Annotated in this window: 110 protein-coding genes and 1 pseudogene; 69 read left to right on the plus strand and 42 right to left on the minus strand. The window is 40.0% G+C overall.

Features of this window, described 5'->3' with window-relative positions; all coding sequences use genetic code 11:
• Positions 1-238, plus strand: a 238-nt coding sequence (locus tag EZ456_RS14905; protein WP_165501332.1) for a transposase, incomplete at its 5' end; no start/stop codon positions are given.
• Positions 239-848: 610 nt separating this feature from the next.
• Here the strand turns inward: EZ456_RS14905 and EZ456_RS14910 are convergent.
• The 3 genes from EZ456_RS14910 to EZ456_RS14920 all read right to left on the minus strand — a co-directional run bounded on the left by EZ456_RS14910 (position 849) and on the right by EZ456_RS14920 (position 6571).
• Positions 849-2516, minus strand: coding sequence for a GH39 family glycosyl hydrolase (locus EZ456_RS14910; RefSeq protein ID WP_131531415.1), 1668 nt, complete (start codon positions 2514-2516; stop codon positions 849-851).
• 81 nt (positions 2517-2597) lie between these two features.
• Positions 2598-5561 carry a glycoside hydrolase family 2 protein gene (locus EZ456_RS14915; protein ID WP_131531417.1) on the minus strand — a complete coding sequence of 988 codons (2964 nt, stop codon included), beginning with the start codon at positions 5559-5561 and terminating at the stop codon, positions 2598-2600.
• On the minus strand, positions 5561-6571 hold the full coding sequence (locus EZ456_RS14920) for a family 43 glycosylhydrolase (RefSeq protein ID WP_131531419.1): 1011 nt from the start codon (positions 6569-6571) through the stop codon (positions 5561-5563). Before EZ456_RS14920 ends, EZ456_RS14915 begins: the two co-directional genes overlap by 1 nt.
• 341 nt (positions 6572-6912) lie before the next feature.
• Here EZ456_RS14920 and EZ456_RS14925 point away from each other — a divergent pair, with 341 nt between their 5' ends.
• Both EZ456_RS14925 and EZ456_RS14930 read left to right on the plus strand, forming a co-directional pair.
• Positions 6913-7188: a type II toxin-antitoxin system Phd/YefM family antitoxin gene (locus EZ456_RS14925; RefSeq protein ID WP_165501333.1), complete on the plus strand. Its 276-nt coding sequence runs from the start codon at positions 6913-6915 to the stop codon at positions 7186-7188.
• Positions 7189-7191: 3 nt separating this feature from the next.
• Positions 7192-7467 (plus strand): Txe/YoeB family addiction module toxin, encoded by a 276-nt coding sequence (locus tag EZ456_RS14930; RefSeq protein WP_131531423.1) that lies wholly within the window; start codon positions 7192-7194, stop codon positions 7465-7467.
• A gap of 117 nt (positions 7468-7584) precedes the next feature.
• Here EZ456_RS14930 and EZ456_RS14935 read toward each other — a convergent pair whose 3' ends face one another.
• The 7 genes from EZ456_RS14935 to EZ456_RS14965 form a co-directional block, all read right to left on the minus strand.
• The gene (locus EZ456_RS14935; protein ID WP_131531424.1) at positions 7585-9555 is read right to left on the minus strand and encodes a RagB/SusD family nutrient uptake outer membrane protein; all 1971 of its coding nucleotides are present in this window, start codon (positions 9553-9555) and stop codon (positions 7585-7587) included.
• A gap of 22 nt (positions 9556-9577) precedes the next feature.
• Positions 9578-12802: a SusC/RagA family TonB-linked outer membrane protein gene (locus EZ456_RS14940; protein WP_131531426.1), complete on the minus strand. Its 3225-nt coding sequence runs from the start codon at positions 12800-12802 to the stop codon at positions 9578-9580.
• Positions 12803-13658: 856 nt separating this feature from the next.
• On the minus strand, positions 13659-15023 hold the full coding sequence (locus EZ456_RS14945; protein ID WP_131531428.1) for a DUF3526 domain-containing protein: 1365 nt from the start codon (positions 15021-15023) through the stop codon (positions 13659-13661).
• A 9-nt stretch (positions 15024-15032) separates the two neighbouring features.
• Entirely contained in the window at positions 15033-16478 is a 1446-nt protein-coding gene (locus EZ456_RS14950) for an ABC transporter permease (protein ID WP_131531430.1), read from the minus strand.
• On the minus strand, positions 16478-18985 hold the full coding sequence (locus EZ456_RS14955) for a TonB-dependent receptor (protein WP_131531431.1): 2508 nt from the start codon (positions 18983-18985) through the stop codon (positions 16478-16480). Before EZ456_RS14955 ends, EZ456_RS14950 begins: the two co-directional genes overlap by 1 nt.
• Positions 18986-19000: 15 nt before the next feature.
• Positions 19001-19720 carry an ABC transporter ATP-binding protein gene (locus tag EZ456_RS14960; protein WP_205945105.1) on the minus strand — a complete coding sequence of 240 codons (720 nt, stop codon included), beginning with the start codon at positions 19718-19720 and terminating at the stop codon, positions 19001-19003.
• Between the two features lie 62 nt (positions 19721-19782).
• Positions 19783-20139, minus strand: a complete 357-nt coding sequence (locus EZ456_RS14965; protein ID WP_131531433.1) for a hypothetical protein — start codon at positions 20137-20139, stop codon at positions 19783-19785.
• Positions 20140-20771: 632 nt separating this feature from the next.
• Between EZ456_RS14965 and EZ456_RS14970 the strand changes: the two genes are divergently transcribed.
• From EZ456_RS14970 to EZ456_RS15015, 10 genes are all read left to right on the plus strand, one after another.
• Positions 20772-21350, plus strand: a complete 579-nt coding sequence (locus EZ456_RS14970; RefSeq protein ID WP_131531435.1) for a Crp/Fnr family transcriptional regulator — start codon at positions 20772-20774, stop codon at positions 21348-21350.
• 93 nt (positions 21351-21443) lie between these two features.
• Positions 21444-21980: a YceI family protein gene (locus EZ456_RS14975; RefSeq protein WP_131531437.1), complete on the plus strand. Its 537-nt coding sequence runs from the start codon at positions 21444-21446 to the stop codon at positions 21978-21980.
• Between the two features lie 10 nt (positions 21981-21990).
• Entirely contained in the window at positions 21991-22209 is a 219-nt protein-coding gene (locus EZ456_RS14980) for a tautomerase family protein (protein WP_131531439.1), read from the plus strand.
• A gap of 11 nt (positions 22210-22220) precedes the next feature.
• On the plus strand, positions 22221-22967 hold the full coding sequence (locus EZ456_RS14985; RefSeq protein WP_131531441.1) for an SDR family NAD(P)-dependent oxidoreductase: 747 nt from the start codon (positions 22221-22223) through the stop codon (positions 22965-22967).
• Between the two features lie 74 nt (positions 22968-23041).
• The gene (locus EZ456_RS14990; RefSeq protein WP_131531443.1) at positions 23042-23422 is read left to right on the plus strand and encodes a nuclear transport factor 2 family protein; all 381 of its coding nucleotides are present in this window, start codon (positions 23042-23044) and stop codon (positions 23420-23422) included.
• A 1-nt stretch (position 23423) separates the two neighbouring features.
• The gene (locus EZ456_RS14995) at positions 23424-24482 is read left to right on the plus strand and encodes an NAD(P)H-dependent flavin oxidoreductase (protein WP_131531445.1); all 1059 of its coding nucleotides are present in this window, start codon (positions 23424-23426) and stop codon (positions 24480-24482) included.
• Positions 24483-24750: 268 nt separating this feature from the next.
• Entirely contained in the window at positions 24751-25341 is a 591-nt protein-coding gene (locus tag EZ456_RS15000; RefSeq protein ID WP_131531447.1) for an RNA polymerase sigma factor, read from the plus strand.
• Between the two features lie 161 nt (positions 25342-25502).
• Complete coding sequence (locus EZ456_RS15005) at positions 25503-26648, plus strand: FecR family protein (protein WP_131531449.1); 1146 nt, start codon at positions 25503-25505, stop codon at positions 26646-26648.
• A 223-nt stretch (positions 26649-26871) separates the two neighbouring features.
• On the plus strand, positions 26872-30273 hold the full coding sequence (locus EZ456_RS15010; protein WP_165501334.1) for a TonB-dependent receptor: 3402 nt from the start codon (positions 26872-26874) through the stop codon (positions 30271-30273).
• A 13-nt stretch (positions 30274-30286) separates the two neighbouring features.
• A complete protein-coding gene (locus EZ456_RS15015) occupies positions 30287-31939 on the plus strand; it encodes a RagB/SusD family nutrient uptake outer membrane protein (protein WP_165501335.1) in 1653 nt (550 codons plus the stop codon).
• Between the two features lie 416 nt (positions 31940-32355).
• Here the strand turns inward: EZ456_RS15015 and EZ456_RS15020 are convergent, their stop codons facing one another.
• A complete protein-coding gene (locus EZ456_RS15020) occupies positions 32356-32934 on the minus strand; it encodes a YdeI/OmpD-associated family protein (protein WP_131531455.1) in 579 nt (192 codons plus the stop codon).
• Between the two features lie 86 nt (positions 32935-33020).
• On the opposite strand from EZ456_RS15020, the gene EZ456_RS15025 reads away from it, so the two are divergent.
• A complete protein-coding gene (locus EZ456_RS15025) occupies positions 33021-34196 on the plus strand; it encodes an acyltransferase family protein (protein WP_131531457.1) in 1176 nt (391 codons plus the stop codon).
• Positions 34197-34277: 81 nt separating this feature from the next.
• On the opposite strand, the gene EZ456_RS15030 is transcribed toward EZ456_RS15025, so the two are convergent.
• Together EZ456_RS15030 and EZ456_RS15035 are read right to left on the minus strand one after the other, a co-directional pair.
• Positions 34278-35327, minus strand: coding sequence for a M23 family metallopeptidase (locus tag EZ456_RS15030; RefSeq protein ID WP_131531458.1), 1050 nt, complete (start codon positions 35325-35327; stop codon positions 34278-34280).
• 307 nt (positions 35328-35634) lie between these two features.
• Complete coding sequence (locus EZ456_RS15035; RefSeq protein ID WP_131531460.1) at positions 35635-36030, minus strand: GNAT family N-acetyltransferase; 396 nt, start codon at positions 36028-36030, stop codon at positions 35635-35637.
• 44 nt (positions 36031-36074) lie between these two features.
• On the opposite strand from EZ456_RS15035, the gene EZ456_RS15040 reads away from it, so the two are divergent.
• The 4 genes from EZ456_RS15040 to EZ456_RS15055 all read left to right on the plus strand — a co-directional run bounded on the left by EZ456_RS15040 (position 36075) and on the right by EZ456_RS15055 (position 43213).
• Positions 36075-37811, plus strand: a complete 1737-nt coding sequence (locus tag EZ456_RS15040) for a tetratricopeptide repeat protein (RefSeq protein WP_225876551.1) — start codon at positions 36075-36077, stop codon at positions 37809-37811.
• Positions 37812-38072: 261 nt separating this feature from the next.
• Complete coding sequence (locus EZ456_RS15045; RefSeq protein WP_131531462.1) at positions 38073-40850, plus strand: TonB-dependent receptor; 2778 nt, start codon at positions 38073-38075, stop codon at positions 40848-40850.
• Between the two features lie 22 nt (positions 40851-40872).
• On the plus strand, positions 40873-42132 hold the full coding sequence (locus EZ456_RS15050; RefSeq protein ID WP_131531464.1) for a right-handed parallel beta-helix repeat-containing protein: 1260 nt from the start codon (positions 40873-40875) through the stop codon (positions 42130-42132).
• A 1-nt stretch (position 42133) separates the two neighbouring features.
• The gene (locus EZ456_RS15055) at positions 42134-43213 is read left to right on the plus strand and encodes a phytase (RefSeq protein ID WP_131531466.1); all 1080 of its coding nucleotides are present in this window, start codon (positions 42134-42136) and stop codon (positions 43211-43213) included.
• 664 nt (positions 43214-43877) lie between these two features.
• Here the strand turns inward: EZ456_RS15055 and EZ456_RS15060 are convergent.
• Positions 43878-44774 (minus strand): helix-turn-helix domain-containing protein, encoded by an 897-nt coding sequence (locus tag EZ456_RS15060; RefSeq protein WP_131531468.1) that lies wholly within the window; start codon positions 44772-44774, stop codon positions 43878-43880.
• Between the two features lie 542 nt (positions 44775-45316).
• On the opposite strand from EZ456_RS15060, the gene spt reads away from it, so the two are divergent.
• From spt to EZ456_RS15110, 10 genes are all read left to right on the plus strand, one after another.
• Positions 45317-46522 carry a serine palmitoyltransferase gene (gene spt / locus EZ456_RS15065; protein WP_131531470.1) on the plus strand — a complete coding sequence of 402 codons (1206 nt, stop codon included), beginning with the start codon at positions 45317-45319 and terminating at the stop codon, positions 46520-46522.
• Positions 46519-47640: a hypothetical protein gene (locus EZ456_RS15070; RefSeq protein WP_131531472.1), complete on the plus strand. Its 1122-nt coding sequence runs from the start codon at positions 46519-46521 to the stop codon at positions 47638-47640. The genes spt and EZ456_RS15070 overlap by 4 nt, the downstream gene beginning before the upstream one ends.
• Positions 47637-48626 carry an NAD-dependent epimerase/dehydratase family protein gene (locus EZ456_RS15075; RefSeq protein ID WP_131531474.1) on the plus strand — a complete coding sequence of 330 codons (990 nt, stop codon included), beginning with the start codon at positions 47637-47639 and terminating at the stop codon, positions 48624-48626. The genes EZ456_RS15070 and EZ456_RS15075 overlap by 4 nt, the downstream gene beginning before the upstream one ends.
• An 18-nt stretch (positions 48627-48644) precedes the next feature.
• Positions 48645-49970, plus strand: coding sequence for an inositol-3-phosphate synthase (locus tag EZ456_RS15080; RefSeq protein WP_131531476.1), 1326 nt, complete (start codon positions 48645-48647; stop codon positions 49968-49970).
• Positions 49970-50425: a phosphatidylglycerophosphatase A family protein gene (locus EZ456_RS15085; RefSeq protein ID WP_225876552.1), complete on the plus strand. Its 456-nt coding sequence runs from the start codon at positions 49970-49972 to the stop codon at positions 50423-50425. Before EZ456_RS15080 ends, EZ456_RS15085 begins: the two co-directional genes overlap by 1 nt.
• 2 nt (positions 50426-50427) lie before the next feature.
• Positions 50428-50805 carry a GtrA family protein gene (locus EZ456_RS15090; RefSeq protein ID WP_131531480.1) on the plus strand — a complete coding sequence of 126 codons (378 nt, stop codon included), beginning with the start codon at positions 50428-50430 and terminating at the stop codon, positions 50803-50805.
• Positions 50806-53349: a DUF5686 and carboxypeptidase-like regulatory domain-containing protein gene (locus EZ456_RS15095; protein WP_131531482.1), complete on the plus strand. Its 2544-nt coding sequence runs from the start codon at positions 50806-50808 to the stop codon at positions 53347-53349.
• A gap of 9 nt (positions 53350-53358) precedes the next feature.
• The gene (locus tag EZ456_RS15100) at positions 53359-54645 is read left to right on the plus strand and encodes a DUF4833 domain-containing protein (protein WP_131531484.1); all 1287 of its coding nucleotides are present in this window, start codon (positions 53359-53361) and stop codon (positions 54643-54645) included.
• A gap of 310 nt (positions 54646-54955) precedes the next feature.
• Positions 54956-55576, plus strand: coding sequence for a sterol desaturase family protein (locus EZ456_RS15105; RefSeq protein WP_131531486.1), 621 nt, complete (start codon positions 54956-54958; stop codon positions 55574-55576).
• Position 55577: 1 nt separating this feature from the next.
• Positions 55578-56519 carry a phosphatase PAP2 family protein gene (locus EZ456_RS15110; protein WP_131531488.1) on the plus strand — a complete coding sequence of 314 codons (942 nt, stop codon included), beginning with the start codon at positions 55578-55580 and terminating at the stop codon, positions 56517-56519.
• Positions 56520-56598: 79 nt separating this feature from the next.
• Here the strand turns inward: EZ456_RS15110 and EZ456_RS15115 are convergent, their stop codons facing one another.
• From EZ456_RS15115 to EZ456_RS15130, 4 genes are read right to left on the minus strand one after another with little or no spacing between them, the layout of a single operon-like run.
• The gene (locus tag EZ456_RS15115) at positions 56599-57834 is read right to left on the minus strand and encodes an alkaline phosphatase family protein (RefSeq protein ID WP_131531490.1); all 1236 of its coding nucleotides are present in this window, start codon (positions 57832-57834) and stop codon (positions 56599-56601) included.
• A gap of 14 nt (positions 57835-57848) precedes the next feature.
• The gene (locus EZ456_RS15120) at positions 57849-58775 is read right to left on the minus strand and encodes a metallophosphoesterase family protein (RefSeq protein WP_225876553.1); all 927 of its coding nucleotides are present in this window, start codon (positions 58773-58775) and stop codon (positions 57849-57851) included.
• On the minus strand, positions 58775-60565 hold the full coding sequence (locus tag EZ456_RS15125; protein WP_131531492.1) for a RagB/SusD family nutrient uptake outer membrane protein: 1791 nt from the start codon (positions 60563-60565) through the stop codon (positions 58775-58777). The genes EZ456_RS15120 and EZ456_RS15125 overlap by 1 nt, the downstream gene beginning before the upstream one ends.
• Before the next feature lie 31 nt (positions 60566-60596).
• Positions 60597-63824: a SusC/RagA family TonB-linked outer membrane protein gene (locus tag EZ456_RS15130; RefSeq protein WP_131531494.1), complete on the minus strand. Its 3228-nt coding sequence runs from the start codon at positions 63822-63824 to the stop codon at positions 60597-60599.
• Positions 63825-64017: 193 nt separating this feature from the next.
• Between EZ456_RS15130 and EZ456_RS15135 the strand changes: the two genes are divergently transcribed.
• Entirely contained in the window at positions 64018-64641 is a 624-nt protein-coding gene (locus EZ456_RS15135) for a TetR family transcriptional regulator (protein ID WP_131531496.1), read from the plus strand.
• Here EZ456_RS15135 and EZ456_RS15140 read toward each other — a convergent pair.
• Complete coding sequence (locus tag EZ456_RS15140) at positions 64613-64873, minus strand: CBU_0592 family membrane protein (protein WP_131031238.1); 261 nt, start codon at positions 64871-64873, stop codon at positions 64613-64615. The genes EZ456_RS15135 and EZ456_RS15140 overlap by 29 nt on opposite strands.
• 180 nt (positions 64874-65053) lie before the next feature.
• On the opposite strand from EZ456_RS15140, the gene EZ456_RS15145 reads away from it, so the two are divergent.
• Complete coding sequence (locus EZ456_RS15145; protein ID WP_131531498.1) at positions 65054-65386, plus strand: hypothetical protein; 333 nt, start codon at positions 65054-65056, stop codon at positions 65384-65386.
• A 339-nt stretch (positions 65387-65725) separates the two neighbouring features.
• Here EZ456_RS15145 and EZ456_RS15150 read toward each other — a convergent pair whose 3' ends face one another.
• The 8 genes from EZ456_RS15150 to EZ456_RS15185 form a co-directional block, all read right to left on the minus strand.
• Positions 65726-66547, minus strand: a complete 822-nt coding sequence (locus EZ456_RS15150) for a universal stress protein (protein ID WP_131531500.1) — start codon at positions 66545-66547, stop codon at positions 65726-65728.
• Positions 66548-66579: 32 nt separating this feature from the next.
• Entirely contained in the window at positions 66580-68019 is a 1440-nt protein-coding gene (locus EZ456_RS15155) for an inorganic phosphate transporter (RefSeq protein ID WP_225876554.1), read from the minus strand.
• Between the two features lie 179 nt (positions 68020-68198).
• Positions 68199-69293 (minus strand): hypothetical protein, encoded by a 1095-nt coding sequence (locus EZ456_RS15160; RefSeq protein ID WP_131531502.1) that lies wholly within the window; start codon positions 69291-69293, stop codon positions 68199-68201.
• Between the two features lie 95 nt (positions 69294-69388).
• The gene (locus EZ456_RS15165; RefSeq protein ID WP_131531505.1) at positions 69389-70690 is read right to left on the minus strand and encodes a hypothetical protein; all 1302 of its coding nucleotides are present in this window, start codon (positions 70688-70690) and stop codon (positions 69389-69391) included.
• 383 nt (positions 70691-71073) lie between these two features.
• Positions 71074-74325: a TonB-dependent receptor gene (locus EZ456_RS15170; protein ID WP_131531507.1), complete on the minus strand. Its 3252-nt coding sequence runs from the start codon at positions 74323-74325 to the stop codon at positions 71074-71076.
• Positions 74326-74494: 169 nt separating this feature from the next.
• Positions 74495-75517 (minus strand): FecR family protein, encoded by a 1023-nt coding sequence (locus tag EZ456_RS15175; protein ID WP_131531509.1) that lies wholly within the window; start codon positions 75515-75517, stop codon positions 74495-74497.
• Positions 75518-76385: 868 nt separating this feature from the next.
• Positions 76386-76976, minus strand: coding sequence for an RNA polymerase sigma-70 factor (locus tag EZ456_RS15180; protein WP_131531511.1), 591 nt, complete (start codon positions 76974-76976; stop codon positions 76386-76388).
• 79 nt (positions 76977-77055) lie between these two features.
• Positions 77056-78459 carry a S41 family peptidase gene (locus EZ456_RS15185; protein ID WP_131531513.1) on the minus strand — a complete coding sequence of 468 codons (1404 nt, stop codon included), beginning with the start codon at positions 78457-78459 and terminating at the stop codon, positions 77056-77058.
• 190 nt (positions 78460-78649) lie between these two features.
• On the opposite strand from EZ456_RS15185, the gene EZ456_RS15190 reads away from it, so the two are divergent.
• On the plus strand, positions 78650-78886 hold the full coding sequence (locus EZ456_RS15190) for a hypothetical protein (RefSeq protein WP_131531515.1): 237 nt from the start codon (positions 78650-78652) through the stop codon (positions 78884-78886).
• A 137-nt stretch (positions 78887-79023) separates the two neighbouring features.
• Here the strand turns inward: EZ456_RS15190 and EZ456_RS15195 are convergent, their stop codons facing one another.
• On the minus strand, positions 79024-79746 hold the full coding sequence (locus tag EZ456_RS15195) for a class I SAM-dependent methyltransferase (RefSeq protein WP_131531517.1): 723 nt from the start codon (positions 79744-79746) through the stop codon (positions 79024-79026).
• Positions 79747-79837: 91 nt separating this feature from the next.
• On the opposite strand from EZ456_RS15195, the gene EZ456_RS15200 reads away from it, so the two are divergent.
• From EZ456_RS15200 to EZ456_RS15280, 17 genes are all read left to right on the plus strand, one after another.
• On the plus strand, positions 79838-80725 hold the full coding sequence (locus EZ456_RS15200) for a LysR family transcriptional regulator (RefSeq protein WP_131531519.1): 888 nt from the start codon (positions 79838-79840) through the stop codon (positions 80723-80725).
• Between the two features lie 1210 nt (positions 80726-81935).
• On the plus strand, positions 81936-82154 hold the full coding sequence (locus tag EZ456_RS15205) for a hypothetical protein (protein ID WP_131531521.1): 219 nt from the start codon (positions 81936-81938) through the stop codon (positions 82152-82154).
• A gap of 220 nt (positions 82155-82374) precedes the next feature.
• On the plus strand, positions 82375-85416 hold the full coding sequence (locus EZ456_RS15210) for a SusC/RagA family TonB-linked outer membrane protein (RefSeq protein ID WP_131531523.1): 3042 nt from the start codon (positions 82375-82377) through the stop codon (positions 85414-85416).
• Between the two features lie 13 nt (positions 85417-85429).
• A complete protein-coding gene (locus tag EZ456_RS15215; RefSeq protein ID WP_225876555.1) occupies positions 85430-86965 on the plus strand; it encodes a RagB/SusD family nutrient uptake outer membrane protein in 1536 nt (511 codons plus the stop codon).
• A 35-nt stretch (positions 86966-87000) separates the two neighbouring features.
• Positions 87001-87633 carry a hypothetical protein gene (locus EZ456_RS15220; RefSeq protein WP_131531525.1) on the plus strand — a complete coding sequence of 211 codons (633 nt, stop codon included), beginning with the start codon at positions 87001-87003 and terminating at the stop codon, positions 87631-87633.
• 3 nt (positions 87634-87636) lie between these two features.
• Entirely contained in the window at positions 87637-88668 is a 1032-nt protein-coding gene (locus tag EZ456_RS15225) for a DUF5007 domain-containing protein (RefSeq protein WP_131531527.1), read from the plus strand.
• 21 nt (positions 88669-88689) lie between these two features.
• Positions 88690-91893, plus strand: a complete 3204-nt coding sequence (locus EZ456_RS15230) for a SusC/RagA family TonB-linked outer membrane protein (protein WP_131531529.1) — start codon at positions 88690-88692, stop codon at positions 91891-91893.
• 11 nt (positions 91894-91904) lie between these two features.
• On the plus strand, positions 91905-93464 hold the full coding sequence (locus EZ456_RS15235) for a RagB/SusD family nutrient uptake outer membrane protein (protein WP_131531531.1): 1560 nt from the start codon (positions 91905-91907) through the stop codon (positions 93462-93464).
• Positions 93465-93514: 50 nt separating this feature from the next.
• Positions 93515-94261, plus strand: a complete 747-nt coding sequence (locus EZ456_RS15240) for a fasciclin domain-containing protein (RefSeq protein WP_131531533.1) — start codon at positions 93515-93517, stop codon at positions 94259-94261.
• A gap of 10 nt (positions 94262-94271) precedes the next feature.
• Positions 94272-95891: a DUF5008 domain-containing protein gene (locus tag EZ456_RS15245; protein ID WP_165501337.1), complete on the plus strand. Its 1620-nt coding sequence runs from the start codon at positions 94272-94274 to the stop codon at positions 95889-95891.
• A 28-nt stretch (positions 95892-95919) separates the two neighbouring features.
• Positions 95920-97647, plus strand: coding sequence for an alkaline phosphatase family protein (locus EZ456_RS15250; protein ID WP_165501338.1), 1728 nt, complete (start codon positions 95920-95922; stop codon positions 97645-97647).
• Positions 97648-97654: 7 nt separating this feature from the next.
• A complete protein-coding gene (locus EZ456_RS15255; RefSeq protein ID WP_131531539.1) occupies positions 97655-99106 on the plus strand; it encodes a M60 family metallopeptidase in 1452 nt (483 codons plus the stop codon).
• Positions 99107-99136: 30 nt separating this feature from the next.
• Entirely contained in the window at positions 99137-100876 is a 1740-nt protein-coding gene (locus EZ456_RS15260; protein WP_131531541.1) for an alkaline phosphatase family protein, read from the plus strand.
• Between the two features lie 53 nt (positions 100877-100929).
• Positions 100930-101337, plus strand: a complete 408-nt coding sequence (locus EZ456_RS15265; RefSeq protein ID WP_131531543.1) for a hypothetical protein — start codon at positions 100930-100932, stop codon at positions 101335-101337.
• 37 nt (positions 101338-101374) lie between these two features.
• Positions 101375-103621, plus strand: coding sequence for an NHL repeat-containing protein (locus EZ456_RS15270; protein ID WP_131531545.1), 2247 nt, complete (start codon positions 101375-101377; stop codon positions 103619-103621).
• 318 nt (positions 103622-103939) lie between these two features.
• Complete coding sequence (locus EZ456_RS15275) at positions 103940-105136, plus strand: glycoside hydrolase family 88 protein (protein WP_131531547.1); 1197 nt, start codon at positions 103940-103942, stop codon at positions 105134-105136.
• Positions 105137-105146: 10 nt separating this feature from the next.
• Entirely contained in the window at positions 105147-106406 is a 1260-nt protein-coding gene (locus tag EZ456_RS15280; protein ID WP_131531549.1) for a DUF2264 domain-containing protein, read from the plus strand.
• 642 nt (positions 106407-107048) lie between these two features.
• Here EZ456_RS15280 and EZ456_RS15285 read toward each other — a convergent pair.
• Both EZ456_RS15285 and EZ456_RS15290 read right to left on the minus strand, forming a co-directional pair.
• A complete protein-coding gene (locus tag EZ456_RS15285) occupies positions 107049-108476 on the minus strand; it encodes a S41 family peptidase (protein ID WP_131531551.1) in 1428 nt (475 codons plus the stop codon).
• 271 nt (positions 108477-108747) lie between these two features.
• On the minus strand, positions 108748-111813 hold the full coding sequence (locus EZ456_RS15290) for a beta-L-arabinofuranosidase domain-containing protein (RefSeq protein ID WP_131531553.1): 3066 nt from the start codon (positions 111811-111813) through the stop codon (positions 108748-108750).
• A 428-nt stretch (positions 111814-112241) separates the two neighbouring features.
• Here EZ456_RS15290 and EZ456_RS15295 point away from each other — a divergent pair, with 428 nt between their 5' ends.
• On the plus strand, positions 112242-115709 hold the full coding sequence (locus EZ456_RS15295) for a family 43 glycosylhydrolase (protein WP_165501339.1): 3468 nt from the start codon (positions 112242-112244) through the stop codon (positions 115707-115709).
• A 205-nt stretch (positions 115710-115914) separates the two neighbouring features.
• Here EZ456_RS15295 and EZ456_RS15300 read toward each other — a convergent pair whose 3' ends face one another.
• From EZ456_RS15300 to EZ456_RS15320, 5 genes are all read right to left on the minus strand, one after another.
• Positions 115915-116994 carry an RICIN domain-containing protein gene (locus EZ456_RS15300; protein WP_131531557.1) on the minus strand — a complete coding sequence of 360 codons (1080 nt, stop codon included), beginning with the start codon at positions 116992-116994 and terminating at the stop codon, positions 115915-115917.
• Between the two features lie 984 nt (positions 116995-117978).
• Positions 117979-119376 carry a SusD/RagB family nutrient-binding outer membrane lipoprotein gene (locus tag EZ456_RS15305; protein ID WP_131531559.1) on the minus strand — a complete coding sequence of 466 codons (1398 nt, stop codon included), beginning with the start codon at positions 119374-119376 and terminating at the stop codon, positions 117979-117981.
• A 24-nt stretch (positions 119377-119400) separates the two neighbouring features.
• On the minus strand, positions 119401-122409 hold the full coding sequence (locus tag EZ456_RS15310; protein ID WP_131531561.1) for a SusC/RagA family TonB-linked outer membrane protein: 3009 nt from the start codon (positions 122407-122409) through the stop codon (positions 119401-119403).
• 320 nt (positions 122410-122729) lie between these two features.
• Entirely contained in the window at positions 122730-123434 is a 705-nt protein-coding gene (locus EZ456_RS15315; protein ID WP_131531563.1) for a response regulator transcription factor, read from the minus strand.
• 11 nt (positions 123435-123445) lie between these two features.
• A complete protein-coding gene (locus tag EZ456_RS15320; RefSeq protein WP_131531565.1) occupies positions 123446-124879 on the minus strand; it encodes a sensor histidine kinase in 1434 nt (477 codons plus the stop codon).
• A gap of 236 nt (positions 124880-125115) precedes the next feature.
• Here EZ456_RS15320 and EZ456_RS15325 point away from each other — a divergent pair, with 236 nt between their 5' ends.
• The 6 genes from EZ456_RS15325 (at position 125116) to EZ456_RS15350 (ending at position 135349) form a co-directional block, all read left to right on the plus strand.
• The gene (locus EZ456_RS15325; protein WP_131531567.1) at positions 125116-126525 is read left to right on the plus strand and encodes an alpha-L-fucosidase; all 1410 of its coding nucleotides are present in this window, start codon (positions 125116-125118) and stop codon (positions 126523-126525) included.
• Between the two features lie 165 nt (positions 126526-126690).
• The gene (locus EZ456_RS15330; RefSeq protein WP_131531569.1) at positions 126691-129933 is read left to right on the plus strand and encodes a SusC/RagA family TonB-linked outer membrane protein; all 3243 of its coding nucleotides are present in this window, start codon (positions 126691-126693) and stop codon (positions 129931-129933) included.
• Between the two features lie 11 nt (positions 129934-129944).
• The gene (locus EZ456_RS15335; protein ID WP_131531571.1) at positions 129945-131870 is read left to right on the plus strand and encodes a RagB/SusD family nutrient uptake outer membrane protein; all 1926 of its coding nucleotides are present in this window, start codon (positions 129945-129947) and stop codon (positions 131868-131870) included.
• A 14-nt stretch (positions 131871-131884) separates the two neighbouring features.
• A complete protein-coding gene (locus EZ456_RS15340) occupies positions 131885-133153 on the plus strand; it encodes a DUF5000 domain-containing lipoprotein (protein ID WP_131531573.1) in 1269 nt (422 codons plus the stop codon).
• A gap of 11 nt (positions 133154-133164) precedes the next feature.
• The gene (locus tag EZ456_RS15345; protein ID WP_131531575.1) at positions 133165-134373 is read left to right on the plus strand and encodes a DUF4998 domain-containing protein; all 1209 of its coding nucleotides are present in this window, start codon (positions 133165-133167) and stop codon (positions 134371-134373) included.
• Between the two features lie 34 nt (positions 134374-134407).
• On the plus strand, positions 134408-135349 hold the full coding sequence (locus tag EZ456_RS15350; RefSeq protein ID WP_131531577.1) for a hypothetical protein: 942 nt from the start codon (positions 134408-134410) through the stop codon (positions 135347-135349).
• 626 nt (positions 135350-135975) lie between these two features.
• Here the strand turns inward: EZ456_RS15350 and EZ456_RS15355 are convergent.
• Positions 135976-136794 carry an alpha/beta fold hydrolase gene (locus EZ456_RS15355; RefSeq protein ID WP_131531578.1) on the minus strand — a complete coding sequence of 273 codons (819 nt, stop codon included), beginning with the start codon at positions 136792-136794 and terminating at the stop codon, positions 135976-135978.
• A 482-nt stretch (positions 136795-137276) separates the two neighbouring features.
• Between EZ456_RS15355 and EZ456_RS15360 the strand changes: the two genes are divergently transcribed.
• Entirely contained in the window at positions 137277-138905 is a 1629-nt protein-coding gene (locus EZ456_RS15360) for a Na+/H+ antiporter (RefSeq protein WP_131531580.1), read from the plus strand.
• 110 nt (positions 138906-139015) lie between these two features.
• On the opposite strand, the gene EZ456_RS25345 is transcribed toward EZ456_RS15360, so the two are convergent.
• The 5 genes from EZ456_RS25345 to EZ456_RS15385 form a co-directional block, all read right to left on the minus strand.
• Entirely contained in the window at positions 139016-139249 is a 234-nt protein-coding gene (locus EZ456_RS25345; protein WP_131531582.1) for a hypothetical protein, read from the minus strand.
• A 249-nt stretch (positions 139250-139498) separates the two neighbouring features.
• Positions 139499-141451 (minus strand): sigma 54-interacting response regulator, encoded by a 1953-nt coding sequence (locus EZ456_RS15370; RefSeq protein WP_205945106.1) that lies wholly within the window; start codon positions 141449-141451, stop codon positions 139499-139501.
• A gap of 170 nt (positions 141452-141621) precedes the next feature.
• Positions 141622-143538, minus strand: coding sequence for a sigma 54-interacting transcriptional regulator (locus EZ456_RS25560; RefSeq protein ID WP_131531586.1), 1917 nt, complete (start codon positions 143536-143538; stop codon positions 141622-141624).
• 6 nt (positions 143539-143544) lie between these two features.
• Positions 143545-145899, minus strand: coding sequence for a tetratricopeptide repeat-containing sensor histidine kinase (locus EZ456_RS15380; protein ID WP_131531588.1), 2355 nt, complete (start codon positions 145897-145899; stop codon positions 143545-143547).
• A gap of 6 nt (positions 145900-145905) precedes the next feature.
• Positions 145906-147597: a sigma-54 interaction domain-containing protein gene (locus tag EZ456_RS15385; RefSeq protein ID WP_131531590.1), complete on the minus strand. Its 1692-nt coding sequence runs from the start codon at positions 147595-147597 to the stop codon at positions 145906-145908.
• Positions 147598-148248: 651 nt separating this feature from the next.
• Here EZ456_RS15385 and EZ456_RS15390 point away from each other — a divergent pair.
• The 13 genes from EZ456_RS15390 to EZ456_RS15450 are packed head-to-tail and all read left to right on the plus strand — an operon-like array spanning position 148249 to position 160383.
• Positions 148249-148881 carry a hydrolase gene (locus EZ456_RS15390; protein WP_131531592.1) on the plus strand — a complete coding sequence of 211 codons (633 nt, stop codon included), beginning with the start codon at positions 148249-148251 and terminating at the stop codon, positions 148879-148881.
• A gap of 18 nt (positions 148882-148899) precedes the next feature.
• Positions 148900-150279, plus strand: a complete 1380-nt coding sequence (locus tag EZ456_RS15395) for an alginate export family protein (protein WP_165501340.1) — start codon at positions 148900-148902, stop codon at positions 150277-150279.
• Positions 150280-150289: 10 nt separating this feature from the next.
• Positions 150290-151030 carry a M17 family peptidase N-terminal domain-containing protein gene (locus tag EZ456_RS15400; RefSeq protein ID WP_131531594.1) on the plus strand — a complete coding sequence of 247 codons (741 nt, stop codon included), beginning with the start codon at positions 150290-150292 and terminating at the stop codon, positions 151028-151030.
• A 35-nt stretch (positions 151031-151065) separates the two neighbouring features.
• The gene (locus tag EZ456_RS15405) at positions 151066-152958 is read left to right on the plus strand and encodes an amidohydrolase (RefSeq protein WP_131531596.1); all 1893 of its coding nucleotides are present in this window, start codon (positions 151066-151068) and stop codon (positions 152956-152958) included.
• Positions 152959-152960: 2 nt separating this feature from the next.
• Positions 152961-153395 (plus strand): DoxX family protein, encoded by a 435-nt coding sequence (locus EZ456_RS15410; RefSeq protein ID WP_131531598.1) that lies wholly within the window; start codon positions 152961-152963, stop codon positions 153393-153395.
• Positions 153396-153419: 24 nt separating this feature from the next.
• The gene (locus EZ456_RS15415) at positions 153420-153893 is read left to right on the plus strand and encodes a Dps family protein (RefSeq protein ID WP_131531600.1); all 474 of its coding nucleotides are present in this window, start codon (positions 153420-153422) and stop codon (positions 153891-153893) included.
• Positions 153894-153905: 12 nt separating this feature from the next.
• Positions 153906-154595, plus strand: a complete 690-nt coding sequence (locus EZ456_RS15420) for a YoaK family protein (RefSeq protein ID WP_131531602.1) — start codon at positions 153906-153908, stop codon at positions 154593-154595.
• A 38-nt stretch (positions 154596-154633) separates the two neighbouring features.
• On the plus strand, positions 154634-156904 hold the full coding sequence (locus EZ456_RS15425) for a tetratricopeptide repeat-containing sensor histidine kinase (protein WP_205945108.1): 2271 nt from the start codon (positions 154634-154636) through the stop codon (positions 156902-156904).
• A gap of 5 nt (positions 156905-156909) precedes the next feature.
• Positions 156910-157845: a ring-cleaving dioxygenase gene (locus tag EZ456_RS15430; RefSeq protein ID WP_131531606.1), complete on the plus strand. Its 936-nt coding sequence runs from the start codon at positions 156910-156912 to the stop codon at positions 157843-157845.
• Positions 157846-157850: 5 nt separating this feature from the next.
• The gene (locus EZ456_RS15435; protein WP_131531608.1) at positions 157851-158156 is read left to right on the plus strand and encodes a GNAT family N-acetyltransferase; all 306 of its coding nucleotides are present in this window, start codon (positions 157851-157853) and stop codon (positions 158154-158156) included.
• Between the two features lie 4 nt (positions 158157-158160).
• Positions 158161-158775, plus strand: coding sequence for an alpha/beta hydrolase (locus EZ456_RS15440; protein ID WP_131531610.1), 615 nt, complete (start codon positions 158161-158163; stop codon positions 158773-158775).
• Between the two features lie 7 nt (positions 158776-158782).
• Positions 158783-159409, plus strand: coding sequence for a TMEM175 family protein (locus EZ456_RS15445; protein ID WP_131531612.1), 627 nt, complete (start codon positions 158783-158785; stop codon positions 159407-159409).
• A gap of 26 nt (positions 159410-159435) precedes the next feature.
• The gene (locus tag EZ456_RS15450; protein WP_131531614.1) at positions 159436-160383 is read left to right on the plus strand and encodes a D-2-hydroxyacid dehydrogenase family protein; all 948 of its coding nucleotides are present in this window, start codon (positions 159436-159438) and stop codon (positions 160381-160383) included.
• 1114 nt (positions 160384-161497) lie between these two features.
• Here the strand turns inward: EZ456_RS15450 and EZ456_RS15455 are convergent.
• A pseudogene (locus EZ456_RS15455) lies at positions 161498-161781 on the minus strand (hypothetical protein); the annotation flags it as partial.

Raw genomic sequence — 161781 nt, forward strand, 5'->3', positions numbered from 1 at the left:
AGGTAAAACCAGGGTACACCGGATGGCTAATAAAGAGCTTAAAAGATTGCTGCATATGTGTGCATTATCTCTAATTCAACATAATGCGGAATTCAAAACATATTATAATAGAAAAAAGGATGAAGGGAAGCATAGCATGAGCATAATTAATGCTGTTAGAAACAAGATAGCACTAAGAGTTGCTGCAGTTATAAAAAATCAAGCCAGCTATAAAAATAACTATAATATGGCTGCTTAAAATTTGTTTTTATCATAACAATCATGCTGATCCGATAGCTATCGGATTTATTTCAGCATCTTTCTTGCTAATAACAAGATTTGATATCTTAAAAACTATACTTTGGAGATAAATGTTGATTTTTTTTCCGCTCTTTGCCGCGGGGCATGGTACTTTGGAGCGCCAAAGTACCCAAAGCGCTTTGTCAATCCGGCAATGTGGCTCCTCACCACCCACGCTCATCAAAAAACAGCAGCACTTTGTTTTGTGTTCAATTCTCGTGAAAGCTTTAACTCATCGCTTATGAACACAAAACCACTGCGTTTTAGGTTTGGTAGTGCTATTTGTTCTATACTGCATCTGTTTTTTGATTTTCTGCCACTTGGGATTGAACGCCTAAAAACCCACACATCAAGATGTGTCCACACGATAGGCGCAGGCGGGAATCTTAATGCAACATATAAACCTAGCTAAAACATTAAGATTCCCAATCAAGTTGGGAATGACGATCCACCTGTAACTATTGTTTGCGCTCGTTTCCAAATGAGTGCGTAAATAACATTACGATTATCGAAAAAATACTTCTTTATTCCGTGCTTGCAGTGTTTCCGTGGAAAAAAAAGCGATATATCTACCAATCTAACTTCAACAAAGCTACCCCTTGCCGGGCCAATTCCATTTCAAAAGCGCCGCTTGTGGTATCAAATTTCCTGGGTTTACCAATCATTTTAAGTTGCCCTACTTTTTCTAATGCTGCAATCTGTTTTGCATCTGGATTTGGAGGTGAACCCATTTTTTTCCATGCTGTATAGGAATTGCTGTTTTCGGTATCAATGCAATATGCTGTGAGGGTTACCGTTTTAACAGGCAACTTATTCAGCAAGATGGAAACAGCACCTTTCGAGTCCGTTTTATCCTCATCGTGATAATTCCACAACATAACAGCGGCTGTTTTCTCCGCTTTAGTGGCTAAAACACCTATATCTGTCTGCGGTTTTCTGATACTCGAATCCAAAATAGCATTTAAATTGTACATGCGGTTACTTATGGCTTCAACACGGTTCCCTTTCATCTGGCCAAACATTCTGAATACATTTAAAACAGGTTTATCCACACCGTTGGTGGCTAAATCTCTAAAGCCAGCAAACCAAGGCTGGTTTTCGAATTCGAACGACCAGGTAACAGCGCCCAACAGATTGATGTTATATTTATCTGTAAGTTCATAAAGCCGGGCAAATGAAGCTGCGGTATAGCTCGAATACATGGTGCCGTTTCGGTAGGCATTTTCGGGGTTAGTACTCATGCCGCAAGCGGCACAACCTTCGGGATCAGATTCACCAATAATTACAGGGATGTTTTTAAGCTGAGGATATTTACTGATGATTTTATAATTGCCATCAATATTGCGGAGCTGAGCCCTTACATTCATCACTACAGTTCCATTAACTACCTTTGGCGATCCTTTGGCATGAAAAAGTACAGCGTCTAAAGGAGAACCGATTTTGCCTGTTACATAATTGGTATCGGTTAAACAATGTTTAATAAAGGCATCTAAATACTTGGTGCCTCCACCTGTTACATTGGCGCCACCAATTTTTGCAGTGGGTAAAGCCCTTTTAAGCCCATCGGCAGCGTAATCGTAAAGTTTAAAGAATTCTGCCTGTGTGCCTTTCCAATAAGCTCCATCCGGCTCATTCCACACTTCCCAATACCAGCTCTCCACCTCAGCCTTGCCATAACGTGCTACGCTGTGTTTAACCCATTCGTAAACAAGATTGCCCCATTTTTTATAATCTTTAGGCGGGTAGGCCCAGCCGGTTAAAATTTCATCATAACGGGCACCTGGTTTCCATTTATGTTGGTAAGGAAAAGGTTTGGTTGATAAGGCTTCAGGCATAAAGCCAATTTGGGCTAAAGGTTTCATGCCCCTTTTTACATAAGTATCAAAAATCTGATCAACAATTTTCCAGTTATAAACCGGATTACCCTTGGCATCTTCAGTGTAAGCGTTGGTCGATCCCCATTTTAAAGCTGGAGTACCATCTCCAGAGGTTAGCAAATTATGCGCACGTACGTACACCGGAACCGGACTTAATTTTGAAATTTCCGTCAGCAGTTTCTGTCCATCTTTCATGTAGGTATAATTCGGTTCATCATAACCAAACCATGCCCATATTGGTTTCATTGGGGCAATATTCTTGTCGAAATTAACCACAACATTAGCTTTAGATTGAGCATTTGCTGTATAGACAAAAACGGATAAGCTAAAAAATAGGTAAATGCTTTTTAATGTTTTCATATTGTGTTATTTATTTTGGTCAAGACTTCCGAAGTTTATCAGGGCTCGTTGCCCTGGTAAACTTCGGAAGTCTGGCGCGACCTAAGGCTGCTGGTAAATTTCTGCTTCAATAATACTTAAACCACCTTTTAGTTTGGTTTCTGCACGGTCAACACCATCATCAAGTTTTTTACCGTTTACCTCAACGCCAACATTCGAGTTTTCTTTTTCTTTTCCTGAACCCACTAACTGTATGGTTACTGTTTTTCCTTTTGTTGCTTTACAATTAGCGGTAAAATATCCCAGGCTTGGTTTACTATTGCCTTCGAAAACTACCTTTCCATCAACTAAGATCCTCAATGGGTAAATTTTGGTTCTAAAACCATTCAGTTTCAAAGATACTGCAGATATGGTACTTTCTTTTGCTAAAGTATATTTGATCCATGCGGTAGCAATCTTTCCATCATTCACCCAATCACTCAATTCATTATCATCGAAGCTTAAATTGGCTTTATCGTTATTGGCGCCAGCTTCGGCAGCAACAATTTTGATCGATTTACGGGAAGCTGTGTATGAGGGATCAAGTGGTGTTGCGCCTTTGCTTAAGTTTGGTTTCAAGCCATCGCTTGGCAATTGGCCAGATAATCCCTGTGCAGTTTTAATCGGTAAAGTTTCGAAAGAAAGGCTCGCAGGCTGCAAGCCTTCAACTTTTGCCGTTAAATTAATTTTTCCGGCAGTAGTTGTCGATCTGATGAGCACTCTGTTCACCCCATTTTCAACGGGCAGGTTTTTAGCTAAAATATAATTATCTGGTCCTTGAGCTAAACCTCCACGCCATTCTGCAGGGCCATCTAAGCTAAAGCTGATCATATCTGAAGCGGTAGGGCAACGATTTCCGTTCTGATCTATTACTTCAATCTGAACCAATATCACATCGGCACCATCGGCTTTAAAGCCACTCGGATTTTTTATTGGGGTGAGTTTTAAAGCAACAGCTTTACCTGCTGTTTTCAATTGGGTTTCGGCCAGTTTTTTTCCAGCTGACGAATAGGATATAGCTTTAATTGTTCCCGCCTGATAACTAATGTTCTTAAAAGTGAATAGAAAACCATTACTTTTTTCACCAAAACCAAGCGATTTATTGTTCAAAACCAATTCTACCTTGTCGCCACTAGCCACCACATATACATTCTTTTTTACACCCGTCTTGTAGTTCCAGTGCCCGATTAAATGAATGCCAGTTTTTTTAGTGTCAACCCAACCATCCCACATCACTTTGTGTGCAAAAAAAGCATCTTTAGGGATACGCATCGCATCTACTTCGCCACTTCTCCGGTAGTTTTCTTCTCCGCGATGATGGGTATTCGAATCAGAAAATATAATGTTAACCCCACCAGAGCTTACCCTGGTTCCAGTTCCTGGGCGTTCTTCGTAATATTCGTTCCAACGGATTATATCTTCAATGGCAAAAGAATCCTGGTTGCGGTTATAATCACTGGCATCCGCATCTTTGTATTTAGGGCCTGCGCCATTTACATGGAAGGGAGGAGAGAACTCATCCCAATATTTCCGCAGGGCCTCATCTCTCGAATATTCCATAGACCATACAGGTTTGGTTGCGCTTTTGTTGATATACAACATTTCGCCCCCATATTCTGCTTCTGGAATATCGAGCATTTCTCTCGATCCAATAGCTCTGCCTCCATTTGGGTCGTAAAGATTTCTAATCTCTTTCATTTCCTGTATGTGCGCTGCACTGATCGATTCGTTTCCACATTCGTAAAAAACGATACTCGGGTTATTGCGGTTGTAAATAATGGCATCTGTCATTACCGCTTTTCGTTGGTCCCAACGGGTACCGGTAACATCTTTTTCCGAATCTCCGGCAGGCATGGCCTGGATCAAACCTACGCGATCGCAAGATTCTATATCCTGTTTCCAAGGGGTAATATGCATCCAGCGTACCAAATTGGCATTACTTTCTACCATGAGTTGATTGCTGTAATCGCTTAACCAGGGTGGCACCGATAAGCCAATTGCCGGCCACTCGTTACTGCTGCGCTGGGCATAACCCTTCATCATCAATACACGATCATTCAAATAAACCATCCCGTTTTTAAATGCTGTTTTTCTAAACCCGGTGTTGGTGCTCAGCTCATCGATAATCTTGCCTTCAGATTTTAATCTTGAAGTAACGGTGTACAAGTAGCCATAGCCCCAGCTCCAAAAATTTAAACCGGTTACTAATGCTTCGGCTTTTAAGGTTAAAGTATCGCCAGCTTTGATATTGGTTTCTGCAGATTTAAAAGTTTTAACGATTTTTCCATCAAGGTCTTTAAGTTCTACCTCATAAACCAGTTTTTTATCCGTTGCACTTTCATTTTTAACCTGCGATTCGGAAACCACCAAGGCTGATTTACCTTTAATATTGAAATCTTTAGCGTAACAATAGTTACCTGTGGTTTTTAAAGTAGAATAAAGTGGAAGTGTTTGATATACATTACCGGTAACGTGCAAGCGTACGTTTTTTGATATCCCCCCGTAATTGGCATTAAAGTTTTTATCGTTCCATTGGTAGCCAGAGTTGGTCGCTTTTTCTTTGTAGTTCCAGGCATTATCGATTCTAACTGCAATCACATTTTCTTTGTTCTGATTAATTAAGCTGCTAATGTCGAACCCAAAGGCCATTACGCCATTTTCATGTCGGCCAATAAATTTTCCGTTCAGGTAAAATTCACCAGCCTGCCTAATGCCTTCAAATTCAAGGAATATTTTATGGTTTGGATTGTTTTCTGGAATGGTAAAATGCTTGCGGTACCAGGCGATGCCAGTTGATAAATCCTCTATCGATTTTTTAAAGGCTTCATCTTCGTTCCAGGCATAGGGTAGGGTAATGGTTTTCCATGTTTTGTCGTCAAAATCGGTACTTTCTGCACCAGATAAATCACCTACAAAGAGTTTCCAGCCAGGATTAAAGTTGTAGCTTTTTCTTTGATCAGTTGCTTGTTGTGCCAAAGCGATAAAGGGTAGGAGCGCAACCATTAAGAAAAGGTAAATGTGCTTCATTATATTTGGTTAGGGTTTAATTTAATAGCTAAGAATTTATCACGGTTGCAGCTGATTTCACCATTGAGGTATTCTAATTCTGCAAGTTGAATTACGCTTCTTCTAGTTGTTGCGTTGTCGATACCTTTATTCCCAGGTATTCGGCCAGGATGGGTAAAATAGTAAATATAGGCTTTGTCTCCGTTCACTATAACATCAGCATGACCGCCTATTACACCATCATCGGTTCCTTTTCCGGGTTCCTGTAAAATATTTTTAGGCTGCCGTTTCCAGCTGAGGAGATCTATAGATGAATATATGCCTAAACCGTTCCAGTTGTCGACCACCATCCAATAGGTGTTTTTCCAATAGAATACTTTTGGACCTTCGCAGCCTTTATCGCCAATCAATTTTTTGCCGCTATCTTCCCAATGGTACAGGTCTTTACTATCGGCATAATAGATCGATTTGCCAGCCATTTCATTGTTATAATACATGCGCCAGCCTTTGTTGTTAGGCAGTTTAAATACACAGGCATCAATGCAGCGGTCGGAGGCGAGCTTCAGTTTTGATTCGAATTTCCAGTTGATGAGATTTTTGCTGGTCAGGTGAACAATGTACCGCGGGTGACGCCAATCGTTAAAAACGCCAGGCACGTAGGTTAAATACATGTGGTATATCCCTTTATTTTCGATCACTTCTGGTGCCCAATGGGTATAATCGGTTAATCGGTATTGAATATCGCAGGTATCGCGGTAATTCCATTTTACACCATCTTTCGATTCGGCAATGCCAATCCTTGTGCCGTGCACCCAGCTCACCCCATCAAGGTTTTTTTCGTTGGCTCTGCGGTTGGTATAAAACATAAACCACTTTTTTTCGCCTTTATTCCAGATCACTACCGGATCGGCAGCGCCATCATAAACAGGATCGCTGTACAATGGTTTGGGAACGCGTTGTACTTTATTGCTTTTTTGGCCAAAGGCGTATATCGAAAATAGCATGAAACCGGCTAGCAAGATTTTCTTCATCTCTGAATTGGTAATTAAATGGAATTTTCTATTCTACAGGGAAATGAAACACCATTAATAAAAAAGGAAATATTTGGTTAAATAGTTTAAACGAGTTTAGCGTTTAAAATTGAGAGGGCCATCCTGCTCTATCCTGTAGAAAATGACCGGAATAAACTGCAAATGGCTTTAAGCGTGTTTGAAATAACGCTAACGGGCTATGTTATAGAAGTAACAAATGCAATACAAAAATTTTAGATTTCGTAATGTTGAGGAAATCATTTGTTGATCTTTGGATGTTAGTGTTTATTTGGTTTTTTGTACATAATGACGTACATTTGATTGTACGTAAATTTTATATAATGAAAGCAGTAACCATTTCTTCGCTCAGAACAAACATGAAGAGCTACTTTGATGAAATAAGTGCTACAGAGGATGTTTTAATTGTACCACGAAATAACAACGAAGATGATGCTGTTGTAGTAATTTCTATTAAAGAATACAATGCACTTACAGAAACTGCACATCTCATGTCAACGGAAGCAAATCGTAAAAGATTGGAAAACTCAATTGAAAGTTTGAAAGTAGGTAATACTAGGAGATTCTCTTTGGAAGACGGAAAATCGGTTGAGGCCTAAGCTATGAATATCGTATTTACCGAAGAAGCCTGGGAAGATTTTGAATATTGGATGGATAATGATGGGGAAGCAGAAAGAAAAATCAGAGAACTGTTGAAGGACATAAAGAGAACCCCGTTTCATGGTTTGGGCAAACCAGAACCATTAAAGCATAATTTAAAAGGCTTTTGGTCGAGGCGAATTACCGGAGAACACCGTTTGGTATACCAAATATCAGGAACCAAAGGTAAAGACCAACAATGTGCAGTTATTCAATGTCGTTTCCATTATAATAAATAGTGAGTAGATATGAACATGCAAAGATTTTTGGATAAAATATAGTCATATCCACATTCGATAAACAAAAAGAGCAATTTACCATAGGGCAAATTGCTCTTTTTATAAGGCTTAGTTTGTTTACCAGCCTGGGTTTTGTATGGCCTGTTTTTGTGCAGGAGTTAAAGCTTCTCCACCAATTTTAAGTACATCTAAGAAATTTTGTGGAATTGGTCTCAAGTAATGTTTGTTTTCTGCAGGTTTAGCCTCAAGGTTAAATGCAGCTGTTCGTGCTACCAACGTTTTGGTACGGGCCAAATCTTCCCATCTCATGAGTTCGCCCATTAATTCTCTCGAGCGTTCATCTAAAATGAAAGCCTTAAATTTATCTGCATTTGAACTTGCCGCAACTTTATCATAAAAATCTTTATTCGAGTTGAAAATATCAGCTTCGCTATTTAAGTGCATTGACGTTAGTGTGTTAGCAGTAGTTACAGGGATGTTATTTGATTCGAAATAGGTATTTTTATCTGAATATGATACAAAGCCTGAGCTGTTAACTGCCGGATTGGTTTTATAGGAAACACCACCATCAACATAAGCAGAACGATCTTCACCCTCTTTATAAGCTGCGCGATCGCGCACACTATTCAGGTATGGAATGGCCTGTGCATATTGTCCCAATCGTCCGTAAGCTTCGGCAGCAATTAGATAGGTTTCGGCAAGGCGCGCCAAAATTCCATCGCGCTGACCAAATTGCGAGGCAATTAAATTTCTGGAACCATCCATAAATTTCGAAAGCGCAGGGTATTGACTTACGCCATAATTACCATGTGCGTTTAAATAGCTCTGAGCTTGGCCGGCAAAATACCTAACGTAAATGCTTGGTGCTCTCAGTGTAATGTTTGTACTGGTGTAACGGGTATCGTTAGCATCATTGATGATATATAGAATTGATTCCTGACCACCGGTAAATTTAACCTGATTAACAAGTGCAGGGGTAGGAGCAGTTGCTGCCGTCCACTTGGGTGCACCAGCTGGGTTGTTGCATAAATAGCGCGTTTTAAAACTTTTCCAAAACCTCGAGTCGTTAACACGGTCAAAAACATCAATAGCATAGTCAGTTGATCTCATGCGCTGAAATTCACGGCCACCAGGGATATCACGCTGCATGCCCGGAAGGTTTTGATAAACAGATGGATAATACAAGTGAACCTGATTTCCATAACGGCCTTGTGTAGCCGTGTTATTGGAGAATTGAGCAGCAAGAATAATTTCTTTATTGCTTTCGTTGGGGCCATCTACAGCTGTAAAGTTCCAAAGATCACTAAAGTTCGTGGCTAAGGTGTGTTGACCACTGCCAATTACTAAATCGGCATATTTAACTGCGTTTTGAAGATCGGCAGTTTTGGTATCGCCATTCCAATCGTTATTCATTTCACTTGCACGGAACAGATATGCTTTGGCCAAAAAATGTGCTGCTGCCCATTTTGTAAGTCTTCCGGTTTCTCCTGGCGTAGCAGGAAGCAGGGTATAAGCCTGAATAAAATCCTGGATTACCTGTTCGTATACCTCTTTTGCTGAATTTCTGGTAAACTCTTCTTTAATGATTTCTAAAGATTCGAGCTGTAAAGGAACGCCACCAAATTGTTTAACCAATTTAAAATAATCGAAGGCACGCATAAAATAACCTTCACCTAAGCGAGTATTCTTATTGGCACCAGTATAATAGACCGGTACATTTTTAATCACAATGTTTGCCGAATTAATATTGGTATACATGTTGTCGAAAACAGCCTGTACATCGCTATTAAATGAGTTTAAACTACCGTCGTAAGAATTCCACATCTGTTCTGTTCTATCACCGCCTACGGTAAATTCATCTACGCCATAATTGGTGCTGGTATAAGCCCAGGTATAATTAAAATGGAACTTTAAGCTTTGGTACATTCCAATAACCAACCCATCTAACCCTTCTGTTTTTTGGAAATCGGATGTATTGCGTGAGTTGATCACTTCTTCATCCAGGAAACTTTTTTTACAGGAAGTGGGAAGGATCATTAAGCTTCCTAACAAAGCCACACCTGATATTATATTTATAATCTTTTTCATAATCAATATTTTTTTCGTTCGGTTAAAAACTTGCGTTAACGCCAAATACAACACCTCTGTTAAAAGTAGAACCACCCAGATCCGGATCGATCCATTTAACGTTAGAATAAATTAAACCCGGATTAATTACCTGTGCATAAACTCTTAATCTTGATAATGTTAATTTTTTAGTGATGTTTTCAGCGAAATTATAACCCAATGATATATTTCTGATCTTAATAAATGAGCCGTCCTGATAATTCATAGCGCTTTTATATTGGTCGCCTGCTGCACTGGCATAATTTGGTGCCGGATAAGCGTTTGTTGGATTCGTTGGCGTCCAATAATCTAATACGCGTTGTGCAAACCTGCCTTGTAAGGCTTCAGCGCCAGTTTCGATCAGGAAGTTATAGCGTGCTACAATAAATACAGATAAATCGAAACCTTTGTAACCAAATGTGTTGGTTAAACCGCCTGTCCAGCTTGGGTTATAGTGGCCTAATACCTGACGATCATTGTTGGCATCTATTTTATAATCACCATTTAGATCCCTGATTTTGATACTGCCAGCTCTAAAGTAACTGGCCAGTGGTAGATTGGCATTAAATTTTGCCATTTCAGCCATGTCTTCTGGTGTATTTTGCCAGATACCATCCTTTACAAAATCGTAAGCCACACCATTCCGCTGACCAATAAAGAAACGGTCAAGAACCATATTACCGCCGTTTAATGCAAGAATTTCATCTTTACTAACCGAGAAACTCAAAGTAGATTCCCAGCTAAAATCTTTTGTTTTTGCATTAACCGTATTTAAGGTTAAGTCGAAACCTCTATTCTTAGTCGATCCGATGTTATCAAATGAGGTAGGGTAACCATTAATAATGTTAATGTTCTTTTGCAGGATCAGGTCTGTGGTTTTCGATTTATAAAAATCTAATGATCCGCTAATTCTTCCTCTTAACAAGTCGAAATCTAATCCCAGATTATACTGTAGGGTTTTCTCCCAGCTTAATAATTTGTTTGGGAAGGAAATAGGGTTGGCCAAAGAGGCATCTGATGCTACATATCCGATTTGTGCAGAACTACCAAAAGTATAGGTAAGCGGTTGCAATAAGCCTAAGGTGCTACCAATATCTACTGATGAGTTCCCTGTACTACCCACCCCAAGCCTTAATTTCAACTGGTTTACCCATTTAATGTTTTTCATGAAATCTTCTTGCTCTATACGCCATGCCAGTGCCGCAGATGGGAAAAAATCCCATTTGTTGCCTGCCGCCAATTGAGAGGCGCCATCCCAACGGGTAGAAGCAGTTAATAGGTACTTATTGTTGAAACTGTAGTTTATCCTGGCCATGTAAGATGCCAAAGTGGATTTTCTTAGATCCGTATCAAAGCCATCTAAAGCCGTAATACTTGCCGCTCTCAATCCATACCAAAGGGGGGCAATTAGATTTATTTTACTTCCTGTTAATGATGAAGATTCATCTCTGAAAGAAGAAGAACTTTGTAGCAAGGTTACACCGAAATTGTGTTTATCGATGGTTTTATCATAGTATAATAAGTGATCGAGCGTATAGGCAAATTTATTGCTCTGGTTTAACTGTGCATAATTGTTAACCGAACCTGGTATACCTGCATCGCGGTTCACCGATTTTGCATCCTGATATCTGCCATTATAATAATTAGAAAAATCAGGTCCGAAATTGATGCGGTATTTCAATCCCTTTAAAATATTAACCTCAGCAAATGCCGATCCTAATGTTCTTAATGTCTTACGAAGGTTGATGTTATAATCAGCCTCTAGAACTGGGTTTTGGATATTGATATCTCCTCCCGGCAAGTTAATTCTATTGCCATTTGCATCATAAGGAACAGCCAAAGGAAGCATGCCCCTTGCTGCTGCATAAATATTACCAGCACCCGATGCACTGGCTGCCTGGAAACCATAGTTTTGTAAACCATAAGTGGCGGTTAGGTTAAGTCCCATTTTGAACCATTTAACTGGTGCAAGTTCAACGCTTAATTTACCGCTATATCTTTCAAAATCTTGTCCTAATTGCGTTCCTGTCTGGTTTAAATAACCGAACGATCCATATGCCTTTATTTTATCTGTACCACCACTCACGCTCAATACATGATCCTGCGTAATCCCGGTCCTGGTTACTAAATCACCCCAATCTGTAGTTGGAACTAAGCTGCCATCATAAACACCATTTTGCCAGCCTGCTGCAATGTTTGCTGTTACATAGCTATCGTTAGGGAAAATGCGGTTGTCGTCTGTTTGTGTAGGTATAGTGGGATAGGTAGCATTAGGTTGCGCTGCTGGATTTAAATAACCTACCCTTCGGAAAGCATCACGCCTAAATTCGATATACTGTCCCGAATTCATCATTTCCATCCTGTCATTCAGTGTTTCAATAGTTGCAGTACCTACGTAATCCATTGTTAACCGCCCAGTTTTACCTTTTTTAGTGGTTACTAAAACAACACCGTTTGCGCCACGCGAACCATAGACTGCTGTTGCTGATGCATCTTTTAGGATATCGATCGTTTCGATGTCGTTAGGGTTAATGGCGTCGATACCACCGGCTTGCAATGGAATCCCGTCTACAACATATAATGGAGAGTTACTTGCTTTTAACGACCTAACCCCTCTGATTAATATGCTTCCCAATTGGCCCGGTCGTTCGTTCGATGTTATATCTACACCTGCAGCTTTACCCTGAATGGCTTGTAGCGCATTGGTTACTGGTCTTGATCTGATTTCTTTAGCGCCGAGACTTACTACCGCTCCTGTTAAATCGCTTTTTTTAACCGTATTGTAACCTACAACTACAACCTCGTCTAAATCATTTGTTGAACTTTTTAGTTGAATGCTGATAGTCGTTTTTCCCTCTACAGGGACTTCTTGTGTGGTATATCCGATATATGAAACCACCAAAACCGGGTTACTCACCGTTGATGGAATCGTAATGGAAAAAGCACCATTGGCATCAGTAGAGGCTACAATAGTCGTACCTTTTACTTTTATACTAACGCCAACTAAGGTTTCACCTTTTTCATCAACAATTTTTCCCTTAAGGTTAACATCTCGTTTGCTCGTTGAAATGTTTGTACCCCCAGTTCCTAGTGTTGCTTTACGATTGGCTGCGTTTGCAGTACTCGCGACACAGAGTAGGCATAACGCCGACATACCCGTAATTAGGATTTTTTTGTACGAAGAGCCTTTTCGTCGCTTTAGATTTTCTGGATAAAAATTAAGATCCATAGTTTTATTGGTTTTGTAAATATTTGGTTATTTGGCCAAATAGCATATTAGATGGGACGTGCTATCTGTTCTGAGGGCATATGATTAAGCAATTAATCCATTATTTTCTGGATTTATTACCTGTTTACGATGAAAAATGAGTTAGTTTTTAATGTTTTGGCTATACCTGGCTTATTATTCTTATTTGTTCCACGGCTTTAAAATGGCAATATTGAGGTAATTTGGAGCAAACTATTGCATTAGGTTGGCGTAATTTTCTTGCTCATGTAGGTATTGATTAAAGGGAATTGATTATACTTGGTTGTACGAGATTAGAACATTTATTTGGGTAATCCGTCCTGCTCCATCCTGTAAGGCATAGCCAGATGTAAAGATTTTCTTCTTTGGGTAATAGATTTTAGCGCATTGGCCAATAGTTTATTTGGCTGCAACTAAAGGATGAATCCATACTGCTTCTGATTGCAGCTAATTAATTTTACGATAAAAAAAAAGCCTGTATTTTAAATATAGAATTGTCATCCTGAAGGATAATTTATTGTATAAAATGAATATTAGCGACGGGGGTTTTTTACTCCTATGCCGACGAGGAATCGTCATTGCGAGGAGGCCTTTTCAGCCGACAAAGCAATCTTACAACTATCGCTAGTAGCGAGCGCTTTAAGATTGCTTCGTGCCTCGCAATGACGATCTTTCTATTGGGTCCGTCAATAGTAGCCTGTCAAAGGACCTGTTTAAATGCCTCGCGAAGCGTTTCGTCTACTTGTCCCGATTTTTCGGGAAACTCAATGTGACAAATTCGAATGGAATCACAAATATGAGACAGCCTCATTTTTATATTGTTTCAACTACAATAAACCTAAAATTGTTCCTGCCGCTTAAAGTTAATAGCTGTTGTTCCAATTAGGATTACGGTTAAGATCGATATAGATAGCAAATTAACCCATACAGATGGCCTTTGCTGAGGAGTATATTTTTCCAGTTTATAATCTTTAATATCAGTACTGCCTACTACTTTATTAAGGAAGATGCTCGGATAAAAATGCAGCCGGATCTGCTCATGATATTTTCTAACCGCCTGCTGAAAATCGAGGTGGGTACTAAGATCCGATCCAGCCATATTGTTTATCCCTAACTGGGTTTGTATGGTAGGGAAGAACAATGCAAGCGTATTGGTAAATCGCTGTCTGACGGCCAGTTTATTCTCGATCGCGAGCCTACTCGCCATGGCCTGATCATCGCCCATTTGCTGCATGGCATAATACCAGAACCAGCTAAAGGTTTTCTCTTGTGGGAAGGGATACTGCTTCAGTTCCGGATAATGTTCAAAAAATGGTTTCATCGTAACTTCTTTGGCCATATCCCATTTTTCGTGGTAACCTTCGCGTTGGTTAATTACATGCTGCAGTGCTTCTGGCATGGGATATTTTCGGCTAAGAAAAAGATTAAGTGATGCTGGAATTATAATGCAGATAAGTACCCAAACGGCAACCAATGCCGATGCATTAAAGTTAGATGATTTTGCTAAAGAAATGATAAAAAATGAAACTGCAAACCAGAAAGCCAGATAAAGCATGAGCAAAGCGGTAACTGAAAAAAAGGTAAAATCTACAGGTAAATGCAGATAAAGAATGGCTACAAATAACAACAATAAAGCAACAGTAAAAATTACGGCTACCCTAACTAAAAATTTTTGCCAGATTACCTGAAAAGACTGGTTGGTTTGTGCCCTTAACAACGACCAAAGCCCGCTTTCTTTTTGCTCCGAAAGTAAGTTATAGTTAAAGGCAATAATCACCAGGGGAAATAAAAAGATAAATACGAAACTCAGATCCATATTTCCCAAAAGCAGGCTTACCGGGTTATTAATATCCGTATCGTAAAGTTGGCCTTCTAAGCCCAACATCGTTACCGAAATTAAATAAGGATTAATATCTCGCTGCCCATTGGCAAAAGCGGCCCAGGCATTGGGTGCATTGGCCAATGAAAACTTATTGTGGTAAAACAATAAGCCAATATCTTTACCAAAATGATCGATATTGCTGAGGGTGTTTTTCTTTTGTAGCATTGCTGCTTTTTCAATTACGGCCTGTTGGTCGGCAATAAATGTTTTGCCGAAATACAAACCGGCAAAGCCTGTAATCAGCAGTACAATGATGCCGATCCATGAGGAGCTGTTTCTAAAAAACAGTTTAAATTCGAGGTTATATATACTTTTTTTCATCCTTAATCGCTATATCGTTTTAATCCACCTGGTTGTGTATTGTAGCAGCATAACCGTTGCCAATAACCAACAGGTTAAAGCACACAGTGCCCATAACTCATTCGCCATTACCGCACTTAATTTGCCAAAATGGTAATTGAAATCAGGTTGCTCGGCCCAGTTTGCCTTACTAATGGCCAAAGGCTTTTCTTCTTCTCCTGGGGCAATGTTGCTGATCTTATCAATCTGTAGTTTATTCATCTTTTGCGCCAGCTGATAGCGGTAGGCTTCTGCCTGGTTCTGAAAATCAACAAAGGTGTCAAAATCAGAGGCTGTTATGCCCATCGAAATATGCTTGAGTGATAAGTAAGGATTTATGAAACCTGCTGCAGTGGTAATGCTATTCTGCTTTTCAAAAATTTTATTCAGTTCCTTTTGGTGCTTGCTGTAAATTTTTGAGGTTATTTTTTCGCCCTCTGCCATAATATAGCCACCATAGTTAAAAGGCAGTTTTTTTACATCGTTAACACCATAAGTTTTAAGTAATGAGTCTTTAATTGCGGCATAATGCGGATCATCTGGATTGTGGCTGTCGCCCTGTTTATGGATGTCCGTAGCAATGGCATCGGCAAATTCTATTTTAGATGGAGAGGGATGGATTTTTACGCCGATTCCTTGGGTAATTCTTGGCATAATGACCATAAAAAATATCCAGCAGGCCAATAAAGTGATTAGGGCTGATTTAGAACTGCGTGCAAATGCCGAAACCAAAATCGTAATGGCAGATATAACGAAGAAATAGATCGCATAGCTAAAAATCAGTACCAATAAGCGCAAACTGGCATCACCGCTAATCTGCCAATGACTTAGCGAAGCCCATAGCAAAATGGTAAGCAGCATAAGCGGGATAAATATTGATAAACAAATACCAATGATGCCCAATGTTTTGCCCCAGAGGAGTTGTTTCCAGCTTAAATTTTGGCATAGCAGAATTTTTAAAGTTCCTGATTCGCGCTCAGCAGAAATGCTGTTGTATCCTAAGAAGAAAATTAGAAGTGGTACCAGGAGTTGCAGCACCATGGCCACACTGATTTCACCGAAGCGTAACATCCCGTTAGAAAAACCTGCTTCACTAAAATTTACGGTGTTTTGTTTGTGCGCTTCTAAAAAGATCGATACACCTGCAAAACTTTCTATCCCAAAATCGAAGAAACTCAGTTCATGTTTCTCGCGGAAGGCGAGGTAACCGTAGTGCGCCATCCGGTGTGGGTGTTTATCTGGTTTTGCCAGCCATTGTGCCCTAACCAACTCTTTATAATGCAGGCGCTGGTTATTTTGTGTTTTATAATTCTGCCAGCCCACATAAGTGGCCAAACAAAGTGATAAACCCAATAGTAGGGTTAACGCTAAGGTGGCCCTGTTATTAAGGACTGTTTTAAAAGTCTGTTTGGCTATAGTGCTTATTCTATTTGGCATTATATGCTATACGTTACGTTAAACATTACATTTCTTGGTGTACCGGGGAAAAGGCGTAGATAGTTTTGTGCGCCAACCCAATAGGTTTTATTTAAAATGTTATTCATATTTACAGCCAGTTGCACTTTAGAACCAGCAGGCGAATAATAAAGCGCAGCATCTATCAGGGTATAAGCAGGCAGTACAAAATCTCTGATGTACAAGGGAAGTTTAGTGCCACTATACTGTAAACCTGCTCCAAAACCTATTCCCTTTAGTTTGTGGGTTTCAAAGTTGTAGCGTGTCCATAAGCTGGCACTGTGTTTTGGTGTGTTCTGCACCCTTTGGCCAATTAAATCAGGATTAAAATCATCCTTAATAATGGCATCTACATAACTATAACCTGCATTAAATTGCCAGTTAGACCTGATAAAACCAGAAGCTTCGAATTCGATACCTCGGCTGCGTTGTGCACCACGTTCTATCAAGCGGTTTACATCCAACGGATCATTTGCATTCATCAATAGGTTTTTCTGGTTAATTTCGAATACCGAAATATTAAACATCAGGTTTTTATTCAGCCATTCAGATTTTGCACCAATCTCCTTTAAGTCGCTTTCTAAAGGTTTAAAATTGGTGCCTGCAGGTGGTGGAACAATAACCAGGGTTGAGGTATTACCTTGCGGCTGGTAGCCCTGTAAATAGGTTCCGTAAAGGTTAATGTTTGGGTTTATTGCATAGGTAATTCCGGCCCTTGGCAAAAGCTTATGCTGATAAATTTTCTTTTCTGTAGCTAATTTGTAATTGCTGTAATCCTCGTACCACTCTTGTCGTAAACCCAATGTTAAGGTAAGTTGATGGTATTTTATCTGATCTTGCAGGTACACTGCATTAACCAAATTATATGCAGCCGGAATTTCTGTTTTGGTAAAAACGTAATCGCTTAAATTTTTAATGGTATAGGCTGGGTTGGTCAGGTTAAAGTGCTCTACGTTGGGTACTGGTGCATTTATACCATTTACCACCTTAAATAAATAGAGATCCTTTTTTGTAGCATCGTACCTTGCGGCAATGGTTCCATCTTTTAAACGATAGCCCTGAGCCGAGTTTTCGCCGCCGCCCCGCAGTTTCTGTGTGTTTATTCTATCGTACCCAATTACCAGCTTATGGCTTAAGCTAAAAGTATTGGTGTTTATACTAAAATAGGTGCTTAAATTGTCGGTTCGCCATTTTTGCTGACGCTGAACGGCACGCATGGCCGCCAGGGTAGGAATAGGTTGATTATTTTCATCAACGCCAAAAGCATTGGTGGTTCTATGTTCTAAAAGATCTTCGTTCCAGTTTTGCTTCATATAAGCCACATTAAATACGATATCCTGTGTAAGGCTATGCGAAAAATTGGTCATCAACATTAAATCCTGACTGTTAAAGCGGTCGTTGCTGGCCCCCATATTGAAACTGATCGGTGTACTTTTTAAATCGGTTTTACCAGCAATTGCACCAAAAATAGCCTGGCCACGGTCTAACCTCGAATTGCTGTTGTTCATTACAACTTCTACATTTAAACTGGTTCGATCGTTCGGGATGTACGAAAACGAAGGGGCAATGAGGTAACCCTTTCTGTATTGAAGATCCCTGAAGCTTTTGCTGTCTTCATAACCCACATTAAGTCGGTAAAGCAGCGTTTTATCAGCATTTAAAGGACCAGTAAAATCTAAAGCACCTCTAATGGTGCTGAAACTTCCGGCCGAGAGACTAATCTCTTTGCGATCTTCAGTCAGTGGTTTTTTTGTTACCAGGTTAATGCTTCCCCCTGGGTCTACACTCGAAAATGTAGCACTTGCGGGACCTTTTATTACCTCTATCCGTTCCAGATTATTGGTTAAAGGCTGGTTAAAATAATATTGGCGGGTACGCATGCCGTTAATAATAGCACCTTCTTCGTTCTGGTTAATTCCCCTGATCGAAAATTGGTTGTAATAACTGCTTTGTGATACACTGGTTACATTTTTAACCGCATCGGCCAGTACAGCCGCCTGCCTGTCGGCAATTAATTCTTTCGAAACCGAAGAAATAGCCTGTGGGATATCCTTGTTCAATGAAGCCGTTTTGGTGGCCGAAAAAGAATAGTTTCCATAGTACTTTTTGCCATTGGTACCTACCACTTCAACGGTCTGCAATTCCTCATTGGTGGTTTGCAGTACAATCGCATCCAGTTTCAAATCACCAATCCCATTAACGGGGTAAATGCGATTAAAAGTGCTGTAGCCTACGGCACTAATGGTGATGGTGTAATTGGCCATTTTAGGTAAAATAACCGAAAAATTACCGAGCGAATCGCTGCTTGTATTCAGTTGGTCTTTCCCATTCTTAAATTTAATAGTGGCTTTTTGGATAGCTTGGTTTTGGGTATCGATTACTTTTCCACTCACCTCAATCTGAGCAAAAGTGACCAGGCTAAATGTGCTGAAGAGCAATAGCAAACAGAGCGCACAGGAAATAGAAAAGCCTTTATATGTTAGATACATGGATTGGATTTGTTTTTAGATGGTTTGTAAGTATAATTCCTGAAGATCGGCTGCAGTAATATCGCTGGCTTTAAGTGTATGGATTAATTCACCTTGTTTCATAATGCCAATGTGCGAACCTACATTTACCGCATTAAAAATATCGTGTGTAGCCATTAATATCGATTTCCCTTCAGCAGCCAGTTGTTTAACCAATTGGGTAAACTCTGCCGTAGCTTTTGGGTCCAGCCCGCTGGTGGGCTCATCCATTAAAATGATTTTTGCATTTTTGGCTAACGCGATAGCAATCCCCACTTTTTGGCGCATGCCTTTACTAAAACCCGATAAATGGTTATGGTGGGCAGCTTCCTGTAAACCACATTGCTTTAAAAAACCGATCAAGCTTGAAGTACCATAGTTAAAACCCGCCAGTTTAGAAAAGTAATTGAGGTTTTCGATGGCCGAAAGATTGCTATAAAGCATAACCACCTCAGGAATGTAGGCCAGGTGTTTCCGCCGTTCATCATTGTGCGCGGAGATTTCTTCGTTGTCGATTAAAATTTTTCCGCTACTCGGCTCAATAAAACCTAGAAATAAATTGATGGTAGTGGTTTTTCCGGCACCGTTTTGGCCCAGCAGGCAAAATACTTCACCAGGGTTAACAGTTAAATTAAGTTGGTTTAGGGCCTGGTATGCCCCATAATTTTTAGATAATGAAATAGCCTGAAGCATAAAGATATAGACGTATAGGCGCATACCAAACATGGTTGCACATTGAACAAAATGAAATTTCTGGATAAAAACTCGCGAATTGGGTATTAAGCCATTAGGCTTGGTGGGCCTTTATTGGCGCAGCATAAGATGTAAGCAACAGCATGCCTCATCAGGTAAGCACAAGGTTTAATCGTTGGTTTAACTACAGGCAAAGCGAATGCAATGGGAGCAGGGAGATCGAAAATGTGCGAACGGTGTTTCAATACCTCGCACAATTTACATTTTAGCTTTGCCGAAGCCAATTGTTTAAGCGGATGCGCCTGGCTACAGCTTTGCTTGCTGTAACCGGTTTTTTCGGCGCTATGATGGTGAAGGCTTTCTATCAGTGTTGCATTAAGAAATACCGCCAATAGCAATACCGCCCATATACGGGCAAAAATTTCTTTACGATATGTATACATCGAATAGCTCAATGCAACAAAGTTACATTTAAAAAATTAAAAATCAAGTAATAGGTTAATTGTATGTAGTTTAATCGACTTCGGACTAAATATTATTTGCCCTTCGACTCCGCGATCACTGATGTCATTTTTTAATTACTTAAATGTGAGTGGTTTATGTTGATTTTGTGTTTCCGCCCAACTAGGCCGTAGCAACATATCCCCGTTCTACTTAAATCCGGCCTAACAAATTTTTCGGGCTGCACTGGCCAAGCCAACCTAGTAGCTTCGAAAGAAAAATTTTCAGCCGGTGTTTTTTGTTTTTTCATGGGCCCATATGTTTTCAACGGCATTCAAGCTAGCCGTGCTGGTCTTTTTGACGCCAAAAAGAAAGAAGCCTGTCCGGCTAGGACTAATAAAACACCCCGTCCTGCGGACACCCCTCTGAAATAGGGGAATTACATATCGCACAAGACCAATAATTAAATGTCATTTATAATGATTTTATGAAATAAATTAAGCCTAAGGGTGACTTTTAGATTGGGGAATCAGCGTATATATTAATCGTTTAATCGACTTTGGGCTCCAGACTTCGGACTCCTGACTCCCCGACTTCCTACTAACCCCAATAATTCTTACCTTTATTTCAAGCCATGGATTCTAAAGAAATACTAAAAGCACATATTTTAAAAACGGCTACTTTAACCGACCAAGAGTTCGATTATTTATTTTCCCATTTCAAGTCGAAGTCTTTTAAAAAAGGACAGGCCATTATTAGTGAGGGAGATAAGGTAGATCACGAATATTTTGTGATCTCGGGCTGTTTAAAAGCTTTTTTTATCAACGATGAAATTAAGATGTATATCCTGCAGTTTGCTATGCCTACCTGGTGGACTTCAGATTATGGCGCCCTATACAACCACACTCGCGCAACCATAAGCGTAGATTGCATTAGCGATGCAGCAGTATTATGCCTTTCTAACGATGACCGCGAAAAAATCTGCAGCGAAATCCGTCAGGCTGAACATTTTTTTCGTTGGAGAACAAACAGAGGTTATCTGGCTTCGCAAAAAAGGCTATTATCTTTTATGAATAACGATACCAAAGCCCGCTACGAAGAACTTTTAGCCATGTATCCTCAACTGTATAATCTCGTACCCAAACATTTAATTGCGGCCTATTTGGGAGTTTCGAGAGAAACCCTGAGCAGGCTTTACAACGCACAAAAATAGCACATGCAGAATGTGATGTACATCACCTAAGCCCTGTAAAAATCCTCCTTTACTTTGTATTGTCAAATCACTAACGATTGATAAAACAAAGAAATGGAAACTACAAAATTTGAAATTGTAAGCGCTCAAAGCAACATCAACTGGACGGGTAAAAAAGTAACCGGAGCACATAACGGAACCATCACGATTAAATCGGGTTCACTAAGTTTAAGCGATGGTAAACTCAGTAATGGGAAGTTTATTATCGATACCACCTCTATTGTAATATTGGATGTTACCGACCCTGCAACCAATGCACAGTTCGCCGGACATTTATTCTCTGAAGATTTTTTTGCAACCGATCAATTCCCAGAGGCCACATTCGTCATTACAGCTGTTGATCAAACCAATGAAGATAATACCGTAATTACTGGCGATTTAACCATTAAAGGCATTACACATGCTGTAGTTTTTGCGGCAGATGTGGTTGTTAACGGCAATACGTTAACTGCTTCTGGTAAAATTTTTATCGATCGTACCAAGTACAACATGAAATTCAGATCAGGCAATTTTTTCACCAACCTTGGCGATAACCTGATCTATAACGAATTTGAACTTGACGTAAAATTAACCGCATCATTAACCATTTAATCGAACAGCCATGCCATACGTAAAAATAGAAGTAACCCGCGAAGGTGTTACACGCGAACAAAAACAGACCTTAATTAGTGGAATAACCAAACTGATTACCGAAGTATTGGATAAAGATCCAAAGCTTACCCATGTAGTAATTCAAGAAATCGAATTGGATGATTGGGGATATGCAGGCGAGCAGGTATCGGTATTGCGCGAAAAAGGGATAACCGCAAACAATAAATAATCATCAAAAACATGAAAACACTAACAGTTATTATAACAGGCGCATCAACAGGTATTGGTCGTGCCATTGCAGCTTTATTTTTAAAACAGGGTCACAATGTGGTGATCAACGCTGCAAATGAGAATAATTTAATCACTGCGTTCAATGAATTAGGATCGCACCGTCAATTGGCCATGTTAGCTGGCGATATCAGCAACATTAATACAGGTAAACTATTGGTAGAAACTGCAGTAGCACGTTTTGGTGCTGTAGATGTGCTGATAAATAATGCCGGTATTTTTGAGCCAAAACCTTTTTTAGAGGTAGATGAAGCACACCTGGATAAATTTTTAAGCATCAATTTAAAAGGCACATTTTTCACTACTCAGGCAGCCATAGCGCAAATGTTGAAACAAGATGGTGGTGCAATTATTAACATCGGAACCGTATTGGTAGATCATGCCATTGGAGGTTTTCCTGCAACTGCACCCATTTCGAGTAAAGGGGGGATTCATGCCTTAACCAAACAATTGGCTGCCGAATTCGGTAAAAACAACATCCGGGTAAATGGCATCGCACCAGGGATTATTAGAAGTCCGTTACAAGAGAAAAATGGCATTAGTGATGCAGATGCGTTTGCAGGTTTACATTTATTAAACCGCATTGGCGAAACGCAGGATGTTGCCCAGCTCGCCCTGTACCTGGCAGAAAGTAATTTTGTAACAGGCGAAATCATCAATTTAGATGGAGGTCATGTAGCAGGTCATCATATTGGATAAGTATAAGAATTAAAGCAAGAACCAGGTATGCAAAAGGAAATAATTAGCCGGAGCATACCTTAAAAATTAAAACCATGAACAATTACACCGAAAACGCAAATGCAATAGCAGTGGTACTGTCATCTTATTTTAAGGGAGTTTTTAATGGAGATACCGCACTACTCAGAAAAATATTTCACCCTCAGTCTATATTGGCTGGTGATGTAAACGGTATTCCATATTTTAAAACGCTTGATGAATACTTAGAAGGTGTAAGTAAGCGCAAAAGTCCGCAGGAGCTCAATGAAACATTTCGTATGGAAATATTGTCGATAGAAATTATCAATTCTATTGCAATTGCCAAAGTTCATCTGCCTATTTTTGATTTTAATTATTACGATCTTTTATCGCTAAATCTAACCGATCGGGGATGGGTAATTGTAAATAAACTTTTAACCAACGTAAAAATTTATTAGGATGTGGAATAGAACTAAAATAACCGAACTTTTAAAGATCGAATATCCGATTTTATTAGGCCCTATGGGCGGTGGATTCTCAACGCCTGAGCTTTTAGCAGCCGTATCAAACGCTGGTGGTTTGGGCAGCCTTGGCGCATATACCTTAAGTCCTGAAGAAATTATCGAAACCGATAAAATTGTAAGAACCAAAACAGATAAACCTTACAATATCAACCTATGGGTAAATGATGTAGATGAGCGTTTGTTTGATTTTCCAGCAGAAAAAGTAGAGGAGATTAAAACATTATTCAAACCTTTTTTTGATGAATTGAGTATTCCTTTACCCGATCTTGACACCAATATACCTTCAAAATTTTTGGGACAGGTAGAAACGCTTTTCGAGCTGAAACCCGCAGTATTTAGTTTTATATTCGGTATACCTTCAAAAGAAATATTAAACGAAGCACGAAAGCTAGGCATTAAAACAGTGGGTGCAGCAACTACATTAGATGAGGCCTTAGCACTCGAAGAAGCCCAGGTTGATGCCATTGTAGCAACAGGATTTGAAGCGGGTGGGCATCGTCCTTCGTTTCTTAAACCGGCAAATGAGTCGCTAACAGGAACTTTTGCATTGATCCAACAAGTAAAAGCGAAAACAAAAACACCAATAATTGCTGCGGGAGGTATTGCCGATGCGAAAGGTATAAGGGCAGCGTTGACGCTTGGTGCAGATGCAGTCCAGATTGGTACCGCCTTTTTAGTAACCGACGAATCTAATGCAACGCCCATGCACAAGGCAAAACTTTTTTCTGAAGAATCAAAAAATACAGTACTTTCTAAATCATTAACGGGGAGAATGGGCCGGATGATCGGCAACCGAATATCTAGCGCTATTAATTATGAAACTGAGGTGTTGCCATTTCCGCTGCAAACCCGATTAATGGGGCCGTTAAGAGCTGCTGCCATTGCACAGGGCAAAACAGATATGTACAATTTCTGGTCAGGACAAAACGCAGTAAACTTAAAATATACTTCTGCAAAAGAATTAATGGAAGTGTTGGTTAAGGAGATGGATTAGTTCATTTGTCATTGGTTCATTTGTCATGGGGCTAGTTGGTTAATTGTTTAAAGTGGTTAACTGAAAACTGGCAACTGCAAACTGATTATTTGGTTAACGGTTTAAACTGGTCAATTGAGAACTGGCAACTGCAAACTGATTATCGATTCATCGTTTAATTCCTCCATTTTGTCTCTTCAGTAAGGCAACATTTGTGCTAATTTGCGAAAAATATATAAATTGAACCGTTATTTTTTTGCTTAGTATTGCAAAGATATTCCTTATATTAATGAAACCTGATAATTTTCAACTATGGCCTGATAGTTTGCTTGTTAGCGATATGCAAAGCAATGATCGGTGTGCGTTCGAAAAAATTTATAACAGGTATTGGAGCAAACTATATTTATCAGCCTATCATATTTTGCGCAACAAAGAGGCGGCTGAAGATATTATACAAGAAATATTTGTGAGCCTTTGGTTAAAACGGGCGCATACCTCAGTTGATAACCTGAATAATTACCTGTTTACTTCAGTTCGGTTCCAGGTATTTAAAGCGATTAGAGATGGGAAATTACGCACCGATTTACTTCATGATACCGAACTCTTGGTCAGTCCGCACAATGCTGAAAATGCTTTTACCGAAAAAGAGATTGCACAACGTTTAGATGAGAGTATTGAGCAGTTGCCTCAAAAATGTAAAGAAATTTTTATCCTGAGTAGAAAAGAGCACCTTAGTGTAAAAGAAATTGCCGACCGATTAAACATTTCACCAAAAACAGTAGAGAACCAGATAACCATCGCATTACGCCGCCTACGTACCGATATGGGCGAATTCTTGTTTTGGGCCATCTTATTATTGGCTGGTATTTGGGGTAAATAGCCCATCCATCATCGCCACAAAAATTAATTCTAGCTTATTTTTTAATGTCTACTGAAATTTCTTGTTAATTTAAATTGTTGATTTATAGTTTGTTGTAAAATAATTAAATTTCTTTTGGGGGATACTGCCCATTTTGGGTACATACACCAAACCATAAGCGATTGAAAAAAGCAGAGTTAATAAAATTAACAGAAAAATATATAGCCGGTACTGCCAGTGAAGAAGAACGCCTTAAATTAGAATCCTGGTACAATAATCAATTGAACCATAAAACTTTGGCGAGTGAAAAACAGATTGACGAAGAAGAGCAAACTGAAGTTGGCGAAAAAATTTTTAATAAAATTAATCAACAAATAGATCAGCAAGATAAAAAACGCCCAGGCAGGTATTTTTATCGTTTAGCAATTGCTGCATCATTAATCGCCGTTCTAGGATTTGGTTGGTATCTTTTTAGCGAACGTACTGATGTTAAAAAAATAAATAAATCAGTTAGTTTAATCAAACCTGGAGGTAACAAAGCCTTTTTAACACTTGCTGATGGAACTAAAATTAATTTAGACCAGGCGCAAAATGGTACTATAGCCAAAGAGGAGGGAATTCAAATTACCAAAACAGCCGATGGGCAATTAATTTATACCATTTTAGAAAATAAATCAGCGCTAGGTAAACCGGGTTTTAACACGATCAGCACACCGGCTGGCGGCCAGTATCAGGTTACCCTGCCCGATGGAACTAAAGTTTGGCTAAATGCACTGTCATCATTAAAATATCCTACCAATTTTATAGGCAAGTATAGAACAGTGGAGCTTACTGGCGAAGGTTATTTTGAAGTGGCCAAGAATAAAAACAAGCCTTTCAAACTCAAAACAGCAAAACAAGAAATAAGTGTATTGGGTACGCATTTTAATGTTAGTGCCTATGCCGATGATGCTGAAATCAAAACAACCTTGATAGAGGGTGGGGTAGCCGTTAAAAACTTTAGCCCCCTGGCTATCGGCTTATTAAAACCAGGTCAGCAGGCTATTTTTCAAAATAAGGGCTTCAAAGTGAGCAATGTTGATGTTGAAGAATACATCGCCTGGAAAAATGGTTTTTTCATGTTCAATAATGAAGGCATTAAAGAAGCGATGCAAAAACTGGCTAGGTGGTACGATGTTGATATTGAGTATGTTGGCGATTTTGATGGAATTTATTTCGGAGGATCTTTTTCCAAACACAATAACCTGCAAGAAACCTTAAAAATATTAGAATCTACAGATAAGTTTAAATTTAAAATAGAAGGAAGGAGGATTAAAATTTTAAAATAACATATTAAATTTTAATCTGAAAAACGGATTTCGAGTGCAATCGAAACCCGTTTAAAGCTTTAGATTAAAATTGTTCCAACAATAACCAAATAGTTAAAACATTCTAAATGTAATAGCAACAGCTATAAGCATTTAACTTAACCTAAAACCTAACAAATGTATGAAAATTTACGATTTTAATTTATGTAGCACAAGCTGCATAAAGAATAAAATTCTGTTATCTATGAAGCTAACCATCTTATTGCTTTTTGTAGCCTTTTTACACGTTAATGCGGCCAGTTTTGCGCAAAAGAACATTACGCTTAACGAAAAAAACGCTTCGTTACAAAAAGTGCTTAAAGCAATAAAAAATCAAAGTGGATATTATGTGTTTTTTATCCAGAGCGACTTAAAAAAAGCAAACACAGTAAGCATTGATGTAAAAGATATGCCCTTGGCTGAAGTCTTAAATCAATGTTTCAAAAATCAGCCGCTAACTTATTCTATACAGGCCAATACGATTGTAATTAAAGAACGTCCTTTAAATATTGCCCCAAGCTTTAATCTAGAACAAAGTACACCTGTAAATAAGGTGATAGATGTAATTGGAACTATTTTAGATGAAATAGGCAAGGGCATACCTGGTGCCAGCATTAAAGTAAAAGGAAAAGAACAGGGTACGATGAGTGATGAAGCTGGAAACTTTAAATTAACAGGTGTAGCAGATGATGCCACTTTGGTAATTTCTTATTTAGGTTACCAAACCAAAGAGGTAAAAGCTTCGGCAACGGTAAAAGTTACTATGGTGCCTCAAACCAATGATTTAAATGAGGTAGTAGTGGTAGCCTATGGTACACAGAAAAAATCAAGTTTAACAGGAGCTATTGCAACCATTACACCTAAACAGTTAAAAGAGCGACCTGTTACCTCTATACAAAATGCATTACAGGGTATTTCGCCAGGATTAACCATTTTGCAACGCCCTGGCGATGTAAGTGCAAGCGCTACAGGTGGTACGGCTGTTAATATAAGAGGCAGAAGCAGTTTAGCAGGTGCCGGTACTCCACTTTATATTATTGATGGTATTCCGGCCAGTTCGCAAGAATTTGCCACATTAAATCCAAATGATATTTCGGGCATGTCAGTGCTAAAAGATGCATCTTCTGCAGCTTTATATGGCTCGAGAGCAGCTAACGGTGTAATTATGGTAACCACCAGAAGAGGTGGCGGAGAAAAAGCAACCATCGAGTTTAATGCCAACTACGGCTGGCAATCGCCTACTCGTATTGCAAAATACTTAGGATCAGTAGATTATACTACGCTTTATAATGAGGCGCTTACCAATGTTGGCCGTAGTCCAATGTACACGCCAGCACAGATAGAGTTATACAGAAATGGTTCTCAACCAGATTTATATCCAAATACAGATTGGTATAAAGAAGTTTTAAGACCAAGTGCGCCACAGGCCGATGTGAATTTAAATATTAATGCCCCTGGTAAAATTACCAGCAGTTATTTGGGTTTAAATTATTTAACTCAAGAATCGTTGATTCCAAATAAAGATCAGGACCGTTTTAATGCCAAATTAAATACCGAAACCAAGGTTATCGAGAATATTTTAAAGGTAGGTACCAATATTTCCTTTATTAACCAGGCTTTCGATCGTTTGGGTAACTTAGCGTGGACTGAATTGAACCGCTCTTTGCCTACTACCGTTTTTCGTCAGAGTAATGGCCAATGGGGATCGGTAAACAATGGTACTGTAGCCAGTAGCTCAATTCCATATCGTAACCAAGCCCGTATGATAGCCGAATCATCGAAAGGCAATAATCGGAATAATTTGCTTCAAACTGCTGCAAATGCAACATTAACACCTTTAAAAGGTCTCTCAATAAATGGATTGGTTTCGTTAAAGTTTACCAATAACAATAGCACAGCCTTTAACAATACCATGACGCCGATTAATAACTTTTTAACAGGCAATCCCATTTCACTCCCCGCAGGAGTAGGGACACAGAACGATTTAAGAGAATACTGGGTAAAAAGAAAAGAATTGTTGGTACAAGGTACTGCAGATTATGAGCGTACTTTTGGTAAACATTATGGCAAGCTAACGGTAGGTGCATCGCAAGAAAGTAATGTGCTTAGAAGTGCATTTATTGGCAGAAGAAACTTTCCTAATAACGATTTAAGTACCATCATCAATGGTTCTGGTAATGGAGAAGATATATTATCAGATAATAATAACGATGATATTATCGCTGGAGTTTTTGGTTTAGCCAACAGAACTGCGGCCGAAGAATGGTCAATGCGATCGATGTTTGGCCGTTTTAACTATGCTTTTGAAGATAAATACCTGTTAGAGGTAAATGCCCGTATCGATTATTCTTCGCGTTTCCGTGAAGATGTGCGTAGAGCCTTCTTTCCATCGTTTTCAGCTGGATGGGTAGTTTCTAAGGAAGACTTCATGAAAAATATTACCTGGGTTGATAATTTAAAACTCCGCGGTTCTTATGGCTCACTAGGTAATCAGGATGTGGTTGCTGTAGGGAACTATTTTAACAGATTAAATGCTGGCTTTCAGTATAGTTTTGAAGGTACAGCACAAGATGGAATCTGGCAAGCAGACGGATCATGGCCAACCACAACCTGGGAAAAAGTATACATGACCAATTTTGGTGTAGATATGACTTTGTTTAAAGGTAAATTGGATATTACTGCAGATTACTACATTAAGGATACAAAAGATTTATTATTACGTAATGCCGCCCTTGCATTTTATCCTTTAAACGTACCTTTTACCAATTCGGCAAGTACCCGCAATACTGGTGTAGAGTTAGCCATTAACCATAATAATAGAATCGGAAAAGACTTTACTTTTAGCATTGGTGGTAACTTATCATTGATCAAAAGTAAAATCACCAAAATTGGAGACAATAACAACGATCGATTTGATGGTCAGTTTATCCAAAGAGTTGGCGAATCGATTGGATCTTTTTACGGTTATATTGCCGACGGTCTTTTTGTTAGTAACGCAGAGGTTGCTTCACATGCTTTTCAGGATGCACGTACCAGAGCTGGAGATATTAAATACAGAGATATAAATGGAGATAATGTAATTAATGCTGCCGACCGTACCGTTATTGGTAACGATGTGCCTTTCGTAAACTATGGTTTTAATTTAAGCGCAGCCTATAAAGGTTTCGATTTTAATATCCTTACTTATGGTGTAGCCAAAGTAAAAACCTATTTAGGTCAGGAAGCTTCAGCACCTTTCTTTAACGGTGCAAACGCCAAAGTACAGTTGTTAAATCGCTGGACAAAAGAAAATCCTGATCCCAATGCCGATTTCCCAAGAACATTATTAACCGCAGATGCCGGACATAATATTGATCAACTTTCGTCATTCTACCTGTTTAGCGGCTCTTATTTCAGGGTAAGGGGCATTACTTTGGGTTATACATTACCTCAAAATGCAGTGAAAAAAATTGGTTTGTCTAAATTAAGAATATATGGAACAACCAATAATCCTTTCACAATCATGGCAGATAAACGTTTGGGCGATTACGATCCGGAATCTGCTTCAGGCCGTGGTGGCTATCCAGGTATTAAAACCTGGTCGTTTGGTTTAAGTGCAGGATTATAAAATGATTAGAAAAATGAAAAAGATATATATAATTACAAGCCTACTGTTATTAACTGTTTTTGTTTCTTGTAAGAAAGATTTTTTAGAGAGACCACCATTAAATCAAGTATCGGAAGCTACTTTTTGGAAAAATGCCAATGATGTTTACTTAGCCGTAAACGGTGTTTACAGTCAGTTACCTGGCGATGATATGGTGTATGATGATGCAGCAGCCGACAATGCACATGCTCAGTACCCTTGGGAGAGTTCGGCAACATCAGTATCATCGGGTAACGTAAATTCTACTTTAGATGCAGGTTGGAGTTTTACAGCAGTTGGTCGTGCCAATTATTTTTTAGATAATGCTGATAAAGTAACCAGCATGGATAAAACCTTACTGGACCGATATAAAGCTGAGGTACGTTTTATCAGGGCTAATGCTTATTTCTGGTTGATTTGTAAGTTTGGCGATGTACCATTATCGACCAAAACAGTTGAGCTTGGTAGAGAAAATGTACCAAGAACACCGAAAGCAGAAGTATTAAAATTTGTAGTTGATGAGCTAGATGCCATCGCTAAAGTTTTACCGCAAAGTTATGCGGGTGGTAAACCAAACGAAAAGGGCCGTATTACCAAAGGAGCAGCATTGGCCTTAAAAGCACGTGCTCACCTGTACGAAGGTCAGTGGCAATTGGCTGCAGATGCAGCAAGCCAGGTAATGACATTGGGTTACGATTTGTTTAAAGTAACAGCGGAAGATGCACTAAACGCCAAAGATGACTACAGTGTTTGGGTAGATTTCGCAAATGCCGATGACGAGAAAAAATTCCGTTTAGGTTTGCGCAGTTACGAAGCTTTGTTTCAACAAGTAAATGAAGGCAATGTAGAAGTAATATTAGATAGGCAGCGCATTCCACAACAAGATATTAATTTCTTAAATACCTTGTTACCTTCGGGCGATCTAGGTGGTTGGGGTTCTATCGCACCAACGCAAGAACTGGTAAACAGCTATCCAAGTTATAAAACAGGCGATTTAATTACTCCGCCATCGCAAGCACAAAGGGCAGCATGGTATAAAGCGAAAGATCCTGCATTTAAAAATGAATATAAAAACAGAGATCCACGTTTTTATGCCAGTATTTTATTCGATGGAAATCCTTGGAGTGCCATCGAAGACGACTACTCATTTAAATGGACTGAAGGCGCCGGTAACACAGCCTTAACTGGTTATAGTGTGCGTAAAATGGTTGATCCTAAAATTTATAGAGATCAGATTGATAACCATGCGAATAATATTTTAATCCGTTATGCTGAGGTTTTATTAACCTATGCCGAAGCTAAAAACGAACTAACTGGCCCCGATGCAACCGTGTATGATGCCCTGGATAAAATCAGGACGCGTGCGGGTATGCCAGTAGTTGACAGAACTAAATATGCCACACAAGAAACTTTGAGAGCATTAATCAGAAATGAAAGACGCGTTGAGTTGGCTATTGAAGGACAGCGTTACATGGATATCAGACGTTGGAAAATTGCTCCACAGGTAATGAAACCGATATATAGTATTGCCGATGCCGCCAAGCCGATCCAAGAAAGAACCTGGAACGATAAACTATATTTAATGCCAATCCCGCAAGATCAGATAGATCTCTCTAAAGGTATTTTAAAGCAAAACAGCGGTTATTAGAAAATACACAACACACAATGAATAAATAATGATGAATAGCGGCCAGTTCTTTACTGGCTGCTATTTTTTTTGATCGTATTTTTAATTCCTGCTCAGTCGCTGATTAGCGATCTGCATTTAAATAAGATGAATTATTTTGTTTTTAGATAACTATGCTTAAACGTTTCCTCCAGTTATACATTTTTGACTAATTCATTAGTTTACTGGTCATTAGTTCATTGGTTAATAGTTTTAATCAGTTAATCGACTTCCAATCGTTCAATTGGTAATCAACTCCTCTGGCTAAGCACTCCTGATTAAGACTTCGGATTAAAAACGGTTAATTGACTCTAAACTCTAAACTCCAAATACCAAACTTCCAACTCTTTAATCGGCTCTGGACTTCGGACTCCCGACTAAAGACTCCCGAATCATTTCTACTTCACCCGTACATTTTCTCCAGCCAACCTAACGGTTTCGCTAATTCTTATTGCTCTTGTTTCTGTTCTTTTGGCTTCTGATATCCATTTTAGTATGGCTTTCTTTGAAGAACGAGGGAATTTTTCCCAATGTGTTTGTGCAAGCTTATTGGCTTCAAATTCTTTTTTCAGATCATCGGGTACAATTAGGTTTTCCACATCATTCAGGGCATCCCACATGCCATTGGCTTTAGCTGTTTCGATTGACAACAGTCCTGCATGGCTCATTAATCCTTGGTCTATCATGTGTAAAGCCTTATTCTTGTTAATTGCGCTCCAATTGCTTTTAGGTTTTCTTTTAGAGAAAAATTGATATCGGCTTTCCTCATCCCGTTTAACAGTTAAACTATCAATCCAGCCGTAACAAAGGGCTTCATCAACTGCATTAGCATGAGGAAGGCTATCTGCAGATGCATTTTTTTTATAGATAATCAACCAAACAGACACTTCTTTTTCATGATTTTCGGCTAGCCATTGGCGCCAATCGGCCTGGGTTTTCGCATAAAAAGCTTTAACTCCGTTTTTTATTTCTTCCATAAAAATATAGTGTCGTTTTTTTTGATGCTTAATCTTATTAAGATAGTAAATTTACCATTAATGTAATTGCTTTAATTGAGATTATAATGGCTAATCAATCTTCGAGAAATGTATGGGTAGATTATTTACGGTCTACCGTTACTGTCTTAGTGGTTGCACATCATGCTGCATTGGCCTACACCACTTTTTCGGTATTTAACACAGATGCTTATATCCTGTCTACACATCCTGTAGTAGATCGTAGCAGATGGGCATTACTTGATGGTGTAGTCAGTTTTAACGATACCTTTTTTATGTCGCTCATGTTTTTTCTGGGTGGACTTTTCTTCTTTTCCAGCATTAATAAGAAAGGCAGCTTATCATTTATTAAAGATAAAGTTTTCAGATTATTGATTCCATTTTTATTGCTGGGGACCATGCTGATGCTTTTGGCTTACTTCCCTTCATTTTATTTAATGAGCGGTAGTACCAATATTTGGGTTTACATTAGGGATTTCTTCACAACTGAAGCCTGGCCAGTTGGGCCACCATGGTTTTTATGGTTGCTGTTTGTTTTTAACTTGGTTGCTGCATTATTTCACCAATTAATTAATGGCCGAAAGAACTTCTTCCTGGAGCTAAACCTTAACAAAAGCACTAAAGCTTTTAGCCTGTTTTTAATTTTGTTTTTAATAGGTTTGCTGGCTTATCTGCCCATGGCAGGCTATTTCGGGCCTTATAGCTGGACGGGAATTGGACCTTTCGATTTTCAGCTCAGTCGTTTAGTTTTATATTTTGCTTATTTTGGAATTGGAGCAGTTGTTGGAAAATTAGCGATCAGTGAAGGAGTTTTTGCTGAGGATTCATCACCCGTTAAACACTACCGTTTATGGTGCTTATTAGCGATTATTGCTTTCATTTCCTTCTTGTTCCTACCGGATCTTTTAAAGGAAGTGTTGGGTCAAAAACTTATGGTTAATCAAATTGCAATAGTAAATAATACGCTATTTGTGCTTTGTTGTACGCTAACTTCTATAGCATTTCTCACTACTTTTAGTAAGTTGGTTGTGAAAAAGATTACCTGGTGGGATTCGCTTAGTAAACATGCCTATTTAATTTACCTGGTACATTTTGTCTATATAACCTGGTTCCAGTTTTTATTGTTGAATTTTAACATAGGCGCAGGATTTAAGTTTTTAATTGTCTTTATCCTGTCGCTGGCGTTAAGTTGGGGAACCGCTTATTTGCTGCGGAAGATTCCTTTGGTGAATAAATACCTATGACTGTATGATGTCTAATTAAAATTCGATTGCCGCATTTGGTGATGGTCTTCCTTGCTTTACTTTAAGCTGTTCATTGTTTTGCTAAGAGCCATTTCCAAAGTTATCTAGGCTTGAATATCGGCCTACTTGAAAAAAATGCTCAAACACATAAGGTAATCCTTCTGCATACAGGCGGCTATCACGATCGGCTAAATGAAAATGAAGATGAGGGCCGGTAGATTGTCCGGTAAAGCCCAACTGGGCAATTATATCACCTTTTTTAACTTTTTCTCCCGGTTTAACCCGGATACTATTGGGGTTTAAATGCTCATAGAAAACATACTTTCCTTCGGCGATTTTAATGGAAACATAATTGCCGCTGGCCTGATCGGGTGCCGGATTTTTGTGCTGAGATACGGTTGCTGATTCGTTAAAATCATCTTGAACTGACGATACAATGCCATCAGCTACTGCAATTACAGCATTTTTGTAACCCAGCCAGTTTTTGATCGAATCTGTGTTTTTTATGGCATATTTCCCCGTACTATCAACGCGGATAAAATCGATGGCAAAACGGCCAGGAAGATATTGCTTTCCTTTTTCTGAATAAAATACTCTTCTATGTCCTGAAGTCCATGCCGGATCATAAATGGCAGTCCATAAACCTGTTTGCAGTGGTTTGCCCAATACCGTTGGTTTAGTTGTTGTGGGGAGTAATGTAGTTGCTATCAATGCGGAGGTTCCTTTTGGCCCTTGGTGATGAGGATAATATTCCAATCTATTTAGAATAGGCTTGGATTTTATGACCTGATTTTCAAGTTCTACATAAATGACGCAAGAGCCGCCAGCAGGAATAATCAGATTTCTGTTTTTGTGGTCACTGCTTTTTGTGCGTTCGGCTAGTTTTTCTCCACTTAACGCTAAGTAATTTTTGTGATGTCCAGATATTTTCAAGGTTTTGATCTCCATGGTATCTGCAGAACTGTTTTTGATTTGGAGTTCATAATACAGTGTAGGCGTGCGATTGATCTTGATCCACGATGGGTTTTGGTGAATAGATAGTGATATTGTTTCTTTATTTTGAGCAAAGAGCGGCTCAGAAAGTAGACCTAAACCAAGAAGAAAATTAATCGCTAATAACTGTTTAATCATGCTTTTGAATTTTATCAACTCCGGACTAATTATGGTTCATTTGTTCACTGGTCATCTGTTAATTGGTGCATTTTCAAAGTAATCAGTTAATCGACTCTAAACTCTAAACGCTTAACTCCAAACTAACCATTGGTTTATTGGTTCACTGGTCATTTGTTAATTGGTACATTTTCAAAGTAATCGTTTAATCGACTCCGGACCTCGGACTCCCGACTTCGGACTAATTATAGTAACTGGTCTAGGGCCTTCAATGTAGCCATCTAATGTAACGGCAAGGTCGAGAATAATCTTTTTCATCTTTATAAAATTATTGTGTACGCTCAATACTAAATGCGCGATCTTCTTTGTTAAAACCCACTTTAGGGTAATAGTTAAAGGCAGTAGGTACCGATAAGAGGAGAAGCATACATTGATCGCCGAGTTTTTGGCGTGTAATAGCAATCATTTCTTTGCCTATGCCAGCACTTTTAAAGCCCGTAAATACGGCCAAGTCTGCCAGGTAAGCACACCAAACCCAATTGGTAATGGTTCTGCAAATACCAACAAGTTTATCCGCTTGCCATGCGGTAACCAATAGATCAGCATTTTTTAACATGAGCGCTATTCTTTCTGGGTCAGTTGGCCTTTTAAGTCCGGCCTGGACACATAGTTCAATTACTTCTTCTGGCTTAGGGATTACAGCTGTCTCATAGGTAATATTCATATCAATAAAATGGTTTTACTACTAAATTACAAAATAGAAAGGTAATGGATAGTAAAAATGACACCGGAAATGGGTTAAGTCATTGTTGCTATCATCAGTTAATTTTTCAACTTAACCTTAAGTTAACATATACGCTCTTTCTTTGTTCAGCATTGCCTGATAGAGATGCTTTTAACATGATCAAACCCTTAAGTATTCTTGTGCTTTTCCTGCTTTTTATTTCGAACGCGTTTGCGCAGGAAGAAAAATTCGAATCGATTATTGCCCTGAACCAAAAAGATCCTACTGCGGCCCTGGTACAGTTAAAAAAAATATATGCCAAATCTATCGATGATAATGATGAGCTTTTAGAAGGCAAATGTTTGCAGCAAATGGGCAAGGTTTGTTATACACAAGGACATTTTAGTCAATCGTTAGAGTTCTTTTTAAAAGCCGATAAAATATTTAACAATGCTAGTCAACCACTTTTGCTGGCTGCCAACCTTAACGATGCTGGCGTGCTATATTATTATATGAAGCAGAAAGATAAAGCCTTAAATAGCTATAGTAAAGCCATTGGTATTTATAAAAGAGCGAATAACTTAACCGGGCAGGCAACTGTTTTGGGTAATATTGGGCAGCTATACGAAAAAAGGCAGCTTTACGACAGTGCATTTTATTATCAGAAACGGGCATTAAAAATAAGCGGACAGGTTAACGATAAAAGCGGGGAGGCAAAAATACACGAAAACCTGGGCAGTATATATGAAGACCTGGAGCGCTACGATTCTGCTTATGTGCACTTTAAACAGTCGCTAAATTTATATCAGGAAGATCATAATGACCTGGGGAGTATTGAGGTAATTAATAATTTAGGCGATATCCTCCGTAAAACAGGCCGGTATAAGGAAAGTATTGCGCAAACCGAAACTGCGCTGAAACTGGCCGAAAAGATGGGGAATATTTATCAGTTAAGCTCCTGTTGCAGAGATTTGGGTAAGGCTTATGAGCTGTTGAATAATATGGATAGCGCATACCATTATGTAAAACTTGGCTATAAATACACGATCGATCTGTATTCGGAAGATGGTGCCCGGCAGGTTGCCTTTTTACAGGTACTTTACGATATCAATAAAAAATCGGATGAGATTAATAAACTGAAAAACGACCGAAAGGTGAACAGGATTATTGCTTTTTCTGCCACAATTGTGGTGATATTATTGGTTGTTTTAGGTTTTGTTATTTTTAGCAGGCAACGGTTAAAGTTAAGAGATCAACAGATGTTGGCGCGGCAGAAGGCAATAGAGCACGATATGACCAGTCTGGAGCTCAAAAATCTTCAGCTCGAAGAACAAAACCTAAAGCAGTTGCTAGAGGTCAAAAGCAGGGAGCTCTCTACCCATACCTTAAACCTGATCAAACACAATCAATTCCTGGAAAACCTGAGAAGTACCTTACAGGCAATGGTAAAAGAGGATAAACGCGATCAGAAAAAGCAGATGAACCAGATCCTCGCCGAGATTAATCAGAGCTTTAACCACGAACGCAACTGGAAAGAATTTACTGTGGCTTTCGAACAGGTGCATCATCAATTTCTCGAAAGCCTAAAAAAATATAGCAACGAGCTTACTTCAGCCGATATGCGCCTGATTGCACTGTTAAAAATGAATCTGGATTCGGGCGATATTGCAACCTTGCTCGGTATATCTACCGATAGCTTAAGGGTATCGAGATATAGGCTAAGGAAAAAGCTGAATATGGCGCAGGGTGATAATTTATCTGCATTTATCCAGGCACTATAAGCGTTACATCAGCTTTAATATACTGCCTTTTTTTAAGTGTTTTTAGGGCTTAACAATTTGTTAATGTAACGGTAATAAAAGCATAACGGCGTTTTGAGGTGTGTTTAATTCGTTGATAATCATTGTATTGTATTTTTGTGTTGCTTTTTGATATATGGCTATTGTAACGGTGTTGCCTTTATGTAACCTCAATAATTTTTTTGTGTAAAATGGTGTATACACCTTTGTCCCGTCGATAATAAAAAGACATTACCAAACACAATGAATAAATTATTACAAATTCTGTTTTTACTTCTTTTTTGTGCAGGCACTGCTAACGCCACAAAACTGAAAGGCCACGTTTACGATAAGCAAACTGGAGAGGCCATTGTAGGTGCAACAGTGGTTTTAGAAAACCCAAGGCGCACCACAAATACCGGATTAGATGGTACTTTCGAATTTAAGGATGTAAAAGTAGGTACAGCCAAAATTAGTGTAAGCTACATTACCTACAAAACCATCGAGAAAACCTTAGTCATATTGAAAGAGGATAATGATCACTTAAAGTTCTACATGGAGAGCGATTCGAAAAGCCTTGATGATATTACCATCAAGTCTAATTCAGTTAGCTCTACTGATCAGGGTGCAAGGCGCCTGGAAAAAAATGCCCCACAGCTGATGAATATTGTATCAGGGAGGTCGATTGAGATTTCGCCAGATTTAACAGTAGCCAACGTGATGCAACGTATTTCGGGTGTTTCAATCGAGCGCAATAGCAATGGCGATGGGCAATACGCCATATTAAGGGGTATGGATAAACGCTACAATTATACTTTGGTAAATGGTGTGAAAATTCCAAGTCCGGATAATAAATACCGTTATGTTCCGCTTGATCTTTTTCCTGCTGATTTACTCGATCGTTTAGAGGTGTATAAAACGCTTACCCCAAATATGGAGGGCGATGCCATTGGAGGTGCCATCAATATGGTAATGAAAAATGCTCCAGGCTTGTTGCAGGTAAATGCCAATGTTTCTACAGGTTACAACCAATTGTTTTTCGATAGAAAGTTTACCAGTTACAATGCTTCAGGTATTAATTACAAATCGCCTTATGAAATAAACGGGAAAGCTTATAATGCTACGCAGAACGATTTTACCAAGGGCACACTCGATTATAAATATAAAAATCCTGCGCCTAATTTAATTGGGAGCTTATCCTTAAGTAAACGCTTTTTGGATAATAAACTCGGGGTGGTGCTGGCAGGAAGTTATCAGAATACTTACCGTGGCAGCAATAGTACTTTTTACAATAACGCAGTTGTAGGCATCGATCCTTATGCCAAAATTACCAGCAAAAGTTACCGTGAGTATTCTGAACAGCAGCAACGCACAGGCTTACATGGAAAGGTTGATTACGTTTTTAACAAAAACCACCAAATCAGCTTGTACAATGTATATGTTAACTTAAAAAATCAGCAGGTTAGAAATGCTGTAACCACTACTTATAATGGGGTTTACAATCCAACCGCTGGGAATGCCGAATTGGTTTACGATACCCGTAGTCGTTTAACGGAGCAACAGATTTACAATACTACACTTCATGGCGACCATAAATTCTTTGATGATAAATTTAAAGTACAATGGTCGGCTGTTTATTCTTCGGCCAAAAATGATGTACCTGAAAATACCAGTATCAGTTTAAACGGAATACAGCAGAATTTTCAAAGCAAACGTACCAGTTTGGTCAATACCAACCCGGTTACCCGCAGGTGGGAGCGCAGTACCGACGAGGATTTAGCAGGATATCTTGATCTGACTTACCAGGTTTTAGCTGGAGCGCACAAACTGGATATTATGGCAGGAGGTTTATACCGCGATAAACAAAGAAGCAGTTTCTTTAACAACTACAACCTTGCCCCAAGTGCAGCAAATGCATTTGATCTATACGGTGTAAATTTTCAGAATTATACAGATTTAAACCTCGTAGTAAGTAATTCTACAGGTGCAGTAGCTAATGCACTAACCTACGATGCAAGTGAAAAAATAGCTGCTGGATATGGTATGTTTAAATATAACTCAGCTAAATTAGAAGTGATAGGAGGGCTAAGAGTAGAACATACCAACCAAGGTTATAATTTGCTTTTTCCTGCAGGAGAAGCTTTTCCAAAAGGAAATCAGATTTATACTGATCTGCTGCCCAGTTTAACCGCAAAATACTTCTTAAGTGCAAAAGCGCAATTACATGCTTCTTATTACAAAGCCCTTAACCGCCCGGGTTTTTATGAAATTGTACCTGGAAAAGTAGTAAATGAAGAATTTCAGGAACGAGGTAACCCAAACCTTCAACGTGCCTTAGCAGATAACTTCGATTTACGTTATGAACTTTTTCCTGGTGCTTCCGAGCAGTTATTAGTTGGTGCTTTCTATAAAAGGATAAAAAATCCTATTGAATATACCTTTCAGGCCGATGCCGTTCGCGGACAGGATATTTATTACACACCTGGAAACTTTGGTACGGCCAATAATTATGGTGCAGAGGTAGATTATATCAAGTATTTCAGTAAAATCGGCGTAAAAGCCAATTATACTTATACACATTCGCGTATTGTAACCCCTAAAACCACAAGAAGCATTAATAGTACAACAGGCGATATCCAGGCACTTTCTGTTGATCAGGAGCGACCTCTTTACGGACAATCAGCGCACATTGCCAACTTATCGCTATTGTTTAAAGACACAAAAAAGGGCTGGGATGTTCAAGTTGCTGGTGCCTATACCGGACCACGCATCAACACGGTTTCCCAATTTTTAAATAACGATTTATGGCAAGAAGGTTTCATCCAGATGGATGCATCTGCCGAAAAACGTTTTAAAGGTGGCATTAGCGTTTTTGTAAAAGCCAATAACATCTTAAATACGCCAACAAAATTATTTATAAAAGGGACAAATCCTGAGAATAACAATATCAATGAAGACCTGGTTAAAAACGGAAATACATTGATCAGAAGTGATTATTATGGCCAAAACTACCTGGTTGGCTTCAGATATAAGTTTAATTAATAGAATTTAAAGATACAAAGACATGAAATCGAATCAGATTTTTAAATTGATGATCCTGATGGTGCTAGCCTTAGCAGGATGTGAAAAAGCCAATATAGATGTAGATACCTCCGCTGTTGATGGTTCGGCAATTGGTGAGGTTTCTGGAGTTTGGGCTAAAGGTAGCACGCAAGTAATTAAAGGCGATATTATAATCCCCGAAGGGAAAACGCTAACGATTGAAGAGGGGGTAACGGTATTAATGGATACGGTTGCGAAGCCAGAAATTATTATTAAAGGCAATTTGTATGCTTTAGGCACCACAGAGAACCCTATTAAATTTACGGTAAACGATTTTTATAAAAAGCCATCAACCAAGTTTGGCAAGCTTTGGGGTGGTATTTTAGCTGGCCCAACATGCGAGGAATTGGTACTCGATCACGTCATTCTCGAATATGGTGGCGCTAAAACTTCCGACGCCTCTACATCCGTTAAATTGGGACTTTATAAGGCCGTTGCAGGCGAAAGTTTGCCAGCGCTTTGGTTTGCTAATGCCAGGGGCAGGTTGGTAGTTCAAAATAGTACCATCAGAAATTTTCAGGAAGATTGCACCTATATTGAAGGTGGAAGAATTATTTTTGCCAACAATGTGTTTTATACCACGGGGGTAACAGGAGGAGAGGCCATGAACTTTAAATCGGGCTGTTTGGCAGATATAGCCTATAATTTGGTTTATAGTACCAATACCAATGCTTTAAAATTATCTAACACTGGAGATAAAACGCCACAAACCTATATTATTGCTTACAATAATACCATGGTGAATACAGGTTGGAGAAGACCAACGGCGAAAGGTGGATCAATCTGGCTGGAAAGTACTGTACGTGCCGATTTGTATAATAATCTTTTCGCCAATACTCGTTTTGGTGTGAAAAGGGATCCTAAAAAGCCTGAAGACAGCCGCTCTGCTTACAGCAATAACTGGTATTATGGTTTCGATCAGGCTACCGTAAATCAGTTTCAGCCAACTGGCGATATTGTGGGCGGGAAAAACGATGTAATTAGCAATGTTGCTGGAGCAAATGATCCTAAATTTGTTAATTATCCTTTAAACACAGCAGTTACTAATGCCGATTTTAATACCGCATGGGATTTTCACCTGCAAGGCAACTCACCAGCTTTGGGTAAGGGCATCACCAACTTTACCCGTCATCACCAAGCTGGAATTATAATGAAAAATGGTATAACTTATATCTCACCCTCACCATCAACATTTGTTGGTGCATACGGAACTAAAATATAAAATGAAGCGTAACAATATATTAAATCTTGCCACCTTTGTGGTTTTAAGCCTAACCATTTCATGTAATGGAGGTACACAAAGCGGAAATAGTGAAGCAATAAAACCCTTATATGTATCTGATCCAGTCGATTTTGATACAGACGATCCTGCGATCTGGGTAAATCCTAACGATCCAGCACAGTCTTTGGTAATCGGTACCGATAAAGATACCAGTGGTGGCTTATATGTTTTCGACCTGAAAGGTAAAATCATCAAATCGAAAACAGTAAAAGGCTTAAAGCGACCAGATAATGTTGATATTGCGTATGGTTTGCAGTTGGCTGGGAAAAAAACAGATATTGCGGTAACAACAGAACGTTACACCCATAAACTGCGGATATTCTCTCTTCCCGATATGAAAGCAATCGATAATGGCGGAATTCCAGTTTTTGTAGGCGAAACTGGTGCGGAGTACCGCGATTTGATGGGAATTTCGATGTATACCGATCCTAGTGGAAAAATTTATGCTATTGTTGGCCGTAAAACGGGTCCTAAAAACGGAAGTTATCTTTGGCAATACCTATTGTCAGATGACGGAAAAGGCAATGTTAAAGCAGATTTAGTGCGGAAATTCGGCCAGTATAGTGGCAAGAAGGAAATAGAAGCCATCGCTGTTGATAACGAACTGGGTTATGTTTACTATTGCGATGAGCAGGTAGGTGTACGTAAGTATTATGCCGATCCGGCCAAGGGAAATAAAGAATTGGCACTTTTTGGACAAGGTGATTTTGCTGTCGACAATGAAGGTATTGCTATTTATAAAACTTCAGGGAATAAAGGTTATATTATCGTATCCGATCAGGGTGCTAAACAGTTAAAAGTGTACGATCGGGTGGCCAAAGCCAATACTGCTCATCCACATCCGCTGTTAACCACGGTTAAATATTCAGCCAACCAAACGGATGGTATTGATGTGGTTTCAGTTCCCTTAAATAACGATTTTAAGCACGGTTTGTTGGTGGCCATGAGCGATGATAAAACCTTTCATTTTTATAGATGGGAAGATATAGCAGGTAAAAAACTTACTAGTGCACATCCATAACATTCACATTTATTTTTTGGAAAGCAATTGCAGGAGCATTTAGGGAGGTTCAGTCCCGCTCCCGCTTCTGCCAATTTGAAGGAAATCGGCATCTCGCTTTGATCAGTTTTAGGAGGCATAAATAGTACTACTATTTTGGGTATAATAAACCCGACCGGCAGCGTTATCCCCGATTCCTTCTATCGGGATAAAGCAAAGGGCGGGACTAGGGGAGCCGAAGCACCACTATCCCTACTTTCCAAAAAAAAAATGAATCAAGTTTAAAGATCTCTACCTGTCTGCATCTTTATAGATGGGAAGATATCGCGGGGAAAAAACTTACTAGTATAAATCAATAACATTAACACTTGTTTTTTGGAAAGCAATTGCAGGAGCATTTAGGACGGTTCAGTCCTGCTCTCGCTTCTGCCAATTTGAAGGAAATCGGCATCCCGCTTTGATCAGGTTTAGGAGGCATGGATAGTACTACTATTATGGGTATAATAAACCCTTTCCCGTTGCAGGTGGGTGACCAATGTCGTTAATTTAAGCGTTTTTAACCACAGATGCACACAGATAAACACGGATTTTCATATCTGTGTGCATCCTTTCTATCTGTTGTTAAGTTATTTTTGCTTATGACGAAGCTTCGAAGAAATTATTGTAGTAGTGTGATGAGATTGGGCTATACCGCAATATTATTCGATAATTTATACTCAGACGGGGTAATACCCGTCTGTTTTTTAAAATACTTGCCAAAAAAAGAGGAATTGCTAAAGCGAAGTTCCATGGCTACCTCCGAGATATTCATTACATGGCTGGTTAACAGTAGTTTCGCTTCCCTGATCACCATTTCATCAATAACTGCCCCCGCCGTTCTATCGGTTACCTGTTTAACAACCTGCGATAAATGCCTCGGTGTAATGCGTAAACAGTTGGCATAATAAATTACACGCTTTTCCTGTTTAAAGTTTTCTGATACCAGCGATAAAAAACGATTGGTGAGTTCTGTCCTGCTATCGTGAACAAAAGGCAATGGGTCTTTCTGTTTGTTTTTTAGCAGAAAGAGATCATATAGCAGTTCCAGGAAGCTATTATGCACAATGTTTTTAATCTGCGGGGTATCTTTAGATACATTCAGCTTTTTGTGCAGGGCAAGCATATCATAGTAAATGAATGTATATTCTTCTTTTGATAATGAAAATTTATGAGTAGGATCGTTCTGGAACATTCTGTAAGCTTCTCCGCTATTAAAGAATACCCCCTTGGTTTTTAAATAACTTTTGTTAAAATGGATACTGATGAAAGAAACATCGCTGTTATCCTTAATCTCATAAACGGCATGTGGGAAAATGAGTAGAATATCTCTGTGATTTAATACGTGCTCTACAAAATTTATCCGAAGGTTCATCTTCCCTTTTGTGATCAGAATTAAAGCATAACTCGATACGCGGAAAGGTTCCGAACTGCAATAATGCGGATCACTACTATGGTGGATTTTCGCCATTAAGCCATCATTTAAAGAAAGCGCTTCCTCATGGTTTTTTTCTGAAAAAGTTTTATTGAGTAACTCTTGTTGCATAAAATCGATCAGCGTTTTTTAATAATTTCTTAACAGATTCGATCATCTTTTGCACTACAATTTTAGCCATTCGGTTGTGGATGGTTTTTCGCCCTTTTATCTGTCGGATTTTGCTGTGACAAATGTAATGTTCGTAATGAATTTTGCAATAACATTTTTCTAAAATGACTAATTCCTGATTAATTTTCAATCTTTTGATTAATAAATATAATATTTTAATTAACTTAAAAACAGTAATTTATGTTATTTATTATGCTGTTTTGCCTGTTTTTTATTGTTTTACTATTTTATAATAAAAGTCAGAATGTCAATTAGTCAATTCATCTGAATGTCACATTTTGCCAATCCAACTTTTTGACCAATATATCCCACATTTGAACCTTTTTTTGGCTTCAATTCCGCGTTAAAATTGTGTTATCAAATCGTTTGGTTAATACGGCCTTAATCTATATAGTTGATTTTAATCTCCACAAGTAGTATTCAGGTGCAGGCCAAACTTTCAGACCAGGGTTTTAAAAAACTGAAGAATATAAGTGTTCAGCATGCGTAAAAAATTACAAGATAGAATTGCCTCTTTTAAGGATGCGGCGGTGATAAAAGAAAAGGGATTGTATCCTTATTTCAGGTCGATAGAGTCTGGCCAGGATACCGAGGTGGTTATAAATGGAAAAAAGGTACTCATGTTTGGTTCAAATTCCTATTTAGGTTTAACCAATCATCCCCAAATAAAAGAAGCCGCCAAAGCAGCTATAGAAAAATATGGAACAGGCTGTGCGGGGTCACGATTTCTGAACGGTTCGCTCGATATTCACCTCACGTTAGAGAACCGATTGGCCGAGTATGTAGGTAAAGAAGCTGCAGTACTTTTTAGCACTGGTTTTCAGGTTAACTTAGGGGTAATATCCTGTTTATTAGATCGTAACGATTATCTGTTGCTGGATGAGTACGATCATGCCTCTATTATTGATGGAAGCCGTTTGGCCTTTTCGCGCACAATTAAATATGCGCATAATGATATGCAGGATCTGCGCCGTAAATTAAGCAGGTTACCCGAAGATTCGGCTAAATTGATTGTTTCTGATGGCATTTTCAGTATGGAAGGTGATCTGGTTAACCTTCCTGAAATGGTAGATATTGCCAACGAATTTGGCGCCAATATTATGATGGATGATGCACATAGCCTTGGTGTAATTGGCTTTAATGGATCGGGAACGGCATCACATTTCAATCTTACCGACGATGTAGACCTGATTATGGGCACTTTTAGCAAATCACTGGCCTCATTAGGTGGTTTTATTGCTGGTAATACCGAAACGATAGAATATATTAAGCACCGTGCCCGCTCACTGATGTTCAGTGCAAGTATGCCGCCATCTGCTGTAGCAAGTGTGATTGCTGCATTGGATATTATCGAATCGGAACCTGAACGGATTGATAAACTTTGGGCCAATACAGAATATGCAAAGAAACTTTTGCTCGACGCAGGTTTCGATATCGGGCACAGCAACAGTCCGATTATTCCCATTTACATTCGCGATAATACCAAAACCTTTATGATTACCAATACCCTTCAGCAAAATGGGGTATTTGTAAACCCGGTAGTTTCGCCAGCTGTGCCTTCAGATTCATCTTTGATTAGATTCTCTTTAATGGCCACGCATACTTTCGATCAGATTGAATCAGCCATAACAAAACTAAGTGCAGCATTTAAGGCCGTTAACGTAGAATTAGTAGGAAGCCAATCATGAGAGAACTGGTAAAGGTTTCTGGTAAAAAAGCACTAAAGGCGTTTGTAGATTTCCCGCATCAATTGTATGCTGGCGATGTAAACTATGTTCCGGAACTTTTTATTGCACAGCGTGATCTGCTTACCCCTGGCAAACATCCTTTTTACGAACATTCAGAGATACAGCTTTTTTTGCTTTATGATGATGGTAAAATAGTCGGGCGAATTGCCGCAATTAACAATACTAACCACAATAAAGTTTACGGCGGAAATGATGGTTTCTTTGGCTTTTTCGATTGTATTGATGATGTAACAGCGGCTAATGAGCTTTTGGGTGCGGCACAGGAATGGTTGACGGAAAGAGGATTGACGAAAATTTTAGGGCCTGTAAATTTTTCGACCAATGAGGTTTGTGGGCTGTTAATAGAAGGTTTTGATGGACCTCCTGTAGCCATGATGCCCTACAATGCGCAATATTACCTGCCGCTTTTGGAACAGACAGGTTTTCAGAAAAATGTAGATTTAAGGGCCTACCGTTATACTGCAGGTAACTATAGTGAAAGATCGGTTAAGCTGCTGGATAGGATAGAAGAACGGCTGCTCCGCAATGACATTGTACTCCGCAAAATCAACATGAAGAAATTCAAGGAAGAGTGCAACGCGGTAAGAGATGTGTACAACAAAGCATGGGATAAAAACCTTGGTTTTGTACCGATGACAGATAAAGAGTTTGACTATACGGCAAATGATTTAAAACTGATTCTCGACCCTGAGTTTTGCATCCTGGCCGAGCAGCATGGCAAGATTGTAGGTTTTGCACTGGCTATACCCGATATCAACCAGATCCTGATCAAGATTAAACGCGGAAGGTTGTTTCCTACTGGTTTGATCAAACTTTTAGCCAATAAAAAGAAAATTGATGGCATCAGGATTTTATTGCTTGGTGTAGTAGATGGTTACCGTAAAATGGGAATTGAAGCTTGTCTTTACGGCCGGATCATCAAACATTTCAAGGCCAAAAACATGAAATATGCAGAGGCCAGCTGGACTTTAGATCATAATGATATGATTAATAAACCTATTGAAGATATTGGCGGGGAGTTATACCGAAAATACAGGATTTTGGAGAAAGTGATATGAAAAAGCGGGTATTGATAACAGGGGCAACAGGGTTTGTGGGCTATCACTTGATTGAATCTGCCTTGGCGAACGATCTTGAGGTGTATGCAAATGCTCGTCAATCAGCCAGTGTAGATCATCTTAAAGATTTTCCGATCAACTACGTGGATCTTGATCTTTCTTCGATCTACCTGCTAAAAGAAAATATAGAAGAAAAAAAATACGACTATATCGTTCACGCAGCTGCCGTAACAAAGGCGAAAAAACTTGATGATTACAACCAGGTAAACGCCATTTACACCAGAAATCTGGCGCTCGCGGCTTCCAAATCGACACATGTGATAAAGAAATTTGTATTTATCAGCAGTTTGGCTGCACTGGGGCCTTTAAATCAAAAAAATGAAAAACTAACCGATAAGGGGGCATCAAATCCGGTAACCAATTATGGGATCAGCAAGGCACTTGCAGAAACGTATTTGGCTCAGATCCCAAATTTGCCCTTAATTACCTTCAGGCCAACAGCAGTGTATGGTCCTAGGGAGAAAGACATTTTCATATTGATTAAAACGATTAAAGCAGGATTCGAACTGTATATCGGCAAGCAAGAACAGGAACTCAGTTTTGTATATGCTACTGATCTGGCCGATATTATTGTAAAAGCACTCGCATCTGATGTGGTTGGCAAAAGTTATAACATTTCTGATGGGGCAGTTTATAACCGTTCTGCGCTAGCTGCACATGTACGTAAGGCCTTAAACAAAAAAACAGTGACTGTGAATGTACCTGTGCAAATGATTAAAAGCCTTGCCTGGTCGATGGAACGCTTGTATGGCGTATTTAATAAAATACCTGCCTTAAACGTAGATAAAATAAAAGAACTCACCGCCCTGAACTGGGGCTGTGATATTAAAAATATTCAGAACGACTTTGGTTTTGTGCCCCAATTCGGGCTCGAACAGGGCCTTACTGAAACCATAAACTGGTACCGTAAAAACAATTGGTTATAAGATTTTAAATAAAATACAATGAAACAACAAGTAAAAGCAGCTGAAGGCAAGCTGGGAATATTAATGCCAGGACTAGGCGCTGTAGCAACAACAATGATTGCCGGAGTTGCTGCAATTAAAAAGGGTTTATCGAAACCTATCGGTTCGTTAACACAGATGGGTACTATCCGTTTGGGCAAAAGAACTGAAAACAAACAACCAAAAATTAAAGATTTTGTGCCCTTAGCTGGTCTTGAAGACTTAGTTTTCGGTGGCTGGGATGTATACGAGGATAACGTTTACGAAGCAGCAATGAATGCCCGTGTGTTAGATGCTAACCTTTTACGTGATGTACGTGAAGAATTACAGGCCATTAAGCCAATGCGTGCTGCTTTCGACAGAAATTATGTAAAAAACCTGGATGGTAAATATGTAAAAGATATCGATAACCGTTACGAACTGGCTTTAGCCGTAATGGAAGATATTAAAAACTTCAAAGCAGAAAATAATTGCGACCGTATTGTATTGGTTTGGTGTGGTTCTACTGAAATTTATTTCGAAGCATCAGAAGTGCACGAATCGCTTGCTGCATTTGAGCAAGGTTTAAGAGACAACGATTTACGCATTGCGCCAAGTATGATTTATGCCTATGCTGCATTAAAATTAGGAATTCCTTTCGCTAACGGTGCACCAAACTTAACCGTCGATATTCCTGCACTGATTGAACTGGCTAAAGAAACCGATACCCCAATTGCTGGTAAAGATTTTAAAACAGGTCAGACTTTGATGAAAACCATTTTAGCACCTGGTTTAGCAGCACGTTCGTTGGGTGTAAATGGTTGGTTTTCTGATAATATCTTGGGTAATCGCGATGGCCTTGTATTAGATGATCCGGATAACTTTAAAACAAAAGAAGTATCGAAACTGGGGGTATTGGAAGATATCTTTAAACCAGATGTTAACCCTGATTTGTATGGAGATATGTACCACAAAATCAGGATCAACTATTATCCGCCTCACGGTGATAACAAAGAAAGCTGGGATAACATCGATATTTTCGGTTGGTTAGGCTACAAAATGCAGATCAAAATTAATTTCCTTTGTCGCGATTCGATTTTAGCTGCGCCAATTGTACTGGATCTTGCTTTGTTTATCGATCTGGCCAAACGCGCAAATATGTCAGGCATTCAGGAATGGTTATCATTCTACTTGAAATCGCCACAGACAATTCTAGGTGTACCAGCAGAAAACGACATTTTTAAACAGTTAATGAAACTTCAGAATACCTTACGTTACATTATGGGCGAAGAATTGATCACCCATTTAGGCCAGGATTATGAAGAAGAACTGATAGAAACAGTATAGTGTTTATCCACAAATTTCTTTCAACGGCTCTGGGAATCGGGTATATCGGCAAGGGCGCAGGTACTTATGCTGCTATAGCAACCTGCATCTGCTGGCATCTTTTCCAGAGCCCTTATACCAACCCTTATTTATGGCCGGTGCTCTTCACTATGCTCATCGTAATGTTGGGGGTGATGAGTGCCGATCGGGTGGAAGAGATTTGGGGAAAAGACCATCAAAGGGTGGTGATTGATGAAGTGGCAGGAATGTGCATCACCCTATTGTTTGTGCCTTTAAAGTGGGAATACACCCTAATAGGGCTAGTTCTTTTTAGGTTTTTTGATATACTCAAGCCACTTTACATCCGTAAACTCGAAGCGTTACCGGGTGGTTGGGGTGTAATGGCCGATGATGTACTGGCTGGGATTTATGCAAATGTTATTCTGCAACTGCTTGTTGTTTTAGAATTGTTTTAACCATGATGTTCACTTATCTAAAAGCACAGGCATCATCCTTAGTGGCCTCGGCAACAGATTTCGGTGTGACCATTATTGCCGTAAATCTTTTTGGTTGGTGGTATTTGGCGGCAAGCATTACCGGTACGGTTACGGGTGGAGTGGTTAATTTTTATGTGAACCGGAAATGGGTTTTCGAAAGTGAATCTACAGCTATTAAATGGCAGATGTTAAAATACATTTTGGTATGGGCAGGTAATCTGATTATCGTAACCACGGGTGTGTTTATCCTCACCCACTTTTTTAATCTCAATTACGTACTCGCTAAAGTACTTAGCTCGGTTTTAACTGGGATAAGCTATAATTATATCATGCAAAAGCAGTTTATTTTTTCAAGTTAAATGAAACCGATCTATTCATTTTTGTTACTCGTGGTGCTCAGTTTTATTTTGCAGGTAAATGCTTTTGGCCAGAGAACGGTCGTATCGGGCATAGTGCGCGATGCGGTTACCAAAGAAACCCTGCCTAATGTTTCTGTTTTCTTTAAAGATACCAAAATAGGCATACAAACCGATGTAAACGGAAAGTACACATTGGTTTCTCCCGATCCTCAAAATGAAATCAGTTTTAATTACGTGGGCTATCGGGTAGTTTTTAAAAATATTATGCCATCTGCAACGCAGGAACTTGATCTTGCTTTGGTACCCGATTCGAGGGCACTTGATGAAGTGATCATCGTAGGTGGTAAAAAGATAAAATACCGCAATAAGGATAATCCAGCCGTAGAATTGATCCGACAGGTAATTGCCCATAAGGAAGAAAACCGCATTAAGAGCTACAACACCGTGTCTTTTAGGCAATATGAAAAAATGTTGTTCTCGTTGAGTAATGTATCGGATAAGTTTAAGAACAAAAAGATGTTCAGGAATTATCAGTTTTTGTTTCAGGAACAGGATTCGACATTGATCGGAGGGAAAAACCTCCTTCCAGTTTATATTCAAGAAAAACTTTCAGATAGTTACCTCAGTAAAACACCTGAAAAGAATAAAACGGTTGTAATTGCCGAAAAACAGGTCAATTTTGATAGCCGCTACATCGACAATAAGGGAATGAAAACCTATTTCGATAGGATGTACCAGGATATTGATATCTATAAAAACAATATTTCGGTCATCAGTAATGAATTTTTAAGCCCGATTTCGGATGGTGCACCTGCTTTTTATAAGTTTTTTATTACCGATACGCTAAAAAATCAAAAACCTCAAATTATTGAGCTGTCTTTTACGCCCCGAAATACAAACGATATGTTATTTGAGGGAAAGATTTATGTAACCAACGACAGTCATTATGCGGTTACAGGCGTTTCCTTTGGTGTAAACAAAAACATTAACCTCAACTTTGTTCGTGCGCTAAAAGTCGATCTCGATTTTGAAGCCAACGATAAAGGAAAATACAGTTTAAGCAAAAGCAATCTATTGGCCGATTTCGGCATTGGCAAAACCAAAGGCATAGGCTTTACAGGCGAACGTAGCGTTACCTATAAAAATTACCAGTTCGATACGGTTTTGCCCGATACTATTTTTCAGGGGAAAAATACCGTTGTGCTGGCGGATGCTGCTAAAAAAGACAATAATTTTTGGGAGAAAAACAGACTGGATACTATTTCGAAGGATCAGTTGAAGATTTATGGCAATATCGATACCCTGCAAAATCTGCCATCTTTTAAGCGGACCATGAGAATTGTTACCCTTTTATTTGCAGGCTATCAGAATTTAGGCCCTTATGAAATTGGTCCGGTAAATACATTTTACAGCTTTAATAATGTAGAAGGTTTAAGGTTGAGAGTTGGAGGAAGAACAACGCCCGAGCTCAGTAAACGCTATTATTTCGAAAATTACTTAGCCTATGGCATTAAAGATGAGAAATGGAAGTTTTTCCTTTCCGGAACTTATTCGCTGAACAATAAATCAATCTACGAATTCCCTCAGAACTACGTTAGGGCGAGTTTTCAGCGCGATACCAAAATTCCTGGGCAAGAGCTACAGTTTGTGCAGGAAGATAATTTTCTGCTCTCATTTAAAAGAGGCGTAAACGATATGTTGCTGTATAACGATTTTTACCGCTTAGATTATGTTAAAGAGTTCGAAAATCACTTTTCTTACAACCTTGGTTTTAAAAAGTGGACTCAAACGCCTGCCGGTGGACTCAATTATCTTAATGCAGCAAATCAATCTGTTAACAGGTTAACTACCAGCGAAATTTCTTTGCAACTCAGGTACGCACCAAATGAGAAATTTTATCAGGGAAAAATATACCGTGTGCCCATTGCCGACCGTTATCCCGTATTTAATTTACGCTATACTGCAGGTTTAAAAGGTGTTTTTGGTGGCGAATACAATTACCATAACTTAATGGGAAGCATCGATAAACGTTTCTATCTATCGCAGTTAGGCTATAGTGATGTAACTTTCGAAGGAGGTTATATCGCCGGAAAAGTGCCTTTTCCATTATTGGCTATACACCGTGCCAACCAAACTTATGCCTATCAGCTCAATTCGTACAACCTGATGAACTTCCTCGAATTTGTAAGCGATCATTATGTGAGCATTAACATAGACCACAATTTTAATGGCTTCTTTTTTAATAAAGTGCCTTTGATCAAAAAATTAAAATTGAGGGAAGTGGTGTCCTTTAAAGCCTTATATGGTGGTCTGCGGAATGAAAATAATCCAAATTTTCAATCAGGATTGTATCAGCTTCCCATTTACGAAAACGGTGCACAGAGAACTTATGCTTTGGGCAATGAACCCTACATGGAAGGCAGTGTTGGCGTTGGTAACATCTTTAAATTATTAAGGGTAGATCTGGTAAAGCGTTTCAACTACCTCAACAATCCAGAAGTTTCGGAATGGGGAATAAGGGCAAGGGTAAAATTTGATTTTTAAGAAAAAGCTATGGAGACTAAATTAAGAGACAGCCTGCAACAGGGCATATATAAAGTAATCAACCCTTTTGTAAAAGGATTGATTAAAATAGGTTTAACACCTAATGCGGTAACAACCATAGGGTTAATCCTAAATGTTGGTGTGGCTGTGATTTTTGTATTGGGTGCCGAAAAATCGAACCGTGGCGATATGTCTTATATCGGTTGGGGAGGCGCATTAGTGCTTTTTGCTGGTCTGTTCGATATGCTCGATGGTCAGGTGGCCCGTTTGGGGAATATGAGTTCGAAATTTGGCGCCTTGTACGATTCGGTACTCGACCGTTATAGCGAAATGATCATGTTTTTGGGGATCTGTTATTACCTGGTGGCACATCATTATTTCTTAAGTTCGTTGTTCGCATTTATCGCACTCATTGGCTCAATGATGGTGAGTTACACTCGCGCAAGGGCCGAAGGTTTGGGCGTGGAGTGTAAGGGCGGTTTAATGCAGCGGCCAGAACGTGTGGTAACCATTGGCGTTTTTGCGATTGCTTGTGGTATTGCAGGCCATTTTATAGGAGGCGATTATAAGGTTTATGTGCCAGGCATTTCATTCCATGTTTTCGAAACGATGTCTATTTTTACCATACCCATTACGATAATGGCCGTATTAACCAATATCACAGCTGTTAAACGCTTACAAGAGGCGAAAAAAGGCTTAGAAGCGCAAGAATTTAATGAGCGAAAAGGAAATAACAAAGCTGCGTTGATTGCGGGTCTAGTGTTGACGGGATTAAGTGGAATGTTTTCTCTTAACGCAAAAGCGCAGGGCACCGATCCTTCTCCAATTAACTTTCCAACGCCAAAGGGCATCAGCAATCAACTATTTTATTTACAACGCGATCCGAATACCAATACCATCATCTGCCAGTTAAACATAGATAAACATGGCGAAGTAAATAAAGAACAGCCCGTAAATGTATTTTGGATGCGCTATGGAGATAAAGGCGAAAAGAGAGAACTGAGTTATATCCAACGGAAATTTGCATATGGCATTATCAGCAAAAATTTGGGTAATGGGCAGTTCGAATTGCGGTTTACCTCACATAAAAAACTGCCCATGTACCTGAATAAATCTGGTGTAGATAAAAAATACCATGTTTTTGTCACGATCAACAATAAAAAAATGCAATTAGAACGGATATTCCTTCGAATTGAAGGCGGTACATTTTGGTTTCCGAATGTAAAATATGTAGAGATAAAAGGGGTGGATGCTTCGGAGCCTTCAAAGGTGTTAGTTGAAAGGATTAAGGTGTAGCGGAGGGCGTAATGCGGATGGCGTTCTCACAAAGTTCGTCATTGCGAGAAGGCTTTTTCAGCCGACGAAGCAATCTTAAATTGTAGGTTATAGCGATCGTCTTAAGATTGCTTCGTGCCTCGCAATGACGACCCTTTTATTAAAATCTATATCGTTATGTCAGTCTGAGCGGAGTCCTCTCTACACGTCATTTCGAGCGAAGTGCAACGTAGCCGAGAAATCTAACTCGATAGATCTCTCCATTCCGCTTCGCTTCAGTCGAGATGACGGCCAAAGGATAAACCGAAGACCAGTTTAAATAATTTTACCAATGAAAAAGAATTTTGTTTCAAATTCCACCGCATCCATCAGGATGTTTAAGAATGACTTTTTAGAGGGTTTATCAAAAGTTCGGTTTTATGTGCCGTTGATCGTGTATGTGCCAGTTATTGCCTTTCTTTTTTGGAAAGCAATTGTGGAAATCGAAATGCCAGTTTTGAGCTTTGCAGGTTGGTTTTTACTCGGTCTGGCCATCTGGACAATCACCGAATATTTCCTGCACCGCTACGTTTTCCATTTCGAACCAGAAGCGGAGTGGGGCAAGAAAATCCATTTTATTTTTCATGGTGTACACCACGATTACCCTAACGATGCGAAAAGGTTAGTCATGCCACCTTCGGCCAGTATGCCTATGGCTCTGGGTTTTTACTTTCTTTTCGATTGGTTACTGCCCGATACCGTGGTTTATCCATTTTTTTCCGGTTTTATGATCGGCTACCTATTTTACGATATGGTGCATTATGCACTTCACCATGCCAGTTTTAAAAGTGGTTTCTGGAAACAGCTAAAACAGCATCATATGCTTCACCATTATTCCGATTCGACCAAGGGTTATGGGGTAAGCTGGACTTTTTGGGACCATGTTTTTAGGTCTAATTTTGATAAAAAATAACATGCAGCAAGAGGTATTGCTTAAAAACAGTTTTTATAATCTTCGGAATATTTATCTAACAGCTGCTATTTCTGTTGGCTATCTCTTGTTGTCTATATTGTTAGTCGGCTTTAAAATCGATCAGCTGGTACTGATTTTTATTTTTAATGCATTATTTTTCATCTCAGCGGGAACAAGGCGATTTATTCTTGGCTTTTCAATCTTTATCGTCTACTGGATCCTGTTTGATTACATGAAAGCTTTTCCAAACTATCTTTTTAATACGGTACATATTGAAGATTTGTATGACCTTGAAAAAAATACTTTCGGCATTAACTACCATGGCTTAATACTTACACCTAACGAGTATTGGAAAATAAACAGTACTGCATTTTTTGATGTATTGACAGGGTTTTTCTACCTGATGTGGGTGCCCGTTCCTTTAGCATTCGCTACTTATCTTTTCTTTAAGAATAAAGAACAGTTTGTTCAGTTTTCGCTCACTTTTGTTTGGGTAAACCTGTTGGGTTTTGTGGTTTATTATGCTTTTCCGGCTGCACCACCATGGTATGTGCAGGAACATGGCTTCGAATTTATCGCGAAAACTGCTGGTAATACTGCTGGATTGGCCCGGTTTGACCATTATTTTAACATTACACTTTTTCATGGGATATACAGCAAAGGTTCTAATGTATTTGCGGCTATGCCATCGCTACATTCATCGTACCCGGTTATTGTTGTTTATTATGGTTTAAAAAACCGGCTGGGGAAAATCAATATTTTCTTTTTTACCGTAATGCTCGGAATCTGGTTTTCGGCCGTTTATACCAGCCATCATTATACGCTTGATGTATTGGCTGGATTAAGTTGCGCATTTTTGGGTATTATTTCTTTCAATTATTTAATACGCCATACTAAGTTGAAACAGTTTGCAGCGAATTTGATAAGTGCCATTGGTAATTAAAAAGCCCAATATCCGATCTTAAACGATCAGCTATTGGGCTTAAGGGTGATAAGGTATTGGAAATTAGAGATGAAACTAATTATTTAATGCTTATCCATTTATTAAGCATATTATCTGGTGCTTCAAGTAGTAGTTTATAAAAAGTCGAAGGGTAATCCTTAAGATCGGCAAAATAATGTTGCTGGCTAGCATCAACCTCGGCCAAAAGATGGTAATTATCCTTTTCACCTGTTTTAAAGTTATTACTTGTTGCCAGCCAAATTTTTACTTTTCCTTTCTTTTCAAGTGCTTTCCAGCTAATGTCGAGATGATTTTGTACATAATTTGCTTTTAATCCTGATATGGATACCGGACCGATAAATGCTGTGCCATCAATTTCCTGAGCTACATTTTCAGGTAGTTTTACATGGAGATAACGGGCGATTGACGGCATGATGTCTACAACACCAAGATCGAAGTACTGGGCGTAAGTATTCAGGTTTTTATAATTGCTCACCATCCAGGTTGAACGTTGACGATCAGATTGACCGCCATGTCCGCGACCAGTTTTTTCATCACGTCCATGATCGGTGGTGATTACGATCAACCAATCTTCTTTAAATTTCTGTTCGCGGTAAGTAATGGCATCCCAAATCTGGCCCATTTGTTTATCCAACATTTGGATGGCATTATAAAACTCAGGACTATCACCATAACGGTGCCCCATATCATCTGTATATTCGAGATATACCCACGAAAGATCAGGTGCTTTACCATGAATGGTGTTGGCGGCCTGCTTAACCACTTCCTCATCAATAAGGTGCATGTAGGCCGAATTTTTATCATGTTTAAAGCGAATCGTATCTAACTCGTAACCATCGGCTACAAAATCGGGCTTAAAGGTGCCAGTTTCAGGAAGCCCATCGCCAAGCAACTTAGTCCGGTTATCGGTCCAGCTGGAGAAAATTGCCGTTTTTTTCTCGGGATACTGATTTTTAAACAGCCTGAAAATGTGTTGATAATTGTAGTTGGGCGCCTTAATGTCATTATCGGGTACGTTATGTTTATTTACCCAGGTGCCAGTAAGCAAACTGTTATAACCAACAGCAGATATGGTTGGTGTTTCATTATAACTTGCCTTATCGCCACCCACATGCATGCGCGAATATGATCCCGCTGAGATGATCTTTTTAAAATTCGGTAAGTCCAAGCGTTCCATCACATCGGCAGGGATGCCATCAGCGATTACATAGACCACTTTACGGGCTCTGGTTTGGGCTGATAACGATACTGATAATGAAACGCAACAGGCGAAAATAATTGTCCTTAATAACATAGTTCTATTATTTATTAGAAAGTGTGTGGAAAGTATTCGTTTTCAACTGTTCCGTCATCGTACATTTTAAGTATTGCATATCCAGGCGGGGTTTCCAGGTAATAGCCAGGGCCTGCCGATTCTGCATCGCCCTTGCCCCACCAAAAACCACTCATGGCTCCATTACAACAGTATCGAACGCCATTGTAAACCGTTTGATCGGAAAGATGGTTGTGTCCGCTCAGGCAGATTTTTACCTTATCGCGGTGTTTGTAGAAAAGATCTTTCAGTTTTTTACAATCCGAGTGTCCGCCACCAACCAATACCTGGGTGGTGCCCAGGATTGGATAATGCGACATGAGCAGGGTAGGTGTAGCAGCAGGAAGGTTTTTTAATTCCTGCTCAAGCCAGTTATACTGCTCATCATCAAGCGAAATTTTACTGTTATTCCCGTCAAGAATAATAAAATGCCAGTTCTTTTTTGAGAAACTATAATAACGGTTAGGAATTTTCAGCCGTTTCACCACATAGTTCTTCCCATACATTTCATCATCTTTTGCAGGCGCTTTCCACCAGGTATCGTGGTTGCCAATACAGCTGTGTATTTCGTATCTATCAATTGTTTTAATGCAGTCATCCCAGATAGTCCATTGTTCGGTTACCTGGTTACGCACTACGTTATCGTAAGAAGCATCGTTAATCGAATCTCCTCCGTTTAAGAAGAAATCAACTTTATGTTTGCTGATAATCTGTTTTAAACATGCTTTAAATCGCTTAGGGGCATTTTCTCCTGCACGTATGTGCACATCGGTAATATGCGGCACAGTAAGCACTAGTTTTTTACCTTTTGGTTTCTCTAGGAGTGTTTCTGAAGCCAATGCTGGTAATGTGCCTGAAAATGCAGCACCTGCTGATAGTCCTATGGCCTTTAATAAAGACCTTCTTTTTATTTCTGCCATCATTACCAACCAAAAATTTGTTTCAGTTTAGGGTTCAGGATTACTTGTTGCTGTGGAATAGGGCGATAATAGAATTTTGGTTCCTCAAAGTTTCTGGTCACATTTTCTGTTACGATATTCCCTCCGGTGTTGCCATTCTTTAAGTAAACCGTTGCATCAGTCCCGATTAATCCTGCACGGTAATAAATAAGTTTTACGCCAAGTGAGTTCTTTTCCTTCTGGTCTTCGCCCGGAATAGTTGCCGTTCTATCGATCAAAATGATATCATCAATACCATCGCCAGTAAGGTCGTATTTGCCCAAGCCAGCGAAAAACATGCCTTCAGGGCTTTTGGTGAGCAGTTTGCCCACTTTCCAACGCATTAAGTCGTCAAATCTCATGTTTTCGAATGCATATTCTACCCTGCGTTCCCTTCTAATTTCGAGTATAATACCTGCGTTAGCGGTAACATTTGGATATTGCAATTGCAATGCAGGATCGGGATTGGCGTTAGCCGTTGCCAGGTTAAGATCAGGCAAGCCAGCTCTTCTACGAAGCAGGTTTACAGATTGATCGAGCTGAGCTTGAGTTAATGTGCCTAATTCGGCGAAAGCTTCAGCATAGGTTAACAACACTTCTGCATAACGGTATACCGGAAAATCTACGCCGTTTAAGATCGCATTATCGGTACTGTTTACATAACCTTTTAGTTGGTGATAGCCTGTGAAGTTTTTGTTTAAGCGCTGAATATATGGTGTAGGATCGGGCACTCTGATCCATCCTGGATAAACTATGGTTTGCGACATGCGTGGATCACGGTTTTTAAATTCTGCCACAAAACCCAGTTGCGCGTAATTGGCTACGTCTGTAAACCTACTTCCATCTTTCATTAAGTACGTTTGTAATAGGTCTTTAGCGGGTGCCTGCTCATAATCGCCGAATACAGTCGAATTCACATTCTGGCTTTTGCTCTTACTCAGATCAAAGATGTTAACCAAAATCACTTCGTTATTGGCAGTTAAATCCTGACTGGAGAAAAGTGTTGCATAATCCTGTTCCGGTTTCCCGGTATTGTAAATGTTAAACTTTTTGCCAGCGATGATCTCCCCGGAAATTCTTGCTGCAGTTTCTAAAAAAGTATTTGCTGAGCTGCTTAAATTCAGTTCATTATGGTATTTGCGATAAGTACCCTCGTAAAGTGCTGCCCGTGCATATAACGTGGCTACTGCCCATTTTCCTGGGGTACCCACCGGAACACTTTCCCTTACATTTTTATAGGCAAAATCCAGATCTGCCATTATACTGTCGGCTATCAATGTCCGTGGATCACGAGCTTTATATAGTTCTTCGTCACCTGGTTCCAATGTGCCTGAATACCATGGTACATCAGAGAAACGCTTTACTTTGTCTAAAGAGAATTCGGCACGGTAATACCTGGCCAAACCTGCATAATGGTTTTTAACGGCAGCAGAAACCTGTGCTTTTCCGTAATTCTCCAGAAAGTAGTTAATGTTTCTTAACCTGCTCCAGCTCCAGCCAGTTGTGATGTTCTGGGCATTCGTGTTACCAGTCATAACATTTTTTATCTCAACTGCTGCGGTGGTGGCTACGTTATCGGTACTCTGATCATTAAGGTAAGTATTGCGGTCTGGCTGAGAGATTAGGCCATTTACGTAAAGCGAAAGATCACTTTCCGTATTAAAGAACAGGTTAGGGGAGATGGAAGTTTGTGGAAAACGGTCCAGCCCAGCTTTTTTACAGGCCGCGAGCATACCCACAGCTGCAATAAATACGATATATATATACTTTTTCATTTTTGAAATGATTTAAATGTGAGGGCTTAGGTTAAAAATCGAGGTTTAAACCGAAAGCATATCTGCGTTGATAAGGATATGCCCAGGCGCTTGGTCCCTGGTTAACCGCTTCTGGATCGATAAATTTCTTGATCGAAGAAAACTCATATAGGTTTTCTCCGGTAACAAATACACGAAGGCGGTTTAGATGAAACTTTTTGGTCCATTTAACTGGTAGGGTATAACCAAGTGATACGTTTTTGATCCTCAGGTAAGCACCATTTAGCAAATATTTAGTTTGGGGAATATCTAAACCCGATCCATAATTGGCATCGGCAAGCCACGATTGTAATACTGGATATTGTGAATCGGTATTGGCATCAGCGAGTCCGGCGGCGATATATGAAGCCGAGTGTTTAGCCCTTTGTTCTGGCGAATCAGCTGCTCCACGGTAAAAATCAAGGTTCCAAGGGTAAACGTTAGCATAAGGTTGTTGATATGGCCCCCAGAAAAGATAGTGATGAGGGTAAAAGTCTCTTTTTAGTACACCTTGCAAAAACACTGAAAGATCGAAACCACTCCAATCCATATTCAGGTTGGCACCAATGGTATAACGGTCAGAACTGTTTCCAATGATTTTTAAATCCTTTGGATCGTTTGAACTCAGTCCTTTTTCTATTTTCTTATTTCCGTCAAGATCTACGTATTTTGGCCATCCCTCAACAATAGAAAGGGCACCCCATGGAATAAGTGCAGATTCATCTAAAGCGGCAATTTCTGCTTTACTGCGAAAAACGCCATCATTCTGTAATCCCCATATTTCTCCAAGAACCTGTCCTTCGCGGTAATTTGAAAATAGGTTCTGGTCATTCTTGAACTTGGTAATTTTGGCTTTAGAATCGGCCAGGAATATTTTAGCATCAAAGCTGAAAGGTTTCGAACCGAGATCAAACCGGTCTCTATAGGTTACCGAAAGCTCCCATCCCTTGGTGCGAAGATCTGCTGAATTCTGACGTGGTACACCGGTGCCTAACACACCTGGCAATTCCTGTCCTGCAGTAAGCATACCTTTGGTATCGCGGATATAATAATCGAAGGTGAAAGAGAGTTTATCGCTCAATAGTCCGATATCGGTACCGATGTTTAAGGTCGATACCCTTTCCCATGTATAAGTCTGAGGATCAACATTTAGTCCCGGGGCACCATTAATGATCTGGTTCTGGCCATTACCCCCGATCAGATAACCAGAAGTCCCAGTGGAAAGTGATTGGATATAACCAAAGTTAGCATTGTTGTCGTTTCCAAGTGCTCCCTGATTTCCAAGATCGCCATAAGAAGAACGGAGTTTAAAGGTAGATATTGTTGGTGATAATGATTTAAAGAAATCCTCGCCACTTGTTATCCAGGCCACGGAAGCAGAAGGGAAAAATCCCCAGCGTCTGTTGATTGGAAAGCGTGAAGAACCATCATACCGTCCTGTTGCCTCAAATATGTACCTGTTTTTATATGTGTAATTTAATCTCGAAAATGCACTATTGGTGGCATAGGCGGAATAACCTGCGCTAGCTGTTGCTGTTCCGCTGGTAAGTGAGAGGTAAGGTAATGAGGAAGAAATCAGGATATCTTTGCTCGCATTAACAGCAGAATAACTATAATCTTCACTGTTGAAACCTACCATTGCGCTGAAAAAATGATCACCGAAGGTTTTTTTATAGGTGGTGTATAAATTAAACGTATTGTTGTATAAATAACCATTGTTTTCAGTTACCGAACCGTTTCCACCCTCTTCGCGGATATCATTTGGACCATAGCCGATTTTGTATTTTTTGCTATCATTATGTGTTTTCCATAGTTCGCGCTTAAAAGATGCATCAGCATTTACCTGAAGATCGCCTTTTAAAAACAAAGCTGTAGCACTGGTAATATTCTGGAAACCGAACATATTCTGAAGGTTATTTCCTCCATCAACAAGTTTTGCAGCCAATTTACCAGCAGCGGTATTTGCCCAGGTACCGTCAGGGTTTTTAGCTACATCGGTAGGCATCAGATAATACAGATCGGTAATATTTCCGTTGGGAAGTGCCCGTTTGGTTTGATAAATATTCAGGTTATTATCGATTTTAAGCCATGAAAGCGGAGAAAAGCCCACTTTTGATCTCAAACCATAACGATCCCAATAATCGGCGGTAAGTTTGTTTAGTCCGTTATCTTTGGTGTAATCTGCAGAAAGATAATAGGTTAAAGGTTTTTCATTAACGGTAGCCCCACCTGAGAAGGTAAGGGTATGGCTTTTAGATAAACTTGAGTTATTAAAAAAATAATTATACCAATCGTTACTTCCCATATAAGCCCATTTGGTAGGATCGGTTGGGTTCAATCGGGTATCGGCTATGGAAGGATTATCTGATCTTTCTTTTGCCCAACGGTAATATTCATCGCTATAATTTACATAATCCCAGGGGGTATTATCGGTAGAGGTTTCTAAAACCCTCGAAAAAATATAAGGATCGGTGACTGGCTTAGGGAGTAAAGTTGGTTTAGCCCAAGACTGGAAAGTATTGTAACTAATTACATTATTGCCTGCCACGCCTTGTTTAGTGGTAATCAAAATTACACCAAATGCGGCACGTGCTCCATAAATGGCTGCCGATGCCGCATCGCGTAATACCGTAAAAGAAGTGATATCAGAAGGTGTTAAGCGTAACATATCATCATTACTGGTAGCAGGAATACCGTCAATAACAATTAATGGTGAGCCCCCGTTAATGGAAGTATAGCCCCTGATGTTAATGTTAGGTACACTGCCCGGTGCACCACCAGCGTAAGTGATGTTCAGCCCGGGGCTAATGCCCTGTAAACCCTGCAATACGTTAGTTACTGGTCTCGATTCGAGCTGTTTACCAGAAATCTGATCAATTGCACCGGCAACATTGATTTTTTTCTTGGTTCCAAACCCAACTACCACCACTTCATCAAGGTTGGCAAAGTCTGGAGATAGAGAAACGTCGATTTTTGTTCTGCCGCCAACGGCAATTTCCTGTTGCTTGTAGCCAATGTAGGAAAAAATAAGGGTTGCATCAGGTTTTACACTGCTTAACGTGTAAATACCGCTGCTGTTGGTAGCGATGTGTAAGTTTGTCCCTTTTACGGTAATGTTTACCGCAGGAAGCGTTTCACCCGTCTTTGCATCAGAGACCACACCTTTAATGGCGATCCCTTGAGCAAAGCCGCTAGTGGATAGGATCAGCAGTGTGAACATCCAAAGTAGCTTTTTTTTCATTTTTCTTAATATTTAGTTGTTTGATTTGGAGTAATAAGTTCTTTTCAGCGGCGCTAAATTGAACATATCATGTTAAAGTTAAGTTAAGACTAAATTAATATATTAATTGAATGTTCATTCAATCTATTAAGGAAAATAAATTTGCAGAATACAACTACTTTTGATTAGTTTGCCTAATTAAATTAACTGCACGATGGGACGCAAAAGCCTAAAAGAGACAAGACGACTAGAAATTATTAAGGTATTTTACCAGGTAGCAAAGAAAGAGGGTTACGAAAATACCTCTATTGCCAAGATTGCGAAGGTGATGGATATTAACCCAAGCCTTATTATCCACTATTTTGAAACCAAAGAAGGGCTTACTTACGAACTGATCGACCACATACTCGATCGGTATTTACTAATCTACACCATAAAAAACAAAGGGAAAGCAACCTTAGCCGATATACAAGGCACTATTGAAATGCTGTTTTCTAAAAAATGGAACCTGCTTTTTGATGACGGATTGTTTTATACCTTTTATGCTTTGGCATTTAGGGAAAAAAAGATCAAGTTAAAGTATAAACTTATTTTAGATGCGTTACGCAATGGTCTTGCGCTGATGATTGAACAGTGCAATGAACAGCATATCACGAATGTTGAGAATCCTCAGGTTACTGCTGATTTTATTTTTGTATTGGTAGATGGTGCTTATTTTTATCTTTCAATGGAAAGTGATAAGAAAGCATATTTAGATCGTTTGGCTTATTATAAACAAAAGGCATACGATGCCCTTTCCATATCATCTGTTAAGGCTGTTTCTGCTCCCGTTTGCTAAACTGTCTGCTTAAAGCATATAAACCAATAGACATCCATAGCACATTTGCTACAGCATTTGGTAGATCGTGGGTGTTTAATGCGGTTATAGCTAGGCACAAACCACCTAATATGTTGAGGGCCTGAAAGGAGAGTGAATCGGCACGGATTAATTTCATACTTAAAAAAAGATATCCAAGGGTACAAAATGCTACTCCAGACCATCCAATAATTGACATCACTAAGTTCATCATGTTGTTTGTTTGCTAGTAAAGCTATGAAATAATGTGATTCATCTATATGAATTGATGGGCTAAAAATCACATCGGTTTAGATTTTATAGTCTAAAAAATTGCTAATTTGATTTGCATATTTTATATAGCACTGTGTATTTTAAACACAAACTGTTATATTTAACTGAAACAAAAGTAAATATGGATTTGAACATTGTTACCCTAAGTGTTATAACTTATATTAGCGACTATGATTATTACGATTCGCTTACAGATTTAAATAGCGATGCTAATTCAAAAACTTTTACTAAACTGGGCGAAATCCGGGAAAGAAATAAACGTCATACTACAGAGCTTTTTCCGAATGTGAAATTTCGCGATAGTAAAAACCAGTTACTTGCCATAGGTAGTTTTAAGCAGGCGGTTAAAGCTAAAATCGAAACATTATCGAAGAAAGAAATAGAAGATTACCTGGAAACATTTAAAAAAGATGCTAAAAAAATGGCCAGGTTCTATAGAAAGATCAGGAAATAACAGCGAATTTTTTTTGATACAGAGATGTTAAGCCTGTTTAGTATTCAACAGGTTATTTTATGTTAACATTAGCACGATACTTTTGGTTATCCATATTGTTGGTATAAGTTTTTAATTTTTGTGTCATGACAGCTGCAATCGAATCAACCAGTAACGACCATTTTCAAGGTGTATGCCCTTGCGGTAAGGGTGATAAATCGGATTTGGAAAGAATTCCACGGACATTTATGATGAAAATCATGTTATTCTGGTTACCTATAAAACGCTATAGGTGCTACCGTTGCATGCGTAACCGCTGGGTACTTGGAAGAAAATCACATCAAATCAGTCAATAAAAATCTACTCGTGTAACACCAGGATTGCTTTTACCGATTTATTCAGTACCTGATTAACCGTACTACTGGTAAATAACCGGTAAATAATATTGTGGTGATGTTTAACTAAACAAAGTATATCGGTATGGTTACTTTTAATGAAATCCATAATGCCGTTTGGGGCACTACTATCTATAATGTAGTTAAATTCTATTTCTGTATCGGGAAGTAACGCTCTGATCCTTTTTTCTCCAGTTTGGATATGTACCTCATCCGATTTTTCAGCAACATAAAGCACTTGCATTTTTCTTGTACCCGAAGCTTTTAAAAGTTCGCTCAGTGCTGTAATATCTTTAGGCGATAAAACGGTTTCATAGTCGGTGGCCAACGTAATGATGGGGAAATTTGTAAAGCTACTTTCTAAGGGAACAATTAGCGTTGGGATTCTCATTTTGGTAACCGCCATACTGGCGTTGCTACCCACAATACCGCTAATGCCTGTTGCCCCGGTAATGCCCATTACCAAAAGTTCTACTGGATTGTTTTCGATATAATTAGTAATTACTGCCCTTAAAAAACCAACATCACATATGGTTTCTAGTTTAACATTGGTGTGGTTTTCTCTTATCTTAATGTTTTCGCCCCATTCTTTTAAGGCAGTTCTTTTGTTTTCGTAATAAGATTCGATAAAAATGGCATTATAAGTACTGTTGTTTATCCCTTCGGTAGGGTGGATGGCATGGATGGCCACAACTTCCATTTTTAGTGTTTTTGCCATGGCCAAAGCGTAAGCCATGGCATTTCCTGCACTTCTCGAAAAATCTGTTGCTACAAGTATCTGTTTCATTTTTTGAAGGATAATAGGATGATTTGAAACGGTTAGATAAACAAATGAAAAAGCATGAATAACAAAATAGCCAATACAATTGATACCGGTAAGGTAAGCACCCAGGCCAATCCAATATTTTTAAGCGTGTTATTGTTCAGGTTTTTTCTTCCACCAGAAGCCACCATGGCACCAGCTATCCCGCTTGATAGTACGTGTGTGGTACTTACCGGTAATCCGAAGGCTGTACTCAAACCGATGGTAGATGCGGCTACAATTTCTGAAGTTGCACCCTGAGCATAATTTAAATGTTCATTTCCAATCTTCTCACCAATGGTAACCACTATCCGTTTCCAACCAATCATGGTGCCAAGCCCCAGTGAAATGGAAATTAAAAGTACAACCCATAAAGGTGCAAACTCAACCACTTTCGCTAATTCGGTAGTATTATCTGCCAGGAGCTGATCGTCGGCTTTATGAATGATCAGTGTTTTATCTGCCCTTACTACTTTTACCGAAGCAATTACGTCTTCTATCTGCTTACGGAAAAGATAGGTGTTTTTTTTATCTGTTTCATTTTTTAGCGACAGGTGAAATTTAGCCTTGTCTATTTTAGTTACCAGCGTGGTGATATCCAATCTTTTGCCCTGATTAAGTGCTGCTGTTTTTTGAAGCAGCTGTTCGGTTTGGTTCAGTTGGAAAAGTACTTTATCATTCGGGATATGGTGATTTACAGCAAATTTTGCCGGCAAAAAAGCAATCAGGATCAACATGAGCAAGCCAACACCTTTTTGTCCGTCGTTACTGCCATGAAAAAAGCTAACTAATGTACAAGTGGTGATGAGTAAGCCCCTGATGAGTAAAGGAGGACGGTCGTTTTCACCATGCGGGATGTGGAAAAGTGCATGGTACTTCACAATATGTTTTAAAAAGTACATCAGCAAAACGGCTAAGCCAAAGCCAATAATGGGCGATAGAATTAACGATAAGCCAATTTCTTCGGCTTTACCCCAGTTTACGCCTTTGCCTCCGTAGTACCAGGTAAATGCCAAACCAGCACCTATCATAGCACCAATCATGGTGTGCGAACTCGAACAGGGGATACCCAAGTACCAGGTGCCCAGGTTCCATGCAATAGAGGCCAGTAAAACAGCCAATACCATAGCAGCCCCAACGCCAATAGGAAGACTCATCAAAGCATCTAAGGGAACAAGTTTTAAAATACCCATGGCTACGGCAATGCCACCGGTAAATACACCCATAAAATTCCAGAATCCTGACCAGGGAATAGCGATAACAGGTTTAAGTGCTTTGGTATAAATCACTGTAGCTACTGCATTGGCTGTATCGTGGAACCCGTTAACAAATTCGAAACCGACAACGGCAAGTAGGCAGACTATAAAAATGATGACAAGAGGAGTACTTAAATCGGTGTTTCCCAGAAAAGGGATAATGTTGCAGAACGATGGCATAAAATCAGTTTGGAAATCCATAGCAGATAACGGTATCTGCACTATTCAAATAAATGAATAAGTAGCTGATTTAAATCGTGTTGTAAGTTAAATGATTGTTATCAATACGTTAAAGTGCGCAGTTGTTTTTAACAAAAAGGGGGATTACCAATTGCAGCTAGCTTTGGTTTCCCCCATTTTCTGTAGAATAAATACAAATCCTATTGAAAATATTGAGAAAGATCTGTTAATCTTCCACCAGATACATAAATAGATCTGGTTGGCGTGGTAACGGCTGTTCTGGCATCTGCAATTACAAATAATTTTGATTTTCCTGCCTCAAAATTTATCCCGTTTTCAGCAAAGGCTGCAGTGATTCTACCCTCATTAGGCTTTAGCGTATAACCATTAAGCACTAAAGGAGTACCAGAGGTATAAGGCTCGGTATTGGTTCCTTTTTCAACAATATCAAAACTGTAAATATAATTTGCCCCTGGTAAAGGAGGTAGTTCTATCGAATTAAAAGACCCATTGTTAGGTAAGGTAAATCTAAGCTCGGGTGTTACTTTTGTTCCGGCAGTTGTATTCGATGCCGTTTTAAGCCTGGTATAGAAAACAAGGTCTACATCAACATTTTTAAATTGATTTGGAAATGTAGTTTCAAATTTAGCCGTCAGCATCATGTTAGCAGGATTAACAGGGGGATCAACTTTTACATTATCGACTATTTTAATGCCATCAAAAAAGAAGCCTATATTTTGCTGTGCCGTGGCCGATTCGATTGTCTTAGTTAGGAGAATAGCAGTTTCTCCTTTTTTGCGGACTGTTATTTCTCTTGTGGTACCTTTATCGATCAGGACGGAAGATAATTTATCTATGGCGCCATTACCTGAAGAAAATACAGTCCCATCCAACAGGAATTCGAGTTCGCCAGATAGTGCATAGCCTTTAAGTCTTAATGAAATGGCATTGTTATATATTTTGGTCCCATCATAAAACAGGCTAATATTCTGATCGAATGGAGTAGCCATAATGGTTCTGGTAAGCAATATTTCGGAAGTACCCTTTTTTCTGATCTTTAAAACGGCATTCTGGTCTTTTATGGCAAGCAAGGTTTTTAAACTGATGCCACCTGCGGGCGGAGTAGCTATTATACTGTCTTTATATAGGTATTCGAGCTCAACACTGGTTGTCCCACTAATGCTTAGTTGGATAATTTTAACTGGTTCTGGCTGTAGGAGTTCTGCTTTGCGACATGATAAACTTAAGACTGCAAGAGAAGAAAGAAAGAAAAGCGTAAAAATTTTTAGTTTCATATAAAGTGTCATTACATTTAAAAACAGTTGCCTGTTTTTATAATAAAGAGACCATACCCTAAGGTATAGCCTCTTTGTGTTAAGAGAGAAAAAAATTAGAATACAAGTTTAGACCAGCCAGCTGACCAGGTTGGTAAAGTAACCGTAGCTGGAGAACCTGGCGTGTTGTACCATGGTTGGCTTACACCAAAATAACTTGCGTTGGTTGGGTTAACGACTAATGAGTTACCACCACCATCAACATAAGTGCCAGATGCTGTAGTAATAGCGTTGTTGAAACCATGAACAGATGTAGTACTGATGCTTGAAACACCGGCTGGAGCATCTGCATCAAATGCGATACCTGTGTTGTAACCAGAAACAATTACATCGATCAAATCAACTTCCGAACCTCTACGCTCGCGGATACCGTTACGGTAACCTAAACCGGAAATACCTGAAGGATTTTCAGTTCCGAATATACTTACGTTAATTAAAGTTGGGTGTGTTTTAGGGGTTAGGCTAAATGTAGCATCTTCTGCAGGTGCATTGTTATCAGATTCGATACCGTTTGAATCGCTGTTACCACCACTTGTACTGTGTGTAGCATTTTTATCTGCAATGGCTACTGCATCACTTAATGTACCTGTAAAACCATTGTCGAAATCAAATTGATCATCATCAGAAGCTAAAGCAATTAAATTACTTGCGCTAACTGTACCACCAAAAAATTCAAATCCATCATCAAGGCCGTAAGAAACCTGTACGTGATCGATAGTAGTACCACTACCTACACCACCTAAAGTTAAACCGTTAACCTCAATGTTTGGAGCCAACTGGAAACCAGCATACTCAATACGTACATATTGGAAAGTACCACGGTTATCGGCATCGTTAGAACCTCCGTAATGGAATTTAGATTCGTTTGCTAAACCTTCAATCAGTTTATCACCAACGTTGATCGTTGCATTACCTAAAATAATTGTACCACCAAAATCACCAGGTTTACCTGTTGTGCTGGCATCACCATCTAAAAGGTAACGGCTGGTGAATACAATTGGATCAGCAGCTGTACCAACAGCATTGATGCTACCATCTTTTGCTATAACCAATACACCATTTTGTACACCAGGGGTATTAACTGATGCTTTAATATAAGTACCTGGTTGGATGGTTAAAGTAGCACCGTTTCTAACGGTTACTATACCGCTTAATTCATAAACGTTTCCTGCTGTCCAGGTAACAGAGCTGGTAATGTCTCCGCTAACGGCTACAACCGGTAATGATGATTGTGAATAATCTGCTGCTGAAGTGCTGCGGTTGTTGAATGAAGCTGATCCACCTTCATTTTTTTTACAAGCTGTAAAAGAAACAGCAACAATTGATAAAAGACCGATTAAATTTTTGAAATTTTTCATTTTCGTTTTTTTGTTTTTCATAGGATCTTATAGGTAGGATCCATGTTTTTTAGGTTGATTTTTTGGTTATTTAGGGGTAGGGACAGATAATTCCTTCTTTTTTTATGGAAATAAAAGCCTATATATCACTAAATAGGATGTTTTTTATATCTTAGTATTTCTTATCGATAACTAAGCAGATCTGTTGGCTGCCCTTGGCTTTTAACAGTAGGTTTTTTAAAATATTTCAGGTTTATCCTGATTGGCCGTTCCACTAGAAATGATCGGTTTAAACGAAGGGTTCTGGTACAACCTTTCGTTTTTTTTATGGCTATGCAGGAAACTTTGTTCCTCCTTTCTTTTTAAATGGTGTAACCTTATTTATATTGTTTTTCATGGTAGCATTAAAAATTATAGGTAATGGAAGTACTGTATGTACGGCCAAACTTTTGAGAGAACAGTACTTGGTCTCCGTCTTCTAATTTGTTTGTAAAGCCTGGTTTTAAACGGGAGAAGTTACTGTAATCGGCAGTTCCAGGAACGTAATCGGGATTACGCTCGTAGCTTCCTGTATTTCTAAAAATAACCGATGCTTTATTAAGCAGGTTGCCCGCATTTACCTTTACCTCGAACCTGTTTTTATAAAACTTATAACTCACTTGGGCGTCAATCTGGTCTCTCGGGTTTTCGTATTCGATGCGGTTAAGCTCAGCACTAACAAGTGTTGTTTTACGTCCGGATTTATTATAGGCAATGTTAAATCCAAAATATTCATCTAAATACTGCAAACCTGCATTAATGAGGTAAGGAGATTGCCCATACATATTTCTTTTTACCTTGGCATTTACAATTATTGGACTACCATCGGGCGCAGTTGCTTTATAGGTTCCTACAACATCGGCTTTTTGCAGCGTTAAATTGCCATATAGCGTAAACCGCGATAATAGGGGAGTGCTGGCAATAAAACCAAGGTTTTTTCTGAGCTCGAATTCTAAACCATAAACCTTCGCCTCGTCGGAGTTTAGGATATAATAAAAACCACCGCCACCATTAGAAAGACTAAAGGTTACTTCAACAGGCTTATCAAAGCGTTTATAAAAGGCACTTGCAGAAATAATTTCGCCTAATCCAGGGAACCATTCTACCTTAAAGTCGTAATTTTTGATTTGTGTACTCACTAAACCTTCGTTACCAAACTGTGCATCGAACATAGGATCGTACCTGAAAAACTGGCTGTTATCCATTAATTCGGGTCTAATGGTTGTGTTAGAAAAAGCAGCCCTGATATTAATCTGTTTGGTTGGACTATAGGTAAGGTTGGCCGATGGTAACCATCTCCATTTCTTTTCGTATGGCAACGCAAAAGAACTTCCTCCCCTTACATTAATGTCGTTACGCAGTTCTGTATATTTATAATACTCGGCTCTAACGCCCCAAACCAGACGTAGTTTTTCGGCAAGGCGGTTATCCAGCATCATATAGCCAGCTTGTGTAATGCTCTTTCCTTTATAGCCGTTTAAGAAATAGTTATTGATATAGTAGTTATAGCCATTATTGCCAATTTTAGCTGGATCAATCATTTGGGCAATCGGGATATACCTTAAACTATCGGCTATTGTTGGGCTTTGAACCAGTGATGCAATTTGCCAGTTTAATGATCCTTCTTTACGTATGCCAAAATAGCCTGTTTTGAAACTGTTATTTAATGGCCCGGTTTTAAATGGTATGCTGGCATCTCCATTCCACGAAAAATGATGTTCATTATTACTGTAGTTATGGCGTGAAGTGGGTTTGATATAACCTTCGGTTTGTGCACTCGATGCGTAAAAGTATTCGTAATCATTACCTGCTTTTCTTAAGTTTTGTGTGGCAATACCAAGGTCCTTCTCTTTCCTGTCTATAGATGTTCTGGATAAATTCCATTCTAACTTTACTTTTCCAACCTGGTGCTGACCGTTCAATTTGTTCTGTAACAGATCTGTATAAGTAGGGTCATCTGCTTCTACAATCCTGTTGGGCTTTAAGCCTGCAGCAAAGAAATTTCCACCTTCATCACTGTCATAGCCAATGGTTCGAACAAGATCGTTGTTGTAAATATGCGTATAGGTATTGCGGAAACTGAACCTGTTTTTATCCAATTGTAAACCCACATTGATCATTGCTGCAAGGGTAGTATTAAACATGTATCTGGCACCAGTGTTGGTTGTATTGGGGTTCCAATCGCTTCTGGTTTGCTGTTCAATTGTATTGATGTTCTGGTTGTTGCGATAATTTAAAGATGCGGTAAAACCCAGTTTTTTGTTATTGTTGGTATCAATACCTATCAATCTGCCGATAGTAAACTGATAATTTTGCGATGGGGCAGTTTTATATTGATACATCGTGAAATTATCGTTTGTAAACTTTTGGCTCTGAGCAATCAGCTTTTGTTTGTATTGTTCATCTGTAAGCGTATTATTGGGAACAATGGTACGGTCGGTATGCTGTAAGTCGGTAGGGAATTTTCTCCTGCCATCATCAAAACCGAGGTAATCGTTTTTACCCCGTTGATGACTTAAAAAGTCTTTACCTGTACTTTGGTCATTGTAAGCTGTACCCGCTGTAAAACTCATGAAATTTTCTGTTGGGATATCTTTAGTGTTAATCTGGATCAATCCACCACCAAAACTGCTGTTCATATCAGGGGTAACTGTTTTGCTGACAACTACATTATCAACCAGGCTGGAAGGGATGAGATCGAAAGAGAAATTGCGGGTTTGGGCTTCGGTGCTTGGCAGGGTAATCCCATCTAACTGGGCGGTATTGTAACGTTCGCCAATACCACGTACCAATACCAGTTTATTATCTATTGAGCTTACCCCACTAATTCTTTTTAAACTTTCACCTATATTTTTATCAGGTGTTCTGGCAATTTGTTCTGCACTGATCCCATTGCTGATTTCGGAGGCATTTTTCTGACGGGCCAATAAACCTTCAACTGATGCTTTTTTGTAACTGGCTGTTACCACAACATCCTGTAGTCCTTTTGCATCAGGTTTTAACGAAATGTCTAATGGTGTATTTTTATCAGTCTTTACATTTACTTCGCTGATACGCTGGGTAACAAAAGAAATATAGCTAACCTCTACAGTGTAGGTGCCTGGTTCTACACTTAAACTATAGCTACCGTCGCTGGCGGTTTGAGTGGCTTTACCCGTTTCGATAACCTTAATGGATGCGCCAGGAAGGGTTTCTCCTTTTTCGTCGAATATTTTTCCCGATATCCGGCCAGGTTTTACAGGATCTGGTAATTTGTAAAGCAATATGGTATTACTTTCAGCAAATTTATAGGCTACTCTTGTTCCGCTAAGAATTTTTCTGAGGATAAATTCAATCGGCATATTTTTTACTTCGAGGCTTATCCGGCTATTCTGGCTAAAAATCGATTTATTGTAGTTAATTGAAAAGCCTGCTTTTTCTTCAAGTAGTGAAAGTGCATCAGGGATACTCTTTTCTGCTATTTTAATGCTCAGGTTGCTTTCTCTAGGTGTTTGTGCGAAGCCTCTGGCTACTCCCTGATTAAACAAAAAGATACATAGCACTAACATGGCCACCATTGGCCGGTAATCCAAATTGATAATATATTCTTTTATATATTCATAAAATCCTATTTTCATAGGTTCAAGATGTTTTCTAATTCTCACGGGTTAAAAACTTTTGTTTAGGAGCTGGATTGTTCGAGCAATCCGGCTCCATGTTTGTGTTAAGAGGTTTAATTTATTTTTCATAGGTATAAATCCGGTAATGTTGCGCATTCCTGCTGCGCCATAAAGTATAGCTAACCTATCATTGGCAGCCCTCCCCCCATACGGTAATTGTTTTAGTGGTTGTATCTATTTTGTATTCCATGTGTTTTCCGCTCATAATCCTGAGCTCTTCCATTACATGGCTAATGCTTTTGTTCGAAAAGGTGGCGTTAAACCTGCATTGGGTAAGTTTACTACTCTTTAATTCAATGCGTACATTGTAATATCTTTCCAATGATCTGAGCATATTTGGAAGGCTTACATCTTTAAATACAAAGCTGTTTTTGATCCATGCATTTACTTCTGTTATATTTTCGGTATGTATATTATAGTCTCGTGCTTTAATATGGTAGAGCAATTTCATGCCGGGCGTTAGTAGCGATAAGTCTTTTACTTTTCCTCCACTGCTCTCGGAAACTTTTACTTTTCCTGTGCGTACCGCCACACTAAATGTACCATCTTTAGGGTAGGCGTAAATGTTGAAAGAGGTACCCAAAACCCTGGTCTGCATCTGCCCGCTATGTACAATAAAGGGGCTGGTGGTATCGCGCTTTACTTCAAAAAAAGCTTCTCCATCAAGTTGTATATTTCTTAAACTGCCTTTTACAAAATGTGATGGCCAGGTAAGCTTACTTCCGGCACCCAGGTATACGATTGAACTATCAGGCAAAATCAACTTTACTTTTTCACCTTTTTGAGTGGTTTTACTTAAAAAGGCAATGGCTGTTTGTACTGGTTGCTGTGCTTTCTTGTATGCATACCAGCCAAGTGCCCCTGAAATGATGACCACAATTGCTGCGGCATATTTTAATAGTGGGAAGAGTAATCGGCTTTTTGGTTGGCGTTCCTCAACTTTATCCCATACCTGTGCCAGCCCTTGAACAGCGGCTAATGAGTAATCGGTTTCTCGAGTTTGTTTTGTCCACGCCTTTTCCATTACACCGTGAAATTCACTATCGGCATTTGCTGGATCGGCCAGGTATTCCATCAGGATTTTTTCTTGCTCCGGATCGGTTTTACCTGCTAAGTAATGTTCAAATAATATTTTAATGTTTTCTTTCACTTTAATGTTTGTAAGCTTTTATGCTGCGCGCTACTGTATATATGCGCGAAACTCCAGATACAGCTATAGGAAATGAATTTTTTTTTGAAAGTTGAAGAATTGGCCAATACAATGACTAATAATCAATTTATTTAAGGATCTTACTGTCAGGATAGATCCTGAAACAAGTTCAGGAGGACGATCGCTGGGATTGCGCTAGATAAGTCTTAATGTACTTAATTTCTTAATGATGAAATAATGGAAGATGTAAGATGGATGAGGGAATTAAATAATCAGGAGAGACCAGTTAGAGAGTTAATGATAAAATCTAAATTTCCTTTTCTCCACTTGTTTACTACAGGATAGATCCTGAAACAAGTTCAGGAGGACGGCCGTTGGGATTGCACTAGAAAAACCTTAATGTCCTTAATTTCTTAATGATGAAATAATGGAAGATGGAAGATGGATGAGGGAATTAAATAACCAGGAGAGACCAGTTAGAGAGTTAACGATAAAATCTAAATTTCCTTTTCTCTACTTGTTTACTACAGGATAGATTCTGAAACAAGTTCAGGATGACGACCGCTGGAATTGCGCTAGATAAGTCTTAATGTACTTAATTTCTTAATGATGAAATAATGGAAGATGTAAGATGGATGAGGGAATTAAATAACCAGGAGAGACCAGTTAGAGAGTTAATGATAAAATCTAAATTTCCTTTTCTCCACTTGTTTACTACAGGATAGATCCTGAAACAAGTTCAGGAGGACGTGCCGCTTGGACTGCACTAGAAAAACCTTAATGTCCTTTACTTCTTAATGATGGAAGAAGTAAGATGGAAAATGAAAAATAGGAGAGGGCGCTTATATTAACACTCCATGCCAACCGCTTAGCAAAACATCACCAATACAAAAGATATGATCGTTTCTGGAGAATATGTTCTAAAGTATTTCCGCATAATTCCAAGCGATTTTTTGAGATGATTGTTTACCGTGTTTTTGGAGATGCCCATCAACTGAGATATTTCTTCATGTGTATGGTGGTCATTCCTGCTCATCAGGTATATTTTTTTCACCTGTGGAGAAAGGGTTGCTATAGCTTCCTGTGCAATCTGTTTAGATTCTTTGGCATTAAGTTCGTCTTCGATGGTATTAAAAGATTGTTCATGCTTCAGGCTTTCGTTGCTATAGGCTTTTTCTCTGGCTTTTTTACGGAGTGTAGTGAGGAAATTGTTACGGATAAGCGTATAAAGGAAGGCATCGAAATTCTTTTCCGGATCTATCTTCGACCTGTTTTCCCAAAGTCTTACAAAAACGTCTTGAGAAAGTTCTTCTGCTTCTTCTCTGCCTCGCGTAAAATGGTAGGCATAACCATATACTTTTTTTCTGTACTGATGGTAAATTTCATTAAAAGCAGCTAAATCGCCAGTTTTTACTGCATTCAGGAGCCTTACATTTTTAAAATCTTCCAACTGTTCCATAAGTAGCGGTTATGGGAGGCAAGTTAGCGGTCGCGTTTAAAGTTAATGTTAACACAATGAAAACCTTTTCTATCATCTTTTATCGGTGAGTGCTTACAATGCTTTGCTGGGCAAACTGTGCCCTCGAATCCATTAAAATACGATCAGCCCGAAAGCCTGCAGAAACCGCTTTATTTACGGTTATAGAAGTTTTGATGGCTTTACCTGTTGCCGCAGCGATTGCTGCTTTTACCATCAGATCTGCAGGATCACCTAGTTGAAGCAATGGTAAAACACTCATTTCATTAATTGCGATATCGGGGTTTATCCCTGCACTGTATGCCCCATTTCCCTGGGCATTAAAGAGTTTGTAAACAATCGGGTGCATTTCCCAGCTTACCTGTTTTGGGCTTCTGGCATCAAATATCCTAAACGAGGCTTCATCTTTTCCCCTAGTTTTTTCGCCGATCAGTACCACCTGAATAAAAGGTTTGAGGTTATTGATTATTACTTCTGAGGCAGACGCTGTAGCAGCTGTTGATAAAATATAAACCCGGCTTAGGCCAAGGTTTTGTTGCAAGAGGGTATTAAAATTTACAGTACCATCGAAAGTTGCTGCAGTACCAATAGATTCTGTCCTGGCTCCTCCATTTTTATTGCCTCTGTAGATGATGAAAGGTTTGTCGAAAGATATATTTTTAGCAATCATGGCACATATGCCAGCTGCTTCTGCTACCTGACCACCAGCGTTATAGCGGAGATCGAGGATAAGTTCGGATATGCCTTCTGCTTTAAAATTACTGAAAACAGGAGTGAGTGAACTGGCCAAACCACCATTGAAATCGAGAAAATAGAGGTAGCCGATTTTTTTTCCATCGCTTTCTATAACCTTGCTAATCTCTCGTTGGTCGAGTATTACACCTTTACTCAGCTCAACAGTTCGAGTATCTGTCCAGGTATTGTTATTCAGCTCGGCTAAACCTAACGAAAAGCGGTCGCTGTTTAAGATTTCGTTTTGTAAAGTCTGTGCATTAGCAACGGTTAATGTTTTGCCGTTAATTTTACTAATGTAATCTCCACGTTTTAAACCAGCCCTCGAAGCCGGAGAATCTTTTAAAACAACTTTAATGATCCCGATAACCTTTGCGCTGTTTTGGTCGCTAACGGTTACATAATCAAAGCCAAAATTTCTGTTGCTTGATGTTGCGGTGGTTGGGTCATTAGGAATACTGATATATGAAAAACGATCGGATGAATTGCGGATGGAATTAAAAAACTCTTTTGGCGATAAACTGATCTTAGGATCGGCAGGCAATTGCTCATTCCAATAATAGTAGCGTTTAAGGCTATCGAGTATCCAGGTGTTGATATTCTCATTGCTTCCTACCGGATAATCGGGTTTTTTATTGCCCTTTTTGCAGGATGACAGGATGGTTGAAAACAGGATGATAAGATAAATACTATAATAAGTTATTCTTTTTAAGTAGGTTATGGTGTTTGTCATCGCCTTTCCGGATTTATTAGCAAACTTAAAACTACTATTGTTAACTCGGGATTAATTTTCAAAGTGGATTTGTCTATCGCTTATAGCCTCAAAAGAAATGGTGCTCTTTGTTAAGTTATGATTATAAAATTGGTTAATGTTAATATAACAATAATTAAATAGTGGCTTTTTATTGTGTTAACTTTGCACCGTGAATTTCCCACTCTACATCTATTACGAACTGCTGATCCGCTTATCTGAAATTGAACCCGAAATCGGTCATTGTGTATCCTCAACCGCAAATGAAGGCGTTTATATACTGCGTACCACAAACGGCACAGTAAAAGTTCCGCTTAACTTTTTAAAGCGACAGTTCGAAGATCCCAATCTGATCAATAAAGACGAATTAGTAGAACTAAATAAAGGTTTTAAGCCTAGCTACGAGTAATTCGGTAAATGGTCAAATAGATCATTTCTAAAAACAAGACAATTTTTTGCTGAAAATAGAATTATCAAATCTATGCTGTAAAGTGTAGCAGAGAATTATGCCAGGTAATAATTGCAATATCACCTGGCATAATCTTTTTATTTTATGGCACCAAATGCTGCAAAATAAGAGTTTTTGTGCAGGATCTCAGTAACGCGAAACCCAACTTTTTGCAACAAAGCCAGTTGATAGTTTAAAGAACGCGGGGTATCTTCATATTCAATATAATCAAATACCTTTTGTTTATATCCTTCACCACCAAGTGTTTCAAGGTAGGCCCCGTATTGATCTTGAAAAAGGTTATCGATCAATGGCGAATCGTGTGCAATGAGATCCGAAATCCAGATACTGCCTCCAGGTTTTAAAGCCTGGTAAACTTTAGTAAAAACCAATTCCCAATCGGCATCTGTACGCAAGTGATGAAATGTTGCAGCAGCAAGTACAATATCGAAATGATTATCGGGTAAATTAAGGTTACGCATATCATCCTGTACAACCGTTATTTTTCCAGTGGTTTGTGCCGATACTCTATCTCTTGCACGTTCTAGCATTGGTAAACTCAAGTCGTTAAGGGTGCAGTTAAGATCTGGAATCTTGCTGAGCATTTTTAACGTGTAATTGCCCGCACCACATCCAATATCCAACAGTTCTTTCGCATTTGGATTAATGTATTTGGCTGCTCCGGTGCAAAGCTCCATGGTTAGTGGCGCATCGATGGTGGTTTGTTGACCGCTTTCTAAGTTCGAGAAACGTTCTACATCGTTATCAAACCTTGTTTTGATTTCTTCATTTGTTGCTTTCTGCGAATAATCTTTATTCATTGCTTTATTTTTTTTGTAAAGTTAGTGCTGTTAATCATATTTGTAAAATATCAATTTTAGCATAAAACAATACTTAATAGGTATTATAGATATGGAACTTAGACACCTGTTGTATTTTAAAACGGTTGCAGAAGAACTTCACTTTACCAAAGCAGCAACCAAACTTTTTATCTCGCAACCTCCTTTGAGCCGGCAGATTAAAGAACTTGAAGAAGAACTCGGTGTACAGCTGTTTACTCGGAGCAATAAGCGGGTTGCGCTAACAAATGCCGGCAAGTATTTTAAGACTGAAGTAGATGCCATGTTTGCCAAACTGGAAGAAAGCAAAGAAATTGTTCGTAAAATTCACGGAGGAGTTAGCGGCGAATTAAAGATTGGCTATATCAGTTCGGTTTATCAATCACACCTGGCAGAAATTTTAAAAATGATGCACCAGGAATTTCCTTACCTGAAAACGAGTTTGTTCGAAGTACCTACACTTACTCAAATTAAAGCGTTAGAACATGGTGGCTTAGATGTAGGGATTTTAAGGGCGCCGGTTTTATCGGAAAAATTGAAAGTAGAATCTTTGTTTTTTGATCCCTTTGTGGTGGTTATTCCTTTAACAGATCTGAAAATTGATGGTCAGCACGAACTTGCCGATTTTTTGAAGAAAAGTCCATTTATATTCTTTAATAAAGATTTTGCACCTCAGTATAACCAGAAACTTATGGAGATTTGCCAGAGAATGGGCTTTAATCCAGACATTACCCACGAGGCCAACAATGTACATTCCATATTACAATTAGTAGAGGCTGGATTGGGCGTGTCTATTTTACCACTGTCGTTAAAAGAGCAATATACACAGTTGAAAGTATCTTTTATTGAATTTGACGCTATTCCTGTTAATACAGAGGTGGTATTGGCCTATAAAGAATCGAATAAAAACCCGGCATTAACCTGGTTTATTAAACATTATACCCAGTTAAAAACTACCTGATTAATTCAAAGCAAAAAAAGAGCCTGTATCATAAAGACAATTTCTCCTCAGATTTTGTCACGTTGAGCATCTCAATGAATCCTATCGTGTGGACACATCTTTTGGGTGTGGATTTTTAGGCGTTATGTTAGCCTGCTTTAATAATACACATGTTTTGCCGAAGAACGCTGTCAATCCCATTGGCAGGGGAATCAAAAAAACAGAGGCAGAAAAGAACAAGTAGCACTACCAAACCTCAAACGCAGTGGTTTTGTGAAAATAACCCTCAAACTTTCATATAGTATAAACGAACAAACCCCGAAGGGCTCAATCAGACCAAAGAAACTATATAAAAGAGCTGATTAAACAAAGTGCCGCTGTTTTTTTGATGAGCTAGGGCTGCGTGGAGCCACCTTGCTGGATTGACAAGGCATTTATTCATCTTTTATTATTGTTTTATTGGCATGAATGAGCTGCGCTAAAGCTACGGTTTTGCATACTTTTGATGCCTCAAAAGTTTGATGCCCTGCGGCATATGAGCAGAAAAATAATTAAATATTTGTCTCCACACCATAGGACTTTCGGGGCAGGTAGTCGAAGACCTTTAATAGCCGAAAACAAAAAAACATTTGTCCTTCGACAGGCTCAGGATGACAATATTTTTTTTATTTTCTCCTTAATTTAATGACATTGGGCGGGAATCTTAATGCAACCTACAAACCCTACTAAGGCATTACAATTCCCAATCAAGTTGGGAATGACGATCCATCACATAATGTCATTATCATGCTAATGTTTTAGCTAAAAACTGAATTCTCAGGATGGCAATTTATTTATGATAGATCCTCTTTTAGATGTAGCAAGCCTCTGTGTTTTCCACTGTTAGTTTCAGTCTCATTTTTATAATTTGGGTGGCTAAATTCGAGACAGCTGTTAGTACGGCCTCATCATTGAGTTACCGAATTACGAATTGAAGCCAGAGTGCAAAGTTTAAACTATCTGGGTTCAATATTCAGCATTAGTGCCGTTTTAAGCTAAATAACTTGGTTTTTAGTGATTTGTGTCCAATTTTCTACCCTTTCTTTAACAATTTTCAACCTTTTTTAAAGGATAATATATCAGTTTTGATTTAACCAAACCCGTATCCTTCTTGGCTTCAGGAAGATATGAAAACATTATAAGTATGTCTATGTAAAGCATTTTTATAAGCAATTAACCAAAACGAACAATTATGAAAAAACAACTACTTCACAAGCCAGATCTTTTGAAGGTTAATCAAGTGCAAATTCTGCGCTATTTCTCCGCTGTGTTTTTCGGCTCCCCCTTTCTGGTACACCTTAAAACTTTAACAGAAATGTTTAATGTGGTGCCTTATCCTAAAACCATGTTGGCAACGCTAAAATTTGACAACATCAAATACTTTCCATTTCAAAATTTAATTCCGAATTAAAGCCTGGGCCAAATTACAAAGGTAAAAACAGCTAAACAGTATCCGCGCCTAAGAAAAAGACCAATAGGATTTGATGGAGAGCAGCTCCATTAGGCTTTGTTATTTCTTTTCCTGAAATATTGCCATAACAATGGTGTGGAGATTATTTGCCTAAACCGAAAGGTTTGGATGGGATTGTATTGCTGTTTTTATATAGTCAAGCCAACAAACATTATTTAAGATGAACGAAAAAAATCAAGAATTGGATCATTACATTGAACAGCTTTCCCCGGTCTGGTTATTTAAAAACAGACCAGGAAAGATGCGCTTATTTTTAATGGTATCGATCATGTTTACCGGTATGATCAGCCTTAAGTCGTACGGAAAAGAAACAGATTACCTTAGTGCGGTTTCCAATAATACCTATTTTCAGGATACCACAAAAAAAGCAAAACAGCCGGTTTCTATCGATTCGGTTGTGTTGGTGAGTTATGTATCTAAAAGAAATGTAGATACCGTAAAACTCAGCAACGTTAGTATTTATCCTTTTATTTCTTTACAGCAAGCATTAAAGAGTAACTCGAAAGGCTTATATGTACAGGAAGTTACAGGCGAACCTGGTAGCGCAGATCAATCGATGTTGTTAAGGGGCTTAAGCAGACCTTTGCTTTCGAAAACCAATGTTGCCGAAGCACAGCCTGCAGTTTTTATCAACGGTATTCCCTTAATTGGCGATAATCCCTTTGTTTATACCATCCAGGAGTATGATTTTTCACCTATTGGACCAGCCACCAATTTATTATCGTCTATCGATTTAGATAATATCCAATCCATAAACGTGATCAGCAATTTGGCTGCTTTATCTATATATGGCCCACGCGCTGCAAACGGTGCAATATTAATTACCACCAAAAATGCACACCAGGGCAACCGCGAAATTTCTATTAACAGCTATTACGGCTATGCGACCAAAAATAAGGTAAGCACCACCAACGGGCGAGACGAAAGCCTTTTAAGGCGTACTTTTTATAATAAATATGCCACTGCCGAAGATTTTGATAAATACCCTTCGTATTTGGCAGATGCAACTAACGAAAACTACTATGGCCGATCAGACTGGACCGACCTTTACTATAAAAACTCGGCCTTACATACCATAAATGCCAGTATAACAGGCGGAACATCAAGATCTAATTTCAGGTTTTTTGCCGGTAACACTTCTAATGCAGGTAATGCCGACGATACACGGCTAAACAGATACAACGCATCATTTTTTATTAATGTACTTCCCCTAAAATGGCTCACCATATCAACCATGGTTAATGCCACACGGTTAAACCGGGATAGGAACCGCTCGTTAAGAGATCGTTTTGCCGAAATGCAATATGTTCCGGATTTGATTAGCCCAATAGCGCCCAACAAAAATATTTATGGCAACTATTTAAGTGAATATGAAAATAAAACCATCGATAATAACATTAATAATGTAATTCAGGGCTCGTTCTCTGCTAATGCAAAGTATAAAAACTTCGATTTCATTACCCGGATATCATTCGATTATAATGAGGGGATGAGAGATTTATTTTATCCTACAACTTTAATGGATGGGAACAATTATGTATCCAATTTTTACGCTTATAACCAACGTTTAAATGTTGATAATTCGCTTGCTTACAATTTTACATTAAATAAAATCCATGTTTTTAAAGCATTGTTTGGCCATACACTTTCGCTCGATGTGAACAAGTACAATTACCTGCAAGGTTATAAAGGCACCAGCGATTACATCAGGATCAATAGTGTAGATGGCGATATTAGCCATAGCGATTATTTGCAGCCTGAAGGTTTTTACACCAAAAAGTTTACCGACAAACAGAAAATCAATGTAAGTTCTCTGTACAGCAGCTTTGATTATACCTTAAACAACGAGTTTTTTGCCACCCTAATTGCCCGTACCGATGGTGCATCGAACATGCAGGCCAATAACAGATGGTTTTTTTCGCCATCGTTGAGCACCAAATGGGATATTACCAAATACATTAAGACCCAAAAATCTATCCTTAGCAGCTTAAACCTAAACGCCTCATACGGCAGGTTGGGTACCCTTAATATTATCGATCAGTATGGTGCTGGCCCTCAATATGTAACTGATTTAGGCTGGAGTTCAAATAAATCGGTGGGCTCGTATGGTGGTATTGGTACTTTATCCAGACCGTATAGCTCGGGCTGGATTGGTTATGATATTCCCTGGGCTTATGTAGAAGAGCTTGATCTTGGCGTAGATGGAGCCTTTTTTAACAGCAGGTTGCAAACCAGATTATCTTTCTATTCTAAAAACAATAAACGGATGATTTTGGGGGTGCCGGTTAATGCCGAATCGGGATACACCAAGGAGTACAAAAGCGGACTGGATGTAAATAACAAAGGAATTGAGCTTGCTGTTTCGGCCGAAATATTGAAAGCCAAGACCAATAAACTGGGCTGGACAACAGACTTTAACATTGCTTTCAATAAAAATACGCTGAAAGCATTGCCAAACAACCTTAAAGAAATTACCATCGGAACACAAAAACTAACCGTTGGAAAACCGATAGACCAGATATTGGTGCTGCAAAGTCAGGGCGTTTATCAAACCGATGTTGATGTTCCGGTAAACCCGGCCAACTTTCAGATCATGAGCTATAAAGGGCTGAAGCTTCACGGAGGAGATCCTAAATGGAAAGACCAGAATGGCGACTATGTAATTGATGAAAACGATAAAGTTGCCATGGGCGGTTATTTGCCAAGGATAGTGGGGAATTTTAATAGTACGCTTAATTACAAAGGTTTTAACCTCGATTTTAACATCTATTTTGCCTTAAAAAGAAGTATCATCAATCAATCAGCTGCAAATCAGCTCGATTTCATTAACAAAACCGGAAATAACAACATCAATTCTGTAAATGAGATTACTTTTTGGCAAAAAGGAATTAATGTTGCTGATTATCCTATTTATAACCCATGGAGTGCTGTTCAGTCGTACCGCACAGATCAGGATATTTTTGTTGAAAACGGATCATATGCAAAATTAAGGTCGGTTTCTTTAGGGTACGACATTTCCAAATTCAAATACTTCAGCAAAAGCTTCAGGAAAATTTATGTGTATGCCTCGGCGCTTAATGTATATACCCTAAAAAGTTATACCGGGGGTGATCCAGAGCTGGTTAACTATGTTGGTGAAGATACGGGCTATGGCCTGCCGTTGCCGAGAACATTCACACTAGGTTTAAAAATTGATTTATAAGCACCAAATAATCATGTATAATAAAATAATACCATCAAGAAGCGTATTCAAAGCAGTCCTATTAATGCTGTTCAGTACAGTATTTATATCGGCCTGCAATAAAAAACTGGATATTGATTCTACCCACCTGGTAAATGAAAGCAATAACTGGAAAAGTTTAGCCGATGCCCGTTCGGCATTATTGGGTTCTTATGGCCTGTTAAGAGCTGCATTGGCAGATAATAATGCACATTGGTTATATGGCGATGTACGGATGGGTGATTTTAAAGCTACCTCCCGATTGGATTTAAAAGCCATTACCGAAAATAATTTAAACGCGCCATATCCGGTTGTAAAATCGCTGAGCAACTGGCGTAAATTTTATGCTGTAATTAACAGCTGTACGGTTTTTATCGACCGTGCCGGAGAAATTCTAAAAAACGACAAACAGTATACCGAAGAAAATTATAAGGTAGATGTTGCCCAAATGAAGGCTTTAAGGGCATTTACCTATTTTTATATGGTCCGTATATGGGGCGATATTCCCCTAATTACAGCCTCTACAGATGGTAATTTTACAGAACGCCCAAGAGTAGCAGGCGAAATTGTATTACAGTTTGCTACCAACGAACTGTTAAGCATCGTAAATAATCTGCCATATCGCTATGGGGCAATAGAAAATGGTTTTAACCAGCAAAACTATTATGGAAAAGTAGCGCCTTATTGGGATGGTATTTTATTCAACCAGATTTCTGCCTATTCAATTCTGGCGCACATTGCTGCATGGCAGGGTAAATACCTCGATGCGGTAGCTTATTCAAAGTTTGTGATGACCAATTTTGGCTTAAGTGGTGGTGTGTATACCACAACCACAAACTTGACCAAGGTAGATGGCCTGTTTTATGGTAATAATGCATCCCAGCTGGTAGGCTTTCCTTTTAATTACAATACAACGGAAATGAGCACTATAGGCCATATGGAAGATTTGGCCTTGGCTGCACCCATTATCGCCAAAGCTGTTCCGCAGATTAAAATGCCCGATGATGTAATTGCTTCCATATTTAACGAACCTAACGATCTGAGGTTTAGGTTCGATCCGCTAACGGGTTTACCGGTATCTGATTATTTCAGTGGATACGGAACTTCGAATACCGTATTCAGCAAAATAAAGTGCATCAGAAATGCCTCAACCGATGGCTCATTGGCCATTTATAGCTCAGCTTTAATCTTTACAAGGATAGAAGAAATTACCCTGCTCTATGCTGAATCGTTGGCTGCAATAGGCAGTATGGATGATGCTACAGATGCTTTAGATATTGTTCGGAACAATAGGGGCATAGGCCTTTACAAAGGTGCCAATGCAGGATTGATCGATGCCATTTTTGCAGAACGTAGAAGAGAATTAATGGGCGAAGGCTGGAGATGGTACGATTTGGTGAGATATAACAAACTGAAAAACAACGATGCAAAGTTTTTAGACCTGATAAAAAAGGGTGGTATATACTGGCCTATTGATGAAGAGGTACTAAACACCAATACAAAAATTACACAAAACGAATATTGGAGGTAATGATGATAAAAACTATTAAAAATATAGCAGTCTGTATGGCCATAACACTGTTTATACTTTCCTGCAAAAAGGGAGATGACGGGGCATACAATTACGAAAATGAGGCAAACGTGTTCGATGGTAATGCATACGCTTACCTAAAATCGCAAACCGGACAGTACGATTCGCTGCTTAAAGTGTGCGACCGCGTCACCTGGGTAAAAGATACCTTAACAAACAGCAAAGCGATTACTTTTTTTTCGCTTACCAACCGAAACTTTTCGATTGCCTTAAACGCGCTTAATAATTTAAGGATAAGCCAAAATAAAAAAGCGTTGGGCATTTCCACCCTGGATGTAGACCAACTGGGGATTTTATTGGACCGTTACATTGTTAGAAAAAAAATAACCACTGATAGCTTACACTTTGCCGATGGTGCATTTTTAACCAGCACACATTTTAATTATGGAATGAATGCGCAGGAGCTAAACTCAAATGCCAGCGGATATGTTTTTGGCGGACCAAAAGGGGTAGTGTACAGCGATATTAAAAACTCGCAGTACACCAAAGAATGGAAGTCGGCTACTACACAGGCGGTAAATATTGCAACCAATAATGCAATCATACATGTGCTTTCTGCTTCCCACGAATTCGGTTTTGGCGAGTTCCTAATCAGATTAAATAAATAAATCATGAATAATATGATATCAAAAAATAAATCATTTGCCTTATTCTTTGTCGCTATTGGCGTATTGGCCATATTTAGCTGCAAAAAATTATTGCCGAGCGATAGTGATGCCTTTAATAAAGATGCAGGTTTTAAACAAACCACCTACAGGCCTATACTGGGGCGTACCACATTAATGGGGGATAATTTCAACATAGAAAGTTCGTCTTTGCCCTTAACTTTCAAAATCGTAGCGATGCGCAATGGCGACGGCCAGACCAGCCCTGAGCTTTTAAAGCCTTTCCCGGTACTGGTATGGAAAAAAGCTTACGATGGAAGCGAAAAATCTATTCAGGAAATAGAAAATAAACGCACTACAGAACAGCACACTTTATTTGAGGTTGGCGAACACTCAGGCGAATTTATTATGTGGGCTGAGGCCAAGAGCAATATTGTTAAAGCACTTCCCGATTCGGGTTATGTTTTTGATGTAGAAGTTGCTAACAATGGCGGGCGTAAGTATTTCAATAACCTGGTATTACAGCCACAGCGAGAATTGCCTTACGAGCCAAACAGAATAAACCCACTAACGGGAGCCAATACCGGCGGTACCATTACACCTTCTACCATGGCTGGTATTTTCGGCGAAAAATCGGGTCAGCCTTTAAGCTCCAATGATGTTACCATATTGTTTAATAAAATAGGCGAGGGTAATTCGCTTTCCTTTAAGTTTTTAGATACGCTATTAAAGCCTATTGATCCAGCCAAATTTAAACTCACCAACTGGACTAAGCTGGTGCATGGTTTCAACCTGAAAATGACACCAACATCGGTTAAATACGATGTGGCTTACCCAATCCCTTTGGTACAGATTCCAACGCCTTACACCAATGCCGCAGGATCTAGGGCCCGTGTAGCCTTTTCGTATGATCGGATTGGTTTTGGAGGCTTTAGGGTAGAGGCCAACCTGGGTTTAGACTTTGCCATTTTCGAAAAGGGGGATTGGGAAATCGTAATCTGGTTTAATAAGGATAACCCCAGGTTTACTAACGATTAGCACCAGAAAAATAAGTTGAACATGAGTTTTTATTATACAGATATGGCTAAAAAATACATATTAAATTTATTGCTGTTAATTACGTTAACGGTATTGGGCAGCTCAGCGTGGGCCCAAAACCTGATCAGCGTAAGGGGCAAGGTTGTAGATAAGGGAGATGGTAATGGCATACCGGCCGTAACCATTATTGCGAGTACGGCAACCAGGGCAATAGGAATGACCAGAGATGATGGTTCATTTACCATTAGCGTACCAGATAACGCAACCCTTACCTTTAAATACCTGAATTATAAAGATGTTACCGTAAAGTTAAATGGTAAAAACGACCTGAAAATCTTGATGGTTGAAGATCTTACCACTTTAGAACAAGTTAATATTACTGTTGGTTACGGCCAAAAAACAAAAGAAACCGTAATGGGTGCAGTAACTTCACTCAGGGGGAAAGATATACAGGATGTTCCGGTGAGTAATGTTGCCGAGCTTTTTCAGGCCAAAGTACCAGGCTTAAACATCCAGAATAATACGGGTAGTCCGGGAGCGGCACCCAGTATTAACATGCGGGGTTTATCAGGCATTAGTGTAACCGGATCAGGTGATAATGCATTTTTAACACCCACTTCACCACTGTTTGTAATTGATGGGGTGCCTGTTGATTTAAATACTGACTATCAGTACGGATTTTCCAGTAATGGTCCTGGCATTAGTCCTTTATCATTAATCCCTGCTGAAGATATAGAAGAAATCCTTTTCTTAAAAGATGCAAGTGCAACAGCATTATATGGGGCACAGGGTGCTTATGGTGTAATTTTGATCAATACCCGCAGAGGTAAATCAAAAACCCCGATTATTCAGTATTCTACTAACTTTTTCTTTAATACCCCACCAAAACTACGTCAGGTTATTGGTGGGGCTGCTGAGAGTAATTTAAGGCTATGGGAAATTTATACTTATGGTGCCAACCTATACTCGGCCAGGCAGAGTATTGATAATACCCCAATGTTGGCCGATAGTTTAAATGCTTTTTATAATAACTCTACAGATTGGCAGAGTATTTTTTACCGGTCTACCTATAACCAACAGCATAACGTAAATGCAAGCGGTGGTGATGACTCTTTTAATTATAAAATTAACCTGGGTTATTACGACGAAAAGGGGATACAGGAGAATACAGGTTTTACCAGGTACTCGCTAAGCATGAACACCCGTTACAAACCGAGTCCGAAATTTAATGTAAACCTTATTCTTTCCAGTAGTTTGGGCAATAGCCAGAAAGGCAGCGGCAACGGGATTCTCCAAACAGGAGTTGCCGCTGGTGCAGGTTCATCCTCACTATTACCTGGCCCAAGTTTAATTAACAGTAATCCGGCCTTGGGGGCGTTAATTGTCGATAACGATAATAAAGCCGGTAATATAAAAACGAGTGTAGAAGCGCGGTACGAGTTTCTTACCGGTATGGCTGTTTCCAATATCACCAGTTACGATTATTCGATGGGAACAACCGAAACCTTTAACCCGGCCATATTGAATAACAACGTTGCAGGCGTATACTCGTATAACGATAAGCGGAGCACACTTTACAACAGGGCAATGGTTAGTTTCAATAAATCATTGCAAAAGGAAGTTCATAATATCGGTGCCTATGTGTTTTCCGAAATTTATGTCCGAAATTTCCAGGCGCATGCCATTCAGCAGGATCAATATACCAACGACCAGTATCAAGGGCCTTTTGGTACAGCTGCAGCGAGTTCACTTGGGGGGATATTGGATAATTATACCGATTCTAAAGCTGCTTCACTAGCCGCAAGTTTATCATATAACTACAAAACAAAATACCTGATAGAAGCCACATTCCGTTTAGATGGAACCTCGAGCACAGGCCTTAATGCACCATGGGCTAAAAACCCTTCATTGGCCTTGAAATGGAATTTCAATAAAGAAAATTTCCTGGCCGATTCTAAATGGCTCGATGTAGGTATGCTTAGGCTTTCTTGGGGTAGAAATATTGCACCGGTTGGCAACGTATTTGACGCCAACGGAACATACGATTATTATGGTAACTATAACGGTATACCCACCACCGCCATTGATTTTAACAATCTTCCAAACATTAAATTATTACCAACCACAACCACACAATACAACGCAGGTTTAGATTTAAACCTGTTTAAAAATAGGATTACATTAAATTTTGATACCTATTACAAAATGGTTGATAACCAGTTATGGGAGAAAAACATTACTACCCATAATGCCTTTACCAAGCTAAAAACCAACGAAGTAAGCAATGTTAATTATGGTTATGAACTGGCGCTTAGTTTTAGGCCTTTACCAGCCAGTAGCAAAGTTAACTGGTCTGTTAGTATAAACGGAGCCTACAATAAAGAAAAAATTACTGCACTTCCTGATGCTACCCGACAACTTTTATTAGATGGAGGCGCCACTGGTCAAGCCATATTGTACAGGCTGGGCCGAAACTCGTTAACCAATATCCTGTATAACTTTAAAGGGGTATTTTCTACCGATGATGATGTTCCGGTTAACCCTGCCAACGGAACCCGTTACCACACTTTTAATGGTTCAACCCCAGTGTATTTCAAGGCAGGAGATCCTTATTATGCTGATATTAATGGCGATTATGTGCTCGATTCGAAAGATATGGTTGGTGCAGGTAACTCGCAGCCATTAATTAACGGTGGTATAAGCAGTTTCGTTTCTTACAAAGGCTTTTCGCTTAATGTAATTATGGCCTACACCTGGCACAGAGACATTCTGAACAACCCATTGGCGGCAAGTTTCCAGAATTTCTCCTCACCATTTTCGGCAAACAATTTAGTACCGATAACAGAATACAACATCTGGCGCCAATCGGGCGATGTGGCCAGCTACCCTAACCCTTACGATTATTTACGTTATGGTAATTATTCGGCTTCGGCTTCCGATAAATCGACCCAGTTTTTGCCTTTCCGTTATAATCAAACCCTGTTTCAGGAAGATGGCTCCTATTTAAAACTGGCTACGGTAACCGTTGGTTACACTTTTAAGCCCGAAGTAACAAAACAATTGGGTATCACCAGTTTAAGGGTGTATGGTACAGCCAATAACATCCACACTTTTAGTTTTTATTCGGGTGCCGACCCTGAAAATGTGAGTTCGCTGGGGAGAGATAACTCCGGCGGTTACCCCGTGAGGAGAACATACGCTTTAGGCTTAAACATTCAATTATAAACAGGATAACGATGAAAAAAATAATATATATACTATCAGCATTACTGCTACTGAGTGTAAATTTTAGCTGCAAAAAATTCTTAAATGTTGAGCCGCTAAGCAAATTATCGGGTAATAATTACTGGAAAAACGATGGTGATGCAGAGGGCTTTGCATTGGGGCTTTACCGTTCGTTTAGAGAGGCCACCATGCAAAGTGTCCTTTTCGAAATCGGAGATACCCGTTGTGGCTGGGCCATACCATCAACAAAAGGTTATCCACCACGGATCGATTTTACCTATATGGCTACCAATAACCTAAAAATGGCCATTGCAGCAAGAGCCGATCGCTCTTTGCCAGGTTATGAGGCCAATGCCATTAACGAGTGGTTTCAGCTTAACTCACGCTATGATTTAATCCAGAAATGGTTGCCTTTTTATAAAGTAATCCAATCGGCCAATATTATGGCAAAAGAAGTAGAAGCCATGCCCGATGCAGCCATTTCGCCGGCAAGAAAGAAACAGTTTATTGCTGAAGCTGTTTTTATGCGCTGCGTATCTTATTTCTTTTTAGTAAGACTATTTGGCGATGTACCGTATTACACCGATGCTTACAACCAGGAGGCGCTGCCCCGTACCAATATGGTAAAGGTTTTAAAAGGCTGTTTGACCGATTTGGCCGCAGTTAAAAATGATTTGCCATGGACCTACAACGATCCAACTTTTAAAGGCATAAGGGCGATGCGTGGCGGTGCAATAGATTTAATGATGCATATGAATATGTGGTGTGCTGGTTTCGATGCCGCCAATGCCATTTCTTATTACAACCAGGTTGATGAGCTGGGTAATGAACTACAGAATATCGGTGTCGACCAGGAAAAGGCCTACCGCTTACTACCTATCGAACAAACTTACCTGGTGATGTTCGGTAAATCGCAGGAAAGCCTGTTCGAGATACAGTTGAGCGATAATACTGGCGAAAATACTGCGAAACTCAGGTATAAATACTCTTTCTCGGTGGTTCATAATCCATTCTTCGCCAGTAGCGACAGACCCGTGAGCGAATTGGTCTACAACGGTGATTTTATGAAGAAAATATATCCGGAAAGTGCTACCGATAAACGTAAAACCATTTGGTTTGACGAAAACATATACGATCAGACCGGGCTTTGGCAGTTCTACAAATTTTATAATAGGGCAGCTTTGGTACAGTTTAGCGATGATAACCCGATTATTTTCAGGTTGGCCGATGCCATTTTATTACATGCAGAAGCTTTGGCCGAATTGGGCCGCGATGGCGAAGCTGCTACTTTGCTCAATGTAATCAGGGCCAGGGCTGGTGCCGATGCTTTTCCCGCAAACCCTGGAGAAGGAAAGATAAAAGATGCCATATTTTTAGAAAGAGCAAAAGAATTAATGGGCGAGGGGCATCATTTTTATGACCTGGTGCGTACTAAAAAGATCCTCGATCCAAAATTTACCCCAAACCCGCTTTCGTTTTCGGCATTTCAGGCCGGTGCATGGACCTGGCCCATCGATCCAAGTGCATCCATCAATAATCCTCATATGACTTTGAATAACTATTGGAAATAATAAGCAATAAAGCAAATAATACGATTTAACCTATTAAAAGAATAGATTCAATGAATAAGTTTAACAAAAACACAGTACTGCTAACACTTGCCCTAATCATTGTGAGTTTAGCCTTTAGCTGTAAAAAATATGAACATTATATAGATGGAGGGGTAAAAGAAGCCAAATTTGATGGTACCATATTACAATACCTCCAATCGAAACCCCTGCATTTTGACACCCTTACGCAGGTGATTAAAATAGCAGGTATGGAAAGTGTTTTCAGTAATGATAACATTACATTTTTTGCACCTACCGATCCAACAATCGGCAAAGCTATCCGCACCTTAAATAAAGAACTCTTATCAACAGGAAAAGATACCGTAACCAAACTGACTGATGTAAAACCAGCGGTATGGAAAACCATACTTTCTTTATACCTGTTTAAAGGAACCAACCGACTTAAAGATTATAACCAGGTTGATACACTGGCACTGAACACCTATAAGGGACAGGGCTACCTTTCTTACAATAGCACGCCAATGAACATTGGAGTGGTGTACAACGATGCGGTAACAAATGCTGGCACTGCGACAGAAGTAAGGGTAAAATATGCCGGCTACAGGCAGGTGATGATTTCTTATATCCCGGATTTATCGAGACCACAGGCCTTTTGGATTAATGCACTTGTGGCTTCATCAGATATCAATCCCACAAACGGAATTGTCCATGCACTCAAAATCGAAAAGCACTCCTTTGGCTTTAACAGCAACTACTTTAATTCGATAGCGATAGAAAATGGAATTGGGAATTTATAAAAACATAAATATGTTAAGAAATAGACAAATTTTCGGTAAAAGTACCAGCTTAAATACATGGATGGCCTGTATGTTATTACTGGTACTTTCTATCTCATCCTGCAAAAAGGCAAATCCCATAAGCGAAGATCCCTATGCAGGGGGTAAAGAAACATTGGGTATAAAATTCTTATCGGATGTATCTGATACAGAAGATGTAAACGGGGTTACCCAGATTACGTTTGAGGTAAACGGTTTAATGCCTTTTAAAGATAAAGTGAAATTCTACATCAACGATACCGAAGCCACCATCACCAAAATAACCGATAAAACTATTACTGTTCTTTTTCCAGCTGGTGCAAGTACAGGCGGGACCACGCTTGTGGTTGATGATCAGATATTTTTTGGTCCAGCCTACAGGGTGGATGGTAAGGTTGAAGTAGATGCCACTTTTGCCACCAATACCGATTTTGCGTTTATTAGGCAGGTTTTACCTTTGCCTAATGGCAATTTAGTAATGGTTGGATTCTTTAATAATTATATGGCTGCAGCTACAATTAAAAAGCCCATAAACAATATTGTTTTAATCAATGCTAATGGCTTTATCACTAAAGGGTTTCTAACCGGTAAAGGGGCAAATAATGCAATTTCTTCTATTGTGAGGCTGCCGACAGGTCAGTTCCTTGTGGGCGGTAGCTTAACCAAATACAACGACCGTGATGGCATTAACAGTATCACCAGATTAAATTCGGATGGCTCTTTGGATTCATCGCGTGTCGAGGTGGTAGGCAACAGTTCAGACCGTTCATATGATACTGTGGCTACTTTCAATGGAGGGGTCCTTGGTAATGTAAGCAAGGTTTTTAATTATAACAACAGCATTTATGCGATAGGTAGCTTTAATAACTATGCCGAGTATTTCTACGAACGTTCGACTAGGGATAACAAGGTTGTTGGGTACACGCCACTTAATGGATTGCTGAAAATGACTATGAGCGGTAAGATGGATTCTACCTACAATTTTAATAAATCGGCTAACCAGCCTTATCAGGCCGGCAACGGTTCTATCAGTGATGCGCTGATGCAGAGCGATGGTAAGATTATCCTAGTGGGTTCCTTTACAACTTATCAAGGTTTAAACACTGGCCGGATTGTAAGAATAGGCACAGACGGGCTAGTAGATGCAACCTATCCATCTGGAACAGGAGCGGATGATGCGATAAACGCCATTACGTATAGCGCAACTTCGGGCAAATATCTTGTTGCGGGTATTTTTAATAATTACAATGGTTTTGCAACAAAAGGCCTGGTGATGTTAAATGCTGATGGTACGATAGATAAAAAACTGGTGCTAAAACAGATTGAAGGTGGAAGTATTGGAAAAGCTTATCAGCTAAAAAGCGGCAAATTACTGGTATTCGGATCTTTTAAAAAATACGATGGTATTATCAGGCAGGGTTTCATGATCTTGAATCCCGATGGAAGCCTAGCTGCAGGATACAACAACACAGGTAAGTTTCAGGGCATAGTAAACGATGTGTACGAAAGTGTAGATATTTTCGGAAACCCCACCGCACTTATTGCCGGTGCAATTTCTCTTTTCGATAACCAGCAGGTTTCAGGTGCTGTCCGCATCTCTATAAAGCCATAAAATAATGTTGTTATTAAATAATCATACAATGAAAAGTAAAATAGAAAAGTCAACATTTATAGTGAAACTAACGGCCGTTTTAGTCGTTTTAATGATTTCTATAATTTCTTGTAATAAAGAATTAACCGATAGAAAGGATTTCTCTAACAATACCGGGGGCAATGTTATTGATGCACAGCAGCAAAAAGTATTGTACGTTATTGTGGATGGCGCCAGGGGAGAGTCGGTTTTTAAATCCTCAACCCCCAATTTATCCAAAATGATCAAGAATGGCATGTTTACCATTAATGCTGTGTCTGATGAAAACGGATTAAGCGCTACTTCGTGGGCAGATATGCTTACGGGCGTAGATAAAACCAAACATAAGGTGATTAGTGAGGATTTTTCGAACAATAAACTTACCGATTATCCAATGTTCTTTAAACGGGTTAAAGACAATACCAGTTTAAGAACAGCTGCTTTTAGTATTTCTCCGGCACTTAGTACAAAACTGGTTACTCATGCAGATGTAAACACTTCCTTGCCGAATGATGAGGCAGTAAAAACAGCAACACTGGCTGAATTAGCCAATAATAATGCGGCAGTTGTACTTGCTGAATTTCAAGGGGTAGATAAGGCAGGTGCACAATATGGTTACGATGCCAGTGTACCTCAATATGCAGCCGCAATAACCAATATCGATACTTACATTGGCGAGCTAAATACCGCCATTAAAGCACGCCCTAACTTTAGCAAAGAAAACTGGCTTATCGTAATTGCATCAAATAAAGGGGGAGATTATCCGGTAATACCAGCTTTAATGGATCAAACCTTGTATAGTAAGCCCTTGTTAAATGGCTTTGTTATCCTTTACAACCCTAATTTCAAATCTACCATTTACAACAAACCTGCTAATTTAAATTCATTACCCTATTTAGGAAGTTATGGGAAATTAAATGGCGATACCATTGCCAGTGTTGATGCTGCCAAATCGAACCTCTATAATTTTGGTACAACCGGAGAGTATACGGTAGAGTTTAAATTAAAAGTTCAATCGTTTGGGACCTTAAATGCACCTATATTTTTTAAAACATCCAGTCCGGCCAACGCTGCCACTGGTTGGTGGATTATCCACAACGGATCGAACGGTACATGGAGGCTGGGTGGTTTGGCTTCTGCTGCAATATCTACCCCAACTACCAAAGCTATGGAAGTTAACCAATGGTATAACATTGGCTTCAAAATCTACTTTGTGGGTACTGTGAGGTATGTACAACTATATCAGGATGGCGATCCAATTGGTTCTCCGACGGTAATCACGGGAAGGACTGTAAACAACAGCGAGCCTTTGGTTGCTGGCTACCGTTCAGGTTTCGGTAACAGCGCAACACAGTTTATAACTGATATTAGAATCTTTAACGCCGCCGTTCCCGATGCCGTTATAAAAGATTTTGCCTGTCAGGTACTTTTAGATAGTAGGCATCCCAATTATAATAACCTCATCGGTTATTGGCCGGCACTCGATGGCGCCGGTACCCTGATTAAAGACCAGAGCAAATCGAAAAATGATTTTGTTTTTCAGAAATCTACCCAGTGGCTGAGCTTTGAGGATTACGACAATAAATTCTGCATCAAGCCAACACCAGAGCTATATAAAATAGTACCAAGAGGTATCGATATACCACGATTTATTTTAGGCTGGCTGAACATAAATGCAACGGGTTTTAACCTCGATGGAAAAGTTTGGACACCGATTTACACTAATATTTTAAAATAACTGAGCCATGAGAAGTAGAAAAATAATAGGCTTAACCTCAGCTTTTGCAGCTCTTTTGTTGCTTACTCAATCCTGTAAAAAGGATTATGGCTACTCTTTTGAAGATGGCTATAGTAAAACTGAAGTAGTAGATACTTTTGGAAACCAGGATCTGGATACCTCCAAGTATAAGGTTGATAGAACGCAGTTTAACTTGGCAAGGGTTTTTCCAGGTTTGGTGGCAATTTCTGAACCAAGGATTAAAAACACCAAGGTAACCCTCGATTTTGATTTTGTATATGCAAACAATGCCAACCTGAGAATTTCTGTACCACCGCAAGGCTGGTTTAGTACAGGGATGTATGCACCTGCAGGCGAGCTGATTCAGATCGATGTTCCGGCAGGTGAATATGGAATGATTGCTCAAATAGGAGCATGGGATGACGATTTAACCAGTTTAACCACAAAGTTAAGAGCACCCGTTATTTACACCCGTCATAACCTTGCACCAGGCAAAAATCTGATCCGCAATTTATACGGTGGCCAGGTTTATATTATTCCGCCAAGAGCACTAGGCAGAAAAATAGATTTCTATTTCACGGGAACGGTTAAATCGCCCGATTTTGTGCTGGGCGAAACTACAGATGAAGAATGGAAAGCCATGATTGCCAAAACGACAGTTCCTTTTTTCGAATTGCGTGGCAAACGGATCATTTTTACCTTGCCGATTTCGCGTTTGGCTAAATTTCCAATTGCCAGCCCAACGGCTTTAATGCAAACCTGGGATGAGCAGATTTTACATTGTTACTGGGAATGGTATGGTTTATCAGAAAATGCTGCTGATGCAAGAGACTTAAATCCGATGTTGCCATGGCGTATTGTACACGACATACAGCCTTCAGTTGGGACACAGCATAGCGGTTACCCGGTTGTAGCAATAGCCAATGATAATTATTTTGCCCAGGCCGTAACACTAAGTGGTGTAATTGGCCAAAACTGGGGTACCTACCACGAGCTGGGACACAATATGCAGATGAACAATACCTGGAGCTTTGATGGTAATGGGGAGGTTTCTAACAACATTTTCTCTTTAATGGTAACCAAGTACCATGGTTATAAGCACAGTAATTATAAGCGGATGATGACCGCTGCATTGGCTTTTGTAACGCCTACCGGTACCAAATCATATGCTAATGCATCAGAAGATGCAAAACTAGGCATGTTCATCCAGCTAATGGAACGTTATGGATACAGTTTTATCACCTACCTCGCTACCGAGGCCAGGCATGCCCGGTTTACATCCAATAACAATCAGGATAAGATCGATTTCTTTTACGAACGTTTATCGGAGTTTGCCAAAACCGATATGGAGCCTTTTTTAACTAAGTGGGGTATTACGGTTAGTGCGGTTTCTAAAGCTAAAATTTTGGCCAAATACCCATTGCTAACTGAAACAGTATGGTTATCCAATCCAAGTTAATTTATTAAAAAGATATTAAATAAACCAACAATGAAGAATTATTCACTTTGTTTAAAAAAATACAGCGTATTGATTATGCTGCTGCTGTGCGCCGTTATTTTTGGTTGTAAAAAGTATTATGATCCACCAGCAGTTTTCGAGAAACAGGAAATTGTTTCGGTTAAAAAAAGAAAGGTATTGCTGATCGGTATTGATGGCGCTACAGGAGAGGATGTGAAAAAAATTATGCCCCCAATTATTTCTTCCATACTGCCCAACAGTAAATATTCGTGGCAGAGCAGAAGTGATGCTCCCGTTAGCGATGCCGGAACCTGGAAAAATATCATGACGGGGATAGCAACTATCCATAAAATACAGGATAGCACTTTTGTCGTTCCCGAAAGTGCCAGCGAGCATGATGCTGTTATAGAATATCCGTCGTTAATTGAGCGTTTGCAGGCCACCCCTAAAATGAGGTATTCGGTAGCGGTTTCTCCCTGGAATACATTGGTTAATCGCTTACTTCTTTATGCTGATGAGCCCATTGCGGTTAACAATGATGCCGCTGTGGCCGATACGGCGGTTAAGAAAATAGGTATCAATAAAGCCGACCTAATAGTGGTAAACTTTAACCAGGTTAACCAGGCTGGGCTTAAATATGGTTATTCTGCTGATGTGCCAGAGTATAAAGCTGCGGTAACACAGGTAGATACTTACATTGGTAAATTACTGGAGGCCGTTAAAGCCAGAAAAACATACGCAAATGAAGAATGGTTGGTGGTAATTACGTCGAATCATGGCGGAGTTAACAAAGGCTTTACCAGTCAAACTGAAAAAGAACGCAACTCCTTTAATATTTACTACAATCCTGCTTTTAAAAAGGTAGAAATAGATAATGTTCCTTTAACAGATGGATTTTTATTTCCGGCAGCTAAGGCGGCTACCGATGCAAAAGCTACGTTAGCTGCAGCAAATTCGGGCATTTATGAAATAGGTGCATCGGGCGATAAAACCATTCAACTCAAGGCGCTGATCAGATCCAGTTCTACTACAAACGGAGCAAATTTTGTTTTGCTTTCAAAACTAAACCACTCTTACAGCAGCACAAACGGCTGGGAAATCATGGTTCAGGTTAATGCGGATGGTACACGGCAGTATAGAGCAATTTTAGGCTATAATACCTTAATCGGCGTGCCTGCCCCAGCTAAACTCCAATTAAATTCCTGGTCGGCCATAACCCTGAAAATTTATACCGAGGCCGCCAAAAGAATGGCAGTGCTATATATTGATGGAGTGCCCGGAACACCCAGTGATATTACCGGGAGAACGATAGGTACCAATGCCTATGACCTCACTTTGGGGAATATTACTTCAGCAGTAAATAGCGGCTCCTTTGCCGTAAACGATATAGCCATTTACAACAAAGCCCTCTCAGATGACGAAATTAAAAACTTTACCTGCAGCGATGGCGTAAAATCAACTGACCCCAGCTATGCTAATTTAATTGGATACTGGCCTTGCAAGCAGGTGAATGGGAATAAATTGCTCAATCAGGCTCCTGCTGCTGTTGGTAAAGATTTGATTTTAGGAGGTAATGGAGGCTCCTGGACCGGATTGGAGAAATCAATCTGTAATGCCACTGCTCCATCGGGCAATACCATTATGGCAGTCTCCAATTCCGATATCGCTTCTCAGATTATTTACTGGTTTGGTGTAAACATAAACGACTCCTGGAAACTGAACGGAAAATCGTGGCTGAAACTGTATGAAGTAGAGTTTTATAAGCAGTAATCAAAAACATCAACCCCAATTAATGTAAGCTAAACCAAAAAACAAAACTAAAAATGAAAAATTTAAGCTATAAACTTTTATGCGTTCTTGTCATCTTAATCGCTTCAGTAAGCATCTCAAAAGCACAGTACAAAGACTTTTATGTCTCTGGCCGTCTGGTTACCATTTCACTTAGCTGCGAACAAAATGGATTTGGTGGTCAATATTATGAAAACAATCAGGTAGTTGGAGAATGGGTAGGAGGTGATTTTGTTATTACGGCAAAATATGAAAATGGTGACCCCTTTTATGGTGATTTAGATTTCGATGTTAACATTAAACGGGAAGAAAATGGAATCATAACTGACGATAATACCGAGCATTTATACATGAGTGGTGGTTCCTATACCCTATTATACAATGCCATTTTATATGACCAGGGCCCTTATACCTCGCTCTATACTTGGGTCAGCTTTCCTTAACCATTAATTAAGAAGATTCTTACGATAACATTATAGCATGAAATACAAATACTATATTATAATTCTGGGTATAGCCCTATGCTTTGCCGCCTGCAAAAAGTTTGCAACCGAAGCACTAAACGATACCACTACCGAAAAAGTATCGCTAGATATTAAAGTTATTAACGACGATGATCAGTTGCCTGTGGCAGGGGTTAAAGTTATTATTAGTCGCCAAACGGCTGGAGCAGGCACATATACGCAGGTAGATACCATTCGAACAGATAAAGACGGCCTAATAAAAACAGAATTACCCTATCCAAATAATATAAAGGTAGAAGTAGATACCACTTATTATCACAAAGCCGAGCAGGCTATTTATTTTAATGCTGCTGCAAGTGCCATTTTGCACACTACACCCAAGTTTGGTATGGCACCATTGAATATAACTGTTAAAGATGAGAATAATATAAGTGTGTCTGATTTTCCCTTATTAATTGATACCAAAGCGCCCGGAGCCGACACTTATATTTCTACCGGAGGTTTGGAACATGTAGGAACTAACGGGCAGCTGGTGGTATCGCTACCCTATCCAAATGCCGTAAGGGTAATAGTTGGCGATACCATGAAATACTTCCCTGATACCGTAAAAGCAACACTTAAAAATGTAAGGGGAGAGGCGGTGAGTCTTATCGCAAAACTTAAACCCTTAACCGTTCCATTAGAGATTACCGTATTAGATAAGGACAATAATGCGTTACTGCAGGGTATCGATGTGGCCGTTCTACAAAAATTGACAGGCGAAACTAATTTTAAAGATATTGGTTTAGCGGGCACAACCACAAGCAATGGGAAGTTGGTTTTTAATGCGCCTTTTGAGGGCGAGGTAAAAATTCGAACAACCGATCCCTCATATTTCTTCCCAGATTCTGTGATTACCAGAATGGCTTATGTCCAAAATAGAAAAGTGACATTAAAGTCGAAAAAACTGAATCCTAAAGCTCCGGTCGATGTGCTTGTTTACGATCAGGCAAATAACCAGATTTTACCTGGTGTAACGGTTAACGTAAGTTCAAAAATTACCGGTGAAACTGCATTTAAATTAGATACTACTGCAGTTACCGACGAGAATGGAAAATTGAATGTTCGTGTACGTTTTTCTGGCGATATGAAATTTGAAGTACTCAATGATACTTATTTTAGTTCCAAATCGATTACCGCAACAAATACAGGTTCGGCAGCTAAACAAGTTAGTTTGCCATTATCAGTTAAAACCGCCACATATCCGGAGCCAGTACTTACAACTTTGATGGTGAGTTCGCTTACTTTGAACAATGGGATTACTTTAAATGCCCCAACTGATGTGGCCAATGATAAGCGGGGCAACATTTACATTTGCGATCAAAATAACAACCGCATTATACGGGTAAGCAGAAATGGTAATACCACAGTTTTAGCCGGAAGTGGTACTGCCAGTAGCGTTGATGGAACCGGAACAGCTGCTACATTTAACAAGCCAAAAGGTATGGTGCTTAGCCAGGCTGGAACCGAGTTATATGTAACTGAATATTCAGGTAATAAAGTAAGGAAAATAAGCATTAATCCAACCAATATGGCAGCTACTGTAACTACCATTGCAGGCAGTGGTGCAGCAGGTACTGCAGATGCCGTTGGAACAGTAGCCACATTTACTAACCCTAGTGGCATTGATTTAGATGAAGCAGGTGGTGCCTTATATCTGGCAGATTTATCGGCAAGTACATCAGTCGGTAGAATTCGTAAAATAGTATTAAGTACCAATACCGTTAGCACGCTTGGTACAGCAACGATATTTACTCCAAATGCAATTGCCCTAAATCCGAATAAAACATCACTTTATTTAGGCGCTTTTGGAAATACCTTCGGCTCTACTGAAAGTTATCTCTTTAGAGTTACCGTTTCGTCAGGCGCCAGAACCGTATTAAAACAAACAAAAACTACCAATTTTAATGACCCTTCCGGAATATTTATTAGCCCGGCCGGAGTTATTTTTGTTTGTAGTGAGAAAGCACATTCCATAGCAAAAGTAACAAGCGAAGTAACCACGAATTCAACATTTGGTTTATTGGCCGGATCGGGTACGGATGATCGTATTACAGGGGTTAATGCGGTAACAGGTACTTCAGGGAACATTGATGGCGCTGCAGCTAATGCGAGGTTTAATCTGCCATGGGCTATAAAATACAATGCGCACGCTGGTAATTTCCTCATCGCTGATCAGGGAAATAATAAAATAAGGATAATGAAATCAAGTACCATTAATTAGTGCTTATAAATAACCAGCTAATTAAGGGCTACCCATGAGATAGAAAAAAGGCTGTTCTCCAATAGGAGGCAGTCCTTTTTACGAATTTCAAAGTCATGTAGAAACCCGGTAAAAACGGTTGATTTGTATAAAACACGATCAGTAAAATGGATTGATGTAAGATTATACCCTAAAAAGGTAGTTGATTTCTGATTTTCTACCCTATCATTTATAATTTTCACCTCTTTTAAACTTGTAAAAGCACAAATTTGTCGCAACCAACATCAAAGCCTATGTTAAGGCTTAACACAAAATGAATTATACAAATTTACCTAACCTATGAAGAAATTATTGTTCGCCATATGTTTTCTGGCTACAGCAGTAATTGCTAATGCACAACAGGCAACTGATGAAAAAAAAGCCATGAAAAACCTGCTCAACAAGCAGTTTGAATTTGCACAGAAACAATATCAGTTACTGGCCAAAAACACACCGGCAGACCGCATGCCAAAAACCTATTATGCAAAAAATAATAAGCTGGAAACGAGCGATACCAAATGGTGGTGCAGTGGTTTTTATCCGGGTTCGCTACTCTATATTTACGAATATACCAAAGATTCTGGCACCTTAAAAGAGGCCGAAAAACGCCTGGCTGTACTAGAGAAGGAGAAACATTATACAGGAAACCACGATTTAGGTTTTATGATGTTCTGTAGTTTTGGCAATGCCTATCGCATTACTGGTAATGCTATGTATAAATCAACTATCGATACTGCTGCAACTTCGCTTGCCACACGCTACCGTCCGGCGGCTAAAGTAATCCAATCGTGGAATAGTAGTAAACAGTGGAAAGGCCCTGTTATTATTGATAATATGATGAATCTGGAGTTACTGGCATGGGTATCCGATCATGGTGGCGATCCGAAATACAAGGAAATTGCCATCAATCATGCCAATACTTCGCTTAAAAACCATTTCAGATCAAACTCCAGTTCTTACCACGTAGTAGATTACGATATGACCACGGGCAAAGTACTTAGAAGAGGTACGGCCCAAGGCGCGTTCGACGAATCGGCCTGGAGCCGTGGTCAGGGATGGGGACTATATGGTTATACCATGATGTACCGTTTTACGAAGAACAAACATTATCTTAATCAGGCAAAAAACATCGCCAAATTTATCATCAATCATCCGAATATGCCTGCCGATCAGGTTCCATATTGGGACTTTAACGCACCAAACATTCCAGATACTTATCGCGATGCTTCTGCCGCTGCAGTTATTGCCTCTGGTTTGTTAGAATTAGGGCAGTATGCAACAAAAAGCGAGCGAAAATTATATGTAAACGAAGCAAAAAAAATGATCATTTCACTTTCATCTGATGCATATTGTGCAAAGCTGGGTGAAAACGGCGGGTTTTTGCTCATGCACAGTACAGGAGCTTTACCTCTGAGATCAGAAGTCGACGTTCCGCTTAGCTACGCCGATTATTATTATCTCGAAGCGTTAATACGCTATAAAAACTGGTATTTATAACACACAAAAAATGGAAAGAAGAAAATTTATAGGAGCGTTGTCATTAACTGGAATATTTGGGCTGTTTAATCCTAATGAAGTTTTATCCGTTACAAAAAATAACACCACCACAATAGGTCGATCAAAAAACGACAGAGAATACTGGTATAAACTGCTGTATAAAATTGCCAGTCCGGTTGTTTCCAATTTAGCCAACGGAACACTTATTAAAAATATGCCAGTGGTTACGGCGCCGAAATTCGACTCAAGAACACCTGCCGTATCGTATTTAGAGGCTGTTGGCCGTACCTATGCCGGAATTGCGCCCTGGCTTTCGTTACCTGATGATACCACAACTGAAGGCGTTTTAAGAAATACACTTAAATTACAGGCCATTCAGGGATTGGATAGCTGTTTTGCCGCAAACAGTCCTGATAAACTAAATTTCAGCAAAGATTATCAGCCAATTGTAGATTCAGCCTACCTGGCGCAAACTTTTTTAAGGGCACCTAAAGCTTTGTGGGAACCGTTAAAACCCGAAACAAAGCGCGAAATCATTACTTCGTTTAAATCATTGAGAAACAGAAAACCTTTTAAAAATAACTGGTTATTATTTGGTTCTATTACCGAAGCCTTTTTATTGTCGATTGGTGAACCGCATGATGAAGCCCGCTTAAATGAAGGCGTAGATACATTAAACGCATGGTACAAAGGAGATGGTTGGTATGGCGATGGCGTAAATATGGCTTTTGATTATTACAACTCTTTTGTTATCCATCCGATGATGGTGGATACACTTGCCGTGATGCTTGATAAAAAGCTAATCAAAAAAGAACGGTATGATCTTGCTGTAAAAAGGATGCAGCGTTATGTAGTAGGGCAGGAACGCATGATTTCTCCCGAAGGAACCTACCCACCAATTGGACGTTCAATTACCTACAGAACAGGTGCTTTCCAGGCTTTAAGCCAAATTGCCCTCATGCGTAAGTTACCTGCTAGTATTCAGCCTGCTCAAGTGCGTTCTGCTTTAACTAAAGTTAAACAGAACATGTATGATATACCTGGAACTTTTGATGCAAGAGGTTGGTTACAGCTGGGCTTTTGCGGGTATGATCCTGAAATAGCAGATTATTACACCTCTACGGGCAGTCTGTATATGGCTACGCTATCATTCCTTCCTTTAGGCTTGCCAGCTACCGACGAATTTTGGGCCGCACCTTCAGCAGAGTGGACATCGAAAAAAGCCTGGACAGCAAAACCGTTCTCCAAAGATTATCATGTAGATTTTTAACTGTAGGCAAAAAAAATAATCAATTATATATGTCATTAATATTGATTTATACAATAAATTATCCCTATCAATGACAGATTCCAAAAACCGAGCGTCATTCCAACGCAGGTGGGAATCTTAAAGCTTATTGCATTATCCCAAGAGTAATGTCATTAAGTTAAGGAGAAAACAAAAAATATTGTCATCCTGAGCCTGTCGAAGGACAAATGTTTTTTTGTTTTCTCCTAATAAAGGTCTTCGACAGGCTCAGACTGACAGCGCATATGCTTAACTTAATGACATTGCCCAAAGGGATGCCTTTGGCACGATTTCCAATCAACCCGATAACTATCCGGTTGGGAATGACGCTACGGTATGTAGATGTTATCCACTCGAATGTTTTATCAAAAACTAACCGCTTAGGATAATTGACTTGAAAAGCAAAATCTCGACAACCTTTATCGCTGGAGCACATGTACTAGGCAACAAATCCACTTCATCCGTATAAAAGTATGGTACAAATCGCCGGATATAAAAATTAACATATACACGAATAAAAGGTATATCTAGCGTATTTCAGTAATGTTGCACCTTTAATTGAAATGATACACGGGATCTTGATTTATTACCCGTTACTAATAAGAATTTTAGCCTGGCGATCAATCAGCCTTTCTTTTTGAGGTCTTTGATAATGTATTCAACCCATTGATCTCCTGACATGTTAAGCTTAATATCAGGACTGAATCCGGTTGCATCGATAGGCTTCTTATCGGCCCAGCTCGATTTTGAAACCGGCATCATGAGTACCAGCATTTTGCACGGAAGAGGGGTTGGTGATGCTGGCCCTTCGTAATCCATCATGCCTACACTATTTCTACCGTACCGCGTAGTCTTTTTGCTTTGATTCATTAAATGAAAAAAGTATTCTGTAGAGCTTCCGCAAAGTTCATCAGTAATGAGTGCAACTTTAGCAGGGCTGCTAAGAACAGCGTCAAGTGGGATCGTTAATCCAGGGATCTGATAAAACGTATCCTTAGTAGATGAGAGTTCTTCGTAGATTTTTTTGAGGTTAGCTACATATTCATCCGGATAGTATTTTTTTAGATTTACAGGCACTGGATTTTTGACAAAATACTCAAGTTCTGATCTTTTAAGTCGGACATTGTCCTGAGAAATGCGGAGTAGTGGACTATCCTGTTTGATAGGGTTGGTCATTACGTATGGCAGCAGAAAACTCCAGCCAGAATTTCCACCTCCATTTCCTCGTAGATCTATGATCAGGTACTTACTGCTCCTGATAGCCTTGTCGTTAGCTGCAACCAATTTCTCAATCTTACTATCGTTATTAAAGAAAGTTGGGATTTTGATGTAACTGGTTTCCTTGTTCAATTGATTAAAATCAAGTCCATTGTTACTGTTTTTCCATGTACTTAACTCCCTTTTTTCTTTTGTGGTCATTTCATTTGGGTAAATTCTTCCAAAAAGGGAGAAATTCCACAACTGCAGCAGGCCGCCCCTTTGCTGCGCATAAAAATCTATACTGCTAAATACATTGTATTGATTTAGCAAGTAACCTTTTTGGTGCGGTTTTAGTGTAAAATATACAAGTCCTTTATGGAGCATACTGTCCTTTGCACTAAGTACAACGGCCTTGTATTCATTACCCTGGAATTTTTTTATCCCCAGGGTAATTGAACTGTCAGCGTTTATCCATATGCCTTCAGTGCCAATATCCGGTTTCAGTGTTTTAAAATAAGATTCGTCTATAACTACGGTCTCTTTTTCGTAATCATCTTTGTTGAGGTATGTCAATGAAAAATGTTTGTCCTGAAAAAATCGGATATAATCTTTAATGAGATAGTAACAGTTTTTTGTATTGGTTTCATTTTCTGCCTTTGCACGGAGCTTGGTTACCAGATCTCCATAGGCCGATTTTGTTTTAGCATATACTTTTTTGGGGAAGCCGGCATAGTTGAGCTCAGTTTTAACAATTGCTTCATTTAAATTCTCCAGGCAGTTACAGGGTATCTGCTGTGCCACGAGTAAAAAGGGAAAATTAGTGGTAATAAGGAGGGTAATTAGTGTTTTCATTACAGTAGTTTGATTGAACACTAATATATTAAAGTTATTGGTTTTTAATAATATGGGTGCATAAACCTAAGTTGTTTAATATCAGCATTTAAACCAATTCAAACTTGGGTTTTTTATCTCAATCAAAAATATCTAATTACACGCCCTGGAGCGTTCCTTTATTAAAAATTAAAAGAGAATAAGATCATGTCGGGTTAATGTTGGTATCTTAACCTCATCAATACCAACAAAATGAATTTGTAAAAAGGACTGAAATACTCGTCGCTATGGATTATTTTAAAGTAACATCGAGGTAAACAGAATGCCTGCCATATGTTTCATAAAATGGTTTAAAAACCACATCGTCGATTGTAAATTGTAAAGCTTGAGGGTTGCCTTTAATTGATTTGCCTATATCTCTAGCGTTTAAGGTTACTTTACGCCAATCTTTTCTAGCTTCTGGCTCCTGTGCTGCCAGCAATATTGGCCCGTAAAATAGACTGGCTATATTCGGTTGATCCATAACCGGATCGAGGTGAAATTGGAAAGGCATTTTCAATTCTATAATGTCGCCATCTTTCCAATTGCGGCTTATTTTTAGGTAACTGCTTGGGGTAGCTTGAAACTTTTGTTCTTTCCCGTTGATTTTTACAAAGAATCCTTTGGTAGCCCAGTTTGGCACACGCACATTGATATCAAATTTTCCACTGCCGCTAATGGTTAAACGGGTATTGTCTTCTTTTGGGAAATTTGTCGTCTGTTTTACCGTTACCTGGCGTTCTGTCCATTTTAGTGTTGATGGAATGTACAGGTTCACATATAGTGCCTGGTTATCTTTGCTTTTAAAGTAGATTGAATTTTGTAGTTTGGTGCTGCTCTCTATTGCAGTGCCGTTACAGCAGGTAAAACCTGTCATATCCGCATTGCCAAATTGTTTAACAGATCCCGGTCTGAGTGGTACATGATAGGTATTGGCCGGACTATTCTCGGCAACAGATGCCAGGATATGATTATATAACCCGCGCTCATAATAGTCCATTAATTCTGCGCGCTGATCGAAGAGAAACAGGTCTCCGGTCAATTTTAGCATATTGTAGGTGGCACAGGTTTCATTCTGCCCGCCTTCTGAGAAACCGTTTTCGTACAAAGTAGCTGGTTGGGCAATAAAACACTCCGCATTGGCTGGGTTACGGGCACCTGCAACTCCTCCGATACTATACATGTAATCGTCAACCATTTTGTGCCAGAAATTATCTGCTATGCTGTAATATTCGGGTTTATTGGATGCACGGTACATTTCGATACTCCCAACAATTTGAGGTATGTGTTGATTGGCATGCAGCCCACGGAAAATATCTACATTTTTGGCCAGCCCATACGAATGTGCAGTATCGCCAAAGAACACTTTGATATTATCAAACAATTGCGCTGTTTTTAAGTACTTCGCTTCCCCGGTAATGCGGTACATATGCGCCATCGACTCATTCATGCCGCCAAACTCCCCGGCAATATAGGTATTCCACATCTTTATAAGTGTTTCCTGTGGCAACCGGCTCAGGCGGGCATACACCCAATCGCTCATGTTGGTGGCTATTTCAAGTGCTTTTTTATTTCCGCTCACCTCATAAACATCTATTAAGCCGGCCAAGATTTTGTGCAAGGTATAATATGGCGCCCAAACCTGATCCTTCTGTCCGCCATATCTGGCTCCGTTTTCTAACATGATAAATTGATCGGGAGGGTAAGCGCTGATAAATCCTTTGCCCCAGTTCCAATAATCGGTACGGATGCCTGCTTCACTAAGATCAGAATCATAATCTGGTTTGCCGGGACCATGCGGCACAACGCTCGGATCAGATACGTAGGTGGAGCCTGCATTTTTTGGTTTCCCTGATAATTGGGATAGTTCATACAGCGTATTTACCATATACTCCATTTTTTTTGAGAAGTTGGCCTGAAGTGCCTTGTCATATCCGGTGCTGGCATAGGCCTGAGCAATTGCCGAAAGGTAGTGGCCTGTAGCATGCCCCCTTAATTTGGTGTCTTCACTGTCCCACACACCCAAAGGTTTTGCCCCTTCAGGTTGTTTTTGGCCAAAAGCCTGACGGAACATGTAGAGAAAGGAGTTAGGATCGGTTTTAGCCAATGTTTTAATAAACTTATCGCGGTTTTCGATAAATTTGGTTGCATGGCCATGAGTGTCTGTTTGTAGAGAAACCCTATTTAAAGCAAAGGGCTCCAGCTTTAAGGATGGCGCGGCTGATTTTTTAAGTGCTTTTACGGTTACAAATGCTTTAGGTTGGAAAACCGTTCCTGCAACACGCCCGGTAATGGTATAAAGTCCGGGCTTCAAAACTGTGCTATTGTCGGTTGGAGAAGGCCATAGCACACGTACTTTTGGACCTTTCACCTCATTCTGGTAGGTACCCGGTACATAACTGGGTAATCGTGGTAAATTTCCGACTTCTGTTTCTACCTGAACATCTGATACATGAGCTAAATAAGTATTGTAAAGCTGTGGAGTGCCTGAAGAAAACTTTGGAAGATCATCTTCACGCTTACCCACATTTACTGCGTTTTCCTGAGTACCTCTTTGGGCATTGCGATAAATTCCGGCAATCTGCCCTGCACTTAGCGGAACCCGATAAATACGGAAATCATGTATCATTGCATTAAGATAGGGATCTCCTGATGTTAGCGATTTTCCGATATAAAGCAGATTTTTTCCCCCTGCTTGCTGATCGAATACCTTTGCTAAATCTATTGGGATATTCTTAGCTTCGGCCACAGGTTTACTATTCACATAGGTAGTCATAGATTTTGATGGAACATCGATCACTACGGTAAGATAAACCCATTTATTTAGTTCTATAGCCGGAGAAACCGCTCCGTTTTTATTGGCTTCCTTTGCTGTGATCAATGCCTGGAAGCCTTCTTGGGCATTTGTTCCAACAGGGGCTGCAAAAAAATGTTTAGTTACATCTTTCCCAAAATCGAAAAAATACTGACCGGGCTGCTTTGAGCGTAGGTATATCCATCCTGATATACTGAGCGATTCTATATCTGTTAATGCTTCTCCTGGAACAGTAACAAAGGAATTGTTATCCCCAGAGAGCGACAAAACCTTTCCGAACCGGCTGTCATTGATAAACTTGACCCCGTCGCCCTGAAATTTGGCATGAAAATTATTTCGGGACCAGTCTTTGGCATCTCCATTAAAGATATAACGCGCACTCATTCCCGTTTCACCAATACCATCCAATATCTGGTCTCCATTTTGTGCCTTGGCAGTAGTGATACACATGGCTAAAACAGCAAGGAACAGGATGGTATGCAAGGATACTTTGTATATTTTCATGTTTAAATCATTTTATCAATAAGCCCTTCTTAGATCTGTTTATCTCAAGATATTTTATGCCCAGATCTTTTAGTAAGAGGAGATGAATTTAAAGAATGTTGAATAAAACAACCCATAAAATTCATCGATAAAACTATGAAGAACCCCTGTGTTTTTATGCTTCTTTTTTATCTGATAGCTACTAGATATTAACAAGTACCCTGCCGTACAACAAAATAAATTATGTATTGCCCTGATTGGGCTGGTTGGTTAAAATACGAATGTTATGCATCAATATACAACGGAAATCTAGGTTACGCTTCGTTTATATTTACATCCTGATCCATCAAGTCTGGTTTTTATAGGCCGGGATATCAACATTAACTATGAAAAACATTTATCTAAACCTCTTCGTTCTTTTTCTCCTATGCTACTCTTTCCAACCTATAATGGCGCAATCTCAGCATTTGGCTAAGGGGCAGGGCAATCCTGTTATACCAGGTTATTTTGCAGATCCAACGGTGAAAAAATTTGGGGATACTTATTATATTTATGCAACAACCGATGGCAATGGGGGCGGATTTGGGCCATCGCAGGTATGGAAGTCGAGGGATTTCGTGAACTGGGAAATGCAGGACATGAACTGGCCGGTTACACGTTATTACTGGGCGCCTGATGTTATCCAGGGGAGCGACGGAAGGTATTATCTCTATTATTGCCAGCCTGTGGAGATTTTCGGCGCAGTGTCTGATACTCCTGTTGGTCCCTGGACTTCGCTTTTACCCGAAGGGAAACCTATTGTACCTAATTTTTTGGTGCCCAAGGTGATTACACTCGATGGACAGACTTTTAGGGATGATGATGGAAGGTTTTACATGTATTGGGGTACCTGGGGGATCTATCCGGACCATGGGTGCGGAGTGGGTTTACTTAATCCGGATATGAAATCGTTCGAAAAACTGGAGAAAATACCCAATACCGTGGCCAAAGATTTTTTTGAAGCGCCTTTTATGTTCAAAAGGAAAGGGGTTTATTATTTAACGTACTCTTCGGGCTACTGTGAGGATGGGAGTTACCGGGTCCAGTACGTAAAGAGTGATAAAGGACCGATGGGGCCATTCGTTTTTGGTGAGAACAACCCGGTGTTATCGACCAATAAGGATGGAACGGTGCACGGTCCCGGGCATGAATCGATACTGCAGCAAGGGGATGATTTTTATATGGTTTATCATCGCCATAACAATCCGCATTCAGGGGGAGGCTTTCATCGGCAGATTGCCGTGGATAAGATGGAATTTGATGCTGATGGCAATATCCTAAAGCTCAATCCCTCACATTCAGGTGTTGGCTACCTGGGCAAAAATGTTAACCCGTATGCCGATCTGGCCCTGAATGCAAAAATAAAGGCCTCATCTTTTTATAGTGATGATTTTAAGCCTTCTTTTGCCAATGACAACAATAACGGAACGCTATGGAAACCCAAAAACAATAGGGCTGCATCATGGCTTGAGATCGATCTAGGGAGTGTAAAGCCTGTTAAGAGTGTCCATACCCAGTTTGAATATGCTACCTGGTACTACCAGTACATGATCGAATACTCTATCGACGGGAAATTATGGAAGACCTATGCTGATAGGACCAAAAACCTTCAGCATGGCAGTCCAATGGCTGATTATGGTACTGTTACTGCCCGCTATATCCGCCTGAGGATCACTGGTACCGAATACCCTGGGCTAAACAGGGCCGTTTGGAACATTAGGGTTTACGCCCATGATGGTTATAGGCCCGGCACGGTTCCATCTGTTAAGAAGTCTGGTGTGGATAAGCAGATAAGTGCTCAGGGGCTTTTGGTAGATCTGGATGCATCAGGGTTCAAGCCTGGCGAAACTGTTAACCAATGGGAAAATAAAGGGAAACTGAAAGGATCTTTTAAAGCGATGGAGGGGAGATCATCTACTGCAGCTGTTATCGCCGGGAAGAACGCACTCGTTTTTAAAAATGGAACCTCTTTCAGGTCTACTTTTCCTGCACCGCTTTCGCTAAAGGGCAATAGCAGCTTTAGCGTGGCGCTATGGGCCTATAACCCGGATGTGGCAAAAGAAGAGCCTATTGTATCCTGGACTGGCCGTGCGGGCGGTGAGCTGGCAGGGGCCGCTCTTGGGTATGGCAGTCATAAAAAATGGGGTGCTGCTACGCATGGGGGCTGGGCAGATATGGCGTATGGGAAAATTCCGGAGGCTGGGAAATGGCACCACATTGCACTGGTGTTTGACGGTACAATGGAACAGATATATGTAGATGGGGTGCTGGATAAGCAGGAGCGTAAAATGCTTTTTATAGATGGGCTCTCTGATTTTCTTATCGGGACCAATAATGATAAGGGTGCTTACTTTTCGGGCGCTCTGGCCTCCTTGAAAATATATGATACACCCCTAACGGCCAGGGAGGTAAAACAGATGGCCCTGGAAAAAGTAAATTCGCAGGCGGCTGTTTTTCTGGATGGTGCTGCGCTTGACTACGGCGGACTTAAAAGCTGGAAAAATGAAGGTTTTGCATTGGGGAGTTTACAATCAATTAAAGGTTTTTCTATTGTTGGGGATGTAGCGGGTAGAATCGCACTAAATTTAGGCCATCGCACGGAAATGAAATTAAGCAGTGGGAGCGAAGCAGCTCCTGCAGCATCAGGCGCCTATACGCTCATCACCCAGCTATACGTATCGCCTGGCCAAAAAATAAGGATAGATTATGGAGGCAGGGGCCTGGAGATAAAAGGGAAATCAAAGTGGCAGCATATTGCCTGCACTTTTGATGGAAAAGTATCCAGGGTATTTGTGGACGGACGGCCATCAGAGATCAGATCGGTGGCGGGGAGCAAGGAACTGACTTTTTTAGCTCTTGGGGATAGCTCCGCAGAGGCAAAAAGCGCGGTTTCTGCGGTTTATATCTATAAACATGCATTTGCACCATCCAAAATCCTTTCAGATTATAACGCCTGGAAAATAACTTTACAGGGGAAACCAGCAAGGGCTGCCTTTAAACTAAGGCCAGATGCAGTTTCTCCGGAGATGGCAAGTATGACTGCAGCGGCGATCAGACTTCCTGGGAACAGTTATGAATACCGTTTCATTAGAAGCGATAATGCTGAAAAAGCCGCATGGGCGCCACTGAATGAATATACCGATTTTGGACTGGAAGAAAATAAAGCTTACCGGTATTCAGTCAAGGTTCGGGATAACTTCGGCAATGTCAGCCTGCCTTCGCTCGAAGAGGAAGTAAAGACCGATCTTTCGCTGTTCAGTATCAGTACTGATAGTGCCAGCAAGGAACATGATTATCTGAAAAGTAGTACCGAGGGAGCTTTTTGGGACGGTATGACGGGTAATGCTGATCAGGTTTCTTTTAAAAACGGACTGCTTACCCTCTCTTCGGCCAATACCAAATGGGACGGTACATCTCCAAACGGACCATTTATCTATAAAAACATGTATGGTGATTTTATTGTAGAAACCGCAATAGCGGACCTGTCCGGTTTAAGCGATAAAAAAGCTGTGGGCGCAAATGATGCAGGCTTAATGCTGCGCGCTGGGGACGAAAGTTTTGCGCTTTTACAGAACAGTGTGATGCTGGGCTGGGGTGTTGGGAACATGGTTACCGATCTGAGCAGGTCTGCACGTAAGCAGACCAATAATTCGTCTGCCTGGAATTTTTATAGACACCTTCAGGTGCAGCGGAAAAACAATATCTTCTATCTACGGGGCAGCAGCGATGGGAAAAACTGGAAAGATCTGCCCGGTAGTCCACTTGTACGTGATGATATGGGAGGTAAGACAATCCAGGTCGGGCTTTTTCAGGCCAGTTATGGCGAAAACAAGGGCTATGGTACTTTTGGTGGTTTTAGGATTATCAAGAAAAGGTAATAGTCCTTTAACTCGGGTTACCGATCTGTTTTGGCCAGGGTGATAGCCATATTGAGATCCCTGAGCACTTCCGTGACCAAATCTTACGGAAAATGGAAAAATATCAGGATTCTTTATATCCGATAACATGTGTTCAAAAACCGGCCTGATCGCTAATTTAAATATCAGGCCGATTCCATTCGATAATATCTGCAGATCTGTTTACCTACATCCCGTCAGATCGCATTGCAAAAACTAATTTTACATGTCTAAAGGCATTTGTTTCGCTCCATTCATTGTCATAATTTAAGCCGTAAGCCCAAAAATGCCCGCCACCTGTGTGTATCGCACCACTTTGACCATCAAAAATCTTGACAAGGGCAACTGTATTGGCTCCCAAGAAGTCACCTGTAGAAGTATTTGATGTCCATCCGCCGCTTATTCCTACGCCATAAGTGTGCGCAATTTCGTGCATTGCCGTACGTACATTCTGGTAACTGGTGTTTGCACCAAAACGTATATTTCCATTTGTACTGCCGTCAGCTGTCGGCACACCTGTGTTATATTGTACAGTAAGCGTGCGCGATGGCCAGTTAGCACCAGCGTTATACCTGGCACAGGCATCGTTCATGGCATTGGTAATGCGTGTCACTACATCGGCAGGTACTCCTGTACTGTTCAGTACCCAGCCCAGCTGGCCAGTTGCGTTAACCGTTAGTAAAGACCATTGTTGGTTTTCCCCTCCCCAGTAAGTCCATTGGTCCACATTAGCGCCATCATCAATTGATTGATTGGCTATATCAAGGTCCTTGCCACTGTTTCTGTTTACAATACGGTAATAACCGTTGCCAAGCGACGTAAATAGCCACTGCTGGTTTGTTGCTCCCGAGTAGGTAGATATATTTACATTGTTTCCGTCGGCTGTTCCTGCCTGGTCTACCTGTAAACCTTTGGAGCTATGCACACCAATAATCGAATAGTAGCCACCAGACAGTAGCGTTAAATTCCATTTTTGATTTGTTCCGCCAGTACCCGCGTACTGTGAAACATTAGCGCCATCTGCAGTCTGAAATCCACCAACATCAAGAACTTTTCCACTTTTGCGGTTCACGATGTAAAAGGTGCCGTTTGTGGCGGATAATGGGGTTTCGTTAGGTGGTATTGCACTCAATTTTGCCCTTATCGAAAGCGGGTCTTTAGTGGTGTCAGGATCCGGAAGGTCGCCTTTTCTGCAACTGCCGGCTAATAAAATGAGTCCAAGCATAAAGATGCCGAATGGACCTAAGGTAGAAGATTTTGTTTTCATAAAAATTAGGTAAGGATGAATGAACAGGCATATGTATCTGTTCGTTTGGTTATTTTAAAGAGGGCATATGCTACCCATTTAGTTGAGCCCCTCTTTTTGTACTTTGAAATGTAGAACCCGTTAAAGCGATTTTAAATTGCCCGGTTTCATCACCCAGAACAGATTGCCGCTGATCATACTGGCTAAATAAGCTTATTGATGCTTTTGTGAACCGTAAGGGTATTTGTATTGCAATAAAGATTATTAGCTGCTGGTTAACAGGACCTGAAATTTCGGTATGAAAAGATTAAGGTTGTTAACAGCGTATTAATGCGTTATAAATGGCTTCACGAAATTGGGTTGAAGAATTAATAAAAATAGGGGTTTGGTGAAGTTTGAGATTCTGATGATCTTCAATGCAAGCAGCGTTTCTAAATGCAAAGGTGATTGGACGTTTTGTAGCATAATTTAGTTTTTCATGGTCGGTTAAACGGTTGGTTTATTTCGGAAAACTGGTTATATCAATTTTTAATTGCCTGTAACCATCAATTACCCAGCTAGTAAATCTCGGATAATTAGGATCTGTCATGTATTTTATACTTGGTTGAAACAAATAAACTACAAAAAAGGGCTTGTAGTGAGGGGTAATCTCATCAAAATTAGGGGTCAAATTCTTTTTATTTTCGCTGTTACTGCCTTATTTTGAGTTTTTTATAGAAATTACATTTTTTATAAGCGTTCTTTTTACGCTTATTTTTTTTCCTTAAAGAAAAAAAACAAAAAACACAGGTGTGGTTTATGTTTATTTTTGAACTGTACAGTAAACAGCTATGTTGAAACCGAATGAAATTGGGGCGGGTAAAAGAATAGATGGCAACAGTATTTATCAGTTGCTTCGCGGTGATTTTTGAGGAATCAGGCTACCAGCATAGCCGTTATAAAAAACAAAAAAGGATACCCTTAAAAGAGTATCCTTGCAGTATTCAATAACCTAATATTTGTGTATTAATTGGTATCCCACCATAAACGATCAGTGATTTTTGCCTTTTGTTGTGGCTGTGGATTAGCAGTGATTTCCGAATTTGGATATAAAACCCTTCTTGGGATATCGGATAGTGCATTTTTAACTTTTGTTAGGGATGGATAACCGGTACGGCGCCAATCGGTAAAGTTCTCTGGATTCAGAAAATTTGAGATGAACTTTTCTTCAATGATCAGACGGAGTGCATTTGAAGAATTTAACGTGCCCCTCGAAGAAAGATAACTATTGACATCGGTAGTAACTACACCTAGTTTTTCCATGTGCTGCTTAATACCGTCCTGATAAAATGGCTGGGCAGCAGATGCTCCTGAAACAATAAAAGTTGCTTCAGCCTTTAAAAAAAGTGCTTCGGTATAATTTACCAGATAATTCTTTGCGCTGGCGCCTGCATAAAAATCAGATGGAATGGAATACGATTCCAGACTTCCGATTTCATCAAGTCCGATCTGTCTTCCTGTATATAAGCCGGTTTGCACGGCTGGTTTAACCATTTTGCTCAGCCTTGGATCATTTCTAACGGTAAAGTTATCGACAAAAGTATTAGCCAGTACGAAGGTCGTTCCGGGCAGAAAATTCTGCTGCCAAGGGTTTTCGGCGCCCGCGGCACCACTAAAGGCTATCTTACAGTCATCACTATTGTTCTGCATGCCGTTATTCAACGCTGTTAGTGCAAGCTGGGCCTGGGCAGCAGCTGAACTGCCAGGTGACTTGGTCAGGTGCATATAGTAGCGTGCTTTTAAGGTGTAGGCGAGTTTTTTCCATTTAGCCATGTCGCCCGAATAAATAAGGTCATCACTGCCGGGAGCTGAGCCAGCATTCCGGCCAATATCTGCAATCCCCTCGTCTAGCAAGCGCTGTAGCTGGGTATATATCTGTTGCTGGGTATCGTAAGTAGGATTGGCTACATCAATTCCCTTGAAAGCCTGACTGTAGGGGATATCTCCCCATGCATCGGTTGCGTAGCCCAAAGCATACGCAGTGAGTATTTTAGAAATCGCGGTATAATTAAAATTGCCGTTTGCAGCTGCTTTTACATTTAGGAGGCTTAGGTTGTTCAGCGTGCGCACGTATACGTTGTTCCAGTCACCGTCCATATCAATGTTATACATCTGGTAAGTGCCGAAATTTGGTGCTACCTGGTTCAGCGCCATTACCTGCAGGTACTGCTGAAGCACTACACTTAAATTCCCGTCGCCAGATGCGTTGATATTTTGGGAGATCAGCAGCTGTATAGGGGGCAACATGAGCGATTCCTTAACATCTATCGGTCTGTTGGGGTCATAGTTAACATCTATGTATTTTTTGCACCCGGCAAAAGCCATCATAAATGCAAAACTTAGAATGAAATTTATCTTTTTCATATTGATTCTTTTTTATGTATTGGCCTATAATGTTAATTTTAAACTGAAATCTACCGAGCGGGATGTTGGGGTCGAGAAAGAATAAATTCCCTGAGATCCGTTTGAAGAACCAAAAGAACTTACTTCCGGATCTCCACCGGTAAAGTGTGGTGCATATATCCATAAATTTCTGCCCGTAACCTGGAAACCAATGGTTTTAAAAGGTGTTTTTTGCAGCCATGTTGGTTTTAGGTTATAGCCTATGCTAACGTTTCTCAACTTTACATAAGTACCATCCTGGATAACCGATTCCAATACACCATTGGCCCGCTGGTAATAGGCCTGTCCTGAAACAGACACCGTATTGGGTAAACCTGTAGTCGCATTTACACCCTCAACAACACGTGGGCCACGGTCTTCGGTAACCTTTGGCGTGCCGTAGAAATAGCCATAGCCATCAACATTGTTCTGGATATCGCCTCCCTTTTTCATGTCAAAAGAGAAACTCATGGTGAACTGCTTATATCTTAGGTTATTAACAATTCCTGCCATCCAATCAGGGTTAATATCACCAATTATGCCCTGTTCGTCTGCAGCAAATGGCAGCCCATCATTACCGATCAGCAGTTTTCCTTCACTGTTCCTGGCGTATCGGGTACCATAAATTACCCCATAAGGCTGATCTACAAAAATAAAGGTAAAGCCATTGCCAACCTGCTTCAGGTCCTTGTAGATCGAAAGTACTTTATTTCTGATCCTGCTATAATTCAGGGTCAGATCCCAGCTAAAATCCTCAGTTTTTATAGGTTTCGCATTTAAAAGCAGCTCTATACCCCTGTTACGCATCGATGCGGTATTTACACTGGTCGCGTTAAACCCGGTTGATGGTGCCAGCGCTACATTAGGAATAATCCCGTTTTTTGTCTTTTTATCGAAATAGGTAACCTCCAGGCTTAAACGGTTTTTAAAGAAACCTGTTTCTAAACCTACCTCAAATTCGTTGATCCGCTCATTTTTTAGGTTTGGATCGCTTAAGGTTTGACTGATCAAAAAGCCCGACTGCCCCTGATAGGGAAAGGCAATGTTTCTTACCGTCTGTGATTCGTACGGCGTAAGCAGGTTATATGGCCCGATGCTGGCATTCCCCACGGTACTATAAGATAATCTTAATTTTCCAAAGCTCATGATATCAGAAAGTTCCCTCGAAAAGAAATTAGAAAAGATAAAACTCGTAGCAGCAGAACCATAAGGATAAAAACTGTTGTTTTTGGCCAGTACCGAAGTGCCGTCGTACCTTCCGGTAAGGGAGAGGATTAAGAACTTTTTATAATCGATATTAGACTGTAAATAGAATCCTATTTTTCTGCTCAGATAACTTGTTTCGGTAAATTGTACGGTTGATGTAGATCCGATGTTATCAAATCCCGGAACGGTTATGCCCAGGCCGTTGGCATTGGCAGTTTCACTATAGGTTGATAGTATGTTGTTGCCCAATAGTGCATCGAAGGTAAAATCGCCAAAACTTTTGTTTGCACCGATGATCAGGTCATTATTATATTGCCTGAAATTGCTGTTTCTGTTTACAATCCGGCCATTAGGGTTTGAAACCGAGAGTAACGATTCGCGGTATTTGCCCTGTTCAACATAAACATCAGCACCAAAACGTTCTGTTATGGTTAGCCAGCTCAATACTTTGTAATCAGCATTAAAAGTCGGTAAAAACCTGTTTACTACAGAAGTATTGCTGATATTATCTAATACCCAATATGGGTTGTTCCTTGAAAAACGGAACAGCCTTTGCGTTCCATCCGGATTTACGGCTGGCTCCAGATTATAGGAGACTGGTGCAGTAAAAATAGTCCATACAGGGCTTTCAAGAGCATATCCTTCAGGTAGCCTGGTGTTTTTTGTATTGGCATAGTTGAGTGAAAAAGTAATATTGAGATCCTTTAAAACCTGGGTGCTGAATTTTCCAAAAACGGTATTCCGGTCAAACGATGTAGTGGGTACTGTGCCTTCCTGGGAAAGGTTGGTATAGGAAAGAAAATAGGAGTTGTATGCTCCGCCACCATTTAATCCAATGGTATTGGTATATGTTTTACCTGTTTTGAAAAATAAGTCAGACTGATTATATACCTGTGCCGGCTGTCCGTTTATTTTCAGGGTGTCCATCTTTGCTCCCCACGATGTACTTGTTTTTTGGGTAAGCCCATCAAAATACACACCATTAGATCCCAATGAATATTTATCCTGAATTTCGGGCAAAAGTGGTTTCTCCAGAGATAACGACGATGAAAAACTCAAGGAAGGCTTTTTGTTCTGGCTTCCTGCTTTGGTTGTAATAATAATTACTCCTTTTGCACCATCAGACCCATAAAGTGCTGTTGCCGCTCCTCCTTTGAGTACATTGATGCTCTCAATGATATTAGGGTCGAGATCGGCAATTCTATTTGTTCCGGGGCCAGAATTCAGGTTTCCGGTTTCATCATTGTTCACTGGGATACCATCAATAACCATTAAGGCTTCGTTGTTTCCGTAAAGGGAATTGGCTCCCCTGATCACAATCCTTGACGAACTGCCCGGAGTACCCGAAGAACTTGTAATCTGAACACCCGAAACCTTACCGGCCAGGGCATTTACCAAGTTCGGCTCTTTGGTTTGGGTTAATTGCTCACCTTTTACCTCTTGAGAACTATAAGTGAGGTTACGTTTTTCACGCTTTACACCTAGTGCAGTTACCACAATTTCGTTTAGGCTTTGCTGGTCGTCCTTAAGCACAATCACCAGGTTGTTTTGTCCTGTATAGGCGAGCGCTCTGGTCTGGAAACCAATACCGCTAAATACAAGCACTGATGGATTTGCGCCTTTGATCGAGAAATTCCCCTGCGAATCTGTAGAGGAACCGAGGGATGTACCCTTAATCTTTACAGAAATACCCGGTAAAGCTGCCCCGCTTTCATCTGTAATTTTGCCGTTTATGGGCACCGTTTGCGCATGGATCTGCAAAAAACAGAGCATGACTATGGCTAGAAAAGCAATTTTGAGTTTGATCATGATTTTGTTCAGTTATTAGTCAGATCAAATTTAGTTGTCTTTTAATGTATGTAGATCGATGATTTTATCATGTATTAACCGTAAATTAACAGGAATGTTACATGTAGGGAGAAATGATATGCTGTTATAGTGAGTGAGGCTAAACTGATGTGTATCATTATATATCAAAGGTTTTACCTTATATAACAAACATATAGCGTAAACTACTAGTTGATAATGATTGGAAATTTAATAGGAGATATCAAGGAAGAAAGCAGTCGCACCGATACTGATTGTAAAGATCAAACCTCATTTATCCCGCAATTGCTAATTGATCTCCATTATTTAACCTTTAAAATGTATCCTAATCCATATACATTTTCTATACTAACCTGTTCTGAAACCTTAAAGAGCCTGCGTAGCCTTGAAATGAACACTTCAAGGCTTTTTCCATTAAAATAATCGTCATTTCCCCATAGTGCTAATAAAATATCCTTTTTTTTAACAACCTGATTAATATTGCCTGCCAAATGGTCTAATACTTCAGATTCCCTTACAGTGAGTGAAACCTCTTTATTATCGGGCATTAGCACAAAAAGCTGGTCTTTTTTGTACCTGATATCGCCAATATTGATAAATCCCAGGCTGGATCCTGATGGGGTCTTTGGCGTGCTGGAAAACTTATTGATGATATTTCCTATCCTTAACACTAATTCTTCGATTTCGAATGGCTTTGATATATAGTCTATTGCACCGATCTTGAGGCCCCGAAGGCGGTCTTGTTTTTCATTATGTGCGGTAAGGAAGAAAAAAGGCTGGTTAGTATTTATCTTTACCATCTCAGTGGCCAGATCAAAACCGTTCATGTCTGGTAACTGCACATCAATAATCACCAGCTTGTTATCGAGTCGGTTTGAGCCATAATAATCCAATGCTTCTGTGGCAGCCTTAAACCAAAGTACGCTAAAGCCCCTTAATTTCAGGTATTCCGAAATCACGTTGCCCAGGTCTATTTCATCTTCAATTATTACGATATCATAAAGCATAATTTTTTGGATTAATGATTTATACTGTCCGCCCTTTGCCCGGCAGGAATGTGCACCAGAAATTCTGTTCCTTTTCCCAATGCTGTTCTTACGCTAATTTCCCAGCCATGAATATCCAGACATTGTTTAACATAATATAGCCCGAGCCCCAGGCCCGAAACCGTATTGTCTTTGCCCGCACGGAAAAACTTATCGAATATTTTTTCCTTTATGGCCTCTTCAACTCCCTTTCCATTATCTTTAATATGTAGGATGTAACCGCCATTGTGCGCCGTAATAAAGAGTACCGTCATTTTTACATCACTATGGTTGTGTTTAAAGGAATTATCCAGGATATTCTGTAACATGGTAGTAAACACAAAAGGATCCATCATGATTAGTATTTCAGAACCATGAGGATCAAAGGTGAGGCTATCTGGTGCCTGGACTTTTATTTTATAATCGTTAACCAGGGTAAGCACTTCATAATTAAGGTCTGTTTCCTCTAAATTAATATTGTTGTTGATTTCCGAAATCTCCAGCATTTGATTGATGTGGGAGTGGAGTCTTCTGGCCTGCCTTTCTACAATATGCACAAGCGCATTTACGCGATTTCTGTCGTTGAGCACTTCATCTTCATGCAAACTTTTGCTTGCCACCAATATCGTAGTAATCGGTGTGTTAAATTCATGCTTAATGCTGTTCAGGAAATCAGATTTAATGTCGGTTTCCTTTTTCTGCCGCATCCAGCTGATATAAGTATAATAATTAATGCCAACAATAATGATAATACAAAGTGCAACGAGCGAAAATGTCGGGAGCATTTGATAAGCCACTTTTAAAGTACGGCCAGGAGGATCGACAAAAAGATTAAAGGTAATTCTAAAATCGTAAACCAGCTTACCACTAACCGAAAGGTTGGTTACCCTGTTTTGAATAGTTGGATTGGTCAGTGTACCATCAATGATCACACCATAAGGCGTTTTTTGGTCTGCCTTAAACTGGGTATCGGTCTTACTGTCGAATATGGTGATATTCCCGATTTTGGTGTCAAAATTTACTTCTATTTGCTGGAAGGTGAGCAGGTATTGAAGGTTAGCGTCCAGCCCGTTTCTTTTTACAATGGAGCGAAAAACACTGTCCATCGAACTTTCCTTTTGCAGCTCCGTTAGCAGCGTATCGCTCACGCGTTGCGAAAGTTTGTTAAATGCTGTCCTGTTAGTCAGGTAAGTTTGTTTAAGCGCCGGCATATTTCTGGAGAGGACTGAATCGATGATTTTTCCACCCCCGCTAAAAACCTTATCATCCGATATACTGCGTCCATATTCATCGTTTATCAGCGTTTTTTCCTTTAAACTATAATCTCTGTCTCTCAGTACATACGAATTATAAGTTAATCTGAGCTGTACCAGGAGCAAGATCAGAAAACTGACCAACACCACGGACTTATATATGCGATCTTTCATTTTATCCCTTAAAAATAGGCCTATTATTTCATAAATACCCTAACGTTAAGCTTTTGTTAGGTTTCTGTTACGGTTTCGTTCGACAAATTTCGTCTATCTCAGATGTAGTTTTGAATATTGAAAAATAAATGGTGCCGTTTAACCGGATTTTTCTTGATTGAAAGAGATTGACAAAAATCTGTACCGCAATCATTATTCAACAACTAACACAGATACATAAACCAAAAAGAAGAAAAATGACCTTTAAAAGGATTTTATCATTATTACTTATTGTCTCGGGAACAATATCTATTTACCCGGTAATGGCCCAGCAAAAATCAGCCAATAAACCTTTGCCTGAACTTCAACAGGATTTTGTTGATCTTGGCCTGGGTATGTTCATTCATTATGGCATGCCTACCTTTATGGATCAGGACTGGTCTGATCCTGATGCAGATCTTTCGTTGTTTCAATCGCCGAAGCTCGATGCAGATCAATGGGCAAAAGCAGCAAAGTCTGCTAACATGACTTATGGCTGTTTAACAACCAAACACCACAGTGGATTTCCAATCTGGAATACCAAAACCACCGCATATAATGTAATGAATACGCCACTAAAACGCGATGTGGTGAAAGAATACGCTGATGCATTTCGTAAGAATGGTTTAAAGGTAATGTTATATTATTCTATATTGGATACCCACCATGGCATTCGTCCAAACCAGATTACTCCGGAGCGTGTAAAGATGATTAAAGATCAGATTACCGAACTGTTGACCAATTATGGTGAGATCACCGCCTTAATTATCGATGGATGGGATGCACCATGGTCGAGGATTTCTTATGATCAGGTACCTTTTGAAGATATTTATTATTTAATTAAATCATTACAGCCAAATTGTTTGGTAATGGATCTGAATGCGGCTAAATACCCTACACAGGCGCTGTTCTACACTGATATCAAATCTTACGAGCAAGGTGCCGGCCAGTTTATTTCGAAGGAAAATAATAAGCTTCCCGCACTCGCATGTCTTCCATTGCAGGCCAACTGGTTCTGGAAAACATCTTTTCCAACTACTCCTGTAAAAAATGTAACTGAGCTGGTTAACAAGTTTATCATTCCTTATAATGGCGCATATTGCAATTTTATATTGAATGTAGCCCCGGGCAAAAATGGCCTGATTGATGATAACGCGTTAGCGGCACTTAAAGAAATGGGGCAGATTTATAAGAAGCCTGCAGCTCTTCCACGCATACCAGCGCATCCGGCTCCGATCATTTCTAGCAATATTGCGAAGCACATTAAGAGCAACAGTAGCTGGGGCGATGATATGAACATTATGGATTTTGCCAATGATGATGATTTTGGTTCGAGCTGGTCTTCAAATCACACCGTAAAATCGCCATGGTATGAGCTGAACTTCGAAAAGGCTGTTCCGTGCAACATGGTTGTGCTAACTGCAGGTAATAACCGAAAAGCCACTTATAGCTTCCAATATTATGCAAATGGCAAATGGAACGCTTTAGCGGCAAAAAATGAGGGCGAAAAAAAGGTGAGCATTTTTAGGTTCGAGCGCATCTGGTGCGAGAAGATTAAGGTAAGCATTAGCGATTTTGATAGCGCGCCTGCAATTGCAGAGCTGGGCGTGTTCAACGAAAGAAGGTAATAAAATAAAACATTTAGCCGGATCATATGCTGACCCGGCTAATTTGTTTAAGCGCTTTTCCCTTGTCTCGGTTTTATTTGAGCTAAGGGAATACTGTACTGATCAATCTAACTAATCTGATCAATATTTTTTTGAAATAAATCAACACTTAACCAACCAAACTTTATGAACCAAAATTTTACTGATAGGATAAGGCGTTTGCCTTATTGTGGGAACATATGGATACTGCTCTCGGTATTCAGTACCTGTTTGCTGTTCCTGGGCAGCCCCACTTTTGCGCAGCAGGGCGCAACAATCAAGATTACCGGAACCGTTAAAGATTCTCTTGGTTTAGGTATACCCGGGGTTAGCCTTCAGGTAAAAGGGCAGAGTGCTATGGGGACTATTACCGATGGCGATGGTAAATTTTCCCTGAATGCTACGGCTAAATCAACCGTGGTAGTCTCATCTGTAGGTTTCAGGCAAACTACTTTTATTGCTGATCCACTAAAACTCAAGGTAGACCTGATACTACATTCAGATGATAACAATCTTTCTGATGTAGTGGTTACTGCTTTTGGAAAAAAAGAGCGAAGAGAAGCCATGGTAGGATCGGTTACCAGTATCACACCTTCAAAACTGAAAATCCCATCAAGCAATTTAACCAATGCCCTGGCCGGACAGATTGCCGGGGTAGTGGCCTACCAACGGAGCGGCCAGCCCGGATTGGATAATTCTACGTTTTTTATCCGCGGGGTAACCACATTTGGCTACAAGCAAGATCCATTAATTTTGGTGGATAACGTGGAACTCACGCCAACTGATTTGGCAAGGTTGCAGGTTGATGACATCGCGAGTTTCTCGATATTAAAAGATGCCAGTGCAACTGCTTTATATGGTGCCAGGGGTGCCAATGGGGTAATTTTAGTGACCACCAAAGAAGGTGTAGAAGGCAATGCGAAGGTAAATGTACGTTTTGAAAACTCCATTTCACAGTCTACTCAAAACCTCGAAATTGCCGATCCCATTACCTTTATGAAGATGTACAATGAGGCGCTAACCACAAGGAATCCTTTAGCGGTGCCCAGGTTTAGCCAAAATGATATTTACAACCGCGAGCAGACCTTGAGTGGTGCGCCAGGAAGCAACAAGTATGTTTATCCTGCCGTAAACTGGATAGATGAACTTTTTAAAACCAGCACCAACAACCAACGGTTGAACGGGAGTGTAAGCGGTGGCGGTAAGATTGCAAGATACTATATCGGTACATCTTACAACCGCGATAATGGGATACTAAAAGTGAGCCCGGTAAATAACTTCAACAATAATGTAAAGCTCGAAAATTATCAGCTCCGCTCCAATGTCAACATCAATGTTACGCCTACCACCGAGGTGGTACTGAGGCTGTCGGGTACTTTTGATGAGTACAACGGACCAATTACCGACGACGGTTCTTTTTCTGCCGATCTTTATAAAAAGGCACTACATACCAGCCCGGTACTGTTTCCTGCATTTTACCCTGCCGATCCATCGCTGGGTATAGATACACACATTCTTTTTGGAAATAGCTCAACAGAGGGTACTGGAAATACCGTGGGTTTTTCCAATCCTTATGCAGACATGATGAAAGGATATAAATCCTTCTCCAGGTCAAGAATGTCGGCACAGTTAGAGTTGAACCAGGACCTGAAGTTCTTAACAAAGGGTTTGACCTTTAAAGGACTTTTTAACACCAACAGATATTCCTATTTCGACCTGACCAGGCAATATTCTCCGTTTTTTTACAATGTAGCATCCTATGATAGGATCAGCAATCAATATAGCCTCAACTGGATCAATAACCAGCCTGGCCAGGCCTCAGAATACCTGAGTTTCGAACCAGGATTTAAGGATATCAATACTTTTGTTTACATGCAGGCGGTTGTAGATTACTCGAGGCAAATCGGTAGTAAACATAACATCAGCAGTACCTTAATTGCAACCAGGCAACAGCGTTTATATGCCAATGCCATCGATCCGGCTACCAATTTATCCAGCCTTCAATATTCGCTTCCTTACCGCAACGTAGGCCTTTCAGGAAGGTTAGGCTACTCGTATGATAACCGGTATTTTGCTGAATTTAATTTTGGTTATAACGGATCGGAGCGTTTTGCCGAGAAAAACAGGTTTGGTTTCTTTCCTACCATTGGGGGCTCATGGGTAATCTCTAATGAAAAATTCTGGGATGGTGGGCTAGCACATACCGTGAATAAGCTTAAACTGCGTGCAAGTTACGGTCTGGTGGGTAACGATGCCATTGGTGCACAACGTTTCTTCTACCTGTCGAATGTGAACCTGAATGGTGGTAATCCGGCTTATTTCGGGCAAAGCAATAGCGTTAGCAGACCAGGTGTTAGCATCACCAATTATGCCAATGATGCGGTTACCTGGGAAACTTCCAGACAGACCAATATTGGATTGGAGATCAGCTTATTTAAAAGCCTGAATATTATAGCTGAGGTATATAAACAACACCGTTACAACATCTTGATGCAACGTGCCTCGATTCCTTCGAGTATGGGTTTAGAATCGGGCGTGAGCGCAAACTTAGGTACTGCAGATTCGAGGGGAATAGATTTTTCTGCCGATTATAGTAAAACATTTAGGGGCGGATTTTGGATGTCGGGCAGGATGAATTTTACCTTTTCACAAAATAAATACGGACAATACGAACAGCCAGCCTACAAAGAGCCATGGCGGATACTCTCCGGACAGAAAATCGGGGTAAGATGGGGCTATATTGCCGAACGTCTTTTTGTTGATGACCAGGAAGCCGCTGCTTCTCCAACACAGCTTTTTGGTGCCGGAGCATCTGCACCAAAGGGAGGAGATATAAAATATACCGATGTAAACAATGATGGAAAGATCACTGAAGCTGATCAGGTTTTTATTGGTCTGCCGTCTACCCCTGAAATTGTTTATGGCGCAGGTTTATCAATGGGATTCAAAAAGATCGATCTTTCACTCTTTTTCCAGGGGGTAGGTCGCACGAGTTTCTTTATCGATCCATCACAGGTTAGTCCATTTTTAGCTAACAGGCAGGTACTTCAGCCCTTTGCCGATAGCCATTGGACGGAAGAAAACCAGGATCTGTACGCCAAATACCCACGTTTGGGAACCACTTCTTCAGAAATCAGCAACAACCTCCAAACCAGTTCATGGTGGATGCGTGATGGTGCTTTCATCAGGCTGAAGTCGATAGAAATTGGCTATACTTTCCCTGATAAGTTATCGAAAAAAGCATTTCTGTCTAACTGCAGGATCTATTTCAATGCCTTAAACCCACTCACCTGGAGCAGGTTTAAAGACTGGGATCCGGAGCTGGCCTCAAATGGCTTCAGCTATCCGATCCAGAAAGTGTATAACATCGGAATAAATGTAAACCTCTAAGCAGATTTGTAATGAAATTGAACTTAAAACTCATCATACTCCTTGCAGTGATTTCGGGCATGACCCTTTCCTGTAAGAAATACCTGGATGTAACGCCAGATAATGTGGCCACCATCGATTATGCTTTTAGAAACAGGAATGAGGCCGAAAATTACCTTTTTACCTGTTACTCTACCATACAGAACATGGGGCCATCCAATGGCGATGCTGCTTTTACCACCTCTGGAGAGATTTATTTTCCAAATACCTTAACAGAGGCCACATTGGGGAATAGGGAGGCAGAGCAAGGCTTCCACCTGATCAGGGGCGTACAAACGACTGATAACCCTTCTTTAAATTATTGGGATGGGGAACAGCTTGGTCAGCCTATTTTTAAAGCCATCAGAAGATGTAATATTTTCCTGGAGAATATCGACCGTCCGAAAGATTTGCCGCAGTTTGAACGCAACCGCTGGATTGCAGAGGTGAAGTTTCTTAAGGCTTATTACCATTTTTATTTATTAAGAATGTATGGTCCAATCCCGCTGATTAAGCAGAATTTAGCGATAGATGCCGGCACAGATGAAGTAAGGGTAAAACGCGAACCTGTTGATGCTGCATTTACCTATATCGTATCGTTATTGGATGAAGCCACTCCCGATCTTCCACGTACCATTCAGGATCCAGCCCGTAGCCTGGGCCGAATTACGCAGAATATTGCGCTATCGGTTAAAGCAGAAGTGCTTACCACGCAGGCGAGTCCATTTTTTAACGGAAATCCTGATTATACCGGATTTAAGGATAAAGATGGTACGAATCTATTTCCTGCCGCATTTAGTGCAGAAAAGTGGAACAAAGCGATGCTGGCCTGCCAGGCAGCGATAAAATCATGCGAAGAAAGTAACCTTTCCCTTTACCATTTTACCTCTCCCGGAAATCTTCCTACTATACCTGCACCATTAAAAACGGTGATGGATATCAGGCAGAGCATTACTGAGAACTGGGAGAAAAATGCTGAGGTAATCTGGGCGCTTAACCCTGAATTCGGACTACAATCTATGGCTATGCCGAGGCTTACCAATGCCATGGTGCAGAACATGGGCGGTGCACCTGGCAATTTTGCTGTACCCATTGGTATGGCCGAGCTATTTTATTCTAAAAATGGGGTTCCGATTACTGAAGATGCTGGCTACGATTATAGAGGACGTTATACTGTTGCTGCAGCGGGTACAGAAAGTAAATATTATTTAAAAACCGGTTACCAAACCATTAAAATGCACATGGATCGGGAGCCACGGTTTTATGCCGATTTATCATTCGATGGAAGCTGCTTTTTTGGCAATGGTCAAACCGATCCGGAAAACATGCTCTATGTGCAGGCTCGTGGCGGAACTTCCCTTGCTGGTCCGAAAGATAATATTAGGGTTAATGTATCAGGCTACTGGCCGAGCAAACTGGTAAACTACCAATCGGTATTTGGTACAGAGGTTACCCAGTCGAGTTTCAGGATGCCGCTAATCAGGCTTGCAGGACTTTATCTTCTTTATGCAGAAACGCTGAATGAAGTAAACGGGCCTACAGCAGATGTTTATACTTATATCGATAAAGTGCGTACGCGTGCAGGTTTAAAAGGAGTCAAGGAGTCCTGGACATCTTATTCTACAAATCCTGGTAAGGCATCGAGTAAAGATGGCCTCAGGGCAATTATTCAACAGGAACGCCGCATTGAGCTTTGTTTTGAAGGAAGAATAGGCTGGGATTTAAGAAGATGGAAAGTGATGCAGGATGTACTGAGCAAGCCGCTTCAGGGCTGGAATATCCAGGATACTACTCCCGAAGGATATTACCGTCAGCGTAACCTGGTAATCCCGGTATTTGGCTTAAAAGATTATTTATGGCCACTTAAATACAACGACCTGATCGTAAATCCGAACCTGGTTCAAAATCCTTATTGGTAAACTTTAAACATACGATGATGAAAATTAGATCAAAAATATATAACAGGCTTTGCAGCTTGCAGTTTCTTGTGCTGTTGCTCGTGGCCTGCTCGCTTTATTCCTGTAAGGAAAGTGAAGGTTTTAATGAGGTGGTATCTAAAGATATGACAAAGCCCGGAGCACTTACCGGAGTAAAAGTAGAAAACCTGGCTGGCGCAGCAGTAATTTCTTACGTGCTTCCCAATTCAGAAAACCTGCTTTATGTACAGGCAGAATACAGGATCAATTCGCGCACGGTAAGACAGTCGAAATCTTCTTATTATAGCGATACAATCAGGGTAGAAGGCTTTGAAAAGAGTGGAGATTACGACGTTACGCTTTATGCCGTATCTCGTGCAAATGTAAAAAGTGATCCCGTTCAGGTACGAGTTCGTCCGGCAACGCCTTCTTATTTAGCGGTTTATCCAACTGTGCAAATCCAGGCAGATTTTGGTGGAGTGAATGTAACGGCCAGCAATCCTGCTAAAAAACCAATCGGGGTAATTGTAATCTCGAATGATAAAACCACAGGAAAAATGCTGCCGATTGAACAGTTTTATACTGAAGCCGAGCACATTAACTTCAGTGTACGGGGATTTGATACGCTAAAAAGAGATTTTGGAGTGTATGTGACCGATAGATGGGGAAATATCTCTGATACGCTATATAAGTCCATTAGTCCGATTTTCGAAATTATGGTGCCAAAAGCACAGTTTAGTGAATACAGATTGCCTTCTGATTCTCCATTGGGTGCTACAGGTTTGGGTTGGAATACGACAAGACTTTGGGATAATAATACTAACGATCCGGGGTGGCACACAGAAGCAGGCTACGGTAAGCCCCTACAACTCTGTACCTTCGATATGGGTGTACTCACCAAGCTCAGTCGTTACAAACTATGGGAAAGGGGAGAAGCCTACGGAAACGACTATTCTTATAACCATGGCAATCCTAAAGCCTGGACGCTTTGGGGATCGGCTAAATCTGCTCCGGCAGATATCGAATTACCGGTAACATCGGCAAAAGGAACTGTAGTGGGCGACTGGATCAACCTGGGGAATTTTAACTGTCCGCCGCCTCCTTCTGGTAATTCTCCCGGACAAACCACTCCGGCAGATCTTGCCGCGGTTAAAGCCGGATTTGAATTTAACATCGCCCTTGATATTCCGAAGGTGAGGTTTATCAGGCTGGCCGTAAACTCTACCTGGGGAAATGCAGATTTTGCCCACGTAATGGAATTATCTTTCTGGGGAAACACCAACTAAAATTAAAAAAGATGACAACTAAACATATAAACAGCATTTTATTGGTTTTTATGGCCATTGCAGTGCTTTGTGGCTGTAGTAAGGATGCACTTGATTACAGAAAATATCTCGATGGAAAAGAACGGATCTATCCAGGTTTTCCTGGTAAGGTTGCGGCTGCACCAGGCAATTATAGGGTAAAACTATACTGGAAAGCCAGCCCAGACCCGAGTGTAACCCGCTACAAAATATTCTGGAACAATTCTGCAGATTCTTTGGAAATGGCCGCACCAGACCGTTCAGTTACTGATGTATCGGTAGTTATCCCCAAACTGGTGGAGTATAACTATTCTTTTACCATTTATTCTTATGATAAGGCCGGCAATAAATCTGTGCCTGTTCAGATCAGTAATGTAAAAATTTATGGCGATAGCTATAAATCCAGTTTAACCAATAGGTTTCTGGTATCAGCAAGTCCTTATGTATTGGATGATAATGGCATCACCCTTAATTTTGAGCGCCCGGATACCATCAATATTGCAACAGAAATACGCTACACCTATAAGGATGGAACGATCCATAAAAGCGCGTTAGGTCCTGATGCAAATTCGATCAGGCTGGCCGACTACAAATCTGGAACAAAGATTTATTTCAAGTCAGCCTATGTGCCTGTAAAATCGGCAATTGATACCTTTTATACTGCAGATTTTGATTCGTTGAGCAATATTATGGTGCCGGTAGATAAATCGTTATTCCGCCCGCTTAAATTGGCAAATGATGTAGGCACTTATGTGAGTGAAACCTCTTTATCAAAACTCTGGAACGGCAATAAAGCCCCAACCGAGTATCCGGATATTTTCCATAGCGACGATAAGTCACCACTTCCTCATCACTTCACTTTTGACATGGGAAAACGGGTATCAAACCTTGCACAGTTCGAAATCATCGGGCGCGAATGCTGTAATAACCCTACCCAATTTGAAATCTGGGGAATCGCAGACCTAACAGGTGCTGAAACGCTCTCACCAGGCAATTCTGCCGGATGGACAGCAGAATCGAAAGGAAGAGGATGGACGCTGCTCAAAACAGTAGAACGCTCAGACGATGGATCGGCGCCATTTAAAGTTACGCTTCCAGAGGGCTTGCCAGCCATGAGGTACATCCGCATCCGGGTAATCAAAGTGGCCAGTGGCAATGCTAATTACAGCAATATCAGTGAAATATCATTCTGGAATAAATAGGTTTTCTCCAGCACAATGGAGGAATAATAAAATTATGCATAAAACTAAAACAATCATTTATTTACTAGTCCCAATTTTTTTATTGGGACTAGTTTCAAGGTCCAACGCGCAGATTAAGGATCAGTCTAACAAGACGACAAACACTCCTGATTCCGTTTGGAAGGAACATTGGTTTGAACATCAGGAAGAACTGAAATTAGTAGAAAGCAATGCAGATGTGGCTGTTTTTTATGATAAAAATATGCCGCGTAGTGTTAAATGGCCTGTTGCTGTGATGGCAGATTGCTGGGCTTATGTTAAGCGTAATTATGGGAATTTCGGCTCAGATCCGAAACTGTATGTGATCCTGCACTGCGCAATGGGTAAGGATTATGGGGGTGGTCATCCATCGCCCTTTTTTGATGCCAGCCACGATTACCGGAATGTGATCGATTGTGGTTTAGCGCAATGGGACAAGCCAACCGGAGAGCAGATTGGCATGCCGATCCATGAAATGGGGCACATTGTAACCAGCGCAAGCCACGGTGCTAAAGGCTCTCCTTCGGATGTACTATGGGGCGACAGCAAGTTTATGGAGATCTTTAATTATGATGTGCTCAGGAACATAGGCATGAAAAATGAAGCCGACAAAGTGTTTACGCAAATGCAAACCCAGTACGATGACTTTCCCCGATCTGGTACACAATGGTTTAAAAACTGGTTTTTTCCTATTTACAGTAAGTATGGCGAAGGAAAAGTGCTCAACAGGTATTTCGAACTCCTGGCCTTAAACTTCCCGAAGAATAAAAACAACCGTTTTGGAAGAGATCTCAACTTCGGTGAGTTTGTACACTTTTGGAGTGGTGCAGCAGGAGTTGATTTAAAAGATACAGCAGAAAAGGCTTTTGGTTGGCCAGTTGAATATGATCTTCAGTTTAAACAGGCGCAAAAGGATTTTCCGAAACTGAATTATAAAACTGAAGGCGCTGCTAGATAAGAGGCGCATTTAATAAAAATATTCCAGCTTACAAGCGTTAGCTCTGAGTAAGGTTATGGCTTGAGTGGATAAGATACCCGGTGAGGACCGGTCATAATTCAGCTTTGAGGAGATTCGATTCTTTTCAAAACTGATTTTAGTTTGGTCAAAACATAGGTTGTGGCGGATACCCAACCTATGTTTTATCTTTTAGCTAAACGCAAGCGTCAAACTAATCTTTATAAATCCACTCCAAAGTTTTATCAAGAACCAAGCTCTATCAATAACAGATTCCAAAGAACGGTCGTCATTCCCAACTTGATTGGGAATCTTAATGCTTTAGCTAGATTTGCATGGTACTTTAAGATTCCCGCCTGCGCGAGAATGACGCCCGATTTTTAATAATTTGTCATCCTGAGCTTGTCGAAGGAATTATTTGAATACAATTGCTGCATTCCAACAAGCTCAAAGTGAGAAATTCCAAAGAACGGTCGTCATTTCCAACTTGATTGGGGATCTTAATGCTTTAGCTAGATTTGCATGGTGCTTTAAGATTCCCGCCTGCGCGGGAATGACGATCTATCTTCAAAAAAGCCATTATTTTCATGCATTCCAACAAGCTCAATGTGACAGATTAGTTTAGCTATTTATGCTTTAATAAATGCCAAAATATCTTTATTAATCGTATCTGCTTCGGTAGTTGGCATACCATGAGGGAAACCTGGATAAGAAATCAATTTCCCATTCGGTAAAAGTTTTGCCGCTCTTGGTGCCTGGTTAAAAGGAACGATCTGATCGTCTTCGCCATGTAATACCAATACCGGAATTTCTACGCTTTTTAAGTCTTCAGTAAAATCTGATTCCGAAAATGCCTTTATGCCCTCATAATGTGCTAATACAGAACCCATCATGCCCTGGCGCCACCAGTTATGTTTTATGCCTTCCTGAACTTTTTTGCCATCTCGGTTCCAGCCATAAAATGCTACAGGGAAATCGTAGAAATATTGTGCCCTGGTAAAGCCAGTACCCTGACGGATTTCATCAAATATTGCCATTGGCACACCTTCTGGATTACTTTCATTTTGGATCATAATTGGCGTTACTGCACTGATCAATACTGCTTTGGCAACGCGGCCTTTGCCATGTTTCGCAACGTAACGGATCACTTCACCACCACCAGTTGAGTGGCCAATGTGAATGGCGTCTTTCAAATCAAGTGCTGCTGTTAGTTCGGCAATGTCGGCTACATAAGTGTCCATATCATTACCATTTGCGCTTTGACCTGAGCGGCCATGTCCACGGCGATCATGTGCAATCACCCGGTATCCCTGTTGTAAGAAAAACATCATTTGTGTGTCCCAGTCATCTCCAGATAATGGCCATCCGTGATGAAAAACGATTGGTTGTCCTGTTCCCCAATCTTTGTAATAAATTTCAGTTCCGTCTTTTACTTTAATAGTACTCATAGCTTTTTTATTAGATTAATTTTAATTTTTTAAAGCAGTTTTTGCGAATCACTCAAAACTAATAATTGATGTTGAGGTGATTACTCAACTGTATGTTAAGTTTCGTGCTGACTTATTACAATTTATGATCCATTTTGTTAAGTAGTTGAATTGTAGTTGTTTAGTATTTGTTTTTTAATTATTCTTTTGCGTTATTTCGTTAATTTACGTTAGTTATTTGGTAGAATCGATTTTTGCTGAATGATTTTTGATTATGCTTTATTGGTAAGATGATCGTATTGATTATAACAACAATCTGGAGCAGTAGTTTCAGTGCCTTATAATATTATCATTTATTGTTTGTCTAGCCGATTTCAATAATGATTTTAGGTAAAATCACGTTATTTCGTTAGTTATTTTGTTTAAACAAGAACCCTTTAAAGCTCAAATAACTGGTTATTTGTTGATTATATTTGTGGTTTATCCTTTGTTGAGAAAAAGCCATGCATTATACCCTTCTTCAGTTCCTTATTTTACTTTCAGTAGCTTTCCTGTTAATCATGCTGGCACAAAAGGTAAAAATTTCCTATCCCATATTTTTAGTGCTGGCAGGTTTGGGAATAAGTTATATCCCAGGTATTCCGGCCATGTCGATCGATCCTGAAGTAATCTTTCTAATTTTTTTGCCCCCCTTACTTTATGAGGCCGCCTGGTATACTTCGTGGAACGATTTCTGGCGCTGGCGCAGACCAATCAGTTTGCTGGCGTTTGGTTTGGTCATCATCACTTCCGTTGCTGTTGCGTTTTTGAGTTCCTCCATGATTCCTGGTTTTACGCTTGCCATGGGCTTTCTGTTGGGTGGAATTGTATCTCCTCCTGATGCCATTGCAGCAACCTCGGTACTTAAAAACATTAAGATTCCGAAACGCATCACAACGATATTAGAAGGTGAAAGTTTGGTTAATGATGCATCCAGTTTAATTGTGCTCCGTTTTGCACTGGCAGCAGTAATTACGGGGCAATTTTCATTTTCAACTGCAGCAGGCGATTTTTTCTTAAGCACTACGATGGGAATTGTAATCGGTTTGGCGGTGGCACACGTACTATACCTTATCCATCGCTTTTTACCCACTACACCAAGTATCGATGCGGCAATCACGCTGATTTCACCATATTTTATGTATCTCGCTGCAGAGCAGTTCCATTATTCGGGGGTAATGGCCGTAGTTAGCGGCGGTTTATTTTTATCTTATCGATCGCACGAGATTTTTGCAGACGGACAAAGCAGGTTGCAAGCCATCAATGTTTGGGCAACATTAACCATAATTCTTAATGCTTTTGTGTTTATTTTAATCGGATTAGAATTACCCATCATTATGGCAGGTTTAGAAGGTTATTCCCTTTGGGAAGCCTGTAGTTATGGGTTAATCATCAGTGCGCTGGTTATTTTGCTGCGCATTGCTTGGATTTATCCCGTGGCTTTTATTCCAAGGTGGCTATCTGCTAAAGTAAGAAGAACTGAAGCGCATCCCGGTTGGAAAGGTCCATTAATAATCGGTTGGGCCGGAATGCGGGGGGTAGTTTCTTTAGCTGCAGCACTTTCATTACCGCTTACCTCTGCCGCTCATATTAATTTTCCGCACCGTAACCTCATCATCTTTATCACATTTGTGGTTATTTTGGTCACTTTGGTTTTTCAGGGCCTTACTTTGCCTTACCTCATAAAGGCGATTAATATTGCTGAAATTGATTCCTTGGTACCCGATGAGCAGCAAGAGGCCAGTATTAAACTAAGGCTATTAAAGGTTTCATTAAATCGTTTAGAAGAAAAGTATATTGAAGAGACTGATGGTATTGCTTTGGTGAAGGGGTTGAGGAATGAACTCGAAAACAGTTTAAACCATGCATCCAGAAGATTGGAATCGATGGAGTGCGAAGCGATTGAAAATGCCGAAATGGAAGTGTACAATCATATTTTAAAAGATATTTATCATGTACAGAGGCAAGAACTCCACAAGATCCGTAAAGAAAAGCAATTTAGTGATGAAGTGATTAGGAAACAGGAAATGCAGATTGACTTATCAGATACTAAAATTCCACATACCAAAATGGCACTGAAAGGTAATGGTTAAGTAGGTTGTGTATCAGTAGGTGTTGGAGCGAGTATGATTTAAGTCGAGAGAGATTTTTCGAAATAGTTCAAAGATCTCTCCACTGCGGTCGAGATGACGATACCTCAAGCTTATTTTTGCCACTCCAATATTTTTCTGAGAAACTGACCTCTACCATTAACGTTATTTGGTAATCGTTTGTTAGTTAGGTCTGTATTGTTTGTACATTTCCACCCAGCTAGGCCACAGCACCGTATCTTCGTTCTACTTAAATCCGGCCTAACAAATTTTTCGGGCTCCACTGACCCCGCCAACCCACTTGCTTCGAAAGAAAAATTTTCAGCCGGTGTTTTTTGTTTTTTCATGTGTCTTTATGTTTTTAATGGCATTCAAGCTAGCTTCGCTGGTCTTTTTGACAGCAAAAAGAAAGAGCCCATCGGCGGCGGCGGATCTGTACCGATTTCACATCGGTAGCCGAGGCAAGGATGAGCCAAAGGGCAAAAAAATAATCAACTATATAAGTCATTCACATTGATTTTTTATCCAATAAATTACCCAGGGTAAAAAATCACAAAGTTTAATCGACTCTGGACTACCGACTTCGGACTAACTGCCTATTTAACAAATTCAAACTTTATCCCTAGTTTTTTAATTTTCGAGTTTAATGTGGTTGAAGGGATATTCAGGATTTCAGCCGCCCCACCTGGCCCAAATATCTTGCCTTTGCACATTTTCAAAATGTTCAAGATATGCTCCCTTTCCATTTCTTCCATGGTTTTAATTTTGAAGTGATCTTCACCAGTGAAGCCAGTAGCGGATGCCGAATGGGGAAGATCAATTTTAGTGATCGTTTCTCCTTCGGTTAACAACATAGTCCTTTCAACTAAGTGTTCCAGTTCCCTGATATTTCCCGGCCAGTCGTACTCTTGTAATTCTTGAAGTGCTTCTGCAGAAATCCCGGTTACCCCAGAGGATCCTTTTCTGCCGTATTTAGAGATGAAAAAGGCTACCAGTGCTGAAATATCTTCTTTGCGCTGCCTTAATGCAGGTAATTCAATAGGAAAAACATTTAAGCGATAATATAAATCCAGTCGGAACCTACCTTCAGATACTTCTTTTTCGAGGTTTCTGTTGGTGGCGGTAATAATCCTGACATTTATCTTTTTGGTATAATTCCCGCCTAAACGCTCAATTTCTTTTTCCTGAAGTACCCTTAATAGTTTTACTTGTGCCTCTAAAGGAAGTTCACCAATCTCATCTAAAAAAATCGACCCACCATCAGCCTGTTCAAACTTGCCAATGCGTTTTTCATTTGCACCCGTAAATGAGCCTTTTTCATGCCCGAAAAGCTCTGATTCTATTAAGGTTAAAGGTAAAGCAGCACAGTTTACGGTAACTAGGGGTTTATTTTTTCGGGGAGATAATTTATGGATGGTTTGGGCAATTTTTTCTTTTCCGGTACCACTTTCGCCCAAAATTAGCACTGAAGTATCATCTGGGGCAACCAGTTCGAGTTTTTTAAAAGCTGCATGCAGCAAGGTACTATTGCCGATAATACCATTAAAATCTTTCGGAATTTCGGGGTTTTCCCTTTCAATGATCGGTTTTTCTAATGTAGGTGAAGTTGGGGCAGGGATTTCCAAAGTAATATCCTTTCCGTAAATAACCTGATCTAAAACCAGCTCCAGACTTTTTTTAAACTGATTAATAACCCCTGAATGAACTTTTGTATATAAATCAGAAAGGTGGTTAAAGAAAACAAACTGGAATTGCTCACCATCTCTTTCAATTTCGGTAACTAGGGCTGATTCTAATGCGTAATGGTCAGAAAGTCTTTGTACCCATGGACTTTCCATCCTCAGTTTTCTAAAATCATATCCATTAAAAATCGATTTTCCGCTATGAACGAGCGCTGTGGTGTTCCATGCTTTAAAATCACGACTGGAAACATTTACTTCCTTCAATAAATTTTCGTTATTGAGCATGTTGAATTTTCCATCAAAAGATCGGATAATATTGATGTCTTTCGTTGTTGACCGGGGATTTGATTTGGTAATCCAGAGGAAATCGAAAGGGACAACAGGATACAGTGCGGCACTTATTTGTTTCAGCCGTTCCGAAATGGATACTTGCTTTTCTGCAATATGTTCAATTTGTTTGTGTATTGGTGGCTCTGTGTGATGGTTATATTTCAGGTTTTGTTCATGTCTGTAGCGGGCAATGTCCAGCATCACCATCAAGTCTTTCTCCCGAAAGGGTTTTACCAAAAAACCGTAGGGCAGGGTTGCTTTTGCTGCTTCTAAAATTCCCTGATTGGTATTTGCGGAAATGTAAATAAATGGAATTCCCATTTCGGTAAGTTGCCCCGCTAAATCAATACCTGTTTTATCGCCCTGTAAAAAGATATCCAACAATATCCAGTCGGGTTCTTTGGTCGCGATTAACTCGAGCGCCTTTACCACTGATGGAGCTATCCCACACACTTTATAGCCTGCTTTTTCGAGCATGATCCTCAGGTCGTTGGCTACAATAAATTCATCTTCTACAATTAAGATTTTCTGTTTCATTTTCAGGCGAGCGTAATATAAAAACCGACAATCAACAAGCGGTTTGAGCAGATTAATGCCATTCTATGCATTCAATTAAAATACCAATAGCTAAGTTTTTGTTTATCAGTATTTTGTGGTGTGTAGATGATTTTTAAATTCATGATATATCGTCGATTTACTAAATATCACTACCGTTTTATATCCAGCTTTTTAATTTTAGAATTCAATGTTGTTGCTGGGATGCCCAGGAGCTCGGCTGCGCCACCACTGCCCGCAACTTTGCCTTTGCAGAGTTCCAAAACCCTGATAATATGATCTCTCTCATTATCGCTAATCGTTTTTATTCCGTTTTGGGAAAGGGGCTCTTCATTTTTAATTCCAAGTTCCAATTGATCTGGATTAAGTTTTCCATTCGATGAAAGTAACACACTCCTCAAAATTACATGTTCCAGTTCCCTGATATTGCCTGGCCAATCATATAACATCAGCCGGTCCATAAAATCAACGGGGATTTCATAAGTGGTTTTACCTACTGCCTTTGCATGTTTCTCAACAAAATATTCAGCCAATAATGGGATATCGGTTTTTCGTCGGCAAAGTGCAGGGACGTGTATTGGGAAAACATTGAGGCGATAAAAAAGATCAAGTCTGAACCTGCCTTTTGCGATCTCTTTCTCCAGATTGAGGTTAGTTGCAGCGATTATTCTTAAATCGACTTTGATAGGTTGTTTTCCACCTATCCGTTCAATTTCTTTCTCCTGCAAAACCCTAAGGAGTTTTGCCTGAAGGTCGAAAGGCATTTCGCCAATTTCATCCAAAAAGATGGTACCGCCGTTGGCTTCTTCAAATTTCCCGATCCGGGTATTAATCGCGCCTGTAAACGCTCCTCTTTCATGACCGAATAGAATAGATTCAATTAAATCAGCGGGTAACGCGGCGCAGTTTACAGCTACAATGGGTTTTGTATTTCGATGCGATAAGCGGTGAATGCTTTTGGCCATTTCCTCTTTTCCGGTTCCACTTTCTCCGGTGATCAATACCGAGGTATCCGTTGGGGCTACAATTTTTATTTTATCCAAAACACTAAGCAAAGCCGTGCTTTTACCGATAATATTTTCGAAATCTTTTTTAGCCAAAGGATAATCACTTTCCTGATGTAAAATGGATTCCGTTCCGGCTTTTTCCAATTCAATAATGTGCGCCAATTTTTTCTCTAAGGTGCCTGATAAAAAATTAAGCAGCTCCATGTGGGTGGGCTGGTAAATGTCTTCAGTTCTGCTGTAGAATGAAAAGCTGATTTGATCGCCATTTTCCAGGTAGAATGTTTTAACCAGGTTGGAATAAAGATGATAAGTATTGGCGATTAAATTTTTCATTGGAGCGGCCTTTTTAACCCCTTTAAAATCATCACCGATATAAATGGCATCGGCTGTGGTTTCTGGCACCAGTTGGTTGATGGTATTGTATTCAGCCCTGCTTAAACCTATATATTTTAAAAACTCATTTACGGTAAATAAGTCGTACTGATCAAAATTTTTTCTGGTAATCCCGATTTCACTATATCGTTTTCCATCTTTTCCGATGCCCGAAAGTGCGATAAAATCAAAAGGAATATAAGGTTGAAAGGCACTTGCGATGCATAAGATTTTCTTTTGCCAGGTTAAGGACTTCATTGAAATATCTACTATAAAATCCTGCATAAAGCGCTCACTGCTCATTTTCATGTTATTGCTGTTTTCCTTACGGTACCTGGCAATATCGATGCTTAATAAAATATCCCGGTCGCGGTAGGGTTTAACAATAAAGCCGTAGGGGCAGGTAGATTTTGCGGCTTCCAGTACTTTCTCATTCGAATTGGCGGAGATATAAATGAAAGGAATCTCACTTTTCATCAAATCGTGCGCCAGGTCAATTCCGGTTAATCTGCCCTTAAGGTAAATATCTAAAAGAACCAGGTCTACCTGGTGTTTTTCCAATAAAACCTGTGCATTTTTAACCGAATCGGCAATGCCAACCACCTGATAGCCGGCACGCTGCAAAATCATCTGCAGATCGTGTGCAACGATAAACTCATCTTCAACAATTAGAATTTTTTCAGTCTTCATCTGTAATTAATCTTGCAACGGCAATAAATCTTCATTTTTGTTCATAAAAGTTAAGCTTAGCGAAACACCATCTTTGCTTTCCATCGTAAAAATACCATCAATTTGGGCACTCAGTCCCTTCATTAAAGTAATGCCCAGTGTGTTGCTCTGCTCGTAATCAAAGTCGGGCGCTAATCCAACACCATTATCTTTGATAAACAGTTGGTAATAATCTTCCTGGCACTCTTTTAAGTTAATGATCACTTTGCCACCATGAATATTAGGAAAAGCATACTTGCAAATATTGGTAATCGCCTCGTTAATAATTAGGCCGAGCGGAACAGCTTTCGAAATATCCAGTTCGAGATTTAAAATGTCCAGTTCAAAAATGATCTTTTTATCGTCGTTAAGGCTTTCCTTCAGATATTCGACCAATTCGACGATATAAGGCTGAATGTTTATGGTAGCCAGATTTTCTGTCTGATAAAGCTTTTGATGGATCAGTGCAATACTCTTCAAACGGTGCTGGCTTTCTTTTATGGCCTCAATTGCCGATAAATCTTCCAGATAATAACTTTGGCTGTTCAGTAAACTCATTGTTAGTTGCAGGTTGTTTTTAACCCGGTGATGTACTTCCTTAATTAAACCTTCTTTCTCCTCAATTAATTTGTTTTTTTGTTGGATATTAATTTCGAGTTCGGCATAAGCGACATCTAATTCTGCTTTTTTCCTGACCAGTGTCTCATGAAGTTTCTTTTTCAACCGGAACCTGCCGTAAATTAGAACAAGCACTATGGTTAAAAAAGCCAGCCCGGCAACAGTTGCATTTTTGATCCATTGAATGCGGTTAAGTTCCTGACTCTGCAGTTGTGATTTCTTCCTGAGAATTTCGTTTTCATTCTCCTTTTGCGAGGCCTGGAATTCAATTTTCAATCGCTCAATGGTGTTTAGATTCTCCTGGCTAAGCATAGAATCTCTAAGCTTATGAAAGGTTTGCAGGTGAATAATTGCTTCCGCCGGACGGTGAGTAGATACATCTATTTTGTATAGGATTTCATTTAACCGGATCTGCCTCGGCAAGGTCATACTGATCTGGTTTTCTCTAGCCTTTTCGGCATACAGCAAAGCCATATTGTAACTGTTCTGAGCGAAATAAAATTCACTTGCAGAGAAGAAAACAGAAGTTTGAAAGGGGTTGGAGTATGTTTTTAAGGTAGCATCGTCTAGCAGTTTATCAAAATATTGTTTAGCCAGATTATACTTTTTTAGCGCCGCATAACACTCTCCAAATGCCAGAAACATAAAATATTGATGCCCACTTGATGGATTACCCACTTCACTCCATGTTTTTTGGAGTATGGATAGCGCTTTTTTAGCTTCACCTAATTTGATCATCTGGCTCGTGATGGCATATGCCGTAATAAACCGGAAAGGGTCTTTTTTGTTCCCACCATTAAGCGTTTTACTGTACCATGCTATACTTTCTTTGGCTTTGCCCATGGCCTCGTATGCAGAACCCACTCGGTTTAAATAGGTGTCGAGCACTTCCTCATGGCTGCTCTGCGCTATTTTTACGCTCAGTAAAGCACAATTTAAGGCCTTGCTAAGTTCTCCCGTTCGTTCGTAAACCGCCGAAAGTAAATCATAGGCCATTGGGAGGTCGGGGAGTTTAAATTTTTTGTCTAAAGCAATTACCTCTTCAAGCTCTTTTATCGACAAATCAAATTTTTCTTCCTCCAAATGGAAATCGGCCATTGTTTTTAGGAGCGTTGCCTCTCTGTATTTTTCGTCGAAAGAGGTGCCAATTTCTTTATATAGCGCATGCGCGTTGGCGGCCCGATTGTAAAACGTTTTGTTTCTATAATCAGAAACCGTATCAGGAACATGAACATAATACGAATACCATGCGTTAGCCTCAAAATGTTTATTGCCGATTTTTTTTGCAATGGCTATCGCCTTTTCATAGGTAAGTGCCTGCTGCACCCGTAAATGCTTCTTGTTTAAAAAACTGGCATACGCCATTAGTGTGCGAAATTCCCAATTTAAGGATTTAAGTTGCTCACTTAAACGGAGTGCTTTTTGCAGATAAGGCAGTGCCTTTGCTAAGTTTACTTTTTGGTTTTCTTGTTGATTGATGTAATGATTGGCAATTCTGATCAGGTATTTAACCCGGTTGGTATCGGGTTCAGCTTCCGAAAGAAGTTTGTTTAGCCTTTGGAGTGAATCTTTGGGATTTAAGTCGTTCACCTGATTTCTGGCTGAGCTGCTATTGCTCTTAATGAGAATTAAACTAAAAACCCCAAGCACGGCAACGAAAGCCACCATTTTATTGATGTGCTTTATTGTTGAGGCTTTCTTTATTAATCTGTTTAATTCGATCATTCAATTCTACTTATTCAGGATGTGTTCCCGTTTAATCTTAAATTTTTTAATTTTTGAGTTGAGCGTTGTAGCTGGAATGTTTAAAATTTCTGCAGCCCCACCAATACCGGATATTTTGCCCTTACAGCGCTTTAGTATCGATAGGATATGGTCGCGCTCGTTCTCGTGGATGCTTTTTATTTTTTGCTCTTCTGTATGGTTAACCGCCTCATTTCTGTCGATTTTAGGGAGGTGGATCTCTTTTAATATGTTGCCGGATGTTAACAATATGCTCCGTTCAATCAAGTGCTCCAGCTCTCTTATATTCCCAGGCCAGGGGTAGAGCATGAGTTTGTTCAATGCGCTTTTGGAAATGGCGTTTACCTGTCGCCCGGTTTTCATCGAAATACGCTCAATGAAGAATGCTGTGAGATGGGGGATATCATCCAATCTATCCCTTAATGGAGGGATGGAGATTGGAAATACGTTAAGCCTGTAATATAGATCGCTCCTGAAATTTCCTTTTTCTACCTCCTTTGATAAATTTCGGTTTGTTGCGGCAACAATTCTAACATTTGTTTTAATCACCTCCTTGCCACCAATACGCTCAATTTCTTTTTCCTGTAAGGCGCGGAGCAGTTTTACCTGAAGTTCTAATGAAAGTTCACCAATTTCATCCAGAAAAAGTGTTCCATTATGTGCCAGTTCAAACTTGCCAATCCGACGTTCTGTTGCACCTGTAAAACTTCCTTTTTCATGACCGAAAAGTTCACTTTCGGCTAGGCTAGCAGGTATTGCGGCGCAATTAATTTTAACCATCAGCTCATTGTGGCGAAGAGAAGAGTTGTGTACCGCCCTTGCAATGAGCTCTTTTCCTGTTCCGGTTTCACCAATGATCAGTACAGTGCTATCGGTGGTTGCCACAGCATCAATCAGGTGAAAAATGCTTTTTAATGACTGGCTCTGTCCAATGACCTCAGTATGGTTATATTTATGTTGGATTTCTTCTTGCAGGTAACTTTTTTCGTCTTCTAATTTTTGTTTGTATTCATTGATTTCTACAAGCTGCTGTTCAATTTTTTCGTTTGCCAGGATGTTCGATATCGCAATCGAAATTTGTAGCGAAATGCCCTGAAGTAAATCAAAATAAATGTTCGATAATGAATTTGCGTTTTTAGTGTAGAGGTAAAAGAAACCGATACATGCTGATCTATCGGTCATTTTTAGGCCGATCATTTCTTTGATGCCTTTGTTGTGCCAAAATTCCAACCACGCAGGCGCATCAGCCCATGTTAAAACCTCTTCAACATTGAAAACGATTGGTTTTTCAGATGAAATCATCGCCCTGCACATGCCATCATCGAGCGTGTATTTTTCTGAAGCTTTTGGTGCAATACCTGCCGTTTTAAGAAAATCTTCTTTTTGGTTGTAGATGAAAGCGCTGTGCGTTGCCTGGTCATCATTAATTAAACAGATGACAAAATCATCAAAATCAAATAGTTTTTTTAGTTTTTGATCGATGACGTCGAACAAATCAAGTTTGTTGCGTATAGAGGCGATTGAGTTACTTAAGGATAACAGTACTGCATTTTCTCTTTCTTTCTGCTCAAGTTTTTTAAGCAGTAAGGCGTTTTCATTTTCAAGAATTAAAGTTCCGTTGGTGTTTGGCGAAGTATTTTTTGTGTTTCGAACTTCAGACAGATTACCCGTGCTTTCCATGTAGCTAAGGTAGGGTTTATAAAATTAATTAATGACTAATGTGATGTAATATGTGTAACGCTATTTCGTTAGTTAATTTTTTTATTGTTTGATTATCAATATTTTATATTGTTTTTTGAAATAATATATTTTTTGAATTATTTCGTTATTATGTGTGCTACACCAGCCGAGATTGTATAATCCTCGTAACGTCCTGCTGAATTTATTTTATCAGTATTTTTTATTGTGTTAAGGCCTAATAGCTACTTCGTAGTCAGCATCTTTTCCAGTTGTAAACAGAGGCTGTAATAAATTACTATTGGCAAATTCCTAAAATAGGTCGTCATTGCGAGGAGGAACGACGAAGCAATCTTTTCTGTTCGCAAGTCCTGCTGTAAAGATTGCTTCGTCGGCTGAAAAAGCCTTCTCGCAATGACGATGCCCCTAAGGGAATCAAATACGCACCCAACTCCGTGCCTTTGTGTTTTCCTCCGTTTTCTCTGTGGTTAAAAAACGCATAGCTTCCCATTGCGGTTAAAAAAACTAAAATTCGTAAATCAACGATATATGGTTAATCGTAATTCCTGTTATTTTATTTAAGTTGTTGATATTTAGTTGTTTAGTGTGTGGTATGTTTCTTGGAACAGTGAGGGAAACAAAAAATACTTAAATATGAAACCATCACCAGACTTATTATCACCAGAAAATCACGCATTGGTATTAATCGATTTTGAGGGGCAAATGGCTTTTGCAACCAAAAGCATCTCCATTACCGAACTTCGTACCAATGTGGCCATTATTTGTGGCGCGTCTAAAATTTTTAACGTACCCACTATTGTAACTACAGTTGCTGAAGAATCGTTTTCAGGTCCTGTTTTTCCTGAAGTTGAGGCATTTTATCCTCAGGCTACGTCAAATTATATCGATAGAACTTCGATGAATACCTGGGAAGACGGACCCGCTTACCAGGCAATCACGGCAACAGGAAAAAAGAAACTTGTATTGGCTGGCCTTTGGACAGGCGTATGTATTGTTGGTCCGGCATTATCAGCCTTATCAGAGGGCTTCGACGTTTTCGTGATTACCGATGCCTGTGGCGATGTAAGCAATGAGGCACACGAACGTGCCATTCAGCGAATGGTACATGCAGGTGTGAAACCGGTAACTTCTGTGCAATATATTCTTGAGTTGCAAAGAGACTGGGCCAGAACCGAAACCTATGAGCCTGTAACCACTTTAATGAAAAAATATGGTGCAGGTTACGGTATCGGTATCCAGTATGCACACAAAATGATAAAACATTAATTCTCATTTAAGATAAAAATGAAAATTGATTATCCCCGTTTCGCGATTATGGTGGTTACTTGCATTTGCTTTTTAACAGCAGCTGCATATAGCCAGAGCATCAAGCTTATGCGCTACGATGAGGATTACAGTAATTTGAAAGATTCGGGCAGGAATTTCTACAACACCTTAAAGTTCCTGCCGCTTTCTGTAAATAAAAAAGTATACCTCAGTTTTGGCGGGGAGATCAGAGAAGAATACGGAGGCAAAATCAATGAAGACTGGATCAAAGATCAGGGTTTCAATTATTCTTTTTTACAACGTTATTCGCTTTATGCCGATTTAAACATTGGAGAAAAACTGCGGTTTTTTGCTCAGGTAAACAGTGCGCTCGAAAACGGGAGTAAGTATGGACCTTCTCCGGTTGATGAAGACCAACTTGCAGTTCAAAATCTTTTCGCTGAATATAAAATACTAAAAGACTCATCAAACAAATTAGCTGTTCGGGTTGGCAGGCAGGAAATTAATTATGGTTCGGGCAGGTTAATTTCGGTAAGAGAGGGTACAACCGTTCGGCAATATTTTACTGGAGCCAAAGTGATGTATGCAACCCCGCGATTTTCACTCGATGCATTCGTTTTAGCAGCCGATGAAGTTAATTTTGGAGTATTTGATAACCACCCAAGTCACCAGGCAAACCTTTGGGGCGCTTACTCCAACCTCAATATTCAAAAAGGAGGAAACTTCGATTTCTACTACTTAGGAATTAGTCGCGATAATGCTGAATTTGAGGAAGGCATGGCAAAAGAACTGCGGCATACTTTAGCTACCCGATATTGGAAAAGTGGTGGCGGTTTTATCTATAATATAGAAGCTGCCTACCAGTTCGGGAAATTTGGAAATGGCAATATCAATGCCTGGACAATGGCCCTTGAATTTGGTTATACCTTCGAAAAAACCAAATTTAAACCTTCTGTTAATTTGCGGAACGACTACATCTCAGGAGATCAGAAAGCTGGAGACGGAAAATTGCAAACTTTTAATCCATTGTATCCAAAAGGAGGTTATTTTGGGTTTAATCCACTCATCGGTCCATCAAACTTAATTGATTTGCATCCTTACTTAACCCTTACCATAACGGATAAATTAGGTGTACAGGCTGATGTTGTTCTTAATTGGAGGTACGCTATAAGCGACGGGATTTATCGTCCGAGCGGAAATTATAACACCGCAGGCTCAATTTCCGATCATCGCTTTATCGGTACCACTTATCTGCTCAGTGCAGATTATAAATTCAATAACAACCTCTCATTGAGTTGTGGGGGGCAATATTTCAGGTTGGGTGATTTTATAAAAGATATCGTACCGCTCTGGGACAATTCAAAGTTTTTTAATGCTCAGGTATCATACAAATTTTAAACATAAGAAAATGAAAAACAACTTCACTAAACAATCAAAATCTGCGTTCCAAAACATCAGGATAGCGATAATAATATTTTCAGTATTTGTTACAGGAACGGCATTTGCGCAAACTACCACGGCACTGGGAACAGCCAAAATTTGGGGCACAGTTGATGGAATTGCCATCGAAGGTATAGTTCAGGGGCCATCGGCGCAGGTTAGCGATTTGCAGATTGCCTGTGTTTTCGAATACACCGAAGGCGATATTTTTAATTCTCCACCCGCACTTCCGCCTGCCTTAAATGGTTTGGTACACTTAGATCAGGATATGAAAGGTTTGATCACCGAAATCCGTAAAAGCGGGAAATTTCTTGGTCACGCTAACGAAACGATCTTAATTTCTCCACCAAAAGGTACCATAGGTGGTAAACGCCTGCTTTTAATTGGACTTGGCGATCGGAATAAATTTACACCAGATTTAATGACCGGAGTAGGTAGCATCGCAATGAGAGAAGCGCTTAAACTTGATGTAAACAATTTTTCTTTTGCAAGCGACTTAAAAGATGCAGGGATCGACTCGCCAACCGCATTGGTTGCCGGCAATGTAGTGAAAGGTGTTTTCGAAGCTTACAGAACCCAAACGTGGTTAAAAGAAAAGAACATGGCAACCTTTAAACCGTTAGCGAAAGTGATCCTTCTTGCTGGGCCGGCATTTTTTACAACTGCGGGAGAAGGCATCCAGGAAGCAATTGCTGCTATTAAAAATTAAGATTTCAAATGGTTTAAATACCTAAAAAAAATACTATGGATGCAGATATAATTTTATTTAATGGCAAGGTACATACCATTGCCAAACAGAAGGAAGAAATAACAGCCGTTGCCATTAAAAACGGGAAGTTCATCGCTGTTGGTAGTGATAGCGACATTATGAATTTTTCGGGTTCTGCTACAAGGTTAATTGACCTGAGCAAAAAGCGGGTAGTTCCTGGAATTAACGACTCCCATATTCATTTAATCCGCGGTGGATTAAATTTCAACCTGGAATTACGTTGGGATGGTGTTCCATCATTGGCCGATGCCTTTCGCATGCTTAAAGATCAGGTAGATATTACACCATCGCCACAATGGGTGCGCGTAGTAGGTGGCTGGTCGGAATTTCAGTTTGCCGAAAGAAGAATGCCTACACTGGAAGAAATAAATGCCATTGCGCCCGAAACGCCTGTCTTTATCCTCCATTTGTACGACCGTGCTTTTATGAACCGTGCTGCGCTTAAAGCCGTTGGGTATACAAAAGACACACCTGCGCCTCCGGGTGGAGAAATCCAGAGAGATGCAAACGGAGAGCCTACGGGATTGATTATCGCGAGCCCGAATGCGATGATTTTATATTCTACTCTGGCAAAAGGCCCGAAACTTTCTTACGAACATCAGGTAAATTCTACCCGTCATTTTATGACAGAACTGAACCGTTTTGGCATTACCAGTGTGATTGATGCTGGTGGAGGTTTTCAAAACTTTCCTGACGATTATAAAGTGGTAAATGAATTGAACGAACAAAAACAACTTACCGTTCGCATTGCCTACAACTTGTTTACCCAACGCCCGAAACAGGAATTTGAGGATTTTGATAACTGGACCAATACGGTAAAACTTTATCAGGGTGATGATATGTACCGTCATAACGGGGCAGGTGAGATGCTGGTTTTCTCGGCAGCCGATTTCGAAGATTTTCTTCAGCCAAGGCCAGACCTCTCAGATAATATGGAGCCAGAACTGGAACGTGTGGTGCGTTTACTGGTTGAAAAAAGATGGCCATTTAGGCTTCATGCCACTTACAACGAAAGTATCGGCAGGTTTTTAAATGTATTTGAAAAGGTAGATAAGGATATTCCTTTTGCTGGCCTGCCATGGATATTCGACCATGCCGAAACCATCGATGAAAAAAATATTGAACGTGTAAAAGCATTGGGTGGGGGTATTGCGATTCAAAGCAGGATGGCTTATCAGGGCGAATATTTCACCGAACGTTATGGCGCAAAAGCCGCGCTACAAACGCCACCTATAAAAAAGATGCTCGAAATGGAAGTTCCTGTTGGCGGTGGTTCTGATGCCACACGCGTAAGCAGTTACAATCCATGGGTTTCGATGTTCTGGTTAACCGCTGGTAAAACAGTTGGTGGCTTAAAAATCTACAGTGAAGAAACCGTTTTGTCAAGGGAAACTGCTTTAGAACTGTACACCAGAGGCAGTGCCTGGTTTTCGAACGAACAGCAAAAGAAAGGGGATATCGAAGTGGGTATGTTGGCCGATTTAGCCGTTTTAAATCACGATTACTTCCAGGTTGACGATGAGCAGATCAAAAGCATCGAATCTGATTTAACCCTAGTTGACGGCAAAATTGTGTATGCAAAAGGCGATTTCTCATCATTCTCACCACCAAAAATCCCAATTCTGCCAGACTGGTCGCCAACTAAGAGTTATAACGGATATTATTCTCCAGCAACCCATAAAGCAGATCAACAGGGAAAAACAAAAGGTGCAAACGGAGCCGATTCGGTGTTAGCGATGGTGCACTCTTGCGTTGGCAGCTGTAATGTACACAACCACAATCACGATGCAGTGAGGACCAGTAACCTTCCTGTAAATAATTATACCGCATTTTGGGGCGCACTGGGCTGCTCATGCTTTGCTTTTTAACCATGGAAAATATCATCAAATACCTGTTATATTCTGATTTGGGATCAGACCTTAACAACTGGGCGGTACTCATTTTCAGGGTACTGCTCATGCTCGAACTCTTCAGGGTTCATGGAATGAAAAAGTTCCGTGTTCAAAATGGAGAAAAGGAGCATGTGCCGAATCCTTTGGGTTTGCCCGATAAACTAAATGGCTTGGTGGCTACATTTTCTGATACCATTGTGCCATTTCTCGTTGCCATAGGTTTCGGAACAAGGCTTTTCCTTCTGCCATCTATAGGCGTAACGGCAATCGGTTACTTTGTAGTACACAGAAAAGATTCGATTGAGGTGCGCGATGTGCCCTACATGTATACATTGGCCATGCTCTTTTTATGTGCCGTTGGTGCCGGAACTTATTCAATAGATTATTATTTAATCAACACTTTCTTTAATTAATATACAAATCAAAATAACAAAACAATGGAAGCTAAAATTGGAATCAGCGCAGATAACCTTGCAGAGGTTGCACATTCATTAAGCAAAATTCTTGCAGATGAATACGTTTTATACACCAAAACGCGTAAAGCACACTGGAATGTAGAAGGACCAGATTTTTACAACAAACACAAGTTCTTTGAAGAACAATACACCCAATTGGAAGATATTGTGGATGAAGTTGCAGAACGGATCCGTAAACTAGGCCATTTTGCACCAGCATCGCTTAAACAATTCCTGGAGTTAACACACTTAACAGAAGACGATCGTGGTAAAAACGATGCCCCAACCTACATCAAAATGTTGCTTGCCGATCACGAGAGTATTTTAATTCACTTAAGAGAAAACATCGACAATTATGCTGGTGCATTGAAAGATGCCGGAACAAGCGATTACATTACAGGCTTAATGGAAACACACGAAACCATGGCCTGGATGTTAAGGGCTCATTTATCATAAAACAAAAGCAAAATGGAAGAAAAACAGAACAATATCTGGTTTGTAACCCTTGTGTTGACCATTATAGCTGGTTATTGTGATACGATTACCTTTGTTGCTGCTGACAAAATTTTCTCTGCACACGTTACAGGCAACTTTATTGTATTCGCTTATCAAATGATTAAAGGCTCTGATGGTGATGCATGGATCAAGCTGCTAACTTTCCCAATATTTATGCTCTCGGTTATGGCTGGTGGCTGGATATCGGCGAGATTTTCGAACAGGCATTTTCTGCTTTTATGCGAGGGGATTATCCTTTTGGTTGGCGGGGCAATTGCATATTCGCTCGGCTATATCGATAATGGAGAAATCACCTGGCCCATGTATCTGGTTACCATGATTGTTGTTTTCGCCATGGGTCTGCAAAATGCATTCGGGAAACTTTTTGTAAAGGAAACCTATGGGCCAACAACCATGATGACGGGTAATGTAACCCAGTTTGCACTCGATATCAGGTCTTTTTGCAATTCTGGTTTTAAAAACGCTGATTTCCTTTCGGGGATAAACAAAGGACTGATCACGCTTGGTGGCTTTTTAACCGGATGTCTGCTTGGCGCCTGGGTTGGGCAGCTTTTTGGTTTGGTTGGTATCGTGTTACCCGGTATCGCAATGGTTGTCTGCTATTACAGCACAAAACCAAGCGTAAACGATGTTAAGCTTTAAACATGCTGATAAGAAATAGCACAACGGTTTTTTTTAGTATGAAGATTAACGCCTTGATCATCATTTTTTTGCTAATAAGCCCTGTCTTTGCAAAAGGGCAGGGCATTAGGACAAAAACAGAGGTAGAGGCTGCTGAAATAAAACTCCGCAGGCTTGGGCAAACAGAAAAGAAGGTCGATTTATTGGTGGATGTTGGAACATATTACCTCAATTTGCCTGGCGAAATAAAAGCAGATTTATCCACTGCGATGAATCTACAGCAACAAGCTTTTAGCCTGGCTGGCAAAATCGAATATCCTAAAGGAATAGCTGGAAGTATGGTACTCAAAGGCAATATTCTCCGCGAATCAGGAGATAAGGTAGGCAGTACCAAAATCTATACGCAGGCAATCGCTTATGCGAGCAAATTAGATCTGAAAGATCAATTGGCAGAGGCTTATTCTGCTATGGGTGCTCTTTTTAGCAATGAAGGAGCTGATCTCGAAAAAAAGATTGCTTACAATGAAAAATCGCTGGCCTTATACCATCAGACAAGCAATAAATTAGAAGCCGGAAATTCACTCAAAAACCTGGGGGATTATTACAACATTAAAGGGCAACCTGCCTATGCCATTAAGCTGATGGATTCGTCTCTTGCTGTTTATAAATCTATTGGTTTTAAAGAACTGCAGGGCGTTTATAACAATATGTGCATCACGAATATTAGTCTTGGTAATTTTTCAGAAGCCTTAAAATATGGTTTATTGGCCGAGAAAACGGCAGATCAACTGGCCGATACGAGCTTGCAAAGAAGTTCTATAAACAACCATTTAGGTTTAACATATTACTACCTGCGCAATGATCAGAAAGCGTTGGCTTATTGGTTGGAGGCCAAGAGAATTGCCGAACGATATAAGGATGCAGGTTATATGCAAACCATTATTGCTAACGTAGCCACCATCTTGGTAAGGATGAAAAAGTTCGAACAGGGAATAACTCAACTGAAAGAACTGATGAAAAAATATCCGCCAACTGATACACAGATGAAACTGCGCATCCCGTATATCTTGTTCAACACTTATTACGATATTGAGCAGTACGCCAAGGCCGAACCTTATTTTAAGATGCTGATAAAGTTTCATCACGATTTGCCAAAAGATGATCCGAATCAGATCTATTTATATCGGAGTATCATCAGGAAATTGATTCACGATAAACAGTTTATAGCCGCCGATGGCTATCTAAAGGAGCATGAAAAACAAAGTTTACAGCAGAAAAACTTGTTGGCTCTTTCTCAGTTGCACAGACTTTGGTTCGATGTAGATTCGGCGCTGAATAAGCCCTGGTCGGCAGTGGAGCATTATAAAACCTATAAAAGATTAACAGATTCTATTTGGAACAACGAAAAGAATAAACAGATTTCGGGGCTGGAAATCGAATTCCAGACAGAGAAAAAGGATAAGGATATTGCATTACTCAGCCAGAAAAACCAATTGCAGAAAGTTACGATCGAAAATGAGGGCAGGCTGAGGTATATGTTTATTGCCGGACTTTTTATTGCCGTTTTGTTTGTGGGACTGATTTATAACCGCTATCGGTTAAAAAAACGGAGCAACCTCATTTTAGAACAAAAGCAGAACGAAATCAATACGCAGAATGAGCTGCTTAGAAAAATACTCGACGAGAAAGAATGGCTGCTGCGCGAAATCCATCACCGCGTAAAAAACAACCTTCAGATTGTAATCAGCCTGCTCAATACGCAGTCGGCTTATCTGGATAATGAAGATGCCCTGGTGGCGATCAGGAATAGCCAGAACAGGATGCATGCCATGTCGCTCATTCACCAGAAGCTTTATCAATCTGATAATCTGGCCGAAATTGATATGAAATGGTACATCCAAGAACTGGTAGATTATATGATCGAGTGTTTTGGTACCGATAAGAAAATCCAGTTTACATTAGAAACGGAGGCGATAAAATTAGATGTTGCGCAGGCCGTTCCGCTTGGTTTAATCCTGAATGAGGCCATTAGTAATGTGATTAAATATGCCTTTCCGGGTGATAAAAAAGGTAAAGTGCACATTTCTTTCCTGTTTATCGGAGAGGAGGTTTGCGAACTGAAAATTGCGGATACCGGGGTCGGTTTGCCAGATGGTTTTGATCCAGAAAATACCGAATCGCTCGGAATGAGCTTAATGACCGGACTTACCGAACAACTTAACGGCGAGATTAAAATGTGGAATAATGAAGGCCTCGTGCTTGATGTCATCTTTAAGCGCCACAATGAATTAATTACAGAAACTTCAGAAATATTAATCAATAAAAATTAAACGATATGAATAACAATATTTTAGGCTTGCACCACATTACAGCGATTGCAGGCAATGCGCAACAGAACTTCGATTTTTATACCAAAACATTGGGTTTAAGATTGGTGAAAAAGACCGTAAATTTTGATGATCCGGGTACTTACCACCTTTATTATGGCGATGAAACCGGGTTGGCAGGAACAATTCTTACCTTTTTTCCATGGGATGGAATTGGCCAGGGCACAGAAGGTGTAGGAATGGCAACAGAAATTGGTTATTCGATACCTGCAGGCAGCCACGAATTCTGGTTAGAAAGATTTGGTGCAGCAAACGTTAAAACAAAGGAAATTACCGAACGTTTTGGGGAGCAGGTGCTGGCTTTTAAAGATCCAGATGGCTTGTCACTAAGTTTAATTGTGCCTAAAACAGCAGATATTAGAACACCCTGGGAAACCGCTGATGTTAAAAAAGATACAGCAACAAAAGGTTTTCACAGCACCACTTTAACCTTGCAAAGTATCGATGAAACTGCAAAAGTGCTTACCGATTTATTTGGTTACCGTTTATTGGCCCAAGAAGAAAACCGCTATCGTTTCATTACCGATACCGTAGAAAATGCAGCCATTGTTGATCTGTTGGAAGTGCCAGCTGGCCACAGGGGAAGAAATGCGGCAGGCACAAACCACCATGTTGCATTCCGTGTTAAAAATGAGGATATTCAAATGGAATTAAGAGAACAAATTTTGAGTAAAAATTTGCAGATCACGCCAAAAATAGACCGTGATTATTTCTACTCATTATATTTCCGTGAACCAGGGGGCGTACTTTTCGAAATAGCGACCGAAAATCCAGGCTTTACCGTTGATGAGCCTTTAAATGAATTGGGTACCCATTTAATGTTGCCGCACCAACACGAGCATTTACGTGATGATTTAGAAAAATTACTTCCAAAATTATCTTAAAAAATATGGCACAAGTAAAATTAAACATTCAGGAAGGCGAACCAAGTTCGTTCGACATTTATGATGAAGACGGAAAAGTTGGCGAAATGATTTTCGACATCAAGGATAATGATTTAACCGTCTACCATACTGAAGTAGACACGGCAAAAGAAGGACTGGGATATGCGAAAATGTTGCTTGAAGCAATGGTTGCCTATGTTCGTGAAAATAAATTGATGGTAATCCCCATGTGCCCATATGTGCACATCCAGTTTAGGAGGCATGAAGATTTATACCGGGATATCTGGAACAAAGTAAAAGAAGAAGAATAGCGAGATGAAAGAAATTATTAAAGCAGGAAAAAGCTTCGATCAGGCAGAAAAAGTGCTGATCATGATCCATGGGCGTGGAGGAACGGCGCAGGATATTTTATCAATGTCAGAATACCTTAATGTTTCCAATTTTGCATTGGTAGCGCCGCATGCAGAAAATAATACCTGGTATCCACAGTCATTTTTAGCCCCAAGGGCAAATAACGAACCTTCGCTATCAAATGCCTTAAAAACAATAAATGATACTGTACTTGATCTGGAAAAAGAAGGTTTTTCAAAAGAACAGATCTACTTTTTGGGCTTTTCGCAGGGTGCCTGTTTAACATTGGATTATGTTGCAGCAAATGCAGCCCGCTATGGTGGCGTTGTGGCTTTCACTGGTGGCCTTATTGGCGAACAGGTAGATCACCGCAACTATCATGGCGACTTTGATGGCACACCGATCTTCATCGGAAGCAGCGATCCCGACATGCATGTTCCGGTTTCCCGGGTAAAAGAGTCGACAACTTTACTCGAAGGCATGGGGGCGCAGGTAACAGAAATTATTTACCAAAATATGGGGCACACCATCAGTCAGGCAGAAATTACACAGGTTAATAAATTAATTTTTAACGATTAATTTATAAATGGAAAAAGAAACGGGTAGAATAGAGGCTTTTAGCGATGGCGTTTTTGCCATCGCAGTTACGCTTTTGGTACTCGAACTTCACATTCCCGAACTGAAGGATGGTGATACGCCAGTTCACCTACTAAATGCACTGAAAATTCAATGGCCCGGTTATATTGCTTTTGTAATTTCATTTTTTAGCATTTTCATTATCTGGGTAAATCACCATAAAATTTTTAAACAGATTTACAAGCGAAACACAGGGCTCATGTTTGCCAATGGATTCATTCTGTTCCTGGTTTCGCTTGTTTCTTACCCCAGCGCCTTATTGGCTAAATTTTTTCTCAGTGATTCGAAACAGCTTTCGGTAACCATTTACACAGGATTGTTCGTTTTGATTAACCTGGCATTTAACTTGTTGTGGCAGCAAGCTACCTTAGATAAAAAATTATTGCGCCCGGGAATAAGTGATACCGCCATCAGGCGGCTCAGGAACAACTACCTTTATGGCTTTCCTACCTATTTAGCCGCTTTCATTGTTTCATTCTTTTACCCGGATTTAGCTTTAGCAGTTTGTGTTTTACTTTGGGTATTCTGGGCAGCATCATCAAAGAAAATTAACTTTACCGAAACACCGGTTTTGTAGTAAATAAGGACTTAAATTCATAAAATATGTCAAAATACAAAATTGCGATACTTGATGATTATCAGGATGTAGCAAAATCATTAGCCGATTGGACACCGGTTGCGGAGTATGCAGAAATTGAAATATTCACCAATCACCTTCACGAAGAAGATGAGATTGTAGAACGCTTAAAGCATTTTGAGATCATTTGTGTAATGCGCGAACGCACTCCTTTAGCACCAGGTTTGCTCCTGCGCTTACCCAACCTGAAACTGGTTGTTTCTACAGGAGCCAAAAATCGATCTATAGCTATTGAAGCCGCAGAAAAACTGGGTATTGAAGTGCAGAACACTGGGTATTTAGGCCATGGCGCATTAGAACTTACCTGGGCACTGTTAATGGCCATTGCAAAACACATTCCGCAAGAAAATGCCAATCTACGTGCAGGCGGCTGGCAACATATGGTGGGTAGGGATTTAAAGGGTAAAACTCTTGGCATATTAGGACTTGGGAATTTGGGTGCACAGGTTGCTGCCGTAGCTAAAGCGTTTGATATGGATGTGATTGCCTGGAGCGAAAATTTAACCCGGGAGAAAGCAATAGCTGGTGGTGCAAGGTATGTAGATAAAAAAACGCTATTCCAGGAGTCTGATTATTTAACCGTTCACATGGTGCTGAGCGATAGGAGTAAGGGCATTGTTGGGGCCGAAGATTTGGCGTTCATGAAACCGACTGCCTACCTGATCAATACTTCAAGGGGGCCACTGGTCGATGAAAACGCATTGATCAAAAGTTTAGAAGAAAATAAAATTGCCGGTGCGGCTTTAGATGTTTTTGATAAAGAACCGCTTGATGCAGGCCACCCATTCAGAAAATTGAAGAACGTACTGGCTACACCGCACATCGGCTTTGTTACGCAAGATACTTATAAACTTTTTTTCAATGATATTGTTAAAGCCTTGCTGGATTGGCTGCCAGAACATCCGAAAAGTTAAACAAAGATTAATCGTCATTCCCAACCCGTAGCTATCGGGTTGATTGGGAACCACGTAGTGCTCATGAATGCCTTTGAAGAGAAGAAAGCTTATGAATAATCGTAATGTAATAAGCTTTAAGATTCCCGTCTGCGCCTATCGTGTGGACACATCTCTGTAGCGGTCGTAATGCTGATCCGATAGCTATCGGATTTATTTCAGCATCTTTCCTGTTATTAAATGATACTAAACCCTTAAAAACGCTAGTTTAGGCACATATATTGATTGTTTTTTTTTCGCTCTTTGCCGCGGTGCATCAAACTTTTGAGGCATCAAAAGTATGCAAAAATGCTTTGTCAATCCAGCAATGTGGCTTGTCACCGCCCAACACTCATCAAAAAAACAGCGGCACTTTGTTTTGCTCGTTTCTGCTAAGTAAAAGTTTGAGTGGTATTTTCACAAAACCACTGCGTTTTAGGTTTGGGGGTGCTATTTGTGCTATTCTGCAACTGTTTTTTTGATTCTTCGGCCACTTGGGATTGACGGCGTCCTTTTGTAAAATCTGTGCTTTATTAAAGTTGGTTAGCAAAATGCATAAAAAACCCAAAGCAAAAGATGTGTCTACATGATAGGCCTGCGCGGGAATGACGACCTTTGTATTAGAATCTGTCATCCTGAGGGATAATTTATTGCATAATAATCAATATGATTGATGTATATGATTGATTATTTCTTACTTACCTCGGCTCGCCGCCGCCGATGGGCTCTCTCTTTTTGGTGTCAAAAAGAAACAAAAAACACCGGCTGAAAATTTTTCTTTCGAAGCTAGAAGGGGGGCTGGGTCAGTAGAGCCCGATCCCGATAGCTATCGGGATGTTAGGCCGGATTTAAGTGGAACGGAGATACGGTGCTATGGCCTAGCTGGGTGGAAGTATATATTCAATACAAGTCACTCATTAATAGGTAATTAAAAAATAACGTCAATAGTAGGCACGAAGTTTACCTTTCCTAGCTTGTAACCACCCCTTCGGTTATTGCTAATAGGAAACAGATTCTTCCTATTGTCAGAATGACAAAACGGTGCTGGATCATTGCAAAGCCAATTTTTTTTGCTGTATCTATTCCCCTCTTTCAGCTAATCTTTACACACATCTTTGTGTTCCATTACTTGTGCATAAACTATAAATTGTTGGTTGAATTTATCTAACCCCTCTTTGATTGTGATATATCCTGGTGGACCATGAGATTTATATCCGCTCCATCCTGCCAGTCTAGCTAATAACCATGTGGCCCAAGCCAGGGTTTGCTTTTTGTATGGATTTTTCTGTAATTCTGTGCCTCCTTCCACTCGTTGTCTTACCATATCTAGATAATCTATTTGGTTCGAACTGAATACATCTGCTGCCTGCATCGATTCAT

It is taken from the genome of Pedobacter psychrodurus (assembly GCF_004331735.1).
Classification (GTDB): Bacteria; Bacteroidota; Bacteroidia; order Sphingobacteriales; family Sphingobacteriaceae; genus Pedobacter; species Pedobacter psychrodurus.

Bases quoted from the DNA above. Each gene is read 5' to 3' on its own strand.
- EZ456_RS14910 (WP_131531415.1), bottom strand. From the start codon at position 2,516: ATGAAAACATTAAAAAGCATTTACCTATTTTTTAGCTTATCCGTTTTT.
- EZ456_RS14915 (WP_131531417.1), bottom strand. From the start codon at position 5,561: ATGAAGCACATTTACCTTTTCTTAATGGTTGCGCTCCTACCCTTTATC.
- EZ456_RS14920 (WP_131531419.1), bottom strand. From the start codon at position 6,571: ATGAAGAAAATCTTGCTAGCCGGTTTCATGCTATTTTCGATATACGCC.
- EZ456_RS14925 (WP_165501333.1), top strand. From the start codon at position 6,913: ATGAAAGCAGTAACCATTTCTTCGCTCAGAACAAACATGAAGAGCTAC.
- EZ456_RS14930 (WP_131531423.1), top strand. From the start codon at position 7,192: ATGAATATCGTATTTACCGAAGAAGCCTGGGAAGATTTTGAATATTGG.
- EZ456_RS14935 (WP_131531424.1), bottom strand. From the start codon at position 9,555: ATGAAAAAGATTATAAATATAATATCAGGTGTGGCTTTGTTAGGAAGC.
- EZ456_RS14940 (WP_131531426.1), bottom strand. From the start codon at position 12,802: ATGGATCTTAATTTTTATCCAGAAAATCTAAAGCGACGAAAAGGCTCT.
- EZ456_RS14945 (WP_131531428.1), bottom strand. From the start codon at position 15,023: ATGAAAAAAAGTATATATAACCTCGAATTTAAACTGTTTTTTAGAAAC.
- EZ456_RS14950 (WP_131531430.1), bottom strand. From the start codon at position 16,478: ATGCCAAATAGAATAAGCACTATAGCCAAACAGACTTTTAAAACAGTC.
- EZ456_RS14955 (WP_131531431.1), bottom strand. From the start codon at position 18,985: ATGTATCTAACATATAAAGGCTTTTCTATTTCCTGTGCGCTCTGTTTG.
- EZ456_RS14960 (WP_205945105.1), bottom strand. From the start codon at position 19,720: ATGCGCCTATACGTCTATATCTTTATGCTTCAGGCTATTTCATTATCT.
- EZ456_RS14965 (WP_131531433.1), bottom strand. From the start codon at position 20,139: ATGTATACATATCGTAAAGAAATTTTTGCCCGTATATGGGCGGTATTG.
- EZ456_RS14970 (WP_131531435.1), top strand. From the start codon at position 20,772: ATGGATTCTAAAGAAATACTAAAAGCACATATTTTAAAAACGGCTACT.
- EZ456_RS14975 (WP_131531437.1), top strand. From the start codon at position 21,444: ATGGAAACTACAAAATTTGAAATTGTAAGCGCTCAAAGCAACATCAAC.
- EZ456_RS14980 (WP_131531439.1), top strand. From the start codon at position 21,991: ATGCCATACGTAAAAATAGAAGTAACCCGCGAAGGTGTTACACGCGAA.
- EZ456_RS14985 (WP_131531441.1), top strand. From the start codon at position 22,221: ATGAAAACACTAACAGTTATTATAACAGGCGCATCAACAGGTATTGGT.
- EZ456_RS14990 (WP_131531443.1), top strand. From the start codon at position 23,042: ATGAACAATTACACCGAAAACGCAAATGCAATAGCAGTGGTACTGTCA.
- EZ456_RS14995 (WP_131531445.1), top strand. From the start codon at position 23,424: ATGTGGAATAGAACTAAAATAACCGAACTTTTAAAGATCGAATATCCG.
- EZ456_RS15000 (WP_131531447.1), top strand. From the start codon at position 24,751: ATGAAACCTGATAATTTTCAACTATGGCCTGATAGTTTGCTTGTTAGC.
- EZ456_RS15010 (WP_165501334.1), top strand. From the start codon at position 26,872: ATGAAGCTAACCATCTTATTGCTTTTTGTAGCCTTTTTACACGTTAAT.
- EZ456_RS15015 (WP_165501335.1), top strand. From the start codon at position 30,287: ATGAAAAAGATATATATAATTACAAGCCTACTGTTATTAACTGTTTTT.
- EZ456_RS15020 (WP_131531455.1), bottom strand. From the start codon at position 32,934: ATGGAAGAAATAAAAAACGGAGTTAAAGCTTTTTATGCGAAAACCCAG.
- EZ456_RS15025 (WP_131531457.1), top strand. From the start codon at position 33,021: ATGGCTAATCAATCTTCGAGAAATGTATGGGTAGATTATTTACGGTCT.
- EZ456_RS15030 (WP_131531458.1), bottom strand. From the start codon at position 35,327: ATGATTAAACAGTTATTAGCGATTAATTTTCTTCTTGGTTTAGGTCTA.
- EZ456_RS15035 (WP_131531460.1), bottom strand. From the start codon at position 36,030: ATGAATATTACCTATGAGACAGCTGTAATCCCTAAGCCAGAAGAAGTA.
- EZ456_RS15040 (WP_225876551.1), top strand. From the start codon at position 36,075: ATGGATAGTAAAAATGACACCGGAAATGGGTTAAGTCATTGTTGCTAT.
- EZ456_RS15045 (WP_131531462.1), top strand. From the start codon at position 38,073: ATGAATAAATTATTACAAATTCTGTTTTTACTTCTTTTTTGTGCAGGC.
- EZ456_RS15050 (WP_131531464.1), top strand. From the start codon at position 40,873: ATGAAATCGAATCAGATTTTTAAATTGATGATCCTGATGGTGCTAGCC.
- EZ456_RS15055 (WP_131531466.1), top strand. From the start codon at position 42,134: ATGAAGCGTAACAATATATTAAATCTTGCCACCTTTGTGGTTTTAAGC.
- EZ456_RS15060 (WP_131531468.1), bottom strand. From the start codon at position 44,774: ATGCAACAAGAGTTACTCAATAAAACTTTTTCAGAAAAAAACCATGAG.
- spt (WP_131531470.1), top strand. From the start codon at position 45,317: ATGCGTAAAAAATTACAAGATAGAATTGCCTCTTTTAAGGATGCGGCG.
- EZ456_RS15070 (WP_131531472.1), top strand. From the start codon at position 46,519: ATGAGAGAACTGGTAAAGGTTTCTGGTAAAAAAGCACTAAAGGCGTTT.
- EZ456_RS15075 (WP_131531474.1), top strand. From the start codon at position 47,637: ATGAAAAAGCGGGTATTGATAACAGGGGCAACAGGGTTTGTGGGCTAT.
- EZ456_RS15080 (WP_131531476.1), top strand. From the start codon at position 48,645: ATGAAACAACAAGTAAAAGCAGCTGAAGGCAAGCTGGGAATATTAATG.
- EZ456_RS15090 (WP_131531480.1), top strand. From the start codon at position 50,428: ATGATGTTCACTTATCTAAAAGCACAGGCATCATCCTTAGTGGCCTCG.
- EZ456_RS15095 (WP_131531482.1), top strand. From the start codon at position 50,806: ATGAAACCGATCTATTCATTTTTGTTACTCGTGGTGCTCAGTTTTATT.
- EZ456_RS15100 (WP_131531484.1), top strand. From the start codon at position 53,359: ATGGAGACTAAATTAAGAGACAGCCTGCAACAGGGCATATATAAAGTA.
- EZ456_RS15105 (WP_131531486.1), top strand. From the start codon at position 54,956: ATGAAAAAGAATTTTGTTTCAAATTCCACCGCATCCATCAGGATGTTT.
- EZ456_RS15110 (WP_131531488.1), top strand. From the start codon at position 55,578: ATGCAGCAAGAGGTATTGCTTAAAAACAGTTTTTATAATCTTCGGAAT.
- EZ456_RS15115 (WP_131531490.1), bottom strand. From the start codon at position 57,834: ATGTTATTAAGGACAATTATTTTCGCCTGTTGCGTTTCATTATCAGTA.
- EZ456_RS15120 (WP_225876553.1), bottom strand. From the start codon at position 58,775: ATGATGGCAGAAATAAAAAGAAGGTCTTTATTAAAGGCCATAGGACTA.
- EZ456_RS15125 (WP_131531492.1), bottom strand. From the start codon at position 60,565: ATGAAAAAGTATATATATATCGTATTTATTGCAGCTGTGGGTATGCTC.
- EZ456_RS15130 (WP_131531494.1), bottom strand. From the start codon at position 63,824: ATGAAAAAAAAGCTACTTTGGATGTTCACACTGCTGATCCTATCCACT.
- EZ456_RS15135 (WP_131531496.1), top strand. From the start codon at position 64,018: ATGGGACGCAAAAGCCTAAAAGAGACAAGACGACTAGAAATTATTAAG.
- EZ456_RS15140 (WP_131031238.1), bottom strand. From the start codon at position 64,873: ATGATGAACTTAGTGATGTCAATTATTGGATGGTCTGGAGTAGCATTT.
- EZ456_RS15145 (WP_131531498.1), top strand. From the start codon at position 65,054: ATGGATTTGAACATTGTTACCCTAAGTGTTATAACTTATATTAGCGAC.
- EZ456_RS15150 (WP_131531500.1), bottom strand. From the start codon at position 66,547: ATGAAACAGATACTTGTAGCAACAGATTTTTCGAGAAGTGCAGGAAAT.
- EZ456_RS15155 (WP_225876554.1), bottom strand. From the start codon at position 68,019: ATGGATTTCCAAACTGATTTTATGCCATCGTTCTGCAACATTATCCCT.
- EZ456_RS15160 (WP_131531502.1), bottom strand. From the start codon at position 69,293: ATGAAACTAAAAATTTTTACGCTTTTCTTTCTTTCTTCTCTTGCAGTC.
- EZ456_RS15165 (WP_131531505.1), bottom strand. From the start codon at position 70,690: ATGAAAAATTTCAAAAATTTAATCGGTCTTTTATCAATTGTTGCTGTT.
- EZ456_RS15170 (WP_131531507.1), bottom strand. From the start codon at position 74,325: ATGAAAATAGGATTTTATGAATATATAAAAGAATATATTATCAATTTG.
- EZ456_RS15180 (WP_131531511.1), bottom strand. From the start codon at position 76,976: ATGGAACAGTTGGAAGATTTTAAAAATGTAAGGCTCCTGAATGCAGTA.
- EZ456_RS15185 (WP_131531513.1), bottom strand. From the start codon at position 78,459: ATGACAAACACCATAACCTACTTAAAAAGAATAACTTATTATAGTATT.
- EZ456_RS15195 (WP_131531517.1), bottom strand. From the start codon at position 79,746: ATGAATAAAGATTATTCGCAGAAAGCAACAAATGAAGAAATCAAAACA.
- EZ456_RS15200 (WP_131531519.1), top strand. From the start codon at position 79,838: ATGGAACTTAGACACCTGTTGTATTTTAAAACGGTTGCAGAAGAACTT.
- EZ456_RS15205 (WP_131531521.1), top strand. From the start codon at position 81,936: ATGAAAAAACAACTACTTCACAAGCCAGATCTTTTGAAGGTTAATCAA.
- EZ456_RS15210 (WP_131531523.1), top strand. From the start codon at position 82,375: ATGAACGAAAAAAATCAAGAATTGGATCATTACATTGAACAGCTTTCC.
- EZ456_RS15215 (WP_225876555.1), top strand. From the start codon at position 85,430: ATGTATAATAAAATAATACCATCAAGAAGCGTATTCAAAGCAGTCCTA.
- EZ456_RS15220 (WP_131531525.1), top strand. From the start codon at position 87,001: ATGGCCATAACACTGTTTATACTTTCCTGCAAAAAGGGAGATGACGGG.
- EZ456_RS15225 (WP_131531527.1), top strand. From the start codon at position 87,637: ATGAATAATATGATATCAAAAAATAAATCATTTGCCTTATTCTTTGTC.
- EZ456_RS15230 (WP_131531529.1), top strand. From the start codon at position 88,690: ATGAGTTTTTATTATACAGATATGGCTAAAAAATACATATTAAATTTA.
- EZ456_RS15235 (WP_131531531.1), top strand. From the start codon at position 91,905: ATGAAAAAAATAATATATATACTATCAGCATTACTGCTACTGAGTGTA.
- EZ456_RS15240 (WP_131531533.1), top strand. From the start codon at position 93,515: ATGAATAAGTTTAACAAAAACACAGTACTGCTAACACTTGCCCTAATC.
- EZ456_RS15245 (WP_165501337.1), top strand. From the start codon at position 94,272: ATGTTAAGAAATAGACAAATTTTCGGTAAAAGTACCAGCTTAAATACA.
- EZ456_RS15250 (WP_165501338.1), top strand. From the start codon at position 95,920: ATGAAAAGTAAAATAGAAAAGTCAACATTTATAGTGAAACTAACGGCC.
- EZ456_RS15255 (WP_131531539.1), top strand. From the start codon at position 97,655: ATGAGAAGTAGAAAAATAATAGGCTTAACCTCAGCTTTTGCAGCTCTT.
- EZ456_RS15260 (WP_131531541.1), top strand. From the start codon at position 99,137: ATGAAGAATTATTCACTTTGTTTAAAAAAATACAGCGTATTGATTATG.
- EZ456_RS15265 (WP_131531543.1), top strand. From the start codon at position 100,930: ATGAAAAATTTAAGCTATAAACTTTTATGCGTTCTTGTCATCTTAATC.
- EZ456_RS15270 (WP_131531545.1), top strand. From the start codon at position 101,375: ATGAAATACAAATACTATATTATAATTCTGGGTATAGCCCTATGCTTT.
- EZ456_RS15275 (WP_131531547.1), top strand. From the start codon at position 103,940: ATGAAGAAATTATTGTTCGCCATATGTTTTCTGGCTACAGCAGTAATT.
- EZ456_RS15280 (WP_131531549.1), top strand. From the start codon at position 105,147: ATGGAAAGAAGAAAATTTATAGGAGCGTTGTCATTAACTGGAATATTT.
- EZ456_RS15285 (WP_131531551.1), bottom strand. From the start codon at position 108,476: ATGAAAACACTAATTACCCTCCTTATTACCACTAATTTTCCCTTTTTA.
- EZ456_RS15290 (WP_131531553.1), bottom strand. From the start codon at position 111,813: ATGAAAATATACAAAGTATCCTTGCATACCATCCTGTTCCTTGCTGTT.
- EZ456_RS15295 (WP_165501339.1), top strand. From the start codon at position 112,242: ATGGCGCAATCTCAGCATTTGGCTAAGGGGCAGGGCAATCCTGTTATA.
- EZ456_RS15300 (WP_131531557.1), bottom strand. From the start codon at position 116,994: ATGAAAACAAAATCTTCTACCTTAGGTCCATTCGGCATCTTTATGCTT.
- EZ456_RS15305 (WP_131531559.1), bottom strand. From the start codon at position 119,376: ATGAAAAAGATAAATTTCATTCTAAGTTTTGCATTTATGATGGCTTTT.
- EZ456_RS15310 (WP_131531561.1), bottom strand. From the start codon at position 122,409: ATGATCAAACTCAAAATTGCTTTTCTAGCCATAGTCATGCTCTGTTTT.
- EZ456_RS15315 (WP_131531563.1), bottom strand. From the start codon at position 123,434: ATGCTTTATGATATCGTAATAATTGAAGATGAAATAGACCTGGGCAAC.
- EZ456_RS15320 (WP_131531565.1), bottom strand. From the start codon at position 124,879: ATGAAAGATCGCATATATAAGTCCGTGGTGTTGGTCAGTTTTCTGATC.
- EZ456_RS15325 (WP_131531567.1), top strand. From the start codon at position 125,116: ATGACCTTTAAAAGGATTTTATCATTATTACTTATTGTCTCGGGAACA.
- EZ456_RS15330 (WP_131531569.1), top strand. From the start codon at position 126,691: ATGAACCAAAATTTTACTGATAGGATAAGGCGTTTGCCTTATTGTGGG.
- EZ456_RS15335 (WP_131531571.1), top strand. From the start codon at position 129,945: ATGAAATTGAACTTAAAACTCATCATACTCCTTGCAGTGATTTCGGGC.
- EZ456_RS15340 (WP_131531573.1), top strand. From the start codon at position 131,885: ATGATGAAAATTAGATCAAAAATATATAACAGGCTTTGCAGCTTGCAG.
- EZ456_RS15345 (WP_131531575.1), top strand. From the start codon at position 133,165: ATGACAACTAAACATATAAACAGCATTTTATTGGTTTTTATGGCCATT.
- EZ456_RS15350 (WP_131531577.1), top strand. From the start codon at position 134,408: ATGCATAAAACTAAAACAATCATTTATTTACTAGTCCCAATTTTTTTA.
- EZ456_RS15355 (WP_131531578.1), bottom strand. From the start codon at position 136,794: ATGAGTACTATTAAAGTAAAAGACGGAACTGAAATTTATTACAAAGAT.
- EZ456_RS15360 (WP_131531580.1), top strand. From the start codon at position 137,277: ATGCATTATACCCTTCTTCAGTTCCTTATTTTACTTTCAGTAGCTTTC.
- EZ456_RS25345 (WP_131531582.1), bottom strand. From the start codon at position 139,249: ATGAAAAAACAAAAAACACCGGCTGAAAATTTTTCTTTCGAAGCAAGT.
- EZ456_RS15370 (WP_205945106.1), bottom strand. From the start codon at position 141,451: ATGAAACAGAAAATCTTAATTGTAGAAGATGAATTTATTGTAGCCAAC.
- EZ456_RS25560 (WP_131531586.1), bottom strand. From the start codon at position 143,538: ATGAAGACTGAAAAAATTCTAATTGTTGAAGATGAGTTTATCGTTGCA.
- EZ456_RS15380 (WP_131531588.1), bottom strand. From the start codon at position 145,899: ATGATCGAATTAAACAGATTAATAAAGAAAGCCTCAACAATAAAGCAC.
- EZ456_RS15385 (WP_131531590.1), bottom strand. From the start codon at position 147,597: ATGGAAAGCACGGGTAATCTGTCTGAAGTTCGAAACACAAAAAATACT.
- EZ456_RS15390 (WP_131531592.1), top strand. From the start codon at position 148,249: ATGAAACCATCACCAGACTTATTATCACCAGAAAATCACGCATTGGTA.
- EZ456_RS15395 (WP_165501340.1), top strand. From the start codon at position 148,900: ATGAAAATTGATTATCCCCGTTTCGCGATTATGGTGGTTACTTGCATT.
- EZ456_RS15400 (WP_131531594.1), top strand. From the start codon at position 150,290: ATGAAAAACAACTTCACTAAACAATCAAAATCTGCGTTCCAAAACATC.
- EZ456_RS15405 (WP_131531596.1), top strand. From the start codon at position 151,066: ATGGATGCAGATATAATTTTATTTAATGGCAAGGTACATACCATTGCC.
- EZ456_RS15410 (WP_131531598.1), top strand. From the start codon at position 152,961: ATGGAAAATATCATCAAATACCTGTTATATTCTGATTTGGGATCAGAC.
- EZ456_RS15415 (WP_131531600.1), top strand. From the start codon at position 153,420: ATGGAAGCTAAAATTGGAATCAGCGCAGATAACCTTGCAGAGGTTGCA.
- EZ456_RS15420 (WP_131531602.1), top strand. From the start codon at position 153,906: ATGGAAGAAAAACAGAACAATATCTGGTTTGTAACCCTTGTGTTGACC.
- EZ456_RS15425 (WP_205945108.1), top strand. From the start codon at position 154,634: ATGAAGATTAACGCCTTGATCATCATTTTTTTGCTAATAAGCCCTGTC.
- EZ456_RS15430 (WP_131531606.1), top strand. From the start codon at position 156,910: ATGAATAACAATATTTTAGGCTTGCACCACATTACAGCGATTGCAGGC.
- EZ456_RS15435 (WP_131531608.1), top strand. From the start codon at position 157,851: ATGGCACAAGTAAAATTAAACATTCAGGAAGGCGAACCAAGTTCGTTC.
- EZ456_RS15440 (WP_131531610.1), top strand. From the start codon at position 158,161: ATGAAAGAAATTATTAAAGCAGGAAAAAGCTTCGATCAGGCAGAAAAA.
- EZ456_RS15445 (WP_131531612.1), top strand. From the start codon at position 158,783: ATGGAAAAAGAAACGGGTAGAATAGAGGCTTTTAGCGATGGCGTTTTT.
- EZ456_RS15450 (WP_131531614.1), top strand. From the start codon at position 159,436: ATGTCAAAATACAAAATTGCGATACTTGATGATTATCAGGATGTAGCA.